The following is a 230,686-nucleotide window of genomic DNA, read 5'->3' as shown; positions in this document are numbered from 1 at the left end:
TTGTAAGTGTGCCTAATCCGTCTATCGTCATTTCCACCACATCGCCGGCTTTCAGCCATTGTTCCTGATAGTTCGGATCATTGAGTTTACCGGTGCCATTCAGTTCCAGGAAACAGCCGGTGCCTACGGTACCGCTACCTATTACGTCACCCGGCAGAATATTGGCGCCATATGCACAACGTTCGATGATCTCAGCAAAGGTCCAGTCCATGTCTCCCATGTTGCCTTCACTTACCTGTACCCCATTGACGCGGCAGGTCATTTTCAGGTTGTAGTTCTTACCCGTGTGACCTGGTCTGGGGGGAATGAGCAGGTGTTCCAGTTCATCCGGCGTAACCAGCATGGGCCCTATTACAGTACTGAAGTCTTTTCCCTTCGCAGGACCAAGATTAAGTTTCATTTCTTCCATCTGAAGCGTACGTGCACTCATGTCATTCATGATCATGAAGCCCGCAATGTAGTTATCTGCTTCTGCAGCCGGTACATTACGGCCGGGTTTACAGATCACAACAGCGGCTTCCAGCTCAAAGTCGAGTTTATCAAAATGATCCGGCATGCAGTAGATGTCGCCGGGACCTTGTATGGCATTGTGATTGGTAAAATAGAAGATGGGGTACTGGTCAAACTCAGGGATCATCTCTATCCGGCGGTTACGGCGTGCAGCCGCTACGTGTTGACGGAAAGCATAACCATCGCGACAGGATGTCGGGAACGGCACTGGGGCTAGAATGTCTACTGACTGGTATGGCACTGGTGTAGCCTTACCGACACTTTTGCCTGCTTTTAACTGTGCTTCCGCTTCACGGGCAATGCCTATAACTTCTTCCCACATGAGCAGGAAATGCTGCATGTTGCCAGGTAATTGAGGATCGAGGTCCTGGGTGTTGTACAGTTGATCGCCTATGAGTATTGCCAGCTGGTCAACCTCATCCCGGAGATAAGTAACAAGTTTCATAAAGTAGTTGGTTCTGGTTGTATGATCTGTAAATATAGGCAAAATGAGATCGTTGCAAATAAACACATCACGATACGGCATTACTGCAAAAAAGGCAGTTCGGATAGAGCCGCCCGTTTTAAGCGTAGACTGTGTTCACACAGCTTATCTTGTTATGTATATTGCACTCATTATTTGCAGGCTACGTAGGGATATGCTCGTTTGCGAATAGTGTTGGTAGCGGCAGTACAGATAATTTCGTTTAATTCAATAAATAAAGGTAACATTACACAACAAAGGGTTCTTACAGCAATATTTTGACTGCTACAGCTGAAGCATTATTTCATGCATGTAGCATAATATCAATGTTGCTGCCGCATATTTAAGTAACCCGGCCCCATGTACTGCATAAAAATTTATATTAACATATTCCCGTAGCGCATAAGATCGGCATAATATTCGCGGGTAGCTCTTTTGGCTAAGACTATGGATTAAGGAACGACGTATCATTCGTTTAAGCACTTATTTGCATTAAATAAAGGAGTTATGAAGTTTGATAAGATTAAGAACAAGGGGCAGGCGCGATTATTTGAAAGCAGGTATTTAGAGATGCTCACCAAAACACATCCCCTGGTAATATGGGCTATGTATGTACCTATTATCAGCTATATGTTATACTACAGCAATACCACATTGGAATTTAGTATTGCCCGTGTAGCGACAGTTTTTCTGGGAGCCATGTTTTTCTGGACGTTGTTTGAATACATCATGCACCGCTACCTGTTCCATTTCAGTAGCGAGAATCCAAAAGTAAGAAGGATCATCTATGTGATGCATGGTAACCACCATGAGTACCCCCGTGACAAACAAAGATTATTCATGCCCCCTGTGCCCAGCCTGATCCTGGCTTCTGTTATTTTCGGCGCACAGTACCTTTTCCTGAAAGAGTATACTTTTATGTTTTTTCCCGGTTTTATACTGGGCTACCTGATCTATGGAAGTATGCACTATGCTATTCATGCCTGGAATCCACCTGCCAAATTCCTGAAGCCATTGTGGCGTAACCACCATCTGCACCATTATAAAGGCGATGAGAAAGGGTTCGGAGTGAGTTCCAGTATGTGGGATCATATTTTCGGGACAAGCTTTGACCTGGAAAAGGAGAAGGAAGACAAGGAGAAAGTAAGGGAACTGATGTTCAACAAGCAATAATCCTGTTCACCACTTCTCTTCACCATCATCTGGTGGAGGCTGGCTATAAGTTTTACGGGCAATGATCTTTTCCTGTTGTCTTTCTATCAGCAATGCGGCTATCTTTCTATACACCCCTGGGGTAAGATCTGATTCCAGTATGCTGCGGATCTTAGACTCTGAGACATCGACTTTATATAGCAGTAGCACAAATTGCTGAAAGTCTGTACTGATCAGGAACTCGAGTTTTTCTGCCAGTAATGCTTCCAACTGATCATAAGTAATACCCGGAGCAGTCTGCAGGACAGCATCTGCTGATAATTGTAAGGTAGTTTCCGGAAGTAATTGTATCATATACAAAAGTAAAAAGGTCCCGTCAGCGACGGGACCTTTTGTATGTTATTTCATTTGTTTGATCTTGTAGGAGGCGTTGGTCACTATCTTCACCGGCACCTTGATATCTTTCTTGATCCGTTTAGCCTTATTGGCCTTATACGTGTAAGTACCGTTCATTTCTGTATTCTGTGCACAGATGCTGGGTAAGCCGGTATTACGGTCAATGAGATAGTTGGTCATAATGTCTCCGCTGATCTCGGCGGTAGCCTCTATACCATCCTCAATGGTGAAGGTTTCTACTTTATTGGTGGAAACCTTGCCGGTACCATTGATCTTGGCAGTCTGTGCATCCCAGGTCTGCAGGTTCCAGTACAGGTCAATATTTCCTACCAGGCCTGTGCGGATAGGCACATTCTCTTCCCAGCGGGTACCGGTTTTGATGCTGCGTACGGGATATATTATCAGGAGTTGTTCCAGCCATGAGCGGAAGGCATTGGTCCCAAACTGATCTTTCATGAGTTTCTTGTAGGCTTCCTGCTCATCCTCTTTCAGGTTGGTGAAGGTAGCAGATGCCTTATCGAGCAATTCATCCAGCCCGGTGATCTTGTTAATGAAACCGGTAGACGCGAGGTCTACGGTAAAAGGATGGTCCAGTATGCTTTTCAGGGCCGCCTGGAAAGGTTCTTTATCGTTCGGTACATTCGCATCAACGAGAATGTTCTGGTTGCGTGCGTTGAAATTGAATTTAAGTTCTTTATACCGGAAGGTCAGGTAGGCATGGCCCGGGCTGACATCGTCAATATTAATGCTGATCGTATTGTTAAAATCGCGTGTTACACGTTGCATCACATCATCAACGGTAGTATAGGTTTCACTGCGGCTCTCCTGTTTCAGTTCAAACTGTTGTCCTTTTAAAAAGCTGTAGCCAAGGTCTACATAATCTCTTTTTTCATCTGACTGGGCTTTTACAGGCAGAGCCAGCACTGCTCCCATCGCCATTGACACCAAAAATCGCTTCATCATTACGCTATATTTATTATACATACTTTTCAATTACGCCCAGGCCGAAAAGGGCAAAATCATATTTGGCAGGGTCCAGCGGGTCCAGTTGCCTGAGCTGCCTGGTTAAGTCCAGCGCTGTTTTCCAATCTGACTTCGCGGCAGGGATCAATCCCAGTCTGGTGGCCACTCTACCAACATGTACATCCATCGGACATACCAGCTGAGATGGCTGAATGTGTTGCCATAGTCCAAAATCCACGCCATTTTCATCTTTCCTGACCATCCAGCGAAGGTACATATTCAATCTTTTACAGGCGGAATTTCTCGCCGGGGTTGAAATATGTTTCCGGGTCCGTTCCGGGTGTTCCGGCAGGAAGAACATGTGATGAAAGCCACGGAGTGCTTTTTCGATGGTTTCGTCTTCCGGGGTGATATGCCCGCTGAAGGCAAATTCAAGGGAAGTGATATCTGTATAATATCCCTGGAGGAATTCTACAAAATACATCAGGTCTACCCCGTTAAATGTCCGGTGGCAGAACTGGAGTAGTTTCATCCGTTCCTTGGGTTTGTGATTAACGATGAAGTCGTAGGGCGCATCATCCATTAATTTCATCAGCTCAGTGCACTTATTAATAATGGTGGTACGGTTACCCCAGGCAAGAATGGCAGCAAATAAACCGGAAATTTCAATGTCCTGAAGTTTCGTAAACCTGTGCGGGATGCATATAGGATCGCCCGGGATAAATTCGGGGGTATTATAGTGGGCCGCTTTTGCGTCTAAAAAAGCCTTCAGTTGCTGGAATTTCATAATGGTATGATCGGTTTAGTGCTGATGACTCCGGAGTGCGGTACGCCGGCAGTCCGAAAAATAAGGAAAGTAGTTCACACTACAGGAATTTATATAGATAACAGTTTATCTTCTATAGACAACTGATAGTGAGTATTTGTGAGTATTTCAGGCCGACATACACCGGGCTGCAGCCGGGGGAAAGATTTGAGGATGTATATAGGGACACATCCTCAAACCGGAGTATGTAATATGCTTATCCGATGGCTTTCTGCAGGTCGGCAATGAGATCTTCTGCATCTTCGATACCTACGCTAAGGCGGATGAGGGAATCCACCAGGCCGTTGGCAATACGGTCTTCCCGTGGTATAGAAGCATGGGTCATACTGGCAGGGTGTCCTATCAGCGATTCCACGCCGCCTAGTGATTCGGCGAGTGAGAACAGATGGGTGCCGCTTAATACTTTAAAGGCTGCCTCCTGGCTATCGTCTTTAAGGGTGAAAGAGATCATACCGCCAAAGCCTCTCATCTGCTGTTTGGCAATGTGGTGGTTAGGATGATCTTCAAAGCCGCACCAGTATACTTTAGCCACTTTCGGATGCTGGCGGAGGAAGTGAGCAATGGCCGCGCCATTCTCACAATGCCGCTGCATACGTACGTGCAGGGTTTTTAGTCCGCGTAACACCAGGAAGCAGTCCTGCGGACCAGGTACTGCACCGCAGCTGTTCTGTATGAAGTAGAGTTGTTTGGCCAGGGCTTCATCTTTTACGATGATGGCGCCATGCACTACATCGCTGTGACCGCCCAGGTATTTCGTGGCGCTGTGTACAACGATATGTGCACCCAGGTCCAGGGGATTCTGCAAATAAGGGGACGCGAAGGTATTATCCACACAAAGCAGGATATTATGTTCCTGCGCAATTTTGGCGCTGGCGGCAACATCAATGATGTTCAGCAGTGGATTGGTGGGAGTTTCTATCCAGATCAGCTTTGTGTTGGCATTGATATACTTGCGGATATTTTCCGCCTCCTGCATGCCGATAAAATGGAATTTAATGCCATACCGTTCGAACACCTTGGTGAAAATACGGTAAGTGCCGCCATACAGATCGTTAGAGGCAATCACCTCGTCGCCCGGGTTGAGCAGCTTTAACACGGCATCAGTTGCGGCCAGGCCACTGCTGAAGGAGATGCCGTATTTACCATTCTCGATGGCAGCCAGGGCATCCTGTAATGCATCGCGGGTAGGGTTTTGTGTACGGGCATACTCATAGCCTTTATGTTGGCCGGGGGCGCTTTGTACATAGGTGGATGTCTGAAAGATAGGGGTCATTATCGCCCCGGTCGATGGATCCGGGCTTACGCCTGCGTGTATGAGTTTAGTTCCCAGCTTCATGCCTGAAATATTTTGTTGTTAGATGATCTCTTAGTCTGAAAGTTCCAAAGGTACTAATTCCGGCATTGCGGCGAATAAAGGGCAAAGGTCCTGCATATAGTTAACGCTGTGAGTGCTATCTCTAAGACTTCCAATAAGATAGGTCATCAGATAATAAAAAAGCTCAATAAGTAGTTCCACGCAATGCCAGACTGAGGTATAAATACGCCCTACAGGCCTGGTTTTTGTCCGAAATCGCTTTTAAAATATCCTTCACCGAAGAAAATGCAACATTCACGAACAAAATTTGTTCACTCAGCCGAAACCGTAGTTTCCGCGCAGTAATTCGCCCTACATTTGAAAAGGTTTTTCATAGGATATGGTTAAAATTCGTGGGCGGTAATCTTACCGCCTTTTTCTTACTTAATTAAAAAGCGAAGAGGTAATAGCAAGCTATTACCTCTTCGCTTTTATCTTTTAATCTGTAGTGTAAACAATCTTCCTTCGGTTGGGGTAAGATGATCTCGTATTCACATGTTGATCTGTAGTATCCTACTAATGATCAGAACGGGTTGTTATTTCTTTTTATCAGTCTTTGCGGAAGCCGCAGCTGCTTTTTCAGACCATTTGATAGGCAGGCTTACGCTGGTAGTATCCCAGGCCACTACGAGGTTAGCGCCGTAATCTGCTTTCTCGAAAACGATGGTGAATGGTTCTACAGGTGTATTCAGTTTATTAACCGGCACATCTGTTCTCACTACATCTTTGCGTTGATCGTATTTAAATGCACCCCAGATATCAGTTTCACGATTAACGATCATTGTCCACTTCTGTTCGGAAAGAAGCGCATAGAGCGTATAACGTCCTTTAGGAACCGTTTTGCCACCGATTACAACAGGGCGAAAGAACTCTATCTCTGTGGCTTCATTGGCGCCCAGGCGATAGATCTCGCCATAAGATTCCAGTTCGCCGAAGATCTTTCGGCCTTTTTTCTGCGGACGGCTGTAAATAACACGCGCTACCAGTGATCCGGGTTCGCCTTTTACTTTCACGACGTAGGGATACATTACAGGATAGTACGCCATGTCCATAGGGCTGGCATCTAAAGGGGGCATCTTTTTGTCCTGCGCATAGCTGGAAAGGCTGGTGAGGCCTGCTATGGCGATAAGCAGCATTACTCGTACTAAATTTTTCATTGTTGGCTATCAATTCAGATGTTAAGAATAATAGTGCAAACGTACGATTTAATGCGGGTAAGTTTTAACGAAGGCAGTCAATTCGGGAAAGAATGTACGGTAATGTGCAGCGAGTGTATCGTAATGTTCCTCCAGTACTGCAAAAGGAGCATCCGCCGTTACTTCAAGATATTTAGCCCTGTGTACGATACCGCTGAAGCTCTTATAAATACCGTCCATAAACCTGTATCCATACAGCCAGTCATGTTGCCGCATATAGTGGAATACCTGTTGGAATACAGGCGGCAGTATTGCATGATGACCGGCTAAAGTAGCATATACTTCTTTCGAAAAAGCAGATAACGTCGCAGCTGTAAAGATGGTAGTATCTGTGGCCAGGAAATGATCATATACGATGTCGATGAATACAGCGCTATACCTGCCACATGATGGCTGGAAATACTCTCTGGCGGCCATTGTAACAGGATGTGTATCTGTAAAATTATCAATAGCCCTGTGTAACTGTATACCTTGCTGTATAGCCGGTGCATACTCCTGCCATTGTTTTCCTTTTACATAATCGGCAATCATGTTGCCCACTATAAGCGACTGATCATGAAAAGAGAGATATGCGTGGGCCAGGTAATTCATACACTGAAGATAGAATAACTTTTGCAGCTGGTGTATTTTGCTTGCGGAGATGCTTATACAGCTTCAATGTTACGTGTGTGTTAAGACTGTCAATCAATTTGTTAAATCACCGCTTTAGGTGAGCTTTTATACCGTTTATGGTGATTGCCGGAGAAGAAAAATGTGCTGACATTTGTATCGTCATGTTGATAACAACCCGAAGTTAAACAGTGAATAAAAATCGTTAACCATTGATAAAGGGGACAAAAGAACTGCAAAAAATTCCATTCGTCATGATTGTGGAATTTCCCGTCCAGTTTAACAAAAGCTTAACGGAGACCGTTGCAACAATCGGGCTTTCAGTGCAACATGTGCATGGCAAAGGAAGTATATGAAAAGGTGGAGTAAGTTCAACATGCCAGCGATATAAGTGACTTTAGCCAAGTAATCTAGCGTATCCACTTATAACAAAGCATTTGACCCGCACACATTCTTACATGTACATTTACATCACAAAACAAACAAAAAAGTTTCCGCCATGAAACCTAGCATCAATTCAATTAACAACACTACGACATCTGTGGATGTCAACCGGTTGCAAGGTAACCGGTTCAGGAGAATGCTCCTTTTATTTGCTGCAGTACTTCTCTTCTCTGCACAATTTGCCTTTGCTGGCACCAAAGAAATGGAAGCCACTACCAAACTGAAACAGGCACTTAATAAAGAGTTTGCCGGTGCTTCAGATGTTAAGTGGTACAGTGAAGACAACAAAACGTTCATGGCTAAGTTTAGTCTGAACGCACGCAGCGTAACTGCTTATTTTGACGGAGATGGTAACCTGCTGGCTACCCGCCGTTATATTGACGAGCAGTATCTGCCCCTGGCTGTATCAAACAAACTGGCAAAACGTTATCCTAAAGATAAGGTACGCTGGGTTGTAGAATTTGAGAGTGAAGGCTCTACCGTTTATTATGTAACACTGGAAGGTGAAAAAACATGGAAAGTGATCAGATCAGGTGCTAACGGCGACCTGAGTGTTCACCAGAACCTGAAAAAAGTTTAGACGTCAGTTCATCAGTTGAAAGTCCATAGTCAGTATAGTCCATAGTAGCAGCAGCTATTATGGGCTATTTTTTTTAATTCCTTACCTTTGCCGTTCTCTATTGGATTTTAAACTTATAAACGGACATGAATAAAGGACCTGTTTCTCAATTTATCCAGCACCACTACCGCCACTTCAATGCGGCTGCGCTGGTGGATGCTGCCAAGGGATATGAAACACATTTGCTGGAGGGCGGTAAAATGCTGGTATCCCTTGCTGGTGCTATGAGTACCGCCGAGCTGGGTATTTCTTTTGCGGAAATGATCCGCCAGGGGAAAGTAGACATTATCTCCTGTACCGGTGCCAACCTGGAAGAGGATATCATGAACCTTGTAGCTCATACACATTACAAAAGGGTACCTCATTACCGTGACCTGAGCCCCCAGGAAGAGTGGGATCTGCTGCAGGATGGCTTTAACAGGGTAACAGATACCTGTATACCTGAGGAGGAAGCTTTCCGCCGTATACAGGAACATATTCATAAGATCTGGAAAGAGGCGGACGATAAAGGCGAACGCTACTTCCCGCACGAATATATGTACAAGCTGCTGCTAAGCGGCGCGATGAAAGAGCATTATGAGATCGATCCGAAAAACAGCTGGATGATCGCTGCTGCTGAACGTAACATTCCGATCGTTGTACCAGGATGGGAAGACAGCACCATGGGTAACATCTTCGCTTCCTATATCATCAAAGGCGAACTGAAGGCGTCTACCATGAAAAGCGGTATCGAATACATGGTATGGCTGGCCGACTGGTACCGTAACAATTCCGCTGGTAAGGGCGTAGGCTTCTTCCAGATCGGTGGCGGTATTGCGGGCGACTTCCCGATCTGCGTAGTACCAATGATGTACCAGGACCTGGAATGGCATGATGTGCCTTTCTGGAGCTATTTCTGCCAGATCTCTGACTCCACTACCTCTTATGGTTCTTACTCCGGGGCAGTGCCTAATGAGAAGATCACCTGGGGTAAACTGGATATCAATACGCCGAAATTTATCGTCGAATCTGATGCTACCATTGTAGCGCCATTGATATTTGCTTACCTGCTCGGCTGGTAAGAATATCCGTCAACAGATAAAATAATATAATTGAACGCTGATCATTACATTTTTTTGTGGTGATCAGCGTTTTACATTAGCAGAAGACTATCAGTTTTAATATAAAAAGGGTATATTGTACCCTTATAACTTCCAAATATGAAAAACATTATTCCACTTCTAACGGTGGCAGCCGCAGTAAGCATAAGCGCCTGCCAGTCTGGTACAAAAACCAACAATAATTCAACAGATAGTATGAGTACGAATCAAGACACTGTTTCCGCAGGACAGATATCAGATGCTGCATTTGACAAAATGGTTGATGGTAAACAGGTAAAACTGTACCACCTGAAAAAAGGCAATCTCCAGGTAGCCATCACAAACTATGGCGCCAAGATCGTTAGCTTGCTGGCTCCCGATAAGCAGGGCCAACTGGCGGATGTGGAACTGGGCTATGACAACATCGACCAGTATGTGAACACCAAGGAAAGGTATTATGGCGGTATTGTTGGACGTTACGGTAACCGTATTGCCAAAGGCAAATTCAAAGTGGATGGCAAAGAATACACCCTTGCTACAAACAATGGTGCAAATCACCTGCATGGCGGTAAAAAAGGCTTCAATGACGTGGTATGGGATGCTGAGCAGCCTAATGATCACACCCTGAAACTGCACTACCTGTCAAAAGACGGTGAAGAGGGATATCCCGGCAATCTGGACATCACGCTTACTTACGAGCTGACAGACAGCAATGAGGTAAAGATCGATTATACTGCTACTACCGATAAGGCTACTGTAGTAAACCTGACCAATCACTCTTTCTTTAACCTGCATGGCGCTGGTAACGGGGATATCAATGATCACATCATGTATATCAATGCCGATAAATATACCCCGGTTGACAGTACCCTGATCCCTAAGGGTAAACTGGAGCCTGTAAAAGGCACGCCGATGGACTTTACCACTCCTACCAAAATCGGAGAGAGAGTGGATGCTGACTTCGAGCAGCTGAAATTTGGTAAAGGTTATGATCACAACTATGTACTGAACAAGAAAGGTAAGGAACTGTCACTGGCAGCTACCGTACAGGAGCCACAGAGCGGCCGTTTCCTGGAAGTTTGGACGACAGAGCCTGGCGTACAGTTCTATGGCGGTAACTTCCTGGATGGTACCGACAAGGGCAAGGAAGGTAAAACCTACGTTCACCGTGGTGCTTTCTGCCTCGAAACACAACACTATCCTGATTCTCCAAACCAGCCATCTTTCCCTTCAGTGGTGCTGAAACCGGGAGAGACCTATACTTCTACCTGTGTGTACAAGTTTGGTGTGAAATAAGGCGGGATTTTAAGATAATTATGGGCCATAGTACCTGCGGGTGCTATGGCTTTTTTCATGCTTTTACATTCGTTTTGGTCTCCTTTTGATCAGGTACAAACAATGGTTCTCTATGGTCATCTTACGTTCATGCTACGTCTTTGAACGTAAGATCAACGTAAGTTAGCCATAGGAGAAGCATTGTTAAATCCTGATTAAATCGAAGTTTAATCCTCGGTTAAGCTTCGGTGCGACTTCGCTTCGACTATACTTCGACGCTATATCTACAGGCGCTGTAGGCCTGCGTTAACCCGGCTATTCTATAGCCGTGGCTATACAATAGCCGGGTTAACGCTCTAGTAGAGAGCCTATAAGCTATAGACTTCACCGAATCTGTACCGAATACCAACTATATCTTAAGTGTATTAGAAAAACAGGTCGGAAGCAATACCATCTGCAAACAATCTGCCTTCCGGGGTCAATACTAACGCTTCTTCTTTCAGCACCATCCAGCCCTTGTCAATAAAGGGACGGGCCATTTTCAGCAGGGTATCGCGTTTTTCGGTACCAAAGCGCTCAGCCACGACAGGCAGCAGGCAGCCCTGGGAAGTACGGAGGGTGGTCATGATGTATTCGTTCAACATCATGGATGGCGTCAGTTCCTCCAGTTCAAAAGGAACGGTGTCCTGCTCCAGGCTTTTGATATAAAGGGCATTGTTGGCGATGTTCCATTGGCGGGAATGGCCATTGAATGAATGCGCAGAGGGGCCTAATCCCAGGTAAGGCTGGGACTGCCAGTAACTGCTGTTGTGCCGGGAATGCCATCCGGGCAGGGCAAAGTTGGAGATCTCGTAATGTTCATAGCCCGCCTTAGCTGTCCACTGCATGAGCAGCTCAAAGTGCCGGGCGGCCTTGTCGGTGTCTACGGCGGCTACTTTCTTTTTACGGATGAACTGGTCCAGGGCTGTGCCGGGTTCTACGGTAAGGGCGTAACAGGAAAGATGTTGTACGCCAAGATCGATCGCCTGTTGCACATTGGCGGCCCAGCCTTCATCTGTAAGGGTGGGACCGCCATAGATCAGGTCTATGGTCAGGTTATTAAATCCTGCGGCCTGGGCATCACGGATGCATTGCAGGGCCTGCCGGCTATCGTGCGCCCGGTTCATCCAGCGGAGGTCTTCCTCATGGAAGGATTGTACGCCGATGCTTAGCCGGTTAATGCCGGCGGCGCGCAGGTCGTGGAGCTTCCCGGGGCTGAGATCGTCAGGATTGGCCTCCAGGGTGATCTCTGCGTCAGGCGATATTTTGAATGTATTGTACAGTTTATCCAGCAGTTGCTGCAGGTCGTCCTTGTTAAGGAGACTGGGAGTTCCTCCGCCGAAATAAATACTGGTAACAGTCTGACCGGCGAGGTAGTCCTTTTGCAGGGTGATTTCCCGCAACATTTGCGTTATCAGGGCCGGTTGTTGTGCAAGAGAGGTGGAAAAATGAAAATTGCAGTAGTAACAAGCCTGTTTGCAAAAAGGAATATGTAGATAGATACCTGCCATGTTTCTGTTGTTCGATGAATTGGAATTGTTCTCTCTGCCATCTTCTTATAAGCAAGGGAGATCCCAATGAAAGCAGCGGCAAAGGTACGCTAATAGTGAGGTATATTCTTCCGGACGACACAGGCCCCGTCAATCTGGATGACAATATACTGCCCGCACGGGTAGCAGTACCGGTCGTTGCCAGCATAGCAATGGTGAACCATCGGGACAGTATATCAAAAACATGAAGTGCTGCGTTAATAGAAAATGATACAGCCTCGGAAGGGTTTTGGTATCTGTAATCCGTCTGTCAGTGCCGGGTGTTCATCAATTGAGACCGGGCAGGTGAAAGAGGACTGTAGATGTTTGCATTTGTAGTCCCGGATGCGGATATCGGGAGTGGGTGGATATGCTTAAATAAGTATATGGTTATTATAGCATACGAGGTACTGAGGATGGACAATTTTTATATCTTTGCCCGCAACTTTACACGGCATTTAAAAAATATTTCCTGGTGCGCAACTGGTTATTGTTTCTGTTCATTATACCCTGTTTACGTTTGGCTGCTCAGACGGATAGTACTGTACGGCAGGAGCCGGCAGTCCAGACTGCACCTGCAAAAGTGCAGAATATCCCCCGTGATACGGCTGCCAGGCCAGTGAAAAAGAAGGTGCCGGTAGTCAGGAAAGACAGTACAGGTGCGATAATAACCGGCAGTGCTGTAAGGCCTGCTGCTCCGGTGGCGCCTGTTGTGAATACGCCCGCTGCTCCGGTAACCCCGGCCGCAGTGGTTCCTCCCACTACAGCGGCCGCGGCTGACAGCGTACAGCAGCAGGCTGTTGTACCTTCGAGACAGGAAACGGCCTATGATCTGTTCCTGAAAGATCTGACAGCAAAGAATGTATTTTTAAGGAGTAATAAACCCTCCCGGCTGGATGTGAACAAGCTGAGAGTATATGAAGATCTTGACTGGCTGGTATATGTGATGACCGGTGTTGTGTTGCTGCTGGGAATCATCCGGTTGAGTTACCTGAAATACTTCTCTGACCTGTTCCGGGCATTTATGAACCCCACGCTGAGTCAACGCCAGCTGAAGGACCAGTTATCGCAGTCGCCTTTCCCAAACTTCCTGCTGAACAGCTTTTTTGTGATCAGCCTGGCATTGTACCTCTACCTGCTGATGTACCGTCAGCAGTATATTCCCAGCAATACCGCCTGGATGGCCATACCTGGCCTGATCGTGCTGGTGGCGATAGTGTATGGGGTAAAGTACCTGATGCTGCGCTTCTGTGGCTGGTTATTCGGCAGTAGCGAACTGGCAGATGCCTATATTTTTATTTTGTACCTGATCAACAAAGTTTTGGGCATTTTGCTGGTGCCGTTCCTGGTGATCTTAGCTTTTTGTACGCCGGAATTGGCAAAAGCCTTTATGTATATCTCTATATTCTTTATTGTTTTATTGGTGGCGTACCGGTATATCAGGTCGTATTCAGTGGTAAAACAATACTTATCTTTCAGCAGATTGCATTTTTTTCTTTACCTTTGCGCATTCGAAGTAGCGCCGGTTTTAATAATAACTAAGGTGTTGCTGGTCGCGTTAACTGGCGGTCTCTGATTTTAAAACCGCCTATTGTTAACACAAGAGCAAAAAAACGTATGATTAAAGGCGGGCCAAAAAAAGATTTGCAAGCAAAACACATTCAGTCAATTCTAATTTCCCAACCTAAGCCTGAAACAGAAAAATCACCATACTTTGAACTAGCGAAAAAATTCAATGTAAAATTGGATTTTTATCCGTTTATAAGGGTGGAGGGACTGTCCGCAAAAGACTTCAGGAAACAAAAGATTGACATACAGAATTTTACGGCTGTTATTTTTACCAGCCGGAACGCTGTAGACCATTTTTTCAGGATCTGTGAGGAAATGAAGATCAAGGTGTCGCAGGACTGTAAGTACTTCTGTATCACAGAAGCTATTGCCCTGTATTTGCAGAAATTCATCCTGTACCGGAAACGTAAGGTATTCTACGGTGCTGACGGGTCTACCAAAAGCCTGCTGGAAGTGATGAACAAGCACCGTGACAATGAAAAGTTCCTGTTCCCCAGCTCTGATAGTCAGCGAAAAGACATTGAAGAATGGCTGAAAGCCAATAAGTGCGAATACGCCACTGCCACACTGTATAAAACAGTTTCTAACGACGTGAAGGAGTTGCTGGAAGCTACTGAATATGATATGATCGTCTTCTTCAGTCCTTACGGTGTAAAATCACTGTTTGAGAACGTACCGAAGTTCGAGCAGAATGGCACCCGTATCGGCTCTTTTGGTCCTACTACCTCAGCAGCTGTTGAGGAGGCAGGCCTGAGGCTGGATGTGAAAGCCCCTACTCCGCAGGCGCCTTCTATGGTAGCGGCTCTTGAGCAATACCTGGCGGCGATAAACAAAAAATAACACGAAAATTACCGGAAAATAATTGATTAAAGGGACAGCAAAAGCTGTCCCTTTGTTATATTTGGGTAACAAAAGGGGATTAGGGAATACTGGCAAACCAGAATACTGTAGAAAAACAACAGAATAACCATAACTGTGAACAGACTAGCGAAAGAAACCAGTCCTTACCTGCTGCAGCACGCACACAACCCGGTAGATTGGTATCCATGGGGAGATGAAGCGCTGCAAAGGGCCAAAGCAGAAGATAAACCTATTTTAGTCAGTATCGGATATGCCGCCTGCCACTGGTGTCATGTTATGGAGCGGGAGAGTTTCGAAGATGTAGAAACCGCCCGTATCATGAACGAGCTTTTCATTAATATCAAGATAGACAGGGAAGAACGTCCCGATCTGGACCACATCTACATGGATGCGGTGCAGGCAATGACAGGTTCCGGCGGTTGGCCGCTGAATGTGTTCCTGACACCCGATAAACTGCCGTTTTACGGAGGAACTTATTTCCCTCCCGTGAAAGCTTTTAACCGTCCTTCCTGGAAGGAAGTGTTGCTGGCCTTGTCCCAGGCTTTCAGGGAGCGCAGGGAAGATCTTGAAACACAGGCAGAAAACATGCGGGAGCACCTGACGCAGGCTTCCCGGTTCGGTGAGAAACCCATTGATCTGCAATTGGTGCCGAAGGAAGAGTTGTTTACGCGGGAACAGTGTAACACGATCTTCAGCAACATGATGCAGCAGGGAGACAAAATATGGGGAGGCTTTGGTAGTGCCCCCAAGTTTCCCGGAACATTTATTATTCAGTACCTGCTAAGGTATCACCATAGTTTCAATGAGCCACAGGCGCTACAACAGGCCCTGTTATCCCTGGATAAAATGATCCAGGGAGGGATCTATGATCAGCTGGGCGGCGGATTTGCCCGTTACAGCACGGATGCCAAATGGCTGGCGCCCCATTTTGAGAAGATGCTGTATGACAATGCGTTGCTGGTGGATGTGATGAGTGAGGCATATCAGCTGACGGGGAATGAGTTGTATGCAAGCACGATAGCAGATACCCTTGGCTTTGTGGAAAGGGAGATGACGGATGCCGGCGGCGGCTTTTATAGTGCGCTGGATGCAGATTCTGAAGGTGTAGAGGGGAAATTCTATACCTGGAGCCGGGAGGAAATAGAAGCGGTGCTCGGGCCGGATGCCGCCTTATTCTGTGCGTTCTATGATGTAACGGAACACGGTAACTGGGAGGAAACCAATATCTTATGGATCACGAAGCCGGCGTCGGTTTTTGCGGCGGAGAACGGGATGACCGAAGAAGCATTGGAAAGAAACCTGGCAGTGAGCAGAGAAAAACTGATGGCGGTGCGGGCGAAGCGGATCAGGCCGGGGCTGGATGACAAGATCATACTGGGGTGGAATGCGCTGATGATACACGCTTGTTGTAGGGCTTACGCCGCACTTGGGGTAGAGAAGTACCGGGAGATGGGCGTAAATGCAATGAAATTTTGCCTGAATAATCTGCAACAGCTTGATAAACAGTCTTTTTTTCATACATTTAAAGCCGGCGTAGCGAAATATCCGGCATTCCTGGATGATTATGCGTGGCTGGTACGTGCTTTGATCGCTTTGCAGGAAGTAACAGGAGATGCTGATTGGTTAGAAAAAGCCCGGGAAATAACGGAGTATGTCATTACGAACTTTTCAGATGAAGGGGACATCTATTTCTACTATACGGAAGCCGGCCAAACCGATGTAATTGTACGTAAGAAGGAAGTTTATGATGGAGCCACTCCCAGTGGCAATGCCGTAATGGCGTCAAATCTGCTCTATCTATCAATCGTTTATGACAAAAAACAGTGGTCAGAGCGGGGCGTAGCTATGCTGGCAGGGCAGTCGCAGATGGCGGTGAGGTATTCCACTTCCTTTGGCGTATGGGCGGGGCTGTTATTACAGCTGGTGCAGGGAGTAAAAGAGATAGCGGTGGTAGGAAAAGATTATAAATCCCGGATGCAGGATACTAACAGGCATTATATTCCGTTTAAAGTAATATTGGGAGCTACAACTGATACACCCGGAATCCCGCTGTTAGAGCAGAGGGAACGGCCAGGAGAGACGCTTATATATGTCTGTGAGCATTATCATTGTATTAAGCCAGTTAATTATATAGAGGAAATAATTAATTTAAAATAATATTTATGTATCTTGCATGACCATATCTGTGTAAAAAGCGCACGGAAAAATGATTTTGGAAGATATAATAAAATGTTAAAAAGCACGTTTAATTTAAACGTCACGCTTCCCTCAGGGGGCATGAAAAAGTTGGATGAAAACTAACTACGGATTAAAATTAATCGTTACATTTGTTATCTTGCTTAAGAGTGGAGAGAGATTGAGCAGAGGGGTAGAGTGCTGACTTTGAAGAAAAATACCTTCCAAAAAAGGGAATGAATTTAAAAAGTGAAACCAACAAGTAGAACAACCGCTAAATTTCTGAAGTTGCCCTTAACAACTTTAGGGTCATTGAGTGTGAATGGCTCGTTGGTTAACGGTCAGACCGGACAGACCGGCACGACCTTCGGCCATGTTTCAGAACATAGCGACACCCTCAGTAGCATTGTGGCCAATGTAAACTGCGTCGCCTACGAAATAAATGATTTTCAATGAAAGCTACCCTTATGAAGCTTAATTTTTCAAGTGGTCTGTTAGCAGTATTGCTGGTAAGCCTGCTCGCCAGCTGCGGTGGTAGTAAAACCCCCAAAAATGCGCAAGGACAGCTGATCGGCGTAAGTCCCAGACCTAAGTATTTCCCGCCAGTACCCTATGGAATGGTTTATGTTCCTTCCGGAACTTTTCACATGGGTCCCAGCGATGAGGATTTGAACTACGCGTACACCGCCCGTAACAAGTCTATTTCCATCTCCGGTTTCTATATGGATGCTACGGAGATCACAAATAACGAGTACAGGCAGTTTGTACAGTGGGTGACAGATTCTATTGCCCACATTATGCTGGGTGACGTAAAGAACGATGGTGGTGAGGATTATATCGATTGGAAGAAGAAAATCAATTACAGGGACAAATCCACCATGGAGAAACTGGAGGGTATGACCTATGCGCCTGAAGACCGTCTGTATGGACGTAAGGAATTCGATGTGCGTAAGTTGGTTTACCATGCCGAGACCTTCAACTGGGAACAGGCCAAATTGCGTGAGAACGCGAACAAATCCCGTTCTAAATTCATTGTTAAGAAAGATGTTGCGATTTATCCTGACACGCTGTGCTGGATCCGTGACTTCTCTTACGCTTACAATGAGCCGATGACGAGGATGTACTTCTGGCACCCTGCGTTCGATAACTATCCGGTAGTAGGCGTGACCTGGCACCAGGCTAACGCATTCGCAGAATGGCGTAGTAAGTTCTGGGAAGACTATCGTATCTCTAAGAAATTATTCACTGAAGATAAATTCCAGCTTCCTTCAGAAGCGCAGTGGGAATATGCAGCACGTGGTGGCAGAGAGCAATCTCCTTACCCATGGGGTGGTTATTACCTGCGTAACAAAAAAGGTTGCTTGCTGGCTAACTTTAAACCAGGTCGTGGTAACTATCCTGAGGACGGTGGTTTCTACACTGTAAGAGCGGATGCTTACTGGCCAAACGACTATGGTTTATATAACATGTCAGGGAACGTAGCTGAATGGACACAGGACATTTATTATGAGAACGCGTACTCTTTCACATCTGATATGAACCCGTACCTCCGTATGGACATACCGGATACCGCGGTTCCGAAAATGAAACGTAAAGCTGTAAGAGGTGGTTCCTGGAAAGATATCGGGTATTTCCTCCAGACAGGTACACGTTCCTACGAATATCAGGATAGTGCTAAATCTTACATTGGATTCAGATGTACGATCGCATTCCTGAGCCGTTCTAAAAACGATTTTGGTCACAGGTAAGAACTATAGTAACAGCAACTACGGATAGATGAGCGAGAAAACAGGCAGTATCGAAGAGACAGGACCAATATTCCTGTATGCCTTTGGGACGGGCATGTGTGAGGTAATCAAACTTAAATATTTTGATATGAGACACCGTATGATGTACAATGGGAAACTGCAAATCATCGTTGAGCAACAACTATTCCATAACAATTTAACCTTTAACACTTTAACCAGTAAATTTTGACCTATGGCTATGAATCCTACTACATCGAAATGGCTTAATTTCTTTGTTTGTGTCGCAGCATCAGTAGTAATTATCGGAGCGTTGTTCAAACTGCAACACTGGCCAGGCGCAGATATCGCCCTGATCGTTGGTTTGAGCACTGAAGCGCTTATCTTCTTCGTTTATGCATTCGTACCAGATAGTGGTGGTCACGAGGGTGCTGCTCAGGTAGCAGTTGTATCCGGTGGTAGCCCTGCGCTGGCTGGTCTGGATAAAATGCTTGAAGAAGCTGACATCACTCCGGTTAGTCTGCAGCGTCTGAGCGAAAACTTCCAGAAATTAGGTTCCACTGTAGATAAGATGCGGGATATCAGTGACGTAGTTGCCGCTACAGGTGATTACACACAAAAAACAAGAGAAGCTGCCAGCGCTATCGGTAACGTAGCTCATGCTTACACTACTGCTGCTTCAGCTGTATCTTCTTTCAACAGCGCTTCTGAATCTACAAGAAGCTTCCACGAGCAGATGCAGGGTATGACCAAAAACCTGGCTTCCCTGAATGCTATCTACGAACTGGAACTGCAGGATACTAACAATCACCTGAAAGCTATGAACAACTTCTATAGCAATCTGCTGAATGTATCCCAGGCAATGACCAGCAGCGTAGACGATGCGCGCAAAACACAGGATCAGATCTCTAAACTGGCTCACAACCTGACTAGCCTGAACACCGTTTACGGTAACATGCTCAGCGCTATGCACAGTGCGAGATAAGGTAACGCTAATAGTTTTTTGAATTAACAACAGACAATCATTCAAACCTGAGAACAAACTATGGCACTACCTAAAGATCCCAGGCAAAAGATGATCAATATCATGTACCTGGTCTTGACGGCCATGCTGGCATTGAACGTCTCTGCTGAGATATTGAACGCATTTAATATAGTAAACAACTCAATAGAAACATCGAATACTTCGATCACTGGTAAAAATAACGATACCTACGCTGCTTTCGAACAGAAAATGTCGGAGGATGCTGCAAAAACAGGTCCTTTCAAGCAGAAAGCAGAACAGGTAAAAGCAGCTTCTGCGGAAATGTACACTTTCCTGGATTCACTGAAAGCGCAAATTGTTAGAGCGAGTGGTGGACTTGATGAATTCGGTGAACTGAAAAGCAAAGATAACCTGGATGCTCCTACCTATGTGATGGAGAATCAGAAACAGGGTCCTTTGCTGCAACAGAAACTGACTGAATTACGTAACAAGCTGCTGACTTATGTAGATGCGAAGGATAAAGCAAAGTTTGAAAAATCTCTTCCTTTGCATATCGAGGTTGGTAAATCACACGGCGGTGGTCATGGTCCTGTTAAAAAAGACTGGACTTCCTACCACTTCAACATGGTGCCTACCATAGCAGCAGTTACCATCCTCAGTAAATTCCAGAACGACATCAAGAACTCAGAAGCCCTGATCATTGATGACCTGTACGCGCAGATCGGTAAGAGAGATTTCCATTTTGATAAAATCAAGCCTTTCGTTTCTCTGAACTCAAAGAACCTGATGGAAGGACAAACGTTGACAGCTCAGGTAGCAGTAGGTGCTTACAGCAGTACTGTAAATCCTGAGATCGTTGTAAACGGTTCTTCTGTAACTGCGAGCGAAGGTCTGGGGCAATACCAAATGGTGGTTTCCGGTATCGGTGAAAAAACCATCTCTGGTAGTGTTAAAATGACCGATCCAAGTGGCCAGGTAATTAACATGCCTTTCAGCGAAACTTATAGTGTAGGTGCTTCTACTACTTCCATCTCTGCCGACAAAATGAACGTACTGTACATTGGTCTGCAGAACCCGATCTCCATCTCTGCCGGTGGTGTTCCTGCTGAAAAAGTATCTGCAGGTATCAATAACGGTAGCATGAGCAAGACTGGTGCTGGTAAGTACTCTGTAGTGGTAAACAAACCAGGTACTGCGATGATCACTGTAAGTGGTGATATCGATGGTAAGGTAAAAACATTGGGTTCAAAAGAATTCCGTATCAAATACATTCCCGACCCGGTGCTGAAAGTGGGTATGAGCAGAGGTCCTTTCATGAAAGCGGCCGAGTTCAAAGTACAGGGTGGTTTGCGTGCTGACCTGGAAGACTTCCTTTTCGAAGGTGTTCGATACGAAGTTGTTAGCTATCGTATCGGTATCGATGCAAAAGGTAAGGACTATGCAGAAGCTGATGCAAACTCCGCTTACTTCCCAAGCAGCGTAATGCCGGCGATCCGTTCCATGAGAGCAGGTGATATCGTATACTTCGATAACATCCGCGTAAAAGGTCCGGATGGAAGGGTAAGAGATATGCCTAACGTCAATTTCAAGATTAACTAATATTATTTTTCTATGCGAGCAGTCATCCTTAACAGAATTGGTTGGTGTTCCCTCCTGTTGGTCCTAGTACTGGCATCAGAGGTTAACGCACAAGGACGCCGTCGTGGCGGAGGAACAACACGTCGTACTCCAGGCGTAGATAATACAACTACACCAACTCAGGATGCTTCAGTTGTAAATCCCGCTACCGGTAACAGCGTTGCCACACCACCACCGCCAGCTCCCGCTGCAGCAGAAGGGGCTTCCCTTCGCCCGGATGGTATCACTATTCCAGTAGATACCCCGCGCAAATCCCTGCGTACGGATGGCATTTCCGAAAAGAACTTCATCAAAGACCGTGTGCCTATCGCTTACGACCATATCCGCTCAGATGACGAATTCTGGGAAAAGAAGGTATGGCAGGTGATCGATACCCGCGAAAAGATGAACCTTCCTTTCCAGTACAATGTTGAGGATGAAAATGGTACTAACCAGCTGTTCATTAACATCCTGCTCAACGCGATTAAGAACAAGGAAGTTGAAGCGTTCAGCGCTATCGACGACAGGTTCACTACCGTACTGCCTTATACCGATATTCAGACTAAACTGAGCGGTGAAGAAAAAACAGTTCGTAGTATCGACCCTGTAACCGGTGAAGAGAAAATGGTAACTACCCGTGATGAGTTCGATCCACGTACTATCGTTCAGTACAAGATCAAAGAAATCTGGGTGTTCGATAAAGAAGCATCTGCACTGAAAGTACGTATCCTTGGTATTGCACCAATGGTAGCACGTATGAACGAAGATGGTTCCTTCCGTGCAGCTATCCCGCTGTTCTGGGTATATTATCCGGATCTGCGTCCTGTACTGGCCAGATACGATGTATACAACCAGAACAACGATGCGGCTACCATGAGTTGGGAAGACCTGTTTGAAATGCGTTTCTTCTCCAGCTTTGTGATCAAGGAAAACAACACTTACAACCGCGAGATCAAGGATTACATTAAAGATGGTACCATGCGCCTCCTGGAAGGTCAGGCGGTTAAGGATAAAATCTTTAACAAAGAACAGGATATGTGGCAGTATTAATCTGCTCGCAGTATAAAGAAACTGAAAGGGAGTCTGTTGAACAGGCTCCCTTTTTGTTTTGCCTTTTCCCTGTTACTTTTGTGTGCAATTAATCACCTGTATATGTCCGTGAAATTTGAGACCCCTGTTCTATTGAAAGAACTTCACCTGCAGATCGATGAGCTCCTGAAAACTGCCAACGAACAATTTGTTCCTGCTCCTGAAGATGTCCTCCTGCAACAACCGGCTCCCGAAAAATGGAGTGTAGCCCAGTGCCTGGATCATCTGAATGCTTATTCGCGTTTCTATGTGCCAGCTATGGAAAAGGCAATCCAGTCTGCATTGACCGGCAGCCTTCCGCCTGCACCGGCCGACACTTTTAAAAGCGGCTGGCTGGGAAACTATTTTACAAAGATGATGGAGCCTAAAACTGATGGTCAGCCTGGTATGAAGATGCAGGCGCCAAAGGCTTATCGTCCTATGTCAAACCTGGATGCGGGCAAGGTGGTGTCAGAATTCATCGGATGGCAACAGCAAACAAAGGCGCTGCTCGACAGGGCACAACATGTCAACCTGCAAAGGATCAAGATCCCTACTACCCTGGGTAACTGGCTGAAGTTTTCGCTGGGAGACACGTTCCGCTTTGTTATTGCGCACGAACGCCGCCATATGGCACAGGCGCTCAGAGCGATGATGCAATAGCTATTCTGAGCGCAGGCATGCTGATTCCGTACGAGCAAGTCCCCTGGTATTATAGTTGGCAGGAGTAGCACTGATATAGAGACGGGAACTACTATTGTTGTGAGGCCGGCGGAGCATCTGTTTCGCCGGTAGCCGGATGGAAATGTGCATAGACCAGCCTTGCTTTGGCTGTACCTATTTCTTTTACCAGGTCCTCTTCTGAAAGGAGCTTTATTTTCGCAACGGAACGGAAGGTTTTCAGGAGCTGGGTGGCTGTATTCTCCCCTATGCCTTTAATACCCTCCAATTCGTTCTTAAAAGTGCCTTTACTGCGCTTCTGGCGGTGGAAGGTAATACCAAAACGGTGTACCTCGTCACGCACCCGGCGAATGAGTTTCAGACTTTCACTATCATAAGGTAGTTTGATACTTTCCTTATCGCCGGGAAAAAAGATCTCTTCTTCATTCTTCGCCAGGCCGACTACCGTCATACTACCGATGAGGTCCAGCTCCCGTATACTTTCCATGGCTGACCCAAGCTGGCCTTTACCACCATCTATGATAACCAGCTGGGGCAATGGCTGCTGTTCTGCCAGTAAACGGCTATAACGGCGGTATACCACTTCCTTCATGGACGCGAAGTCGTTGATACCCTGTACTGTTTTGATATTGAAATGGCGGTAATCTTTTTTAGAGGCCACACCGTCTTTAAACACCACGCAGGCAGATACCGGGTAACTTCCCTGGAAGTTGGAGTTATCGAAACACTCAATATGCAGTGGAAGTTCCTGTAGTTCGAGATCGGCCTGTAACTGGTACAGCACCTTCTTTCTTTCCATATCGCTCTTGCCTTCCAGGTGCAGGATCTTTTTGCGGTAGAGTTCTTCCCTGAAATAGTTCACGTTCTTTTCAGATAGCTCCAGGAGTTTCTTCTTGTCCCCTCCTTTTGGCACTGACACGGTGATATGCTCTTCCGGATATTCTATTTCAATAGGCACAATGATCTCCCGGCTAAGGCTCTGGAAAGCATCGCGCAGGTAGCTGACGGCATAGGTAAGCACTTCTGCGTCGTCCTCTTCCAGTTTTTTCTCCAGGGTCACCGTTTTTGTATCTGCAATGGTACCGTTCAGTACACGGAGGTAATTCACATAAGCGTAGTTGCCTTCGCTGATGATGGAGAACACGTCCACATTGCCGATGCGGGTATTCACGATGGTTGATTTGGCTTGGTATGCCTGCAGACTTTCTATTTTCTTCCGTACAATCTCAGCTTTCTCAAATTCCATGTTCATGGCATGTTCCTGCATCTGTGTACGGAACAGCTGTAAAACAGGGCTGAGATTTCCTTTGAGAATGTTCTTTACCTGCTGCAATCCCTCCCGGTAGTCGTCCTCTGTCTGTAGTCCTTCGCAGGGACCTTTACAGTTACCGAGATGATATTCAAGGCATACCTTGTATTTCCCTTTTTTGACGTTTTGCGGAGAGAGGTTCAGGTTGCAGGTGCGAAGGGGAATATTGTAGCGGATCACTTCCAGCAGTTCGCGTACGCGGCCTACGGAGGTGAATGGGCCAAGGTATTCCGAACCGTCTTTGATAATGTTACGGGTCAGGAACACACGGGGATATGATTCATGTTTTATGACGATGTAAGGATAGGTTTTGTCATCCTTCAGGTTAATATTGAACTTAGGCTGGAACTGTTTGATCAGTGAATTTTCCAGCAGGAAGGCATCCTGTTCGGAGCCGACGATGGTAAATTCAATGTGATGGATTGTTTCAACCAGCCGGCGTGTTTTATAGTTATCGTGATTTTTTACAAAATATGAGCTAACCCTTTTACGCAGGCTTTTGGCTTTTCCTACATAGAGCAGTTCGCCTGCTTCGCTGTAATATTTATAAATACCAGGTTGAAGGGGGATCGTATGTGATATCTGTTGAAACTCCGCTGCTGTCATGTGCTAAAGAAGATCTGTTAGGGGTGTCTGAGCAGTACTTTCACATCCAGTTCCCTGGCGGGCAGAAATGCGATCTTCTGCCAGGTGACTATACGGATATGTTTGTTATGCTGATACACCAGGTTTTGCTGGTATTCGTATACCAGGTTCTCGACGTGCTTATTCATCTGCACGTTTGTAATATGTTGCTGGTTGTCAATATCCATGATCACTTCCTGGGGTACGGTGGCCGTATTTCTGGCCTTGTACATGAGGGAATGTGTACCGGTGAACTGATCTGCCAGCAGTATGGTATCGTAAGCGCCCTGCAGGGATGGTTTGTTCAGGTCCACTTCCAGGAAGGGCGCCAGGAGGTGTTGTAACTGGGCTGAATCAGGAACGTTAATCGTCAGGCTGTCGCGCTGGCCGTTCATAACGATGGTTTTCTGCAAGGCAGGCTTATGCGTATTTATATTATTCAGTTCCTGCTGAAAATAACCTTTAAGATCCCTGTACGTATGCCCTTTACCCTGGCTGGCCCTGTCTCCTCTGCCGCAGGAAACGGTTAAAGCAACAAGGGCTACCAATGTCCATGAAAAACGATGATCCATCCTGCAAATTTAGGGAAGAACGTTTAAAGCTGCGTGTATATGATATTGGAAAGCAAATACTATAAAAAAGTTAATGCGCCGTAAAAACGGCGCATCTGATGCATGAGCAAATCTGTCGAGAGCACTAAAAAACGTAAAACGTATTATCTCCGGGAATAGTTACAGGATAGAAATAATATAAAATAAGAAAGCTGTCCACCGGCAGGCGGACAGCTTTCAAAAGTGCTTATATATATTCTTAGATCAGTACAGTACCGGTCATTTCCTTAGGGATGGGAAGACCCATCAGCGTAAGGATGGTGGGCGCCACATCTCCCAGTTTACCAGGTTTTACCGCACCTTTAAAATCATTGCTGATAATAAAGTAGGGCACCAGGTTAGTGGTATGCGCGGTATTGGGAGTACCGTCACCGTTGATCATGAAGTCGGCATTACCGTGGTCAGCAGTAAGGAATACTGTATAGTCATTTGCCAGCGCAGCAGTTACCACTTTGTTTACGCAGGCATCTACTGTTTCTACTGCTTTAATGGCCGCTTCCCAGATACCGGTGTGACCCACCATATCGGCATTTGCGAAGTTGAGGCAGATAAAGTCAGCAGACTTGCTTTCTATTTCCGGAACGATGGTGCTGGTCACCTCGTAAGCGCTCATTTCGGGCTGGAGGTCGTAGGTAGCTACTTTTGGAGAAGCTACGATAAGACGGCGTTCACCTTTGAATTCTTTTTCACGTCCGCCGGAGAAGAAGAAGGATACGTGCGGATATTTCTCTGTTTCTGCGATACGGATCTGGCTACGGTCGTTTGCTTCCAGCACTTCGCCGAGTGTGTTCTCCAGGTTATCATTTTCGAATATCACATGAACACCTTTGTAGGTCTTGTCATATTCGGTCATGGTAGTATAGTGCAGCGGGAGCGGTTCCATACCGAAGTCCGGGAAAGATTGCTGTGTGAGCACCTGGGTGATCTCGCGGCAACGGTCAGTACGGAAGTTGAAGCAGAGTACTGCATCACCCGGCTGGATAGTGGTGATTGGTTTTTGCTGTGCGTCGGTTACTATGATAGGCTTGATAAATTCATCAGTAACACCTTCAGCATAGGAAGTTTTGATAGCGGTAACTGCATCCTGCGTAGGGGTGCCGGTGCCGTGTACGAGTGCATCGTAAGCCAGTTTTACGCGCTCCCAGCGTTTGTCGCGGTCCATTGCATAATAACGGCCGGTGATGCTTGCCACCTGGCCGGTGGTTTGTTTCAGGTGGGCTACCAGGTCCTCCATATAACCCAGACCGCCTTTAGGGTCGGTATCACGGCCATCGGTGAAGGCGTGAATGAACACTTTGGTCAGTCCTTTATCTTTTGCTATCTGAGTCAGTGCTTTCAGGTGATTGATGTGTGAGTGTACACCACCATCGCTCACAAGTCCCATGAGGTGCAGGGCTTTGTCATTTTCTTTGGCATAATTGAAAGTAGACTGCAATACGCTGTTGGCAGCCAGTTCGCCACTGCGGATGGCTACATTGATACGTTGCAGTTCCTGGTATACGATACGTCCTGCGCCAAGATTCAGGTGGCCTACCTCAGAGTTGCCCATCTGGCCTTCCGGCAAACCTACCTCTTCGCCACAGGTAACGAGAGTGCTGTGAGGGTATTTAGAATACAGACTGCTTACAAAAGGAGTCTTAGCATGCGCTATAGCGTCAGCGGCAGGAACCTGTCCTTGCCCCCATCCATCCATGATAACGAGAATGGCTCTTTTCTTTTCCATATTTCCGGTTGTAATTTTCTTGTTCTGTAAAGGAGGCTAAAGTTATGAAGCATCCGTGAATACGGCATCAAACTTATTGAAATGACGCCAAAAATCATACAGCAGTGAAAGAACTTTATTACAGTTAGGTTTTATTCTAAAAATATATATTAATATCTTCGCATTAATTAGTCACTGTACAATACAACGATAATTGTATTTTAAAAGCTCTCCTGCAAATTGGCATAGTTTTAGCCCATTTCACTACAATGATGAAAACTTTACTACTTAATAAAATACTGACGATGAAAAAGTTAATGTATGTGCTTGGAGTTGTGTTGTTTGGCGTCATTATCACTGCACTTACACTGTCAGCCGCTACCTTAAAACCTACTGCAGCAGGCCCTTTCGAAGATGTAGTGAGTGCTATTAAACAAGGCGATGCGAGCGCACTATCCCGTTACCTTGATAACACTGTAGAAATCAGCATGGCAGGTAAATCCAATTCTTACAGCAAAGCCCAGGCAGAAATTATCCTGAAAGATTTCTTTTCAAAAAATCAGGTGAAATCATTTGAATTGATCCACCAGGTTGAAAGCGCAGGTGGTTCAAGAGTGGGGATCGCGAATGTGGGCACCACCGGAGGTGCTTACCGTACGTCTTTCTTCCTGCAGAAGAAGGGGGGCTCGATGGTGCTGAATGAATTACGCTTCGAGAACAAATAAATAAAGTATTGTTAAGATTAATAAGCGAAAGTCCGGCCTGGCCCGGACTTTTTTATATTACAGAAAGTCTGTTCCGGCGTCCTTTCTGAAATTCACTTACTTTCGTTCTTTCAAACCGATAGTATGTTACAGGAACCAGCATTTACAGATCTTATTCGCAGCGCATTGGCCGAAGACATAGGAAATGGCGATCATTCCACTTTAGCATGCATTCCCGCAGATGCAAGAGGCGGCGCCAGACTGAAGATCAAAGAGGACGGAATACTGGCGGGAATGGAAGTAGCGGAAGCTATTTTCCACCGGCTGGACGCATCGTCCGTTTTTAAGCCGTTCAAAAAAGATGGTGATAGTATGAAGGCGGGAGAAGTGGCATTTGAAGTAGAAGCCTCCATACATACCCTGCTGATGGGAGAACGCCTTGTGCTGAACTGTATGCAGAGAATGAGCGGCATCGCTACGCTGACACGTCAGTACGTGAATATATTGCAAGGATATCATACCCGCCTGCTCGATACCCGCAAAACCACGCCGAACTTCCGGTTGCTGGAAAAAGAAGCGGTACGGATCGGGGGAGGTGTGAATCACCGCATGGGACTCTATGATATGGTAATGCTGAAAGACAATCATATTGATTTTGCAGGAGGCATTACCGAAGCTGTCACCAAAACAGTCGCGTATCTGCATCGCAAACAATTGCCTTTACAGATAGAAGTTGAAACCCGTAACCTGGAAGATGTGAAAGAAGTGCTGGCTGTTGGACAGGTACATCGGATCATGCTGGATAATTTTTCTCCGGCACAGATCAGCGAGGCATTGGCACTGATCGATGGCCGGTATGAAACGGAAGCGTCCGGTGGGATCAATCTGAGCACACTGGAGGACTATGCCAGAACCGGAGTTGACTATGTCTCTGTCGGAGCGGTGATACATCATGCAGTAAGTCTTGATCTAAGTTTAAAAGCAATCTAATATCAAATATCCCTAACGTTGAGAAAGATTCTATTCATCATAAACCGGAAGGCAGGTACAGATAGAGAGAAACGCCTGGAGGGTATTATCAGGAGGTATTTAACTCCGAAAGCTTTTTCTGTTGAAATAACACACCTGGAATACCTGGGACATGGCACAGATCTGGCAAAAGCCGCAGTGGCAAACGGTACAGACACCGTAGTGGCTGTAGGCGGCGATGGCTCTATTAACGAAATTGCCCAGGGGCTGGTAGGTAGCACTACTGCCCTGGCCATTATTCCGCTGGGAAGTGGTAATGGTCTCGCAAGAGCGCTGAAGATACCCCTGAAGGTATCGCGTGCGCTGGAAGTGATTGCCGATGGCAGGCGACAGGCTATAGACGTGGGGTATGCCAACGAACACCTGTTCCTGAGTAATGCAGGCGTGGGCTTTGACGCATTGGTAGCTGATCAGTTCCGCCACAAGACCAAACGGGGACTGTGGGGGTATGCAAAGCTGGTTATTAAGAGTTTCAATAGTTATAAAGGGCCTTCCTACGAAATAAATGTTGACGGTAAAAGTCTGCAGGAAAGGGCTTTTCTGTTGACAGTGGCCAATGGGAACCAGTTTGGCTACGAATTTAAGCTGGCTCCTACGGCAAACGTATTTGACGGTAAACTGGACCTTTGTGTAGTTCCGCCAATCAAATTCCTCGGACTAATCCCCATCGGACTATATTCATTGCTGGGCAATATTGATAAGACCCGTTATATGCAACATTATACAGGGGAAACAATCGTTGTGAAAAGCAAAGAACTGCAGCATCTGCAGGTAGACGGAGATGCGGTGCCTCTCAGGGAAGATGGCAAAGTCGCTTTCCGGATCCATCCTGGCGCTTTGCAGGTAATCGTTAACCGAACCTAAAATTACTGTTATGTCAAAGAAGAAAACGAACACTGGCGGTATCGTCTACTCCACTGATCCTGGTTTCAAACCGGAAAGCAATGAACCGGAAGAAACGGATACCCTGCCTCCTGCCCAACAACAGCTGCGTGTGAAACTGGATACCAAACAACGCGCGGGTAAGGTAGTAACACTGGTAGATGGTTTTATTGGTAAGACGGAAGACCTGGAGAAACTGGGCAAAGAGTTAAAAACCAAGTGTGGCACGGGCGGTAGTGCAAAAGATGGTCAGATCCTGATACAGGGCGACTACAAGGAGAAAGTGGTGAAATGGCTGCAGGATTGGGGGTATAAGGCGAAATAAAGAAGGATCAGGAGTCCTGATAAGATGTTTTAGATTTTAGAAGAAGGCGTATCAGACTTGATATGCCTTTTTTTATGCGGATACCTGGAGAGCTTATCAACGTTTAGTCAACCCCGAACTACCCTTTTGATACTTCCTCTTTTGTATAATCGGATGTCATTAAAAACGGCATTGTATCCGGTGCTATAAAGTTCTGAACGTATGCGGCGTGTGCCCTGTCTGGCTTTTAAAGAAGTGAGAAAAACTGGCCGGTTCCTCAAATCCGAGGCAATGTGCAATAATAGAGATCGGCCATTCTGTATGCAGCAGCAGTAGTCTGGCTTCCAGCAGGATGCGCTGGCGGATATGCTCGCTGGTGGTGCGGCCTGTCACGCGTTTTACAGTTGCATTCAGATGGTTAGGATGTACATTCAGGGTCAACGCAAAATCGCTGGCCGTTTTCAATTGCACCTGCTCCTGTTCTGATGTGATAGGGAACTGCTTTTCCAGCGTATCTGTGAAGCGCTCTGCCAATAGCTGTGCTGTAGTGAGCGTACGCTGAGGCACAAATTCACTTACACCTATTCTTTTAGACTCCAGCAACAATAGCTGCAGATAAATAGTGATCGCTTCCAGGCGGTAGGCGTCACCTTCCATATTTTCTTTGCGCAGCCGTTCAAAGAGCTGCAGCATATACTCGCCCTGCTGTTCTGTCAAACTGAGTACAGCATTAGCGCCGGTCTGAAACAGCGGATGATGCAACAGTTCATCGCGGTAGCGGCGTTCTGTATCGAAGAGATGTTCCGTAAACATGCAGTAATAGCCGTCCTGTTCTCCCTCTGGCTGCCAGGTTTTAGGCTCCAGCGGATTGACAAACACCATGGCTGGCGCCTTAACAACGTAGGAGCGCTCTCCCAGTGTCAGTATGCCGCCGCCTTTCGTGATAAGGGAGATTTTATAGTAATCCCTTCTGCTTGCAGAAATGTACTCGCGGCAGGGATTGGCAGAACGGGAATAGATGGAAAAAGCACTCTTTGTGGGCACCTTCGGCAGGGCTTTCTGCCCAACACTTACCTGTGACAGGTCATCGCTGATTCTGAGCTCTTTACGATGAACAGCCCTGTTGTTTTTACTGTTTACGGAGGACATATCGTAAAGTTACAAAAAGAGGAATGCTAACTATATGCTAATGTAACCGCCTATAGGAGTAGGATGATGTACGGAAATATGATGGGTTAGATGGTTACACGAGCGGGTGAAGGGAGCGACTTTGTATCAAAGTTGCATTTTTTGATTTGATAAATTAACAAATATTTCACAACTTGGACTTAACCTTTATCAACCAAAATCTTGTTCTCATCAACTGGTCTTTTTGATGAACTGCCTATTTAACCAACTATCTGTTTGCAGTACAAGATTATCTTATAACGGATTACATGTTATCATGCCCTTACCTATGAGCTGTAGCGATGGTAACATGTAATCCTTCTTTTTTAATCCGATATTTCAGCACTTTCGATGCCCAAACGCTCCTATCTGTTATTGCTATTATTCCTGTTGTTCAAACTGGTATTCCATTTCCTGATCGTCAACCCTGTATATGACCTGCACAGGGACGAGTTTTTGCATCTTGATCAGGCCAATCACCTGGCTGCAGGCTATTTGTCGGTTCCGCCTTTTACAGCTTTCCTTTCCCTCCTTATTAAGTGGCTTGGAGGCAGCGTGTTTTGGGTAAGGTTCTTTCCTGCACTGTTTGGTGCGTTAACCATGCTGATTATGTGGAAGCTGATAGCGTTAATGAAGGGAGGATGGTTCGCGCAAGTGATCGCAGCCCTGGTATTTATTTGTTCTGCGATGTCAAGGCTCAATATGTTATATCAGCCTAACAGCTTTGACGTGTTGAGCTGGACATTGGTATTTTATGTGTTAGTACTTTATGTAAGGACCGGGGCATCACATCTGCTATTGTGGTTGGGAGCTGTAATAGGCCTGGCCTTTCTTAACAAATACAATATCCTTTTCCTGGTGGCAGGTTTATTGCCGGCTTTGCTGTCATCCTCCCAGCGGAAGATCTTTCTGAACAGATACCTATATGGCGGTCTGCTGATAGCGTTACTGCTGGCTGCGCCAAATGTGATCTGGCAAATCAGGAATGGCCTGCCTGTTATTCATCATATGAAAGAGCTGGCCAGCACCCAGCTGGTGAATGTAGACCGGTTGGGGTTCGTAATAGAGCAGTTGTTATTCTTCCTTTTAGGTACGCTGGTTTGGGGCGCAGCCCTGGTCGGGTTTGTGACACATGAGGCCTTTAAACCTTACCGTTTTATTGGATGGACCTTCCTGTTCGTGATGGCTTTGCTGGTTTATCTGCAGGCTAAGCCCTATTATGCATTGGGATTATACCCGGTATTGATTGCTTTTGGAGCAGTATACTTGGAAAAGGTAGTATCATTTGAAAGTACACACCATCGCAGGCTGGCATTGCTATGGCTGTTCTTCACAATCCTACTGACAGTGGGGACTTCTCGCCTGATTTTTCCGGTAGTGGAACCCGATAAATTGGGGAGGTTGATGAATGCTGACACCCGTGAGATGTTTGCGAAATGGGAGGATGGGGAAGTACATGATCTGCCGCAGGATTTTGCGGATATGCTCGGCTGGAGGGAACTGACGGCTTTAGTAGAGAAGGCATACGATCAGTTGCCGCCAGCCGAACGGAAGCATACACTGATCCTTTGTGATAATTACGGACAGGCCGGGGCTATTAACTTTTATGCGGGGGAGAAAATGGTACCTGCTATTTCCTTCAGTGCTGACTATGTGTGCTGGTTTCCGGTATTAGACAGTTTTCAACATTTGATCGTAGTAGGAAAGGAACCGGGAGAGGATGTCCGGAATCATGCGTCCGGCTATTCCGAAATCGGACGGATCAGCCATCCGTTAGCACGGGAGAATGGCACCGGTGTGTATCTTTTACCAGGAATTTCACCGGAATTCCTAAAAAAATTAAAGCAGTGGCAACTGAAAGAGCAAGCCTCCTTAAGAGCCTGGTAATAGCTTATTTCACGATAATGAACTCAACCTCGCCAAAGCTCAGCTGTAGCATTTCTCCATCTTTTTCGAGGCACAATTTGCCGTCAGGGAGCACGTCGCGGATAATGCCTTCGAAATACTCGCCATTCATACGATAGGTGCCAGATTGTCCAAAGCGGAAGAGTTTACTTTTATAGGCTTCCAGCAGGCTCTCATAGTGAGCAGGGTGAAGCAGTTTCAGCCGCTGGTCGAGGCAGCCGCAAAGGTCGCGGGTCAGCTCAATTGCGTCCCACGTTTTACCTGTGATCTGCTTGAGGGATACCGGATTGGGCAGATGGGATGGGAACGCTGTCTGGTTGATGTTGATGCCCATGCCAGTGATGGCATATTGCCATGTATTGCCACGTAGCACGTTTTCGATCAGGATGCCTCCTGCCTTTCTGTCACGCCAGTAAATATCGTTGCTCCATTTAATAGCGGTTTCATCCCCGGCGTATTTGCTGAACCAGTCATAAACACCAAGGGCTACTGCCGCGCTTAGCATAAACTGCCTGGAAAGTGGCAGCATACCGGGTTGCAGGGCAATAGTCAGTATGATATTTTCTCCGGGAGGGGATAACCACTGCTTGCCACGTTGTCCTTTTCCTGCTGTTTGCTCCATGGCAAACCAGGCTGTACCGGGTGTCACCTGGCCCGTATTTACCTGCTCCATGGCATAGTTATTGGTGCTGTCTACTGTGTCTAAGATGTATAATGGCTGTCCGATCACGGGAAAATTCTTTTCTGATTTGTTTTGACGCAGCAAAGTAAATCATTTTATCTTTTTCTTAACATTCGGGCAGGCGCCGGCGGAGGAGCGAGGGTATTAGACAAGTGTATGATTTATAGGCGTTAGAGTCCCGTATATCATGGATTATTACATATTGTAACAATATCACCTTCCGGCGTTTATTTGCTCCTTCTTTAGTAATTTTGACAATTAAAGATTATTTTTAACCAAAAGAGATTTTATTGGCACCCTTAACCGTTCTGAGTACGAGAAAGAAAGCGTTAACACGCTTGAGTAGAGAAAGCGAGATTTTTTCCACCATCATCAAGGCCATCCAGGAGAAAAAGGGAGAAAATATTGTTTCCCTGGATCTGCGCCAGATTCCTGAAGCTGTGGCTGATTTCTTTGTTATATGTGAGGCTAACTCCAATACACAGGTGAGGGCTATAGCCGACTTCGTGGAAGACCAAGTGTCGCAGCATATCGGCGAGCAGCCTTACAAGCACGAGGGATTTACCGCTCAACAATGGATACTGGTAGATTATGTGAATGTTGTGGTGCATGTATTCCAACCTGAAGCCAGACAGTTCTATGGTCTGGAAGACATGTGGAGTGATGCAGAACGAATGGAGCATAATGATACAAACTAATAACTTTTAACTATTACCGACATCCTTAAAAAAAGGATCGTAAGATTATGGAAAGAGGCAACAACTTCAACAAGGGAGACAAATCGCCAAAGAAAGGACCAAAGTTCAACATATACTGGGTTTATGCCTTTATCGGGGTAGCCTTGCTGGCAATGAACTTTTTTAACTTCGGTGCCCAGCCTAAAGAGCTAAGTTTCCAGGAATTCCTGGTAAACTACCTGAAACCAGGTGATGTGGACAAACTGGTAGTGGTGAATAAAAAATCGGTAGAGGTTTACATCAAGAAGGAAAGACTGAATGAGTCTAAATTCGATAAAGTATCCAAAGGCCGTTTCGGCGCTGCTAATCAGGGACCTCATTTCCGCTTCAGCATAGGTAGCGAAGAAAGCTTCAAGGCTGATATGGACAAGGCCCAGGCTAATACACCACTCGAAGACCAGGTGAAAGTGATCTATGAGGACAGGCAGGGCTGGTTCGAACCATTTATTCAGTTACTGTTACCATTAGTGTTACTGATTGGATTGTGGATATTGCTGATGCGTAAAATGGGTGGTCCTGCAGGTGGCAGTGGCGGTCCCGGCGGCATCTTCAACATCGGGAAATCCAAAGCAACCCTTTTCGATAAAGGAACCCGTGTAAATATCACCTTCAGTGATGTGGCTGGTCTGGATGAGGCGAAAGTGGAAGTAATGGAAATCGTTGATTTCCTGAAAAATCCAAAGAAATATACTGCGCTGGGTGGTAAGATCCCTAAAGGCGCCCTGCTGGTAGGCCCTCCGGGTACCGGTAAGACCTTGCTGGCAAAAGCAATGGCGGGTGAGGCGCAGGTTCCATTCTTCTCTATGTCCGGTTCTGATTTCGTTGAATTATTCGTGGGTGTAGGTGCAAGCCGTGTGCGTGACCTGTTTAAGCAGGCCCGTGAGAAAGCGCCTTGTATCATCTTCATTGACGAAATAGACGCGATTGGCCGTGCAAGGGGTAAGAATGTAATGATGAGCAATGACGAACGTGAGAACACCCTGAACCAGTTACTGGTGGAAATGGATGGTTTCGGTACAGACAGCGGTATTATCATTCTGGCGGCTACCAACCGTCCGGATGTACTGGACAGCGCATTATTGCGCCCAGGCCGTTTCGACCGTCAGATCTCCATTGACAAACCAGACCTGTCTGGCCGTGAGTCAATCTTCGACGTACACCTGAAACCGATCAAGACTTCTCCAAACCTCGATATTAAGAAACTGGCTTCCATGACGCCTGGCTTTGCCGGCGCCGATATTGCCAACGTATGTAACGAAGCAGCACTGATCGCTGCCCGTAAAGGCAAAACGGAAGTGGAAATGGAAGACTTCAACGACGCAGTTGACAGGGTAATTGGTGGTCTGGAAAAGAAAAACAAGATCATCTCTCCTGAAGAGAAAGAAGTGATCGCGTTCCATGAAGCTGGACACGCTATCTGTGGCTGGTACCTGGAGCATGCAAATCCGCTGGTGAAAGTGACTATCGTTCCGCGTGGTGTAGCAGCATTAGGTTACGCACAATATCTGCCGAAAGAACAATACCTCTACAATACTGAACAGCTGATGGATGATATCTGTATGACCCTTGGAGGCCGTGCAGTGGAAGATATCGTGTTTGGTAAAGTATCTACCGGCGCTCAGAATGACCTGCAGGTGATCACCCGTATGGCTTATGCAATGGTAACCGTGTATGGTATGAACGATAAAGTTGGTAACGTGTCCTTCTACGATCCGAACAGCGATCAGGCATTTACCAAACCTTATTCTGAAGAGACAGCTAAAATGATCGACGAAGAAGTACGTCTGTTGATCGAAAAGGCATATATCCGTACCAAGAACCTGCTGACCGAGAAGCTGGAAAATGTGAAAGCGCTGGCGCAGGAACTGCTGAAAAAAGAAGTATTATACCAGGCAGATCTGGAAAGACTGATCGGTAAACGTCCATGGGATGTACACCGTGAGCATATCGCAAACAAAGAAGGTATGACCACAGATGGTGTACACCCGACAGATATCATCAATCCGTCTCCTACTCCTGCTAATGCGTAAGCTGATATGAAAATATCTCCTGCCAAGGAAAATATTCTCAAAAGAGTAAGAAATGCATTGAGTCAATCGGTGCAGTTGCCCTTCCCCAATTCGGAGGGCAACAGTTCCGTTTTTATGAAGGAGCATGATGGCCTGGAGATGAAATTTGCAGAGGAATTTGCCCGTTTACAGGGGAAGTTCATCTTCTGCACCAGCAAGAATGAGTTGCTGGACAATCTGCTGGCTTTGGTCGCTTCCCGTGAATGGGAAGACGTACATTGCCAGACGCCTTCCTTAATGAAGGATTTCCAGTTACGGCAGTTCCCCTTTATCAACAAAGGGGATATGCATACAGCCGCCGCTGCGATAACAGACTGTGAACTGCTCGTAGCCCGTACAGGCACTATGGTGCTGAGCGCGGCACAACCTTCCGGCAGGGCATTGCCAGTATACACACCGGTGCATATTGTGATAGCTTATACGCACCAGCTGGTGTTCGATCTGAAAGATGCGATAGCCCGCCTGAAAGAAAAGTACCAGGGAGAGCTGCCTTCGTCGATACACTTCGCATCCGGTCCCAGTCGTACCGCAGATATTGAAAAAACACTGGTAGTAGGGATACATGGACCCCGCGAGGTATATGTGTTCCTGGTAGATGAATGAATTATTAATTGTTAAGCATATTTGAGCAGCGCGTGATCATCATCATGCGCTGTTCTTTTAAATGATTACGTTATACCGGCCCGCTATGACCAGGTTATTTCTCTTTCTCTTTTCAGCAATTTTGCTGGCGTCCTGTGGACAAGCTTCTGAGCAGTCTCGTAACACCATTGATACTATCAATACACTGACCATAAAAGGGCCAACGGCAGTAATTTTCAGACCAGCTGGAGACAAACTGCGTTCTCTGAAAGCTGCTTTCGGTGAAAAGAGCTTCCCGTCACTACAAACGGTCAACAACAGCACCCTCCTGGAAGATAGTACTTACCTGGCGGGGAAAGGTGTAAAGATCGTGAGCACCAGCGCCACCCAATTACAATTTATAAGAGGGAATGGTGAGGTATTGTATATCAATCTCAATCATCCCAAATATGCCTGGGAGATCTTCATTTATAACGGCTACAGCGATCCTGTCAAAGCCGATCTGACAGATATTGAGGCTGCTTACCTTGAGTCGGGGATAAAGAAACCCTGAGCATAGCTTTTCCGTTTTAGTTGTTTTGTTGAAGAGTTATTTATTACTTCGCAGTGGCAACGAACCTTTAATCGTTAATTGCCTGTGATCACCGGCTTGTGTGATGCAGACCTGAAAATAATATCATCTATGGAGCATGGACTGTCCGCTGTGGACTATTCCATTCCTCTTCCGGAGGGCAAACGTGTTTATTTCGCATCAGATTTTCACCTGGGTGTGCCCAATCCTACTGCCACCAGGGAAAGGGAAAGACATATTGTGAGGTGGCTCGATGCTGCTTCGCAGGATGCAGCACATATCTTCCTGGTAGGTGATATTTTTGACTTCTGGTTTGAATATAAAGAGGTGATCCCTAAAGGATATACGCGCCTGTTGGGAAAACTGGCAGAACTTCGGGATAAAGGCATCAGCATATCCGTTTTTATAGGCAATCACGACATGTGGATGGATGGCTATTTTAAAGACGAGCTGGATATTCCCGTTTACTATGAACCCAAAACTTACGATATAGGCGGCAAACGTTTCTACATCGGTCATGGTGATGGTCTTGGACCGGGCGACCATGGCTATAAAATGTTAAAGAAAGTATTCCGCAACCCCGTTTGCCGCGCATTGTTCTCACTGATCCACCCTTCCTGGGGCATTGGCCTGGCCAATTATTTCAGCCGTAAAAGCCGTGCTGCTACAGGTATGGAGCTGGAGAAATTCCTCGGAGAAGAGAACGAATGGCTCGCGATCTACAGCAAAGAGATCTTGCAGCAATCCCATTTCGACTACTTTATTTTCGGGCATCGTCACCTGCCATTGGATCTGCAGGTAGGGGCTGACAGCCGTTACATCAACCTGGGAGACTGGTTGTATTATTGCAGCTATGCTGTCTTTGATGGTAAAACCACTTCCCTGTTATACGATAAATAACGTTTATTCCAGTATCTCATGCAGGATGGGAGGCGAATTCAGATCCTGAAAGTCCGGTAAATGCAGCTTGAAAAAGTCCAGATAAGCGTACAGGAGTTTTCTGCGTTTATCTTTATTCATATTGATCTCTCCAAGGCTTTCCCAGTTAGTACATTGAAAAAGGCGATCCGTGATCTCACTGTTGGCAGCATCCAGGTAGTTGCTGTGGTGAGGTGGCAGATCTGTAAATGAACCTTCCTGCAGGTCGAGATAGTGTGCATACTCCGAATACCGGCCATTTAACCGGAAACCCAGATGCTCAGCAAGTTTAAGCGTGAAATAAAGGGGAACATTTGCCGCGATGGACAATGGCGCTACATCCAGTGCCTGCAATGCCTGCTCTGAAAAATAATACAGTTCCAGCTGTTGCTCCGGTTCCCGCAGGCTCTTCTGCAGGAGCTCTATCATATACAGTGCGACCGTATTCTTGACAATGTTGAAGTGTAGGGAGGTGTAGATATAACCCAGTTTAAACTCGGAAATCCGCTGTATGTTCTTCTGCTCGTAATGATAGACGACCAGTTCCAGGATGTTGCCGGGCTGGAAGAGATTTCCCTTTGCCTTTGGCTTGGACGAGCGTACCCCATTGACCATATAGGACTGGACCCCGAAGAGTTCTGTGAATATATTGACAATGGCGCTGGTATCGCCATATTTGACCGTTCTTAATACTATCCCGCGGGTTTTGTGTAACATACCTGACAGCTGCTGGATTCAAATGTACGATTAGCGGGCGTTAATTGATGAATACAATCTTTGTGACCAGGTGCTCCCCTCCCGTTTCGCTGGCTGCGAATACCAGGTATACGCCGGACTGTGGCCGGTGTCCGGTATAATCCTTTCCATTCCAGGTGGCTTGTCCGCCGAAGGCCCTTGTCTGGAACACCATTTTTCCACTGATGTCGGTGATCTTCACCCTTGTATTCTCCACCAGTCCCCGGATCGCAATAGTACCGCTATAATCGTGTGGTACGGGGTTCGGGAATACCAGCACGGAATCACGGGTCATATTGGAGACAGGCTCCGTGGCGGTGCCATGCCATGACATCAGGCCTTTTCCTGTAGCAAAGTATATCTCTCCTGTTTGAGGATCTATGGCGATTGTGTAGATATGATTGTCGGGAAGCGGACTATTGGTTGTGTTGAATTGCTCAAGGATCTGTTCTCCGTCTTCACTTACCAGCCAGGCGCCATTCAGCGTTCCAACCCATTTGCGGTTGGCACCGTCAACGGCAATGGCGGTTACCTGTTCGTCCTGGAACAGGTAGCCGGCAAAATTGTCCTGCTGGATAACCGGCAGGATGGCGTTACATCCCTCGTCAGCAGCCTGTCCCGGGCAGTTGATAATAGCGATGCCTCTGGCGGTACCCACCCAAACGCTGCCATTTTTATCTTTCGCCAGGCAGTAGACATCGTTGGACGGCAGGTTACCCTGGTTGCTACCCAGACGGTATTGCCGCCATTGGTCGTCGTTCTTATTGTCGAGTGTATTGTTGTGATTCAGTACAAACAGTCCATTGCTTTGCGGAGAAACCATGTATACCAGACCGTAGTCGTCCGTCAGCAGCTGACTGATCGCATTGCCGGTCATGACGTAGGGACTGCGAAACGATAGCCAGCTATTATCCGGTTTTTTCACCAGGAGATTACTGGAGGCACCATAGGCTGCCAGCCATAAATTGCCGGCGGGGTCTGTGGTTAATCCGCTAACGTTATAGGCAGCAGGATTGTCGGTAGCTGGCAGCAGCACGCCCTGTTTAAAAATAGTATAACCGCCATCGGGCGCAGCGTATACCAGTCCACCGCCGAAAGAACCAAGGTAACAACCCTGACCGCCGGGATCTGGCGAAAGGGTGATCAGATCTGAAACGGAAGCCAGTGCTGGCTTGGTGTTACGATCAAACTGTGTCCAGCTGCCCTGTGAAAAAGTATAATAACCGTTGCTGTTACCGGTGGCTTTCCAGTCGCTGCTGATGCTACCGGCAGTGGCCCATAGGGTATTATTTACAAATAACATATTGCCGGTGATAATACTGGCCGGCGCATCGGGATGTACAGCAGTAAAGCTGTTGTCGTCAGTTTTATATCTGATAAGTCCCTGTAAGGAATCTGCTATCCATGTTTCATTACCGGTATTGGCTGTCTGTAAAGGCGCATCTATTAACTGATGCTGCAATGCTTTTATGGCATTGGCGCTGGCATCCAGGACAATGATACGTGCAGCGCCACCGGATTGCTGTTCACTGAGGAACAGCTGGTTCCCATGTACGTCTATGTTATTGATGTTCCAGTCATCTGTGTACCAGGGCGTCCAGGTGTTATTGGAGAATCGGAATAACTGATTACCCTGTCGGCAGATCAGCTGATTATTGAAAGAGATAATCTCCTGTACCGTGTCCTGCGGCAGTCCCTGGTTGAGAAAGGACCAGTTCCGGTAATCAGACAGATTATTGCTGTTGAGGGCCGCTGTCCTGATACCTTCTGAAGTAGCCGCGTACAGGGAGCCATTGAGAAAGGCCAGGGAGTAGACAGGCGTGTAATCGCCGGTGCTGCCTACAACGTAGGTAGCTGCTATCTCAGGAACGGAGGTGTTTATCACAACAATACCCAGGCCCGTACAGAGGTAGGCGTTACTGTTAAAGTAGATGATGCGGAAAATAGATTTATCTGCCGCCACCTGCTTCCGCATCAGGTCGGGGATATTGAAACTATTGTTGCCGCTCAGCAGGTCGATGTTGCTATTGCGGTATGCGACCAGTATTTCATCTTCACCGGCAGCTATCGTGCTGATCCCGATGTCATGAAGGCCATTGATCTTACTATACCTGCTGATCTCTTCATCTGCACCGGTGGTGACGGAGAAGAGTCCCTGGGAGGTGGCGCAGTATATTTTATCGGCTTTCACCGTCACAGCCACGGCGGGGCGCCAGGGAAGGTAGTCACTCCATTGGCCTACGGGAGTCTGGGCTTGCGCCTGATGGAACGTCAGGCAGGATAGGCTTAAGATGGCATAAAGGGATGTCAGGAAACGGTACATGCATCAAAAATAGTTATATGTTGTTACTTTGTGACACATACTGCTATATATCCCTGAATCCCTTTTTTTAGACAACTTTGATTACCTTTACGCCCTACTAAATTACAACGACGCGTATGTGGCAACGCTTAGCAGGATTCGTATTGAAATTCCGTCTGGCACTCCTTGTCTTATTATTGTTGAGCACTGCAGTGATGACTTATTATGCCAGTAAGGTGGAATTGTCCTATGAGCCTAACAAATCTATCCCGCTTGACAACTTAAAGTACAAGGATTACCTCCAGTTTAAAGGTTTATTTGGTGAAGATGGTAATATGATTGTGATAGGAGTCCAGACAGACAGCTTCTTTCAGAAGGATTTCTTTCATGATTATATCAAGTTGAATGAGGATATCAAGAAGGTAGAGTTTGTGGAGAATGTACTGAGCGTGCCTTTTGCCATCAATCTTGTAAAAAACGACAGTACCCGTAAGTTGAGTGCAGAGCCTTTATTCAGGGGCGATTTGCAGCAACAGGCGGTGCTCGACAGTCTTGGCCGTGCGTTGAATAATCTGCCTTTCTACAAAGGCCTGCTCTATAATCCTGACACACATGCTTACATGATGATGATCAACATCAATAAAGGCGTAATGGGTACTGCCCGCCGTATTGAAGTAGTAAGCAATGTGATGAAACTGGGAACTGCTTTCGGTGAAAAACATCATACAGAAGTACGTATGAGTGGTTTGCCGTTGATACGTACCATTGTGGCTACGAAAGTGGCGAATGAACTGGGACTGTTCCTGAAATTATCATTCGTGCTGACAGCACTGATCCTGTTGTTGTTCTTCAGGTCATTCAGTGCAGTGCTGATGTCAATGATCGTAGTGGCAATAGGGGTAATATGGTCTGTAGCCACGATCGTGCTGCTTCAGTATAAGATCACGTTGCTGACGGGATTGATCCCCCCACTGATTGTGGTGATCGGTATTCCGAACTGTGTATACTTCCTCAATAAATATCATACTGAATATGCCAAAGATGGTAATAAGACCCGGGCGCTGGTGCACATGATCCAGCGTATGGGGATTGTAACCCTCTTTACCAACCTGACGGCAGCGATCGGTTTTGGTGTGTTCTGCTTCACGAAGAGCGAATTGTTAAAAGAGTTCGGCATCGTAGCAGGATTAAACATCATGCTGATCTTTTTGATCTCCTTTATTTTCCTGCCTTCAGTGCTGAGCTATCTGCCGGCGCCTAAGACGAAACATACCAACTATATGAATAACAGGTTGTTCCGTTCCCTGCTGGACGGATTGACAGCCCTGGTGTTCCGGTACCGTCCATGGGTGTATGGCGTAACGGTGGTAATGGTAGTGGCGGCGGTGATCGGTATGTTGAAACTGCATTCGGAAGCACACATGCTGGATGACATTCCGCAGAGTGACAGGTTGTACACTGATCTTAAATTTTTCGAAAAGAACTTTAAAGGAGTGATGCCACTGGAGATAGCGGTGGATACGAAGAAGAAGAACGGCGTGGTAAACCTGCAGACACTGGAAAAGCTGGATCAGTTGTCAAAACTGATAGCGGCACAGCCGGATTTCGCCAGACCCTTGTCTGTAGCAGAGGGTATCAAGTTTGCAAAACAGGCTTATTATAACGGAGATAGCTCCAACTACTCGGTGCCTAATCAGTTTGATATTGGTTTCCTGGCACCTTACCTGCGTATGAAGGGCGGTACGAACGCCAGTGGAAATGCCACTGCCTTTACAAAGCTGGTATCTTCATTTATGGATAGCACCAGGCAGGTGGCACGTGTGAGTGTAAATATGGCGGATGTGGGTTCTGCGAGATTGCCGGTATTGCTGGATTCATTGGCTCCACAGGTAAACCAGATCTTTGACAGTACGAAGTACAAAGTGACCTTCACCGGCACCAGCGTTATTTTCCTGGAGGGTAGCCGTTTCATTATTAACGGGCTGACAGAAAGTATCCTGCTGGCATTTGTGCTGATCATTTTCTGTATGCTGTACCTCTTCCGTTCCTGGAGGATGTTGTTGATCTCCCTGATCCCGAACATTATCCCGCTGGCCGTAACGGCTGGAGTGATGGGCTGGCTGAATATACCGTTAAAGCCATCTACCGTGCTGGTATTCAGTGTGGCGTTGGGGATAGCGATAGATGTAACGATCCGTTTCCTGGTGAACTTCAAACAGGAATTACCTCACCACAACCTCGATATTTCCGCTACAGTGAAACAGACCATTCATGAAACAGGGTTGAGTATTATATATACCTCACTGATCCTGCTGGCCGGATTTATGATCTTTAGTTTCTCTGAATTCGGAGGTACCAAGGCGCTGGGCTGGTTAACGTCCCTGACATTGTTAATGGCTATGATCACTAACCTGACTATTTTACCGGCGCTGTTGTTGTGGATGGAGAAGGCCCTGCTGAAGAAAGCCCGGAAAAAAGAGTTATGGAATGCTTTGGATGAGGAAAAAGATATGGACATGTCTGAGCTCGGATTAAAGGAACGCGCGAAGGAAGACTAGATAAATATATCATACACATATAGTTAAAACGCTTAATGCATGATTATCAGCATTGAGCGTTTTTTGTTACTCCCAAATAATCTAGTGGACTACATTCATCCCCCCATATTAGCCGTTTGTATAAAAGGATGCCACATACCCACTAAAAAGTATGAGGTTTATAATGCCATTCTAACCTCTTTTAGTTCATGAAAAACAAATACTTAAAGGGCGCTCACCTTTCTGAGCGTAAATTTAAGGAGATACTACGGCTATTCGCCGAAGATCTTACGGCCACGCAGATTGCCAACATTAGTGGAGTAAGCCGGGTTACCGTAAACAGTTATCTCAAGAAGATCCGCCAACAGATCGCCCGTCATTGTGAGTCCTTATTGCCGGCAGAGAGTCATTATCGTCCTGCCGCTCCGGTGCGTAGTGTGCACCATGCATCCTCAGCAGATGAAGGAGATGTTTCCGTTAAAACAGAAGTGGGCCGTAATGTGAAGCCGGTTGTATTTGGTATCTACCGTTGTTCTGACCGGTTGCATACTGAGATACTGCCGGATGTGAGCAGGTCGATGATCCATTCTGTGGTAAGAAGCAGCCGTTCCATACTGGAAATGCAGAGCGCAGCCGAGAAGATCCGCCGTTTCAGCAACGTAGTTGACCTGGGGCAATACCGTTTGTACAACCTTGAAAATGAGGGAGCTGTCAGTATTGCAGACGATGTGGATGCATTCTGGGGGCTTACGAAACATCGGCTGGCCAAGTTCAAGGGATTGAACCGCAGTACGGTGTACCTGCATTTGAAGGAGTGTGAATTCCGGTACAATAACAGGAATGAGGACATCTATGAAACATTGCTCGAATTGTTAAAGACACAACCGCTGAGTCTTTCCTGATTGACGGGTTATCATTTCAAGATATTGCTGCAGTAACGCAGCGCATTTTTATTTAGATCTGGAACAAAACCCGGATTTAGATTTTGGTTGATGAGCGCGCAGGTGGTAATCCTACCGCCTGCCTTACATTCTATTGCCAGTACTTATTTAAGTAAAAATATAGTCGGTGTCGTTAGGCATTTTATATATCAAGAATTTCATTTTTACAAATAAAAAAATTCCAGTTATGTTAAAGAACTGTTAAAGGAATGTTATAACATATAAATTTGTTGACCGGTTTTTGTTAAAATTATTGTTAATAAACTTATATTTGAACGTTAAAATTAAGTTAAACAACAGAAGAAGGGTTAATTGCTTATGAGAAATGGCCGTGAAATGGCTTCTCACCCTCTGTATACTCATTTAAGGAATTTAGGACAAGTATTGTTAATTGCGTTTAGGGGAACCAAAATGTATTTTTTCAACTAAAGTTTTATCAACGTAGGACAAGCTTTTCAGAGCCAGTGGTCGGTTTCCTGAGAACTATATTCTATTTCATTTGAATATTTAACTAAACAACCAGAAACAACAAAGCTTATGAGGAAAAGTTTATTTTTCCTCCTGTCCACTGTATTAGTGGTAGGGCAGGTGGTTGCGCAAAACCGTCCCATTTCAGGGAAGATTACTTCCGCTGATGATGGTAGTCCGGTGATTGGCGCTACAGTCATTGTTAAAGGTACCACAACCGGTACTGTAACCAACGCGAATGGTGAGTATACCATTCAGGTACCAGAAAGCGCGACTGCCCTGATCGTGAAGTTCGTGGGCATGAAAGACCAGGAAATCAAACTGGGAACAGGCGCAAAACACAATGTGGTATTATATCCCGATGTTACCAAACTTACTGAGACTGTTGTAACTGCTAACGCTATCCGCCGCGAAAAAGCATCTCTTGGTTACGCAGCTCCAACTCTGAAAAATGATGAACTAACCAAGGGCCAGAGTACCAGCCCACTGAATGCGCTTGCAGGTAAAGTAGCCGGTGTGAACATCTCCACCAGTGCGAATGCTCCGGGAAGTTCTTCCAGGATCGTATTAAGGGGTGGTTCTTCCATCACCGGTAACAACCAGGCGCTGTTGGTAGTAGATGGTATTCCTATCGACAACTCCAGCATCAATGGTGGTGATAACAGCCTTTCTTCTTCTGACTTCGGTAACCGTGGTAATGACCTGAACCCGGAAGACATCGAGTCTGTAACAGTGCTGAAAGGCCCTGCTGCAGCGGCATTGTATGGTTCACGTGCATCTAACGGTGCGTTGGTGATCACTACCAAGAAAGGTAAGAAGACCGGTAATAAGAAAAGTGAAGTTACGCTGAGCTCAGCGCTGACTTTCTCTAATATTGCCAAGCTGCCTGAGTTCCAGAACAAATACGGTCAGGGTTATCTGAACGGTACTGGAGATGGCTTCGATATTGATCCAAAAGAAAACTTCAGCTGGGGCCGTCCATTTACCGGTGCTGAAGAAGAGTGGGGTCAGTCTATCAACGGTGTAAGGTTGAAGAAACCTTACAGCGCTCAGGAAGATGCGGTAAAAAACTTCTTCGAACTGGCTAAAGCTGTGAACACTAACCTGTCACTGTCCGGCGCTGGCGACAAGACTACTTATTATTTGTCACTGAACAGCCTGAACTCTGATGGAGTGATGCCTGGTGATTATGATAAATATAACAAGTACGGCGTACGTTTCAATGGTAGCGCTGAACTGAGCAACAAGATCACTACTTCCATCAGCCTGAACTACAGCAAGATCAGTAGCGCAGTAGTACAAGGTGGCCAGGGTGGCGGTTCTGTGTACAACAACGTATTGCAGACTCCACGCGATATTCCTATTGACAAAATGGGTGACCTGAGCAATCCTTACTACAGCTTTGGTAACCTGCTGAACGCTAATGGTGTTCCTTACTATGGCTACTATGGCGCTTACACGAAGAGCCCTTATTTCATCCTGCAGAACTACAGGAACCAGAACGATGTAGACAGGGTAACCGGTGCATTTACTATCGAATACAAACCATTAGCATGGTTGAATGTATTGGAAAGGGTTGGTGTTGACGTGTATTCTGACCGTCGTACCTACAAATCTCCTAAATACTCTTTCGCTCCTGCTGATGATGCGGGCAACTATAGCCAGACAAGAAATCTGCAGACTGCAACCGGTATGTACAGCAAGGACCAGTATGACCTGGCCGAAGTTGTACACGACTTCATGGTGACTGCAACCAAAGATTTCGGTCCTGATTTCAAAGCAACCCTGATGGTAGGTAACAACATCCGTCAGCGTAAACTGAATACTACAGAACTGCAGACAAATTCTGCCGGTCTTGTAGTACCAGGATGGTACAGCTTTGACAACAGTAGTGGTCCTATCGTTACAAACGACGCGTTGTCAAGACGCCGCCTGGTTGGTGTATACAGCGAGTTAAACCTGTCTTACAAAAGCCTGGTATACCTCGGTGCAACTGCACGTAACGACTGGTCTTCCACACTGCCTAAATCAAACAACTCCTTCTTCTATCCGAGTGTGAACGGTTCATTCGTATTCTCTGAACTGTTCAAAGACAGTGAATTTGCTCACATACTGAACTATGGTAAAATAAGGGCTGCATGGGCTCAGGTAGGTAACGATGCTGATCCATATCTGTTACGTACTTACTATGAAGCTACCAGCATCAATGGTGGTTTCGGTAGCACTACTTTCCCTTTCAATGGTGTTAGCGGTTACACCCTGTCTAACTCAATTGGTAATGCTAACCTGAAGCCAGAGATCACTACTGCTACAGAAATTGGTACAGAGTTGAACTTCCTGGAAAACAGGTTATCACTCGACCTCTCTGTATATAAAAACAAATCTAAAGATCAGATCATCCCAGTGCCTTTAGCACCATCTACCGGTTCTACTCAGAAAACACTGAACACTGGTCTGATCGAGAACAAGGGTATTGAGATCGGTGTAAGAGGTACGCCAATCCGTACTGCTTCCGGTCTGTCTGTTGAACTGTTTGGTACTTACACCAGAAACAAGAGCACTGTATTGGATTTAGGTGTTGCTCAACAGATCGTGATTGGTGGTTTCACTGGTATGAGCATCGTTGCTGCTAAGGGCCTGCCTTATGGTACATTCTATGCACAGGACATCCGCCGTGATGATCAGGGACGTGTGGTGGTAGATCCATCTACAGGTCTGCCGCTGAGCACTCCTACTGCAGTTTACCTGGGTTCATACAATCCTAAATACCAGGCTTCCTGGGGACTGAATGCCGGTTACAAAGGCTTTAGCTTCAGCATCCTGTTTGATACAAAACAAGGTAACAAATTCTTCTCCCGTACTGCAGACATCACCGACTTCGTAGGTGTATCTGCTGCTTCTGCTGCACAGGACCGTTTAGGCGCAGTTTGGGCTAACTCTGTAACTGATGATGGTACAGGCAAGCTGGTTCCAAACACTACTAAATATTATCCAGAGCAGTATTGGACAAACAAACCTGATGGTCAGAACATTTTTGACGCATCTTATGTGAGACTGCGTGAGGCCAGCCTGAGCTACCGTCTTCCAAAAGGTGTACTGAACAGAACTCCGTTTGGCGATCTGACAGTAGGCTTATTCGGTAACAACCTGGCATTGTGGACAAAGAACAAATATGCTGATCCTGAAGTAAACTCTGGTGGTGCTGGTAACGAGCAAGGTTTTGACTTTACAGCGCAGCCTTCTCTGAGAAACTTTGGTTTTAATGTAAGGGTAACCTTCTAATGTTTAAAAGCAAGCTTATAATGATGAAGAAGAATATAGTAAAAGTAGCCGCGGGTATGCTCGCTGCACTATCACTCACAATAACAGGATGTAGCAAATTCCTGGATATAAATGAGAACCCTACCAAGGCTGTTGACGTGGATCCCAGCTATCTGCTGCCATCCAGCCAGGCAAACATTGGTATGGCAATAGGTAACCACTTCCAGGTATATGGCGGTATCTATTCTCAGTACTGGACGCAGGATATCAGCTCTTCACAGTACAGGAACATCGAACAGGTGAACCTGGATCCGGCTAGCTTTGACAGACCCTGGCAGTTCCTGTACGCAGGCGCACTGCAGGACCTGCAGGTGATTGTTGATAAGGCAAACACCAAAAGGTTAGAGCAGTATGCAGGTATTTCTGAGTTGCTGAAGGCTTACAGCTACCAGGTACTGACAGATGCATTTGGTGATATTCCTTTAAGAGATGCTATCAAGGCTGGTAGCCAGGACATTCTGGCCCCTTCCTACGATGCTCAGGAAATGGTGTATGACAGCATCTTCGCTATGATCGACAGAGGTCTGGCGCTGATCGATCCTGCAAGCACTGCTAAACCTGCAAAAGATGACCTGATCTTTGGTGGTAATATGGGTAACTGGGAGGCTTTCGGTAACACACTGAAACTCCGTGCTTATCTACGTTTATTAAAGGTTGACTCAGCATTTGCTGCTCAGGGTATTGCAAGCCTCGCTGGCAGAACCTTCCTGACATCAGATGCAAAGATCACCTACGTATCTACAGGTGGTAGCCAGAACCCACTGTTCGCTGAAATACTGGGGCTTGGAAGAACACAGAACCTGATTGCGAGCAGTACTACAGTTGATCAGATGAACGCGCTGAACGATCCACGTGTTTTCACTTTCTACAGAACTACTCCAGATACTTTTGGTATTGCGGGTATTCCTCAGGGAAGTTACAGAACTCAGTGGGACTATAACTTCTCAGCACCTAATACTGCTGTAGGCGCTTACGGCCAGAATGACTCTTCTGCACTGGCTCCTGTGAAATTCATCTCTGCTGCTGAAAGCTATTTCCTGCAGGCTGAAGCTGCTGCTCACGGATACATTCCTGGCGATGCTAAAGCACTGTATCAGCAGGGTATCACTGCAAGCTTTACTGCATATAATGTTGCTCCGGGTAACTATATCACCAACGCAGTTGCAGCATTCCCTGCTACTGGTACTGAAGCTCAGGTAAAGGCGATCATTACCCAGAAATACTTCGCAATGTGCGGAAACCAGAACTTCGAGGCATGGACAGAATGGCGCCGTACCGGCTACCCTTCCTTCCTGGTTCGTTCTCAGGCTTCTGTACTGCCTGCAGGCCAGATGCCACAGCGTTTACTGTATCCTAACGCCGAAATCACCAGGAACCCGAAATTCCCTGGCGCTAAGCTGGCGTACGATAAGGTTTGGTGGGACGCTAACTAAGATAACGGATATGTATATATTCAGGGGGCTCGTTATATAACGAGCCCCTTTTTTTGATCCTGGACCTTCCTTTTTTAAGTAACCAGATGTTAAACCACACATCCGTATATCTTTTTAAGAATTTTTATATCTTGTGATACTTTTTAGCTGATTGGCTATTTTCAAAATAATAAAGACACGGGGACAATTGACCGCATTTACACCACGGATGTGGTATTTAATCTTGGTACTATCACTAATGCTACTTCCTGCATTAATTTAAAATCTGTTTGATGAAAAAAGGAGTATTCCTGTATCTGTTTTCATTAATGGCTGTGCTGCCTGCCCTTGCACAGATGAGGACACTTACAGGCACCGTCAAAGCCGGCAATAGCGGAGCACCGCTGCCCGGCGTTACTATCCACATTAAAGGCTCCACTTATCGTGTAGCCACCAATTCAGACGGTTCCTTTTCCATGAGCGTAGAGGGAACGCCTGAACTACAATTCTCCATGGTAGGATATGAATCGCAGCAGCTGAAAGTTGCAGCGGATGCTACCCGCCTGGATATAAAACTGCAATCCGTATCTTCCCGCCTGTCTGAAGTGGTCGTGGTGGGATATGGAGAACAGGCACAACGGTACACGACTGAAGCTGTATCAGTTGTGAAGGCCGGCCAGATAACGAATGTGCCCGCTGTCTCTCCCCAGCAATTGCTGCAAGGCCAAGTAGCAGGCGTAAACATGACCAATTCCTCCGGTTTACTGGGCAATTCCTCCCTTCTCCGGGTAAGAGGAACCGCTTCCATTACAGCCGGCAGCCAGCCTTTATTTGTCGTAGATGGGGTGCCCCTGAATGATGGTACCTACAGCACGTCTTATGGCGGTGGAGCAGTGCTGAACCCCCTGTTGGAAATCAATCCCGAAGATATCGCATCCATCACCGTGCTGAAGGATGCCGCTGCTGCAGCCATTTACGGCTCCAGGGGTTCGAACGGGGTAATACTGATAGAAACAAAGAAAGGCGCCCTGAACCACAAAACACAGCTTAGACTGGATTATTATACCGGATGGGTAAGTCCCACGGATAAGCTGAAGGTAATGAACGGGAGTGAATACAGCTCTTTTTATAATAACTACATCACCAAGGTAACGGGAAAGACGCCGATCGATTTTCCGGCAAAAAGTACTGACTGGCCTTCCCTGGTAACGAGGACTGGCCGTACAAACAACTATGCGCTTTCTGCCAGCGGAGGGAACGAGAAGACCCGCTTTTATGTGGGTGGTAACTACATGGATGATGAGAACTATGTGATCGGTAACAACCTGCAAAGGTTATCCGGAAGACTGAACCTGGAACATACTGCCAATAAGTATTTGCAACTGGGAGTTAATTTCAGTACGGCGTATACGAACATGGACCGTATCTACCAGGAGGGAAACGCCACCGGGAACACCAACCTGCCGCCTTATACGGCTGCATTTCTGAATACGCCATTTACGCCAGCGTATACAGACGACGGTCAGTTTGCCAATCCGACCACCAATACACTCGCTAACATTTTATTAAGCACCAATAAATATTACACCCGCCGTAACACTGGCAATGCTTATGCAAAGGTCAATATCACGAAAGATCTCTGGGTGAAAAGTGACTGGGGTATTGATCTCCTGGAAACGGAGGAACGTATTCGCAGGTCTGCTAAGCTAACAGGCGCCACTACAACCCCCGGCTCTGCCAGCCGTACCCTCTGGCAGGATTACAAGTGGCTGAGCACTAATAGTCTGAACTACGATAAAAGGATCGGCGAAAATCATCAGGTAACATTCCTGGCTGCATATAGCTATGAGACGGCAAGGTATGATGATATCAAAGCGACAGGTACCGGCTTCGTAAGCGACCAGCTGCCAAATGTGGGATCTGCAGCAGTGACTACAGGTTCTGCAACCGGGAAACGGTGGGCAATGGAATCTTACATCTTCCGTGGTAACTATCGCTTCCAGGACAAATATTTGTTTGAAGGGTCCCTGCGCCGGGACGGTTCTTCCCGCTTTGGCCCCAATAAGAAATATGGTAACTTCTGGGCTGTATCCGGCGGCTGGATCATTTCACAGGAGCAGTTTATGAAGGAGGTACGTTTTATTGATTATATGAAACTGACAGCCAGTTATGGTGTAACCGGTAATGACCGTATCAATTACTACGATTACCTGGGACAATACGCTGCGAGTACTGATGCCAGCTATGCGGGACAACCCGGATTAAGACCATCCCAGATAAAGAACCCTGACCTGAGCTGGGAAGAAACAAGTCAGTTTGACCTGGGCCTGGCAGTAAATGCGCTGGACAACAGGATACAATTGACAGTGGACTACTATAGTAAAGATTCCAAAGACCTGCTGTTGTACTTAGCGGTACCCTCTACTACAGGGTTTGGATTTGCGACCAGGAATGCAGGAAAGATGCGTAACAGAGGTGTTGACCTGCAGATAACAGGAGTGCCTGTACGCACCAAAGACGTACAGTGGACCACCAGTCTTAACCTCGGTTTTGTAAAGAACAAAGTATTAAAGTTGTCTTCGGATAATAAGGATGAAGAAGGCAGAAACTTTATACTCAGTTCATTTGGTGGTCAACGGGTAATACAGGGTTATGCACTGAACTCGTTCTATCTCCTCCACTACAAAGGTATCAATCCTGAAACCGGAGACCCTGAATGGTATACCAAAGACGGAAAGACTACTACTGCCCCTACCAACAATGATCAGATAATCGCTGGCAACGCTATGCCGAAACTAACAGGAGGATTCAACAACACAGTAAGGTATAAACAATTTGACCTCGGAGTTAATTTCTACTTCTCTTATGGTAATAAGGTGATGCTGAATGAATTCCAGACACTGGATAATGCATTATTGACTACTTCCAACCTGAGTAAAGACATGCTGAACTACTGGCAGAAACCGGGCGATCAGGCATTTGCGCCGGCAGCTACCAGTGCTTCCTGGAAGACTAAACCTTTTAATCAGTTGTCTACCGCACAGTTGTTTGATGGTTCTTTCCTGAGGTTGAAAACATTGACCTTAGGATACAACCTGCCTTCTGATCTGTTAGGCCATACTCAGGTGCTGAGCGGCGCAAGATTATATGTACTGGGCCAGAACCTCTGGACAGTAACGAAGAAGGAATTCCGTGGTGCTGATCCTGAAGTATCCCTGTATGGCTCGAATGCTCAGGTAGCCGGAGAATCATCCTTCTCCCTGCCTCAGCCTAAAACGATCACTGTGGGTGTGAACCTGGTATTTTAAAATATGAAAACAGCCAACATGAAGCGGCAAAAAAAGATATGGATATGGCTACTGGCAGGTCTGACCTGTACCAGCCTGTTTTCCTGCAGCAAAGACCTGGACCAGGATCCGGAACAGGCAATTCCTACCGATGAGGTGTTTACTTCCGGATCTACGGCTTTAAGCGCATTATACGGCGTTTACAGCCGTTCTCAACGCCCGGAGGTATTTGGAGGTCAGCCTCAGATTATCGCCGATTTTATGGCCGATAACAGCAATTACCTGGGCACTGCTATGAGTGACATCAACAGTTTTATCACTTCTCCCGCCGGCTCGACAGTGACTGATATGTGGCGTTATCACTATGATGCTATTATGGGAGCCAATGCTGTTGTAGATAAGGTACCCGGCATACAGGACCCGGCGTTCACTGCTGCTAACCGTAAAATGTACGTAGCAGAGGCGAAATTCATGAGGGCTATCCTCTATTTCCAGCTGCTCAACCTCTTTTCTCAGCCTTACCAGGTGGCACAGGGTGCATCGCCGGGCATTCCGCTGGTGACAGCTGCTTTTGATGGTACCATCACCTATCCGGCAAGAGGTACGGTAAATGATGTACAGACACAGATAGAAAAAGATCTGCTGGATGCATTACCAGACCTGAGTGATACTTTCAGTGATCCTATGCTGGCCAGGGGCCGTGCTACCAAGGGCGCAGCTAATGCGCTGTTGTCAAGACTATACCTGTACCGTGAGCAATGGGACAAGGCTGCACAACATGCAAAAGCGGTACTGGACGCGCCTTACTATAAGCTGGCTGGCGATTATGCTTTCTACGATGGTAATACAATGTAAGATGTGTTTTCCATTCAAAATACGGAAACTGATAATCCCGGTTCCGCCAGTTGGGCTGGATTCTATCGTCCAACAAGTGTAGGAGGCCGTGGTGAATGTCCGTTCTCTCCTGAATTGATACAGGTATTTTCTGCAGAAGCGAACGACAAAAGATTTGCGATGAGTGATGAAGGTACCGCCGCTAACCTCGAGAAGAGAAGATTCACACTGAAGTTTCCTGACGTATCTCCCGCCAAAGATAATGCACCATTGATCAGGGTAACTGAAATGTACCTGAACAGGGCCGAAGCACTGGCTGCTGCAAGTGGTGTGAACCAGGAATCCATTGACCTGATGAATGCATTGAGAAAACGTGCAGGACTTACTGAATGGAGCATTACTACCTTTGCTACTGCCGACGAATTGATCACCGCTATTCTGAATGAAAGACGCAAAGAACTCTGCTTCGAAGGCCACCGCAGGATGGATGTATTGAGAAAAGGGCAATCATTGCGTGCAAATGATCCCGAGAAAAAAGCAGGCGCAGATAAGGTGATATTGCCTATTCCGCAACGCGAAATTGATCTGAGCCCTGCATTGAAGGGGCATCAGAACCCGGGCTACTGACAGATACAGGATATTATACAAGGAGCGGCTGTTCGACACAATGAACAGCTGCTTTTTTTTTTGTGCCCTTATGTTATCCAACATGCTGACATGTACCATGAACATTGCGCCCAATGCTCTTCCGGAAATGTCAATTTGATTCCCATCCTTCAAGTCGGATATGACTGTATAATAACATTACTCCGTTCATAAGATATTGCTCCCACGTTATCGAAATTGGCCGGCACTTAAGAGTGTGTTGCTGGTTTGCAAGTTGCATTTCCCATTCCCAGCATATATGAAAACAGGTATTATCGCGCATGAAGGTGGATATGCAAGGGTTATACGGAAGCATTTTTCTTACATTATATTGAAAAAAATGTGCAGAATAATTTCCATTGATTTCATATATTGCAGTAGAACTTATTGCAAGTACTATAGAACCAAAATCCGAATCTGAATTCCTTAGAGTGAACCCGACTACCACTTTAATTGCCCGACGAAAGGAATTGTAATTATTGCTTAACAATTGAACTGACAACCCGGTTTTTCTCTGTACTGATTGATATGGGGGGCTGAAATTCCTGATACCTGAGGAGTAACCCACAGTCCATTCTACACAGTTAAATCCGCAAAACAGTAATGCATGTGTATTCCCTCTGCACCTGGTTGCTGATGTGTTGTGCTAACTTAAATTTTTTTCTATGTAGCAGGAAATAACCCGACGTTTTTTCATCAATCAAAATCGCTTATGAAACACACTTTACTCCTATGGCTATTCGTGGCCATCAGCGTGCTGCCCGCGCTTGCCCAAACACGAACGATCAAAGGGAAAATTACAGACGCCAAGGATGGCGCCGGCGTGCCCTACGCCACTGTCAGGATCCAGGGGGCCAACAAAGGAACAACTACAGACCAGAATGGAAATTTCAGCATTGAGATCGACGCAAATCAGTCGCTGGTAGTATCTTCCATCGGCTTTGCTGCAAAAACAGTGAAACCCGGTAACAGTGGAACACTCACCGTATCGCTCGTGGCCGACAATACACTGAGCGAGTACATTGCCACCGGTTATGGAAATACGAACCGGCAAAAGAAAGTAAGCTCCGTAGCTGAAGTGGGTGGAGAGAAACTCGCCAACACGCCATTTGTTGACATTAATCAGGCCATGCAGGGTAGAGCGGCAGGCGTATTTGTGGGAGGCGCTTCCGGACAACCGGGCGCTGTACAGAACGTAAGGATCCGTGGGGTAGGTTCTATCAGTGCCGGGGCCGCGCCACTGTATGTAATAGACGGAGTTATCGTAGATGGCAGGGACATTAACGGAACCTCCGGCCTTGCCTTGCAGTCAAACGACCTGCTTGCAAACCTGAACGCCAATGATGTTGAAAGTGTAAACGTACTGAAAGATGCAGCTGCTACTGCTTTGTACGGATCACGAGGTGCTAACGGGGTAATCGTCATCACAACTAAAAAAGGGAAAGCCGGCGTTACTACATTTAATGCACGAGCACAATATGGTTCTGCAAAAGCCAGCTTCGGTAAATCAGACATGCTGTCGCCTGCAGAAACACTGGCTTACAGCCGTGACGTATTATCTATCAACGGCGCCACTCCTGCAGAAATAGATGAAGAGTTTCCAACATCATTGCTGCAAACGGCCTTTGACTGGCGTGAAGCCGGTTTCCGCAGAGCCACCACGCAGGATTACGGTATCGCTGCTTCCGGTGGAACAGACAAAACAAAGTTTTATGTATCCGGTGGATATCAGAACCAGGAAGGAACCGTGATCAACTCCTGGTTTAAGAAATATACGGTCATCTCCAATGTGTCCCAACAGGTGAATGACCGTCTTGACATTGCAATGAACCTCAACCTTTCCCAGAGTAATGCAAATAATGCGATGGGCGGAAACTATTATTCCAGCCCCTTGCTGGGTGCATATTTTGTTTCTCCTTTTCAAAGTCCCTATAAGCCTGATGGCTCACTATATACAGGACTGGAGCCCGAATACAATGCCGCCAGCGGTGATAACTTTCTGTACTCTGTATATCTGAATGACAAACGACTGACCAATTTCAGGGGCCTTGGCTCGCTAACTGTAGGGTACCGTCTGTTTGACTGGCTGAAGGTGCAGGAAAAAGTGAATATGGACCTGGTGTATGGTGAGGCTGGCCTCTTCTATGACCCAACCACCGGTGATGGTATCAATACAACGGATCCATCAAAGAGCGGCGAGGTCTATAATGCCAATGTAAAGAACACTACACTGACCAACCAGTTATCACTCAGCGGCGCAGTTAACATCAGTAAAGATCATCAACTGGATTACCTCGTGCTCACTGAATATAACAGGTTTAAATCAAGGTCTATCAGTGCAGATGGAATTGGTCTTGTAAGCGGCAAACTGAAAGTGCTTGATGTTACTGCCGTGCCGCAGGGCGTAGGCGGTAATGGTACTGAATATACGTTCCTGTCATACCTCGGGCAACTGAACTATACTTTCAAAAATAGGTATAACGTGAGCGGTAGTGTCAGGACAGATGGGTCTTCCAGGTTCGGGGCGAATAACCGTTTCGGTACTTTCTATTCTTTCGGCGCTTCCTGGAAAGTAATAGAAGAATCGTTTATGAAATCACAGAAAGTCTTTTCAGATCTCCGTCTGAGAGGCAGCTATGGTGTTACTGGTAACGCTGACTTTGACAACTTCGTGGCGACCGCTTTATACGATTACGGTACTGCCTACAATGGTGAACCCGGTAATGCTCCTTCCACTATTGGTAACAGAAACCTCACCTGGGAACGCAATAAATCGTTCAATATTGGTCTGGATCTTGGGTTCTTTAAGAACAGGCTGACAGCGGTTATTGATGTTTACAGACGTCAGACCGATGGCCTGCTGATGAATACGCCTGTTAGCTCTACCAGCGGATTCCTGACGCAGCCTGTCAACGTTGGTTCGCTTGAGAATAAAGGTATTGAAGCACTCATCACCAGCAAGAACATAGACGCTCCTTCCGGTCTGACATGGACTACTGAGCTGAATGTATCTACGAATAAAAACAAGATACTGTCACTATACGGTGGACAGGATGTATCGGCTTCTACTACGCAGTTACACAGAGAGGGTGAAGCGGTACAGAGCTGGTATTTGAACGAATGGGCCGGCGTTGATAAAGACAATGGCGATCCATTATGGTATATGGCAGATGGCAAAACAACAAACAATATTAACCTGGCTCAGAGAAAAATAGTAGGCAATAGCCAGCCGAAATTTATCGGAGGCTTGACAAACACGGTGTCCTATAAAGGTATTTCTTTCAGCATATTCTTCTACGGTGTGACCGGCAATAAGATCCTTAACAGGACAAGGGGATTGGGCGATGCCGACGGTGCTTATTTCGGATATGGTTATGACAAGCTGGCTGCACAGAATTACTGGCGGAAACCAGGTGATGTGGCAGAGCGTCCTAAACCGATCCCCGGCGGTAACCATAGCTCTAACAGTTCACAGTCGACCAGGTACCTGGAAAATGGGTCCTTCCTCCGTCTCAAAAACATCAGCCTGAGTTACAGTCTTCCAAAAAGGTGGATGCGTGCTGCTAAGCTGAGCGATGTTAAATTCTATGCACAGGCGGCGAATATTGCTACCTGGACGGAATATACAGGATGGGATCCTGAGCAGGATATCAGCGCATTTGAGTTCTTCAGATATCCCCCTGCCAAGAGTATCACCTTTGGTGTAAATGTTAATTTCTAATTTAAGCAAAGATCTTATGAAAAGGATATTCGTATATACTGTTATGTTAGTCCTGCTATCTGTTGGCCAGGGCTGTAATAAAGAGCTGGATCTTTCGCCGGCGGATAAGTTGCCGACGGAGGAAGCTTTATCAAATATCACGGGCGTGAATGCCGCTGTAAACGGTATGTATGCGGGGATGAGGTCCGCAGAATATTATGGCCGGAATTACCTGATACTCGGAGAGATCACTGCCGATAACGTTTATCTTTCCACCAGCAATGGCAACCGCTTCGTGCCCAGTTGGAAGTTGAGCTGGGTCGTTTCGGATCCGGATGTAACCGGCGTCTGGAACAGAGCATATGCAGTGATCTTAAGAGCAAACAATATTATCAACAGCATTCCTGTTATCAGCGATGGTACTGCTGAGCAAAAAGACTTCGCCAAAGGCCAGGCGCTCTTCATCCGTGCCTTGGCGCATTTTGACCTGCTGCGTTTCTTCGCCGAGCCATATATCATCGGTGGCGGTACTTCTATGGGAGTGCCGGTGATGACAAAATTTGAGGTAGGCTCACCGTCAAGAAATACAGTAGACCAGGTGTATGCGCAGATTATAGCAGATCTTACAGAGGTTAAATCATTACTGGCTGAAGATGTCAGCAATCCTTTCAACGCCAACTCATATGCAGCTTCTGCACTGCTGGCAAGAGTGTACCTGTATAAAGGCGACAATGCGGCTGCTATTGCAGAGGCTACGAGAGTGATCAACGCAGGATATACAATTGAGCCTGCGAACAGTCTGGCGGAGTTTTACAACACACCTGGTACAGGAGAAGATATCTTTACGTTAAAGATACTTGACATACAAACAGCTGGTTCTGATAACCTTGGCCAGATGTACAGGAAACCTGGTTATGGTGATATCCGAGTGTCTCCGGATCTGGTGAATATATTGGAGCCGGGAGACGCCAGAAGGGTTTTCATTTCAGCGTTTACTGGTAGTCCTTCAGAATTTCAGAATAATAAATTTACCGGTCAGCAGGGTATTGCAGGATTGCACAGTCCTAAGATACTGCGCGTCTCAGAAATGTACCTGGCCCGTGCAGAAGCGTATGCAAAGGAAAGTAACTATGCCGCCGCACTGGCAGACGTAAACGCGATCCGTACCCACAGGAATCTCGCAGCATTGGAGAACGTGCCGGATGATGCAGTGTTGACAGCGGTGCTGAGGGAGAAGCGTATCGAGTTTATGTTTGAAGGACATCGTTATTTCGACCTGATGAGAAATAAGCTGGATATTGTAAGAAATTGCAGCACTCCCGGTCAGGTGAATCCAATCAGATGCACCGTTGAAGCAACTTCAACTACTGCCATCTTCCCTATTCCGCAAAGGGAGACAGATGTGAACCGTAACATAGAACAGAATCCGGGATATAAAAAATAACCGTGGTCGATCAATAAATAAAAAAAAACGTCCGCTGTTCGGCGGACGTTTTCTATTTACGCTTGTAATAATTATTTCAACACTTCCTGCAGTTTGGCCTGTAGGTCAGGACCTCTTAATCCGATGGCGATTACCTTTCCTTGCGGATCAAGCAGCATGTTGGACGGAATAGAGTTCAGTCCGTATAAAGGAACCACTGCAGATTCCCAGAATTTCAGATCACTTACATGGCTCCAGGTAAGGCCATCTGCCTGTATTGCCTTTGCCCATGCCTCTTTGGTTCTGTCGAGAGATACACCAAGGATCGTGAAGTTTTTATTCTTGTAAGTGTTATAAGCCTGTACAACGTTAGGGTTTTCCATGCGGCATGGTTTGCACCAGCTGGCCCAGAAATCTACCAGTACATATTTACCTTTAAAGGAGCTGAGGCTTGTAGCTTTTCCTGACAGGTCGGGCAGGGTGAAGTCAGGCGCTACCTGGCCGATCTTCACAGCTGTCATATTCTCCTCTTCACCGGCCATCGCATCCGATCCTGCAGCGGCACCCTTTTGGGATATTTCGTTCAGCTTATCAGTGAAACTGGTGATCAGTGTATTTTCAGGGAAACGGGTCTTTATTTCCTTGATCACTTTCTGATCCTGCAGTAAAGTAGGTGTGCTCACCATGCTCAGTGCAAATGCAGCTACGGCAGGAGATTTTGTATCTGTTGCCGCTTTCATGATGAACTGTTCGAGTTCCTTTTGTTTTTCCTGGAAAGCAGTTACCCGTGGTTTCAGGATGCTATCGGGCGTTTTCGCCTGGTACAGGCTGTCCAGGGTTTTCATTTCCGCTGTCAGCGCTATATTCTTTGTGCTCGCCTGATTCAGCAGCTGCTGAATCTCTGATGAGGCCTCGGAATTCTCAATTTTAACCTGTTCCAGGTGGTTATAATCACCGTCGATACTCATAGTACCGGCATCGAGGCCCAGCAGGATAAAACGGTTATTATCAGCGAAACGGATACGGTAAAGCGCTTGTTCCGGCAGCATACCTTTGAGGGTGAACTTACCGCTGGCATCTTTTATCACAGCGGTGTCCACGATCTTCGCTTCTTCCAGCGTCAGTTCCTCCAGGTATATTTTACCTAAAGGAGCGTTGTCTATATGTGCATTGATAACAAAATCGCCCTTCTCTGTCTGTTGTGAGCAACTGGCCAGGAATAATCCGGCTACTGCCCATAAAGCAAATTTCTTCATATTGATCAGTTATAGTTATTTCAGTTTTTCTGCCAGCAGCTGGTTTGTCAGTTTAGGATCAGCTTTGCCTTTGGAGAGTTTCATCACCTCTCCTACAAAGAGGCCCATCAATCCTTTTTTACCACCGCGGAATTCGGCTACTTTATCCGGATACTTAGCGAGGACTTCATCAATAATAGGTGCAATGTTGTTTGCATTGTTATCCTGAAGAAGGTTAAGGCGGGTAGCAATATCCAATGGCTGTTCTGCAGGGTGTTGCAACAGTTCCGGGAAGATGCGGGAAGAGGCGATGGAGAAGCTGACCTTTCCATCTTCAACAAGTTGTATCAGTCCGGCCAATGCAGCTGGTGCTAATGGGAATTCGGTCATGGATACACCCTGATCATTGAGGGTGGATTTAACCGGCCCCAGTAACCAGTTGGCCACTGCTTTATGTGCAGGGATGATCGTTGCTACCTGTTCGTAATAGTCGGCCGTTGCCTTGTCATCACATATCACACGGGCATCGTATTCGGGCAGTCCGTACTGGCTTACATACCGCTGTACCATTGCATCCGGCAGTTCGGGCAGTGCTTTCAGTATGCTGTCCAGGTATTCGTCTGTCAGATGAAAAGGCGCCAGGTCAGGCTCAGGGAAATAGCGGTAGTCGTTCGCTTCTTCCTTGGAACGCAGGGAGAATGATGTTCCGTTGCCGGCATCGAAGCTCCGTGTTTCCTGCATGATGGTGCCGCCGCTTTCCACAATAGTGATCTGGCGTTTTATTTCTCCCTCTACCGCGCGTTTTACGTTACGGATGGAGTTGAGGTTCTTTACTTCTACTTTGGTACCCAATCTGGTCTCTCCTTTCAGGCGGATGGAAATGTTGGCGTCACAGCGCATACTTCCCTCCTCCATGTTACCGTCACATACATCCAGCCAGCGTACCAGCCTGCGCAGGGTGGTCAGGAATGAGTATACTTCGTCACTGCTGTGCAGGTCGGGTTCTGTCACGATCTCCACGAGGGGAACACCGGCGCGGTTATAATCCACCATGGTAAAGGACGGATCCTGGTCGTGCATGGACTTTCCGGCATCTTCTTCCAGGTGGATGCGGTTCAGTTTGATCTGTCTTTCGCCGCCGGAAACGGGAATGGTGACAATGCCTCCATCGCAGATGGGGGCTGTATGTTGTGATATCTGGTATCCTTTCGGGAGATCGGGGTAAAAATAATTTTTACGGGCAAAATAGTTTTCCCTTTCAATCCTGCTCTGGCAGGCCAGTCCCAGGCGGATGGCGTATTCCACTGCCTTGCGGTTCAGCATGGGAAGCGTACCCGGATGCCCCAGTGTAATGGGACTGATATGTGTATTAGGCGCGCCTCCAAAAGCTGCACTGTCTCCACAAAATAATTTGCTTTCTGTCAGTAACTGGGCGTGTACTTCCAGGCCAATTACTACCTCATATTTGTCAAAATCGATGGCTGCGCTCATGATGATCTTCTGCTATTAGCGCAAATATATATAATGAAGGGTAGAAAGGGGAATCCGGAGAATATTATTGGAATTTAACAAAATTTTAGTATTCTTGTGGTACAGAACCATTCAACCTATATTCTGTTTTCCTATACCTCCCTAGAGCATAAGCGAACAATCTCCACTTTTATCATTTTCAGTACCTTTCAGGTAGTATGAATACCCAGGATGTTTATAACGTACAACAGGCTTTTTTTGCGTCCGGTAAGACGCTACCCTATAAATTCCGCCGCCGCCAGCTTAAGCTGCTGAAATTGGCCATTAAAAAGCGGGAAAAGGATATTCTGGCCGCTTTACATGCCGACCTGCACAAACACCCCGTCGAAGCTTACAGCAGCGAAATAGGGTTTCTTTATGTCGAAATCGCGTACCTGCTCAGCAATCTCAAACGGTGGATGAAACCGGAAGATGTGAGCAGCCCCTTCATCATGTATCCCAGCAAGAGTAAGATCCACCGTGTGCCACTGGGGCTGACCCTCATCATCGGGCCCTGGAACTACCCTTTTCAGCTGATCATGGCGCCACTGGCAGGGGCCATTGCCGGTGGGAACTGTGCGGTAGTAAAGCCGTCTGAACTGGCGCCAAAAACATCCGCAGTAATAACAGCCCTTATCAGGGAAACCTTTGACCCGGCTTATATCACCGCCGTAGAGGGAGACGGTAGTGTGGTCATCCCCGGACTGATGCAACATCGTTTTGACCATGTATTCTTTACGGGAAGCGCTGCCATCGGCCGCAAGGTCATGGAGCTGGCAACCCCTCATCTGACACCTGTGACACTGGAGCTGGGCGGGAAATCTCCTGTTATTGTGGACGATAAGGTGAATATCAGGGTAGCCGCCAGGCGTATAGTATGGGGAAAGTTCTGGAATGCGGGGCAAACCTGTATTGCGCCGGATTATGTGCTGGTACACAGCAGCGTGAAAGAGGAACTGGTGGCGGCCATGAAGAAGGCGATTGTCAGATTCTTCGGGGAAGATTCTGCAGTGAGCCCGGACTATGCGCGGATCATCAATACCAAACGGTTTGGCGTATTGAATAGTTATCTACAGCAGGGGAAGGCGCTGCACGGAGGCATAGCAGATGAAAACGAGCTGTTTATATCGCCCACATTACTGGATGACGTCAGCTGGGACAGTCCCGTCATGCAGGATGAGATATTCGGTCCTATCCTGCCGGTGCTTAGTTTCAGCACCCTGGAAGAAGCTATCCGGCTGGTCAGGCAGCAACCGCAGCCATTATCGCTATACGTGTTCACCAAAAGAATCAGCACGGAAAAGGCTGTAACTGAGCAGCTTAGTTTTGGCGGAGGATGTATCAATAACACCCTCGGGCATTTTACCAACCCTGAACTGCCTTTCGGCGGCGTAGGGCATAGTGGGATAGGGCAATATCATGGTAAATACAGTTTTACGACATTTACACACCCCAAAAGTATCATGAAAACCGGCACCTGGATAGATGTAGCCATGAAGTATCCGCCTTTCAGGAATAAGCTGAAATTAGTCCGCTGGCTGATGAGATAATCGACACCCGGCGGCATCTTCAGCCGCCAAGTAAGCAAAATCTTATGGTCTATATACCAGCCTGGGAATACGGTCTTATCGTACTCCTAAGCCAGTGTTCTGTCTGTTCTTTCAGTAGAATAACCCATCTATAATCCATCGTCAACCCATATATAAGCCATATATAACCCATACCTCTATAAATATGGGTTATATATGGGACATATATGGCTTATATATGGGTTATATATGGGTTATATCAGGAAACAAGCTATAGTAGCAGCTTTACAACGACTGTTTGAATACTTGATTATGTATTAGGATGTATATAACGAGTTTTTACAGTAGATAAAAGAATGATATCTGCCTGGTCACATAATAAAATGCCTCTGGAGAGAATCTATACTGGAGAGAATCTATAATATTCCCTTAAGGACATAAAAAAAAGGACGCTTCTGAGGGAGAAGCATCCTTTTTATGTTGACGGCTTATCTGGCTTACAAATCTGCTTTGTGTAATTTCTTAGGTACTTTCACTTCTAATGTCTTCTGCTGACCGCCCCTTTTCACCTGGGCAGTGATGGTACCTTTATTCTTATTGGCGCGATAAGCATTCGCTACATCGCGGGTAGAATTAACATCATCACCTGCCAGCTCTGTGATGATATCTTTGGCTTTAAATCCGGCCTTTTCAGCGGCGGAACCAGGTGTTACACTCAGTACCTCTGCACCGTTACCATCTTCAGTATCCTGTACGGACAATCCCAGCTTGGCGTCATTATCTTCGTTGAAGCCACGGAAGCGGTTAGGACCACCAGGGAAATTATCTCCGAAGTTAAATTCTCCACGCGGAGCACGACGGAAGCCCTGAGCGCCGCCACGGGGGAAAAGTTCCAGTGTACCGGCGTCTTTTCTCTCATCCAGGGTCACAGTAGCCGTATACTCTTTTTTATCACGCAGGTAAGTGATGGTTACCTTATCGCCGGGATCGTGGGCGCCGATCTTTTCAAACAGGTCCTGTGGTTCACTGATCTTATCAGCATCTACACGGGTGATGACGTCACCAGCCTTGATGCCTGCTTTTTCAGCAGGACTTTCCTTGGCCACATCACGAACAGTGGCGCCTGCGGCTTCTTTCTTTTCAGTGAACACACCCAGCACAGCCTTGCCTGGCTTGATATCCATCATGCCGCCGGCAGTATCGTCATCATCATCGTCGTTGAAAAGCTGAACTCCTCCGCGGGGAGCAAAATTGAAGTTGTTACCATCTACAGGCCTGATACGGCGTCTGTATACAGAAATGTCTCCATCTTTATAAGCATCCATTTTTTCCCCGTCTACCAGTACATTGCCATCCTTGATCTCGATGGTTACCTTTCCATCTTTGTTACTGTTTCGTTTGATAACGATCTCATCGTACTCTCCCAGTTTATCGCTCTTTTTATCCTGAGCGACAGTGGCAGAGCTGAAAGCAAAGCAGGTAATGCTTGCCAGTGTGAGGGTCTGCAATAGCTTGCTCATAATATCCTCCTTTTTATATAGTGAATTGTAGTTAACAAGGCAAATTTAGGAGGGCTTATAATAAACGAAAAGTTAAAATAGGCGAAGAGGGGAAGTATTGATACGTAACAAAAGGTACATTTGATGAAATCCCTGTTTTTGTCTATGAAAAGAAGCATGCCATTTAAAGTAGAGATCCCGTTGCCCTGTGAACAGTCCTGGGAAAACATGAAACCGATGGATGATGGAAGATACTGCGATCATTGTTCCAGGAAAATAGTCGATTTCACCAAACTGGCTGACCACGAAGTAGTAAGGCTTTTCCTTGATAGCAGCGGGCCTGTATGTGGACGTTTCACTGAAAGTCAGCTTAACAGGGACCTGTTGGCACTGGAAAAAGAAAGAGCGAATGCCTTGGTACCTGCCTTACTGGTGAGTACAGCGCTGGCGGCAGGTGTAGCATCAAATGCCGTGGCGAGTCATGGGCAAATGAAGGATATGCGACAGATAGAACGAAGAGATACCACCGGTGCACCGGTAGTGCCGGCGGTTAATAATAAAGACAATGGAGACACTACCGAATTACCTGTAGCAGGAAAGGTGGGCTTGTTTTCAGATCTGGGTGAAACCGTGCTGAAAACCACCTTTGATATCGACACGGAAATAGACGAGGAAGTAGTTGTCATGGGGTTTATGGGTGCACCGGTGCCTAAAACAAAGCGTGAGCGCAGGAAAATAGAGCAGAGATATCAGATGAAATTCTCTGAAGCTGTTCGTTCAAAGCCTCTTCGAATAACGGCACCGCCTCCGGCCAGCGATGAGAAGAAGTAATACAAGGGCCAGTTTGCGGCATAAAGAAAGTAGGAAATATGGCGGAAATAAATGCACGTTCTTATAAACGCACAAACATTGTAATCATCAGGTATATAATAAGAAGGACCTGTATCCTACTTTGATACAGGCCCCTTTTATGTCCAAATGTTATCTTCTTTACTACAAAATCGCCTTCACCTGCGAGATCACCTGATCCAGCTGACCCGCTTCCTGTCCGCCGGCAGTTGCGAACGATTTCTGTCCGCCGCCGCCACCTTTGATGATCGGAGCGATCTTCTCCTTGATGATCTTCGGCGCTTCGAGACCTTTTTCAGCTACCAGGTTATCAGAGATCATGAGGGCCACATTCGCTTTACCACCGATGTTTGCAGCAAAGACGAACACGTGGTTCTCTATTTCACTCTTCAGGGTGAAACACAGTTGTTTCAGCGCATCCGCATTAGTTACATCTACGATCTTACCGAGGAAGTTGATGCCATTGATCTGTTCTACCTGTTTTTGCAGGCCGGCAGATAACTGGCGTACTTTCTCCTGTTCCAGTACTTCCAGCTGTTTTTCCAGGGATGTTTTATCCTGGAGCAGGGTCTCTACGGCAGCGATAAGATCTTTCGGATTCTTGAGGGCTGCTTTGATGTCCTTCAGCTGTTTTAACTGTGCATCTACAAATGCCAGCGCATTGCTGCCGGTTAAGGCTTCAACACGGCGTACGCCCGCAGCTACAGCGCCTTCAGATGTGAATTTAAAGAGACCCAGTTCGCCGGTAGCACCGATATGGGTACCACCGCAAAGCTCTACAGAGTAAGCAGGATCCATGATCACCACACGTACTACATCGCCATATTTTTCGCCAAAGAGGGCCATAGCGCCCAGTTGCATGGCTTCATCTTTCGGCAGTTCCTTAATAACTACCGGGATGTTGGCTCGGATCTTTTCATTGACAATGTTTTCGATCTTTTCCAGCTCTTCATCTGTCACTTTGGCGAAGTGAGAGAAGTCAAAGCGCAGGTATTCAGGATTTACCAGGGAACCTTTCTGTGCCACATGGGTACCCAGTACCTGGCGGAGCGCCGCATGTAACAGGTGGGTGGCAGAGTGATTCAGCGTGGTAGACTGACGGTTCTTTTTATTGATCACCGCTTTGGCAGTAGTGGTAATATCTGCAGGCAGTTTATCTACAAAGTGAACGATCAGGTTATTTTCCTTTTTGGTGTCTGTCACGTTGATAGATTCACCTTTGAAGGTGAGGGTACCGGTGTCTCCCACCTGTCCGCCGCTTTCAGCATAGAAAGGGGTCTGGGACAATACCAGCTGGTACTGTTCCTTACCTTTTGCCTTGATCTTACGGTATTTGGTAACGGAGGTCTCTGCTTCCGACAGCTCATAGCCCACGAAAACAGATACCGGGTTTTCGTCCAGCACGGTCCAGTCGCCCATGTCCAGTTGAGTTGCAGCACGGGAACGGTCTTTTTGTTCCTGCATGGCAGCTTCAAAGCCTTTCTCGTCAACACTGAAGCTGTTTTCACTTGCTATCAGGCTGGTGAGGTCATATGGGAAACCGTAAGTATCATACAGTTCAAAGGCTGTTCTGCCATCAACAGATTTCTGTTTGGCGCCGCCCATGAAGTCTTCTATCCTGCGGATGCCACTATCGAGGGTCTTGAGGAAGTTATTTTCTTCTTCAAATACCACTTTGGCAACAAAGTCCACCTGCTGCTGCAGTTCCGGGAATACGTTGGCAAACTGCTGTGCCAGTACGGGCACCAGTTCATGCAGCAAAGGTTTCTTCTGGTTCAGGAAGGAGAAGTAATATCTTACCGCGCGGCGGAGGATACGACGGATCACATAGCCCGCACCATTATTGGAAGGCAGCTGGCCATCGGCGATAGCAAAGCAGATAGCACGGATGTGGTCTGCAATAACACGGAAAGCCACGTCCTGCTTGCTGTCGGTACGGCCATATTTCAAACCGGTCAGATTCTCAGTATGTTCGATAGTACCGGAGAATACATCTGTGTCGTAGTTAGAACTTTTACCCTGAATCACTCTCACCAGGCGTTCAAAGCCCATACCCGTATCTACGTGTTTATCTGGGAGGGGTTCAAGGGACTTATCTTTCAGACGGTTGAACTGCATGAATACGTTGTTCCAGATCTCAATTACCTGGGCGTTGGTTCCGTTTACCAGGGTCTTACCGTCTACCTGGGCTCTTTCATTGTCCGGACGGCAGTCTACATGGATTTCCGAGCAGGGACCGCAGGGGCCGGTTTCCCCCATTTCCCAGAAATTGTCTTTTTTCTTACCCATCAGGATGCGGTCTTCTGCAATGTGCTCTTTCCAGAAGTCAAAGGCTTCCTGATCTTTTTCCAGGTTTTCACTTGCATCTCCTTCAAAAACAGTTACATAGAGACGGTCTTTTGGTAGTTTGTATACCTCGGTGAGCAGTTCCCAGCTCCAGGCGATCGCTTCTTTCTTAAAATAGTCGCCAAAGCTCCAGTTACCCAGCATTTCGAACATGGTATGGTGGTAGGTGTCGATGCCCACCTCTTCCAGGTCGTTGTGTTTCCCGCTTACACGGAGGCACTTTTGGGTATCCGCCACTCTTTTCCAGGCCGCCGCCCTGTTGCCCAGAAAGTAGTCTTTAAACTGGTTCATGCCCGCGTTGGTAAACAGCAGGGTAGGGTCGTTCTTTACTACAATAGGAGCAGAAGGCACGATATGGTGCCCTTTGGACGCAAAAAAGTCCAGGAATTGCTGACGAATCTCAGGAGCTGTCATAAGTATTTGAAATAATTAGTATGTATTATAATTTTGTGTCACCTAAATGGCTTTAATTTGTATTTTAAGCCAACTAGTGGTATTTAGAAAATTGACACTCAAAAGATTGCCCTTTTACTCTATTTCCCTTAGGTTTGCACACCCTGCCGCCCAGCGGAAGGAGTGCAAAAATATTGAAAAATCTATACACCTCTCATCCATATCTGTTGTAACCCTATTAAAAGTAACATAAAGGACTTCCATCGGGATGTAGGTTCTGCTTAAATGCTTAAGGCCGGTACATGAAGAAGGTAAAATACTTTTACAATACACAGACGCTAAAATATGAGAAGCTCGTAGTATCGATGCGGGTGAAACTGCTGAGAATACTGGGGTTCGTCTCCGCTGCCATCGTAACAGGGTTTATATTCCTGTCCGTATCCTATCGTGTACTGGATTCCCCCAAAGAGAAAAGGTTACGGCGGGAGATAGAGGTGATGAATGAGCGCTATGAGGCCATGGAGAACCGGATGAACGAGGTAAAATCTAAGCTGTCCGAACTGGAGCACCGCGATAATGAGATCTACCGTGTTATTTTCGAAGCCTCTCCTATTCCTGACAGTACCCGGGCGGGTAGCAGGGAAAAAGAGGAAGAGCTGACCCAGTTACAATCATTCTCCAGCAGCGAAATCATTGCCAGTACCGGCGCTTTGCTGCAGGAATTGTTGCACCGCATAGCCACACAGGCAAAATCTTACGAAAAGATCGACGACCTGGTAAAGAATAAACAGAAAATGCTGGCGTCTATTCCGGCTATTCAACCTGTGGCAAACAAAGACCTGAAACGTATCGCTTCCGGTTTCGGTTATCGTATTGACCCCATCTATAAAACTGTAAAATATCACTCCGGCCTTGATTTCGCAGCTCCTTCCGGCACGCCTATTTATGCCACCGGCGACGGTGTTGTAGAAGATGCCAGCACCAGCGCTGTCGGTTATGGCAATCACGTACTGCTCAATCATGGCTATGGCTATAAGACATTATACGGCCACATGCTGCGCATCAAAGTGAAACCCGGCGCTGTTGTAAAACGCGGCGAAGTACTGGGTTGGGTAGGTAGCACCGGTAAATCTACCGGACCTCACTGTCACTATGAAGTAGTGAAAAACGGAGAAAAAGTTGATCCTGTATACTTCTTCTTTAACGACCTCTCACCGGAAGAGTTTGACCGTATGTTGAAAATTGCCGCCTCCGGCAATCAGTCGTTCGACTAACTTGTTAAAGCTGAACCTGCAATAACAGTGGAGAATTTTGTAATTTGGTGCCATGATGCAACAACTGGACCTTTTTTCTTCACCGGATCCGAAACCGAAACCACCAGTACCTGAACCGGTACAGGAGCAGGTTACTGTTCAGAAGCCGCCTCCCAAACCCTTGCCGGAGGTGGAGATACCAGTGAAGATACAGGTGCAGATGCCGCCTGACAATCTCCCTCCCGTTCCTTTTACCGGCATAGGTACGTCTGTTACCGCCACACAGCCGCCACAAAAAAAACGTGGCAGGAAATCATTGAAAGAAGTAGCGGATGATCCGGACCTGATGAAATCCCTGGATGCCATCCCGCTGGATAAGCAATACTACTCAATTAGTGAAGTGGCAACGATGTTCCGTGTGAATACATCATTGATCCGTTACTGGGAAAATGAGTTCGATATTTTACAGCCTAAAAAGAACCGTAAAGGAGACAGACTATTCCGCCAGGAGGATATTCAGCATCTGAAACTTATCTATCATTTACTAAGAGAAAGAAAATACACCATTGAAGGCGCGAAGCAGAAATTAAAAGAAGACCGCAAACTCGCAGCCCGCAGTTTCGAAATGGTACAAGCTTTGCTAAAGGTAAAGGGTTTTCTAACTGAACTGAAGGAACAATTATAAACTTACATTATGCGATTGAAATCACTACTACTGGTTGGCGGTCTGTTACTGTCAACCCTGACATGGGCGCAAACCACAGCAAACCGCGCATCCAATGGTAAAAAAACGCTGAAAGGAAAAATAGACATGAAGACACTAATGAATGACAGCGCTTTTGCCTGGTTCTATACCGGTGTGAACGGATATCAGCCTAATGATAATATGCTGAACTACATCAAGGATAATCGCGGTAAATTCAATGTGGTGGCCGTAGTAGGTACATGGGAAGATCAGAGCCGCCAGCTGCTGCCTGCTTTATATAAGATCATGATACTCGGTGGAAGCCCTGAAGAACAGGTGCTGACCTATGGTGCTGATGAAAAAATGAGCAGCGATGCACCGCAGGATTATAAAGTAAAGAAGCTGCCTACGTTCATCTTCTTCCGTGAAGGAAAAGAGATCGGTCGTGTAAGCGGTGAAGTCGGTGAATCTCTGGAAAGCGATATGGCTAAGATCCTGCTGAAAGCAAACAGAAAAGATAAAGACTGAGTTTAATTATCCAGTATAAACAAAAAGCCCGTATCACACTTTGATACGGGCTTTTTATCTGGTACCTGATGAAATCGGGTAATCTTATGCGCTAATAAGGACGTTCGTTTATTAGACTACATCCCTTTTTATTTTTCGTGTATCTCCACTTTTGTACTGGATAATTTCACATCTCTTTTTTCCAGGATGGTAATTACCGCCAGGTTGATCTCATTACGGAGGGCATTGTATGGTACTCCTTCAATAACCTGCGTCAGGTAGATGATCTGAATAACGTAGGTGTCTTTGGTGAAATCATTCAGGTTCACAATAAAACCTTCCTGTATTTTTTCGTGCGTAGTCAGTAATTGTTTGATATCCTGCAGTACCTGCATCAGGTTATCAGCAGGGGTATCGCCTGCTACTTCCACTCGCAGTACCGCACGTTGGTGTGTACGCAGTGACAGATTATCCAGCACACTGTCCACCATCTTTTTGTTGGGTACTGTGACATATGTCTTTTCCAGTGTGCGGATACGCGTGCTGCGCAAGCCGATCTTTTCAACATTGCCCTGGAAGGAATCTACCCTTACTGAGTCGCCTACACGGAAAGGTTTATCAAAGAAAATGATAAAGGAACAGATCAGGTTCTCTATGCTTTCCTTGGCAGCCAGTGCAAGTGCCGCAGCACCGATACCGAGACCCGCGATGATCTTATTCACCAGTACTGCACCGAAGAGGATGCGTATAAAGGCAATGGCGCCAAAGATGAAAACGATCGCTTTAAAGAAGTCGCGGAAGAACACGATAAACTGGTTGTCAGTAATATCGTGCGAGAGATCTGCGCTTTTGCTGATCATAAGGGATATGAAATCGATCACCCGCAATACGATCCATATAATAGAAACCGTAAGCGCCAGCTCCATGATGGTGTGAAGCAGCAGCTTCAATGTATAACCATTGTATACCAGTACATCCAGCTCCGGAGGGAAGTTCAGGTGATCTACCGTCAGCATGAAGGTAACCAGTAGCAGGAAGTACTCCAATGGTACCAGCAGCAGGTGCGAAAACTCATGCTGAGCAATGTCGGGCGCCCAGCGTCTTACCTCTTTATATAACTGGGTAGCCAGCCATCTTGAGAGGTAGCGCTTGATCATGGAAACAAACAGCAATATAATTGCCAGTATAAAATAGTTTTGGATAGGGTTGCCAAGTATAACCTGGTCTAGAAAATTATTCATAGTTTACGTTTGCATTCTTCTGGTCGCGAAATTAGAGAATCCTGCGACTTTCTTTCTCATCTATTAATGTTACACCGGGTTGTCTGCCCTTTTCAAAGCTGCCATATTTACCATCAATTCCCAGTGCTCTCGCGCCATTCAGCGTTGCCCATTGTAAAATTTCTTCCAGTGCAATATTTGAGTAGTACTTCCGTATGGTCTGAATTTCCTGCCAGATAGATAACTGATGATTGGAGGCCAGACTATCTGTTCCAAGGGTAATGGTACACCCCTGACTGCGGAGCAGCGCTACATCGGGCATACGGTTCTCTATATATAGATTTGCCTGAGGGCAGAGACACCAGTAAGCCTGAGGCGCATGTTCCCTCGTAAAGGCAATATCCTGTTGCGTAGTATAAGTATTGTGTACCAACAGTACTGGCAATTGTTTGAACCAGGGTAACCATGCGGGCAGGCTGTTAGTGCCGGTGGCAGTAAAAGCCGATGCGTCCATATTGAAATGCTGATAAAAATCCAGGAAAGCGCCTGTCTTATCCTGGTAGAGCTTATTCTCTGCCTCACATTCCTGGTTATGGATGCTGATGGGCGTATTATCAGGTGTGTTGGATAAAAGTGAAAAAAGCGCCTCACTCACTGAATAGGGAGCATGCGGCACAATGGAACAGGAATGTCCGGGCCCGTTTACTTCCCTGAACTGCCTGAGTACATCCAGGCTGTACTCATAGCGTTGTTGAGCAAAGCCGGGAACAAACCCCATACACTCTATGAAAGAGTGGTAATATATAGGAGTATCCTTTTTAAATGCCAGGGAGGCCGTTCCGTTGCAGATGTCGCCAACGGCGCTGATACCACTCTCCCACATGGCTGTGGCCGCCTGTTGCATGGCTGCCTCCTGCGCCAGGGCATCCTGCTGCGCTCTCTTTTCCATGACACTCGTCAAAAATGCCGGGAGACCGGTTCCCCGGGGTACAGCTCCGCTCAGATGGGACAATTCCAGGTGGCAGTGGGTATTAACAAAACCGGGGCTCAGCAGGCCGTTCAGCTGCTGTACATCGTCGCCCGCCATACTTTCATGCACAATATCCTGGACGATGCCCTTATCAGACAATACCAGTACCATACTGCCGGGCAATAACTGCCGCCCGTTAAATAATGCCGTACCCTTAAATTTCAGCTGTTGAGACATGTAGTAATTATATTAATTTTGCGCCCAGTCAGAGGAGGTGAATAGCCCTGAGATTATTCATATCCTCCCAACAAAGATAATTATGATAGATAAACTTGATGCGATAAAGGGCCGTTTTGAGCAGGTATCGCTGGCATTAACTAACCCTGAGGTAGTTAGCGACAATAAACAGTTCAGCAAGCTGAGTAAGGAATACCGCCAGCTGGAAAAGATCGTAAAGGCGTATGATGCCTATATGAAACTACTTGACAGCATCGCTTTTAATAAAGAAGTACTGGAAAGTGGCGATGAGGAAATGAGGGAACTGGCAAAGGAGGAGACAGAATCCCTGCAGAACCAGAAGATTGAACAGGAAGAAACGATCCGTAACCTGCTGATCCCTAAAGATCCGCAGGATGAAAAGAACGCCATGCTCGAGATCCGTGGTGGTACCGGTGGTGATGAGGCCAGCCTTTTTGCCGGAGACCTGCTGCGTATGTACCTGCGTTATTGTGAGATGAAGGGCTGGAGCACCAATATCATGAGTGAGACTGCCGGCGCTGTGGGTGGTTATAAAGAGGTGGTAGTGGAAGTGACCGGAGATGATGTATATGGTACATTGAAATTTGAATCGGGCGTACACCGCGTACAGCGTGTGCCGGCCACTGAAACGCAGGGCCGTGTGCATACTTCGGCTGCTACCGTGGCCATTCTGCCGGAAGCAGAAGAGGTGGACGTAGATATCAGGGACGCAGATATCAAGATGGATACCTTCCGTTCCTCCGGTGCTGGTGGGCAGCACGTAAACAAAACGGAATCTGCTGTACGTCTGACGCATATACCTACCGGTGTGGTAGTAGAGTGCCAGGAAGGGCGCAGCCAGCACTCCAACAGGGATATTGCCATGAAGATGCTGCGTAGCCGTATCTATGAAGCGGCGGTACGTAAACATGAAGAGGCTATTGCGTCACAGCGTAAAAGTCTCGTGTCTACCGGCGACCGTTCCGCCAAGATCAGGACCTACAATTATCCACAGGGCCGTGTAACCGATCACCGTATAGGTATGACCATATATAATCTGGATGCTTTCATGAATGGTGAGATCCAGGAAATGGTACAGGCGCTCCAGTTTGCCGAAAATGCGGAGAAACTGAAAGTGGGCGGTTGATAATTATATGTTACATTTGCCCGCGTAATAATATTTAGTTACCTGGTATGCTGCCACTTTCAAAAACTGGCAGCATATTTGTCTATAGAAAACACATAAGAACAACTAGCATATTAAAAGAACGTTTAAACCAATTTAAGATGAAAAGAATAAATCCTATTGTAGCTATTGTGCTGTCCGCATCGATGTTATTTGGCTGTAAAACCTGGCAAAGCATGGATAACACCAAGAAAGGCGCTGTGATTGGCGTTGGTGGTGGTGCTGCAACTGGTGCTGTTATCGGTAAGGCTGCAGGTAATACTGCCTTAGGTGCTATCATTGGTGCTGCCGTTGGTGGTGGTGCTGGTGTGTTGATTGGTAAGAAGATGGATAAGCAGGCACAGGAAATCAAGAACCAGGTACCAAATGCTACCGTTGAGCGTGTAGGTGAAGGTATCAATGTAACCTTTGCTTCCGGCGTACTGTTTGGTTTCGATAAGTCAGATCTGACTGCACAGGCACAAACAAACATCAAGGAACTGGCAACTATCCTGAATAAATATCCTGACACTTACGTACGTGTGGAAGGACATACAGATACTACCGGTACTTACGATTACAATATGAAGTTATCTGAAAGACGTGCCATTGCAGTAAGCAACTTCCTGAAAGCACAGGGTGTAGCTGCTAATCGTGTACAACCTTACTGGTACGGTGCAACACAGCCGAAAGTGCCTAATACATCAGACGAAAACAAAGCTAAGAACCGTCGTGTGGAATTCTCCATCTTCGCAAACGACAAGATGAAATCTGAGGCGAAGAAAGAATCTGGTCAGCAGTAATATTTGACTGATATTATTATTATATGGTGCCTCCGCTCAAGCGGGGGCATTTTTTTTTGGTTCGCGGGGTTGTCTCCCCGGGGCTACAAACACATCGCTCCTTATTTCAGCCACCACTTTCTAACCAGGTTAAATGCAATGATACCAGCTATGGCGCCAACAGTATCTGCAGCTACATCACTCATGTCAAAGCTGCGGCGAACAGCGATATACTTCTGGATATATTCAATAGCAAGACCATAAAATGCCGCTGAAAGGGCAATGATAGTGAGGGTGAATTTGGAGAGCTCCCTTTTTTGCAGATATACACCCAGACACAGGAAGAACACAGTCCCCCCGAACAGACCAAAATGCACGATCTTATCCATATGGATCTTTTCGAACAAGGGAGAAGACGGGATCTTCTCACCGGGTATCGTACATACATACAGTACCAGTAATATCCAGATGATGGCTGGCAGATAATATCGAATAATTCTCATTGCTGGCATCTGCAGTAGTTTAGTCTGTAAAGTTATAAGGTTATAAAGTTGCTGACAACCTTATAACCTTAAACTTTGCAGGGTTATATCCTTTTTAACCTTTTATTAAAATATCGTGGAGTGGAGCGGATTATTCGCCAACCAGAGACTGATAAGCAGCTGCATCCAGCAGACCTTCTACATCAGCAGGATTGTTAACGGTCATTTTGATCATCCAACCCTGACCATAAGGCTCCTGATTCACCAGTTCGGGAGAACTGTCCAGTTCCGGATTGATTTCTTTGATAGTACCGGAAACAGGCAGGAACAGGTCGGATACAGTTTTTACAGCTTCTACGGTGCCGAATACATCTTCAGCAGCGAGGTCTTTACCGACAGTATTGATATCTACAAAAACGATATCACCCAATTCGCGTTGCGCAAATTCAGTAATACCAACGGTAGCTGTATTACCTTCCAGGAGAACCCATTCGTGGTCTTTAGTGTAACGCAGGTTTGATGGAAAATTCATGGCAAGTTTGATTTTAAGCGGTAAAATTAAGGAAATTCCAATTGAGAACAGTGATACTAGAAGAAAAGGAATTTATGTATCAATCTAATTTTCATGGGCACGTCTGCTAACGGACGATTGTTTGCATCAGTTTTTTGCGTTGCGATCTTATCGATCACATCGAGCCCTTTCACTACCTGTCCGAATATCGTATAACTCTGGTCCAGCTGCGGAGTACCGCCGATGTTCTTATAATGTTCCCTTTGATCTACCGGTATCTTACGGCCTCCCAGGCGGGTTTTCTCCAGTTGGTCCAACTGTTCGTCTGTCCACTTCTTCCCCTGTACAATGTAGAACTGACAGCCCGAACTTGCTTTGGTTGGATTGTCATCACGCGCAGCCGCCAGTGCGCCTTTTATATGATAGAGGTCCAGCTGGAATTCAGCAGGAATAGTATAATTCACATCTCCATTACCCAGCATAGCGCCTGGCTGCGCATGTTTTGATTCGGGGTCTCCGCCCTGTATCATGAAGGTATTGATAACACGGTGAAACAGTGTACTGTCATAAAAACGGGCCTTCACCAGTTTAATGAAGTTGTCCCTGTGCAGCGGGGTTTGATCATACAGTCGGATGATCATGGTGCCATAGGGTGTGATGACTTTTACTTTACGGTTCTTGGCCGTAGTGGTACCAAAGGAAAGTAACAATAGCAGCAGGAGTAGCAGTCTTTTCATGCGGGTGATTTATTATAAATGTTTTTTCATGAGCCAGTCGGTATCAACCTGGTTTCCGATATGGAAGAAATGTTCTCCGAACTTTTCGAATCCCTGTTGCTGATAAAAACGGATAGCCTTAAGATTATGTTCCCAAACCCCGAGCCAGATTGTCGTGATCGCGTTCTCTGCGGCGATCCGGTAACTGTGTTCAATGAGTAGTTTGCCGAGACCCAGGCCCTGAAACTGTTGCAGCATATATATCTTCTCTACTTCCATGACAGGTGTGGGCAGTGGTCCGTCGCTGTCCGGTTGTTTATGCAGGTTTAACTTCAGGAAACCGGCAGGTGCATCCTGATGCCAGAGTATAAAGAAGAGGGCGCCGGGGCTTGCCATTTCTTCGGCCAGGACTTCCCTGCTTTTCTTATCACGCAAAAAGGCTGCAAGATCTTCCGGGGTATAAGTGCCATTAAAGGTTTCCGTAAAGGTCTGCTTTTCCAGTTGTACCAATGTGTCTAGCTGTCCGGGAGTAATGGGGGCGATATGGTGTGAAGGCATCGTCATGGGTTGATTGCTTAAGAAAAAAGAGAAGCGCTGTCAGCGCCCCTCAAGATCATCAAAGTAGGCAATGATATGTTCCTGCAGAAATCTTTCCTGCTCAACCATATTCATTTTAGGAACGGGTTGGGCTTCTTTAAAATGAGGCCAGCCATCCTTGTCATATCCTTCCAGTTCATAATAGCCACTCTGGCTAAGCAGCGTACAGGTGGCCACGTGCATGAGGTCCTGTTTCTGCTCTTTGGTGAATTTCTTTTTTATGTGGCCCAGTTCCTGGATTCCTATTAAAAAAAGGATCGCTTCCATGTTCGGCGTCTTCCCGAAACGTTCAGTCAGCATATCCTCCACCCGTTTCCATTGCTGCGCGAATTCTTCCTGCATCTTCTAAATATTTAATTATGAGCTCCGTATGGAGAAGTTACGTTTGCAAATGTACGTTATAAAAAAAGATGATATAAATATGCTCAGGCTTTATTAATTTGGACGGATGAGTTAGTGAGACTTATGAATGACCATTTTCTGATATAAGGAAAACCTGAAAAACCGCAGTTCCCTGATAATCATGAACGTAATTCGTAATTTGTCATTTATAATGTTATTATTAACAGCATTTTAACGGGCAAAGCTGGCGCTGGGCGTAAGGTTTTACCGCCGGAATGTTTACTTTAGCAAACTTGTAAATAATATATAAGCATGGAGAATACATCGGATATCCGTCAATTGAACGAAAAGATCCATCAGGCCAGCGCATTTGTGGACCTGTTGAACCTCGAACTGGGTAAGGTGATCGTTGGTCAGCGTTACATGGTAGAAAGGTTGCTTATCGGCCTGCTGGCAGGTGGTCACGTACTGCTGGAAGGGGTGCCCGGTCTGGCAAAAACATTGTCCATTAAGTCCCTGTCATCTGCTATTAATGCGAAATTCAGCCGTATTCAGTTTACGCCGGACCTGTTGCCGGCCGACGTGGTAGGTACGATGATATATAACCAGCAAAAGAATGAGTTTGTGGTACGCCGTGGTCCTATCTTCGCCAACTTTATCCTGGCGGATGAGATCAACCGTGCCCCGGCAAAAGTACAGAGTGCCCTGCTGGAAGCGATGCAGGAAAGACAGATCACTATCGGCGACACCACCTTTAAACTCGATGATCCGTTCCTGGTACTGGCTACCCAGAACCCGATCGAGCAGGAAGGTACCTACATGCTGCCTGAAGCGCAGGTAGACCGTTTTATGCTGAAAGTAACGATCGGTTATCCTACGAAAGATGAAGAGCGTCACATCATCCGTCAGAACCTGAATCCTACAGCTACTGCCACTATCAATCCGGTGGTACAGCCTGCAGATATCATTGCCGCACGTAAACTGGTACGTGAGGTATACATGGATGAAAAGATTGAACGTTACATCATCGATATCGTGTTTGCTACGCGTAATCCGGAAGACTACAAGCTGCAGAAACTGAAACCGCTGATCTCTTATGGTGGTTCACCAAGGGCAAGTATCAGTCTTGCAATGGCAGCTAAAGCATATGCATTCACTAAACGCAGAGGTTATGTGATCCCTGAGGACGTGCGCAGCATCTGTTTTGATGTAATGCGTCACCGTGTAGGTCTTACCTATGAAGCAGAAGCCGAAAATGTGACCAGCGAGAACATCCTCAGCGAGATCCTGAATGCAGTTGAAGTACCTTGATAGGTGCTGTGGGGCAGGTGTGCGAATCATTATTCATTTTAATCATTACCGGTGGATACTGCAGAAATACTAAAAAGAGTAAGGCGGCTGGAAATAAAGACCAGAGGCCTCTCCAATCATATATTCTCAGGGGAATATCACAGTGCTTTCAAAGGCCGTGGTATGTCTTTCAGTGAAGTAAGGGAATACCAGTTCGGAGATGATATCCGGTCCATCGACTGGAACGTGACTGCGCGGTTCAATCACCCGTTCGTAAAAGTCTTCGAAGAGGAACGTGAGCTCACCGTGATGCTGATGGTGGATGTGAGTGAAAGTTCCATCTTTGGTACCGCCAAGCAGAACAAGCGGAACATGATGACCGAATTGTGTGCCGTACTCGCGTTTTCCGCTATCAACAACAACGATAAAGTAGGTGTTATCTTCTTTAGTGATGGTGTAGAGAAATATATCCCGCCTAAAAAAGGTAAATCGCATATCCTGTTCATCATCCGTGAACTGATATCGTTCGAACCTAAACGCAAAGGCACCAATATCAAAGAGACACTTCGTTTCTTCAACAATGCCAACAAGAAAAGGAGCATCGTGTTCCTGATGAGTGACTTCCTGACCGGTAGTTACCAGGATGCACTGAACATTGCATCCAAAAGGCATGATATGGTAGGCGTTCACATTTACGATCAGCGCGATAAAGAATTGCCGTCTGTAGGCCTGATCCAGATGAATGACCTGGAAACAGGCGAACGTCAGTGGGTGGATTCTTCTGACAAGAAAGTGCAGCAGTATTATACCCAGCAGTTCCATCAGCATGTGCAATATTGCCGTAACTCTTTCAAGAAAAGTGGTGCGGAGCTTATCAGCATACGTACGGATGAAGATTATGTAAAAGCCTTACAATCCTTTTTCGTAAACAGGTGATAGTTTAAAGCTGAGCAAGTACTAACATGGTTAAACCGATTATAGTTAAACGTCTTATTTTTTTCTTCCTGTTAGGATTCGTCCTCGCGCCCTTTGTTGCTTCCGCCCAGCAGGTGGATGTAAAAGCGCAGGCTGATACTGACAGGATCCGTCTTGGCGAGCAGGTGAAGCTTCGGCTGTCTGCCAGTATGCCTCCGCAAGGCGTGAATGTGGTGTTTCCACAGATCCCTGATTCCTTCGGACATTTTGAGGTAGTACGCCGTTCCCCGCTGGATACCACTGCACAGGGAAATACAAAGCTGTTAGGCCAGACCATTGTGCTGACCAGTTTTGACTCGGGCCGCTGGGATATTCCAGCCCTGCGTTTTGACCTGGTAAGTGCCGGTAATATTACAGATTCAGCCTTCACCGGACCATTAAGCATTGACGTAAATACCGTTGAAGTAGATACCACAAAAGCGTTCAAACCTATTAAAGGTGTGCGTACTGTAGGTTGGAGCTTCTGGGATTACTGGCTGTACTTTGCCATCGGTATTACCGTAGCGCTGGTGGCAGTAGGCCTCATCGTATATTTCCGCAGCAGGCCGAAAAAAGTAGCGCCGGTACCTGTAGCTGCTGTGGTGCCACCTTACGAAATAGCGTTGCAGCAACTGCAGCAGCTAAAATCGGAAAAGGTATGGCAGCAGGGCGATATCAAACAGTATTACACCCGGCTTACGGATATTCTGCGTACCTATTTTGAGCAGCAGTTTAATATTCCGGCACTGGAGCAGACATCGGAAGAGTTATTGCAACATATCAAACCAGTCACCATCCTGAACCAGCAGCGTGATAAACTACGCAGCCTGTTAAGCCTGGCAGACCTGGCGAAGTTTGCAAAACTGACACCATCTCCGGAAGAGCATGAAGGTGCTATGCAGCATGCGCAGGAAATTGTGGAATGGACGAAGCCTGCAGCAGAAAAAGCAGCAGTAGCAGAAGCCGGGAAAGAAGAAACAAAGCATCCTGCGTAAGCGGGTCGCTCCATCAAAAGAGAAATTATTATTAATAAATGGATTTTTCGATCTGGAAAAGTATTGAATTTGCCCATCCCGCCTTCTTCGGGCTACTGGCACTGATACCAGTGATGATCTACTGGTACATTGCCCGGCAGCAAAGGCGGCAGGCAGCCATGGAAATGTCTTCCCTGCAGGGATTGAAAGGACTGCCTGTTTCATGGAAGGTGACAATGCGTCCCGTACTACTTGTACTGCGCCTCCTGGCTTTTACCGCTCTGGTAGTAGCATTGGCCAGACCGCAAACCAACAATACCTCCGAAAGTATCGACAGTGAAGGTATAGACATTGTGATGGCGATCGACATTTCGGGTAGTATGCTGGCGCAGGACCTGCAGCCGGACAGACTGGAGGCTGCTAAGAAAGTGGCGATGAACTTCGTCGACAGCCGTATCAGTGACCGTATCGGTCTGGTGATCTTCTCCGGAGAAAGCTTTACCCAGTGCCCTATCACAACAGATCATGGTGTGCTGAAAAACCAGATCGCACTGGTAAAAAGTGGTATGCTGCAGGACGGTACAGCTATCGGTATGGGGCTGGCAACTTCCGTAGACCGTCTGCGTACCAGCAAAGCTAAAAGTAAAGTGATCATCCTGCTGACGGATGGTGTTAACAATACCGGTCTCATAGATCCGCTCACAGCACTGGAAATCAGTAAGGCGTTCAAGATCCGTGTGTACACCATCGGTGTAGGTACTGTAGGCAAAGCACCTTTCCCGATGACAATGCCTGATGGTTCTATACAGATGCAGATGCAGGATGTACAGCTGGATGAGCCGCTGATGAAAAAGATCTCTGCAGAAACAGGAGGTAAATATTTCAGGGCTACCAACAACAAAGAGCTGGAAAATATCTACGGTGAGATCGATAAGCTGGAGAAAACTAAAGTAGAGATCACTTCCTACAAACGTTTTGCAGAACACTTCTTCCCGCTGGCGATGCTGGCGCTGGCATGTATGCTGCTGGAAGTGGTGCTGAGGTACACAGCTTTCAGAAGTCTGCCGTAAAATGATTTACATAAAAAACCAGGCCCCGGGAATTTAATCCCCGGGGCCTGGTTTTTTATCTATTCCGCCGAAGTAGTCGATCCACGCAACTTCCCCGTAACTTTTCAACTGATCCGAAAAACCCCCTAACTTTACAGCCTAAATAACTAAGACGAGAATTTGCAAGCAACTATTTATAAATCCACAGGCAGCTGGTATACAGCCAAAGCAACTACGGGGGAGGTATTTCAGGCCCGAATTAAAGGCGTAATGAAAATAGATGAGGATATTACCTCTACTAATCCTATTGCTGTGGGCGATATTGTAGAGATTGTGCGGGAGGATGGAGATGCCACCGCCAATAATGCGATGATCACGGAAATAGTGGACCGCAGGAATTATATAGTGCGCAGTTCTCCCCATAAAAAGAACCAGAAACATATTGTAGCAGCCAACCTGGATCAGGCAATGCTGATCTGTACCGTAAAGGAACCACGTACTTCCAACGGATTTATGGACCGTTTCCTTGTAACGGCCGCAGCGTACCACATACCTGTGGTGCTCGTGTTCAACAAACGGGATATTTACAAAGAGAAAGACCTGGATAAGTTTGCCGAACTACAGGCATTGTATGAAGACATCGGGTATAAGGTGCTGCTGGTGTCTGCAGAAAAAGAGCAGGGAATAGAGGAGTTAGTTGCTGAGATGAAGGATAAGACCACCCTGATGTCAGGGCATTCCGGTGTAGGTAAGTCGTCCCTGATCAACCGTTTATTGCCCGGCCTTGACCTGCGTACCAAAGCTGTGAGCGGATGGAGCGGGAAAGGGCTGCATACCACCACATATGCAGAGATGTACGACCTGCCTGCAGGTGGTAAACTGATCGATACACCGGGCGTACGTGAGTTTGGTATTGTAGATATCGCCAAAACGGAGCTATCGCATTATTTCCTTGAAATGCTACCATATTTACCCCAGTGCCAGTTCAATAACTGCCTGCATATCAACGAACCCGGATGTGCCGTGAAAGAGGCGGTGAATGCCGGAGACATTGACGTGAACAGGTATGTCAGCTATGCCACCATCCTGGAGTCCATACAGGAAGAACAATACTGATCGTTATTCCTGCTAAAGGACCAGCCCTGTAATAGTATCAACGTTTTTTCCTTTTGGGAGCGCTCATCTCGTCCAGAAGTTTCTCGGCCCCCCAGTTTTTGCGGGGAGTAGGGCAACCTGTTTTCCGCGTACGGCAGGCGGATAGTCCGGTGAGGGATATCACCAGTACAAAGAGTAAAAGTCTTTTCATAGGATGCGGTATTAATTAAAATACTCTGCCATTCATCTGTCTGGATGAAGACTTGTTTTGCTTTACATTTTTAGTAGAATAGTAGTTGTTGCTGGGGCAACCGGTGCGCTCTGTCTTACAGCTTGCAGCAAACAAGCCGCACACCACCATTAGTAGTAATAGTTTTTTCATAGGGCAAGGTGATTATTAAATGCAAGATAATTAAAATATGTCATTTACTTTCCGGCGTGTCCTTAAACCAGCCGGAGTACATGAGATAATTGTTGGCAATGCGATCTATCTCGCCACTGATCAGGGATTGACTGATATCTTTCACCTTTTTGGCGGGTATGCCGGCATAGATGGACCCGGCTTCCACCTGGGTACCTTCCAGCACTACCGCGCCGGCGGCGATGATGGTGTTACTGCCAATGTGTGCATTATCCATCACGATAGCGCCCATGCCTATTAATACATTGTCGTCAACGGTGCAGCCATGCACAATAGCGTTATGTCCGATAGAGACGTTGTTGCCGATGATCGCCTTTGTTTTTTCATAAGTACAATGGATCACGGCGCCATCCTGCACATTTACCTTATTACCCATCCTGATGCTGTTCACATCTCCGCGGATCACTGCATTGAACCAAACGCTGCACTGGTCTCCCATTACCACATCTCCTACAATTGTTGCATTAGGAGCAATAAAACAGTCGTTTCCTATTGTGGGCAGTATTCCTTTAACCGGTAAGATGACAGGCATATAGTAAGTTTTAACGCAAAAGTAAAGAAATTCGTATAGGTCTGCTGTAAGCTGCCTGCAGGGCCGGGATCTTATCAGCGCCCGACTGATTCTTTAATGTATTTTTGCGGCAGAATGAATAACAGACAACTCTTTTTACGTCATGTGGCCCAGCTTTCAGATGCGCCGCTGGCACTTGAAATAGTGAAGGCATCCGGTATGTACATGTGGGATACCGAAGGCAAAAAGATCATGGACCTGATTGCCGGTATCAGTGTTTGTAATGTGGGGCATTCACATCCTGCGGTGGTAAATGCGATTAAGGAACAGGCGGAGCAGTACATGCATCTGCTGGTATATGGAGAACTGATCCAGTCGCCGCAGGTGGCGTTTGCCACGTTGTTAACACAGCATCTGCCGCCATCCCTGAATAGTGTTTATTTCACTAATTCAGGAGCTGAAGCTGTGGAAGGCGCCATGAAACTGGCTAAACGTTATACAGGGAGAACAGAGATCATCGCTTTTGAGAAGAGTTATCATGGCTCTACCCAGGGCGCTATGAGCATTATGGGAGATGAGACCTGGCGGAATGCATATAGGCCGCTATTGCCTGATATACAGCATCTTACTTACAATACATGGGAAGCGGTAGACCAGATCACTGAGCGTACTGCCTGTATTATACTGGAAACTGTTCAGGCAGAAGCAGGTGTACGCGTACCGCAGAAAGAATGGCTGCAGGCTATCCGGGAGAAATGTACTGCCACCGGTACCTTGATGGTATTGGATGAAATACAATGCGGCCTTGGACGGAATGGTACTTTGTGGGGTTTTGAGCAGGCAGGTGTAGTACCCGACATCCTGTTGCTGGGAAAGGCGCTGGGAGGTGGAATGCCCATGGGCGCTTTCATTGCTGATAAAGAGATTATGTGGAGCCTCACCAACAAGCCGGTGCTGGGACATATGACCACTTTCGGTGGCCATCCTGTGATCTGTGCAGCGGGTATGGCTGGTTTTAAGGTATTGCTGGAAGGAAACCTGGTAGATACGGTGAAGGCCAAAGGGCAGTTATTTCACCAGTACCTGCAGCATCCGGCTATTAAGGAAATCCGCTCCCTCGGACTGATGATGGCCGTTGAATTTGAAGGCTTTGCGATGAATAAAAAGGTCATTGATGCCTGCATCGAAAGAGGATTGCTGACTGACTGGTTCCTTTTTGCCCCTGAATGTCTGCGTATTGCTCCACCGTTGATTATCAGCGAGGAAGAGATCCGGCAGGCTTGTAAGATTATCATAGATGTGTTAAATGAGGTGACGGGAGCTAGTGCCTGACTCCTTCCTGCTGTCACAACAAGTTTTCCGTTGACATCCCAGTTATAACAAAAAAATATATTTTGTCTTCTCATTGAAATATGTAACTTTGATGTACAAAGTACTTTAGTATGACAGATCAGCAACACCTGGATGCAATAAGTGATATCCGGCGCATAATGGAACGGAGCACACGTTTTCTTTCCCTTAGCGGATTAAGTGGCGTCTTTGCTGGCGTATCTGCCCTGGCCGGTGCGGCAACCGCTTACACCCTGTTCCGGTCTTATTACGATCGCTGGGAAGTAAGAGGGCATTATGACGATGCGGACTTTTCCATGCTCCGGCTGCAACTGATCATAGTAGGGTTTAGTGTGATGGCACTGGCGCTGTGCGGGGGAACTTATTTCACCTGGAGGAGAGCCCGGCGAAACAACGTTCCTGTCTGGGATGCGACTTCCCGTAAAGTATTTATCAATGCATTCATCCCGATGCTGGCCGGAGGTGCTTTTATTGCCGGTCTGATATATAATCATCTGGATGTACTGGTAGCACCTTCCTGTCTTATATTTTATGGTATGGCATTGCTCAATGCCAGCAAGTATACAGTCTCTGATATCCGTTACCTGGGTATTGCTGAAATAGGACTTGGCATATTAAATGTTTTCTTTTTGCGCAGAGGGCTTTATTTTTGGGCTATCGGTTTTGGTGTGTTGCACATATTGTATGGTATCATTATGTGGTGGAAATATGAGCGGCAGGCAACTGCAGAGTAAAACCGGTGCAGATCGGAACTAGTAGAAATAATAAAGATGTACTCGTGAACAATCCCATAGGTAACTTAAATAAGATTTTTGACAGTCGTATACGGCTTGGAGTGATGAGTATCCTCATGGTCAATGAGGAAGTCAGCTTTAATGACCTGAAGCAGATGCTGGAACTGACAGATGGTAATCTGGCATCCCATCTCAGTACCCTGGAAGAAAATGGTTACCTCAAAGTGCACAAAGGTTTTATAGGACGTAAAACCAATACTACCTATTCTATTACAAAAGCTGGTGAAAAAGCTTTTAAAGGCCACCTGGCCGCCCTCGAAAATATGATCCGCTCCATGGAGTAATTTTTTTTGTACTTATACTTTGAAGTTCAAAGTGCTTTTAAATATAATTATATGCAAACAACTAACATCAACGAAACAAATCCCCTGCCTCCGGGCCAACCTTCCCCTGCTACGGAAATCCGTTCACAGGGTGCTAAGGACCGGCCTTCCTTTTTCGAACGTTATGCCTATGGTGTAAAAGCGGTGCTCATCGGTATTCTTGTGATATTCCTCTTAATTCCCACTGCCATGATCCTGGGGCTTATTTCCGAAAGGGAACAACGGCAATATGAAGCTAAAGGGGAAGTCAGTGGGAAATGGGGAGATGCTCAGACCATTACAGGACCTGTACTGGTAATACCTTACTATAGCAAACCGGGAGTGACATCTACGGCGGTATTCCTGCCCGATAAACTGGCTGTAAATGGTGAGTTACTACCGGAAATACGCCGGCGTGGTATCTACGAAGTAGCTGTGTATAGCTCTCATTTACAGATCAAAGGTGCTTTCTCGGCCCTGGATCTGAGCGGGTTAAATATTGATCCGGCAACTGTGCTGTTGAAAGACGCTTACCTGGCAGTCGGGGTCAATGACATGCGTGGTATCACCAACCAGGCGGGCGTAGAATGGAATGGTCAGAACCTCTATTTTAATCCGGGTATCCCCGCTACTAACCTGTTCGAGCATGGCATGCAGGTAAAAGTACCACTGACAATATCAGATTCCGGTATTGTGGCCGGCAACTTTGCTGTCAATCTTGATCTGAAGGGCTCCGGCCAGCTGTTCTTCTCTCCTGTGGGAAAGACGACAACGGTCGACCTGAACTCCAACTGGAAGAGTCCCAGTTTTGACGGTGCCTTCCTCCCCAATACACATAATGTACATGCAAAAGGCTTCACTGCTTCCTGGCAGGTTTCAAACCTGAATCGCAACTTTCCTCAAAGCTGGGTTGGCGCCAATGCTAATCTGCACTCAGCTGATTTCGGTGTGAAATTATTTCTGCCGGTGGATACCTACCAGCAATCCACCCGTGCGGTCAAATACGCTATCCTGATCATAGGCCTTACATTCCTGGTATTTTACTTTATTGAATTGCTACAGCATTCCTCTGTTCATCCATTACAATATATATTAGTCGGCGCAGCATTATGTGTATTCTATACCTTGCTGATCGCTCTTGCAGAACAACTGAACTTTAGTATTGCTTACCTGATTGCTGCTGTACTTACCATTCTGCTGGTAGCTATATATACGGCCAGCGTATTGCGAAGCAACCGAATGGCCATAGGCGTTGGCGGGGTATTGAGTCTGCTCTATGGGTTTATTTATGTCATCATCCGTTCGGAAGATCAGGCCCTGCTCATGGGTAGCCTTGGACTGTTTATAATACTGGCTATTGTGATGTACTTTAGCCGGAGGATCAAGTGGGGAGAATTATAAAAATTATAAACAGTTATACTCATGCAAACCGGTCGCTATCTGCTGCAGCGTTTAAGAAGTTTTAAATATGCCTTTGAGGGTATCATCGCTTTTCTCCGCAGTGAGCCACATGCGCGCATTCATGCTGTAGCAACGGTGTTGGTAGTAGCGGCCGGTTTTTATTACAGATTGTCTGCCAATCAATGGATCGCCATTCTGATAGTAACCGGGATGGTATGGATCACTGAGATGCTGAATACTGTTGTTGAAAAGATTATGGACCATCTGTCGCCGGAATGCCACCCGAGGGTAAAATGGATCAAAGACGTTGCTGCGGGGGCAGTACTTGTTTCGGCTTTAGTGGCAGCCATCACAGGCGCTGTCATTTTTATCCCTATCCTGTAAAAGAAAAGGGTCTCGCATAAAGCGAGACCCTTCCATATATTAAAGCTCATTCTTCTTAGAAATCAACTCCCATTCCGAAGTACCAGATCGGTTTACCACGGAAGAACGCAACCATCGGCCAGCCAGCATCCACTCTCAGGAAGTAGCCAGCGAGCGTTGTACGGGCGCCGAAGCCATAACCACCTACAAATGGTCCGAGGAAACCTTCTTTCACTTTCACTGTTACACCGCTACCATTGTCGTAATAAGTGTAGTTAGCGTCTTTAAAGTTCAGTTTCTCATTCCACGCAGTACCGATATCTACAAAGCTGGTCACCTGGAAGTTCCGTACGATAGCTGAGTTGATAGGCCTGTTCATAAAGGTGGCGAATACCGGCAGGCGTAATTCCGTATTGAACACCATTACATTGTTACCGTTACGTGCATTCTGTTTGTAACCACGCAATGGAGTTGCCAGTGTCTGGTATGCATAGTTTGCATTCATATTCACCGGTGTATTGGTGTTGATCTTAGGGTTCAGCCAGTTGTCGGTACCACCCAGGTAGTACAACAGTTTGCGTGTACCCCATGACAGGTCTGCGGAGAAACGGGTAGCCCATATAAAGTTGCGGTAGATGGACTCGTAATGTCTTACATCAATACCCATATTATATGTGAACTTGCCCTTGCCTGCAGCTGCCCCCTGATCGAATACGTCATTCAGGTCGCCGTTGATCTGTGCGTTCATATCGCCATAGATCTTGTAGCGTGTACCATGCCAGATGTTGATGGCCGGGTTGATGGTATTGTCATACACATATTCCAGGCGTAATAATGCGTAGTTGTCGGCAAAATTCCTCAGCTTCAATGTGTTTTCATCTGAAGCGGCTATTACGAACCTGTCGTTACGGTAGCCCACCTGTAAACGGACACTTCTGGCCTGATCAAATGGATAACGTATGTCGAACTGGAAGAGATTGGTCTTCATCTTGGCCGGGAAATCCAGCGGGTTGCCCAGCGTGTCGAAACCAATACCGCTATACTTATCTACTCTGCGGTAGTAGGTAAATTTATAATCAAAGCGTTTTTTAAGATAGGAAGCAGAGATGAAGTATTCAGTACCATCCAGGCTGGAAGGGAATCTGAAACCACCATTGATCTTAATGTCTTCCATCAGGTCACTTACACCTATACGGATCAGACCATTCACAGGATCCACAAGCCTGATAGGGCCGGAAGGAGGACCGGTAAACGGCTGATACCTGTTGATCAGGATAGAGTTATCTATCTGGAGTATCAGGTAGTCTGATGCGAATTTCAGTTTATATGGCAGCAGTTTTGCCTTCTTCAATACAGGTTCCATCAGCGGGATCTGTGCTATCTGGGTTTCTGCTGCTACACTGGAATCCTGTTCTTCCTTGCCAAATTCACTCTGGAAGAAATCGTCATGCTTCGCGGTGTCGACTTTCGTCTTTTCATGATAAGTCGGCAGTCCCAGGCGCAGGCTGTCTTCGTGCATCTGGCGGGCCCTGAAAGTGGTAGGGCGACTGCTTACATTCCTTTTACGCAGGGTCACGGTATCGATCTTCAGCTTCTGGAGGTTCTTATAGCCATATTGCTGGATCACCTGCGATACTTCGCTCTGGTCGCCTGCTCCTCTGGATTCTTTAATACCATAAGAGTAGTTCGACATCGGGAAGGTGTAGGTAGAATCTTTGGTAAGCGATACTGCCATTACTGAATCAGGCGCTGAGGTACCATATTCTGCCAGTGCTGAATCCAGGTCGGCCTTGTCAGGGTTATGCAGGATCTCCGACCCGATGAAGAAGAGGGAATCCACTCCCGTTCTTTCCGTCTTAAAGAAACCGGCATAACGGTTACGGATACCGTTGATATCTGATACGAAGGTAAAGTGTGTGTTGTTGTATTGCAGCGGCGAACGTGCGTTGCCATACTTCATGTCTGTCAGCTGGGAGATCTGTTTATCAGCGCTCTTGTTCCAGTTGTCGATCAGGAAGATATTGTAGTGACCTGCCGGCAGAACGGTATCCCCGCTTTTAGCGGTGGGAGATGGCCTGTTGGAAGAGTAGATGATCCCGCTCTTACCAGGGAAGGCTACGAAGGAAGGGTCCAGATCATCGTATACATCGTTGGTGATCTGTTCCGCAGTTTGCTTTGTGATGCTGTAAGTGTAGATATCTGTATGACCGTTCTTCACTGCTGAGAGTAACAGGGAGTTGTCGTATTCGAAGAAGTACTTCATATCGATCACCCTGTCGAAGCGCGGAAGGTCTTGTTTGGTAGTAGTTCTGGTAACGAGGTCATATACCATGAGCTTAGTTACGCCCTCATGTTCGTAGATAATGGCCAGACGGTTACCTTTCTGGTTCCATGCCAGTAACGGATAGTTAGGGTCCAGCTGGCTGGCCTGCATTCTTACCCCGCTACGCAGCAGTACCTTAGGCTTCATATCGGCGAGCTGTACCTGCACTTTATACAATCCTTTGGAAAATTCCACCACTGCATAATAAATGCTCTTCGGATTGGCCTGGAAACGGTAGAAGTCTGACTTCTTCAGTTCCCTGGATGCGATGGTACGGGCGCCACGGGTACTCTGACGGCGGCGGCGGTTATCGTCCTGGTAACGTTTGGCATTGAAGACCATGAAGTCCTTCAGCGCATTTTTAGGCTTCTGGCTCAGTACCTGCTCAAATCCTTTTTTCAGTCCACGGTTGATGCGTGAGATATACATCAGGTAAGGCACAGCGTCCTTGCCATATTTACTTTCTACATAATACCAGAAGGCATGGCCGGCCAGTGTAGGCTTTTCGTAGGCCAGCTGGTAAAAGTCCTTATATCGGCCTGACTGGATAGCGTCTTTCAGTTCGTCATCCAGCTGGGTATTCCAGTTTTCGGCTGCATAGGCTATAAATCCGTCGGTAAACCATTTTGGGAAATCAATGAGCACTGCATTTCCGGCAAACTCTCCGATATCTTCTCCGAACAACAGGTTTTCCAGCATAACGCGGGCGATCCCTTCACGGATCTGTTTGTACAGGTGTTCATGGTCGCCATCAAAGTACACGATTAACTTATTACCCACCAGCTTGGTGATACCACCGGTGTTCTGCCAGTCAACGCCAATGCCTATATTGGATTGCTTCATTTCCCCGAAGCTGTTGTACACGACAATATTTACCCGCTGACGGAAGGTAAATTCCATGAATTGTTCCAGCTGTGGCAATTCCCTTTCTGCTACCTGTGCTACGTATTTCCCTAATTCCAGACCGTTCTGGCTGAAGTAAGTATTAAAATGACGGGTTTGATAGTAACGCCATTTAAAATTCTTATGCTGTATGCGGTTCTGTCCAAATTCCACGGTATTGGTCTGTGCCTGGGATAGATACGAGCCAAGTAATAGGGTACCGGTAATTAATAACCTGGTAGTAAGTCGGTTCATACAGAAAGTATTGATAATATTGCGTTCTGAATTAAAAATAGCAAAAATCGGCAACAATGATGGAAATACAACATTTCACCTTTAATCCGTTTCAGGAAAATACCTATTTACTCATTAACGAAAAAAAGGAATGTATAATTATAGACCCGGGCTGTTATTTTGAAGAAGAAAGGAAACAATTACTCACTTATATCGAAAAAGAGGGTTTGAAAGTTACACGGCTCCTGAACACACATTGCCACATTGACCATATTTTCGGTAACAGGCTGGTAGTGAAGACCTATGGAGTTGGCCTGGAAATACATCCTCAGGACAAAATTGTACTGGACCGTTCTCCTGAAATAGGTAAAATGTATAATATTCCCTTTGAACCTTCTCCAGAGCCGGTCCGGTTCCTGGAAGACGGCGAAAAAATACAGTTTGGCGACGATGAGCTGGAGGTATTGCTGACTCCTGGTCATTCACCGGGGAGTGTGTGTTTTTATTCCGCCAGCCAGCAAATCCTTATTGGTGGAGATGTGCTGTTCTACCAGAGTATTGGCCGTACAGACCTGCCCGGGGGCAGCCATCAAACTTTAATTAACAGCATTCAGCAGAAATTGTTCGTATTGCCCGATGAGGTAAGGGTGTATCCCGGTCACGGACAGTCCACCACTATTGGTTTTGAAAAGCGGCATAACCCCTTCCTGCAGTAAGTACTCAGACTCTTCAGGACTGTAGAGGTTTAAATCCTGCTCACAAATTTTCCGATCAGCGGCAGCCTGGAAAACTCCTTCTTTTCCATTTTCAGCAGGAACCAGATATAGCCGCCAAAGAAGACTGTGGCCACAAACAGGGACAGCGGCTTCAGTGCGTATACATCGCCGGGAGACAGCAGGGTCCTGTTCAGAAGGTCATACAGGTAAAATGTCAGCACTGCGGTTATTATGTACGTGAGGATGCGCGGGAGATGGTAAGGCACCGGATAATACTTCTGTCCCAGTGCATAACAGATGGCCATCTGGGCAAAATAGCAGACCATAGTGGCCAGTGCTGCACCGAAGTATCCCATCACAGGGATCCACCACCAGTTCAGTAAAAAGGCCAGTACCGCCGTGATAATTGTGATCATAGCGCCTGTTTTGGTCCGGTCAGTCAGCTTGAACCAGATGGTCAGGTTATAGTAGATGCCCAGGAACATATTGGCCAGCAAGAGAATGGGAACGATCTTCATACCCGGATAGTACTCCGGCCTGCGCAGAAAGATCTTCCAGACATTGAGGTACAGGCTTACAAAGAGGAACATCATACATAACAGCACCACAAAGAGTTTCATGATGCGGGCATACATTTTCTGCGGATCTTTGCCTTCTGCCTGTTTGAAGAAAAAAGGTTCTGCGCCTAACTTAAATGCCTGTATGAACATCGTGATAAGGATCGCCAGTTTGTAGTTGGCGGCATAGATCCCGATCAGCTCTTTTTTATCCGTCATATTATTCCCCGGCAGGAATTGCGGCAGGAACCATGCCCTGTCAAAGGTCTCATTCACCATACCAGCCATCCCGAAAAAGATCAGCGGAATAGAATAATTCAGCATCTGTCTCCATACGGCAGTATCAAATTGCCATCGGATACGCATGAGCTGAGGCAGGAACAGCAAGAGCGTGATACCACTTCCCAGCGCATTGCTCAGATAAATGTAACCTACCTGGTTACCCGGACGTATATCCGGCAGCCAGGTCTGTCCTGCAGCACGCATTTTCGGGATAATGACCAGGAAAAGGAGGTTAAACCCGATGGTGGTCAGAATGTTTGCCAGGCGAATAATGGCATAACGGACCGGTTTATTCTCCAGCCGCAGCTGGGCGAAGGGAATGGCCGTCAGCGCATCAAAAGCCATGATCAATACCAGATAGGTAAAGAACACCGGATGCGTGTCAAGTCCGCTCAGTTCACCAATATAAGAGTGGATAACAGGTCCACGGAAGAACAGGAGTAAGATTGTAAAACCAATGGTAGAGAACAGCAATGAGATGGTGGATGTACTCAACACCGTCTGACTATTCTCCTTTTTGGCAAACCGGAAGAAGGCGGTTTCCATACCATAGGTCAGGATAATATTCAGGAATGGAATATAAGCGTATACTGTAGACATCTCCCCGTACGAAGCCTGTGTCATCAGCTCCAGGTAGAGCGGTGTGAGGAAGTAGTTTAGGAGCTTGCTCGCTATGTTACTAAAGCCGTAGTAGATCGTTTGTCCTGCCAGTGATTTTATACTCAATTCCCTGAAATTTTAGCCAAAATTAATTATTCCAGCCCTTTCCTGCGCTGTTGTTTTTTCTCAGACAGTCGTTTTTTGAATTGGATACGTTTCTCCTTCACTGCTTTGGACGGTTTGGTGGGCACCCTTTTTTTGGGTTTGATGAGGGCTTTACTCACCAGTTCGTTCATCTTTTTTACCACCAGCTGTTTGTTGCCCAGCTGGGTGCGTTCTTCCTGGGATCGTACCTGCAGCAGTCCTTCTGCATTGATGCGGTGCGCCAGCTTTTCCTGTACCAGTGTTTTTTGTTCTTCGGTTAACAAAGATGAAGCGGCAATATCGAAATAACCCTCCACCATGGTTTCCACCTTATTCACGTTTTGTCCGCCCTTTCCCCCGCTCCTGGCGGTGCGGAAGGTGATTTCGGCGGAAAGATCTACACTCATTTAATTAACGTTTCTTTATAATTGATTATCGTAATTTAACTAAAGGTAAATGATTTTATTTGCCCTCCATCCTTATAAATCCTGTGTGCCATGAATTTCTTTACTCCTGTACAGTTGCGTATACTTAAAACCAGTTGGATTCCCGTACTTATCGCCTGCACAATACAAAAGGGCGCTGACAGCATATTCCCGTCAATATTATCGCTTAGTCTGGGGATGCAATATGCAGTGTTCCTGGCGTTTGCCACCTTGTGTATGGTAACATGGGAAGCTGTTATTAAAAAGGATGTGAAGCAGTTTGGTGTACTGGCATTCGTGGTGCTCTTAGCTTACGGTCTGCAGATTGTCCTGAATGAGTTTCTGAAAGCAAACAGCAGCCAGGAAAATACTTCTCTGATCTATTATGTCAATTCATTTGCGGTTGTGCTCGTGATCGTTATCACGCGCTTTTATCTGAACGGAATGAGCGATAAAATAGGAGCAGCAGTGCTGGCCGCCGTCATCTATTTTGTCATCCCTAAAACAGGCAGTCCGACGGGCGGAATCCCGCTGGGATGGCTGAATGCGTCCGGATTCTGGATGGAGGTGGTGAAATCTCTTGCTTTTCTGCTGACAACCTACGGTACTTTTGTCTCTTATTACTCAGTTATTTTCCTGACGGAGAACAGTTTCAGATGGCCGACATTTTTTATAAAGCTTCAGTCCCGTATACAGACTATCAGTGGGTGGGAATATTTCTTCATCTTCTTAGCGATATGGTTTATTTACATGGGTAGTATTGGTGAACTCACCTATTTAATGTCCAACTTCTTTGAAGGCACACCACTGCCTGTAACCGTTATCGCCTTTGTTATTTTCAGGTTATTGCTGGCTGTTCTGTGTGTATATTCTCTTGCCGGCTTGCTAAGAAATGTCATTACCGGCAGGGCATTGACGACCGGAGAATATAATCCCTGGGTGATCATTATGCATTACATCCCTGTCGTTAATATTATTGCAGTGTTAAAGCTGTTATCTGACAAAGACAAACCGGCTACACAGGAGGAACATGCTGTATTATATCTGGAATCTGACAGGTATGCAGCCCAGCAGACGATGATCATTTCCGGTATTGCAGTAACGGTATACAATATCTATTACCTGCTGACGGCGCCTACCGGCTTAGCTTTGTCGGGAGCCGCGTTACTGGGGGCACTATACCTTTTAAAGATCTTTGCCTATGTGAAATTGCGTAGCAGTAAGACTTATCTGTTGCTGGTAATGGCTTTGAATATCATAACAATATTGTTTGCACTGAACGAATACCTGTTGTTGTCTTTATCATTTCTCTATCTCTACTATTACCTGATGCTGGAACTGTTTTATCCAAAACTGGAAATAGAAGACACTATAAAAGTGCAGGATCCTGAAGCCGGTGATATTTTCACACATACCGCATAAATATTTTAATTTCCCGGCGCAATTAAAATAACATACTACACATATGCGTGCAGTTATACAACGTGCATCTAAGGCATCCGTGACTGTAGATGGCAGTGTTACCGGCAATATCCAGACAGGATTGCTGGTATTGCTGGGCATTGAGGATGCTGATAATACCGAAGATATTACCTGGTTAAGTAATAAGATCGTCAACCTCCGTATTTTTAACGACGAGGAAGGCGTCATGAACCGTTCTGTAAAAGAAGTGAATGGCGATATCCTGCTGGTAAGTCAGTTCACCCTGCATGCGGCTACCAAAAAGGGAAACAGGCCCTCCTATATCAGGGCCAGTAAACCAGATATAGCCATTCCGCTGTATGAACAGATGATCAGCCAGTTAACTTTTGATATGGGGAAACGTATTGCTACCGGCATTTTTGGAGCAGACATGAAGGTGGAACTGCTGAACGACGGCCCTGTTACGATCATTATAGACACGAAATCAAAGGAATAAATCATCAATATGACCATCCAGGAAGCACAGGAAAAGATCGATGGCTGGATAAAGACCGTTGGTGTGCGCTATTTCAGCGAGCTGACCAACATGGCCATCCTGACTGAAGAAGTGGGGGAAGTAGCCCGTATCATGTCCCGTAAGTATGGTGAACAATCCTTTAAAGAGTCTGATAAGGGAAAGGATCTGGGGGATGAGCTGGCGGACGTCTTATGGGTACTGCTCTGCATTGCCAACCAGACCGGAGTGGACATGACCGCCGCTCTGGAAAAGAATTTCGAGAAGAAAAACATCAGGGACGCCAGCAGGCACAAGGACAATGAGAAGCTCCAATAAGGCAGGTTTTTTGTTAAAACTATTATATGAAGATCGTTAAGAAAGTAAAAAACTTGTGGCTGATCCTGAAACAGACCTTTCATGATTTCATGGACGATAAGGTGCTCAAACTCAGCGCCGCACTATCCTATTACACTATTTTTTCCATTGCTCCCATGCTGATCGTGATTATCACACTATGCGATGTGTTTCTTGGAAAAGAGGCGATCGAAGGAAGTATATACGGGCAGATCAGAAATATGGTAGGAGATCAAGCCGCCATACAGATCCAGCAGATGATCAAAAATGCTGCTCTTTCGGGCGATTCCAGCTGGGCCACCATAGTGGGGGTTGTAACCCTGGTGATCGGTGCCACGAGTGTATTCGGTGAAATTCAGGACTCAATAAACTTCATCTGGCAGCTGAAAGCCAAGCCCAAGAATGGTTTGGTGAAGATGCTCCTCAACCGCCTGCTGTCGTTTTCAATAGTCATCAGCCTTGGATTCATCCTGATGGTCTCCCTGGCTTTAAACGGGATTATTGCATTGTTCAGCAACCAGCTGTCGGTTCTCTTTCCGCAGGTAACGATGGTATTGGTATACATTATTAACCTGGTACTGACCTTTGTGATCATCAGCGTGCTGTTCGCTATCATTTTTAAAGTACTGCCCGATGCAAAAGTGCAGTGGAAACATGTTATTATCGGCGCTGTGACAACAGCCATCCTGTTTATGATAGGAAAATTCGCTATCGGGATGTATCTTGGTTCAAGTAAAGTCGGCACTGCCTATGGGGCGGCCGGTTCCATCGTGATCATCCTGCTTTGGGTGTACTATTCAGCCATTATCCTGTACTTTGGAGCTGAGTTTACTCAAGTATATGTTCAGCATTTTGGGGGCAAGATCAGGCCCAATGAATATGCCGTATATGTCAAGGAAGTGCCCGTGGAAACTGATGAATTGCCCTTAACGGCCCCGATCGAGCAAGAAAAAGGTAGCTAAACGCCATCTTTAAATCCGAAAACCCTTATTATATTTGCGCCACTATGGCTACAGATCAGAACAAATTCCAGGCGATTATCTCGCATTGTAAAGAATATGGCTTCGTGTTCCAGTCCAGTGAAATATACGACGGCTTAAGTGCAGTATATGATTATGGCCAGAACGGAGCTCAGTTAAAGAAGAACATCCGCGACTATTGGTGGAAGAGCATGACCCAGATGCACGAGAATATCGTCGGGATTGATGCTGCCATTTTTATGCATCCTACTACCTGGAAGGCATCTGGTCACGTTGATAATTTCAGTGACCCGATGATCGACAATAAAGACAGTAAAAAACGCTATCGTGTTGATCATCTGATAGAAGGCCATGCTGAAACGCTCTCCAAAGAAGCGGGTGATGCATTAATTGAGCAGATGGATAACCTGCTCAAGGATAATGACTTCGCGGGACTGAAAAAGCTGATAGAAGATAATAAGATCAAGTGTTCTGTAAGCGGCACTGTAAACTGGACAGAAGTTCGTCAGTTCAACCTGATGTTCTCTACCCAGTTAGGTAGTGTGACCGATGAGGCAAGTGAAATATATCTGCGTCCGGAAACTGCTCAGGGTATTTTCGTAAACTTCCTGAACGTACAGAAAACCGGCCGTATGAAGATACCTTTTGGTATCGCGCAGGTAGGTAAGGCTTTCCGTAATGAGATCGTAGCCCGTCAGTTCATTTTCCGTATGCGTGAATTTGAGCAGATGGAAATGCAGTTCTTCATCCGCCCTGGCACCCAGAAGGAATGGTATGCCTACTGGAAGGAAGAGCGCATGAAATGGCACCTCAGCCTGGGCACATCTCCGGAAAAATACCGCTATCACGACCACGTTAAGCTGGCACACTATGCCGATGCCGCTGTGGATATCGAATTTGAATTCCCGATCGGGTTCAAAGAAGTGGAAGGTATTCACTCCCGTACAGACTTCGACCTGAAGAGCCACCAGGAATACAGCAAAAAGAAGATCCAGTACTTTGATACCGAAACCAACCAGAACTACATCCCATACGTAATAGAAACTTCTATTGGTCTGGACCGTATGTTCCTGTTGACAATCTGCAACGCTTACGCGGAGGAAGACCTGAGCAAAGATGGTAAAGAAGACAGCCGTGTGGTGATGAGATTCCCTGCCAAGCTGGCGCCGGTTCAACTGGCTATCTTCCCGCTCACCAAGAAGGACGGTTTACCGGAAATAGCGAAGGAACTGATGGATAAATGTAAATCATCCTTTTACTGCTTTTATGAAGAGAAGGATGCTATCGGTAGGCGCTACCGGCGTCAGGATGCCATCGGTACTCCTTTCTGCGTAACCATCGATCATCAGACCAAGGAAGATAACACCGTTACTATCCGCTACCGCGATAGCATGGAGCAGGAAAGGGTGCCAATGGATAAAGTGAAAGAGATCGTGCTGAATAAGATCAACGAATAGAAAATAAAAGTGATTTATAGGAAAAAGGCGGTATCAACTGATGCCGCCTTTTTTATGAGATATATAGTATCAGATTGTCATGTATGGACTATCCATACAGCTCCTGGTGAATGTCATGCCTGTCGTACCCCATGGCCAGTATCCGCTGTTTAGCCTCATCTATCATGTTCTTCCAGCCACATAGAAAGAAATGCGCGGGCTGTTTGCGGGCCAGTTCTTCATAGATCAGGTGCACATATCCTTTGCGTCCTGTCCATAGATCGTCCTGCCGGGAGAGGGTCGGTATATAATGGAAATCTGTCAGTTCCCGCTCCAGTTGACACATCTCCGAGGCATAGAGCAGATCACATTGCTGCCGGCAGCCATAAATGAGGTGGATAGGAGGATGCGGCAGGTCGTGCGCTTTGATGTACTGAGCCATCGACCGGAAAGGGGCAATGCCGGTGCCCGTACAGATCAGGAACAGGTCCTTGTCCAGTTGCTCCGGCAAGGTAAAGTGCCCCAGCGGCCCTTTTAGTGTCAACTCACTACCCTCAGTGACCTCATTGAACAGATAAGTGGTGCCAGCACCACCTTCCAGGAGCACAATGACGAGTTCTATTGTATTGGTGCCATCTGGCGGAGAAGCGATGGAGTAACTGCGCCAGCGCTTGTTCTTTTGCTCATGTATGGGAAGGTCGAGGGTTACAAACTGACCTGCTTTGAAGTCGAAGCGCTCCTTTTCGGGGATCTGAATCCAGAACCTGCGCGTATTATGCGTTTCCTGTACGATACGGGTTACCTGCCCTTTATACCATTGGTCAAGCATTTGTGTGGAATTTATACTAAATATAACCAAAATTGTCCATAGCCCGTTGGCTTCCAGCGGGATAAGCTGCGATGGACAAATGCAGTAATTCCGTATCTTTGCAACCCTCATGAATATACAGGCTGTTTTACAACTGTACCAGCGAGATTCCCGCCTGCAACAGCTGGTGAAAGGGATACATTTGTCCGATCCACAGTATTTTCAATTAACAGGACTAACCGGAAGTGCCACCACATTTATAGCAGCGGGAGCGTGGGAGCTGGCCAATTCCGTTAACCATCTTTTCATTCTCAACGATAAAGAAGAGGCTGCCTACTTCCATAATGACCTTGAGTCATTGAGTCAGGCGCTGGATATCTTCTATTTCCCGGACTCCTTCAAAAAGGCCGGCTACTTCAACGAGATCAACAGCAGTCATAGTATGCTGCGTACGGAAGCACTCATGAAGTTCTCCGGACCGGCAATACATAAAAAGATACTGGTTACCTACCCGGAAGCGCTCTGGGAAAAGGTGGCGGCCTCCGTGGCCTTCAGCACCAATATGGTACAGCTGAAAGTGGGCGACGTGCTAAAAGTAGATGAGCTGCTGGAGAAACTTGTTGGCTGGGGGTTTGAATATACAGACTTTGTATACGAGCCGGGGCAATATGCTGTTCGTGGTGGTATCCTCGATATCTATTCCTTCGGCAATGAGAAGCCTTATCGTGTAGAACTGTTTGGTGAAGACATTGACTCCATCCGTCTCTTTGATCCCGAAACGCAGCTGAGCGAACGCAAGCTGACACAGGTGACCCTCATCGCCAATATGGATACGCAGGGTCTCAACCATCAGAAGACGTCTCTGCTGGAGTTCCTGCCGGAAAATACCATCGTCTGGATGAAAGACCCCGGTTACATACAGGATGTCGTGCTGCAGCTGGAAGAAAAGCTGGATGCATTCCTGCAAACGGGTCAATCGGTGAAGGTAGGCGACGATGAGAAGATAACGCTGGCAGAAACTGATTTCGTCAAAGCGCATCCGCTGATGCATGAGCTTTTGCGCAGGCATTGCGTTGTATTCAGCAACCGCCAGTGGTGGGAAGAGACAAACCGTCCCTTTATACCACTCAACTTTGAAACGCAGGAACAACCTGTCTTTAACAGGCAGTTTGATATGCTGATCAAAGACCTTGATGCACACAACAAGAATAAATATACACTCTTCATTTTCGCAGAGAATGCCCGTCAGCTGGAAAGGTTGCGCAGTATCTTCGAAGATCTGAAAGCGGACTTTACCTTCTACCCTATCCCATCTCCTGTCAGCCATGGTTTTATAGACCATACACTGAAACTGGTATGTTATACCGATCACCAGATCTTCCAGCGTTACCATAAATACAAGGTAAAGCAGGCATACAACAAGAATAAGGCGATCACCATGAAAACCCTGCGCGAATTGCAGCCGGGCGATTTTGTGACGCATATAGATCATGGTGTGGGCACGTATAGTGGTTTGCAGAAGATCGAGGTAGGTGGTAAGATGCAGGAAGCGATCCGTATTATATACAAGAACAATGACCTCTTGTATGTAAACATCAACTCCCTGCATAAGATCAGTAAATACTCCGGTAAGGAAGGCGTCGAACCACGTGTGAATAAACTGGGTAGCGATGCATGGGATAAGCTGAAGGAAAAAGCTAAAACCCAGGTAAAAGATATCGCAAAAGACCTGATCAAACTCTATGCTGTCCGTAAGGCCCAGCAAGGATTTGCTCATACGATGGATACCTACCTGCAAACGGAGCTGGAAGCCTCCTTCCTGTATGAAGATACACCCGACCAGAGCAAGGCTACAGCCGATGTGAAAAGGGATATGGAGTCTCCTTCTCCGATGGACCGTCTCGTATGTGGCGACGTAGGGTTTGGTAAAACAGAGATTGCCATCCGTGCGGCCTTTAAATCCATCGTAGATGGTAAACAGGCTGCTGTACTGGTGCCTACTACTATCCTGGCCTTCCAGCACTATAAGACCTTTGCAGACCGTTTGAAAGACTTCCCCTGCACGGTGGATTATCTGAACCGTTTCAAATCTGCTAAAGAGAAAAAAGAAACACTCCAGAAACTCGCAGAAGGAAAGATAGACATCATCATTGGTACACATGCACTGCTGGGGAAAGAAGTAAAGTTCAAAGATCTCGGTGTACTGGTTGTCGATGAAGAACAGAAATTCGGTGTCTCTGCCAAGGAAAAACTGAAACAGCTGAAGGTGAATGTGGATACACTGACACTAACGGCAACACCTATCCCAAGAACACTGCAGTTCTCTCTGATGGGCGCAAGAGACCTGTCTGTCATCAATACACCGCCGCCTAACAGGCAGCCGATAGAAACCGAAGTACATGTATTTGATCATGATCTGATCCGTGATGCGATCTACTACGAAACAGAACGTGGTGGCCAGGTATACTTCGTATACAACAGGGTGAAGGGACTGGGCGAAATGAGCAGTCTCATAAAAGGCCTGTGTCCTGATCTATCCATTGCTACTGCACACGGACAAATGGAAGGACATCAGCTGGAAGAAGTGATCCTCGATTTCATTGACAGAAAATATGACGTACTGGTATGTACTAACATCGTGGAAAGTGGTGTGGACATTCCAAATGCGAATACCATCATCATCAACAATGCACACCATTTTGGATTAAGTGATCTGCACCAGTTGCGCGGACGTGTAGGACGTAGCAATAAAAAGGCTTTCTGTTATCTGTTGGCACCTCCTATGAGCACATTGCCTGCCGATAGCCGTAAAAGATTGCAGACATTAGAACAGCACAGTGAACTGGGTAGTGGATTTCAGATCGCTATGCGTGACCTGGACATCCGTGGCGCCGGTAACCTGCTGGGTGGTGAGCAGAGTGGTTTTATGGCAGAGATTGGATTTGATATGTACCAGAAGATCCTGGATGAAGCTATCCGCGAACTGAAGCAGAATGAATTCCGTGATCTCTTTAAGGAGCAACTCGAAGAGAAGAAAGACTTCGTAAGTGATTGTACCATCGATACAGATCTCGAAATACTGATACCCGACAGTTACGTAGAAAGCATACAGGAACGTCTGAACCTTTACCAGGAACTGGATAACATCACCCTGGAAAGTAAACTCCAGGCATTTGAAGCAGAGTTGGTAGACCGTTTTGGTCCGCTGCCTGAACCTGTGAAAGATCTGCTCTGCATGATCCGTTGTCGCTGGATGGCGATCAAACTGGGCTTTGAAAAGATGATGCTGAAAGATGAAACGCTGCGTTGTTACTTCATTAACAATCCGGATTCACCATACTTCGAATCACCTACGTTTAATCATATCCTTACTTACCTGCAGACAAGAGTAAATAATGCGAAGCTGAAACAGGTAGGAAAGAATTTCATGCTGGTGGCAGATCGTATCAGGTCAATGAGTGTCCTGTATGATTTTCTGAAGGCAATGGAGGATGCGAGGAATGACTGATGTGGGTTGAAACCCCGCGCTACAAACACAGCGCTCCTGGCGGAGCGCGAGCGAAGATCGTAAATAGGAAGAGCTTGTATCTGATACAGGCTCTTCCTGTTTATTCGGGTATTTGATGGAATCTGGTAGTGTTTTATCTGACTATTGTTACAGTCCCTTTCCTGTTGAATGATCTTCCCTTATAATCTGTTCCCTGTATCATCCACACATATGTACCTGCAGGCATGGGCGTGCCTTTGAAATAACCATCCCAGGTGCCGGAAAGGGATTGTGTTCTGAATATCTCCTGCCCCCACCTGTTCCATACACAGAAAAAATCCAGCTGGGATACACCGGGTGAAATAGCCCGGAAAACATCATTACGGCCATCATTATTGGGAGAAAATGCTGTGGGAATATAAAACTCCGGACCAGCATAAACTTTCACGTTTACGGTGTCTATTTCGATACAACCTTCCGGCGATGTCACCGTGAGATGATATACCTGGTCCTGCTGAAGATAAGCGATCGGATCTGCAATGCCGGGGTCTGTCAGTCCTGCTGTGGGGGACCAGGCAAATTGCAGTCCGCTTCCGCTGGTTTGCGCGTTCAGCTGTAAGGGCTGATCGCGGGCAACGAGCGTATCATGGCCTGCAAAAAGATTGATATCAGTGACCGTAACAGATACGGCTGATGTGTCGGAGAAACAGCCATCAGTACTCATAACACGTAAAGTAGCCTGATAGGCGCCACCTGCGGGATAAACATAGCTGATCTGCTGACCGGTTTGCTGCTCACCATTGCCGAAATCCCAATACCATTGCGATAAAGGAACGGCAGGCGTTTGATCTGTGCCGGTGAAGTTGATAGGCATGCCGATACAGGCATTTTCTCCGCTAGCACCGATATGGGGTGTAGCATATACTTCCATTGTTTTTTCAATGCCGGCGCTGCATCCCTGGGTAGACGTCGCCTGTAGTTTTATCCGGTAGGTACCTGTGTCAGCATATGCAATAGAAGGATGCTGTAAACCTGATGTCTGTCCGTTATCAAAATCCCAATCCCATTGCCGGATCGTGCCTACTTCTAATGTCGTTTTATTGGTGACAGTAACAGGACGGCCTGTACATAACAGATCAGCAGTAAAGTCGGGTACAGGATAAGAACCGATGATCACCTGTTGTTTCATCGTATCTGAAATACAGCCGCTGTTGTCTTCAATTACCAACCGAACCTCATACTCTCCTGCTTTGGCATAAAGATGTGGCGGAGGGTCAGCAACGGAAGATGTAGTGCCATCGCCAAAATCCCATAAGCGGCGCGTAATGGTACCGAACGACTTCGAATCATCGCCAAATACGATAGGAGAGCCATCACAGAATAGCTGATTATTGTCGAATTGTAACTGTGGCCGGAGAGCTGCACAGAACTGTTGTTTGTTGGAGCTCCCACCGGTGGCAGAACCAAAGCCCCAGTACACCATTGGGTTGCCGCCGAATATGTCGGCTACGAGGTCTTTTTGTGCGGAAACGCGCAACACGCCATCAATACTTACTTCAAGTAGTTTGTTTACCGCATCCCATCTGATCCTGAAAATATGCCAGTTGCAGTCTTCAATGTTTCCGTTGTCAGCCAGTGCCGTCACCGGACCTGCCAGATTGTTGGCAGTCAGATGGGATATATCGCCATTGACCTGTATAGATACGTGATCATAATCGGGATCTCCATCTGCCATGTTCTGCCATGTATCTATAAGCACACCGAGTGAAGGACTGATGTTCTGAAACCCGAGTCCCTGACCTGCTGTGCCAAGATTGGTGCCCTGTGTCTGCAGGACAAACCCCATCCCATCGGCACCGGTTTCATCCTTGCAGCCAAGATTTATATCAAAGTAATAATCAAAAGAATCATTCAGGCTGATCTTGTTTTTATTCCATACAGTACCGCTCGTGTTGGTCACATCTTCAGTTAGCACATAACAGTTGCAAGTCCGCTGGGTTGCTGCACCATTCAATATATACGGAGTTTGTAACTGGGCGAATATTGATAAGTTGGATAATAACAGCCATAACAATCCTGTTAAAAGCGGTAATACTCTTGTCATAGGATTATTGCTGCCAGTAAAATAAAAAAAATAATCTGTGTAACATATACAGGTCTGAAACGTTAAAGGCAAGCAACCCATATATCTTTAATTGTAAAGTATTGTATGCTGGTATACCGGGAAATAATTTTTACCCCATTTATGGAATCATGATATAAAGTAGCATCATATAGTCAAACAAACGGAAACCATAATTATTCAATTAACACTCAAATCACAACAGTATGAAAAAGGTAATGTTTTTACTGGCAGGATTATTTGTAGCATCATTAAGTCAGGCACAGCAGACAGACAATAAACCTCCTGTTAAAAAGATCGAAGTAACAGGCTCCGCAGAAATAGAGATCACTCCCGATGAGATCTATCTTGATATTGCCCTGCGTGAGTTCAAAAATAAGACCGCAAAAGTAGAAATGAGCACACTGGAGAGCCAGCTGCAGAAAGCAGTGAAAGAGGCCGGCATCCCTGCATCAGATCTCACCATTGCTAATGTATTCGGTACTAACTATGACTATTGGTGGAATAAAAAGAAGAAAGATCCTGATTTCATGGCGCGTAAACAATATCGCCTTAAACTCAGCAACCTTGATAAAGTAAATGCTATCCTGGGTGCAGTAGATGCTGAAGGCATCGAAAGCGTGAATATCAGTAGCTATACACACAGCAAAATGGAAGACTACCGCAAGCAGGTGAAGACTAAAGCATTACAGGCTGCAAAGGCGAAAGCAACTTATATGCTGGAAGCTATCGGCAATACAATTGATGGTGTACTGGAAGTGCAGGAGATCAATACTGATAACTATGCAGATGTTCAACCTGCTGTATTTGCCAATGCTTATGCACGTGCCGGTAACGCTGAATCAGCAGATGCTGCATCTTTCAAAAAGATAAAAGTACGCGCTGAAGTAAGAGCTGTCTTCTTTATTAAATAATAACCTGTAGCATAATAAAAAAAGGGAGCCACGTTATGTGCGCTCCCTTTTTTTATTATAATGATGTTTAATTATCCCACCATACTTTATCTGTCAGTTTTGCTTTCTGTAGTTCCTGTGGATTGGCAGTGATCTCATTCAATGGATACAGGAATCTGCGAGGCAAACTTGTTACCTGATTATTAGCGATCATCTTTATTGCAGGATAGCCTGTGCGGCGCCAGTCTACATAGTTTTCGGTTGAAAAGAAATTAGCTGTGTTCTTCTCTTCGATAATAAGCTGCAACGCATTGGCTGCAGTTAATACTCCTCTCTTTGACAAATACGCCTGTGCAGCAGCACCGGTAGTATCAACCCCGAGTTTCAGCAGGTTGCCTGCAACGGCCTGCCTGAATACTGGCTGGGCAGCAGTATATCCTGAAGTAATATAAGTAGCCTCTGCTTTCAGGAACAGTGCTTCTGCAGCATTCACTATATATACCCTGGATGCAATATTGCCATAAAAACTACCTGGTACGGAGAAGTCTTTCAAATTGCCTGCTCCTGAACCGATCACATTACCAGTATATAATCCTGTACTCTCTGCTTTACTAACCAGATAGGGTAAACGCGGATCATTATGTTTTACCAGCGAATCTACATAGTGAGAAGAAAGTACAAGCGTAGATGTATTGTAAAAGTGCAGATACCACGCATTAGATGAAGTAGAAGTACCATTGTAGCTGAATGCACAATCGTCATCGTTGCTGGTCATTCCGTTGGATAATGCGGTTAATGCAAGGTTAGCCTGTGCTGCTGCATCATATCCCGGTGCTTTTGTAAGGTGCATATAGTAACGCGCCTTCAATGTATAAGCCATCTTTACCCACTTACTCATGTCTCCTGCATAGTAATAATCATCCGAACCGGGACTAGCGCCAGTAGCTGAATTCAGTTGTGTGATAGCCTCATCCAGCAGGGCCTGTATGCTTTTATAAATGTCTTCCTGTTTGTCATAGGGCGGAGTTGTATTGTTTGTTCCTGTGAACGCCTGTGAGTAGGGAATGTCTCCCCACAGATCTGTAGCCGAACCGAGGGTATAGGCTGTCAGCACTTTCGCAATACCTGCGTACATCAGGTTACCATTCGCTGTTGCCTGTTTATCGAGGATGTTCAGGTTATTCAACACTACTACATAATGTGAGTTCCAGAAGTCGTCAAATGTGGAACTTGTTACCATGTAGTTGACAGTGTTTGGTAAAGGCTGATTAGGCACGCAGTTTTGCATCCATTGATTAACGAGGCTGGCTGCGTTGCCTGCTGCTATATACTGGGAAACACCTGCTTCCACGGGAGCCAGCAACAGGCTCTCAGATACGTCTGAAGGTACGTTTGAATTCTGATTGACGTCGAGAAATTTCCGGCATCCTGACAGCGTTATAGCCGTCAGCATGGATATAATGATGAACGATCTTTTCATATAGCGATGATTTACTAGAAGGTGAATTTTAACGTACAGTCAAATGACCTGGAAGTAGGAGCAGAGAACGTATAAACGCCTAATCCACCGTTGCCGGCGCCCCATGAATTCACTTCCGGATCACCGCCGCTGAAGCTGGCATCTTTATGTATCCACAGATTGCGACCTGTCAGTACAATGGATGCATCTTTGAAAGGTAGTCTGCTGCTGCCTTTGGCGAGTGTATAAGAAAGACTTACGTTACGCAGTTTGATATACGATGCATTCTGTATGACAGCTTCTGTGATACCACTGATCTGCTGAAAGTAGCTTTGCCCTGTAACAGATACTTTGTTTGGCGCGCCTGTTACATCGCTGACGCCAGGCACTACCCTGTCTTCCCTTTTTGCTGTAGCAACAGAGGTGCCGTAATACAGGCCATAACCATCATCAGAGTTCAGTACATCCCCACCTTGTTTTGTATCGAAGAAGAAACTCAGTCCGAATTGTTTGTAGCGTAATTGATTCGTAATACCGCCTATCCAATCAGGAGTAATGTTGCCCACTACGTCAAAATCGCCGGAGGCATAAGGTAAGCCTGCCTCATTGATGCGTAGTTGACCATCAGCTGTGCGTGCGTATTTGGTGCCATAAATAAGACCCCATGGTTCTCCTTCTTTTGCGTAGATACTTCCTATGCTTGTTTGTGTCAGTCCGCCGCCGATGTGTTCTACCTTCTGATTCAGCTTAGTGTAGTTCACAGTTACATCCCAGTTGAAGTCTTTTGTTCTTACCGGAGAGAGTGTTAATAATACTTCAATACCCTTTGTAGACATCTTCGCAGAATTGATAGTGGTGCTGGCATATCCTGTGGAGTTAGCCAGTGAGATGTTTTCTACTATACCCTGCGACATACGTCTGTCGAAATAAGAAGCCTCCAGGCCTATCCTGTTTTTCAGGAATTTCATTTCCAATCCCAGCTCCATTTCTTTCTGTAATTCATTTTTCAGATTAGGATTACCTAATGAAGAACTGATCAGAAAACCATTCTGTCCATTGTAAGGAAATGTCAGGTTGCTGCTTACATCACCATAAATGATCGCCTGATAGTAAGGAGTGGTGGTCGCATATGGTTTCACATTATCGTTACCTACTGATGCGTATGACGCCCTTATTTTACCAAAAGGGATCACTTCTTTCAGCTTATCATGGAATAGCTCTGAGAAGATAAATCCGCCAGCTATGGAGCCGTATGGATAGTAGGTGTTTTCTGTAGATAATACGGAGCTTCCGTCATATCTTCCTGTGAGCGACAAGACCAGTAAACGGTTATAGTCTACCTCCGCTTGTGCATAAAAACCAACTTTCCTGCGCAGGTATTGTGATTCTGTGTATGTTACAGATGATGCACTCGCCATATTGTAATAACCCGCTTTTGCCAGACCAAGTCCCAACGCAGTCATAAAGTCGCCGTGCTCAGAATAGACGTTATTCCCTAACAGTAAGCTTGCATTTGTTTTAGCACCGAACTGTTTTCTCAGTTGTACAATGAAGTCATGGTTAAACTGCCGGAAGTTTTTGTTGTTGCTATAAGTGAGACCGGTAGCGTAAGTAATATCTTTCATGTTCACATGGTAACTCTGCTGATCAGCATAGATATCAGCGCCTGCTCTTTCTGTAATAGACAACCAGTCAAAAGGACTATATACAAAAGTGACTACAGGAAGGAATCTGTTCACCCTGGTGGAGTTCAGTACATTGTCCAATACCCAGTACGGATTATTACGGCTGTTGCGGTATAGGCGTTGTGAGCCATCGGGATTGAGATACGGTTTCAGATTGTAGGACACAGGCGCCGTAAATACAGTCCACAGCGGTGTTTCCAGTCCATATCCTTCCGGCATTTTATCATTCTTTGCAGTGCTGTAAGTCAGTTGAAATGTAGCATTCAGCTTGTCCAGTATCTGTGTACTGTATTTAGTGAATACACTATGACGGGCGTAAGATGTTTTGGGTATCGTTCCTTTCTGATCGAAGTAAGAATAGGACATGAAATAATTAGAAGCGGCATTACCGCCAGATACACTGACAGTGCTGTTAGATGTAACGCCTGTGCGGAAAAATTCTTCCAGGGGATTATGTGCCTGAACTTTTTGTCCGTTGGCCGTTAAGGTATCTATACGCGGTCCCCAGGAGGTGCTGGACTTCCTGGTCTCACCATCGATGTATACCCCTTTATCGCCTTGCGCGTAGGTGTATTGTCTGTCCGGAAAGATGGTGTTTTCAAAAGAAAGACCGGAGGACAATGACACCACAGGTTTACGGCTCGCAGTTCCTTTTTTAGTGGTGATGAGCACAACGCCGCGTGCGCCGGCAGAGCCATATAAAGCAGTGGCAGCAGCACCTTTCAGCACGTTGATATTTTCGATAGTTGCAGGATCTATATCGGCCAGTCTGTTGGAACCGGGACCACCATTGTAAGTACCGCCGCTTTCATCATTGTTGATAGGCACGCCATCCATGACCATCAATGCCTGGTTTTCGCCGGAGATGGAGGTAATACCGCGAATCACGATACGTGCAGAACTACCGGGCATACCGGAAGAACTGGTGATCTGAACACCTGCTACCTTACCGGTAAGCGCATTCAGTACATTTGGCTCTTTCGCCCGAAGTATTTCGTCGCTCTTGACTTCCTGGGCGCTGAAGGTGAGATTCCTTTTTTCTTTCCTGACGCCCAGTGCTGTTACCACCACCTCATTCAGATCGCTGGCATTCTCTGTAAGTGTGATGTTAAAATGTTGTTCATTGCCCACAGGAATCTCTTTAACGGTGTATCCTACTGCACGAATAAGGAGTGTTGCTCCCGGGGCTACTTCAAGTTTAAATGATCCGTCCTGTGCGGTGGTTGTCCCTTTAGATGTGCCTTTGATAATAACTGAGGCAAAACTGACTGGTTGTTTCTTTTCATCGGTCACTGTTCCGTCTATTCCCCGCGACTGTGCATTTATCGAGGAATAGGCCAGCAGTCCCGCAAGCAATGCCAGCAGGTTAAATAAGTTTCTTTTCATACAACGAGATTAGATATTGGTTTTTTGTGAATTCCCCTCTCTAAATAACTTATCCCGTCATCTGCGCAAATGACTAAAAATGATGTGTACTCAAATGTAATAGCGGAAGGGGGCTAACCTTTTTATGATTCTTGACTATCTATAGACGGATATTAACCAAAAAAAAGTCCCGCCTTGAGAGGCGGGACACGATGGAAAAAGATTTCAAAAAAAACGATGATCAATTAATGTTTACTTTAAACGTTCCGTCCGTTAATGGCTTTTCTGTTTCACCATTGTTTAAAATGCCGTCGAATGTGCCTTCGGCATAGTTACTATTTATGCTTGTAATCTTTATTGTAGCGCTTGTACTTTCATACGCCTCGGCGCCTGATACAGAGTTTGTGAACACAATACTAGCGTGTTGCGCTGTTGTGAAAGTACCAGTTACTAATGTATCGTCGGGGAAAACAATCATCAGTGCGATCGCACTGTTCAGGGTTCCGGTTAATCCCTGTATCATCAGGACTTTCTTACCTATGCCGGTGGTGTCGAAAGCTTCTCCGTAAGAAGTGTTGGCGGAGAAAGATTTACCGTCAAATTTAAAAGAGCAGGATCCGGATGCCTTGACTACTTCTTCCTTATCACAAGACGTGAAAGCGACCAGACACAGGCACAGGAACCCCAAAAGGGAATTGAGTTTCATAGGATAGGTAATTTCTTCAGGTATAGTGATAAATAGGACTGCAAATTAGTTACTTTCTGACAAATTAAATAAAATATTTATAAGTTTTTTAACAGTTATGAGGCAATAAATGGTGAAGTGTCTGGAAATGAAGCATATAAAAAATCTGAGTCCAGGGATTAGAAGTGATGGATTAAGTGTTAACGCACTAAAGTAAGCTGATTGAAGGGATCTGAGCTGAAAATAAAAAAGCTGCGGAGGTATTTCCGCAGCCTTTAAGTTATTTATAAAAGAGCAGATTGATATTCTGCACTTATGTATTGATTCAATTAGGCGTCGATCTTCGCATATTTTGCATGAGATTCGATGAATTCCCTTCTTGGAGGAACCTCATCACCCATCAGCATACTGAATACACGGTCTGCTTCGGCAGCGCTTTCGATAGTTACCTGTTTTAAAGTACGGTTATCCGGGTTCATGGTAGTTTCCCACAGCTGTTCTGCGTTCATCTCACCAAGACCTTTATAACGCTGGATGGTTACGCTGTCTTCCTTACCGTTGGCTATTTTCAGAATAGCAGCCTTGCGGTCTTCTTCTGTCCATGCGTAGATCTGTTCCTTGTTCTTTTTCACCAGGTAGAGTGGCGGCTGGGCGATGTAAACATACCCCTGTTCCACCATTGCCTTCATATAACGGAATATAAAGGTCAGGATCAGGGTGGCAATGTGGCTACCGTCCACGTCAGCATCCGTCATGATGATCAGCTTGTGATAGCGCAGTTTAGAGAGGTTGAGGGCTTTATCATCTTCTTCTGTACCAATGGTCACCCCAAGGGCAGTAAAGATGTTTTTGATCTCCTCGTTCTCGTATATCTTATGCTCCATGGCTTTTTCCACGTTGAGGATCTTACCTCTCAGCGGCAGGATAGCCTGGAAGCTACGGTTACGGCCTTGTTTTGCTGTACCACCTGCGGAGTCACCCTCAACCAGGTACAGTTCACATTTTTCAGGATCATTTTCAGAGCAGTCAGCCAGTTTACCTGGTAATCCACTACCACTCAGTACGCTCTTACGCTGTACCATCTGGCGTGCCTTACGGGCTGCTTCACGTGCCTGTGCTGCCAGCACTACCTTGTTGATGATGATCTTGGCTTCACGGGGGTGTTCCTCCAGGTATGCTTCCAGTACGGCTGCTACAGAACTATCCACCACACCCATTACATCGGAGTTACCCAGTTTGGTCTTGGTCTGACCTTCAAACTGAGGTTCAGGCACCTTCACGCTGATGATAGCGCTCAGACCTTCGCGGAAGTCATCACCGGTAACTTCGATTTTGGTCTTTTCGAACAGTTTGTTCTTATCACCATAGCTTTTGAACACACGGGTAATTGCACGGCGGAAACCGGATACGTGTGTACCACCTTCGATGGTATTGATGTTATTTACGTAGGAGAAGATATTTTCACTGAAGGAATCATTGTAGATCACAGCTACTTCTACGGCTACATTGCTGGAAGCATCGTGTGCTTCGATGAAGATCGGATCAGGCAGCAGGCCATTACGACGACCGCTACGGTCCAGCATCTGTACAAATTCAATGATACCACCCTCGCTGTAAAAAGTTTCAGAGATAGAATTACCCGCTTCGTCTTTCTCACGCTCGTCGGTCAGGGTGATCCTGATCTTACGGTTCAGGTAAGCCAGTTCACGGAGACGGCCTGCAAGGATCTCGCGGTTATAGATGGTATCTTTAAATATCTCGTTGTCTGGTTTAAAATGGACAGTGGTTCCGGTAGTATCTGCCTCACCGATCTCGCGTACAGGGTACTGTGGGATACCACGCTGGTATTCCTGTTCGAACAGCTTGCCTTCACGGCGTACGGTTACATGTAACAGGGTACTGAGTGCGTTTACGCAACTCACACCCACCCCGTGCAAACCGCCGGACACCTTATATGTATTCTTGTCAAATTTACCACCGGCGTGCAGTACGGTCATTACCACCTCCAGGGCGGAACGGCCCTCCTTGGTGTTCATTCCCGTCGGAATACCACGACCATCATCCACTACACGGATGGAGTTATCCTCGCAGATCGTTACTTCAATATTCTTACAATAACCGGCCAGCGCCTCATCTATCGAGTTGTCAACCACTTCATACACCAGATGGTGAAGTCCTTTAATGCCGATGTCACCGATGTACATCGCCGGGCGTTTACGCACGGCTTCGAGTCCCTCAAGTACCTGTATACTGTCCGCGTCATATCCTCCTTGTGCAGGCGTAGTTATTTGCGCTATTTCTTCGCTCATATTTGGGTGTAAAGTCTGTTTAGAATTGGATTCTCGTGAATTGTGCAAAAATACGAAAAATGAGCCTTATTTCCATATTTAAGAGGTGCTTTTTGATTCGTTGATATCCACATAAATCAGATAGGCGGATTTGGGCCCAGAGCAGTCTCTTTTATGCCGGTAAATAAGGTTTTCCAGACCAGGTTAAAAAAGGATTTTTTAATATCCCTCTCATAGTGGGGGTGGGCCAGCCGGGTTTCCCCATCGGCAGGATTGCTGTCTTTGATGATCAGCACGTTAGCTAAAAAGCTCATCAGCCCCTTCCTTTTGAACTCGTGTGTGCCCTCCTCTTTTTTCAGAATATTCACTTTCAGGTTGCGGTAAATAAACTTTACCTGCCCGGAAGCCCTGCGTTCGTTTCCCGTCATGCTAAAAGTCAGGTCTTGAATATCACAGGATTTCACCTGTACCATGGCCAATGGCTTTAGTACGGGATTAAGATCTTTCCCGTCCATGCTTTTTACCTGACCTGAAACCCCAAATACGCCCAGGGTATCTTTCATGGAGAAGTCAAAGTGTGCCTTCAGCTTCCCGCTATTCATGAGAATTGCGTTAAGATCAGCCGTGATATGGCTGTTTTTCGCAATCATGCTGTCTATATTGGTCACATTGCGGAATACGCCATGCACCTGTTTGATGCTAAGTTTACCCGCTTCGTCCGATTTGGGATTGATCTCTGTGTAGAAAATATCTGTTTTCTTTCCTACCAGGCTATCTATATATATAGGTATCGCCAGCTTTTTGAACAACTGGTTTGGGTATTGCCCCAGTTTGTTGCCCGGTGGTTCCGGCAGTTTGCGGTTATGGTAAATATCAAGGACGCCATTATTAATAGTCAGCTTATCCGCCCATATCACCTGGTGCTCCAGTAACATGCGTGGTTGCAGCCGGGCCAGCTCTATGTTATTCAGTTTTACGTCAAAGCGGTCACGCTGTGTTTTGGAACGGATATCAAATTCCGCCCGGGGGTAACGTGGTTCGACGGCAAACTGGCCGATCCGTAGCATTTGTTCCTCAGCGCTGTAATGTACGTCTGCTACGTGCATCCAGTAAAGGCTGTCTGGCGTGCGGTACCGGTATTCCTTCAGGCCGAATTCATAGTTCCGGGCATAAAGGAAACGGGTCGGATCTTCCAGCGCTACCGAATCGATAAGAAAATCCTTCACCTGTATACGCAGGTTTTCCAGATGGGTCATTACCAGGCTACTATCCCGCTTTACGACGGTGTACCTTAAGTTGGTATTGCTCAGGAGAAGGGTGCCCAGATAGAGCGACTTTAATTTAGAAGAGATATTTTGATAGGCATTCTTCCGGACGGTCGTATCCTTGTTCTGCAGATTCGTCTCCAGCATGACCACCGGATTGTCAAACACCAGGGAGCCGGCGTTAAACTCCTTCTTCATAAAATAACGCCATACCCTAAAGTAGCTGAGGGACACTCTATCGGCCGTAAAGCTGTAGATCAGCTTAGGGGCTCTTTGTTCCTCCTGTAGACGTTTATATACATCCGGGTCTCTTATCAGGCTTACTTTTTCCAGGGTAAGACTACCGGTGATAGGGTTGAGGTCGAGGTCTGCATAACGTAGTGTATACAGGCTATCCGACATGTCCTGGATATAGGCCTTTAGCTGCCACTGGATCTGTTTGTTCCAGCGCTGACCAATGTACCATGCTGCGCCAAGCACCAATAGTATTAATATAATTATGGAAAGGAGTACCTTTTTCCAGATCCGTAGAAAGAGTGGTCTTTTCTGCATCATATACAATTAAACGAAATTCATACCAATAGTCCCTATAATAAATTACCATATCCTGTAGAGAAGGTACCTGTTTGTCCCAGCCAAAAAAATATTGAAACTTGTCAATGAATGATAAGTGATTATTTTTCATTAAATTAGATGTAATTTCTACACTTTTTAGGCGTTTTCGCTTTGTAACCTGAATGTCAAAACGTTTCTGAATAAATTTTGAATGACTATTTTTGTCACGGATTTAACAAAATGAATGGCGTGAAAGAGGTACAGGACATATTATCATTGGCCATCCGGCAGCCCGCTATGAGCGATCAGCTGCAATTGGCAGAGGACGACGCCGTTACGGTGCCGGACTGTCTCGATTTTGCTTTGCAGCGGTTTACGTATGATCGTCCGTTGCCAGTAGAGGATGTGGCGATGGTGGTATATCAACCGGCCAAGAGAGGGCAGACTGCTGCCATCGAATTGCGCTATTGTGTGGCGGGCAACAAATATTGCCAGAATCCGGGTTGTACTGACCGTGTATGTGTGGATGGGCATAAAGACAACTGTGTACAGAAGTCCCCTTCCATCGACATGATCACTGTCCGTTTCCAACCTTCCTTCATACAGTCACTGCAGAAAGGTGCTACCAGTTCTACCCTTTTCGACATGCAGTCGCGTAAGCCTTTTGTTAAAACGATCCAGCCCAGTACCAAATCCAAAGAGGTATTGGAGCAAATGGTCCATCACAATTATGATGGCGCCCTCAAAAACATCTTCCTTCAGAGCAAGGCGTTAGAATTACTCCTCTTCAGTTCAGACCAGTTTGCCCAGAATGATACGGACGACCGCTTTGGTTGTCGTTTCCTGACACAGCTGGAAGACCGCGAAAAGATAGAAAAAGCCAGGGACATATTATTGGAACAATTGGATGCGCCCATCACTATCCGTGATCTGGCCCGCCGGGTTGCCATGAATGAATGTTACCTGAAGAAGGGTTTCAAAGCGATGTACGGCACTACCATCTATGACTATTTCCAGAAAGAAAGGATGGAAAAGGCGAAGAACCTGCTGTATGAAAGAGGCATGTCTGTTTCCGAAGTCGCTATCCTGATGGGTTATTCCTGTATATCCCATTTCTCTACAGCATTTAAGAAACATACTGGCTTGAAACCTTGTGAATTGCTGCTGAGATAATTGAAAATCAATACTAAAGATCAAAAACTTATCATATAATGGTCCCGCTCTAACCAGAGCGGGATTTTTATTATCTTATAGGTATGTCCCAGGCACATTTTTAATCCATCTCCACAATCCGGGAAACGAACCCCCAGCTAAACTTCCTGCACCAACGGAGTTATCCGGGTATCTCCAACATTTCGGGGATTATAAAACATATGATGCCTCCCGAGCCGACAATAATCACCTCTTTATTTGTTTTACCGGTATGATAAACAAAATCATAATCAATTGGTTACCATTTGGTATTACAGTTATTGTCGTGCTATAAACATACTTTTCCCGATTTGATCATTAGTTTTCCCGAATACACAAATAGTCCCCGGAATATTAGTGTTTCTTTGTATCACGATCGGCAGATATTTATCCTGATCTTCCTTATAAGCTTCCTTATCAGATTTGACCATGGTGAGAGCTTACTGGGCAAAAATGAGTAAAGCCATTAATTATTTTTGCACCTCATTAACACCAATTTTGACCTTTTGGAAAGTGCAATTTTTGCCAGGTAAGCTTTCTACCGTAATTACATAAAGCCGTCTCGTCTCAAACGAGACGGTTTGTGTTTTTATATGCGTCTCTTTTCCTACTGACCAATTCCTTTCTGGAGCTACTGGTGATACTATTTTATCGGAATCAAGTTGAAAACCTGAGGGATCTTTGTGATCGACATAAATTTTAAAACGTCTGAGCAAGGAAATTTCTATTTCCCTACCCCTCGCATCGCACCCCTGAACCGAATGGCTTTAAGAATTCGGGAATCCCACACATCAAAATGATAAAACAACCCAGGTATAAGTTAATCCTTTCTCCGGCTCGGGAAGTACGCTATCGGTTCGCGGTGAGCTTACTGAAAGGTCTCCAAAAGGGTAATAAAAGGACATTAAAAGGGTATCTATATATCTATTCGATATTGAAGTGACCTTTAAGAACTATTTTAATACCAAGTATGATAGTTTATCGGTACCTTAGAGAAGCGAAACAGTAACCTTGTAATTAATAACCTCAAAAAACCTTTTTATGGCCATTGTTAAAGACAATATCCTCCTGCAATTTGTACGGGGAACCCTCGGCAAACAACTCACGATCTATGAACGGAATGGGCAGATCATTATGGCGACGAAACGCGGCCCTTCAAGGAAAAAGCCTACCCAAAAGCAGTTAGAAGCAAGGGAGAGGATGACCATTGCTTCGGCACGAGCGCAGCGAATGATGGCCGATCCGGAGGTAAAAGCCTACTATGCGTCACTGGCAGGACCAGGACAAAATGCCTATAATATGGCAGTGAAGGATGCTTACCGCAGTCCTGAGATCCAAAGTATCAGGTTAGAAAAGGAGGAGGTGGTAGTGACTGCCAAAAATGAGTTCCGTGTGGCAGAAGTGGAGGTAAAGGTAGTAGACGCTGACGGTGTTGTTACTGAGAGTGGGCGGGCAGTTTTGGGCTGGAACGGCGTTGATTGGCATTATAAAGTAACTGCGCTGCCAGCAGGCGGTAAAGTCATTGTGGAAGTGGAAAATTTGCCAGGGAGATATACGGTGAAGGAATTGCTGCTTACATAAAAAGACGTCTTCACTGTTTACGAATGGCTTCTATCTGATTGGGGAGTTTTGCCTGCATGCCTAGAATGTTCTCCAATTTACCAGCCAGCGCGAATTATTTTGACATATGTTGTTCCCTGTTTAAACGCGGGCAGGCGTAGCCTTGCCCTCAGGATACTGAAACCGGGCTACTTAGCGTGAATAACCACCCCGCTCATCTTCGCGATGTATTCGCTTAAGATCCGCTGGAGGCCAGGCTCTCTACTATAGCGCCGGAGCGAATACGGATAAAAGCAGATTTCCTGTCAGGAAGTCAGACAATCGCTTATGACATTATGTGTTATGAAATGACAAGTTGCTAGTTATCAGTCACATAGAAGAGGGCTTAATACTGGAAATAGTAAAAATAGGGTAAGAAATGTGGAAAGAGGGATACCCTTATTAGTAGGTTGCGTCTGCCATGGTTATTTGCTTTGAAGTGTATAGAAAAAGAAAACCCCGCCCAAAAGAGCAGGGTCTGTCCTATTTATCCCTATACCTATGAAATACTACTTAATGCGGTTATTATTCTGTAACGGTTCCGTTCTCATTAATCAACACCACTTTCTCAACGCCGTTATCCTGAATATTAACCTTATAATATGCAGCTACATCTGATCTTTCAATTTTCCAGCCATCCTTAATAGTGGCGCTTGGATATTTTGATCTGAGTGTAGTGGATACTGATTCCGGTATCCTGTCACCTGCATATGAACTACGGGTTGCTACCCATTTACCATCTGCGTCATATTCAGCCGTAGTCTTTACATCTTCTTTTGTAAAGTTTGCGACCCAATGTCCGCTATAGTTCTTCGACCACTTTGCTTCCGAGCCTGAAAAGTTCTGCTGAAACGCATCCTTTACAGCTACAGGAGCTACCACTTCTTTAGCAACTACCTTCTTTGTTTTTTTTGCTGATTTCTTTTGTGCAAAAGTTGTGCCGGAAGATATGAGTGCCACACAAATTATTAATACTAACTTTTTCATAAATAATCAGATATGGTTTTTCAATTGGGTTAAGTTTTTCAACTTATTTCTTCCGTCGTAGTTACCAAAACAATGCCAAAAAGACTAGCAACGAACTAATGCCCGGTAAAAATACAAAAAAAAACCGCAATTAAAAGCAAATCTGTGTTTTTTAGTGGTCACGCCTTTTTCAAGGCTGCTCTAAAATCCGTAACTTTGCAGAATTTTAATCAACTTATTTTATTAACGTCAAAGGGCGGAGAATTGTTTTATGGCCAGCAAATATCAGGAATATAACCAGCTGAATTTACCGCAGATAGAAAAGGACATATTGGCGCACTGGGAAAAGATCCAGGCATTCGAGAAAAGCGTGTCCCTACGCGAAGGCGCTACTCCTTTCGTATTTTATGAAGGTCCGCCGAGTGCGAATGGTATGCCTGGTATTCACCATGTTATCTCCCGTACCCTGAAAGATCTGGTATGCCGCTATAAAACAATGAGTGGTTTCCAGGTGAAGCGTAAAGGTGGTTGGGACACCCATGGATTACCTGTGGAACTGGGTGTGGAAAAAATGCTCGGTATTACAAAAGAGGCGATCGGAAAAACCATTTCTGTCGAAGACTACAATAAGGCCTGCCGTACAGAAGTATTAAAATTTAAAGATAAATGGGACGACCTGACCCGTAAGATGGGATACTGGGTTGACCTGCAATCTCCATATATAACCTTCGAGAATAACTATATCGAAAGTCTATGGTGGTGTGTGAAAGAGCTGTATAACAAAAACCTGTTGTATAAGAGTGTCAGTATCCAGCCTTATTCGCCGGCTGCGGGCACAGGTCTCAGTTCTGCCGAACTGAATATGCCTGGTTGTTATAAAGATGTGAAAGACACGACTGTGGTGGCTATGTTTAAAGCCCTGGAAGGTGATAAATCTGCTTTCCTGTTCGAAGCAGCCAGAAAAGTTGATCCAGCGGCAGAAGTATTCTTCATGGCCTGGACAACCACCCCATGGACTTTGCCATCTAACCTTGGCCTCACCGTAGGAGCCAATATAGAATATACTCTCATCCGCACATATAATCCTTATACTCACCTGCCCATATTTGTGGTGCTGGCGAAAGACCTCATCGGCAAATACTTCAAGAAAGAAGGTGAAGACGGCGATTTCGCTTCCTATAAAGAAGGTGATAAAATCATTCCGTGGCAGATGCTCTCTGTTTTCAGAGGTAGCCAGCTGGAGAATATCCGCTATGAGCAATTGCTGCCATATGTACAGCCGGAAGAAGGAGATCCGTTCCGCGTGTTGTTGGGCGACTTTGTTACTACGGAAGATGGTACTGGTATCGTACATACCGCGCCCGCATTTGGTGCAGATGACTATCGTGTAGGAAAGAAATATGGTATAGGCATCATGACGCTGGTAGATCGTCAAGGTAAATTTCTTGATGAAGTAGGCGAATTTGGTGGTCGCTATGTAAAGAATTATAAGAGCGATCCGGAATATAAAGATGTGGATGTAGACATTTCTGTAAAGCTTAAGAAAGAAAACCGTGCGTTCAAAGTAGAGAAATACGAACACACCTATCCACATTGCTGGCGTACCGATAAGCCGGTATTGTATTATCCGCTGGATGCCTGGTTCATCCGTACCACTGCCGTTAAGGAGAAAATGGTGGAACTGAACAAGACCATCAACTGGAAACCTGCCAGCACTGGTACAGGCCGTTTTGGTAACTGGCTGGAGAATATGGTTGACTGGAACCTCAGCCGTAGCCGTTTCTGGGGTACACCGCTGCCTGTATGGAGAACAGTTGCCAATAAGGATGTAAACAATCCGGAGGCCACTGTGCAGAAATGTCTGGGAGCTAAAGCTGAGTTGCTGGGGGCGCTTCTCTTCGATAAGAAGGATGCATTTAAGGCAGATGTACTGAATGAAGGAAGTGAACTGAGCAAACGTATTGCTACACATAATGCCAAATATGAAGGTAAGGATCAGGCAGAACAGGGAATGTTCATAGTTGATATCGATGCCATCAGAAAGAAGATCGTCAAGGAAGAGGTCACGTTGGTTGATCTTGGATTGGCTAACTGGTACATTACAGATCTGGTAAAAAATTATTGTATTGAGATCACAGCAGAGATATTAGATACCATCGATTTGCATAAACCAATGGTTGATAATATCATCTTTGATCATGAAGGTCAACTAATGCACCGTGAATCAGACCTGATAGATGTTTGGTTTGATAGTGGTGCAATGCCCTATGCACAATGGCATTACCCATTCGAGAATAAGGAAGAGTTCGCGAAGGGCTTCCCGGCTGATTTCATTGCGGAAGGTGTTGACCAGACCCGTGGTTGGTTCTATACCCTGCATGCGCTGGGAACGATGCTTTTTGATAATGTGGCGTATAAGACGGTAGTATCAAACGGACTCGTGCTCGATAAGAATGGCGTTAAGATGAGTAAGCGATTGGGTAATATTGTGGATCCGTTCGCTACATTGGAACAATTTGGGGCGGACGCAACACGGTGGTACCTTGTTACCAACGCTTCTCCGTGGGATAGCATGAAATTTGATATTGAAGGCATCCGTGAAGTGCAGCGTAAGCTGTTCTCCACCCTGTACAATACGTATAATTTCTTCGCAATGTATGCCAACCTGGACAAGTTCACTTTCAAGGAAGCCTACATTCCGTTGAAAGACCGTCCGGAGATAGACCGCTGGATCATTTCCCTGCTCAATACACTGGTGAAAGACGTAACAGGTTATCTTAATGACTTCGAGCCTACCCAGGCGGGCAGGGCAGTGCAGACTTTTGTTGACGAGCACCTGAGTAACTGGTATGTGCGTCTTTGCCGTCGCCGTTTCTGGAAGGGAGAATATGCTCATGACAAGATCTCGGCTTACCAGACCTTGTACGAATGTCTCGAAACACTGGCTGGTTTAATGGCCCCGGTGTCACCGTTCTTTGCAGATTGGTTATTTGGAAATCTGAATAATGTAAGTAACCGCCATGCGGACGCTTCCATACATCACATGAATTTCCCTGCAGTCGTGCCTACAGCGATAGACGCCGACCTGGAGGAGAGAATGCAGCTGGCACAGGATATATCCTCGCTGGTACTGTCTCTCAGAAAGAAAGTGAACATTAAAGTGCGTCAGCCGTTACAAAAGATATTAATACCCGTTCAAAATGCTCATATAAAAGAGCAGATTGAAAAAATAGAGGACCTGATAAAAAGTGAGGTGAATGTGAAAGGTATTGACTATCTTACGGAAACGGAAGGTTTCATCAAGAAAAAGATCAAGCCGAACTACAAGTCCCTGGGTGGAAAAATGGGGGCAAAGATGAAAGCCGTAGCAGCAGCTATCAGCGCATTCTCAGCAGCGGATATCGCATCCCTTGAACGCAGTGGAGAATTTATCCTTCAGGTTGAAGATGAACAACTACCTATACAATTATCAGACGTAGAGATCATCTCCGAAGATATTCCCGGTTGGACAGTCGCAAATAAAGGCGCCCTCACGGTAGCGCTTGATATTACTATTACACCAGAGTTGCTGGATGAGGGTAATGCCCGTGAACTGGTGAACCGTATACAGAAGATCAGGAAGGATAGCGACTTCGAATTGACCGACAGGATACACGTAAAAGTGGCAGTAATAGACAGCCTGAAATCGGCGATTATTAACTATAATGACTATATTTGCACGGAAATTTTGGCAGATAGTCTGGAAATAGTGCCGGAATTACAGGAAGGTATTGAAATAGAAGTAAATGATTTGACATTCAACGTATTAGTTAACAAAAAAAGCTAATCCCATGGCAACAGGCAAAAAAGTTGCTATTAAGAAGACCCAAAAGGCAGCAACACCGGCCAAGAAAGCTCCGGTGAAGCAGGCTACACCTGCCAGGAAAACTGTAGCAGTGAAATCTGCCACAGCCAAGAAAGCAGTAGCTCCGGCGAAACCGGCCGCCAAGACTTCTGCGCCAAAAGTTGCTACCAAACAGGTCAAACCCACCGCAACCGAAAAGGTTGTTGCCAAAAAATCAACAGTTTCCCAGACGGCTTCGTCCAGTAAATCTGTAGTAAAGAAAGCACCCATAGCAGCTCCGGCGGTGCAACCCGTAAAGAAAGCAGCGGCTACTGCTAAGCCTGCAGCTTCTTCCGCGAAAGTGCCTGATATAAAGAAAGTGGTGACGCCGAGCGTTACTGCAGATAAAGACAAACAAATTTCCAAGCCAGAAGAAAAAGAAGTAATAATGCCAGTAAAGAATAATAAAGAAGATAAAGAAAAAGTTGTTGCAAAGGACGCCGGTAAAAAAACAGCGGACAAGGTGCAAAAAACTGAGAAAGCAGCGCCAGCGAAAGCTGAGAAGCCTGCTGAACGTGCTGAAAAAACTGACAAAAAAAGCACCAAAGCAACTACACTGGTTACTTACCAGCCAGAGTTCACTAAGTCTGTTCTCGACCAGCCAGAGCAGCCGGCAGGTCCTGTTTACCGCTATAGTGACGCTGATTTGCAGGAATTTAAAGACCTCATCCTGAAAAAGCTCGAAGCAGCTAAGAAGGAACTGGTATACCTGCAGGGCCTCATCACCCGTAAAGATGAAGCGGGTACTGATGATACCGAAAACAAATACATGAGCATGGAAGATGGCAGTGGCTCCCAGGAAAGGGAACAGCTGAACCAGATGGCCAGCCGCCAGATCCAGTTCATCGACCACCTGGAGAAAGCCCTCGTGCGTATCGAAAACAAAACCTACGGTATATGCCGTGTTACCGGTAAGCTGATCGATAAAGCGCGTCTGCGTGCTGTACCACACGCTACGCTGAGCATCGAAGCGAAACTGGCGAAAAGCAAATAAGGAAAAGCAACCGGAATACCGGTTCTCTCATATTAGAGATCCTGATCTACGAATCCGTTAAGCACAGAATGGCACTGCCACTGGGTGAAAGCGGAGGGCAGATCAGGATTTTTTTTGTCATAAAAAAAGCGTCCCTCCTGTCAACAGAAGGAACGCCAGTGTAAATAAACAGGGGCTTCAAGGAGATTATCTTTATGAAACCACTGGTTTCTTGCTTTTATTGATCTGCCTGGCCGCAAAGTATAACAACCCAGCGGACGCTAGTCCGATAAGGCTGCCTACGCCTATCCGTCTTGCCTGTTTCTTACTGATCGCCGGTAAGCGCAGCTTGAACCTTTCGGGACTGGCCTGGGCAATCTGCAACAACGGTTCCATCCATGGGCCGGGAATAATTTTATCGGCAACTTTTTCTGTGTCGGGGCTTACTGCATCAAATGCGACACCTATTCCTGCTTCTTCGAGTAGTTGTATGCCATCAGAACCGCTGCCTACATATATAATGTTCTGTGACGTGACGTGGTATTTGTCTGCAATATAGGTTAATATATTGCTCTTACAATAAACCGGAGGCTGTGAAGGCATATTTTTATCCTGACACAGGAAATATTCAGGGATCGTCACCTCTCCGGTAGCCACACTATTGTAGAGGTGCAGCTTGTTAGCAAAGGCAAAATCCATCCCCAGCTTATTCTTGATATGACGCGCCACACACTCAAATCCGTCAGTGATAACACCACAGGTATACCCCCGTTTCTTTAGTTCCCTCACCACACTCTTGATATCCGGCACCAGCGGAATGGCATCCGCCACCTCCAGCAATTCTGCCAGGTTCCTGTCCTGAAACAGTGAAGCCGTGTGCTCGAGAATGATGGCGGGATCAGTAAAATGTTCCCTGATCTGCTGCAGGGAATGACCGAACCCAAACTCTCTGGCTGCTGCCATGAGATAATCTTCTCCGAAAATGGCCTCGTCCAGGTTAAAGATGACCATCTTGTGCAGCTTGTCAATAGATTCCAGGATAGAATATTCCATCTGCTCCCTGATGATGTTAATCTTACCCAGCGTCTCAAGGTTCTCCTGCGGAATATTTTCCGCCTTCCTGAGAATGGTGCGGGATACTTCCCTGGACATCTTACTCAATTGCTCCCAGGTCTGCATCGCATTTTCCACCCGCCCGATATTGGCTTCATTAATACGGGCGCCCATTACATGCATGTCTATCAACAGGCCAATGTCCACACCGTAGTCATTTTCAAAACGGACCTTCGATAACAGGGATTTCCTGGCTGCGATCATACCACTGAGCGGCTGATTGAAACTGGCCAGTTCCGGGAACAGAATGCTCAGTAGAGGTTTGGCTACCAGCTGCGTGACCCTGCCTGCCTGCCGCTCGAAATAGGATTTTACAAAGTCTGCTTTACCTTCCACAATAGGGTCTGTCAGCAGTTCTACAATATTGTCCGGATAAGTGAGAATGTCGCCATCCACATACATCACAATTTCATTTTTAGCCGCCATCATGCCTTCCCGCATGGAGATGCCCTTGCCCCGCTGACTACTGGTAATGACACGTACTTTCTCCTTCATGGCCTCCTCTACAGAATTATCATTGGAGTTGTCATCTACCACAATGATCTCGATCTTTCTAGTTGTCTTTTTGATGGTTTTTATTACCTGGCGTAATGTAGCCCCTTCATTCAGAACCGGAATAATAATGGAAATCATAGGCGAACGCTTGTTTTAAGTGAAATAATCTGCCTATAGAAAATAAAAAAGCCCATAGGCCGTGTCTGACATAGGGCCTATGGGCCACAAAAATGGGGCCATAGCAGGGGCTGCTATTTTAATACTATTTAAACTCCTGCATCTCTACCAGCTTTCTGTAAATACCATTATTACCAATCAGCTGATCATGCGTGCCTTGCTCCTTAATCTCTCCTTTGTCCAGCACTACGATCTCATCGGCATGCTGAATAGTGGAAAGACGGTGTGCAATGACGATAGTGGTGCGATTTTCCATCAGTCTGTCCAGTGCATCCTGCACCAGCTTTTCAGATTCTGTGTCCAATGCAGATGTTGCTTCGTCAAGTATGAGGATGGGAGGATTCTTAAAGATAGCGCGTGCGATAGTCAGACGTTGGCGCTGACCACCACTGAGTTTCATACCCCGGTCGCCGATAGAGGTATCATAACCGTTTTCAAGCTGCACAATAAATTCATGGGCATTGGCAATTTTAGCTGCATTGATCACAGCTTCCCGGTCAGCATCCGGCTGGCCGAAGGCGATATTATTAAAAACAGTATCATTAAAGAGTATAGCCTCCTGGGATACCATACCTGTTAATGCCCGGAGGTCATGCATTTTTACGTCGCGGATGTCCTGCCCGTCAATCCGGATACTACCGGAGGTAACATCATAGAAACGGGGAATCAGATCGGCCATGGTGGATTTACCAGCCCCGCTTTTACCTACCAGCGCTACCATACGGCCTTTGGCTATTTTCAGCTGTACGTTTTTCAGCACCGGATTTTCCTTATATGCAAAGGATACATTGTCAAAGCTGATCTCACGTTCAAAGCTGGGTAGTGATTTTGCATCCGGTTTGTCAACGATGTTGTTGGGCAGGTCCATGATGCGCAGCACTCTCTCGCCGGCGGCTATCCCTCTTGGTAAAGCGGTGAATGCAGTGCCAATAGACTTGGCAGGCGCCAGGATCTGAAAATAGAAGCCCAGGTAGGCAATGAAGGCGCTTCCGGTCAGTGAGTTGTCGCCCAACAGTATCAGGCGGCCACCATACAGCATGATCACAATCACTACCAATACTCCTAAAATTTCAGATACAGGAGACGCCATCTCACGCTGGTCCTGCATCGACTTGAAGGTGCGGGCATAGGTAAGATTATCCTGATGGAATCTGTTCTTAATAAACGATTCGCCATTGAACGCCTTGATGATACGCACACCTGACAGTGTTTCTTCAGTGATATTCAATAACTTACCTAACAGCAGCTGGCCCTGGTTGGATTGCTTTTTCAGCTTTTTGGAAACAGTGCTGAGTATCAATCCGGAAATAGGAAAGAATAACAATGTGAAAAATGTCAGTTCTTTAGACAAAGTAAACAGGGCGATGAAGGTAGATATGATCACGAGTGGATCACGGAGAAGGGTCTGCATGGCAGTGGTCACGGAGTTCTCTACTTCCACCACGTCGCCACTGAGTACTGACAAGAGGTCTCCTTTGCGTTCGTTATGAAAGAACCCCATGGATTGTGTGGTGTACTGATGGAATACCTGGTCCCTCATTTTGCGCAGCATGTTCACGCGCATGCGTGTCAGTACCTTCTGGCTCAGGTAGCCGAACACGTTTTTCAGCACGATACTGACAAAGAGGACCACACATATGTATATCAGTACAGGGAACTTATTGCCATGATATTGCTGGAGCAGCGATGTCAGGTAATAATTGAAAACATCTTTGAAATAAGCTATGGAGAATGAAAAAGCGGGCATGTGCGTCACCATTTCCTGTTCGCCGGCATTGAACAGTGCATTCATCAATGGAATGAGCAGTGTAAAGTTCATTAAGCCGAAAATGGTATAAAGCAGCACGTACACAACATATTCCGGGATGTAGTGGTGATAGGGCTTCGACAAACTCAGCAACCTGAAAAAAGTCTTCATCTTACGATTATTTATCTTATCTGTTAACCTTTCCGGAAGCAGGGGCCGATTTTATATCTGTCAGCACATGCCCGTTTCCTTATCTTTGCCGGAGAAGATTGAATTAAGGGTGCAAGTTAATACAATCTCAAATCTTAAAATATTATGCAGGAAAGCAAAAGACAGAAACAAATCGGGCAACTGTTACAAAAAGAACTCAGTGATATTTTTCAGCGTATGGGGTTCAACGTACTGGAAGGTGGAATGATCTCTATATCCACCGTACGTATGACGCCAGATCTGCTGGAGGCAAGAGTGTACCTGAGCATGTTCCAGATAGCCGATAACCACGCTATGGTAAACCGGATCAAGGAAAGAATGGGTGAGATCAAGAAAGAACTGGGAAATCGTGTGGGGAAACAGTTACGCCGTGTACCTGAGATCTCACTGTTCCTCGATGATACGCTGGATTACGTATTCAAGATGGAAGAACTGTTCAAGAAGATCAAAGACGACGAAGGAGGGAAGGACAACAAATAAAATCGTATCAATTTGATCTGGCAGTTTGCGTCCCGTTATTTCAGGGCTAAAAAAAGTACCAATGCCATCAATATCATTGCCTGGGTTAGTGTATCGGCTATTGCAGTAGGAGCAGGTGCGCTGATCATTATCCTCAGCGTGTTCAACGGATTTGAGGGGCTGGTGAAATCTTTATATACCACTTTTTATCCATCCGTAAAGATCAGCGCGGTAACCGGTAAGAGTATCACGCTTACGCCGGCGCAACTGAAGCAGATAGCGGCGGTGAAAGGAGTGGCGGATATGACGGAAGTTGTGGAAGAGAAAGCAGTATTACGCTATGGAGAAGGAGATCAGACCATCGCCGTTCTTAAAGGAGTGGACAGCAATTACAATAAGGTAGCGGCTGTAGATAAAAGCATTGCCAATGGTAAGTTTGATGTAGGGGATGAAAATGGTTACATGGCGGTACTGGGAATCGAGTTGGAGATAGCGCTGGGCGTAGATCTGGCGCGGGATATGACCCCTATCAGTGTATACCTGCCCCGCAGGAATGTGAAGAGCTTTACTACGCCCGAAGAGGCATTGGGCAGTGGCGTATTGTATCCCGCAGGTTCCTTTGCCATCCAGCAGGAGTTCAATAGTAAATATGTGATCACGAATATTGCCTTTATGCGCGGGATATTGGGGATGAATGAAGATGAGATGTCTGCGCTGGAGGTGAAAGGTGTTCCAGGTTTGGACGACGTAGTGCTCAAACAGCGGTTGCAGGCATTGCTGGGGAATGGTTATAGTATTGAAACCCGTTATGAACAGAACCGGGCCTTGTATGCCATTATGCAAACGGAGCGATGGATAGTATACGCGATTATGAGTTTCATCCTGATGATCGCCGCATTTAATATGATAGGCTCCCTGTACATGCTGGTGATGGAAAAGCAGAAGGATATCACTATCCTGAAGGCGATGGGCGCGCGTCCACGGCTGATCACCCGTATATTCCTGATGGAGGGAATGATCATAGCAGGTATAGGTACGCTGATCGGATTTGGGATCAGTATCTTATTCTGCCTGGTGCAACAAAAGTTCGGATTGATAACATTGGACGAAGACTCTTTCCTGGTGAGCGCCTATCCCGTAAGTATGCAGGTGAGCGATTTCATCCTGGTGAGCGTTACCATTATCGTAATAGGTCTGGGCGCCAGCTGGTATCCTGCACGAAGGGCCGGCCGGCAGGATATTGAACTGAAAGCAACATAAATATGAGAATGATATAAATAAAAAAGCATCCGCCTTGAGACGGATGCTTTTTTATTTATATCATTCTCAGAAGAAGATTGCAGGGGGAAGTGTGTGTAAACACCACAATACGCACCCATTATTGACAGTCTTTCAGAAAATCTCCTGTAGGAGTTAAACTAAAAGACGCCAATTCCTGATTCTGACAGATCAATCAATTAATAATCGCCCAATTCAGTTGCTGGCAACTGTGTGAGTGCTTTAGCCAGTTGCTCGTCGCTTGGTGCGATACCATGCCATTCGTGATGACCTTCCATGAAGTCAACGCCCTTACCCATTACGGTTTTCATCAGGATTACGATTGGCTGTCCCTTGCCGGTCAAGCTGATAGCTTTCTCGAGGGTAGCTACCACTTCGTCCATATTGTTACCGTCCATGTGCAGCACTTTCCAGCCGAAGGAAGCGAATTTAGGCTCCAGGTCACCCAGGCCTGCTACATCTTCCACGGTACCGTCGATCTGCTGGCCATTCCAGTCAATCGTTACGATGAGGTTATCTACTTTATGATGGGGAGCAAACATGATCGCTTCCCAGTTCTGACCTTCTTCCAGTTCACCATCACCATGGAGGGAGAACACGAAACGGTCATCATTATTTAATTTCTTTGTCAGTGCAGCACCAATGGCTACGCTCATACCCTGTCCGAGGGAGCCGGAAGCAACCCTTACACCTGGCAGGTGTTCATGGGTGGTAGGGTGACCCTGAAGGCGGGAATTGAGTTTACGGAAAGTAGCCAGTTCTTCTTTTGGAAAATAGCCGGCGTGGGCTAAAGTGCTGTAGAATACTGGTGAAATGTGCCCGTTTGAAAGGAAGAACAGGTCCTGATCTCCACCATCCATGTCAAAAGGCTGCGGCTTATGCTGCATAACTTTGAAATAAAGGGCAGTAAAGAAATCTGCACATCCTAAAGAACCGCCTGGATGACCGCTTTGGCAGCCATGCACCATACGAACTATATCCCGTCTGATTTGTGTTGCTATGTCTTTCAACTGAGGCATGATAATTGCAAATTTTGAATTGCTAAATTAATAGAAAAATTAAATAGATTCCTGGCATATTTCGTCTCTAAGCTAATAGTTTTTAATGATCCAGGGCCCAAATCTATTTAATTTCCTATTTTTATGATACACATTTGATTGAAATTAATATCTTTGTAATAATCAAGCCCCTCCCAACATGGAGAATGTTTTAATTGCGACCGTCCTGAGTTTTGTTATAACCTATTTTGCAATCCCGGTATTGATAAGGGTTGCAGAGTTGAAACATCTTTATGACGAACCGGACGAAAGGAAATCTCACAAAGCTCGTATACCAACTTTAGGGGGTATCGGTTTTTTTTCAGGATTTGTGATGGCATCTGCGGTGTGTGTACCTGCTTTTGCTGATTCCCCTTTCCAATACATGGTGGCTGCATTCATCGTAATCTTTATGGTTGGGATGAAGGATGACATTGTAGGACTTTCTCCGCTGAAAAAACTGATCGGTCAATTAATGGCTTCTTTTGCCGTAATATATCTGGGCAATTTACAGATCAGCAGTATGTACGGGATTATGGGAATTGATGCCCTTCCTCCGCATTTCAGCCTCTTACTGACTTATTTTACTTTCCTGGTTATCATCAATGCGTTTAACCTGATTGACGGTGTGGACGGACTGGCGGGTAGCATTGGTATGCTGGTATCCGGGGTACTGGGTACCTATTTCCTGTATACAGGCGAATTGCTGTATGCAGTAATGGGCTTCGCTATGGCCGGTGGCCTGGCAGCGTTCCTTATTTATAATATATCTCCTGCACGTATATTCATGGGGGACACAGGTTCCCTGATGGTTGGGTTGGTAAACGCCATTCTGGCCGTTAAATTCATCGAAGTAGCCGGTAATCCCGCGGGCAAACTGCCGATCACCTCTGTACCTATCGTGGCAATCGCTATCCTCATCATGCCTTTGTTCGATACATTACGCGTATTTGCCATCCGTATGATGCACGGGAGATCACCTTTTTCTGCAGACCGTAACCACATTCACCACTACCTGCTGGAACTGGGTCTGAACCACAAACAGACCGCCGTGGTAATGGTGATGATCAATGCAGGCTATATTGCCCTGGCTTTCGCCCTGCAGGACATCGGCTCCGGTTACCTGTTAAGTGTGATCCTGGGATCAGCGTTATTGCTTACCGGCGTATTGTACCAGATGAAAAAGAGAAAGGAAGCTATGTTGCGGGCGCTTACTGTATCTGCTATCAAGGATGCCGCCAATGAGGCGCAAACGACTGTTAATCATCCCAAGATCCTGCGCGTGAACACGAAAGGCATTCTGCAGGATAAATAATTTTCAGGCCCGGTTACCCTTAACCGTGGCCCCTCCCTTTGTAACAACTTTCCAATTTCAGATAAATCCTGTAGGTTTGCAGGCACTTAATTATTTTTTGCTATGCAAGATGATCTAACGTTAATTATAGACGATGCCACCGGAACAATGCAAAAGGCCATCGCTCACCTGGAGGTGGAACTTACCAAGATCAGGGCCGGTAAAGCTAACCCTCAGATATTGGACGGAATTACGGTAGAATACTATGGTGCGCCTACTCCCCTCTCGCAGGTAGCCAATATTGCAGTGGCGGATGCCCGTACCCTCACCATCCAACCATGGGAAAGGAATATGCTGCAGCCGATCGAAAGGGCGATTATTGCATCCAATATCGGTATTAACCCGCAGAACGACGGTCAGATTATCCGTATGTTCCTGCCACCGCTGACAGAAGAAAGAAGGAAGGAATTTGTAAAAAGAGCTGCTGGTGAAGGTGAACAGGCGAAAATTGCTATCAGGAACATCCGCAGGGATGCGATCGAAGCCATCAAGAAATTACAAAAGGAAGGGCTGAGCGAAGACACTGCAAAAGATGCAGAAGCTGACATCCAGAACCTGACCAATAAATATATCGAGGTGGTGGATAAGCACTGCGCTCAGAAGGAAAAAGAGATCATGGTGATCTAATTGGCACTGCCTGATAACACCATGAGCCGGGAAGGAAGGGTGATCTTTTCAGGAGATCATCAGCCACCCGCCAGACTTACAAAAAGAACTTACGCAAAACGCTGGTCCGTCAGGATCAGCGTTTTGCTTTATTTACAGTATACACACCTGCCAGTATAACGCCGAGGCATAATACCTGCAGGAAAGAGATCCGCTCTCCCGCCAGCAATCCCCAGCCAATGGCCACCACCGGCAGCGCATAAGTGACCATCGACGCAAATAAAGCCCCGGCCTTATTGATCAGAATATAGAACAATACGGAGGCTATTCCACTACCCAGTACGCCCAGCGTAACGCTGGCCGTCAGTGAGCGCCAGGGGATCTCAGGCCCCGACAGTAAATGAAAAAAGCCCGTGTACATCAAAACCGGTAATCCAAAGATAGCACAGAAGAACAGCGCTATGGAGCCAAGTTGTAAGGAACTGTATCCTTTCAGGTGATGGTGTACCAACGCAATATTGATCCCATAGCAGATAGTGGCCAGTACGATCCACAACCCATAGTACCAGTAGCCGGTATCCACACCTTTGACAACAAAGAGCAGTACTACGCCCAGCAAGCCGAGAAAAATACCCAATAGCTGTTGCCTGACAATGGGCGCACGGAAGATGAAAAAGCCAGCCAGCAGAGACATCAGGGGGACCAGGCCATTTAAAATGCCTGCCAGGGCACTGTCAATACGGGTTTCTGCAATACAGAACAGGTAAGCCGGTAACAGGTTACCCAGGATGCCCGACAGGATAATGACAGGGATCTTATTAACTGGTGTCTGACGGATATATTTGAAGAAGAAAGGTAATAAGGCGATGCCCGCGCTAAACAGGCGCAGGCTGGCTACCTGGTAGGGAGAAAGCGCCTCCAGACCGATCTTCATCAGTATAAAAGAACTGCCCCAGGTCAGTGATAATAAGAGGAAAATGCTCCAGTTGATGGCACGGTTGTTCACGATAGGTTGTTTTAAGCCAGCAAATGTCCGTATATTTTATTATATGATCGGGTGGAATTTATTCCTGATACAACACTTCGGAGCATATTTTGTTACAGTTACATGAACTTAACCCTTGACAGATGAATAAGATCAACCTCGCAGATATCAGTACAAGAGCCCCCGAAGGAATGGAAAAGAAAACTGTCAAAGCAGTAACCCAGGAAATAGTGGAGGAGCTGGATGAATTACAAAATCTGTTATTTGCAGAACATAAACATGCCATACTGATAATATTGCAGGGAATGGATGCCAGTGGTAAAGATGGCCTTATCAGGAAAGTACTGGGAAATATGAACCCGCTGGGTGTAAATGTACGCTCATTCAAAGCGCCGACTGAAGACGAAAAAGACCATGACTTCCTCTGGCGTATTCACAGGTTTGCACCCGCAAAAGGTATGATACACGTGTTCAACCGCTCGCACTACGAAGACATATTGATACAACGTGTCCATAAATGGATAGATGATGAAACAGCGGCAAAGAGAATGCAGGCCATTAATGATTTTGAACGATTGCTGATGGAACATAATAATACAGCTATCCTGAAATTCTATCTGCATATTTCAGAAGAAGAACAGAAAGAACGATTAAAAGAAAGACGGGAAGATCCACGTAAAATGTGGAAGTATAATAAGAAAGATTCTACTGAAGCCAGGCAGTGGAAAGATTATATGAAAATGTATGAAGAAGCAATTGAAAACTGTAATGATGTTAAATGGCGGATAATACCATCAGATCAGAACTGGTATAAAGAATATGTGGTGGCGCAAACGTTGAGGGATACACTCCGCTCTTTCAGAATGGAATATCCGAAACTGTAATAGTAAATATTAACAGTTATATCGTTATAAAGTATAATAACTATCTTAGCGCAGATTGTCTTCACCCTTAAAAAGTTTATTATGTCGTTCTTCAAGGAATTTAAAGAGTTTGCCACCAAAGGGAATGTTATTGACCTGGCTGTCGGTGTTATCATTGGCGCTGCTTTCGGAAAGATTGTTTCTTCATTGGTCGATAACATATTTATGCCGGTACTGGGGATACTTACGGGAAAGGTAGACTTCAAGGAAAAATTCTTTCAGCTGGATCATAGCAAAGGAACGGTAGATACGCTTGAAGCCGCAAAGACAGCAGGTATACCAGTCGTATCGTATGGTGTATTTATACAAAACTGTATTGATTTTATCATCATGGCATTTTGTATTTTCCTGTTGGTGAAATTCATCAACCGTCTCACGAGGAAAAAAGAAGAAGCGCCTGCCCCCACAGCTCCTGAGTTTTCAACAGAGGAAAAACTGCTTATGGAAATCCGTGATGTATTGAAGAATAAATAATCTCAAATATTACGCTGGCCTGGAGTTTTGGAGCGCTCATTGTCGCTGCAATGGCTGTGCTTTGGGCCGGCTGCCTTTATATTCCCCAAGGGAAAAGTTCCCCGTTAGTTTTATATTTTTGCGCCCGCGTTCCTGTAACACGGCAAGTTCGTAATGCCAATTAGCGACAATATTTTTATCCACTGCATTAAATGTTTATACTGATGAGAAGATCCGTTCTGACTATTATTTGTTTTTTGGTATGTTCTTCATTGCTCCACGCACAAAATGACTGGATGAAGACATCCCGGGAAGAAGCCAGCGGAAGGATTAAAAAGGATGCCAACGACACGGTACCCCACCTGTGGAAAAAAGGTGGGATCTTTAACGTGAATATCAACCAGGGAAGCCTGACTAACTGGGCTGCGGGTGGTGATAAGTTCTCCTTTTCTGTAGCATCTAATCTGAATGCATATGCGTTCTATAAAAAGGGAAGGAATAACTGGGATAACGTGCTGGACCTTGCATATGGTTATGTAAATACAACGAGCCTTGGTGGCCGTAAGAGTGATGACCGCATCGGTTTAACTACCAAATACGGTTATGAAGTAGGCAAGAACCTGTTCCTCAGTGCCTTGCTGGACATACGCACCCAGTTTACCGATGGTTATTTATACCCTTCTTCCGATACCGCCAAACCGACGCTGGTATCGCGTTTCTTTGCACCTGCATATATCCTGGTATCACCAGGTCTTGACTATAAACCCAGTGACCAGCTTTCTGTGTTCTTTTCTCCTGTTACAGCACGTTACGTGGTGGTGGTAGATGATTACCTGGCCGCGCAGGGCGCTTTCGGTGTGGACACCGGCAAACATGTGAAAAATGAGCTGGGTGCTTATCTGACAATCAACTGGGTAAAGACCCTCGCCAAGAATATCGTGTACAAGACGAGAATGGACCTGTTTTCCGACTACAAGCACAATCCGCAGAATATTGACCTGTTCTGGACGAATAGCCTGAACCTGCAGGTGAACAAACATATTTCCGCCAATGTATCTGTAGATATGATCTATGACGATGATGTGAAGGTCTTTAAGAATGAGAAAACAGGGGTAATGGGCCCAAGGTTGCAGGTCAAACAGGTGATAGGGGTCGGTTTTACCGCCAAGTTCTGATGAGCGGGATTTTTTGCTATTTTTGGTGGATTTCACTTGCAGTGCTGTAACAGATCAGTTGCCGGCAGATAAGTGAAATCCATACGTAACATTATGAATGACAACTCATACAAGATAAAACTGCCCCAGTTTGAGGGGCCATTTGACCTGTTGCTCTTCTTTATAGAGAGGGACGAGCTGGACATTTATAATATTCCTATTACGACCATCACCCAGGATTTCCTGGATTATATACATCACCTGGAGGCGCTCAACATCGAACTGGCCAGTGAATTTATCCTTTTCGTGTCTACCCTGATGCGTATCAAGGCAAAAATGCTGCTGCCCCGTAAAGAGCTGGATGAACAGGGACTGGAAATTGACCCCCGCCAGGAATTGATCGATAAGATACTGGAATACAAGCGTTTCAAGCAGGCGGCGGCAGAACTGGCAGAGAAGGAAGCGGAACGCATGTTGCAGATCAAACGTGGTAATATTGCCAGGGAACTGGCAGCCATCGGGGAAGCTACCAGTGAAGGAACAGAGGTACAGACACTGACGCTCTTTAAGCTGACCAAGACCTTCGAAAAGGTGATGCAGCGCGTAAAACAGCGGGAAAACAAGCCGCAGCACGTCGTATATAAGTATGACTACACCATGGAAGGTTCCCGCGAATATATGATCGACCTGGCACGCAGGGAAAAGACGCTCGCTTTCGAGAAGATCTTCGATCTGTGCCGGGACAGGGTGCATGCAATCTTCCTCTTCCTGGGTATGCTGGAGCTGGTGCAGATGAAACATCTGGGAATTATGGTGGGAGAAGGCCGGAATAACTTTATAATTGATTACATTGAGCCTGAAGACCGGGAAGTGGAAGTACCCGGTACATTTGAATGAGTGATAAACGGGCACATATAGAAATAGTACCGCTACCCAGGTATGCACAGACGGACCCCAAGTTTGTGGTGTCAGGCCTGTGTGAACTGGGAGACGGGTTCTTCGCCAGCAATGGCGTTCCTCACCGCCATGACTTTTATACCATCTACTGGATCAAAAAGGGGCAGCTTACCAATACTATTGACACGGTGACCCATGCCGTGAAAAAGAACACCCTTTTCTTCCTGGCGCCCGGCCAGGTCCATAAAATGGAGTTTAGTGAGAAAATAGAAGGATATATGATCGCCTTCCAGGATGCCTTCATGTGTCTGAAAGACCAGGCGGCCTCCCTCATGGGTATCAATTCCTCTCTTTTCTTCAATAATCAGTTCAGCAGTGTTATTACCCTTACAGCCGAACAGGAGAAGGATTTTGAGATGGTGGTGCATATGATGATGAAGGAGGTGAATGAGCAGGCTGCAGACTATGAGACGGCGTTCCATGGATTATTACGGTATTTCCTGGTGCTGGCGTCCCGTATTAAAGGTAGTAGTATGCTGGTGGCGCCGGAACAACATGCGGGTCATAACAGTTCTTTGTTCCTCCAGTTTAAGAACCTGATCGAAGAAAAATACACTACCCTGAAGAATGTTTCCGACTATGCGGGCATACTTCACATAAAACCGGTTTTGCTGAATGAGATCAGCAAACAGCTGTCAGGTATTACCGCCGGAGAGCATATCCGCAACCGCGTGATTCTGGAAGCGCAGCGTTATCTTTACAATACAGACCTTTCCGCCAAGGAAATAGCATATAAACTTGGCTTTGACGATCCTCATTACTTTAGTCGCTTCTTTAAGAAATATACCAATCAGACTCCATCAGAATTTAAGGATGCTTCGCGCGCAAGTGTTTAATAATGTGTAAAAAAGGCGCGTAATAAAAAAAAGTACACCTATTAAGTCATTCTATCCATTTCGAATATTTGTTGCAACGTGTAATTTTGTATTGTCTTAATGAAACGGAGATATCAGCAAGGACGAAAGAGGAAAATTAAAAATAGAATGGCACAGTAATAGGGGTAGATATGGCTTGCTAATCAATATTTTAGAAAGACAGACTGAAACGACGCATACTTAAAAAAACACTAAACTTAAAAACACTTAAAGTTATGGCAATCTGGAAAATCGACCCAATGCACAGTGAAGTAGAATTTAAGATCAGACACCTGATGATCTCTAATGTGACAGGGTACTTTGGTACATATGATGCAACAGTAGAGAGCAGCAACGACGACTTCACCGATGCTAAGATCACCTTCGAAGCAGATGTTAATAGCATCTCTACCAAAAACGAACAGCGTGATGAGCACTTAAAGGCAGAAGATTTCTTCCATGCTGCACAGTATCCTAAAATCACATTTGCTTCTACCGGTGTAACCAAGAAAGGCAGCGATGAGTATAAAGTGACTGGCAATCTGACGATCCGTGGTGTTACCAAACCGGTAGAGTTGGATGTGGAATACAATGGTATCCAAAAAGATCCATATGGCCAGACCAAAGCAGGCTTTGAAATTAAAGGTAAGATCAACAGAAAGGATTTCGGACTTACATACAATGCAGTAACAGAAACAGGTGGTATCATGCTGAGCGATGAAGTGAAACTGCAGGCGGGAGTACAGCTGGTAAAACAAGGTTAAGCGTAAACTATCAATACATACTGGCATCAGTCATTGCCGTTAAATGTCTAATAGCGAGGAATAAGAAGTTCGGACATGGAAATAGTGTAAGCAATGACGTGGAGAAAGAAGTTTTTTTGAGGATGATTGCCAGAAATAGTGTAGACCGGGTGAAACATTTCATCCGGTCTTTTGTTTTTGGCGTGTGTGTAGAGAAAACTCTACGTGGGAATACTCTTTCCTAAACAAAAAAAGAAATAGTAATTTCAGCCCCATAACCACCTTCAATTCACTTTATTCATTAAACTATTCAAACGCTTTAATCATGAAAAGATCTGCATCCGCCAACTGGAAAGGTACCGGTAAAGATGGAAAAGGTACAGTAAGCTCACAGTCTGGTGTATTAAGCAATACAGCATATTCTTACAAAAGCCGCTTTGAGGATGGTACAGGTACGAATCCTGAAGAACTGATAGCAGCTGCGCATTCAGGATGTTTTACCATGAAGCTGAGTTTCCTTTTGTCAGGTGCAGGTTTCACACCTGAAAACCTGGATACTAAAGCGACTATTACACTGGATAATGGTGCTATTACAAGCAGCCATCTGGAATTGAAAGCAACTGTTCCAGGCCTGGACAAAGCTAAGTTTGCTGAGCTGGCAGAAGAAGCAAGAACTAACTGCCCTATCTCCAAATTGCTGAATACAGAGATTACGCTGGATGCTCAACTGGTATAACGCAACATGCTTCTATAAGGTCCCGTTCTCTTCATGAGAGAACGGGATTTTTTTATTGTATAAATAGTCCACTCTTTTCATCAAGCAATCCATTTACCAGCCTGTATCTAATGAGGATATTTGTATTGTAAAAGGAGAAAAGATTTTATGGAAAAGATCATTCACAGAGCAGATTCCCGCAGCTTTGCCAATCATGGCTGGTTACAGAGCTATCACACATTCAGCTTTGCTGGTTATTACAATCCTGAGCGCATACATTTTGGTGCATTACGTGTACTGAACGACGATACAATCAAGGGTGGGATGGGGTTTGGAACACATCCGCACGATAATATGGAAATAGTGACCATCCCGCTCAGCGGTGCGCTTGAACATCGTGACAACACGGGCAGACATGAGATCATCCGCAGTAATGAAGTGCAGATCATGAGCGCCGGTACCGGGATATCACATTCTGAGTTCAATGCATCCAAAACAGATCCTGCCAGCCTGTTGCAGATATGGGTATTCCCTAAGCTGCGTAACGTTAAACCGCGTTATCAGCAACAGGCATTTGAACTTGCTGACAGAGTAAACAAGCTGCAGGTTGTTGTATCGCCGGAAGCCAATAGTGATGCGTTACTCATCAATCAGGATGCATGGTTTTCTTTAGGTCATTTTGAGGAAGGACAAACTGTGGACATTGCACCAAAAATGGCACAGCATGGCAGTTATCTGATGGTACTGGAAGGTGAAGTGGAAGTAGCGGGAGAAGTGCTGAAACGCCGTGATGCTATTGGTTTAAGCAAGTATGATATTGCGACGGTAAAAGCGCTCAAAGCGGCAGACTTTTTGTTGATCGATGTACCGATGAGTTGATTAATATTACCCAAAAATATTTCACTATGAGTACTGCAACAACGAACATTGGACTTGAAAAGAAAACATCAAAGGAACTTGCTCATAAACTGAATACACTGCTGGCCACTTACCAGTTGTTTTATATGAATGTACGCGGGTTTCACTGGAATATACGCGGCGATAAATTCTTCACCTTACATGCAAAATTTGAAGAACTGTATACCGATGCATTGACGAAGATAGACGAGATCGCAGAAAGGATATTAACGCTTGGATTTACGCCTACACATGCATTCTCTGATTATATAGAACAATCGACCGTAGTGGAAGTGAAGAATGAAGGTAAAGATATAGTATGTGTGCAACATGTACTTTCCGGTCTGCAATCACTGATCGAAATTGAAAGAGAAGTGGCTGCTGTGAGCAGTGAAGTGGGAGATGATGGAACCAATGACCTTATCACTACTTACATCCGCGAACAGGAGAAGCTGGTATGGATGTATAATGCTTATCTGAAATAGTAATCACGAATAGTAAAAAGGCTGTTGTATAGGAAGAATATACTTCTTATATAACAGCTTTTTTATTAAAGTAATAAATAAACGCAAACTGCAATTCCTGGTTCTTAATTCCTAATTCCTAATTGAAAAAAGCTTTGTAACTTAGAAATGTGTTACGGACAAATATTGTATTGCTTAATTATTTAACGTTAAAATCAATACACATGGAAGTATCCGCACAAACTTCAGATCTCGAACAGATCAGTAACTGGAAGGACGAAGTGAACAATACCAGGGAGTCCATCCGGTCTATGCGCAGCCAGTTAGAGCAGTTCTCTCTCTCAAAAACTGATGATGAGTCCCTGGCCCAGATCGAGCACTTCCAGAACCAGTTTATCTGTCAGGAGGAAAAAGCAGACGAATTGCGTCATGATCTGAAACAATCCGCAAAAAAGATATCGAACAACGGGAAACCTCTCATACTGCATGACGACCGTCCCGTAGATGACTTTGACGTTCTGCAGGACCGTATGCATACATTCAGGAAACTGTATAACGAATTACGGGATGAGTTTAAAGCTTTCAGTGCTTTTTCGTAAAGTATAAAGCTTATATCTCGATCACTACTTCTGCACTAACCGCATAACCGGTGCAGGTGAGGACGAAGCCCTGCTCAATTTCTTTGTCCGTTAGCACTTCATTCAGGGCCATCCACACTTTACCCTTTGTACAGCGGGCAGTACAGGAACCGCAAACACCGCCTTTGCAGCTATACGGTATAGCGATGCCTTGTGCAAGCGCTTCACCCAATATATTGTGATTGCCGGGAATGGAGATTTTATGCACTCCGCCACGCAGATGTAATTCCACTGTTTTCATGGAACTATCGTCCGGCGTGCCTATTCTTGCCAGCTGCGGAGCCGTATTTACCACGAAATTCTCCTTATGCAACTGTCCCTCTTCAAAACCCATATAAGTGAGGGTTAATAGTGCCATACGCATATATTCCGGTGGGCCGCATACAAAGAACTGGGCATCCTGCTTCCCATAGCGGAGCTGTTGCTGGACCAATGGTTCCAGCGAAAGATTGCTGAGCCTGCGGATAATCTGATCGGGATCACTGCTGTATAAATGAATAATGTGCAGTTGTTGAGGGAACTGTGTCAACAGCTCCTGCAACTGTACATGGAAAATAGTGCGCTTTTCAGAAGTATTGCTATAAATAAGCTTAATATGCGCCGTAGGCTCATTATGGAGGACCTCCTTCAAAATGGAAAAAAGCGGCGTAATACCGCTCCCTGCACCCAGCAGAAAGATATCGCGCGGTGTGGTAGCATGCCCGGGCAGAGTAAAGCGGCCGGAGGGCAATAATGCGGTAACCTGATCGCCGGCTTTCCAGTGATGCAGAATGTGACGTGATATTTCCCCGTTCTGTTTCTCACGGATGGTGACAGATGGATACGGGTCAATTCCAGGGGTAGAACTGAAGGAATAAGAGCGCCTGTATTCTGTTCCATGCAGGTAGATCAGAAAGGTAATGAATTGTCCTGCCTGATATTCCAGCGGTTGCCCATCGATCGTTTCCAGCCTGTAGGTAAATGCATCCTGTGTTTCTGCTATGACCTCCCTGATGCGGAGGTGTATATACAATTCATCCATGCTATAAAAATAAGGAAGCCACCTGTATGAACAATGTCATAAAGGTGGCTTCATATGTAATTTTGTTGTGCTGACTGTGTTATCAGGCAGTAACAGTGATCTTATCTTTCAGCATAGCGCGTGCTGCACCGGCAATACCAGCGGCGTCATAACCACATTCGCGGTGCAGATCTTCCGGTTTGCCATGCTCTACAATGCGGTCAGGAATGCCCAGCATACGTACATCAGCTTTATAGCCGTGAATAGCCATAAACTCCAGGATAGCACTACCGAAGCCACCTGTTACAGCTGCATCTTCCACGGTTATCACCTTGTCAAACTCGCTGAATATTTCATGCAGCAAAGCCTCGTCCAGTGGTTTTACGAAACGCATATCGTAGTGAGCTGGTTGTAAACCGTCGGCCAGCAATTCCTTGCAGGCTTCGGTTACAAAATTGCCGGGGTGGCCAAGGGAAAGGATCGCGATATCTTTTCCGCTGCGCAGTTTGCGCCCCGTACCGATCTTAATTTCCTTAAAAGGCTGCTTCCAGTCAGGCATTACACCCTGTCCTCTTGGATAGCGGATCACAAAAGGCATTTGCTGGGTGGGCAGCTGGGAGGTATACATCAGGTTGCGTAACTCTTCTTCATTCATCGGTGAACTGATGATAACATTGGGTACACAACGCATATAAGCAATGTCGTAAGCACCGTGGTGAGTAGGCCCATCTTCTCCAACAAGACCAGCGCGGTCCAGGCAGAATACAACAGGCAGTTTCTGGATAGCCACGTCGTGTAAAGCCTGGTCATAGGCTCTCTGCATGAAGGAAGAGTAGATGTTGCAGAACACGCGCATACCCTGTGTGGCCAGACCGGCAGAAAGGGTTACGGCATGTTGTTCACAGATGCCCACGTCAAAAGCGCGGTCCGGCATTTTTTCCATCATGAACTTCAGCGAGGAACCCGAAGGCATGGCAGGCGTAATGCCCATCACTGTCTTGTTCTGCTCTGCCAGTTCTATGATGGTGTGACCGAATACGTCCTGGTATTTGGGTGGCTGTGGTTTTTCCGGCTGCTTCCTGAAGATCTCGCCGGTAATTTTATCAAACAGGCCCGGAGCATGCCAGGTGGTCTGGTCTTTCTCCGCCAGCGCATATCCTTTACCTTTTGTGGTCACGATATGCAATAGTTTCGGGCCTGGAATGTCTTTCAGGTCCTGCAGGGTATCCACGAGCTTCACGATATTATGGCCGTCAATAGGGCCGAAATAACGCAGCTTCAGGGATTCGAACAGGTTACTGGAGCCGGATACGACGCCTTTCAGACCGGCTTCCAGTTTGGAGGCCATGTCGCGTGTAAAGCGCTTACCTACCGGCAGTTTGCCCAGCAGGTTCCATACGTCGTCACGCAGTTTATTATAGGTAGGAGAAGTCGTAATGTCGGTCAGGTATTCCTTTAATGCGCCCACATTCGGGTCAATGGACATACAGTTGTCATTGAGTATGATCAGCACATTGGCATTGGCCACACCTGCATGGTTGAGTGCCTCGAATGCCATACCTGCTGTCATGGCTCCATCGCCTATTACAGCAATGTGCTGACGGTCTGTTTCGCCTTTGTATTTGGAAGCGATGGCCATACCCAGGGCTGCAGAAATGGAGGTAGAAGAGTGACCTACGCCGAACGTGTCGTACTCGCTTTCTTCCCTTTTAGGGAAGCCGCTGATGCCATGATATTTACGGTTAGTATGGAAAACGTCTCTCCGGCCTGTCAGGATCTTATGACCATAGGCCTGGTGTCCCACGTCCCATACCAGTTGGTCATACGGGGTATTAAACACATAATGCAGTGCCACACTCAGCTCCACAACACCCAGACTGGCTGCAAAATGGCCACCATGAACACTGACAACATCAATAATGAACTGGCGGAGTTCTTCACTCACCTCGTGCAGCTGCTCTTTACTGAGATTCCGCAAATCGGCAGGGGTTTCGATCTTGCCCAGTAACGGGCCCGGCGTAATATTCATACTTCTTGATGCAGGATTTAATAAACAAAAGTACAAATTAAAGTGCTAATCTACATTTATTCCATACATCAGCACATTTGGACTTCTGCCATGCCGGAAACCCACTCATAACATTTGGGGCAAGGTGGGCTAAGCACATCGGTATTTTTGAAATGTAGCAGTAGTTTACTAATTTTCAGATAGATGTTTAAACGAATATCAAGATATTGGTGGTGTCAGATTCTGGGCTGGACGACATATGCAGTAGTCAATCTTTTCTTTGCCTATTCATTTGCGGGCTCTTTTGGCTCATTCTATCTGATAAACCTGCTGATGATCATGTTCTTTGGGATACTGGCTACCCACCTTTTACGGAGTGTCATCAAAAGGTTGAACTGGTTCCAATATAGTTTTGAGAGCCAGATGCTGCTTTTTTTCGGTCTAACCGTTAGCGCTGGCATCATCATTTACGTAGGTATTACTACAGCGGGGAACATGTTCAGGTACTCGTGGCAACAACGGGGGCTGACAGATCAGAAAACGCTGACCTTCCTCTTACCCATATTTACACTTACTGCTATCTGGTGGCTGGTCTATTTCGTGTGGCACTATATTGAGCGTAGCCGTAACAGCCAGGTAGACAAACTGAAACTGGAAAGTACGGTCAAAGAACTTGAGCTGAAAACGATCAAATCGCAGTTGAACCCTCATTTTATCTTTAATGCCCTGAACAGCATCCGGGCATTGGTAGATGAGAATCCGCAACGTGCGAGAACGGCCATTACAGAGCTCTCAAATATTCTCAGAAGCTCTATGCAGGTGGAAAAGGCCGAGACGGTGAACCTGGAGAACGAGTTGGATATTGTAAAAGATTACCTTGCACTGGAGAATATCCGGTTTGAAGAGCGGCTGAAAGTGCAGTATGATATAGACCCTGAAACACTGGAACTGCCTATACCGCCTATGATGTTGCAGACCCTGGTGGAAAATGCCATTAAACATGGTATTTCACGCACTGTAAGCGGAGGTACGGTAGTGATCGGTTCACATGTAAGGGACATGCATCATGAAATCACAATAGAAAATACGGGACAGATAGGAGGAGAAGAAACAACGGGGCACGGCTTCGGCCTGCAGAGTACCAGGCAACGGTTGAGTTTGTTGTATGGAAATAAAGCGTCATTCAATATTTATAATAAAAATGAGGCGACGGTTGAAGCAAAAGTGCTGATGCCGTTGTTTTAATAGTATTATTCGCGCCAAGTTTAAAAGTAGTTGCTCATGAAAAAAGCTTTGATAATCGATGACGAACGCCTGGCCAGAAGCGAGCTGAAAAAATTACTGGCTGACCACCCAGAGATAGTGGTAGTGGGAGAAGCCGTAAACGCAAAGGACGGACTGGAAAAAATTGAAACACTGCATCCTGATCTGCTTTTCCTGGACATACAAATGCCGGATAAAACAGGTTTTGATTTGCTGGCAGAACTGGAAAAAGCGCCACAGGTGATCTTCACCACTGCTTACGATGAGCATGCACTGAAAGCATTTGAATATAATGCGCTGGATTATCTGCTGAAACCTATAGAGCCCAAACGGCTGGCAGATGCCATTCATAAATTGCATCAGCTGGAGGAAAAAGAACGGCAGGCAGAAGCTGGCGCTATCCGCACAATCCTGTCAGAAAATGACCAGGTATTTGTAAAAGACGGGGACCGCTGCTGGTTTGTTAAACTACAGGAGATCCGGCTTTTTGAAAGTGTGGGCAACTATGCCAGGGTGTATTTCGAAGGTAATAAGCCGCTGATACTAAAGTCTTTAAATGCGCTGGAGGAGCGTCTGGACGAGCGTACTTTTTTCCGGGCCAACAGGAAACATATCGTAAATCTGCGTATGATCGAGAAGATCGATACCTATTTCAACGGAGGTTTGCTGCTGGAAATGCGTGGCGGGGAAAAGATAGAAGTAAGCCGCAGGCAGGCAGTGAAGTTTAAAGAGATGATGAGTCTTTAAGGGCTGTTCCGGGCTGTATTGGTGGCTGAGGACCTCTCCCGGCGGTACTGGAAACAGCACGGTAGCCGGACTGTCAGAATAAAAAGAGAAACGCTGATTATCGTATTCATTGCGATAATCAGCGTTTCTCTTTTAAGTGCAATATTATTTTAATACTGGAGCAGCCGCGTGTACTGCATCAGCCATTTCTTTAATGAGAGAGGTTTCTTTTTCGATAGCATTGCCTACAACGATAATATCCGCGCCGGCTTTGCAGTTAAGGTATGCTTTCTCTGCATCGCGTATACCACCGCCCACAATAATGGGAGCCGATACCTGGCTGGCAACACGTGCTATCATACTTTCACTGATAGGCTTGCGGGCGCCACTGCCGGCATCCATGAAAACGACCTTCATGCCGAGCATCTCTCCCGCGATAGCGGTACACATCGCGATGTCATCTTTATCGGCAGGAATAGGCGTTGTATTGCTGATATATGAAACGGTAGTAGGGGCACCACCATCAATTAAGATATAGCCGGTAGAAATAACTTCCAGGCCGCTTTTTTTAACAGCGGGGGCTGATAATACATGTTGTCCTATCAGTAATTCGGGGTTACGGCCAGATATTACGGACAGATAGAGCAATGCATCAGCATAGCGGGAGACCTGTGATGGACTACCTGGAAACAATACAACAGGAATATCACAAAGACTTTTGAACTGTTGTACGCATTCATCGAGATGATCAGTGATCACAAGACTGCCTCCCAGAAAAATGTAATCCACCTTTGCTGCTGTACATTTCGCCGCAAGGTCTGCTATGCCAGCAGGAGTTACCTTGTCCGGATCAATCAGAACAGCAAAAGATTTCATGCCCTTCGCCTTTCTATCGATAAAAGAGTTGTATATTTTATTGTGCATTAAAATAGCATTGTTCCGGTTGTCGCAAATGTATAAATTTTTCGGTAATAAGTCACATTGTTAGTTAAATATGCATATTATCCATTTTTTATTCGTGAAAGTCCCCGTCAAGTAAGGGTTCTGCTCGTTTATCTCACAATCTTCAGGCCATTTCCTCTTTGTAAACCAATGAAAACCAAAAAGGTTAAACGGGTTTCATATCAAATAAAAATATACTTTTTTAACAGCCCCGGCAAGTACTTAAATGAGCGTAAAAAAGCCATTCTACCGGCCTCGTCATACAATTTAGGTGAAGATTGTATCATCAAATACCTCAAAGCACCCCCATCTGTAGTGAATTTCAGCGTTTGTTAACGAATTTACTTAAAAAGCCGGAATGTGTTAAACGCAATACAGTTAAGGATTTCAGCTTTTATGCGATCCCTGCCTTTGTTAATGATTTGTTATTGTGGCCTGAAAATTTTAAAGAAAAATAACATGAGCTTACATTTGTATTCAAATAGGGTTTTCATAGGATAGTAACAAATTGAGGGCGCCTTTCCAGGTGCCCTTACTATTTCTACCCGTTTCCAGACTATCCGCCTGTTGCCGCAAAAATTTACTCTTCTTACTGTTCCGGTTTAATAATCTGCTTATAGTTTTTCATTGTCCGTGTTTGGTTTTTTTTTGGTTGTTCACTGCCTTTTCAACAATACTTCCGGAAGACAGTTTATGTTTATTTTAATATATCCGTAAAAGAAGGGATTTTGGATTTTTAACAAACCTTTTAATTTTTTTCCAGCTTTTTAAAAAGACGTAGGCCAATTTGAAGAATTTCAAATATTTATGAGGTAGTCTATCTTGCAATAAATATTTATTATATTTGTTATTGTATTAATTTTATTATGGTTACTGTCCTATGAAAAACCAAATATTCCTACAGGCGTGAATCATCATGCAATGTAAAATGACTCTCGAAAGCAATGGTTTATCCATTGCTTTTGTTTTTTCTGCCCGGAGAGGCCTTTTCCCCGTACAATTAGTTTGGGATTTATAATTTGGATTTTGTACTTTTAGTCTTACAAATTTTTTACACTATGAAAAAGCTGTTGTTCCTGCTGTTGGTAAGTTTAGCCTCAGCCGCATCAGCAAGCGCAAGTAGCGAAAAATGGAAGGACGAGGATAAAACCAAAGCTGCGAAAGAGAAAGAGAAGGAAAAAGACGGAGACAAAACCGGAAATAAGAATGCTAATTGCGACGATAAGTCAGTAACAAATACCAAAGTCGCGGCCCGTCCCGGTAGGGTTGAGGAGTACGTATGGATGTTACCCAAAGATCAGGATGGTGATAAAATGTACGAAGAGGAGTTGAAGAAGGGCATTGTAGACCTTTACAAATGGTACCTTCAGAATGAGTCCCGTATCAACAATAACGATATTTTAAAAATGACCGGCAATGAGCTGGCGTTTCCTTTTAAAGTTGATCCGAAGACCTTACAACAGTATTTTCAGTTCGTAAAGAATAATTTTCCCGGTTTGAGCGAGGACGACCTGTCTGATGACGCTGCCGCTGTTAAAAAACAACCTGTTGCCAATCGGAAAAAATACGCACCTGTCAGCAGAAGAGACGATATGGAGAGTCAAATGACACTCCCTGTTAATAAATAAAAAAGTTTGCCTTGCCATAATGCATTTTTTGGAGTTTAGTTACAATAAGGAGGAGGTATTGAATGCATTACGCTATCATTTCATGCAGCGGGGAGAAATAAAAGTATTCCGAAACACACTCTTCATCCTGCTGGCCTTTACAATGGCCGGATATGCTTTCAAAATAGTTACAATTGGTGCCCTCATTGGTATAGCTGCCATGGTGCTGCTGATCATTGCGGTGTTCTGGTTCCTGTTGCCCGTGTCCATCTACAATAAAGCCGCCACTTTCAAAGACGATATTCACCTGAAATATTCAGAAGAAGGGATCACGATTTCCACCCGTAATAGTAAAAATCAGCGTCTGCTTTCCTGGAGCACATTTACCAAAGTAGTGGAGGCGAAAAATTTCTTCTTCCTCTACCGGGGTAAAAAGAACTTCTTCCTGGTGCCAACCAGTGCATTTAAATCGGAAGACGCACACAAAGAATTTAGTCGCCTGGCTAATAATAATATCAATTAAAAAGCCCCGGCCGATCGGCCAGGGCAGTTTACCATCATTTCAGACAGTGGGAATTTATGAAGGATAGTTGTGTTTAGAACTTATCCCACCAGCTCTTCGATGCTTTCGTGTCTCCTCCGATATCACTGGCTGCTTTTTGATAGGCTGCCGCATTCTGTGTCTGCTCTCCTAAAGGATAAGTAAGACGGGAGGGTACAAAACGCACATTCTGGTCTAATGAGCCGGAATAAGGTGCTATGAACAATGAATCGCCATTTGGCTTTTTGAAGTCCAGGCGCAAACGTTCAAACCATGCCTGGAAACCCTGCGGATACAAGGCCAGCCATTTCTGCGTGCCGATCACATTTTTCCAGTCTCCCGCTGTGTAAGGCACTGAGGCAATGTATTCATCAACACCGCTGGTAACTTCCCAATAAGCCATAGATGCCCTGATGCCGGTTTCATACCAGGTTGCAGCAGGCTGCCCCACTGACCATCCGCGGGCTGCCGCTTCTGCCAGAATAAAGGCCACTTCCGGATATGTCATCAGAATGCCCGGCATGGTGGCTGAATATATCTGTGTGCCAGGATAGGAATAATTATCAGGCGCTAATCTGCCTGGATCATTTGCACTGATACCATACACCAATCCGGTGATCAGACCCGTAGCCTTGGCTGGTCTTGCATATATACCGAGGCGCGGATCATTGGTGCTCTTCATATAATCTACCAACGTTGTGCTCACGAAGAAGTCCAGCACTTCCCTTTCTGAATCATTCAGTGGAAACTTATTCGGCGCTGCGTCAAGATAGGCGAATTGTGCGTTGTCATCATTGCTGGCCATCGCTGCCTGGTAATTGGCTTCAATAACAGCTTTTGCCTTTTCGGGCGCTGCATCTGCAACCCGAATAGCTAAGCGGAGCAGTAAAGAATGTGCTAATGTCCGCCATTTGGTTACATCACCATTGTAGATCACGTCACCAGTAGTGAACGTAGGCTGTGCCGGATCTAATGCAGTGATCTGCTGCTGCAATGTATCAATGAGGGAAGTATAGATTGATTCCTGGCTGTCGTATGCAGGTGTAATATTCTCACCCTCTTTTAATGCCTGTGAGTAAGGAACATTCACGTAGCTATCTGTCAGTATCTGATACAACCACACTTTTAATATACCCGCAATCGCATTCTGATTTTTAGCTGCCGGATTATTACCGCTTTCATTGTTAAGTGCAATGAGCTTGTCCAGGTTATGCAGCGATACATACATGAAATTCCAGAAGGCCGTATTGTTGTTTTCATCAATTGCATACTGGCTGTCTCCTACTCTTGAATTGCCAGACCAGTATTGTGCATAATGCATACCGATATAGCCATTCTGCAGTGTACTGTAGAGATAGTCCATGGCATTTTTCTCTGCGCCGGTCAGCAGATACGCAGGAGACGTAGTAGTAGGCTTGGTAGGATCGTGATTAATGTCATCCAGCTTTTTACACCCTGCCATCGTCACGAAGATGAACAATACCGGCCACGCATATATTAAGAATCTTTTCAGCATTGAATTCAGTTTTAGAATGAAACACTCAGGTTAACACCATAAGAACGCAGTGAAGGCAATGCACCACCTTCAATACCCTGAATATTGGATGATGAGTTCAGGATATTGGAAGGATCCACATTCGGCGCATTGGATTTGATCAGCCAGAGGTTACGGCCATACAAAGAAAGACGTGCGCTTTGTGCATGCACTTTTTTGGACCATGACTCAGGCAGGTTATATCCCAGCTTAACCTCACGCAGATAGATGTAACTAGCATCATACAGATTGGCCTTGCTCAGCGTTTTACCTTCATTGTTCTGGAAATACGTCGCAGCATCCAATACGACTTCATTAGGCCTGCCTTCTTCAGTTACACCTTCAGCAATAATACCTTTTTCCCTCACTCCGTTTGCTGCAGTAATATCCAGTAAACCGGAACCCTTACCATACATGTTCGTGTAAGAGAAGAAATCGCCACCATGCTGGAAGTCTACCAGTGCTGACAGGTAAACGCCTTTATATGTGAATGAGTTAGTCACACCGCCCACATAATCGGGATAAGCGTTTCCGATAGGCACCGGATTGTTTGTGATCTTGTACAGACCGTCGGCGCCTACAATTTTCCGGCCTTGTGCATCGTACACATAATCAGTTCCGAGTATTGTTCCCATTGGCTTACCTACATAAGCTGCTACAGATACTCTGGTCGTTCTGCGGTCTGTACCGATCAGCAATACCGGCAGGGAGCTGTTATACTGGGGAATGTCCAGATTGAGCAGTTTATTACGGTTGCGTGCGATGTTCGCATTGATATCCCAGCGGAAGCCATTTTTCAGGCGGATAGGATTCAGGTTGAGTCCTATTTCAAGACCACGGTTCTGTACACTACCACCATTTACGATCGTATTGGTAAAGCCGGAAGCAGAAGAGATAGGCAGTGGAATGATCTGGTCTTTGGTGATCCTGTCGTAGTAGGTAACATCCAGGCCAATATGATCATCCCAGAATTTCAGGGAGATACCTGTTTCATATTCTCTCGTACGTTCTGGTTTCAGCGTCTTATTGTATTTGGTAGAAGTCAGTTGTGTAACAGGCAAATTGCCGAAGGGCGGAATGAACTGGTAAGTATCGTAGATCTGGTAAGGATCGGTGTCACTACCCACCTGCGATACGCTGGCACGTAGTTTACCAAATGTCAGCCATTTCCAGTCTTTTAACAGATCTGAGAAGACAAAAGATCCTGATGCAGATGGATAGAAGTACGGATTATTTTCACTTAACAGTGCAGAGCTCCAGTCTGCACGGCCTGTGAGTTCGAGGAACAGGAAGTTCCTGTAACCCAGGGATGCTGTGGCAAAAGCAGAATTGATCTGTTTTTCAAAGAACTCATCAATAGGCAACGCTGTTTGCAAAGAGTTGTTCAGGTTATACACACCTGGAATGATCAGACCCCCCACGGTGCTACCACCGGTAGTTGTCCATTTACGATGCATGATATTGCCGCCCACCAACGCATTCAGCTTAAGGTCCTTACTGAGTTCTTTATTGATGTTTGCAGTTAACTGATAGTTCATCTCCCTGGATGTACGTACACGTTTGATGTATCCACCCACCAGGTAATCTTTAGCTATTCTTTCTTCTTCCAGGGTATTATAATCGTCCATAAACACCCTGCCGCTGATCGTTAGCCATTTGCTTACATCCCAGTCAAGACCTGCGTTACCGAATATACGGTTGCGGCTGTCCGTTTCATAATCCATATAACGGTTCCAGTATGGGCCATTACTTGACGCCACTGCCGGGTCGCTCCAGGATTTTCTGTTCCAGGTGATCTGCGATCCATCTGCATATTGATATTCTTTTTCCCGCTCAATATCCAGCTGGCGTTGTCCGTACATGGTGAACTGCAGGGTTGGGTTTGGTCCGGTGAAGCCTGTGCCTGGCCGCGCTTTCGCCTTCATGGCAGTATAGTTCAGGGAGGCAACACCACGGAGACCTTTGGTTAACTCATAGCCGCCGTTAAATGAAAGGTTGTTACGGTTTAAAGACGCGTTCGGTAGTACGAATATCTGATTCATGTTGCCATATGAAAGACGGAAATAACCTTTATCGTTATTACCGGCCATGGCTATATTGTTGGTGAGGGTGTACCCCGTTCTGTAGAAATCCTTCACGTTGTTTGGCTGAGCCACCCATGGCGCTGTCTGACCGAAATAAGGGTTGCCCTTGTTCTTGTCCCATGACCAGTAGTGACGCACCATCTGGCCATCCAGTTTAGGTCCCCATGAAGCATCATCATAATATTTCACTAACAGATCATAGCGGCCTTTACCATCGTTATTATCGTATGTTGCATGCGCTTCATCAATGAATGCTTCCGGATTCTGATTGTAATAGAGGGTGTCAAACTTTCCACCGGTACCACCACCATACTCATTCTGATATTTAGGCAATACATACACTCTGTCCACCTGCGCATTGATGCTGTAGGTAACGCCTATACCACCAGACGCTTCAGGGCGTTTCTTGGTAGTGATCAGCATTACACCATTTGCACCGCGGCTACCATACAGCGCAGTAGCTGCAGCGCCTTTCAGCACGGAGATGTTGTCGATATCTTCCGGATTAATGTCCTGAAGAGAACTACCAAAATCATAACCACCACCACCATTCAACTGACCACCCTGGTTAGTATTGTTATTTATAAATGGAGTACCATCTACTACTATGAAAGCGTTGTTGTCGCCCAGGATAGACTTAACACCACGGATGGTGATTTTCGTGGAGCCACCCATGGAGCCTGTGTTGGTATTGATCTGTAAGCCTGGAACTTTACCGGTGAGCGCATTGGCGAAGTTTACTTCCTTTGCTTCCTGCACTGCGTTTCCACCTACTTCTTCTACTGCATAACCTACAGCACGTGTATTTTTCTGGATACCCAATGCCGTTACTACTACTTCTTTAAGTGCTTTCTGATTAGCAGATGCAGATGTCAGGCGTATTGCCAGCGGCTCTCGTGAATCAAGCGGGATCGACTGTTCAGCATAGCTGACAGCTGCGATTTTGATAGTATCGCCCGTTGATGCTTTCAACGTAAAAGCGCCATCTGCACTTGTGGCAACAGCTTCTTTTGTGGAGAGATTGACAACCTGTGCGCCGGGAATCGGAGTGCCGCCGGTTTCTTTTACTACACCTTTCAGATTGAACTGACCCGCTTCCTGCTTCAGTTTATTGGAATCGGCAGGAAGGATCAGTGCGGTATCACTTTTCGGTTTGGTCGTGTCAGTTGCGGTTCTGCGGGCTGCAGAATCGTTCTTCGGCCGGGAAGTATCGGACGAAGGAGTGACGACCACAGGTGATGTAGTTGCTGGTTTAGAAGTATCTTTTTTACCCGATGAAGAGGGTGTTACAACTACCGGACTGGTAGTGGGTTTTACAGTAGTATCTTTCTGCTGAAAGTTAACATTGGCTGTAATAGACGGCTGATATCTGGTTATCTCAGCGCTGGTTCCGGAAAAGGAGTGGTTAACGCGTGTGCCTGCTTTAACGGGTTTTACACTACAGAAAAAGGCAAAGCACAGCCACAACCAGTTGAGTACATGGCTTCTCATCTTATATAGTAAGATTTGGTTACAAATTTTTTTGAAGCAGGTGGCCGCTTCTATCTCTATTATGTGATAACTTCTCTGCTAATTACAATACAATCTAAACGCCTGTTACAATGAGCCCGGAACTGGATATTTATTAAAAATGTGTACTCACGCACGCTTCATGTAGTGATTAGTTGGCGGTCCATACGCGAAAGCGTATAGACATCAGGCATAATTGTACGCTGATTGTTATTTAGTCTGAGGTGAGAATGCGATAGTGATTAACATTTGTCATTCCCCCGTATGTACCCTGGCTATGGTTTCCGCTACAACAGCAATCCCTTCTTTTGCGCTGTATATCAAACACCTTGCCAACGGCATACTCAATGAACATGGGGCATATTGAGTACTCCTAATTGAAGTACTCTGCGATGATCTTATCTACTGATTTAATTGTGAGTAGTTCATCGTTGATGGCAAGCGCATTGGGGTGGGTATCTGTACAAACTACTTTTTTTATAATGCCACTTTGTTTGATCTTCTCAAAGCCATTACCCGCAAAAATTCCATGTGTCGTGATGACAGCTATCTCACATGCACCTGCCTGCAGATATGCTTCTGCGGCGTGAAGCAGTGAGCCGCCAGTACGGATCATATCATCGTAAATGATAACCAGCTTATCCTGTACATCTGCACTGATAGCAGTGATGTGTGTTTCTTCTCCTGAGATACGTTTCTTGAAAACGAAAGCTGCTGAAACGTGCAGATCATTAGCCAGTGATTCTACCCATTTCGCGCGGCCGGCATCTGTACTGGCCAGCACAAATGGACGATTGCCGGCTATTTCCAGTGCAGCTTCTTTTACGAGGTCCTTGCCATATAAATGCACAGGACGGATAGCACTCTCAAAGTAGTAAGTAATGCCGTCTACATGGAGGTCCATCATCAACACTTTGTTACCCGAACTGGTAGGAGGCAGGGCGGAAAACAATAAGGCCCTGGTTTTGGCTTTTACGATCTCTCCTTTCTTTACAGCCCGTTCCATCGTTGAATAGCCGAAAAACGGGATCACAATATTAATGGCGCATGCTCCTTCCTGTATACAGCCATGAGCAATATCAAAAAGTTCTAATGTTTCCTTATCGTCAATAGTGCCCCCCACCAGGATCACCTCTTTGTTTGCCACTTTACTTGTTATCCGATGATAATGCTCCCCATCCGGAAAGTCCCTGATGTCCAGCACTCCTTCTTCCCATTCCGGCATAAGGGATAATAACCTGTCTTTCAGATATTGATAACGCTGCGTAGCAAATAAGATCCTGTGAGGCATACTCTTTGAAATAAGGAATAAAGATAATAATATAGTTTTTACATACAGATGATCGGGTCCGGGAATGGACAATTTATTTGCCGTTCGGCATGAACTGTTGAGTTATTAGAAATAAAAATCCTAAGTTTAATGCTTGTTTCCTATAAACTATGGACTGTAGTCTGTCGGTAGAGAACTATTTTTTAACTTTTCATTTGCGCTGGGAAAACTAAATTTGAGCGATGCCTAGACGAATTATACAACTTTCCGGTTGCATCGGAGCACTGTTTTTGTACCTGTTATTCTTTCTGCAGCATGCCAACGCGCAGGTGAGGGTGTCAGGTATGGTAGCAGATGCGGATAACAGATCAGGACTGCCGGGAGTTACTATTATCAATAAAGCTTCCCGGAGCGGTACCATTAGCAACGAGAGCGGCCGTTTTTCCATTGACGCAATGCCGGGAGATACACTTGAGTTTTCAATTCTGAGCTATTATAGAAAGAGCCTTACAGTACCAACCACTTCCATGTTCATTAATGTCTATCTCACACGCCAGATCATTGGCCTGGGACAGGTAACCGTAGTGGGAAAGGACTATAAACGTGATTCACTTGCCACCCGTGAAGAATATGGTAAATATTTCAACTATCATAAACCGGGGGCAATGGATGTGTTAAAAACGCTTCCCTCCAACCCTATCACAGCCCTCACCTACCTGGTGCCCAGCAAGGCGCGTAAGCGTAAAGAGCACTTCCAGGAGCAGCTGGTGTATTGGGAAAAAGAGAAATACATAGACAACCGCTATAATCCTGAGCTTGTAGAAAGAATGACAAAATTAAGCGGAGACGAGCTGGATACTTTTATGCTGCGATACAGGCCCGGCTATCAATTCCTCCAGGATGCCACTGATTATGACCTGATGTTGTTCATTAAGGAAAGCTTCAAACATTATCAGCAGGACAAAACCAGTATGCCGGCAAAGAAGGAAGAGCAGGAATAATAAATCATTATCACGATAAAGTAAAAGAGCCAGTATCAAACTTGATACTGGCTCTTTTACTTTGGGCGCCTGATGGGGGCAGATAGTGTAAGTTTATTTTACCAGCGAACCGTTCAGTCTCAACAGCTGCGTTTCCGCAAGCTTAACATTATAGCGCGCGTTGATCAATCTGTTATACGCATCTTCCAGGCTTTGCTGTGCCTCCTTCATCTCAATCACTGTACTTACTCCCTGTCTGAAACGTTCCATAGCCACCATTACGTTCTCTCTTGCCAGCCCCAGGTTTTCATCTTCCAGCGTAACCGCGGTTTTGTAATATTCATAATCTTTGAAAGCGGTGGTCAGCGAGAGGTCTACTATTGTACGTGTATTTTCCAGCGACAATTGCTGATAGCCTACGTTCAGTTTAGCCGCATTTACCTGCCTTTTAACATTCAGCCCGTTGAAGATGGGAATAGTGGCAGAGAAGCCATAACTAAGCACGCCATTCTGGTTATATACAGGGCTGAATGAGTTCGTAGCTGCATTGGAATTGACCCTTGAATAGTTATAGGCAGAGTTGAAATTGATTACCGGAAAATAATCCCCTTTACTTTCTTTCAGCTGTAACTGAGACACCCGGAGGTTTTGTTGTGCAACCATCAGCCCCGTGTTCTTTTGCAACGCTTCCTGTCTTAGTCCGCCATAGGAAAGCTCCATATTCAGCGGAATGGTGTCCAGCACGTCATATTGTGTATTACCTGCTTCAACGGCCATCAGCTGATTCAATGTTGCTTTACTCTGATCTATGAGTGTCTGCTGACGCAGATAAGAAGCCTTTAATGCATTGTAATCGACTTTTGACTGCAGCCAGTCTGTTTTAGGTCCGAGACCTGTCTGAAATTTAGCGTCAGACAGTTTTACCCTTTCTTCAGATATGGACAGTTGCTCTGAAAGGTTGCGCAGTTGTTGCTTTTGCTGCACTACATTGTAGTAGCCGGCAATAATGTTAGCCACGGTGTTGATCACCTGGTCCTTCACGGCCAGCTCTCCCAGATCGCGGAGCGATTCCAGTTTCTGTCTGGTAGCAAACATCTTTAACCCGTCAAATAATGTCCACGCAAGACTGACATTGGCGCTTAATGTAGTGGCGTGAATGCCGCTGGTATCGCGCTTGCTGCCATTGGCAAATTCCTGTTTGGTCCGTGTATTGTTCCATACTTTATTGGCAGTACCATTTATACGCGGAGCGAAGGCCAGATTAGCATAGGCATAATCGTTAGCCGTAATGGCTGCATCATTTTTTGCCAGACGGATATCGTAGTTATTCTTTAATGCCAGGTCTATCGCCTGTTCCGGCGTAAGCACCTGCTGGGCATGTACAGCGGTGCCCAGTAATAAAGAGAAATATAGAAGTGTACGTTTCATTTAATTGCTGATGTTTATGCATGCACTGAAGTCGTCTCTGCCTCTTCTTCGTCAATGCTGTCAGATACAGGTTTCCTCCTGGATAAGAAGGTATACATGGCCGGTATTACAAATAATGTGAGGATCAGTGAGAATACGATACCACCCACGATCACGATGCCTAACGGAATACGGCTGGTAGCGGCAGCTCCCAGTGACATTGCGATAGGTAATGCACCTAGCGCCATCGCCAGACTCGTCATCAGGATCGGACGCAAACGCATCGCGGATGCCTCAACAGCCGCCCGGGACCTGGTGTATCCTTCATCACGTTTGTGATTCGCAAATTCCACGATCAGGATACCGTTCTTTGTAACAAGACCTATCAGCATGATCACACCGATCTGTGAGAAGATATTCCATGTCTGACCAAATAACCACAGGGAAAGCAATGCACCCGCAAATGCCAGTGGCACTGTTATCATAATGATCAGCGGATCAACCCAGCTTTCAAACTGTGCGGCCAGTACAAGATAGATCAGTACCAGCGCCAGTATCAACGCGAACATTGTGTTGGAACCACTTTCCGCATAGTCGCGGGAAGATCCTGCCAATGCATACACATAGTTATCATTCAGTACACCTTTCTGTTTTAACCGGTTATAGATATCGTACATGGCATTGATACCATCGCCGATCGTTTTACCGGGTGCGAGACTTGCAGAAATGGTCGCTGATTTATAACGGTTAAAGTGATAAATAACAGGAGGACTTGTTTCTTCTTCTATCGTTACAACGTTATCCAGCTGAATAGCTTCACCGCGGATGTTACGCACATATATATTCTGCAGGTCGGTAGGTTTATCGCGGCTGCCACGATATACCTGTCCCATTACCTGGTATTGTTTACCGTTACGTATGAAGTATCCATAACGCAGGTTACTGAGCGCCAGCTGTAAGGTTTGTGAAATATCATCTACAGATACACCCAGTTCGCTTGCTTTGGCGCGGTTGATCTGGATACGCAGCTCCGGTTTATTAAATTTCAGGTCTACGTCAACTGCTGCGAAAGTAGGATCGTTGTTCGCTTCTTCCAGGAATTGCGGCAGCGCTGAAGACAGACTGTCGAAGTTGATATGCTGTAACACGAAAGCGACAGGTAAACCACCACGGCGTCCTACCTGTATGGTCTGTTGCTCGATGGCAAACACTTTACCTTCCGGGAATTTGAACATGTTACGGTTTACCATGTTCACGATCTCTTTCTGCGAACGCTGACGTTCGTTAGGTTCTGTGAGCACCACATTCGCAAAACCGGAGTTGGCCGCACCTGCACCTCCAAAACCGGGAGAGGTAACGGAGATAAGTATCTTCTTCTCAGGAATGGAATCGTTCATGAACTGTGTAAGGCTATCCATGTACTTTTCCATATAATCGTACGCAGTTCCTTCGGGAGCCGTAATGGACAAGCGGAACTGACTGCGGTCTTCTATAGGCGCCAGTTCGGACTGCAGATTTCTGAACATGAGCAGGATCAGTGCAAGACAGCTAATTACGATCAGGACAGCCATCCAGCGTATGCGCATAAATGCTTCCAGTGCCCGCTGATAGCCAGATTCCATACCTGTGAAGAAAGGCTCTGTCTTCTCGTAAAACCAGGAATGTTTATGTGTCTTACGGCCTAGTTTTACGTTCAGTACCGGTGTCAGTGTCAATGATACAAAGGCTGATACCAGTACAGCGCCTGCTACCACGATCCCGAATTCTCTGAACAATCTTCCCACAAATCCCTGCAGGAACACAATAGGCAGGAATACGAAAGCGAGTGTGATGGATGTCGCAATTACCGCAAAGAAGATCTCTTCCGAACCTTCCTTGGCCGCTTTCATACGCGGCATTCCTGCTTCAATCTTTTTATAGATATTCTCCGTGACCACAATACCATCGTCTACCACCAATCCGGTGGCCAGTACGATAGCAAGTAATGTGAGGATATTTATTGTAAAGCCACAGAGGTACATGATGAAGAACGCTGCAATGAGGGATACTGGAATATCCACCAGCGGACGGAAGGCCATGAGCCAGTCACGGAAGAAAAGATATATAATGATGATCACCAGCACCAATGCTACAACCAGGGTTTCTTCCACCTCTTCAATAGATTTACGGATAAACCTGGTATTGTCGATAGCAATGTTAGTGATGAGATCATCAGGCAGATCTTTCTTCAGTTGCTCATAACGTTTATAGAACTCATCCGTTATAGCCACATAGTTAGAACCCGGTTGTGGCGTCAAAGCAAGCGCGATCATTGGAACGCCGGATTCTTTAAGGATGGTTTCCTCGTTTTCCGGGCCAAGTACAGCCTGCCCCACATCACGGAAGTGAATCACATTACCATTTTCATTTTTGATGATCAGGTTATTGAAATCGTCTTCAGTATTCAAACGGCCAAAGGTTCGTACAGTCAGTTCTGTAGCGTTACCGGCGATCTTACCGGAGGGCAGCTCTACGTTTTCTTTTGCAAGAGCAGCCTGTACATCTGTAGGAGTGAGACTGTAAGCAGACAAACGGGCCGGGTCCATCCAGAGGCGCATAGCAAATTTCTTCTCACCCAGGATGCGGATAGAACTGACGCCGGGAATGGTTTGCAGCCTTTCCAGCAATACGTTGTTAGCGTATTCGGTGATTTCCAGCTGGTTGCGGACATTGCTCTGCACTGTCATAGAGAGTATATAATCAGAGTTGGCGTCTTCTTTTGATACCACAGGGGGCGCGTCAATATCGGGCGGCAGGTTACGGAGTGCCTGCGATACTTTGTCGCGTACATCGTTGGCAGCGGCCTCAAGGTCTATGCCCAGTTCAAACTCAACGGTAATGTTACTGGTACCCTGGCTGCTGGATGACGATATATTTTTGATACCGGCAATACCATTGATCGACTTCTCCAATGGTTCGGTGATCTGCGTTTCTATGATATCAGAGTTGGCGCCCGCATAAGAGGTACGTACGTTCACGATGGGGGGATCAATGGCGGGAAAATCCCTTACCCCCAGGAAGTTGAATCCCACTACGCCGAATATCACGATGATGATATTCATCACGATGGCGAATACAGGACGTTTAAGCGATAGAGAAGGGAGACTCATTCAAGTATATTTAAGGTCTGCAGACGATGGCCGGCAGACGCGTTATTATTATTAATAGTAAGACCTGTCTATTTAATCTCGCTGTATTTAAGTACCATTCCTGGTCTCAGCTGCATGATACCACTTGTAATAACAGTATCACCGGGGTTGAGGCCGCTGGTAACCTGTACATTGTCGGCATTACGAATGCCTGTTTCTACTATTACAAATTTCGCTTTTCCGCTGTCGGCGATGGCTACTTTTTTATCGCGTGTACCGGGAATAACGGCCTGTGTAGGTATCATGATGGCATCAGGCATATTTTTCAATGATACCAGTACGCGGGCGAAGGCGCCGGGGAATAGTTTACCGGCATTAGGCACCAGGGCTCTTATTTTAATAGTACGGGTGGAGAGGTCGATCTTCGGATCGATAGCATAGATATGACCTTTGTATGTTTGCTGATCGCCGGCCACCTTGAAGTCTACCTGATCTCCCTGGCTGATAGCCGTACGGTATTTTTCAGGAACGGAGAAATCCACTTTCAGCGGATCGATCTGCTGAAGTGTAGTAATAATAGTAGTAGGTGTTACGATAGCACCAAGGCTGACGTTCCTCAGACCAAGTCTGCCGGAGAAAGGTGCCCGTAGTTCTGTTTTCTGTAACTGCGTACGTGTATACTCAATATCAGCGCCGTATGCGCTTACCTGGTTGCGGGTAACGTCTACATCCTGGCGGCTGATACCATTGATCTTTAAAAGATTTTCCTGTCTTTCAAGGGTTGTTTTCGCCAATTGACGCTGCAGTTCCAGTTTCTGCAACTGGGCCTTCAGGTCCTCATCATAGATCTTCACCAGCAGGGTACCTTTGGTGACCTGGGTACCTTCTTTAAAAAAGAGACCTGTAACACGGCCGGTTATTTCTGCCTGTATCTGCACTTCTTCATTACTCTGCAGGGTACCGCTCGCTTCGATGGTTTCATTCAGAGAGGTGGTTTTAACCACATAAGCATCTACCAGCAGGTTTTTAGCGCCACCCGCTTTACCTCCGGCAGCCGCTTTATCTGGTGCTTTTTCTGCTTTTTTCCCCGGAGTAGTTGCTTTCGTGATAATAAAACCGATAATGACAGCAGCCACTATCAGAAATAAAACCGTCTTCAGGATCTTCTTATTGCCAGCCATGTGCTTGTATTAATTTAATATAGAAGGGATAAATCCGGGCAAATTTAATAAATGGGATTACTGCTAGGGAAGTTACAGTGTTAATTAAAGTTAATTGCGTTTTTCCGGTATATAGGTGGCTGTTTTGGCTGTTGAGTGGCAATAATCGCTTCCCCCGACAATAACCGCATATATATGGGGGCTGAAACCCCTTTTAGGAGGCTTTTTTACAGGAAATGCCCCATTGCCGTTATTAATAATAATGCCTGGAACCCTTGATGGGCCGTTGTTTCATTGGCCTACAACTAAAGTATATGACGTAAAATTTGCGTGCGTTCTTGTCAATTCAATAAAAATTATATTTTTGCACTCAAGTTTTAAACCAAAAACACTTAAAATTATGTCAGACATTGCATCAAGAGTTAAAAAGATCATTATTGACAAATTGGGCGTTGACGAAGCCGAGGTAACTCCTGAAGCCAGCTTTACCAACGACCTGGGCGCTGACTCTTTGGATACGGTAGAACTGATCATGGAATTCGAAAAAGAATTCAACATCTCCATTCCTGACGAACAAGCTGAAACTATTACTACTGTTGGCCAGGCAGTTGCCTACCTGGAAGAACATGTGAAATAATCCTACTTAATCAGATTTGTTTTAATGCAACCAAGACGAGTAGTCGTTACAGGTTTAGGCGCACTTACACCGCTCGGCAATTCTGTTTCCGATTTCTGGAAGGGATTGACGGACGGTGTATCCGGTGCCGGCCCTATTACACTTTTTGATGCTGCCAAGTTCAAGACCCGTTTTGCTTGCGAACTGAAGAACTTTGACGCTACCAATTTCCTGGACAAAAAGGATGCCCGCAAGATGGATCCTTTTACGCAGACGGCCGTTATAGCCGCTGACCAGGCCGTACAAGATGCCGGGATTGACCGCAATACTGTTAATGTTGACAGGGTTGGGGTGATCTGGGCTTCGGGTATTGGAGGTATGATCAACTTCTGTCAGGAAATGAAAGAGTTTGGTCAGGGCGATGGAACTCCCCGTTTCAGTCCTTTCCTGATCCCCCGGTTAATTCTTGATATCGCAGCCGGGCATATTTCCATCCGCCACGGCTTCAGAGGCCCTAACTTCTCAGTCGTTTCTGCCTGCGCTTCTGCTACCAATGCTATTATTGAGGCAATGCTGTACATACAGTACGGCAAAGCAGATGTAATGATCACCGGAGGATCAGAAAATGTTATTAACGAAGCCTGTATAGGTGGGTTTAATGCCATGAAAGCCCTTTCAGAAAGAAACGATGACCCGGCAACTGCTTCCCGTCCCTTTGATCTTGACAGAGATGGCTTTGTCATGGGTGAAGGAGCAGGTGGACTGGTGTTAGAATCCTATGAACATGCGACGGCAAGAGGTGCTAAAATTTACGCTGAATTAGCCGGAGGTGGTGCAACTGCTGACGCCTATCATCTTACCGCGCCACATCCGGAAGGATTAGGTGCGATGAATGTAATGCGGCTAGCCTTAGCAGATGCGGGACTGCAACCCCATGATATTGATTATATTAATGTGCACGGAACTTCCACACCTCTCGGAGATGTAGCGGAAGTGAAAGCGATACAACAGGTTTTTGGAGAACATGCTTATAACATGAACATCAGTTCCACAAAATCTATGACCGGGCACCTGTTGGGCGCTGCGGGAGCAATCGAATCCATCGCAGCTATTATGTCTATAATACATGGTATTGTACCTCCTACCATCAATCATTTTACGAAGGATCCACAACTGGATCCCAAATTAAATTTTACCTTTAACGTCGCACAACGTAGAGAAATCAACGCTGCATTAAGTAACACCTTTGGATTTGGTGGCCATAATGCATCAGTTATTTTCAAAAAATTTGTTGCTTGATTGTGTGAAATTACTGCCAGGATTTTTATATCGATTCGTTCCTAAAAAAAGGAGCCTTTACAAGGACCTTTACAATTTGCTGGGGTTTGCCCCGGGCAACTTCTCATTGTATGAAGTAGCGCTCAGCCACCGGTCCAGCAAGGAAAAATTCCTTGAAAGCAATGAACGCCTGGAATATCTTGGCGATGCAATACTCGGTGCTATCATCGGCGACTATCTCTTCAAAAAGTATCCTTACAAAACAGAAGGTTACCTGACCGAAATGCGGTCTAAAATCGTTAACCGTCAGCAGCTCAATGATATCGCTATCAAAATGGGCCTGCGTAAACTGACCATCTACGATAAATACAACAGCTTCCTGAAAATCAGTCAGATCTTTGGTAATACCCTCGAAGCATTGGTCGGCGCTGTATACCTGGACAAAGGATACAACAGGACCAAACAATTCGTACATCAACGTCTTATCGTTCCCTACATTGACCTGGAACAACTGGAGAATGTAGAAATGAACCATAAGAACAAGTTGTACGGATGGGCCAATAAACACGGTAAGACCCTGGAGTTCGACCTGCTGGAAGAACAAATGGACAATGGCCGTCGCATATTCACGGTAGGCGCCGTAGTAGATGGTGAACTGATCTGCAGTGGCAAAGCCTTCAATAAAAAGGACGCCAGCCAGATAGCCGCCCAGCAGGCCATAGAACTGTTAGGGCTCGGCGAGAAATAATCTGCCGCTTACCTGATCATACTTACTTCATACTCACATCATACTTACTTCACAGGTTGCCGCAGGATTGTTTTCATCCTTTCCGGCGCTGTTCTGTGTGGATCCGAAAGATAGATCTCGTGATGCCTGCCATTGCGTGTCAGGCCTTCCTTCTTTATAAAATCTTCCATCAGTTGTAATGTGGCCGGTTCTTCAGAATAAGGGCCCTTGTGCATGATCTGCACACTCTTTCCTTCTGCCAGTGCAATAAGCGACACCTGTTGCAGTAGCGGCAATTGCTTCTTCAGATAAGCAGCCTTTAATGTCTGCTGCACAACAGCATTGACCACATAATCGGGCATGCGGATCAACAATTGCCAATGCCATTCATCTCTTGGCACTTCAAGGTAATTGTCGGAGGTAACCCACCAGGTACCCTCCAGTTTGCTGACAGTAAAGTCCTGCCCGGATTGTTTGTATACATTTTTAATACTGTAAGCTGCAGTATAGAGCGCCTGTGTACTGGCAGCAAACAGAGGGCCATTGGGGTCTCCCTTGCCGTTAATGGCAATGTAATGACCGGCAGGCACGAAGATAAGCGCCGGCTGCGCCTGCGCTGTATAAAGCGCTTTGTGCAGCCTGGTAAGGTCTGTTTTTGACATAGACATTGTTTTAGTATAACATGGGTTGTGTTTTAATATAACATAGGTTGTATTGCGTTTAATCTTATGCGTTATAACGCATGTCTTTTCAGACAGCGTGAACTGGTGCACGCTACCAATGATCAACAATAACCAGTGGCACCATAGATGTAATTTCATCAGTAAAGCATTATTTTACTGATACAAAGAAAAACAGGGCAAGTGACAGCCTTATGTCAGGAGCGGCTGCGGGGTTCTAAATAATGTTGTTGTATTTCCGTTGCCAGTATCTGCATTCTCTCCGTGAGCTCGGCAGGGGCAATAATTTCGGGCGCGGCGCCCCATGTAAGCAGCCAGCGGCCAAACCATATAAGGCAGGGCGCCATAAAGGTCATTTCGGTGCATTCACCCACGGTGTGCTCTTCAATAAGACCATAATAGAATTTCTGGTCTCCTATGCGGCGGGCAAATGCAGCGGGGAAACGTACTTTCACCTCATAGGGTTGCGTGTCGTATTCTCCATATTTGTCTATATATTCCTTGAGGGTAATATGCCGGTCTTTGTCGTACGTTTCTGCGGAAACCGTCACGTTCTTGATACGGTCCATCCTGAAATTCCGGTAACCGTGGCGCAGACGGCACCAGGCAATGAGGTACCAGTTGCCAGTCATAAAAATGATACCAATGGGCTCTACCTCCCTTTTCGTAAGTGTTTCATTATGAAAGGCGAAATAGTCCAGCTGAAGTATCTGCTGTTTACCCAAACAGAATTGAATATCGGAAAGAAAGCGGTTGGGGAATTCTTCACCTACCGGCGGACGGCGGCTCACTACCGCAATATTGTCTTCCAGGGATTCAAGAAAGTCTTTCTCACTGCCTCTTAACACAGCTTTTATCTTCTGCATGGCATTACTGAATTCCTTCTTGTTTGACTTGTCACTCAGGTAAGCCATCAGCTTTTCACCGGTCAGCAATGCAGCGGCCTCTTCCCGGCTAAACATAACAGGCGGCAAATGGTAACCTTCCACAAGATAATAGCCAGTACCTGCTTCTGCACCCACAGGCACGCCAGCTTCCTGGAGCGCCCTTACGTCCCTGTATACCGTACGGAGGCTGATGTCGAAACGTTCCGCTATTTCAGCGGCACGCACTACTTTTTTGCCCTGTAGCTGAATAAGAATGGCAGAAAGACGGTCAATCCTGTTCATATGACGGCAAGTTAAAATAAAAATGAAAAAAAATCCTGACAGCGATTAAACTTCGCTTATAATACGCAGTCTTAGATACAACAAATATTTGAGGGAGACTTTTGAGAGCACGACATCAGTAGTGACAGACAAGAATAAATTGTTCTTTCCCTGGAAAATATTTCAAGAATTTGATGCTACAGTACAGAATATAGGTTAAATGGTAAGCCCCTGCAATTTCTTGCGGGGGCCTGTTTTTTTATCCCGGGGTTGAACCCGTTTTTTGGGATACGCCATTTTTGTCCCCAGGGTTGAAACCCCGCGCTACAAACACATCGCTCCTCCGGAGCTCATCGGCGCGAATGGTCCCGTATTGTTTAATACGCCTTTACCATACCTCCGCTATGACATTAAGTTGGGGTTATGACAATTCCCAACAAATCATCCATGGCAATAATGGCATTAAACGCGCCTGAGGCGAAGCATATAATTAAAGCCCAGGTTGCCATTATCGCCCTGATAAGCGGGGCCTCTAAATCATCATGGGGAGAGCGGAAGTAGCAGCGGTTTCAGATGGGAATGGCGGGCCTTCGGCTCTCCGGCGACACGACCGGTGCTGCTAAATTTGTATTCTAAATCCCATTCGCTTGACAACGCCTAATAACCATTCAGAGAGGCGCCGACCGCCATCCCATACTGAAACCTGGCTACTTAGCGTGAATAACCGCCAACTCGCCAGGCTCCCGGAAAAGACGGAACCCATACTGAAACCGGGCTACTTAGCGTGAATAACCGCCAACTCGCCAGGCTCCGGAAAAGACGGAGCCCATACTGAAACCGGGCTACTTAGCGTGAATAACCGCCAACTCGCCAGGCTCCGGAAAAGACGGAACCCATACTGAAACCGGGCTACTTAGCGTGAATAACCGCCAACTCGCCAGGCTCCCGGAAAAGACGGAACCCATACTGAAACCGGGCTACTTAGCGTGAATAACCGCCAACTCGCCAGGCTCCGGAAAAGACGGAACCCATACTGAAACCGGGCTACTTAGCGTGAATAACCGCCAACACTCAATCAAAATGTGACATACCCGACACCCCGAAAAGCACACCGAAATAATTTAAAACCATTAACTTATGATTAACAGTTGCCACACAGAATCATCCTATTTTTGACCCAGCAAAATTCAAATGAGTTTTTTAATGGTTAATTTGGGGAGGGCCTGATTTTCATCAGGCCCCTTTAATTTTCCGCCCCTTATCATTTAATTTTTATAGCTTGTACTTTAAATGCAATAGTCTGAACTGTTGTACTTTAAACGAGGAAAGTAAATTGGCGGGGTCCGAAAACATCAACCGTGCATCCATAGCGGACCACGAGCTATGGATAGCGTTTAAACAAGGAAATACAGCGGCCTTCAGTGAAATGTACCAGCGATACGCCGGTACCTTATATAACTATGGCTATCACCTTGTTCCTGATACCGCCCTGGTACAGGACGCCATGCAGGATCTGTTCGCCGATCTCTGGCGTACACGCCAGAATCTCTCTGACACCAACTCCATCAAATATTACCTTTTCCGGTCTTTGCGCCGTCGTCTGCACCGGATGGCCGACATCAAACCCGTACCTGCCACTACTTCTTTACAAACAGAATCCATCGAAGAGCTTAAAATAAAAACAGAAGAATACCTCCTGCTGTTACAGCGTTTACAGCAGCTGATGTCCCGTTTGCCTGAACGTCAGCAGGAAGTGATCCGCCTTCGCTTCTACGATAATTTCAGCTGGGAAGAAATAGCCGGCATCCTGCAGATCAATGAACAATCTGTGAGGAACCTCGTACAACGTGCCATTGTCAAGCTTCGTGAAGGATGGAAATAATCCTTGTCGCCACAACTACATCCAGGGGCCCCCAGACAACAAAAGAGGAAGAAAAATTTTTTTCAGGAAAAGTGAGTTAAAATATCCCCTTCCTGCCTTTATCATTATAATTACTGTCGGAAAGGCATTTAATGCTATGGATTATTCAGCATACGATACAGCAGATTTTGTCTGTGACGATTCTTTTGTGGCATGGGTAAAGGAAGGAAGGGATAACGCTTACTGGGAACAGGTGATCACACAGTATCCGGATAAGCAGGAGGCGATGTCACAGGCAAAAGCCATCATTCTGGCAGCAGCACAGCTACCTGTCTTTCAGCTGAAAGAGCAGGACCAGCTGAAGATGTGGAATGAGATCAGCAACCAGATGGATATTACCGGGACTACACCCGTAAAGAAAAGCCGTTTTATCTACTGGTACTGGGCAGCAGCTGCAGTATGCATCATGGCAGGGGCAGCCCTTTGGTGGATGCGTCCCGGCAGGGAGCCGGCGGCTGTATACACCCGCTTGTTGCACGAAGCAAAGCTCGATGGCAATAAGCGGGTAGAAGAAGTAAATGAGGAGAAGGGCCCGCGGACGGTAAGATTGCCAGATGGAAGTTCTGTGGTGTTACAGCCCGGCGCCAGAATAAGTTACCCGGTATGTGCCGGCGGCAATTGTAAACGCGAAGTCTACCTTTCCGGCGCTGCTTTTTTCGAAGTATCCCGTAATACATTGCAACCCTTCGTTGTCTATGCAAATGAAATGGTGATCAATGTACTGGGCACCAGCTTTCATGTGAAAGCATATGATCAGGACAGCCTCGTGGAAGTATATGTAAAAACAGGGAAGGTAGCGCTATCAGTACAACCATTGGGAAGTAAGGTAGTATCCAATGTTTCAGCCAATCAGCAGGCCATACTGCAGAGAAATACACTTGCGGTATCAGTACAATTGCCCGAACACCATCAGACAGACCCGAAGGCGCCGGCAGCTATTACGCATTCATTTGTATTCAATGATGCTCCGGTGGATAGTGTTATGAATACTATCGAAAACGCCTATGGTGTGCACATTCGTTATGATAAGGCATTGCTGGCCGATTGCAGGTTGACCGCGTCATTGACAGATGAACCATTATATGAAAAGATACGCCTGATTTGCAGGGCACTGGAGGCTGAGTGCATCATTGAAGGGAATGATATCACCCTCTTAGCGAAAGGATGTCATCGTTATTGAAAACTAAACCAGGATCTAAACAAAATGAAAACTAGTACTTAATGAAAATAGCCAGCGGTATGGCCGTACCACTGGCTATGACTAATGTCACGTTGCCTTATACCCGCTCCACTGGGATAAGACAGCCATTCTATTTCCCAAATTATTCAGGAACACAATCCAAGTTATGAAAAAAAGATTACGAATCCGTGATTTAATCTTTCACGTTACGCGTACATGTGCCTCTCAGCTGCTCGCTGCAGTGTTGTTTACTACCCTCACCTTTGCCGGAAGTGGCAAAGCACAGGAAATATTACAACAGAAAATTTCCCTGGAAGTAAAGCAACAGCCCATTGGTAAAGTCCTTAACCAGATAGAAAAGCTGGTCGACGTTAAATTCCTTTACAGTTCTTCGCTGATCCAGTCAGACCGCAAAGTGGATATTGCAGCCGAAAATGAAACCTTGGGCAATATCCTGAATGGTTTACTCTCGCCGCTGCAACTACAATATCAGGTGTCTGGCCGTCAGATTGTGCTTAATCGATTACGCACTCCTGCTACAGACAATATGCAGCCTGTAAGGGTCAGCGGCAAGGTGACAGACGATAAAGGGCAGCCCCTGCCAGGCGTCAGCGTAAAACTAAAAGGTACTTCTACCGGCGCCACGACAGATCCTACCGGTAACTATGCTTTCAATGTGCCTGCTTTAAGCGGCATCCTGATATTTACCTACGTGGGTTTTGCCACTAAAGAGATCGAGATCAATGGTAAGGATAATGTGAATGCCACACTGGAAGCGTCTTCCACGTCACTGAGTGATGTGGTGATTGTCGGTTATGGCGCACAGAAAAAAGAATCGCTGACGGGCGCTGTTGCCTCTATTACCAGCAAAGACCTAAACGGCATACATGCTGGTTCCACCGTTAGTGCAGGCCTGGCAGGTAAAATAGCAGGTGTATCCTTCCGCTTTTCTGATGGCCGTCCCGGTGCCAGTGCTTCCATACAGATCAGGAACATGGGCAACCCGCTGTATGTAATAGATGGTATTCAGCAGGATGAAGGCCAGTTCAACAATATAGCGCCCGCCGACATTGAAAGTATTACTGTATTGAAAGATGCTTCTGCTGCTATCTACGGATTGCGTGCTGCAAACGGAGTTGTGGTAGTAACTACGAAACGTGGTAAACTGGGCAGCCGCAACACCATCAACGTAAACGTTTACAGAGGATGGCAGAACTGGACACGCTTTCCTAAAACTACCAACGCCTACCAGTGGATGGTGGGTAAGGCCGATGCTGATATGAACCAGTATGGCAAGACCACTATCACACAGGCAGAGCTGGACAAATGGAAACAGGGCACCGAAACCGGCTACAAGAACTTTGACTGGTATAAGTTCATCGTAAAGGGAAATTCTCCGCTTACGCAAATGAACCTCAATTTTACCGGTGGTTCTGAACGGATCAACTACTACGTTTCTGCTACTCATCTGAAACAGTATTCTGTGCTGGGAAGAGAATTCACATTCGAACGTACCAACGTACAAAGCAATATAGAAGCCCGTGTATCCGATCGTTTTAAGATCGGTGCGCAGATCAACGGACGTGTGGAAACCCGTGATCAGCCAGGTGTGCCCGGTGGTGACGACTATTGGGCTGCACGTTTTGCCATACTTCGTAACCGGCCTACTGAGCGTGCTTACGCCAATGATAATCCTGAGTATCCCAACGACATTGGCCACAACACGGAGCAATGGGCGGTGCAGAATAAAAAGTTGTCAGGATACTGGCGCAGTGATTGGCGTGTATTACAATCCAACCTGACAGCCGAATACCAGTTTCCGCTGGAAGGCCTGACAGCAAAAGGGTTGTTCTCTTATTACTATGCCAATGAAATTATGAACGGGCATGAGTATACTTATAAAGTATATACCTACAATCCGGTAGATAGCACCTACAACGCAACAGGTGGCAGCTCCAACCCTTACAGGGAAAGACGTAACAGGACCATCCTCACACCTACTATCCAGGTACAGCTCAACTACAATAAAGTTTTCGGACAGCATACTGTTGGTGCTACCCTGGTGGCTGAGCGTATTAAAAGAAGGGATCTGAGTTCTTACGTACACTCGGTGCCTACTACCAATCAGCTGCCATTGATCTATTTCTCTACAATGGATACCTACAACGATGCTGATGGAACAGAAGCCCGTCTCGGATATATCGGTCGCCTGAACTATAGCTATGCCGGCAAATATTACGTGGAGTTTTCCGCACGTCGTGATGCTTCCTGGAAATTTGCACCCGATAAAAGATGGGGTACCTTCCCGGCTGTCTCCGGCGGATGGCGTCTGAGTGAAGAAAAGTTCTTCAGTTTTGTGAGTAAGAAAGTGTTAAGCGAATTGAAACTCCGTGCTTCTTACGGTAAACTGGGAGATGATGATGTAGGTATCGGCCCTTATGACTACCTGGCCGGTTATAACTACAACGCCTCTACTGTTATACTGGATGGAAACGCTGTAATAGGCTCCAGCAATAAAGGTGTTCCTATCAGGAACATTTCCTGGTTCGTGAGCAGAACGCTGGACATAGGTCTTGATTATGGCTTCCTGGATGGTAGCATCACCGGTGCGATAGATGTTTTCAACAGGAGAAGAACAGGGCTACTGGGTGCAAAATATGATATACTGGTACCCAGTGAACTGGGATATTCATTGCCCTCTGAAAACGTGAACAGTGACCAGGTAGCAGGTATTGAAGGGTCCATTGCCTGGTCTACGAAAATTCAGAAAGTAAACCTGAACATAGGAGGTAATGTCTCTTATGCCAGAAATAAATCACTGCATACTTACAAGCCGGTATACAACAACTCATGGGATCATTACCGCAACTCCGTACAGGAAAGATTCAGCAACACTTTCTGGGGATATGAGGTGCAGGGACAATTCCAATCACAGGAACAGATCAACAAATACCCTGTGAATGTGGACGGCGCTGGCAATAAGACATTGCTGCCCGGAGATCTTATCTATAAAGATCTTAACAAAGACGGTCTGATTAACGATATGGACATGCGTCCTATCGGCTATGGCACAGGCAGAAATCCGATTGTAAACTTTGGTCTGAACTTCGCTGCCTCATGGAATGGCTTTGATGCACGTATTGATTTCTCCGGCGGTGGCGGTTATTCTTTCAACCGTAACTGGGAGATGCGTAACCCTTACCAGAATGGTGGTAACCTGTTGTTAGACCTGTATGAAGACCGCTGGCACAGGGAGAATCCGCTGGACCTGAACAGCCGCTGGATACCCGGAAAATATCCTGCACTTCGCTTCAATAACGGTGACCACAGCAGCTTTGGCAAAAACTCCGACTTCTGGCTCGTCAATGTAAAATACCTGCGTGCCAGAACAATTGAATTAGGCTATACAATACCCAAAGATGTGCTCAGCCGTGTGAAAATAGAAAGGGCCCGTTTCTATGTCAACGCCTACAATCTATTCTCTATTGATAACATGAAGGGCATCGGTATCGATGCTGAGATTGTAGATGATAACGGTCTCACCTATCCGCAGAGCAAATTTGTGAACATTGGTTTTGAACTTTCTCTCTGATCTTTTAACTGCATTATAGCATGAAAAAATATTTGCTGACAATCGCAGCAGCCCTCGTAATGATATCCGGTTGTGTAAAGGATGATGAATTCCTCACCACAGAGCCTAAAGACCTGCTTACTGACGAAGCAGTATGGAGAAGCCCGGACCTGGTATTGTCCGTCCTGGCTGATCTCTACAACCGTTATCCTGAACAGCAGACCATTACCAACTGGGCTGAGTTCGCCAATTTTGACGAAGCCTTTCCTTCTGAATCCGGCCAATACTGGAGAACGAAACAGGTAGATTATCCGTACGACTGGTGGAACCTTTGGGACTATGGATATATCCGCGACCTGAATCTTTTTGTACAGAAATGCAGTGCTGCGAATGAACTGGAAGCTGGCATACGCGCACGCTTTGTAGCAGAAGCACGCTTGCTGCGTGCGGCTATTTATTTTGAGGAAGTAAAGCGCATGGGTGGAGTACCGCTGATACTTGAACCAATGGAATATAATTTCAGCGGAGATCCTACTTACCTGCAGCATGCAAGGGCAAAAGAGTCAGAGATCTACGACTTTGTGATCAGTGAGATGGATAGCATCAAGACGGTATTGCCGGATGATGCAGGCATCAAGTCGCGCGCTACCAAATGGCTGGCATTGGCCATGCAGTCAAGAGCAGCACTATATGCTGCATCTGTTGCAAAGTATGGGGTGAGTACGCCTTCTGTATCATTGCCCGGAGGAGAAGTGGGTATAGCTGCCGACAAAGCAACGCCTTATTATCAGAAAGCACTGGCTGCAGCACAGGAGATCATCAGTGGTGGCAGGTATTCGCTGTATAAGAAGAAAGCGGAAGACCTGGAAGAGAATTTTGCCTCGCTTTTCTACGATAAAGCCAATAATCCGGAGGTGATCTTTGCACAGGACTTCAAGCTGAAATCGGGCAAAACACAGGAATGGACCATCCTTAATCAGCCATGGTCATCTGCAGAAGAGCAACAGGGTGGCAGGGTAAATCCTTCACTTAACCTGGCGCTCCTGTATGAGAAACTGGATAATACTTATAGTCCGTTTGTGACAAATAACGGGAACGATTACGTGTACTACGATGATCCTAAAGATATTTTTGCCGGCAGGGATGCGCGTCTTGGAGGTACGATCATCCTGCCTGGCACCAAATTTAAAGGAGTTCCGCTGGATATCTGGGCGGGTGTAATGTATTGGAAGGATGGAAAGTACAATACCATCACCGGCGATAACTTCGGAGAGCTGGATAGTATTCCGGTGGCTGGTGCTCCTAAAAGCTCTCAGGTAGTAGGCACTGACGGCCCGATAGATGGGTTACAGTTCAGCGCACAGACAGGTTTTTTTGTACGCAAGTTTATGGACCCTGCTGTGGGCTCAGGACAGATCGGTACCCGCAGTGATGTATGGTGGGTCCGCTATCGCTATGCAGAGGTGTTGTTAAATGCTGCTGAAGCAGCTTTTGAATTAGGACAACCCGGTCTTTCATCCACTTATATTAACCAGCTGAGAGAAAGAGCTGGTTTTACAACCCCATTGGCGGAAGCAGCTATTTCATTTGACAGGATCGTACACGAAAGACGTGTGGAGCTGGCCTTTGAAGGGCATGAATTGTTTGACAATAAACGCTGGAGACTGGCGCATAAAGTATGGAATGGCGAGACGATATCAGCAAGTGATGTTGTGAGCAACATCGGGAAAGCTGATAAGATCAACACCATGATCTATGGTTTGTGGGGATACAAGATATTCAACCCGGGAAATCCCAATCATGGAAAATGGGTGTACAGGGTAGTGAAACCATCCAATGTAACTGCTGCGCACCGGTTCAATTTTGGAAACTATTATTCCCGCATCGGTTCAGACATTCTCAGTAATAACCCGAAACTGGTAAAGAATCCCAACAACTAAAAAAGGCGACATGAAAAAGATATTTGTATATACGATATTGATGCTGACTGCTTTTTCCTGCAGAAAAGACAATTATGAGGCGCCGTCCTCCATGCTGTCAGGGCATATTACTTATCAGGGAGTGCCGGTTAATGTCAGTTCAAAAGATGTATCTTTCGAACTGTGGGAACCCGGCTGGGGTAAGAACGGCGCTATTACGGTAGCTGTAAATGAGGATGGCTCTTACTCCGCATTGTTGTTCAATGGTAACTATAAACTGATCATACCTCCTTCCCAGGGGCCTTTCAGGTCAATTACCGACGCAGAGACGAAGTCTGACACAATGCTGCTGACCATCAATGGCAGCCGCGAGATGGACATTGAGGTGATGCCCTATTATATGGTCAGGGACGCCAAAATGGAGTTAAGTGGTACTACAGCTGTCAATAGCAGCTGCCGGCTTGAAAAGATTATCACAGACGTAAATGCCCGAGATGTAGAAACCGTGTTCCTGTATCTGAACCAGACGCAGTTTGTGGATGCGACCAATTACATTGCACGGAGCTCTCTGGCAGGAAGCGCAATAACTGATCCTGCCAATGTGCAATTGAGCGTGAATATTCCGGACGTCATTTCCGGCAACGGTATTACAGGCGATCAGGACTATGTATTTGCGCGTATCGGTGTAAAGATCAGTGGTGTGGAAGACCTCTTGTTTTCTGAAGTGCAGCAGATTAATCTTAAATAATGATGATAAGAACGCTTATTTGCCTCCTGCTCCTGGCGGGATCCGTTGTACAGGCACAGGATACTTTCCGTAATCCCCTGTTGTCCAAAGGGCCTGATCCCTGGTGCGTTTATAAGGATGGATATTACTATTATATGCACACCATGGGAGACCGCCTGGAACTCTGGAAGACGAAAAACATCGCTTTCCTGAAAGATGCGGAGCATAAAACGATATGGACGCCACCGGCAGCTGGCCCTTTTTCAAAAGAGATCTGGGCACCGGAGATTCATTTCCTGAGAGGCAAATGGTATGTCTATTTTGCGGCCGATGGCGGAGATAATCAATACCACCGCATATACGCCCTGGAGAACAGTTCGGCTGACCCTATGAAGGGTGACTGGATCTTCAAAAGTAAGGTCGCCGACGTGGAAGACAAATGGGCGATCGACGCCAGCGTATTTGAACATCGTGGAAAGTTATATATGATTTGGTCTGGATGGGAAGGCAATAAGAACGGCCGGCAGGATATTTATATCGCAGCCATGAAAGATCCGCTGACCATCAAAGGGAAAAGGGTAAGGATATCGAAACCGGAATACGCCTGGGAAACCAAAGGAGACATTGGTGACCCTAACCTCCGGCATATAGATGTAAACGAGGGGCCGGAAATGCTCAAATACGGGAAGAAACTGTTCATCGTATTTTCAGGATCAGCCTGCTGGACAGACGATTATGCATTGGGAATACTCGCTGCCGATGAAGGCAGTGATCTGCTGGATCCTGCATCCTGGAAAAAGAAGCCCGAATCGGTATTTAAGCAATCAGCTGAGAATAACGTATATGCACCGGGACATAACTCTTTCTTCACGTCTCCGGATGGGAAAGAATACTGGATACTTTATCACGCGAATGACCATCCCGGCGATGGTTGTGGCGACAAACGCTCGCCGCGTATCCAGCGTTTCAGCTGGGATAAGGATGGATGGCCCGTATTTGGTAAGCCCGTCAGAACTGACTCTCTATTGAAAAGTCCCCGCATATAGCGGGGACTTTTTACTTTGTGACCGTTTTTTGACATGTATTAAACGATCGTGGTATTGTTAGATTGGCAAAGCTGTGTTAACTTTTGTTAATGAATTTATCGGGTCATGTCCAAAACAAGCGGACTGCCGTATATTTTCCACCTGTTTTATGTAGATTTAGATAGATAACATTAGTACCTTATTTCAGTTTTAAACACATGCCGTCAATCGTTTTACATTACGTTATCATTGCGAGCATTACAGTTATGTTTATTTTAGTGAATAGATTCTACGGTCACAAGACAAGCATCAACTGGAAGGAGAACAATGAACAGCTTTAAGAGCCCGCACGTCAGGTAACCCAGCATTATAGAGTAGCATACAAGCTTCTACACTGAAGATACACAGTTTATATACCTATGTCCCTAACCTTCAGTAGTGAGCCTTATAACTCCGTCTTTTATTAGTCTATAAAAATTATAGACTATTTTTTGGAAAATAAGATTCACCATTCTATCTTTGTTATCACCACCCTAATTAAGCCACCATTAATTAGTTGATTTATTGAAATTAACTAACACTGTTCAACATGTACAACTTCCTTCGTTCTTCCGGCTGTATGCCCTGTTGTTGTAGCTAAAACCTGCCTTTAGCAAGGCACTCCCATTCCATTTGTCAGATATACTCTACAGCTGACCGCCAAGCGGAAGGAGATTGCCATGCCCTGAACTATCAACCACTCAAACCAAATCTACTCTCATGAAGACAATTACCCGCATTGGAGTAAAAGGCCTGCTGGCCGCTGTACTTTTCAGCAGTACTGTACTGGCGACTGAGAAAAAGCCCCTCTTCTTAAAAGAAGGCGTGTGGCGTGGTGTTTTTACTGTCAACGAAGCCACAGTTCCTTTCAATTTTGAACTGAAAGGTAAAGACCCTGAGCATGCCGTTTTCACGCTCATTAATGGTCACCGCCGCGACGAATTTAAAGTGAAACGTATTACAGACGATTCGCTTTTTATCAAGATGAATACCTACGATGCAGCGCTGTTTGCAAGGGTCGAATCGGATGGCCGCATTACCGGTGAATATAGAAGTCTGGTACCTAATTTCCGTGGCAATGCACTGCCTTTCGTAGCAGAAGCAGGTAAGAAATACCGCTTTGTGGAACCGGGGAAAGACGTTAAACCTGCATATGACCTGTCAGGTAAATGGGAACTGCAGATCTATAGTAAAGATCCTACTCCTAACCGTATCGGATTATTGAAACAGGAAGGGAATAAACTGACCGGTGTGATCATGTCTGTCGTGGGCGACAGCCGGGAACTGGAAGGCACCGTACAGGGCGACCAGTTTGAGCTGTCAGGGTTCACCGGCCCAAGTCCTATTTATATAAAAGGAAAGATCAATGATGATCAGTCCTTCAGTGGAGAGCTGAGTCTGGGCATTTACAACAACGTAAAATTTGACGGCAATAAAAATGCGCAGGCAGAGCTGCCAGACCCCTACAAGCTTACCTATCTCAAAGAAGGATATAACAAACTGGATTTTACTTTGCCTGATCTGAACGGAAAGCAGGTCTCACTCAGCGATGCCAAGTACAAAGGCAAGGTGGTCATAGTAGAGATCATTGGTACCTGGTGTCCCAATTGTACAGACCAGACAGCATTCCTTGCTCCCTGGTTCAAAAAGAACAAAGCACGTGGCGTAGAAGCTATCGCCATCGGTTTTGAGCAGAAAGATGATCTCGAATATGCCAGGTATACACTGGGTAAATTAAAAGATAAATACGCAATTGAATATGATATTCTTTTTGGTGGCATTGCTGATAAGAAAGTGGCTTCGGAAAAACTTCCGGCCCTCAACCGCATGATGGCCTTCCCGACTACGATCATTATTGATCGCAAAGGAGAAGTAAGGCAGATCCATACCGGTTATACAGGAGAAATAACTGGTCAATACTTCAAATCATATGTAGAGAAATGGAACAAAGACCTGGATGTACTGATTGAAGAACCAGCTCCGCAGGATGTTGCCAGCATCCACTAGTAACACTATTATCATCGCACGATGATCACATATGTTTCCGGTTCTACATGTTGTTTTCTGTTGTCACGCCTGTGGGGCTGTGCAAACAGCCTTCACAGGTCCTTTAAAAACACGCTATTATGAAACTCTTCCAACACGCAGCCTCCTTTGCTTCTATCGGCGTGATAGCCGTGATCACCGCTTTTACCGTACAGGTACAGCATACGCAACCGATACCTTCAACTGTTAATAATACTGTTGCACTGAATAAAGTAACTGCCTTCCAGGTAGATAATAAGAACAGTAAACTATTGTGGACTGCGCGCAAAGTGACCGGTGAGCATACCGGTACAATTGACATCAGCAGTGGCACACTGAATGTAGAGAACAACGCTTTAAAGAACGGCAGTTTCAAACTGGATACGCGTAGCATCACAGTAACCGATATCAAAGATGCCGACGGCAATGCCAAACTTACCGGTCATCTGAAAAGTGATGATTTCTTTGCGGTGGAAAAATATCCTGCAGCAGATTTTCTCATCACGGGTATTAAGCCTCATGGCGATGGTCAATATGATCTGACAGGTAAACTGACCATTAAAGGCATCACCAACGATATCAGTTTCCCGGCTACTGTAAAGGTGGATAAGGATAAGCTGACGGCTACCGCAAAGGTGAAAATAGACAGGACGAAGTATGATATCAGGTACCGTTCGAAGAATTATTTTGAAAACCTTGGCGACAAAGCTATTTACGATGACTTTGAGCTCGACATAACATTGTTGGCTAATGCGCAGTAATGAAACAGTGGTACATCGCAGGCATATTAGTAGCCGTAGTCATGTTGCTGGCCTTTCATTCAGAGGAACCGTTAACACGTGCAAAGCTCGGAGAACAGTTGTTCTTTGATCCCATATTATCCGGCGACAGAACAATCAGTTGCGCCTCCTGCCATAAGCCGCAGTTTGCATTTGCAGATACCGCAGCATTCAGCAAAGGTATTCATGGACAGCTCACAAAGCGGAACACGCCGTCCATTACCAATCAACGTGGCAGACCAAGTTTCTTCTGGGATGGGCGTAGCGCTTCACTGGAAGAGCAGGCAAAACAGCCCATCATCTCAGCCGCCGAAATGGGCCTGCCTATTGAAGAAGCCATAAAGCGGCTGAATGCAGACAGTACTTATGTGCGTGCGTTCAGAAAATTGTTCAATAGTGTGCCTACTGAGAAAAATCTGCTGAATGCCCTTGCTGCATTTGAGCGCACTTTGGAAACAGCCAACAGCCCATATGACAGATATATTAACGGAGACGATGATGCCATATCGCCGGAGGCCGCCAGAGGCAGATTATTATTCATCGGTAAGGCCAATTGTAGTAATTGCCACTCCGGAGAAGATTTTACTGCCGACCGCTTCAAGAACATCGGATTGTACAATGGCACTACACTGACAGACGCGGGGCGCTTTGAAGTAACAAGGGATAGTGCCCAACTTGGATTCTTCAAAGTGCCCGGTCTCAGGAATGTAGCCCTTACAGCGCCTTATATGCATAACGGTATGTTTAAGACGCTGCGCGAAGTGATACAATACTATAATCAACCAGATGTCATCGTCAATAACGGTATAAAAAGGGACCTTTCATTAAATACACCATTGAATTTAACAGACACAGAAATAAACGAACTGGAAGCATTTTTAAAAACACTGACAGACGACCGTTTCATCAACCAATAATCAACCGCCAGCGGCGGACAACCTTATCTTATAACTTATAAACATGAGAATCATTACTATCATTTTTTTACTGCTGTTTGCAGGCAATGTCACGCCGGCACAGTCGCAGGAGAAGGATACACTCACCCGGCGTCATCTGGGAGAGGTGCAGATAGTTGGTTCCCGCAGTGTGACCCGTACACGGCTGAATGCACCGGTACCGGTAGATGTCATTAACCTTCGGTCTTTACAGGAAAACGCTCCACAAACAAGTATTACGCAGTTGCTGCAGTACATCTCTCCTTCCTTTCACTCTGTGAATGGCAGCAACGCCGGTGATGCAGGTTCCGCACTCAATCTTGCGCAATTAAAGGGATTGGGTGTGGACCAGCTGCTGGTACTTGTGAACGGGAAAAGAAGGCATAAAAGTGCCAACATCAACTGGGGTGGTCTGGGGAATGGGGCTACAGGGTATGACCTCAACGCGATCCCGGCGGAAGCAATAGAGCGTATCGAAATACTCAGGGATGGCGCTGCCGCACAATACGGCTCTGATGCCATTGCTGGCGTGATCAATATCGTACTGAAGAAATCAACCGATGACATTAACGTCAGCTCGACGGCCAGCGTGCGCCGTCGCGGAGACGGATTAACTACCCGGTCTAACGTCAGCTATGGCGTTAAAATAGGACAGCAGGGCGGTTACCTGCATCTCACTGCCGAATTTGCCACACAGGGCATTGCATTGCCGGCAGGCAGAAAGGATGCGGGATTATACAATGGGCCCATCTACGGTGGTGGCGCCAATACCCGTGGATATGATGCCATCTATACAAAAGAGATAGACGATGCTATACTGGCAAGCCGTGGGATAGACCGTCATTACTTTGATCAGCGCGGAGGTGGGTCCAACAGGGCCAAAGATGCACTGCTGGCATTCAATGCAGGTATCCCGCTAAAGGATGGTGTGGAGCTTTATACATTCGGTGGTATCAGTCATCGTAACTCGGAATTTACGGCGGTATACCGCTTGCCGGGGTGGACAGAAAGAAATAACTCATTCCTGTATCCGGATGGTTTCCTGCCGGAGATGGACAATACTATTACCGACAAATCCATCGCCATAGGCATCAAAGGAAAATTAGGACAGTGGACAGCCGATCTTTCCAATGTATATGGAAGGAATGATTTCGGGAATGTCATAGACAATTCATTGAATGCAAGCTACGGGCTGAAGAGCCCTACTACATTCGATGCCGGCCGTTATAATGCATCGCAGAATACAGCCAGCCTGGATATTTCCAGGTACTTCGACAAGGCGCTGAAAGGTATTAATGTGGCCTTTGGTGGGCAGTACCGGGTAGAGACGTACCAGATCATCGCCGGAGAAGAAGCATCTTATGCAAAAGCAGATCTGCGTACGGTGTACAATATCGACACTACTGCAGCCGGTGTGCCTTATCTGTCATCTGCCGGACTGATAGCGTTGAATGGATTGTCGCCGGGATCACAGATACATGCAGGATTCAGACCTGCCAATGAAGTGAATGTTAACCGTGCTGTTGCAGCAGGTTATCTTGATATTGAGGCCAACATTACCAACAGTTGGTTGTTGTCGGCAGCCATCAGGGCAGAGCATTTCTCTGACTTTGGCAATGTTACTACCTGGAAAGTTGCCAGCCGTTATAGCCTGGCTAAATGGCTGGCCTTCCGGGGAGCCTATAATACCGGTTTCCGTGCACCGGATCTTGCACAGTTCTATTACACAGAAACGTCTACAACTTTCCAGCAGGGGCGTGCAGTAGACCTGGTAACGGCTTCCAACAAAAGTGCTGCTGCAAGGGCATTGGGCATCCCTTCCCTGACGCCTGAAAGATCGAAGGGTTTCAGCGCCGGTATTACTTCTCAGCCGGCACCCAGAGTAGAATTAACCCTCGATGCTTATCATATTGACATAGAGAACCGTGTAGGCAACACAGGCAATTTCTCCGCCCTGGATACCAATCTGCCGGAAGATGTGAGGACCTTGCTGCTACAAACAGGCACTACACAGGCTAAATTCTTCTACAACGCTTTCAGTACACGTACAAAGGGCATCGAGTTTACAGGAAGCTATAAACTGCTGTTAGATAATGGAACATTGTCATTCCTGGCAGGCGCTAATTTTTCGCGCAATGAGGTGACAGGTGTGAATACGCCTAAGGGGCTGGAAGCATATCGCTATGTCATCTTCAGCGAAGCGGAGAAGGCACGTGTCACGACCAATATCCCGCAACAGAAGATCACGCTCCAGGGTATCTATAACCTACGCAAGTGGAACTTCCTGTTACGCACGGTTTATTTCGGCACTGTTACCACAGCTACAGCGTTGAATGCTACTTTTCCAAGACCGGATTATTTCTTCCAGGAGCTCAAACCGGTCTGGGTAACAGACCTGTCGGCAGGATATCACATCACCCCACAGTTGCTGGCCACTATAGGTGTGAATAATGTGTTTGATGTGCTGGGCGATTATACAGATGCCGCTATAGCGGGACTGCGTAATCCAACAGTGGTGGGTATACAGAACGGAAGCGCCGGTATCCAGCCTTTTGCAAGGCTACTGGCCAGGTTTTAAACGTGCCTGTCGGCACATTAAAATGCAGCACATGAACATCATGAACCATATTAAACCAGGTGTCCTGGTAGCGCGTTTTACAGGTATACTGGTTATCGCGGGAACACTGGCGGCCTGCAACAAGGCCGATTACCTGGATGTGAATGCCGGAGAAAGACCTCCGCTCAATGCACAGATCAGCTTTGTGAATGCACGCCCGGTCAATATTCCCTTACAGTTCTGGGCATTTACGGCGCAGGTAACAACAACCGCTGTCAGCGTTGGTCAGGCCTCGCCTTATCTGCCGACGGTATTCGGCAATGTGCAGATCAATTTTACTGAAGGTACAGGCACAAGTTACAAGCTGTCACGCCAGTTCGGCAATCAGGCCGCTTTTACGGCCAGCGGTGGTCCGAACGGGCCGGTGGCAGGTTATCACCATACGGTCTTTGCCGCCAGCAGCAAAACTGATATAACAAAAGACACCCTCATACTGTTCTATGACAACTTGCAGCCTCCGGCCGCCGGTAAGGCCAAACTACGTTTCGTTCATCTCGCACCGGGTACTCCGGTAGTGAGTATCACATTACAGCAGCAGGGCCGGGGAAGCCTGCTGTTCGAAAACGTGGATTATGGTCGTGCCGGCGGTTCCGTACTGACAGGCGACGGCCTGAATGTATGGTCGCTGGGGCCTTTTATCGAAGTACCTGCGGGTACTTCCGGGCTCGCAGTGAGTATCACTTCCGACAATAGCCCACTGGTTATTGAAGGGGAAACATTTTCCAACCTGACACTGGAAGCAGGGAAAAGCTATACCGCCTTCCTGTACAAGGTACCGGGTAAGTCAGCGACAGGAGGCGCTATCATTACACATCTTGAGAACTAACAACAGAATATATCATGCAACTGAAACCTGTAACAACCATTAGCGGATACACCCGGGAACAGTTTAGGAGTGACTTTCTGAAACCGGGGATACCTGTGCTCATAAAGGACTTTATTCACCCGGATAGTGAGGCATTGAAGAAATGGAACTACGACTATTTCAGGCAGGAAGCCGGAGATGTGATGGTCGGTGTGCATAGTGAAGAAAACGCACATCTTGACAAGGCTACCAGTCAGCCGGCCGAAAAAATGAAGTTTGGCGACTACCTGGACCTGATCGAGTCAAGACCCACCGTCAGGCGTCTGTTCCTGTTTAACCTGCTGCGCGAGCGGCCGGATATCAAAGGACAGCTGAGGGTGCGGAAACTGGCAGATAACCTGCTGACCTGGTTGCCCTTTCTCTTCTTCGGAGGAGAGGGATCTTCTGTGAGGTATCATTACGACATTGATATGTCGCATGTGTTCCTTTCGCAGTTCCAGGGAGTGAAAAAAGTATGGTTATTCCCTAATGAGCAATCAGACCTTCTATACCGCTTACCCTGGAATTTCCATGGTATTGCAGATCTGCGTAATCCGGATTATGAAGCTTTTCCTGCGCTCCGGCATTTGAATGGCTGGGAGTGCACGCTGCATTTCGGTGAAACGCTGTTCATACCATCGGGTTTCTGGCATTACATCCAGTACGAAACAGCGGGGTATTCCGTAGCTTATCGTGCATTGCCGGTGTCTATGCTGAAACGTGCTGTTGGCGTGCGGAATATTTTTATCACAAGGCGTTTTGACGATGCGATGCGGAAGATACTTGGGAAGAAGTGGTTTGACTACAAGATGAAGACGGCATACAGGCGGGCTGAGAGGGCTGTAAAAACGAAATAGTTGGTGGTTCAGGACAATCAGCTGTAAAGCTGATCCTGAATGGCTGAATGAAGCTGTAAAGTTTTTCTGTACTCAGGCATATATTCGGAAGGGATTCGGTATAGTGGTACCGGAGTAAATGGGGTTACTTTTATGTACTTGAGATATAGTAGACATTCGGTCAAGATAGGCTCATCCTCCCTTAATCTTCCGTTCCGGAACGGAAGATTAAGGGAGGATGAGCCTATCTTGACTATATCTCAACCGAATGTTAACCCTGGTTTTTGGCTAGCCGAGCCCCGGTTTGGGTTCGACTAGATACCGCTTTAATACCGCTAGTGCTACGTTGATCCTACGTTCATGAACGTAGGATCAACGTAGCATTAGCGGTATCAAAGCGGTATCAAAGAGGACTAAAATGCGGAAAAAGGTAAACTTTCAGGACTAAGAACAAAGCATCTGACTTGCATGTAACTTGCATATGACCAGGATATACTTCCGATAATCTTCCGATCAAATCGGAGGATAATCGGAAGTATATCCTGGTCATATGCAATTCAGATCGAAGTTTGAGTATCGTGTTACCAAAGAAAAGCGAGAATGCTTTCATTTTGGTGTTTGGGGTTGATTGGCTCAGAAGTGATTGTTTGTCAATTAGTTGAGGTATATCGGGACAAGTCAAAAATGCGTGTTTTCCGCATGACTTTTCTACTTAGCTTTGTGATGTAATCAAAAAAAGCCGGTAAATATTTTCGTCATTGCTGTTTGTATTTGCCCGGCATGTTTTGGAAAAATCCGCGCCACCGGCGCGTTCTGATAAACAAATATTTCGTTACTGAGGCGGGCGCCATAGCGGCTTCTGTTCCACTAAACGGAATTACTGAACCAGGTGTTGTTGTGATATTGCATGTGTTGATTTGCCTATATGCAGCTCACCAGATTGCATCGCGGAATGAAGTACAGACAAATGAAAAAGTGTAGCGTGAATGGCTGATATGATCATTTCACATTGAACACAAATCCGATTCCGTATACGTTCTTGATGCTGATACCGGAATTCTGCTGGAAATACTTCCTGAACCGGGAAATGAAAACATCCAGGCTGCGGCCAACGAAGTAGTCGTTAGAGCCCCAGACTTTAGTAAGGATCTCTTCACGTTTGATCACACGGTTTACATTGTGAAAGAACAATACGAGTAGATCGCATTCCCTTGGTGTAAGCACAATTTCATCTCCCTGGTCTGTAATCAGTTTCAGGGAATCAACGAAAAGTTGTGTATTGCCTATCGTGATGACATTATTGGCTTTGACAACTTCCGGCGCTACCACAGGTTGTTTACGTTTGATGATGTTACGGATGCGCAGCACCAGTTCGTCTACATCAAAGGGTTTTACGACATAGTCGTCTGCCCCTATTTTCAAACCGTTCAGACGATCTGTTTTTTCCCCGCGGGCGGTAAGGAAAAGAAAAGGCACCTGGTTATTGATCCTGACCACGTGTTCGGCCAGTTCGAACCCATTCATGCCTGGAAGATTTACATCGATCAGCAATATCTGATAGCGTTCAGGAGCCCGTTTAAAGTCTTCCAATGCATCACTGCCGTTTTGTTGCCAGTTCACATCAAAATCCATCAGCTCCAGGTATTGCTTTACTACATTACCCAGATCTGCCTCATCCTCTACTAATAAAATACGATGTCTCATAGCTTTCAATTTTTTAATTTGAAGCAGCCGACCTGTTTACGTTAATTATAAAAAAATAATTTATACAGGGATCACAATTACAAATGTAGTCCCTTTTCCTACTTCACTGTCTACTTTTAATTTCCATTGGTGTGCATCTATGCACTGTTTCACATAGTGCAGTCCTAGTCCCAGTCCCTTTGTGTTCTGCGTCAGATCTTTCTGGTATCTGTAAAATTTCTCAAAGATGTGTTTGAGTGTTGCCCTCGACATGCCGATACCGGTATCTGAGACCGTAATGTAAATATTCTCCCTGTCATTGCTGATCAGCACCACCAGGTCTTTAACCGGCTGAAGATTATATTTCACTGCATTGTCCAGTATATTCAGCATCAGGGTAGTAAAATGAAAACTATCAAGGTTTACCACCAGGTCTTCCTCCGAAGGCGTATACTCGATCTGCACATTGGAAGACGAAAATTTGATACTGAAGTCGGTCAGGATCTCACTCACCAGCATATTCAGGTGATGTGGCTTTTTCTGCACAAATAATTTATCGACAGTGGCAAGATCCAGTACTTGCCCGAACAGCAGCTTCAGCCGGTGAGACTGCCGCTCTATAACGTCTGACAGCGAACGGATAGCCATTTTGTTATCCAGAATTTTTTCATTCTGGATGTTTTTATTAGCTACCATAATGGCCGACAGCGGTGTATGAAATTCGTGCGTTATGTTATTGATAAAATCAGTTTTAACATCAGAGAGTCGTTTCTGCTTTATCCAGTTCCGCATCGTGATGAAAAATAATAAAATTATGGCAAACATGGATAAGAGTGACATGGTCAGCATCAGGCGCATCTGCCTGAAAACCATCTGCCGGCGGTTGAAAGGCTCTGCGTGAAAGCTGAATGCCATGGCGTAAGTATAAGGCTGCGGATTGCTGACATTCAATCTTGCTACCTGGCTTCGTTCGTCAGGGCTCGTCAGATCGCCATAAATACGGATGCCGTCAGACCATTGCAGTGAATCGTCTATCAGTTCATATTTTTTCCGGCTGTCGTAGATATTGATATACTTTCTATTGCCGGTCATGATATCGATTTTGGCAATATTCAATGCATATCGCAGTGAGTCGGTGATATTCTCCTTCCCACGGATCTGTTGCATCAGACTGTCAATTGTCTGTCCCTCGATAAGCCGGTGAAATATTTTATTGAGTAGTTGCTGTGAATAAACCTGGAATTTTGTCGTGTCTGTATTATAGAGTTCTTCCAATGTTCTGAGCTGAGGTACCAGGATGCTGTCTATAATTGCTTGTCCGCCGGGGTATAATTTATCGTTCGTGATCGCCTTGCTGTATTCTTCATTGATCTTACTTTTTTTCTCATAATAGAAACGTCTGTTAAGCAGATCATAGGTGTTATAGACCAGAATAAACTGAACGAGCGCTAATACAAGAAAGCAAATAATAGATGTTGTTATGTAGATCTTAAAAGGATGCCTCATCGAAAAATTCCTGAAGAACAAATATATTCTTTCAGCTGGCAGTTTCAGTGAACTCCATAATCTTCTACTCATATTTAAATATTGGAAATTTAACTTTCATTCACAATCTGTTTAAGATTGTTTACACTTCGTTTGCTTTCCATTTACAACTTTTCTACAGATGCTTTGTTAATTTCGGTTGCCGGCAGATTATTTCAACAATCACATGATCAACTGCCGGATCTTTTAATACAGACAAGTCCTGCGGGATCTTTGTGCTAACTACCACGAAATAAGTACTCAGTCATCTTTAGAGATGGAACAAACTACAGGCTGTACATAATGTGCGGCTTGTAGGTTGTTAACCCAATAGTTCGAATGCTAAGAAAGATAGCTATAATATCCGCTATATAAAAGCGGACAGGTACCGGCTGGTCAGTTGAAAGGAACAATCTTGCAGGCGGTATAGGATGCTAGTCTACTTACTTTTTCCTGTACATGGAAAATAATCCAGTTTTTGGAACTTGCAGATCGAAACAAGTCCTGATATGTCAATATAGCCGGGCTTGCCCCTGATTCCAGCCATAAGGATGAGTCTTTTGTCGTAAATGTACTGATTTTCAATCATTTTAACGTATTTCTTGCCTGATGAGAAGCGCATTTATGCCTCCATAACGCGCACTTTTACCCCGGAGCGAACCGCTGATCTTAGGAGTTGGGGAGAATTATCCCACATTTTCCTAAGAAAAACATACTGGCAGATAATTTGTTCTAATTAGTATGTCAGCTTATTACTAACCCATTTAAATGTGAGAATTATGAAGACGTATTCGAGCAGGGGTCAAGAGGTGATGAAGAAAAGTGAAAAGGGAACAATAGCAGGTCATATAACGGACAGTGACAACTTTAGGGTACCCCCGGCAATCAGCAGCCAGTAAAATATATCAACAGATTCTTTTTAACTTATTCTGCTATGGAGTGATCCATAGTGACACCCCTTATTAATTGATTGTTTTAATTGTTTGTTATGGAAAGGCGTACAATAACAGTTTATATCGAAGGTAGATCGTATCAGCTTGCGATCACTGTGGACGATGTTGCTCAGGAAACAACATACGAAGTTATCACCAGCGGAAATATTCTAAGGGATTTTATGCCTGAAGAGATAGACTGGCAGGAAGACCGTATGATTACTCCCGACGAACGGGTAAGAACTATCGAAAGTGAACAGATAGCCCGTATCATCTGGACAGACATACTGGATATGATGGAACATTAATAATTGCTCTCTTCATATACCCACTTATATTGGTTCAATATTACCATTCATATAAAAGTCTACACAAATAGTAGACTTTTAAAAATGAACTGCCTATATTTGCATCGATTATCATTGTGCTCCCACCAAGAGACTAATGCAAGTAACCGGTAACGGTTACACTCTGCGCATTATAATCAACCAACGATCCAAGTCTCAGTTATCTGATGTTTAAGCTACGAATGCCATTTTGGGCCTGCGTTGCAGGTACCCTTGTGATTGCCTGTGAACGCCGTAATACAGCTATGCCGGAACATTTCGGTTATGGCCGGCCAGCTACGGAAAAAGAAATAGCCGCGAAGGCTATCGCCATCCATCCGGATGGTAAAGGATTACCTGCAGGGAGTGGTACTGTGCAGGATGGTGCGTTGATCTATGCTGCCAAATGTGCGTCCTGTCATGGAGCTACGGGTGTAGAAGGACCCTACAACATACTTGTAGCACCTGATACTGCCGACGCGCGGCCTTTTGATCAGTCGCCCAAGCGCGTGAAAGCCATTGGGAACTACTGGCCATATGCCACCACCATCTTCGATTATGTGCGTCGTGCAATGCCTTTTAATGCGCCCGGATCACTATCAGATAACGAAGTCTACAGCGTCACAGCATGGCTGTTACATGCCAACAAACTGATCGGCGCAGATGCTGTCATAAATGCGAAAACCTTACCTGGTGTTGTCATGCCTGCCAGGAAATATTATGTGACAGACAGCAGAAAAGGAGGGGACGGGCCATATGAATAACCATATGTGTCGTACAAAACTGTAATTCGAAACAGAACTTAATATGAGTCAAAAGATGACGCGTCGTCACCTTTTGCTGGGAGGTGCTGCCACAGCTGCTGTGGCATTGGTAAAGTCGTCCTTTGGCAAAATGGTCCAGACAGGTATTCCCGAAGCGGCTTTTGATCCTACCAAACAGGTGGGACCGCTGCCTGGTGTACTGGGTACAAGATCTCCGTTTGAACATCCGGAGCGAAAGCCTTCCCTCACTTCTTCGCAGACGCCATTACAGGATCTCTACGGCATGATCACGCCTTCAGACCTGCATTTTGAACGGCATCATGCAGGTGTGCCTGCTATTGATCCCAACAGCTATGAGTTGATGATACATGGTATGGTAGACAGGCCAATGGTGTTTTCACTCGCTGATCTGAAGCGGTTTCCTTCTGTATCGAGGATCTGCTTTATAGAGTGCTCCGGCAACTTCAGGAAACCGGATAAAGAAAATATTACACCACAGGACATCTGCGGACTAACCAGTCAGAGTGAATGGACCGGCGTGATGTTGTCCACCCTGTTCAGGGAGGTAGGAGTTAATCCGAAAGTGACCTGGTTTCTTGCCGAGGGTTCCGACGCAGCCGTAATGACACGCAGCATTCCCGTCAGTAAAGGCTGGGAAGATGCTATGATAGTTTATGCACAAAATGGGGAGGCAATTCGCCCCCAGCAAGGTTACCCTGCAAGATTGCTGTTACCGGGGTGGGAAGGCAACACCAGTGTGAAATGGATACGCCGTATTGAGTTGTCAGATGGCCCTTTTATGACGAGAGAAGAAACTTCCAAATACACAGAACCTGTAAAGGATGGTAAAATCCGGCAGTTCAGTTTTACAATGGACGCCCGCTCTATTATCACTTATCCGGCTTATCCCGCACAACTGCAGAAGGGATGGGTGGAAATAAGGGGCCTTGCCTGGAGCGGACGGGGGAAGATCCGCCAGGTAGAGATAAGCACAGATGCCGGAAAAACCTGGAATGCCGCACGTCTGCAGGAGCCTGTATTAGACAAGGCACACACTTACTTCAGATACTTATGGCAATGGAACGGCGATACTACCGCTATTATGAGCCGCGCTATTGACGAAACAGGTTATGTGCAGCCGTCGTTGCACGAATTGATCGCTGCGCGCGGCATCGGTACAGGATATCATCTCAATCCTGTTACAGCATGGCTTATCAAACGGGACGGTCAGGTGGTGTATAGTCCGGAGAAATGGAAATAGCATAATCAGCATAAAAAAACAATCAACTATATGTCAATCTTCGATTATGGGCATGTTCCCGCGATACGCAGACTTGCCCGGAATGCGGGTGTCCTGCTTATTCCCGCCGTACTGGGAAGCCCGCAGATATGGGGGGCGGCGCTGCCTGCTGCCAGCAAACATGCTATGGCCAATAACCTTCCGGCAGATGTTCCCGTAAAAGGAAAGGTGACAGATATCAACGGTCAGCAGTTGCCGGGTGTAAGTGTAATTGTAAAAGGATCGAAAAGGGGCGCCCTGACACGTATAGATGGATCTTTTGAATTGAATGTACCGGCAGATGCTGTACTTGTGTTTACCTATCTCGGTTATAAACCACAGGAAATAAAGGTAGGCGCCAACATTCCTCTCCATATACAACTGGAAACAGACGATAAGAAACTCAGCGAAGTAGTAGTGGTAGGTTATGGTACACAGGAACGCCGTAATCTGACCAGCGCTGTGTCAACCATCAACGCTGCCGAAACAAAGAATATACCTGTGGCTGGCTTCGACGCCCAGCTGCAGGGAAAGGCAGCAGGCCTGCAGATCAACTCCAACACCGGTGTGCCGGGAGATGGTGTTTTTGTGCGCGTGCGTGGTACTACTTCCATTAATGCAGGCAATGATCCATTATATGTAGTAGACGGTGTGTTTGTGAATAATACGAGCCTGCAGACGGTGAGTACCGGTGGCCGTGCAACCTCTCCAATCGCAGATATCAATCCGGCGGATATTGCCAGTATCGAAGTATTGAAAGACGCCAGCGCCACTGCCATCTATGGTTCACGTGGCGCGAATGGTGTGGTGATCGTTACCACCAAACGGGGTAATTATGGATCGCGTACAAAGGTCAATGTGAATGTCTCACATGGTTTTGCGAAAGCCCCGAAATTGTGGGACTTAACAACCGGTCCTGAGCATGCTACACTGATCAATGAATACTGGATCAATACAGGTATCGACAACCCTGCGCTGAACCAGACATTTGCGAACCGTCCGTTCCGGCCGGTTGCAGAAGGCGGACGCGGACTGCCCGAAGAACAGAAGACGTACGACAGGCTGGATGAGCTTTTCCGCACCGGCCAGCTGGCTAATTATGATCTTTCGCTGAACGGTGGTTCAGAAAAGACTAAGTTCTACATAGGCGCCGGTTATACAAAGCAGGAAGCCAATATCCGGCCTGTATTCTTTGAAAGAGCCAGTCTGAAACTAAATGTAGATCATAAGATCAACGACAGGGTACAGATTGGTGTAAGCAATGGTATAACCCGTTCCTACAGGAACCAGGCACGCGCAGGTGACGGGCCGCAGGGCGGTCTGTTGCAGTCTGCATTACATACACCTACCTATCTGCCGGAAACGAATCCCGACGGTACGCCTGCCCGCTGGGCCGGGTTTGACAACCTGCAGGTGTTGCTGAATAACTATGATGTTCATACTATCAGTTTAAGATATATCGGCAATGTCTACGCAGAGGCTGAAATACTGCCGGACCTGAAGTTCCGCACCAGCTGGAGTGTGGATTATAACAACTATGATGAATCGGAATACTGGAATGATAAGACACAGCTGGGCGCTGCACCTACCAATGGTCTGGCTACATCTTCCATCACGCAGAACAGCACCTGGATCAATGAGCAGACATTATCTTATCGTAAGAAGCTGGGCCGGGGGCATACATTTGGCGTAGTAGTGGGGAATACTATCCAGCAGAATACCTTAGGAAGGACTTTTGCCCAGGGAACAGGTTTTCCGAATAATGCCTATAAAGATATTTCCTCCGCTTCCACCCGTACCGCCGGACAAACCTGGACACAGGCAACACTGGCCTCTTTCTTTTCCCGTGTCGATTACAACTACAATAGTAAGTACTACCTGGAACTGAGCGTTCGTGCTGATGGCTCATCCCGTTTCGGTAGTAATCACCGCTGGGGATATTTCCCTGCCGTTGGCGCCGCATGGCGGCTGAAAGAAGAGCAGTTCCTGAAGGACGTACAGTTCCTCAGCGATCTGAAATTGCGCGCCAGCTATGGTGTGACCGGTAACCAGAGTGGTATTAATGATTATGCAGCCCGCGGTTTATGGACAGGCACCGGTGGTTATCCCGATACAGAAAGCGGAGGCGATAAAGCAGCCACCGCACCATTACAGCTTGCCAATCCTGACTTGCGCTGGGAGAAGACAACACAGGCCAACCTCGGGCTTGATGCCGGTTTCCTGAATGGACGTGTATCACTCGAAGTGAATGTCTATTCAAAGAAAACAACAGATGTACTGTTGCAACTGCCCGTTCCTTCCAATACTGGCTATACCACCTATTACTCCAATGCCGGTGAGATCAGCAACAAGGGATATGAGGTAGCTATCCGCTCTGAGAATATCAAACGTGGCGATTTCGCCTGGAACACCTCCTTTACCATTTCCGGCAATGTGAACAAGGTGGAAAAACTGCCGGTACCGATCACGCAGTACAATCGCGACTGGATCAGGATGCAGCAGGGATATTCCATGTATTCGTTCTGGATGTACAAACAACTGTATGTAGATCCTAAAACCGGTAATGCGGTGTTCCAGGATGTGAACGGAGATGGCAGTATTACTGTGGCCGACAGACAGATCGTAGGGAATGCATTGCCCAAATTCTTTGGTGGTATCAGTAACAGCTTTTCCTGGAAATCGTTTGATGCCGCTGTGCAGTTCAACTTCCAGTATGGAAACAAGGTGTTAAACCTGAACCGCTTCTTCGGAGAAGGTGGTGGTACCCGCGATGCGAACAGGGTACTGTTTGCCAGCCAGCTGAAACGCTGGCAGAAGGAAGGAGATATCACAGACGTGCCACGCCTGACGAAGGTAGGCAACAACTATACTCTGGAACAGAACAGCCGTTTTATTGAGAATGGTTCCTTCCTGCGCTTACAGGCGCTGACCATTGGTTACACATTGCCTAAGTCACTGACCAGCCGCTGGCATATAGATGGGCTACGCGTTTATGCTGCCGGAAATAATCTGTGGCTGCTCACGAAATATACAGGGCCTGATCCGGAAGCAAACGTGACAGCTGCACAGACGGTACAGGGCATCGACCTGGGTACGCCGCCGCAGTCCCGCACGCTGCAGTTTGGTTTGAATGTGACATTGTAGGAAACCTTTAAAGAAGAAGATCATGAAATTACTTATCCGCATATTACCACTTGTACTACTGCTCTCCTCCTGCAAAGACTTCCTGGATGTAGAGCCCCGCGATTCCGTTTCGGATGATGCGACGATTGTTGATGAAGCTTCCGCACAAACGGCGGTAAGAGGCATGTACCGTGAGCTGGGAGATGACGCTTATTACGGCTCCCTCTTCCAGACCATTGGTTATTTATCCGGCGATAACATACAGTGGACGGGTTCGCAGTCGGTGATCCAGCAGTTCATCTCGCATAGCGTAAAAGCCGATAACGCCAATGTAGCCACGGTGTGGGCGGGCATATATTCTACCATCAACAGGGCGAACCAGGTGATTGATAAAGTACCCGCTGTGACAGAGGCTACTTTTACACAGGATGAAAAGAATGCTTTGACAGGCGAGGCTTATTTCATACGTGCGCTGGCTTATTTCGATCTGGCCCGTACCTGGGGCGGTGTACAGCTGGTGCTGAAAGCCACTACGAACATCAACGACACCAGGGGGCTTAAAAGAAGCACACTGGAGCAGACATATGCCCAGGTATTGAGCGATTTGCAGACCGCAGAACCGCTGTTGCCGGAGACAACTAACCGCTACCGTGCCACCCGGAAAACAGTATGGGCATTAATGGCCCGTTTTTACCTCTATAGGCAGAATTGGGAGCAAGCCGAGGCCTATGCGTCAAAACTGATAGAAGACGCCGAATATCGCCTTATAAAGCCATATAGCGCCTTCTTTGCTAATAATGTGGTGGCAACAGACGAATCGATCTTCGAAATATCCTACAGTGCCAACAATGTGAATGCACACCGCGGCTACTGGCAGCCGCCTGCTAATGGCGGTACGCGGCAATGGGCGCCCAATGATGTTTTTATTGCACTGGTTAATGATCCGGCTATTGGCGGTAACCGTAATGCCGCGGTGGCCATTACCAACCAGGGGTTATGGTATGGGAACTTCTATTACCGCAGTCCGGCTACCGATCCTGCTTATGTGCTGCGCGTTGCAGAACAATATCTTATCCGCGCAGAGGCCAGGGCGCAACTGGGGAAGCTGGAAGGCGCACTAGCCGATCTGGATGCTGTTCGTGACAGAGCGGGATTGACGGCCAGCACGGCCACTTCACAGGCAGATATCCTGCTGGCTATAGAGAATGAGAGAAGGTTGGAATTTGCTTTTGAACCACACCGCTGGTACGATCTGATAAGGACCAGCCGTGCAGCCACAGTGTTGGGCGTAACAGACGAGCGCAGGTACGTGATGCCTATCCCTGCCATAGAGCTGAGCGCTGACGGTGCTTTGGAGCCTAATCCCGGTTATTGACCGCTATCCGATATTTCATCACATAAACATTGCAGGTATGACACATCCGGCAAACCTATTACCACCGCAGACATGGAAAGCATCCTGGAAGATCCTGTTCCGCTTCTTTTTCATCTATTTCGTGATCCAGTGTATTCCGCTGGACCCGAAGTATTTCAGTACCTTATTCCACATTCACTGGGGAGAGCTGGGCTTCGGAGATATTTTTTATCTCGCCAGGTATACCCCTAAGATCTTACCATCTGATAGTCCTTTCGGTGGCTTTGCAGACTGGGGGATTATTGCATTCATTGCGCTGACAGGTGCACTGGTCTGGACTTATCTCGATCAACAGCGGCAGGAGTATAACCAGCTGTATTACTGGTTGCGTGTCATCGTCCGCTACCGGCTGGCGATAGGCGTTATAGCCTATGGACTGCTAAAGCTGTTCCCGCAGCAATTGCCGTATCCTTCCATCAGTCAGTTGAACACGCAGTACGGCGATCTGTCGGCCTGGAAGATCTTTGCGATGAGCACAGGTGTCGTACCTTCTATGGAAACCTTCCTGGGACTGGTAGAAACGATCGCAGGGCTTTTACTGTTCAGCAGAAGAACGGCTACTATCGGCGCTGGCGTCATCATTACTTTTACCGGCAATGTGTTCATGTCTAATCTCGCTTATGAGGGAGGCGAATATGTATACAGTTTTTACCTGGTAATACTGGCGCTGTTCTTACTGGCATATGATACTGTGCGTATTGTTACGCTGCTCACATTGGAGCAGCCTACTGCTCCTGATACTGTATGGCCTTATTTTGCCAAACCATGGCACCGTAGTGCAAAGATCGTGTTGAAAACCCTGTTCATCTTTTTCTTCGTAGGGCTGTACGGATATAAAACGTACGCCAGCTATAAACATAACGGCTACCAGTATCCTGAAACGCCGGGACTGGCTGACGCAGCGGGTATTTACAATGTAACGGAGTTCCGTATCAATAACCAGGAGCTGCCTTATTCACTGACAGATACCGTGCGCTGGAAAGATGTCGTGTTTGAACAATGGGCTACACTCAGCATCCGTTCCAACCGGTATGTACATCCTGATCTGGCCAATACAGAGGAGATCTACAGCAAAGATCCGGAGAGGAATTATGAACTCGCAGGCGCTGTGAGCAGGCATTACTACAGTTACGGTATTGACGCATCCCGCCAGGTATTGTTCCTGCAGAATAAAAACAGATATCATCAGCAGGAAAAACTGGTGCTGCATTATACAAGGCCCGACAGCAGCCGTATTATTCTTTCGGGCATCAATGAAAAACAGGACTCTGTGTATGTAGTGCTGGATAGGATCAACAAGAAATACCCATTGATTGAAGGTCGCCGTAAACCGCTTAAACTTTAAAATCAACGTTATGTCTGATATAGTTAATTCACCTGCCATAGCGCAGGCAGCACCGATAGCGCCGGATACTGCCAGCCAGACTGTTGCTGCGCAGCCAAAGCCCTGGAAGGTATATCAAAGGTGGGCGTTCCGTATTGCCTTTATCTTTTTCGTGATCATGAGTATTCCTACCAGCTGGAATTGGTATACGCACCTTTTCACCATGGACTGGTTACATCTGAAGTATCGGGATGTATATGATATTGCCAGGTTCCAGCCTAATCTCTGGAATGTGGATTCAGAGAGCGGTCGCTGGGGAATTGCCAGCTACGCCAGCTGGGCAGCGGCACTGGGCATTGCGGTGGCAGGCGCTGCGATCTGGAGTCTGTTTGACAGGAAACGACTGGAGTACAACCTGCTTTATTACTGGCTGCGGGTGATTGTACGTTATCGTGCCGGTATTGGCATCATCGGGTTTGGGTATACCAAGTTATTTCCGGTACAGATGCCTTATCCTTCTATCTCCAATCTGCATACCAACTTCGGAGATTTCACTGCACAGAAGATCTACTGGTTATCGATTGGTATTGTACCCTGGTACCAGGTATTTGCAGGTATCGTGGAAGTAGGGGCAGGCATCCTGCTATTCTTCCGGGGTACAGCTGCAATCGGTGCTGTGCTGCTGGCAGGGGCACTGGCCAATATCACCTTTGTGAACCTGGCTTATGATGGAGGAGTGCATGTATATGCCGCATACTTCGTATTGCTCGGCGCATTCGTATTGGCGTACGATATACCTAAGATCTATAACCTGCTGGTACTGCAACGTTATACGGTGCCGGTACACTACTATCCTTCCTTCGGTAAGGCATGGCAGAAGTATGGACGCTGGGCTTTGAAGGGTGGTACTTTTCTTTTATTCGTATTTATACTGTTTTATCTGCAGATGTGGAACTATCTCTATGACCCTTATAAACAACCTGTTGAGAAAGGATTAGCAGGTACGCGTGGTTATTATAACGTAACTGAGTTCAGATTGAACAATAAGGTGATCCCTTACTCACCACTTGACTCCGTACGGTGGCAGAATGTAACTTTTGAAAAGTGGTCGACCATCACTTACCAGGTGAATAAACCCGTATGGCTGGATCTGAGTAACGGTGGTGGTTCACCGAAGAATGATATAGACCGTAATTTTGAGCTGGCCGGTGTTGCCGGTGGAAGAAGGTTCTTTTACTATGAAGCGGATACTGTGAAGCAGGAACTTTCGTTGCGTGATAAGAACAGAAGTGCAGCTAACCAGGGGCGTGAACGGCAAAGGCGTAACGCAACTGATCGGCCGAATACAAGTAAGAAGAAAGATGCTCCTTTTGTTTTGCATTATGAAAGGCCAGGTGAAGGGCGGATTATTCTTTATGGGTTAAATCAGAATAAAGATTCGATTTACGTAATTTTGGATAAGGTAGATAAACAATACCTGCTATCGCCCAGCAAGCTGGAAGCAGGTCAGTATTAAAATATTCAATCAGGGACCAGGAATTTTACGGCTGCACGACGCTGCGAAGTAGCGCAGGGTTTCAACCGGGGCCAGGTGCGATCCGGGGTTCAATAATCCGGGAAACAAAACACCGATAGGCTCCGTTAGGAGCCGCAGTGTTTGTAGCGCGGGGTTTTAACCCCGGGTTCGATAATCCGGGTTTTAACCCCGGGTTCAATAATCCGGGTTTCAACCCCGGGTTCAATAATCCGGGTTTTAACCCCGGGTTCGATAATCCGGGTTTCAACGCCGGGTTTAATAATCCGGGTTTCAACCCCGGGTTCAATAATCCGGGTTTCACCCCGGTCCCCCGACGTAAATTGTTGGTCCCTGATCTCCAATAAGAACCCAATGCATAAAAACGAATATGACGCCATCGTCATCGGATCTGGACCTAACGGACTGGCAGCAGCAATTGCCATGCAACAGCAGGGGCTCTCTGTATTGATCATTGAGGGCAGAAATGAGATTGGCGGCGGCCTGCGCTCAAAAGAGCTGACGCTACCAGCTTTTATGCATGATATCTGTTCTGCTATTCATCCGATGGCAGTGACGTCTCCTTTCTTTAGTCAGTTACCGCTGGAACGGTTTGGATTGTCATATGTCTATCCTGCGGTGGATGCGGCACATCCTTTTGATGATGGAACTGCAGCTGCTTTATATCCTTCATTGGAAAAAACAGCCAGCTTACTCGGAAGTGACAGTAAAGCATATGAGCAGTTGTTCCGGCCTTTGCTGAAAGATTTTAAAGGATTAACTGAAGACATACTAGGCCCTTTACAGTTCCCAAAGCATCCGCTGACACTGGCACAATTCGGGTTGAAGGCATTACCTTCAGCAATGCATCTGGCGAAACGTTTTAAGACAAAAGAAGCCCGCGGATTGTTTGGCGGTGTAGCGGCACATGCAATTCAACCCTTGACGAATATTGCCACCGCCGCTATTGGCCTGGTGCTGATGCTGAACAGCCACACAGGCGGATGGCCGGCGCCTCGTGGTGGCGCGAAGGCATTGGCTGCTGCTTTAGGTGATTATTTTATTTCATTGGGTGGTGAGATTGTGACGGGCACTTATGTGAATGCGTTGAAAGAATTGCCGCCTTCAAGAGCGGTGTTGCTGGATGTAACGCCGCGACAGTTATTGAAGATAGCTGGAGATAGATTTAGCTCTTTTTACAAATGGCAGTTGCAACGTTACCGGTATGGTATGGGCGTGTTCAAGGTAGATTGGGCGCTGGATGGCCCTACGCCGTTTAAAGCAGCAGCCTGCAGAGAAGCAGGCACTATACATCTCGGCAATACCATTGAAGAAATTGCTGCCAATGAACAACGCACAGTGGATGGACATCATCCTGATCAGCCTTATACGTTGTTTGTGCAACAGAGTATTTTTGATAATACGCGTGCCCCGGAAGGTAAGCATACTGCATGGGCCTATTGCCATGTCCCTAATGGTTCTACAAAAGATATGACGGCCGCTATTGAAAACCAGGTAGAGCGATTTGCACCGGGTTTTAAAGATTGTATCATCGGCAGGCATGTGATGAACACGGCAGATATGGAAGCCTATAACCCCAATTACATCGGCGGTGACATTAATGGTGGTATTCTCGATATCACACAACTTTATACAAGACCTGCTATGAGATGGTCGCCTTATACCACACCGGCTAAAGGTATTTATGTATGTTCTTCTTCCACACCGCCCGGAGGTGGTATTCATGGTATGTGCGGTTATCATGCTGCAAAGAAGGCATTGAAAGATGTCTTTGGGATCAGTATAAAATGATCATGATCCATGGTTTAATTTCTGTTAACATTCCGTTTGATATCTATTGACAGCTTTCTCCGTGATTGCTTGCTATATTAGTAAGATCGTATATCGTACGTGTGTAACCCGTTTTGTGAGCACTCAATATCAACCAAAGTAGACCACGAGAAAACTTCACATCAACCTATGTATTATAAAAATCAATAGCCTTTATTCACAAACCTTAAAATGACCAATTGATATGCGTATGCCTATTTTTACAAAGCTGTCTTTGTATGTGACCTTGTTATGCGGTGCTGTGCCGGCCCTTGCACAGACTGACATAACATCTGCCCCTGGTGTGCTGACGGTTCAGTATACCAACTCGAACGCGGCAGAGGACTATCCGAAGTTGATAGACGACAATGTCAACACGAAGTATTACATTGCCAGAACAGCTATCTGGATACAGTTTGAAGCTGCCAGATCTGCTACCGTTAACCAGTATTCCATCACGTCTGCCAATGATTTTGCCACCAGAGATCCTAAAGACTGGAACCTACAGGGCTCAGACGATGGCAGGACATGGACTACACTCGACACGCAGACAGGACAGGCCTTTACAGCCCGTTTCCAGACAAAAACCTATTCGTTTACAAACACGACCCCTTATCTCTATTATCGCCTGAACATTACGGCTAATAATGGCGCAGGTGCTATTCAGTTTGCTGAGTGGGCGCTGAATGGTACTATTGGTGGCCCTGCTTCCGGTCCCAGTGGACTAACAGCCACATTGCAGCCGGGTTATAAGGCAAGTCTCAGCTGGTCAGACAATGCAACCAATGAAACTGGGTACCGCATTGAAAGCTCACTGGATGCAGTCACTTTTGTAACACGTGCAACCGTAGGTGCTAACGTAACGTCTTATACAGATTCTTCACTGAGTATCGGTACAAATTTCATTTACCGGGTAAGAGCAGTGAATGCAACCGGGGCATCTGTTGGTGATACTTCTGAAGTTGTAACAACGCCTAATGTGCCTGCAGGTACTGACATCACCAACTTCACAGACGCTGTGGTAACAGACCAGTACAATACTACGGGTGCAGAAGGATTGGCCAAAGTCGTAGATAACAATACGTACAGCAAGTATCTGGCATGGGCGCCGGTGACCTGGATCCGTTATCAGCTGCAGGGTGGTGCTGTTGCTACCATGTATAGTATTACCGCTGCCAATGATGCCGTAGAAAGAGATCCGAAAAACTGGGTATTCCAGGGTTCCAATAATGGTAATAACTGGACAGATCTGCAGGTGCAGACTAATCAGCTGTTCACTGCCCGCTTTAAGAAACGTATTTATGTAGTGCCCAATACGACTTCCTATAAATACTACCGTTTGAACATTACCGCCAATAATGGCGCTGGTATTACGCAGCTGGCAGAACTGGAGATCTTTGGTACAGGCGTTGGTGCAATAGATACTTCCGCTCCAGCAGCGCCAACCGGATTTGCAACGCAGACGGTTTCCAGCAATCAGATCATTCTGAACTGGCAGGATAATGCTGCCACAGAAGCCAGCTATCGTCTGGAAAGAACAACAGATACCCTGAACTGGGAAGATGCGTTTGTGCTGCCGGCAAATACCAGCCGTTATTTCTCGCTGGACCTGTCGCCGCTGACCACCTACTATTACCGGGTGAGAGCTGAAAATGCAAATGGCGTATCTGCATGGATAACCGGCAGCAATACTACACTGACTGATGTAGTACCTGCACAATGGCAGGAACACTGGGCCGGTCATACAGAGTTGTTGTCGCGGGTATATAGCAACAGCAGTGTAAATATCTGGTTTGACGATGCCGTAAGCCGTTCCGCTACCTGGATGAACCAGGACTTCACGGATGTATGGGAGTATGTAAAACAAAATTATGGCTCTTTCAGCGATCCTAAAGTAAACATGATCTTCCATAGTAAGCCTGGGTATTCCGGCGGACATCCATCAGTGGTATTTGATGCCGATCACGATTATAAGAACTCGGGCGACCTGGGTGGCAGTTGGGAAACAAGAGAAGGCTGGAACCTGCATGCTTCCATTCATGAAGTAGGACATATTGTGGAAGGTGGTAGTAAAGGTATTCATAACTCTCCGTCGTTCCCTATCTGGGGCGATAGCAAATGGGCGGAAATATTCATTTATGACGTCATGAAACGCCTTGGATGGGAAGGAGATGCCCAGCAGGCTTACAATGATTTTGTGGTGAAAGAGGAAGGCTTCCCCAAGCCTGGTACGCACTGGTTCCGCGACTGGTTCTTCCCGATCTATGACAGGGCAGATTCCAGTGCCGCATTAAACCGTTATTTTGACCTGCTGGCACAATACTTCCCGCAACACAATGGTGAATATACCCGTAACCTGAACCTGGGTGAATTTATACATTTCTGGAGCGGCGCTGCCCAATTCAGTCTTGAGGCACAGGCAGATACTGCTTTTGGTTGGTCGAAAGACGTGGAAATGCAGTTTAAACAGGCTCAGATAGATTTCCCCTTCACTTATCCACAGCCACTCAATATCAACACAACGGCAGTTGCGCCGGTTAAGGAGAAGTCAGTATTGAACATCTGGCCTAATCCGGCCAGTAATACCCTGAACCTTTCGCTGCCTGCAGACGATAAAGCGTATACTGTAGATATATTCAGTATCGGTGGCGTGAGAAGGCTGTCGCAGCGGATAAAGGGAAGCTATAATAGCCTGAACATTTCTTCCCTGCCGGATGGTGTGTACATCGTTACCCTGAGGGATAACAAGCAGGTGATCCGAAAGGAGAAGATAGTAGTGAACAATACTTCCCATTAATCCCTGTTATAACATGTAATAGTAGTTCCGGTCCGCCACAGGCAGGCCGGAACTTTTTTGTTTATTTAAGTAGTACTAATTCCAGCTTCGCCCGACATCTATGGAAATCCACAGTTAAGAACCAGAAGAACCTTTGTATATATAGATGCAATCGATTGTCTTAATGACCAAATGACGAATAGTATAATCTATAGTGCATATCCTTTTTTTCATTTTCCCTTAAAAAACCATTACAAAAATGAACAGACATCAAATTGTCAATGTCACCAGGTGCGCGGCACTCTCCATGATCGTATTTCTATCAGCCTGTACGAAAGAAAATGTAAAGGAAGAACGTCTTGCTGCGGGCAGTAGTCTGGAAGCCCAGGCAGTAGGCAGCACTATCCTGAACAGCTGGAGTGTAAACTGGGATAATTATGCCCACAGCAGTACCTACACGGCAAACAACGCTGCTACCGATTTCGGTAACGTAACTGGCTGGGTAGACAGCCGGGGGATGATTTCCAACGGAAATCTGCGGATCACTTTATTAAAGAACGCCTTATCAGGTGCAGGTGGCGTGGTGGCGAACATCGATATCTCAGATGGTACTGCCTACGAGGTTGATTATGACATCAGGTTCCACAGCCAGTTTGACTGGAGCAGGGGTGGAAAGCTGGGTTTTGGCTTCTCTATTGGTGATGGTAACACCGGCGGCGACCCGGGTTGGGATGGTAATGGCGGTACTGCGCGTCTGATGTGGTACCAGACTGATGCCGGCAGGGTATTCTTCCAGCCTTACGTTTATTTTAAAGACCAGTCAGGCCAGTACGGAGAAACCTTCGGTAAGTCCTATCCTGCTACAGGCAGCCTGAATAAAGGGCAAACCTATCATGTGCACCTGTACGTGAAAAGTAACACGGGCAGCAATACCGATGGCCATGTGCAATACGTGATTGATGGTACAGTAGTACTTGACAGGGATATCCGCTGGACAACAAATGACAGCAAACGATTGATCAGAGGGTTAACCTTCCATACTTTCCGTGGTGGTAGCCAGACCTACTGGCAGTCGGCTACAGATGGATATATCTACTATGATAATCTGCGAGTTCACAGGATCAGTACAAACTGATAACATAAAAAAAGTTAAGCCTCCAAAGCCTTTTAAGGGACTTTGGAGGCTTTCTGTTATAAATCGGCCATTTCCCGTTTAGACAGTCTTACCCACTGGGCATTTAGTCTGCGAACATATCCGGGATGAAGTTCTATTTCATCTTTTACAGTCTGAAACTGCGCTTTTGCCTCTTGCAGACGTTGTTGTTTCTTCAACATCATTCCGTAATGGTACATGCCTTCCATTGAGTGATGTACACGGATCACCTTCTTGTATTCCTCTTCCGCTTTTACATAGTCAGTACTGCCTTCCAGGGCCCTTGCATACAGCAGCTCGTCTTCCTGTTTGGTCATCCGGAAATTGCGCATGCCCAACAGCCGGTTGTAGAAAGATACACTTTCGAAGTACTGTTCATTGTAAAAATATAATCTTGCCAGCAGGAGCAGGATGCCCTGGTCATTGGCATGATGGGCATTGAGGCAGGACTGCGCCAGTTCGATAGCCTGCTGGTATTGCTGCCGGTGTGCATAGGCATTGGCCAGTGCCAGTTTGTTGGCAACGGTATCGGAGAGCCTTACTTTACGTTCCAGCTCTTTGATATTGTGTCCTGGTACAAATAGTTCCTGGAGATTGCTGGTTACCTGTCCGCTGTTGATGGTTGGCCAGATCTCCCTGATAAAATAGGCAATGGCGCCGACACCCGGCAGGAAAAGCAGGATGTAGATCCAGTCCTTTTTTCCATTTTTCATAGCATGCACAATACAAACAAGTTGTGCAATAAGTATCAGGTAGTAATAGTCATTCCAGAAAGGTAGCATGGCATTCTTGGTTAGGTATAGGAGGATTTACAGGCGGCAAAAATAATTCAATTTGCTTTGAAATTTAATACCCTGTCACCTACCGGGAATGATAATATGAAAAGTAGAGCCTTTTCCCGGCGATGATTCTACGTACAGATGTCCCGAGTGATTAGCTATAATACGTCTGCATAGAGACAGCCCTATACCTGAACCGGGATATTGGGAGCGGGTATGAAGACGTTTGAAGACCTCAAATATCTGGTCGGCATATTTTTGTTCAAAGCCAATACCATTGTCGCTGAAAGAGATATCAAAGTATTGTTTATGGCGTTCATGTTTACCCATATAAACGCTGGCCAGCTCTCCCGAAATAGGCGTCGATTTAATTTCGATCACCGGACGAATGTCTGGTTGGGTGAATTTCAGGGCGTTGCTCATCAGGTTATAAAACAGCTGATTGATCTGTAAAGGAATGCCTTTGATAACGGGGAGTGGCCCTATTATGATCTCTGCATGTTTTTCTTCGATGATCAATTCAAAATCGCTGATCACACTTTGCAGCATGATAGTAAGATCTACTTCCCGCATCATATTCCCTTTTTCGAGCAGGCGTGAAAATTCCAGCAGATCTTTGATCAGCATGGACATTCTTTCTGATGACTGGTTGATCTTTTCTACCAGCCCTTTATGATGGTCAGGGAGGTCTTGTCTGGTGTTCAGGATATCGGCATAGATACGGATCTTTCGCAATGGTTCCTGGAGGTCATGACTTGCTACGTACGCATATTGTTCCAGCTCCTGGTTAGAACGTACCAGGCTAAGATTGGCGTCCTGCAATTCTTCGTTCATCGCGGCCAGTTCTTCATTGGAAGCGGCCAGTTCTTCCGTTCTTTCTGCTACTTCCAGTTCCAGGGTGCTTTGATATGCCAGCAGTTTGTTACGTGCCAGCACCTGGTCTGTAACGTCAATGGTCATGTCCACGACGGCATACACTTCTCCGGCTGCATTCAGCAGCGGTTTATAGGTGAAATTGAAGTAGAAGGTTTCAGGTTTACCATTAATGACCAGTATTGACCTGGCTTCTTTTTCATGGTGGGCTACACCAGATGTGTATACAGTATCCAGTATCTTCATGAAGGGCTGATCATTCAGTTCAGGAACAGCTACTCCCAGTGGTTTACCCAATACGGAATAACCTTTGCCCCAGAACCTGATCATTGGTTCGTTGGCTACTTCTATAATAAACCGAGGGCCTACAAAAAGAGCAGTTGCCACGGGGGCTTCTTCTACCAGCGAACGGAAACGGGCTTCACTTTCAAGGAGTGCCTGTTGTACATCCAGTTCTGCTCTCAGATCGCGCGCTACGCAGGCAATAGCAACAGGCTCGCCGCTCATGGGACTGTCCAGTCTGAAAGCGTTGGTATGAAAGGGCATCTGCTCGCCTGTTTCGAGTTGTGTGTAATATTGCCTTCCCATCCATTTTCCAGTTCTCGTTACAGCGGGAATGATGTCTTTTTCGAGTTCAACCAGGTGTTCCGGTGCGAAGATATCCCTGATATTGTGTGTGAGCGCAGATGCTTTGCTGCCCATTCCAAGAAGCTTCACACCTGCATCGTTCATGTAAGTGATAGTACCATCCATATTTGCAACGGAAATGAGGTCACTGCTGTTTTCCACAAGCGCCAGCAATTTTTGCTGTTCTTTCTTTGCTGTGACTTCGGTACTGATATCGAAAGCAATCACCAGTATATTCTCTTTGCTGTCGTCCTGATCATAGATACCGGCTATGTTCACCTGCACCCAGCGGTTGCTGCCATCTTTCTGCCGGTAGCGTTTTATCTGGTTAAAGACTTCCCGTTTGCCCTGCAGCAATTCTTCAAAAAGCTGCTTATGTTCCTGCTGGTGCTCTGAATGTATGACGTCGAGATAGGATTTGCCTATAAGCTCTTCTGCATTATGTCCTAATAACCCGGAAAATGCCTTGTTCATCATCCGGAAGCCGCCTTTCCCGTCAAGGAAGGCCATTCCAATAGCTGCATTATTAAATGATAGAGAAAAGCGCTGTTCTACTTCTTTTAACAGCCGGTCCTGCTCTTTCTGAACTGTAATGTCCAGACATATGCCTGAGAAGGAAACCGGTGTGCCGGAGATGTCATACTCGTATTTGCCACGCACCTTCCCCCAATGAATGGAACCGTCATCCCAGATGAAGCGGGCTTCGTAATGAAGCGAACCGGTCTTTTCGGCTTCTTTATAAGCCTGTTCTCTCAGTATTCTGTCATCGGGATGAACATGACTGATGAGTACCTCACGGTCTTTAATGACCGGATTTCTGTTGCCGGTCATGATATAGAACAGGTTGGCGGAAAAGTCGATGGTATTGCTAATGAGATCTATTGTAAAGATGCCTGCATCGGACCCTTCTACTGCAAGGGTCGCCATTTTTTCTGCTGCCAGGGCCTTTGCATTTGCGGTGACCTCTGCAGTAACATCCTGGCTAATGCCTGAAAGGCGTGTAGCTATCCCTTCCTTGTTGAAGTACACCTGTCCTTTAACATTCAGCCATACAACGTTTGTATTTTCCTCGTTAATGCATCTGAAACGTACATTAAACAGATGATCTGAATCTGGTTGTAAAGCTTGTTTAATGACCTCTCTGATGGCTGGCTGATCAGCAGGGTAAATATGCCGGATGACAGATTCATACGTAGGTTCTTCTGTTTCTTCCAGGCAGAAAAGTATTCTGCAGCGCTCGTCCAGAACGATTTGCCGGTTGAGGATATCTACATCCCATGTCCCGATCCCTGCGGCATGTAATGCAAATCTTATCTGTAGTTCCTGATCCCTTGGGATAGATTTCTCGGGTCTTGGATGTTCACTCATTCTCTTTCCAGTACAGTACACTACAAGTTAATAAATCAGTTGAATATTTACTTATCACTTATCATTCAGCTTTCTGCCATTTTCTAACTTTTCAATTAAAAGGCTGAGCCTGTTCTGTTTGGTCTCTTCTCTTTTAGCGGAAGTGATCCAGACAACGTATTCTTTCCTGTCGGTATAGGACAGTTTATCAAAGAAAGCTTTCGCATTAGGGTGTTTGGAGAAAAGTGCCACTACTTCCTCAGGTAATATCACTTCCCTGGGTGCCATATCCTGCTCTAATACGATATGGATAGTATCTCCCAGTTCTTTTCCCAACTCTTTCCGGACAGCCTGGGTAATGCCCAGCGTATGACAGTTGGTGCCCATTTTCGCCAGGCTACCTCTGTAGGTTACCTTGCCATCAATTAATGCTTTCACCTTCACCTGGCCTTTTACGCCATACAGCTCCAGCACATCGTAAGGGAATTCGACATAACCAGCATTCATGTTGCCATGTTGTACTATAACAGCATCAAAAGTTACCTTCTTTGACATTTTTCAGATTTGTTCTTTTTTGTAAGCTTCGATCTCTTTCAGGAAATTCATTGCCTTTATGACGGAGGTCCATTCGTTACTACCAAATATAAACTTAAACCAGCGTTTATCAGCGTTCTCCAACCTGATGTTCCGGTACAGCCAGACAGACATTATCGTTAAAACGGTGGTAACGGTCAGCTGTAATACCCACAATCCGATGGTCCCATGTTCGAACATACTTTTATTAATGTAAAAAGTAGTGTAAAAGGGAGCGGAAAGGAATAATATCCGGGCTATATTAATAGTGGAAGATTGAAGAGAAGCGAGTTTACGCTGTACTTCCAATACATTCAAACTGTTGTCGATCTGTTGAATAAGCACTACCTGTCTGATATAAACGACAATGGCGGCCACTGTGGTAATGATAATGGCCAGTGCCGATGTTATAAAGAAGTGCCGGTAATACGTCATGGCTGATAGGGCAAAGAATATAAGGACCGAAAGAAATAAGACCCACAGGATCCCTAAAATAACTGCAATGATCTTGACTGTTTTCAACGGGCGTAATGCAGTTTTGGCTTTTTGTGTTTGTATCTCTATAATGAGACGGTGATTAAGTGCCAGTGATTTTTCCAGCTTCTTATCATAATTAGCCCACATCTCTTTTAATGTCTTGTCTTCCATGTTAATTAATTATGAATAGTAGAAAATTTTCTTTTCAGTTTGTTTTTGATACGGTTGATCTTCGTTGCAATGTTTGTTTCAGTGAGTCCAAGGATTTCTGCAATTTCCCTGTAGCTTTTTTCTTCCAGGTAGAGGATCATGATGGCCCTGTCCAGTTCCGGCAATTCACTGATGAAACGTTGAAGGAGTTGGAGCTGCGGTCCGGTATCTTCTTTTTCTTCCGTAGCTATTATAATATCGGCAGTAAGCCCGGAGGTGCTGCCAATTCTCTTGCGGTCCTTACGGTAAAAGGAGATAGCCACATTCAGGGCTATTTTGTATAGCCAGGTGGAGTATTTGTACTGATCATTGTACTTGCCGAACGATCGCCATAGCTGGTAGACTATCTCCTGGATAAGGTCTTTTCTGTCCTCCGTATTTTTGCAATAAGAGTTTGCTATTTTGTAGATAATCCCCTTATGCTGTTCTACCACAGATAGGAAGGCATTATCTTCTTTTGAAGGGGGCATATGTTGGTACAATTAAGGTCATGAATAAGATATTTTTTACCTTATTATTCGCAGGGAGAAACAAAAAATCACAACAGGATACCAGCCGGTCCTGAAAGTAATACTATTTAATAAATGGGGTTGGGATTTAATTAAGGTTTTCTAACGCCTTTTTAAAACAAGGCAGGTAATTCATAGGATAGTAAAAATTATTTTCAAGAGTTTCAATCTTCGGATCAAACTCCACACCATAGCGGGATCAGAGCCGAAGTAAAAAGGCGTTTCATAGGATAGTATACGCTAAAGATAATCAAATTTTGATATCAGGAAATTATTTCTTCTCTTTTTGAAATATTTAATATTAAAATGAAAAAAAAAGCGTTGCGGGATAAAAAATCCTCATTTTTTGATCGATAAATTGTTAAAAATCTATCGCGTATTTCTGTCGTTGCCCCGATACGTTTAGTTAACGTTGTTATCAACTCTTTGCAATGAGCGAAAGCAATTCTTCCGTCGATAATTTTCCGCTAATATCACTTCCTTCCAGCAACCTGTCGGCCAGGTCTCTTTTACTATTATGAAGGGCAATGATCTTTTCTTCTATGGTATGTTTTGCCACCAGCCGATAGATAGTAACGGGTCTCGTCTGGCCGATACGGTAAGCCCTGTCGGATGCCTGTTCTTCAATAGCAGGGTTCCACCACGGATCAAGATGTATCACATAATCGGCGGCGGTCAGATTCAGGCCAGTTCCTCCCGCTTTCAGGCTAATCAGGAATAGTGAGCCTTCGCCGGATTGGAATTGTTGCACTACTTTTTCCCTTGCAGGGATAGGCGTACTACCATCCAGATAACAATATGATATACATAGTTCATCAAGTGCCTGCCGTACCAGTTCCAGGTGACGCACATACTGGCTGAATACGAGCGCGCGATGGTTGTTGTCGATCAGTTCTTTTACTATTTCCAGGAATACGGCCAGTTTGGATGAGTGTATATCTATTTCCGGATCTATCATCCGGGCATTACATGCGGCCATGCGCAATTTGCCTATTTCTGTCAACGTGTTCAGGTGCTGTTTGCTGTTCTTTTCCCGGCTGTACTTTTTGATATTTTCTACAGCATTCCTGCGCATCGCCTCATAAAATGCAGCTTCATCGGGCGAAAGGGAAACCATTTTAACGATCTCAGTTTTCTCCGGCAGCTCATCCAGTACCGCTGTTTTTGTACGGCGTAACATGAATGGGCCTATTAATTTTCTGAGATGTTTGGTCACACTGCTTTCCGCATTATAAATGACAGGAGTAGCAAATTGTTTGTTGAAGTATTGCAGGTTGCCGAGTAAGCCCGGATTAATAAAGTTAAAAAGGTTCCATATTTCCGAGAGATGATTCTGTACCGGCGTACCTGTCAGGATCAGTTTAAAGCCGGCCTGTAGTGCCATGGCTGCCTTCGATGTTTTAGTCTGGTAGTTTTTGATGGTATGGGCTTCATCGAGTACAACGGTATTCCAATGAATGCCAGCCAGTAATTTATCTTCTGATTGCAGTATGCCATAAGTGATCAACACTATATCGAAAGGTCCTGCGGTTTTCAGTACAGCTGACCTGCTGCCATTACTGATCTGTTTTACCTGCAGCGAAGGTGCAAACCTGTACAATTCATTGGCCCAGTTAGGCAATACTGATGCGGGACACACTACCAGTGCTGGCCCTTCACTGGCCCGGTATAGCAGCATGGCGATAGCCTGTATGGTTTTACCAAGCCCCATATCATCAGCGAGACAGGCGCCTGCGCCCCATCCGGCAAGCTTTACCATCCAGCGGAAGCCTTCTTCCTGATAGGGGCGTAATTGCGTTTGTAAGGTAGCTGGTACTTCGGGATGAATGTCTTCAGCTGTTGCCTGCCTGGCGCGCAAGGCTTTCCAGTGTTCGTCTGTATCGGCATTGTCGGCGCCCTCCAGCAATTCATCCAGCATATGTGCCGCCAGCGGACGGATATGTATCTGCTCATGTTCCGTCAGTGCAATACTGGCCAGTTCATTGAGTTGCCGGTGCAGCTTTGTGGTGAGCGAGATGAACTCGCCGTTTCGTAAAGTAATGAAGCGCGTAGGACTCACCTTAACAGCATCCAGCAGGTCCTTTAAAGACAGCACGGTATCTTCATCTATCTTCAACTCGCCGTTGCAGGCAAACCATTTGCCATCCACTTTACGCACGGTCACGCGTAGTTGCGTCTGATGAGCTACCCCCCTGACTTTCAATTTTTGTCCTTCCGGCCATTCAGCCACCGCCAGTTCAGGATGCCGGTATATTATTTCAAGTAACTGTAAACAGTCCAATGGATCATCAAAGATGATCGTATCGTCAACCACTTCCTGTGCTACGGATTCCTGTATCAGGATCATCAATTTCGCAAGATTACTTTTCTCTGCCTCCAGATCCCTGATAGCCTGACATCTTTCTCCATTGGTGACACCAATAAGATGCCGGGCGCCTTCTCCCGGTTTACAGTAAGGAGGATCAACCGCAAATGGTTTTACGTAAAACGATGCTTTGAGCGCATCTCCGGTAGGTTGTAACTGTACCCGTATGCGAGCGTCAGCAGCGCGTTGTTTTATGTTTAGAGTGGCGGTATCGTCTAAATTGGAATGAACAGTGATATGCGCACCGATATTTCGCAGCGCATCTAACAGTTTATCTTTGCCTTCTGCCGGCACCGTGCCGATTTGCTTTAGCGTTTGTAATACGGATCGTTGCTGTTGCGTCAACCTGATCACTCTCAAACGGGTAGGCGTTTCTTTTATCAGTATTGTTTCCCGCGTATGGTCGCTGATGTTGGTGCTGAATATATATCCTTTACCCGTTCCGTTGACGATCAGCTCTGGCTGGCCCCTGATCACTTCTACGGGAACTGAGGGATCTTCCAGTAAAAAAATATAGGGATGACCGCTTATCTCCTGCCAGACCCTTTCTCCGAATGTATATGACGCTGTCCCGTAGGTATGATAGCTTTCTTTCAGAATGGTACCTGCTATCCGCAGGTCATGGTCTGTCATATTTTCCAGTTGTCCTTCCTTCAGCTTTCTCAGATCTGTGGGCCTCCCCCGGCTCCAGCCGGTATCCCCCTGGTGGGTTTGTATAATAGGCAGGATCTCCGATCTGTTGATATCTATCAGGTAAGCCAGCCGGGTAATGGCCGGCGTCTTTTCTTTCAATGGTTTACCGGCCTCGGTGAGGATCAGGGTATTCAGCAGGCGTTCCCATTCAGGTACTGCCTGCATGCGGGAAAATATGGGCTGCTTCCCTATAAAAGCAGCCATATCCCGGAAGGTTTTCTCTGTGCCCAGATAGGCCTGTTCCCTGAACAAATAAAGCAGTTCATATGTCAGCAGGCGGTAATGATGACGTATGCCCTTATACAACACCTCTTTGATGAAAGGGGCGTATGTTGTAAGCAATTTGCTTTTAGGATAATAAGCTTGCACGCATATCAGAGAAAGATAGCTAAGCAAATGTTTTTCGGGTTGCCGGGAACTGGTCTCCAGCAGGATCTGCAACATATGTTCTGCCCTTTCTTTTCTGCCATTGTGAAAGTGTAACAAGCTGATAGCTGGTGTGATATCCTGGAACAGCTTTTTGTCGTATGCTGCCAGGACTTTATTGATGGTGGTATATGTTTTTTCCTCCGGTAGTACGGTTAATGTATAAGCATACAAAAATGCAAAGAGCGGAGACACCGGAATATTGTTCTTTTTGTCCTGTTGCCGTTGTTGTTTGATACCTTGCTCAAATAATGCCAGCGCTTTGTCTGGCTGGCCTTCATACAACTGTACAACTGCGCCTGCGTAAAGTGTATCGGTACCGCTAAAGTCGTCCCTGACATGGCCTTCCTGTAGTGTTACTTCGGCATGAGCCAGTGAAGAAGGTTCCACTCTGATGAATGCGGCCACCTGTTGCCTGAACGCATGTAATGCTTCCAGAGACATCATGGCCAGCAAATGCTGTTTTGCCGCTGCTGCATATATTTTAATGACGCTATCAGTATCAAATAGACGCAACAGATCTTCATACGCCGGATAATACAGCAGATAACACAGGTGTGGGAAATATTCCTGCAGCTCAAAAGAGATCTTTCTTACCGGGGGCAGCAATAAGGATTTTTCTCCTGTAAAGAAGGCGGTCAGTAACTGCTGTAGTTCCTGCAGACGTGCACTGGTACTATAGAAGGAGTAAGGTTTGGCGTGATCAAGTAATCGGAGGTATTGCGGCTGGCGGATATTATCAGGAAACAGCAGAAATCCCAGTTCCGGTACCAGGGAATAATTGCCAGCCAGGTTGTAACTGCCCAGGCCTCTTTCTCTCAGCAGTTCCAGTATATCGATGATCCTGTCCTGAGGCATTTCTTTAACACGGTTCACTGCATCAATGAACGTATACCGCTCTAATGGATACAGATAAACGGATAGTACGTCAATGACGATCCTCGTGTCGGCATCCTGGGACTGATATTGTTCTTTGTAAAAGGAAAGATTCACCATCGTTGGTGCAATCTACATTTTATCTGCCGTTCATGGTTTGACAAAAGAAAGCATATACCGGGCGGTAGTCAGGAAAGACGCCAGGTCACTAGGTTTGGTAATATAGTCTTTCACTCCCAGCTCTATGCTCATCGCCTTGAATATAGGTGAGGTAGAAGTGCTCCAGATAATTTTCGGAACATCTCTGAAACGTCCCTGATCGTTCAGTTCTTTAACAACTTCTACACCCGTCAGCTCAGGAATGTTAAAATCCAGGATCATGAGGGCTGGTAATTCTTCTTCTCCGATGCTCTCCAGGTATTTGACAAACTTTCTGCCATTAGGAATACACACAAGTTGCCAGGTAGGATCTATCTCTTCAATTGCATTTTCGAGCAGCTCCTGGTCATCAATATCATCTTCTGCCAACAGGATCAGCCTCTTCGAATGGCCTAAAAGTTGCATCTGTTAAGTTGTTTTTATAGAAACAAAAGTACTTACTTCAAACCACATATTACATAGCATCTATATGGTATAGAACTAAGTTCGAAAGAACTGTAAACACAACATAAAGAAAAAAATTGATTTATACATAGAGCTTGAGCTAACACCTTTATCATGAACACGCGGAGAAAAAGTCCCGATAATACTGCCTTGCCTGAAAAGGATGTGGAAAAAAATCCACAAACTTCCACAGCTAAAAGCAAAAAGCAAACGAAACAGGTCTATGCGCCGATCACTGACGAATTGGATTTACGTCAGCTATTGCAGGTGCTATCCGAAGTCAGGAGCGGTAATTTTTCGGCCAGGATGCCGGCAGATAGCGTTGGCTTAAGTGGTAAGATCTGTGATACCGTCAATGAGATCATTTCCCTGAATGAAACATTGGTAGAAGAATTAACCCTTGCGCGCAATACCATTGGGAAAATGGGGCGCCTGAACCACCGGGTGGTCATGCCCCGGACAGCAAAAGGATCCTGGGATACGGCCGTACTCTCCATTAATACATTGATCTCCGATCTTGTACATCCTACCATCGAAATAGCACATGTGATCAGTTCTGTGGCGAAAGGAAATCTCTCCCAGGAGATGCCGTTGCAGATAGAAGATCACGTATTGCAGGGGGAATTTGCCCGTATTGCCACGGAGGTGAACGGGATGGTGAAACAGCTGAATCTCTTCTCCCGCGAGGTAACGCGCGTGGCTCGTGAGGTGGGCTCCGAAGGTAAGCTGGGAGGTCAGGCGAAAGTAAAAGATGTAGCGGGTGTATGGAAAGATCTGACCGACTCTGTGAACCAGATGGCGGGCAACCTGACGGCCCAGGTGCGTAACATCGCCGATGTAACAACAGCGGTGGCGAAAGGAGACCTCTCCAAGAAAATTACAGTAGACGTACAGGGAGAGATCCTTGAACTGAAAGATACGATCAATACCATGGTGGACCAGCTGAATTCCTTCTCATCCGAGGTAACGCGTGTGGCGCGTGAGGTGGGTACAGACGGTAAGCTGGGAGGCCAGGCTGAGGTAAAAGGGGTGGCTGGTACCTGGAAGGACCTGACCGACTCTGTGAACCAGATGGCGTCCAACCTGACAGGCCAGGTGCGTAACATCGCTGAGGTAACCACGGCGGTAGCGAGGGGGGATCTGTCGCGTAAGATCACGGTGGATGTACGCGGGGAAATCCTGGAGCTGAAAAACACCATGAACACGATGGTGGACCAGCTGAACTCTTTTTCAGTTGAGGTAACCCGCGTAGCGCGTGAGGTAGGTTCTGAAGGTAAACTGGGAGGCCAGGCCACGGTAAAAGGTGTAGGTGGTGTATGGAAAGACCTGACGGACTCCGTAAACCAGATGGCGGGTAACCTGACGGCCCAGGTACGTAACATTGCAGACGTGACGACCGCCGTAGCAAAAGGAGACCTGTCCCGTAAGATCACCGTGGATGTAAAGGGAGAGATCCTGGAATTGAAAAATACCATCAACACGATGGTGGACCAGCTGAACTCCTTCGCTTCTGAGGTGACCCGTGTGGCGCTGGAAGTAGGTACCGAAGGTAAGCTGGGCGGCCAGGCGAAAGTGCAGGGTGTGGGTGGTACCTGGAAAGACCTGACAGACTCTGTAAATCAGATGGGATCCAACCTGACGGCCCAGGTGCGTAACATCGCCGAAGTAACAACAGCGGTGGCCAATGGTGACCTTTCCAAGAAGATCACGGTGAATGTGGAGGGAGAGATCCTGGAACTAAAAAAGACCATCAATACCATGGTGGACCAGCTGAACTCCTTCGCCTCTGAGGTGACCCGTGTGGCACTGGAAGTAGGTACAGAAGGTAAGCTGGGAGGCCAGGCAAAAGTGCAGGGTGTGGGCGGTACCTGGAAAGACCTGACAGAATCCGTGAACCAGATGGGATCTAATCTTACAGCCCAGGTACGTAACATTGCCGAGGTAACAACGGCGGTGGCGAAAGGTGACCTGTCACGTAAGATCACAGTGGATGTAAAGGGAGAGATCCTGGAGCTGAAAAATACGATCAACACCATGGTGGACCAGCTGAACTCATTCGGTTCGGAAGTGTTCCGTGTGGCGCGTGAGGTAGGTTCTGAAGGAAAACTGGGTGGGCAGGCAGATGTACCCGGGGTAGAGGGCCTATGGAAAGACCTGACAGACTCCGTGAACATCATGGCGTCCAACCTGACATCACAGGTACGTAACATTGCCGAGGTAACAACGGCGGTGGCAAACGGTGACCTGTCACGTAAAATTGAAGTAGATGTTAAAGGAGAGATCCTTGAACTGAAAAATACCATCAATACCATGGTGGAACAGCTGCGCGCCTTTGCCTCTGAGGTAACGCGTGTGGCCCGTGAGGTAGGTACGGACGGAAAACTGGGTGGTCAGGCATTCGTACCCGGCGTAGGTGGTACCTGGAAAGACCTGACGGACTCCGTAAACCAGATGGCGGGTAACCTGACGGCGCAGGTGCGTAACATCGCCGATGTGGCTATCGCCGTGGCAAATGGAGACATGTCCCGTAAGATCACGGTGGATGTACGCGGAGAGATCCTGCAGCTGAAAGAAACCCTGAATACGATGGTGGACCAGCTGCGTGCGTTTGCCTCTGAGGTAACACGTGTGGCCCGTGAGGTGGGTACAGACGGTAAACTGGGTGGCCAGGCATTCGTACCGGGTGTGGCTGGTACCTGGAAAGACCTGACGGACTCCGTAAACCAGATGACAGGCAACCTGACTTCACAGGTGCGTAACATCGCGGAGGTGACGAAGGCGGTGGCTTCCGGCGACTTGTCCAAGAAAGTAACGATAGACGTAAAAGGTGAAATCCTCGACCTGAAAAATACCATCAACACGATGGTGGACCAGCTGAACTCTTTCGCCTTCGAGGTGACCCGTGTGGCGCGTGAGGTAGGTACAGAAGGTAAGCTGGGTGGTCAGGCAGAAGTACAGGGTGTGGGAGGTACCTGGAAGGACCTGACAGACTCTGTGAATATGATGGCCTCCAACCTGACCAACCAGGTGCGTGGTATCGCAAAAGTGGTAACGGCCGTGGCGACGGGTAACCTGAAACAGAAATTGTCCATTGTGTCCCGTGGTGAGGTGGCACAGCTGACAGAGACCATCAATGAGATGATCGATACGCTGGCAACGTTTGCCGACCAGGTAACGACGGTGGCCCGTGAAGTGGGTGTGGAAGGACGACTGGGTGGTCAGGCGAGTGTACCAGGTGCTTCCGGTATCTGGAAGAACCTGACAGAAAACGTGAACCAGCTGGCAGAAAACCTCACTACACAGGTGCGTGCTATCTCGGCGGTAGCATCTGCGGTAACGAAAGGTGATCTGACCCAGATGATCCGTGTGGAAGCGAAAGGTGAGGTGGAAGAACTGAAGGATACCATCAACCAGATGATCGCCAACCTGAAACAGACAACACTGCGTAACCAGGAACAGGACTGGCTGAAATCCAACCTGGCCAAGTTCACCCAGATGCTGCAGGGACAAAAAGACCTGAATACGGTAACCCGCCGTATCCTTTCCGAGCTGGCGCAGGTGGTGAACGCGCAGAAAGGTATGTTCTACATCCTGGAACAGGAAGAGAACCTTGTCAATCCAAAACTGAAATTATTTGCAGCATACGCATACGGCAGCGAGGTAGGCATATCCCGCGAGTTTGCACTGGGACAGGGGCTGGTAGGACAATGTGCCGTGGAAAAAGAACGTATTCTGCTCACCAACGTACCTTCTAACTATATTAAGATCAGCTCTGGCCTGGGAGAGGCTACTCCGGTCAACCTGATCGTGCTGCCTGTGTTGTTTGAAACACAGATCAAGGCGGTGATAGAACTGGCGTCTTTCGATACATTCAGCCAGACACACCTGGACTTCCTCAGTCAGCTGACGGAAAGTATCGGTATCGTGTTGAACACGATCGAAGCGAACTCCAGGACTGAGGACCTGCTGGAACAGTCTCAGTCACTGGCCGATGAGTTGAGACGTACCAATGAAGAGCTGCAGGATAAAGCCCACCTGCTGGTGAAGCAGAAAGAAGAAGTGGAAGAGAAGAATAAGGAGGTGGAAGAAGCAAGGAAATCACTGGAAGAAAAAGCAGAACAGTTACAGCTTACTTCCAAGTATAAATCGGAGTTCCTGGCTAATATGTCGCACGAGCTGCGTACGCCGCTGAACTCCCTGCTGATCCTTGCACAACAACTGTATGAAAATCATGACGGCAACCTGAATGAAAAACAGGTACGTTATGCTAAAACCATCCATAGTTGCGGTGATGACCTGATCCAGCTGATCAATGACATCCTCGACCTGTCGAAGATCGAATCCGGTTATATTTCTACAGACTTTATCAAGGTACGTTTCAGCGAGGTGGTATCTTTTGTGGAGACTACCTTCAAACATGTGTCAGAAAGCAAGAACCTGCGCTTCCGGATTGATATGGACGATCAGTTACCGCCATCTCTGGAAACGGACGTACAGCGCCTGAACCAGATATTGAAAAACCTGCTTTCCAATGCGTTTAAGTTCACAGAAAAAGGCGAAGTGAAGCTCCGTATCTATGAAGCAAAACGTAACTGGCGAATGATCAGTGAGAGCCTGGAAAGTGCCGATAGAGTAGTAGCATTTGAGATCATGGATACAGGCATAGGTATTTCGAAAGATAAGCAGAATATTATCTTCGAAGCATTCCAGCAGGCAGAAGGTTCCACCAGCCGTAAATATGGCGGTACCGGCCTTGGATTGTCCATCAGCCGTGGTCTGGCAGACCTGTTGGGTGGTTCTATTGAACTGGAGAGTGAAGCAGGCCGGGGCAGTACATTTACATTGTTCCTGCCATTGCAATATAACCCTGCTACTATCAGAAGAGAGAAACAAAGCAGCCTGACGGTAGGGCAATACCAGTTGCCTGACGGATATGAGGCTTCTCTCATACAGGCTATTCCAGCAGTAAAAATCCCTGAAACAAAAGATCTGGACGGATTGAATGAGATCATCAATGAAATAGGTGATGACCGCACACATATTGTCGATACCGACAAAGTAGTGCTGATCGTCGAAGATGATGTGCGTTTCGCCAAGATCATGCTGGAAAAAGCGCATGAGATGGGGCTGAAGGTAGTAGTGGCAACCAGTTTCGGAGATGTATTCGACCTCACAAATAAATACAATCCGATCGCGGTGACCCTCGATGTAAAACTGCCGGACGCAAGCGGGTGGCGAGTGTTGGATCTCTTTAAGAATGACATCAATCTTCGCCACATACCCATCCACCTCATCTCCGGGGAAGAGAACCGTTTGCTGGCAATGCATCGCGGCGCCAGGAGCTTTAGTTTGAAACCACTGAAGGCAGAAGCATTAAATGTGTTGTTTGCCAACATTATGGAACATGACAGCCGGAGAACGAAGAGAGTATTGGTCGTGGAAGATAATGAACCGGATGCTTCCCAGATCGCCAGGATACTTGATAATGGGGATCTGATCGAAATGGACTTTGTGGAAAACGGAAAAGCGGCGATTGATCGTGTAAATAATACGGTATATGATTGTATAATTGCAGATTATATGCTGCCGGACATTGACGGTGCGGAGTTCGTTGCGAATATGAATACGGTGAACCGGTATAATGCAACGCCGGTGATCGTATATTCGGCAAAAGATTTTTCCAATAGCGAAAAGTCAAAACTGAAACAGTATGCAAATAAAATACTGTTGAAAGGCGTTAATTCCCTCGACTTGTTGTTGGAAGAAACGGTGATGCAGCTGCATATTAATCATCAGTCCCTGTTACCGGAAAAGAAAAAGCTGATCGAAGATCTCCGCTCCCAGAAAGATGTACTGATCCATAAGAATGTGCTGGTTGTGGATGATGACGTTCGTAATCTGTTTGCATTGACCACTGCATTTGAAAGATTCCATATAAACACCATCACAGCGGAAAGCGGTAAGGAGGCAATGAATATCCTCAGTGAAAACAGTGATATTGATATCGTACTGATGGATATTATGATGCCTGAAATGGATGGATATGAAACGATGCAAAAGATCAGAAGAGAACACAAGAATAGTGCACTACCTATCATTGCTGTAACAGCTAAAGCCATGAAAGGCGACAGAGAGAAATGCCTGGAAGCCGGGGCGTCCGATTATATCACAAAACCGTTAAAGATCGATCAGTTGCTGTCGCTGATGCGGGTATGGCTGTACAGATAGTTTTTAAGTACTCATTTGAAAATCGAATAATTTGCAGGACCAGGACTTAATAAAAATATTGGTTGTTGACGATCGGCCGGATAATCTATTATCTATAGAATCTATCCTGGAAAGGGAAAGCTATACAATCGTAAAAGCCAATTCAGGGAGGGCCGCGCTGAAAATCCTGTTAAAGGAGTTCGATTTCTCATTGATACTGATGGATGTGCAGATGCCCGATATGAATGGTTTTGAAACAGCAGCCCTTATCTATCAACGGGATAAACTGAAGGATATTCCTATCATTTTCATTACAGCGCACAGTCATGAAGAGGAAGCCATTTTTAAAGGGTATAAAGTAGGGGCGGTAGACTTCATCTACAAACCTGTAAATCCTGAGCTGTTGCGTGTAAAAGTGGGACTGTTCGTAGAACTGTACCGCAAAACGCAATCTCTCATAGCACAGGAGCAGAAGTTGCTATTGGCGAATGCTTCCCTGCAAAGGGAGATAGAAGAGAGAGAGGCTTCCGAACTTAAAGTGCGTGAACTGAACCGGCAACTGCTGCAGAATAACATACATCTGAAAGCGGTAAATGAAGAACTGGACAGATTCGCCTACATCGCTTCTCACGACCTGCAGGAACCTTTGCGTAAGATCAGGGTCTTCAGTGATATGATCCTCCAGAAGAAAAGTGGTGAAGCAGAGGTAGACAGGTATGTGCAGAAAATCACGAATGCAACGATTCGCATGCAACAACTGGTCAGTGATCTGTTAAGGTTTTCCCGCCATTCCATACAGGGAGGCGATTTTACCTTGTGCGATCTGAATGATCTGGTAAAAGAAGCGTTGACAGAACTGGAGATCAAGATCCAGCAAACCAATGCCAGCATACGGATCGATACCTTGCCTTCCCTGCAGGTGATACCCACCCTGATGCGGCAGGTGTTTTATAACCTTATCAGCAATGCATTGAAGTTCCGGAAAAAAGAAGTGGCGCCGGAAGTGCATATTTATGCAGAGATGATCAGCTCTCCGGATCATCAGTACCTGAGAGAAAGAGATAATGGTAATTATTACAAGATCTTTGTAACGGACAACGGCATTGGTTTCGAAAAACAGTATGTGGAGGATATTTTCGTTGTGTTCAAGCGCCTACATAGTTATCATGAAATAGAGGGAACTGGTATCGGTTTGTCTATCTGCAAAAAGATTATGGAACAGCATAACGGATTTATTACTGCCACCAGCGAGATCGATAGCGGTTCTACCTTTATTATCGGTATTCCTGAGAAGCAGCTGCTACCGGCTAATATCAGCATCACTTAAAGATAGTCATGAACATAAAAAAGCCATCCCGTTCAAAACGGGATGGCTTTTTTATGTTTGTCATATACTACAGATCAATATTTACATAATACCTGTTGCTTTACTTCAAAGCTGCCATTTAAACGGATATCGTCAGAAGCAGCACCTACCATAACAGAGAAAGTACCTGGTTCTACTACCCATTTCATATCAGTATTCAACAGTTTCAGATCTTCGGGTGACAGTTCAAAGGTAATCTCCTGTTGCTCGCCTGCCGCCAGATGTACACGTTTGAATTTCTTCAGTTGTTTTACTGCAGTAACAACAGAGCTGGCATCATCGCGGATGTATAACTGGGCTACTTCATCGCCGGCTACCTTGCTGGTATTTTTCAGTGTGAAAGTTACAGACACCTTCAGGTTATTGCCTGCAGCCTGTACGTTAGTCTTCAGGTTTTGATAGTCGAAAGTAGAATAACTTAAACCATGGCCGAAGCTGTATAAAGGTTTTGCGTCCATTTCTACGTAGTCATGTCTGGAAGCATGTTTGTAATTGTAATATACAGGCAATTGTCCAACTGACTTAGGGATGGAAACAGGTAAGCGGCCGGCAGGGTTATAATCGCCGAAGAGAACATCTGCAACAGCATTTCCACCTTCCTGACCAGGATACCACGCATTCACAATGGCGGGTACATGTTGAGCTGCCCAGTTGATATTCAGCGGGCGGCCTTCAATCAGCACCAGTACCACAGGTTTGCCGGTAGCGACAAGGCGCTCCATCAGGCGGGATTGTAAACCCATCAGGTCAAGGCTTACCCTGTCATAGCCTTCGCCACTTTCCATATCGCTGACTGCTACTTCTGCTGATTTAACTTCTGCAGCGCCAGTGCTCTGGTAAGAGGTTTCGAAATCGCGCGCACTGGAGCCACCGAGTACCAGCACCACTGCATCTGCCTGTTGGGCAGCGGCAACAGCTTCATTGATAGTAGCATGAGCCGTATCGCGGATGGCGCAGCCTTTTACATAGGTCACCTTTGTATCGGGCGATACTTTGGCCTTAATACCTTCCAGTACTGTCACTATCTTTTCCTGAGGCTGAGGTGCGGTATAATCGCCCAGCTGGTTGTAAATGTTATCCGCATTCGGGCCGATCACTGCCAGGTTCTTAATTGTCTTATTTAAGGGCAGCAATCCATTTTCATTCTTCATCAGTACGATGGATTCAGCCGCTACGCGTTTTGCTAATGCTTTGTTCTCAGCAGTACCTACAGATTTTTCAGCAACATCTGCATCTACATAAGGATGCTCGAACAAGCCCATGACAAACTTCAGTCTGAGTACATGCGCCACTGCGGTATCGATGGTGGCCATGGTCACTTTCTTACTATTTACTGCTTTAATCAAAGCATCACCATAGGCTTCGCCGCCAAGGTCCGCATCCAGACCTGCGTTCATAGAGAGTGCCGCTGCTTCTTCCATAGTAGCTGCTACATGGTGATTGGAGCGTACGCCGGGAATACCGCCGAGGTCAGAAACAGTGAAGCCTTTAAAGCCCCATTGTTTTACCAGTACATCTTTTAACAGGAAACTATTGGTGCTGCAGGGAATGCCATCAATAGAGTTATAGGACGCCATAATGGATAAAGCACCGGCCTTGATAGCTGACCTGAAAGGAGGCAGATAGGATGAATACAGGTCTCTCAGACCGGTAAGCGCAATACCGCCGTTATGTCCGCCTTCAGGAGAACCATAAGCAGTAAAATGCTTCAATGTAGAGATCACATTGCTGCCGGAGTTGATATTATTACCCTGGAAGCCTTTCACCATAGAGATACCCATCTGGCTGATCAGGTATGGATCTTCTCCATAGGTTTCTTCCAGTCTGGACCAGCGGGGTTCTCGTACGAGGTCAAGTACGGGGCCGTAACCGATATGCGCACCCTGCACACGTGCTTCTTTCGCAATGGCGGCCGCCATTTCCTGGATCAGGGCCGGGTTCCATGTGCTGGCCTGACCTATAGATGTAGAGAAGACAGTGGTGCCGATGGCCATATGCCCATGCGGACATTCCTCTGCCAGCAGCAGAGGGATACCCAGGCGGGTGTTTTCCATCATATACTTTTGCAGGGCATTAGTCGCTTTTGCAGACAGTTTTGGCGTCAAACCCGTTACCAGTGTTTTTTTAGTCCAGGGATCGGCTCTTAAAGTTGCCCAGAAGCTACCAATATGCCGTTTAGTGATCACTGCCTTAAATGCCTCACTGATGCCTACGGAATCGCCCTTCTTTTCATACATATCCCATCCCAGCAGGGTGCATAATTGCCCCACTTTCTCTTCCAGCGTCATGCGTTTCAGCAGGTCTTTTACCCGGGCGTCAACCGGTGCTGAAGCGTTTTTGTAGATGGCAGGGCTGGTAGTTCCTTTTTTTACCTGCCCCTGTGCTTGTGAGCCTAACCCGAGCACCATTATGAAAAGCATAAGATAACTCCGGTTAATAGTGGTTTTGTTCATTCTCATTGGACCTGTTGATAAGATTCTATTATGTTAAGTTAATTGACAATCATTCATTTAAACGCGCTGTCAGTAAAAATAACAAGTACTCTGGGGATTTCATAAGAATTTTGTCGGGCGGGGGTTTGCGGAGATTATGTGGCTTATTCTCCGCAAAATATGCGGAGAATAGATCTATAACAAAATGCGACATCCAGGATCTCGTTGATAAAGGCATGCTGCAAAAAGCATCCTCAGGAAGAAACACAAATTATGTTTTGAAATTAGATTAACCCGTTTCTTCGGTGAATTGTACAACATTTCTCTGCATCTGGCAATTGCGCCCCTCTCCCCTCCTTAATAACTTTGGATCTATTAACTTATCAAACTATAGATCATGTCGAACGCTGCGCAATTATCAGGTAAAGAAGCTCAACCATCTGCCGAACTACTCAATCCGGAAAACCATACACTTGTACTGATCGATTACGAAGGACAAATGGGTTTTGCCACCAAGAGTATTGATATCACAGAACTTCGTAATAATGTAGCTATTATCGCAGGAGCATCAAAAATCTTCAATGTACCCACTGTCGTAACAACTGTGGCAGAAGATAGTTTTAGCGGTCCCGTATTCCTGGAGCTGGAAGCTGCCTATCCAAAAGCAAGCTCCGGTTACATCGACAGAACTTCTATGAATACATGGGAAGACATTAACGCTTACAAGGCCATTGTAGGAAAAGGAAAGAACAAAATAGTACTGGGCGGACTATGGACCAGCGTATGCATCGTCGGTCCTGCACTTTCTGCTATTGCAGCAGGATATGAAGTGTATGTGATCACTGACGCCTGTGGCGATGTATCGACCGAAGCGCATGAAAGAGCTGTACAGCGTATGATACAGGCAGGCGCTAAAACGGTTACTTCTATACAGTACCTGCTTGAATTGCAACGCGACTGGGCAAGACAAGGCACTTATGAAGCAGTTACCACGCTCATGAAGAAACATGGAGGTGGCTATGGTCTTGGCATCCAGTATGCACATACGATGATAAAACACTAATACAGCAAATATTCTTCATTGCAGAGATCCTCTGCGAATAACATTAGGGAACAGGGCGTTTTCAAAGAACTGTGAGAGAAGTACGAACTCCGTACTTCTCCTTCACAGTGAATGCCCTTTACTCCGTAGCAATAACACCAATGCACGTTAAATAAGCGTTCATGAAAGCAGATCTCATACTTTATAACGGGAGTATACATACAGTTGACCGGGACAATCCTGCTGCTACTGCGGTTGCTATCAAAGACGGCAAATTCATAGCTGTAGGAGACGATATAAGCGTCATGAAAATGGCCGGTGATAGTACCACATTGATAGATCTGAAAAGAAGACGTACCATCCCCGGACTAAATGATTCCCATACACACCTGATACGTGGTGGCCTGAACTTTAACCTGGAGCTACGCTGGGATGGAGTGCCATCTCTGGCAGATGCTATGAGAATGCTGAAGGAACAGGTGGCCCGTACGCCTTCGCCACAATGGGTACGTGTTGTGGGTGGCTGGAGTGAATTCCAGTTTGCCGAAAAGCGTATGCCTACGCTGGATGAGATCAACGCAGCAGCGCCAGACACCCCTGTGTTTATCTTGCACCTATACGATAAGGCACTGCTTAACAGGGCTGCATTGAGAGCGGTGGGGTATACAAAAGATACACCCGATCCTCCCGGAGGACAGATCCAGCGGGATGCCGGCGGGGAGCCTACAGGGTTGCTGCTGGCAACTCCGAATGCCATGATCCTGTATTCGACGCTGGCCAAAGGGCCTAAGCTGTCTTATGAATACCAGGTGAATTCTACCCGGCATTTCATGCGGGAGATGAACCGTTTTGGTATCACCAGTGTGATTGATGCGGGTGGTGGTTACCAGAACTTCCCGGACGATTATAAAGTGATTGATGAACTGCATAAGCACGGACAGCTCACCGTGCGTATTGCATACAATCTTTTCACGCAAAGGCCCAAACATGAAGAAGAAGATTTTGACAGCTGGATAAAATCTGTGAAAGTATACCAGGGTGATGATATGTACCGGCACAACGGTGCAGGCGAAATGCTGGTATTCTCTGCAGCCGATTTTGAATCTTTTATACAGCCGCGTCCCGATCTTCCGGCCGTTATGGAAGAAGAGCTGGAAAGGGTTGTGCGCCTCCTGGTGAGTAACCGCTGGCCTTTCCGCTTGCATGCCACATACAATGAGAGCATCACCCGTTTCCTGAACGTATTTGAGAAGATAAATAAAGATGTTCCTTTTGATGGTTTGCCCTGGATCTTTGATCATGCAGAAACGATCGATGAAAGAAATATAGAAAGGGTAAAAGCCCTGGGCGGAGGGATTGCCATTCAAAGCCGTATGGCCTATCAGGGAGAATATTTCACCGACAGATATGGTAAGGCTGCTGCCGCACATACGCCACCAGTTAAACGGATGCTGGAAATGGGGGTGCCTGTAGGCGCAGGCAGCGATGCTACACGTGTATCCAGCTATAATCCCTGGGTGGGATTATATTGGCTGAGCGCCGGAAGGACGGTAGGAGGTTTACAATTGTATCCCGATCAACAACGTTTGAGCCGGGAGACTGCCCTTGAACTGTACACCAGGGGTAGCGCCTGGTTCTCGAATGAACAACAAAAGAAAGGTACTATAAAGGTCGGAATGCTGGCAGATCTGACGGTATTGGACAGCGACTATTTCACGGTAACGGACGAAGAAATTAAAGGCATAGAAGCCGACCTGACAATTGTAGATGGCCGCATTGTATATGCCAAAGGCGATTTCAATCAGTGGGCGCCACCGGTTATTCCCATATTGCCCGACTGGTCACCTACGGCAGTTTATAATGGTTATTATCCCGGTTCCAACAGGCTGGGAACTAAGACCTATAAGTTTGCTGAAAGCGCCGCTTCAAATGATCTCAGTGCTATGGTGCATCAATGTATCGGGAGTTGTGGGGTGCATGGCCATGAACATGATAAAGCGCACAAAAGCGATGTGCCTGTAAATAATTATACGGCCTTTTGGGGCGCTTTAGGTTGCTCCTGTTTTGCTTTTTAAATCAATAATGAGAAGATGACAGACATATTGAGAGGTGTATTGTACTCTGACCTTGGCAGTGATATCAATAACTGGGCAATGTTTGCTTTCAGGATATTACTTGCATTGGAATTGTTCAGGGTGCATGGCTTGAAAAAATTCAGGGTAGAGAACGGACAAAGGGAACATGTACCCAATCCCTTACATCTTCCTGAGAAACTGAACGCCATGGTAGCCACACTATCTGATACGGTGGCTCCTTTTCTTGTAATGATCGGTATTGCTACAAGACTGGTGGTATTACCCGTTATTGGTGTGACGGCAATTGGTTATTTCGTA

173 protein-coding genes and 1 pseudogene (2 of these 174 running past the window's edge) are annotated in these 230,686 nt (G+C 46.2%); 109 read left to right on the top strand and 65 right to left on the bottom strand.

The features are described from left to right. On the bottom strand, nt 1-955 hold the 5' portion of the coding sequence (locus tag L3C95_RS02095) for a fumarylacetoacetate hydrolase family protein (RefSeq protein ID WP_236384701.1). 53 nt of this gene lie to the left of the window's left edge; the window shows 955 of its 1,008 coding nt (coding positions 1-955); the start codon lies at nt 953-955; its stop codon lies beyond the left edge, outside the window. A gap of 525 nt (nt 956-1,480) precedes the next feature. Here L3C95_RS02095 and L3C95_RS02090 point away from each other — a divergent pair. Then, nucleotides 1,481-2,146 carry a sterol desaturase family protein gene (locus L3C95_RS02090; RefSeq protein WP_236384699.1) on the top strand — a complete coding sequence of 222 codons (666 nt, stop codon included), beginning with the start codon at nt 1,481-1,483 and terminating at the stop codon, nt 2,144-2,146. Between the two features lie 6 nt (nt 2,147-2,152). Here the strand turns inward: L3C95_RS02090 and L3C95_RS02085 are convergent, their stop codons facing one another. The 6 genes from L3C95_RS02085 to L3C95_RS02060 form a co-directional block, all read right to left on the bottom strand. Beyond that, the gene (locus L3C95_RS02085; RefSeq protein WP_236384695.1) at nt 2,153-2,479 is read right to left on the bottom strand and encodes a hypothetical protein; all 327 of its coding nucleotides are present in this window, start codon (nt 2,477-2,479) and stop codon (nt 2,153-2,155) included. 45 nt (nt 2,480-2,524) lie between these two features. After that, nucleotides 2,525-3,484, bottom strand: coding sequence for a DUF6263 family protein (locus tag L3C95_RS02080; protein WP_236384693.1), 960 nt, complete (start codon nt 3,482-3,484; stop codon nt 2,525-2,527). A 13-nt stretch (nt 3,485-3,497) separates the two neighbouring features. After that, a complete protein-coding gene (locus L3C95_RS02075) occupies nt 3,498-4,271 on the bottom strand; it encodes a TIGR02757 family protein (RefSeq protein WP_236384690.1) in 774 nt (257 codons plus the stop codon). A 235-nt stretch (nt 4,272-4,506) separates the two neighbouring features. Beyond that, on the bottom strand, nt 4,507-5,646 hold the full coding sequence (locus L3C95_RS02070) for a cystathionine gamma-synthase (protein ID WP_236384689.1): 1,140 nt from the start codon (nt 5,644-5,646) through the stop codon (nt 4,507-4,509). A 554-nt stretch (nt 5,647-6,200) separates the two neighbouring features. Beyond that, nucleotides 6,201-6,821, bottom strand: coding sequence for a DUF2911 domain-containing protein (locus tag L3C95_RS02065; RefSeq protein ID WP_236384687.1), 621 nt, complete (start codon nt 6,819-6,821; stop codon nt 6,201-6,203). Nucleotides 6,822-6,869: 48 nt separating this feature from the next. Continuing rightward, the gene (locus L3C95_RS02060) at nt 6,870-7,451 is read right to left on the bottom strand and encodes an ACP phosphodiesterase (RefSeq protein ID WP_236384686.1); all 582 of its coding nucleotides are present in this window, start codon (nt 7,449-7,451) and stop codon (nt 6,870-6,872) included. 517 nt (nt 7,452-7,968) lie between these two features. Between L3C95_RS02060 and L3C95_RS02055 the strand changes: the two genes are divergently transcribed. The 3 genes from L3C95_RS02055 (at nt 7,969) to L3C95_RS02045 (ending at nt 10,907) form a co-directional block, all read left to right on the top strand. Next, the gene (locus L3C95_RS02055) at nt 7,969-8,493 is read left to right on the top strand and encodes a hypothetical protein (protein WP_236384679.1); all 525 of its coding nucleotides are present in this window, start codon (nt 7,969-7,971) and stop codon (nt 8,491-8,493) included. A gap of 125 nt (nt 8,494-8,618) precedes the next feature. Then, nucleotides 8,619-9,593, top strand: coding sequence for a deoxyhypusine synthase family protein (locus tag L3C95_RS02050; RefSeq protein WP_236384677.1), 975 nt, complete (start codon nt 8,619-8,621; stop codon nt 9,591-9,593). A 138-nt stretch (nt 9,594-9,731) separates the two neighbouring features. After that, on the top strand, nt 9,732-10,907 hold the full coding sequence (locus L3C95_RS02045; RefSeq protein WP_236384675.1) for an aldose epimerase family protein: 1,176 nt from the start codon (nt 9,732-9,734) through the stop codon (nt 10,905-10,907). Nucleotides 10,908-11,311: 404 nt separating this feature from the next. Here L3C95_RS02045 and hemW read toward each other — a convergent pair whose 3' ends face one another. Continuing rightward, nucleotides 11,312-12,436 (bottom strand): radical SAM family heme chaperone HemW, encoded by a 1,125-nt coding sequence (hemW, locus tag L3C95_RS02040; protein ID WP_236384673.1) that lies wholly within the window; start codon nt 12,434-12,436, stop codon nt 11,312-11,314. Nucleotides 12,437-12,974: 538 nt separating this feature from the next. Here hemW and L3C95_RS02035 point away from each other — a divergent pair. From L3C95_RS02035 to L3C95_RS02000, 8 genes are all read left to right on the top strand, one after another. Next, on the top strand, nt 12,975-14,030 hold the full coding sequence (locus L3C95_RS02035; RefSeq protein ID WP_236384671.1) for a DUF4271 domain-containing protein: 1,056 nt from the start codon (nt 12,975-12,977) through the stop codon (nt 14,028-14,030). Between the two features lie 41 nt (nt 14,031-14,071). Continuing rightward, nucleotides 14,072-14,863, top strand: a complete 792-nt coding sequence (locus L3C95_RS02030) for a uroporphyrinogen-III synthase (RefSeq protein WP_410682353.1) — start codon at nt 14,072-14,074, stop codon at nt 14,861-14,863. Nucleotides 14,864-14,998: 135 nt separating this feature from the next. Next, the gene (locus L3C95_RS35075) at nt 14,999-17,041 is read left to right on the top strand and encodes a thioredoxin domain-containing protein (protein ID WP_236384667.1); all 2,043 of its coding nucleotides are present in this window, start codon (nt 14,999-15,001) and stop codon (nt 17,039-17,041) included. Nucleotides 17,042-17,511: 470 nt separating this feature from the next. Further along, on the top strand, nt 17,512-18,807 hold the full coding sequence (locus L3C95_RS02020; RefSeq protein WP_236384666.1) for an SUMF1/EgtB/PvdO family nonheme iron enzyme: 1,296 nt from the start codon (nt 17,512-17,514) through the stop codon (nt 18,805-18,807). Nucleotides 18,808-19,039: 232 nt separating this feature from the next. Continuing rightward, the gene (gene gldL, locus L3C95_RS02015; protein WP_236384655.1) at nt 19,040-19,789 is read left to right on the top strand and encodes a gliding motility protein GldL; all 750 of its coding nucleotides are present in this window, start codon (nt 19,040-19,042) and stop codon (nt 19,787-19,789) included. Nucleotides 19,790-19,849: 60 nt separating this feature from the next. Then, complete coding sequence (gldM, locus tag L3C95_RS02010; protein WP_236384652.1) at nt 19,850-21,388, top strand: gliding motility protein GldM; 1,539 nt, start codon at nt 19,850-19,852, stop codon at nt 21,386-21,388. Nucleotides 21,389-21,400: 12 nt separating this feature from the next. After that, nucleotides 21,401-22,456, top strand: a complete 1,056-nt coding sequence (gene gldN, locus L3C95_RS02005; protein ID WP_236384649.1) for a gliding motility protein GldN — start codon at nt 21,401-21,403, stop codon at nt 22,454-22,456. A gap of 102 nt (nt 22,457-22,558) precedes the next feature. After that, the gene (locus tag L3C95_RS02000) at nt 22,559-23,137 is read left to right on the top strand and encodes a DinB family protein (RefSeq protein WP_236384648.1); all 579 of its coding nucleotides are present in this window, start codon (nt 22,559-22,561) and stop codon (nt 23,135-23,137) included. A gap of 91 nt (nt 23,138-23,228) precedes the next feature. Here L3C95_RS02000 and uvrC read toward each other — a convergent pair whose 3' ends face one another. The 3 genes from uvrC to gpmI all read right to left on the bottom strand — a co-directional run bounded on the left by uvrC (nt 23,229) and on the right by gpmI (nt 27,422). Then, a complete protein-coding gene (gene uvrC / locus L3C95_RS01995; RefSeq protein WP_236384646.1) occupies nt 23,229-25,070 on the bottom strand; it encodes an excinuclease ABC subunit UvrC in 1,842 nt (613 codons plus the stop codon). A 17-nt stretch (nt 25,071-25,087) separates the two neighbouring features. Then, complete coding sequence (locus tag L3C95_RS01990) at nt 25,088-25,660, bottom strand: hypothetical protein (protein WP_236384644.1); 573 nt, start codon at nt 25,658-25,660, stop codon at nt 25,088-25,090. 238 nt (nt 25,661-25,898) lie between these two features. Further along, nucleotides 25,899-27,422, bottom strand: coding sequence for a 2,3-bisphosphoglycerate-independent phosphoglycerate mutase (gpmI, locus tag L3C95_RS01985; protein ID WP_236384643.1), 1,524 nt, complete (start codon nt 27,420-27,422; stop codon nt 25,899-25,901). Nucleotides 27,423-27,706: 284 nt separating this feature from the next. Between gpmI and L3C95_RS01980 the strand changes: the two genes are divergently transcribed. The 4 genes from L3C95_RS01980 to L3C95_RS01965 all read left to right on the top strand — a co-directional run bounded on the left by L3C95_RS01980 (nt 27,707) and on the right by L3C95_RS01965 (nt 30,341). Next, nucleotides 27,707-28,126 (top strand): DUF4783 domain-containing protein, encoded by a 420-nt coding sequence (locus L3C95_RS01980; RefSeq protein ID WP_199654068.1) that lies wholly within the window; start codon nt 27,707-27,709, stop codon nt 28,124-28,126. Between the two features lie 123 nt (nt 28,127-28,249). After that, nucleotides 28,250-29,095: a carboxylating nicotinate-nucleotide diphosphorylase gene (gene nadC, locus L3C95_RS01975; protein WP_236384640.1), complete on the top strand. Its 846-nt coding sequence runs from the start codon at nt 28,250-28,252 to the stop codon at nt 29,093-29,095. An 18-nt stretch (nt 29,096-29,113) separates the two neighbouring features. Next, nucleotides 29,114-29,998: a diacylglycerol/lipid kinase family protein gene (locus L3C95_RS01970; RefSeq protein ID WP_236384638.1), complete on the top strand. Its 885-nt coding sequence runs from the start codon at nt 29,114-29,116 to the stop codon at nt 29,996-29,998. 10 nt (nt 29,999-30,008) lie between these two features. Beyond that, nucleotides 30,009-30,341, top strand: coding sequence for a translation initiation factor (locus tag L3C95_RS01965; protein WP_236384636.1), 333 nt, complete (start codon nt 30,009-30,011; stop codon nt 30,339-30,341). 183 nt (nt 30,342-30,524) lie between these two features. On the opposite strand, the gene L3C95_RS01960 is transcribed toward L3C95_RS01965, so the two are convergent. Next, nucleotides 30,525-31,469, bottom strand: coding sequence for a helix-turn-helix domain-containing protein (locus L3C95_RS01960; RefSeq protein WP_236384634.1), 945 nt, complete (start codon nt 31,467-31,469; stop codon nt 30,525-30,527). Between the two features lie 369 nt (nt 31,470-31,838). Between L3C95_RS01960 and L3C95_RS01955 the strand changes: the two genes are divergently transcribed. After that, nucleotides 31,839-33,374, top strand: a complete 1,536-nt coding sequence (locus L3C95_RS01955; RefSeq protein WP_236384631.1) for an ArnT family glycosyltransferase — start codon at nt 31,839-31,841, stop codon at nt 33,372-33,374. A 4-nt stretch (nt 33,375-33,378) separates the two neighbouring features. Here L3C95_RS01955 and L3C95_RS01950 read toward each other — a convergent pair whose 3' ends face one another. Then, nucleotides 33,379-34,158, bottom strand: a complete 780-nt coding sequence (locus tag L3C95_RS01950) for a biotin--[acetyl-CoA-carboxylase] ligase (protein WP_236384630.1) — start codon at nt 34,156-34,158, stop codon at nt 33,379-33,381. Nucleotides 34,159-34,412: 254 nt separating this feature from the next. On the opposite strand from L3C95_RS01950, the gene rsfS reads away from it, so the two are divergent. The 5 genes from rsfS (at nt 34,413) to L3C95_RS01925 (ending at nt 38,933) form a co-directional block, all read left to right on the top strand. Continuing rightward, a complete protein-coding gene (gene rsfS, locus L3C95_RS01945; protein WP_236384625.1) occupies nt 34,413-34,772 on the top strand; it encodes a ribosome silencing factor in 360 nt (119 codons plus the stop codon). Nucleotides 34,773-34,819: 47 nt separating this feature from the next. After that, nucleotides 34,820-36,841, top strand: a complete 2,022-nt coding sequence (ftsH, locus tag L3C95_RS01940; RefSeq protein ID WP_236384622.1) for an ATP-dependent zinc metalloprotease FtsH — start codon at nt 34,820-34,822, stop codon at nt 36,839-36,841. A 6-nt stretch (nt 36,842-36,847) separates the two neighbouring features. Continuing rightward, nucleotides 36,848-37,483, top strand: a complete 636-nt coding sequence (locus L3C95_RS01935) for a lactate utilization protein C (protein WP_236384618.1) — start codon at nt 36,848-36,850, stop codon at nt 37,481-37,483. An 85-nt stretch (nt 37,484-37,568) separates the two neighbouring features. Next, entirely contained in the window at nt 37,569-38,015 is a 447-nt protein-coding gene (locus tag L3C95_RS01930; RefSeq protein ID WP_236384617.1) for a hypothetical protein, read from the top strand. 129 nt (nt 38,016-38,144) lie between these two features. Further along, complete coding sequence (locus L3C95_RS01925; RefSeq protein ID WP_236384616.1) at nt 38,145-38,933, top strand: UDP-2,3-diacylglucosamine diphosphatase; 789 nt, start codon at nt 38,145-38,147, stop codon at nt 38,931-38,933. A 3-nt stretch (nt 38,934-38,936) separates the two neighbouring features. Here the strand turns inward: L3C95_RS01925 and recO are convergent, their stop codons facing one another. Next, entirely contained in the window at nt 38,937-39,668 is a 732-nt protein-coding gene (gene recO, locus L3C95_RS01920; RefSeq protein ID WP_236384615.1) for a DNA repair protein RecO, read from the bottom strand. Nucleotides 39,669-39,708: 40 nt separating this feature from the next. Next, nucleotides 39,709-42,009 carry a two-component regulator propeller domain-containing protein gene (locus tag L3C95_RS01915; RefSeq protein WP_236384606.1) on the bottom strand — a complete coding sequence of 767 codons (2,301 nt, stop codon included), beginning with the start codon at nt 42,007-42,009 and terminating at the stop codon, nt 39,709-39,711. A gap of 116 nt (nt 42,010-42,125) precedes the next feature. Between L3C95_RS01915 and L3C95_RS01910 the strand changes: the two genes are divergently transcribed. The 9 genes from L3C95_RS01910 to L3C95_RS01870 all read left to right on the top strand — a co-directional run bounded on the left by L3C95_RS01910 (nt 42,126) and on the right by L3C95_RS01870 (nt 60,577). Then, nucleotides 42,126-44,546: an efflux RND transporter permease subunit gene (locus L3C95_RS01910; protein WP_236384602.1), complete on the top strand. Its 2,421-nt coding sequence runs from the start codon at nt 42,126-42,128 to the stop codon at nt 44,544-44,546. A 188-nt stretch (nt 44,547-44,734) separates the two neighbouring features. Beyond that, complete coding sequence (locus L3C95_RS01905) at nt 44,735-45,427, top strand: LuxR C-terminal-related transcriptional regulator (protein WP_236384598.1); 693 nt, start codon at nt 44,735-44,737, stop codon at nt 45,425-45,427. Nucleotides 45,428-46,003: 576 nt separating this feature from the next. Continuing rightward, a complete protein-coding gene (locus L3C95_RS01900) occupies nt 46,004-49,216 on the top strand; it encodes a SusC/RagA family TonB-linked outer membrane protein (protein WP_236384597.1) in 3,213 nt (1,070 codons plus the stop codon). Nucleotides 49,217-49,236: 20 nt separating this feature from the next. Further along, entirely contained in the window at nt 49,237-50,688 is a 1,452-nt protein-coding gene (locus L3C95_RS01895) for a SusD/RagB family nutrient-binding outer membrane lipoprotein (protein ID WP_236384587.1), read from the top strand. 272 nt (nt 50,689-50,960) lie between these two features. After that, nucleotides 50,961-53,975, top strand: a complete 3,015-nt coding sequence (locus L3C95_RS01890; RefSeq protein ID WP_236384577.1) for a SusC/RagA family TonB-linked outer membrane protein — start codon at nt 50,961-50,963, stop codon at nt 53,973-53,975. An 18-nt stretch (nt 53,976-53,993) separates the two neighbouring features. Then, nucleotides 53,994-54,809 (top strand): RagB/SusD family nutrient uptake outer membrane protein, encoded by an 816-nt coding sequence (locus L3C95_RS01885; RefSeq protein WP_236384575.1) that lies wholly within the window; start codon nt 53,994-53,996, stop codon nt 54,807-54,809. Between the two features lie 3 nt (nt 54,810-54,812). Further along, entirely contained in the window at nt 54,813-55,415 is a 603-nt protein-coding gene (locus L3C95_RS01880; RefSeq protein ID WP_236384573.1) for a RagB/SusD family nutrient uptake outer membrane protein, read from the top strand. A gap of 730 nt (nt 55,416-56,145) precedes the next feature. Continuing rightward, nucleotides 56,146-59,154 (top strand): SusC/RagA family TonB-linked outer membrane protein, encoded by a 3,009-nt coding sequence (locus tag L3C95_RS01875; RefSeq protein ID WP_236384571.1) that lies wholly within the window; start codon nt 56,146-56,148, stop codon nt 59,152-59,154. Between the two features lie 16 nt (nt 59,155-59,170). Continuing rightward, the gene (locus L3C95_RS01870; protein WP_236384569.1) at nt 59,171-60,577 is read left to right on the top strand and encodes a RagB/SusD family nutrient uptake outer membrane protein; all 1,407 of its coding nucleotides are present in this window, start codon (nt 59,171-59,173) and stop codon (nt 60,575-60,577) included. 71 nt (nt 60,578-60,648) lie between these two features. Here L3C95_RS01870 and L3C95_RS01865 read toward each other — a convergent pair whose 3' ends face one another. Both L3C95_RS01865 and gatB read right to left on the bottom strand, forming a co-directional pair. Next, nucleotides 60,649-61,812, bottom strand: coding sequence for a TlpA disulfide reductase family protein (locus L3C95_RS01865; RefSeq protein WP_236384567.1), 1,164 nt, complete (start codon nt 61,810-61,812; stop codon nt 60,649-60,651). A gap of 15 nt (nt 61,813-61,827) precedes the next feature. Further along, on the bottom strand, nt 61,828-63,282 hold the full coding sequence (gatB, locus tag L3C95_RS01860; RefSeq protein WP_236384559.1) for an Asp-tRNA(Asn)/Glu-tRNA(Gln) amidotransferase subunit GatB: 1,455 nt from the start codon (nt 63,280-63,282) through the stop codon (nt 61,828-61,830). Nucleotides 63,283-63,479: 197 nt separating this feature from the next. Between gatB and L3C95_RS01855 the strand changes: the two genes are divergently transcribed. Further along, nucleotides 63,480-64,850 carry an aldehyde dehydrogenase gene (locus tag L3C95_RS01855; RefSeq protein WP_236384551.1) on the top strand — a complete coding sequence of 457 codons (1,371 nt, stop codon included), beginning with the start codon at nt 63,480-63,482 and terminating at the stop codon, nt 64,848-64,850. Between the two features lie 476 nt (nt 64,851-65,326). On the opposite strand, the gene L3C95_RS01850 is transcribed toward L3C95_RS01855, so the two are convergent. Next, a complete protein-coding gene (locus L3C95_RS01850; RefSeq protein ID WP_236384550.1) occupies nt 65,327-66,349 on the bottom strand; it encodes a PDZ domain-containing protein in 1,023 nt (340 codons plus the stop codon). Between the two features lie 144 nt (nt 66,350-66,493). On the opposite strand from L3C95_RS01850, the gene L3C95_RS01845 reads away from it, so the two are divergent. After that, nucleotides 66,494-67,159, top strand: coding sequence for a hypothetical protein (locus tag L3C95_RS01845; protein WP_236384548.1), 666 nt, complete (start codon nt 66,494-66,496; stop codon nt 67,157-67,159). 162 nt (nt 67,160-67,321) lie between these two features. Here the strand turns inward: L3C95_RS01845 and alaS are convergent, their stop codons facing one another. Further along, the gene (gene alaS, locus L3C95_RS01840) at nt 67,322-69,937 is read right to left on the bottom strand and encodes an alanine--tRNA ligase (protein ID WP_236384545.1); all 2,616 of its coding nucleotides are present in this window, start codon (nt 69,935-69,937) and stop codon (nt 67,322-67,324) included. Between the two features lie 281 nt (nt 69,938-70,218). On the opposite strand from alaS, the gene L3C95_RS01835 reads away from it, so the two are divergent. The 3 genes from L3C95_RS01835 to L3C95_RS01825 are packed head-to-tail and all read left to right on the top strand — an operon-like array spanning nt 70,219 to nt 72,382. Next, nucleotides 70,219-71,190, top strand: a complete 972-nt coding sequence (locus L3C95_RS01835; RefSeq protein ID WP_236384543.1) for a M23 family metallopeptidase — start codon at nt 70,219-70,221, stop codon at nt 71,188-71,190. A 52-nt stretch (nt 71,191-71,242) separates the two neighbouring features. Beyond that, the gene (locus L3C95_RS01830; RefSeq protein WP_236384541.1) at nt 71,243-71,854 is read left to right on the top strand and encodes a MerR family transcriptional regulator; all 612 of its coding nucleotides are present in this window, start codon (nt 71,243-71,245) and stop codon (nt 71,852-71,854) included. A gap of 9 nt (nt 71,855-71,863) precedes the next feature. Further along, nucleotides 71,864-72,382, top strand: a complete 519-nt coding sequence (locus tag L3C95_RS01825) for a thioredoxin family protein (RefSeq protein ID WP_236384538.1) — start codon at nt 71,864-71,866, stop codon at nt 72,380-72,382. A gap of 128 nt (nt 72,383-72,510) precedes the next feature. On the opposite strand, the gene L3C95_RS01820 is transcribed toward L3C95_RS01825, so the two are convergent. Both L3C95_RS01820 and L3C95_RS01815 read right to left on the bottom strand, forming a co-directional pair. Further along, the gene (locus L3C95_RS01820) at nt 72,511-73,602 is read right to left on the bottom strand and encodes a mechanosensitive ion channel family protein (protein WP_236384534.1); all 1,092 of its coding nucleotides are present in this window, start codon (nt 73,600-73,602) and stop codon (nt 72,511-72,513) included. Between the two features lie 31 nt (nt 73,603-73,633). Next, nucleotides 73,634-74,788: an amidohydrolase family protein gene (locus tag L3C95_RS01815; RefSeq protein WP_236384532.1), complete on the bottom strand. Its 1,155-nt coding sequence runs from the start codon at nt 74,786-74,788 to the stop codon at nt 73,634-73,636. Between the two features lie 82 nt (nt 74,789-74,870). Here L3C95_RS01815 and prfA point away from each other — a divergent pair, with 82 nt between their 5' ends. Both prfA and L3C95_RS01805 read left to right on the top strand, forming a co-directional pair. Continuing rightward, nucleotides 74,871-75,935 carry a peptide chain release factor 1 gene (gene prfA / locus L3C95_RS01810; protein ID WP_236384530.1) on the top strand — a complete coding sequence of 355 codons (1,065 nt, stop codon included), beginning with the start codon at nt 74,871-74,873 and terminating at the stop codon, nt 75,933-75,935. Between the two features lie 140 nt (nt 75,936-76,075). Then, nucleotides 76,076-76,756, top strand: a complete 681-nt coding sequence (locus L3C95_RS01805) for an OmpA family protein (RefSeq protein ID WP_236384528.1) — start codon at nt 76,076-76,078, stop codon at nt 76,754-76,756. Between the two features lie 101 nt (nt 76,757-76,857). Here L3C95_RS01805 and L3C95_RS01800 read toward each other — a convergent pair whose 3' ends face one another. From L3C95_RS01800 to L3C95_RS01780, 5 genes are all read right to left on the bottom strand, one after another. Then, entirely contained in the window at nt 76,858-77,247 is a 390-nt protein-coding gene (locus L3C95_RS01800) for a VanZ family protein (protein WP_236384519.1), read from the bottom strand. 121 nt (nt 77,248-77,368) lie between these two features. Then, nucleotides 77,369-77,749: a glycine cleavage system protein GcvH gene (gene gcvH / locus L3C95_RS01795; RefSeq protein WP_236384516.1), complete on the bottom strand. Its 381-nt coding sequence runs from the start codon at nt 77,747-77,749 to the stop codon at nt 77,369-77,371. A gap of 56 nt (nt 77,750-77,805) precedes the next feature. After that, nucleotides 77,806-78,465: a peptidylprolyl isomerase gene (locus tag L3C95_RS01790; protein WP_236384502.1), complete on the bottom strand. Its 660-nt coding sequence runs from the start codon at nt 78,463-78,465 to the stop codon at nt 77,806-77,808. A 12-nt stretch (nt 78,466-78,477) separates the two neighbouring features. After that, complete coding sequence (locus tag L3C95_RS01785) at nt 78,478-79,002, bottom strand: GNAT family N-acetyltransferase (RefSeq protein ID WP_236384497.1); 525 nt, start codon at nt 79,000-79,002, stop codon at nt 78,478-78,480. A 39-nt stretch (nt 79,003-79,041) separates the two neighbouring features. Beyond that, the gene (locus L3C95_RS01780) at nt 79,042-79,383 is read right to left on the bottom strand and encodes a hypothetical protein (RefSeq protein ID WP_236384494.1); all 342 of its coding nucleotides are present in this window, start codon (nt 79,381-79,383) and stop codon (nt 79,042-79,044) included. Between the two features lie 312 nt (nt 79,384-79,695). Between L3C95_RS01780 and L3C95_RS01775 the strand changes: the two genes are divergently transcribed. The 5 genes from L3C95_RS01775 to rsgA all read left to right on the top strand — a co-directional run bounded on the left by L3C95_RS01775 (nt 79,696) and on the right by rsgA (nt 84,766). Then, nucleotides 79,696-80,694: an AAA family ATPase gene (locus L3C95_RS01775; protein ID WP_236384493.1), complete on the top strand. Its 999-nt coding sequence runs from the start codon at nt 79,696-79,698 to the stop codon at nt 80,692-80,694. Nucleotides 80,695-80,745: 51 nt separating this feature from the next. Continuing rightward, nucleotides 80,746-81,609, top strand: a complete 864-nt coding sequence (locus tag L3C95_RS01770; RefSeq protein ID WP_236384491.1) for a DUF58 domain-containing protein — start codon at nt 80,746-80,748, stop codon at nt 81,607-81,609. A 26-nt stretch (nt 81,610-81,635) separates the two neighbouring features. Continuing rightward, on the top strand, nt 81,636-82,622 hold the full coding sequence (locus L3C95_RS01765) for a hypothetical protein (RefSeq protein WP_236384489.1): 987 nt from the start codon (nt 81,636-81,638) through the stop codon (nt 82,620-82,622). A gap of 38 nt (nt 82,623-82,660) precedes the next feature. Beyond that, complete coding sequence (locus L3C95_RS01760; RefSeq protein ID WP_236384488.1) at nt 82,661-83,671, top strand: vWA domain-containing protein; 1,011 nt, start codon at nt 82,661-82,663, stop codon at nt 83,669-83,671. A 159-nt stretch (nt 83,672-83,830) separates the two neighbouring features. Next, nucleotides 83,831-84,766 carry a ribosome small subunit-dependent GTPase A gene (gene rsgA, locus L3C95_RS01755; protein WP_236384486.1) on the top strand — a complete coding sequence of 312 codons (936 nt, stop codon included), beginning with the start codon at nt 83,831-83,833 and terminating at the stop codon, nt 84,764-84,766. 37 nt (nt 84,767-84,803) lie between these two features. Here the strand turns inward: rsgA and L3C95_RS01750 are convergent, their stop codons facing one another. Genes L3C95_RS01750 through L3C95_RS01740 form a run of 3 tightly spaced genes read right to left on the bottom strand, consistent with a single transcriptional unit; the run spans nt 84,804 to nt 85,698 of the window. After that, the gene (locus L3C95_RS01750) at nt 84,804-84,956 is read right to left on the bottom strand and encodes a hypothetical protein (protein ID WP_199654015.1); all 153 of its coding nucleotides are present in this window, start codon (nt 84,954-84,956) and stop codon (nt 84,804-84,806) included. Between the two features lie 15 nt (nt 84,957-84,971). Continuing rightward, the gene (locus L3C95_RS01745) at nt 84,972-85,127 is read right to left on the bottom strand and encodes a hypothetical protein (protein WP_236384472.1); all 156 of its coding nucleotides are present in this window, start codon (nt 85,125-85,127) and stop codon (nt 84,972-84,974) included. 40 nt (nt 85,128-85,167) lie between these two features. Next, complete coding sequence (locus L3C95_RS01740; protein WP_236384469.1) at nt 85,168-85,698, bottom strand: gamma carbonic anhydrase family protein; 531 nt, start codon at nt 85,696-85,698, stop codon at nt 85,168-85,170. A 114-nt stretch (nt 85,699-85,812) separates the two neighbouring features. Between L3C95_RS01740 and L3C95_RS01735 the strand changes: the two genes are divergently transcribed. The 5 genes from L3C95_RS01735 to L3C95_RS01715 all read left to right on the top strand — a co-directional run bounded on the left by L3C95_RS01735 (nt 85,813) and on the right by L3C95_RS01715 (nt 89,908). Further along, entirely contained in the window at nt 85,813-87,009 is a 1,197-nt protein-coding gene (locus L3C95_RS01735) for an aspartate aminotransferase family protein (protein ID WP_236384466.1), read from the top strand. Between the two features lie 110 nt (nt 87,010-87,119). Then, nucleotides 87,120-87,761 (top strand): hypothetical protein, encoded by a 642-nt coding sequence (locus L3C95_RS01730; RefSeq protein ID WP_236384464.1) that lies wholly within the window; start codon nt 87,120-87,122, stop codon nt 87,759-87,761. Nucleotides 87,762-87,805: 44 nt separating this feature from the next. Continuing rightward, the gene (locus L3C95_RS01725) at nt 87,806-88,105 is read left to right on the top strand and encodes a winged helix-turn-helix domain-containing protein (RefSeq protein WP_089829004.1); all 300 of its coding nucleotides are present in this window, start codon (nt 87,806-87,808) and stop codon (nt 88,103-88,105) included. 51 nt (nt 88,106-88,156) lie between these two features. Next, complete coding sequence (gene creD, locus L3C95_RS01720) at nt 88,157-89,524, top strand: cell envelope integrity protein CreD (protein ID WP_236384462.1); 1,368 nt, start codon at nt 88,157-88,159, stop codon at nt 89,522-89,524. A gap of 21 nt (nt 89,525-89,545) precedes the next feature. Next, on the top strand, nt 89,546-89,908 hold the full coding sequence (locus L3C95_RS01715) for a diacylglycerol kinase family protein (RefSeq protein ID WP_236384461.1): 363 nt from the start codon (nt 89,546-89,548) through the stop codon (nt 89,906-89,908). Between the two features lie 55 nt (nt 89,909-89,963). Here the strand turns inward: L3C95_RS01715 and L3C95_RS01710 are convergent, their stop codons facing one another. Further along, nucleotides 89,964-93,347 carry a hypothetical protein gene (locus L3C95_RS01710; protein WP_236384459.1) on the bottom strand — a complete coding sequence of 1,128 codons (3,384 nt, stop codon included), beginning with the start codon at nt 93,345-93,347 and terminating at the stop codon, nt 89,964-89,966. A gap of 56 nt (nt 93,348-93,403) precedes the next feature. On the opposite strand from L3C95_RS01710, the gene L3C95_RS01705 reads away from it, so the two are divergent. Continuing rightward, nucleotides 93,404-94,042 carry an MBL fold metallo-hydrolase gene (locus tag L3C95_RS01705; protein ID WP_236384457.1) on the top strand — a complete coding sequence of 213 codons (639 nt, stop codon included), beginning with the start codon at nt 93,404-93,406 and terminating at the stop codon, nt 94,040-94,042. A 29-nt stretch (nt 94,043-94,071) separates the two neighbouring features. Here L3C95_RS01705 and L3C95_RS01700 read toward each other — a convergent pair whose 3' ends face one another. After that, nucleotides 94,072-95,607: a polysaccharide biosynthesis C-terminal domain-containing protein gene (locus tag L3C95_RS01700; RefSeq protein WP_236384454.1), complete on the bottom strand. Its 1,536-nt coding sequence runs from the start codon at nt 95,605-95,607 to the stop codon at nt 94,072-94,074. Nucleotides 95,608-95,633: 26 nt separating this feature from the next. After that, a pseudogene (gene arfB / locus L3C95_RS01695) lies at nt 95,634-96,014 on the bottom strand (alternative ribosome rescue aminoacyl-tRNA hydrolase ArfB); the annotation flags it as partial. Nucleotides 96,015-96,122: 108 nt separating this feature from the next. On the opposite strand from arfB, the gene L3C95_RS01690 reads away from it, so the two are divergent. From L3C95_RS01690 to L3C95_RS01670, 5 genes are read left to right on the top strand one after another with little or no spacing between them, the layout of a single operon-like run. Next, on the top strand, nt 96,123-97,472 hold the full coding sequence (locus L3C95_RS01690) for a hypothetical protein (RefSeq protein ID WP_236384441.1): 1,350 nt from the start codon (nt 96,123-96,125) through the stop codon (nt 97,470-97,472). Nucleotides 97,473-97,515: 43 nt separating this feature from the next. Further along, entirely contained in the window at nt 97,516-97,968 is a 453-nt protein-coding gene (dtd, locus tag L3C95_RS01685; protein WP_236384438.1) for a D-aminoacyl-tRNA deacylase, read from the top strand. 9 nt (nt 97,969-97,977) lie between these two features. After that, nucleotides 97,978-98,304 carry a nucleotide pyrophosphohydrolase gene (locus L3C95_RS01680; protein ID WP_236384433.1) on the top strand — a complete coding sequence of 109 codons (327 nt, stop codon included), beginning with the start codon at nt 97,978-97,980 and terminating at the stop codon, nt 98,302-98,304. 26 nt (nt 98,305-98,330) lie between these two features. Beyond that, entirely contained in the window at nt 98,331-99,284 is a 954-nt protein-coding gene (locus L3C95_RS01675) for a YihY/virulence factor BrkB family protein (RefSeq protein ID WP_236384430.1), read from the top strand. 44 nt (nt 99,285-99,328) lie between these two features. Continuing rightward, entirely contained in the window at nt 99,329-100,759 is a 1,431-nt protein-coding gene (locus L3C95_RS01670; RefSeq protein WP_236384429.1) for a glycine--tRNA ligase, read from the top strand. Nucleotides 100,760-100,847: 88 nt separating this feature from the next. Here the strand turns inward: L3C95_RS01670 and L3C95_RS01665 are convergent, their stop codons facing one another. Then, a complete protein-coding gene (locus tag L3C95_RS01665; RefSeq protein WP_236384426.1) occupies nt 100,848-101,567 on the bottom strand; it encodes a ferredoxin--NADP reductase in 720 nt (239 codons plus the stop codon). A 109-nt stretch (nt 101,568-101,676) separates the two neighbouring features. On the opposite strand from L3C95_RS01665, the gene mfd reads away from it, so the two are divergent. After that, the gene (gene mfd / locus L3C95_RS01660) at nt 101,677-105,054 is read left to right on the top strand and encodes a transcription-repair coupling factor (protein WP_236384424.1); all 3,378 of its coding nucleotides are present in this window, start codon (nt 101,677-101,679) and stop codon (nt 105,052-105,054) included. Between the two features lie 133 nt (nt 105,055-105,187). On the opposite strand, the gene L3C95_RS01655 is transcribed toward mfd, so the two are convergent. Beyond that, nucleotides 105,188-107,137, bottom strand: a complete 1,950-nt coding sequence (locus L3C95_RS01655; RefSeq protein WP_236384423.1) for a lectin-like domain-containing protein — start codon at nt 107,135-107,137, stop codon at nt 105,188-105,190. A 224-nt stretch (nt 107,138-107,361) separates the two neighbouring features. Here L3C95_RS01655 and L3C95_RS01650 point away from each other — a divergent pair, with 224 nt between their 5' ends. Further along, entirely contained in the window at nt 107,362-108,069 is a 708-nt protein-coding gene (locus L3C95_RS01650; RefSeq protein WP_236384418.1) for an SIMPL domain-containing protein, read from the top strand. Between the two features lie 67 nt (nt 108,070-108,136). Here L3C95_RS01650 and L3C95_RS01645 read toward each other — a convergent pair whose 3' ends face one another. The 5 genes from L3C95_RS01645 to L3C95_RS01625 form a co-directional block, all read right to left on the bottom strand. Beyond that, on the bottom strand, nt 108,137-109,528 hold the full coding sequence (locus L3C95_RS01645; RefSeq protein WP_236384416.1) for a SusD/RagB family nutrient-binding outer membrane lipoprotein: 1,392 nt from the start codon (nt 109,526-109,528) through the stop codon (nt 108,137-108,139). Between the two features lie 14 nt (nt 109,529-109,542). Next, nucleotides 109,543-112,578 carry a SusC/RagA family TonB-linked outer membrane protein gene (locus tag L3C95_RS01640; protein WP_236384414.1) on the bottom strand — a complete coding sequence of 1,012 codons (3,036 nt, stop codon included), beginning with the start codon at nt 112,576-112,578 and terminating at the stop codon, nt 109,543-109,545. A 220-nt stretch (nt 112,579-112,798) separates the two neighbouring features. Further along, nucleotides 112,799-113,263 carry a hypothetical protein gene (locus tag L3C95_RS01635; RefSeq protein WP_236384405.1) on the bottom strand — a complete coding sequence of 155 codons (465 nt, stop codon included), beginning with the start codon at nt 113,261-113,263 and terminating at the stop codon, nt 112,799-112,801. 308 nt (nt 113,264-113,571) lie between these two features. After that, on the bottom strand, nt 113,572-115,551 hold the full coding sequence (gyrB, locus tag L3C95_RS01630; protein ID WP_236384402.1) for a DNA topoisomerase (ATP-hydrolyzing) subunit B: 1,980 nt from the start codon (nt 115,549-115,551) through the stop codon (nt 113,572-113,574). Nucleotides 115,552-115,667: 116 nt separating this feature from the next. Next, nucleotides 115,668-117,347 carry a hypothetical protein gene (locus L3C95_RS01625; protein WP_236384399.1) on the bottom strand — a complete coding sequence of 560 codons (1,680 nt, stop codon included), beginning with the start codon at nt 117,345-117,347 and terminating at the stop codon, nt 115,668-115,670. Nucleotides 117,348-117,599: 252 nt separating this feature from the next. Here L3C95_RS01625 and L3C95_RS35070 point away from each other — a divergent pair, with 252 nt between their 5' ends. Beyond that, entirely contained in the window at nt 117,600-118,523 is a 924-nt protein-coding gene (locus L3C95_RS35070; protein ID WP_236384397.1) for a helix-turn-helix domain-containing protein, read from the top strand. A 1,059-nt stretch (nt 118,524-119,582) separates the two neighbouring features. Beyond that, nucleotides 119,583-120,122, top strand: a complete 540-nt coding sequence (locus L3C95_RS01615; protein ID WP_236384396.1) for a hypothetical protein — start codon at nt 119,583-119,585, stop codon at nt 120,120-120,122. 543 nt (nt 120,123-120,665) lie between these two features. On the opposite strand, the gene L3C95_RS01610 is transcribed toward L3C95_RS01615, so the two are convergent. After that, the gene (locus L3C95_RS01610) at nt 120,666-121,127 is read right to left on the bottom strand and encodes a PepSY-like domain-containing protein (RefSeq protein WP_236384393.1); all 462 of its coding nucleotides are present in this window, start codon (nt 121,125-121,127) and stop codon (nt 120,666-120,668) included. A 250-nt stretch (nt 121,128-121,377) separates the two neighbouring features. Here L3C95_RS01610 and ileS point away from each other — a divergent pair, with 250 nt between their 5' ends. Together ileS and L3C95_RS01600 are read left to right on the top strand one after the other, a co-directional pair. Beyond that, nucleotides 121,378-124,932, top strand: a complete 3,555-nt coding sequence (gene ileS / locus L3C95_RS01605; RefSeq protein WP_236384388.1) for an isoleucine--tRNA ligase — start codon at nt 121,378-121,380, stop codon at nt 124,930-124,932. A gap of 4 nt (nt 124,933-124,936) precedes the next feature. Next, nucleotides 124,937-125,983, top strand: coding sequence for a TraR/DksA family transcriptional regulator (locus L3C95_RS01600; RefSeq protein ID WP_236384375.1), 1,047 nt, complete (start codon nt 124,937-124,939; stop codon nt 125,981-125,983). Nucleotides 125,984-126,175: 192 nt separating this feature from the next. On the opposite strand, the gene L3C95_RS01595 is transcribed toward L3C95_RS01600, so the two are convergent. Then, entirely contained in the window at nt 126,176-127,708 is a 1,533-nt protein-coding gene (locus L3C95_RS01595) for a glycosyltransferase (RefSeq protein WP_236384372.1), read from the bottom strand. A 124-nt stretch (nt 127,709-127,832) separates the two neighbouring features. Beyond that, nucleotides 127,833-129,665, bottom strand: coding sequence for an ABC transporter ATP-binding protein (locus tag L3C95_RS01590; protein ID WP_236384370.1), 1,833 nt, complete (start codon nt 129,663-129,665; stop codon nt 127,833-127,835). 144 nt (nt 129,666-129,809) lie between these two features. Here L3C95_RS01590 and rbfA point away from each other — a divergent pair, with 144 nt between their 5' ends. After that, the gene (gene rbfA / locus L3C95_RS01585; RefSeq protein WP_236384366.1) at nt 129,810-130,184 is read left to right on the top strand and encodes a 30S ribosome-binding factor RbfA; all 375 of its coding nucleotides are present in this window, start codon (nt 129,810-129,812) and stop codon (nt 130,182-130,184) included. A gap of 12 nt (nt 130,185-130,196) precedes the next feature. Further along, complete coding sequence (locus tag L3C95_RS01580; protein WP_236384365.1) at nt 130,197-131,423, top strand: FtsX-like permease family protein; 1,227 nt, start codon at nt 130,197-130,199, stop codon at nt 131,421-131,423. Between the two features lie 197 nt (nt 131,424-131,620). On the opposite strand, the gene L3C95_RS01575 is transcribed toward L3C95_RS01580, so the two are convergent. Then, nucleotides 131,621-132,460 carry a transketolase gene (locus L3C95_RS01575; RefSeq protein ID WP_262915812.1) on the bottom strand — a complete coding sequence of 280 codons (840 nt, stop codon included), beginning with the start codon at nt 132,458-132,460 and terminating at the stop codon, nt 131,621-131,623. A gap of 178 nt (nt 132,461-132,638) precedes the next feature. Between L3C95_RS01575 and L3C95_RS01570 the strand changes: the two genes are divergently transcribed. Then, nucleotides 132,639-133,793 (top strand): MraY family glycosyltransferase, encoded by a 1,155-nt coding sequence (locus L3C95_RS01570; RefSeq protein ID WP_317207675.1) that lies wholly within the window; start codon nt 132,639-132,641, stop codon nt 133,791-133,793. A gap of 102 nt (nt 133,794-133,895) precedes the next feature. After that, the gene (gene frr / locus L3C95_RS01565; RefSeq protein ID WP_236384348.1) at nt 133,896-134,459 is read left to right on the top strand and encodes a ribosome recycling factor; all 564 of its coding nucleotides are present in this window, start codon (nt 133,896-133,898) and stop codon (nt 134,457-134,459) included. A gap of 115 nt (nt 134,460-134,574) precedes the next feature. Here frr and L3C95_RS35065 read toward each other — a convergent pair whose 3' ends face one another. Then, nucleotides 134,575-135,444, bottom strand: coding sequence for a DMT family transporter (locus L3C95_RS35065; protein ID WP_236384344.1), 870 nt, complete (start codon nt 135,442-135,444; stop codon nt 134,575-134,577). A 122-nt stretch (nt 135,445-135,566) separates the two neighbouring features. Between L3C95_RS35065 and L3C95_RS01555 the strand changes: the two genes are divergently transcribed. From L3C95_RS01555 to L3C95_RS01510, 10 genes are all read left to right on the top strand, one after another. Next, nucleotides 135,567-136,307: a PPK2 family polyphosphate kinase gene (locus L3C95_RS01555; protein ID WP_236384341.1), complete on the top strand. Its 741-nt coding sequence runs from the start codon at nt 135,567-135,569 to the stop codon at nt 136,305-136,307. A gap of 81 nt (nt 136,308-136,388) precedes the next feature. Continuing rightward, a complete protein-coding gene (gene mscL, locus L3C95_RS01550) occupies nt 136,389-136,820 on the top strand; it encodes a large conductance mechanosensitive channel protein MscL (protein WP_236384335.1) in 432 nt (143 codons plus the stop codon). 203 nt (nt 136,821-137,023) lie between these two features. Continuing rightward, nucleotides 137,024-137,974, top strand: a complete 951-nt coding sequence (locus tag L3C95_RS01545) for a DUF3078 domain-containing protein (protein ID WP_236384333.1) — start codon at nt 137,024-137,026, stop codon at nt 137,972-137,974. A 93-nt stretch (nt 137,975-138,067) separates the two neighbouring features. Next, on the top strand, nt 138,068-138,850 hold the full coding sequence (locus L3C95_RS01540) for a segregation and condensation protein A (protein WP_236384330.1): 783 nt from the start codon (nt 138,068-138,070) through the stop codon (nt 138,848-138,850). Further along, nucleotides 138,847-139,746 carry a helix-turn-helix domain-containing protein gene (locus L3C95_RS01535; RefSeq protein WP_236384323.1) on the top strand — a complete coding sequence of 300 codons (900 nt, stop codon included), beginning with the start codon at nt 138,847-138,849 and terminating at the stop codon, nt 139,744-139,746. The genes L3C95_RS01540 and L3C95_RS01535 overlap by 4 nt, the downstream gene beginning before the upstream one ends. Before the next feature lie 254 nt (nt 139,747-140,000). Next, nucleotides 140,001-140,528, top strand: a complete 528-nt coding sequence (locus tag L3C95_RS01530; RefSeq protein WP_236384321.1) for a YceI family protein — start codon at nt 140,001-140,003, stop codon at nt 140,526-140,528. Nucleotides 140,529-140,832: 304 nt separating this feature from the next. Beyond that, complete coding sequence (locus L3C95_RS01525; protein ID WP_236384319.1) at nt 140,833-141,243, top strand: OsmC family protein; 411 nt, start codon at nt 140,833-140,835, stop codon at nt 141,241-141,243. Nucleotides 141,244-141,390: 147 nt separating this feature from the next. Further along, complete coding sequence (locus tag L3C95_RS01520) at nt 141,391-142,101, top strand: pirin family protein (protein WP_236384318.1); 711 nt, start codon at nt 141,391-141,393, stop codon at nt 142,099-142,101. 26 nt (nt 142,102-142,127) lie between these two features. Then, entirely contained in the window at nt 142,128-142,604 is a 477-nt protein-coding gene (locus L3C95_RS01515) for a Dps family protein (protein ID WP_236384317.1), read from the top strand. A gap of 203 nt (nt 142,605-142,807) precedes the next feature. Further along, nucleotides 142,808-143,182 carry a hypothetical protein gene (locus tag L3C95_RS01510; RefSeq protein WP_236384316.1) on the top strand — a complete coding sequence of 125 codons (375 nt, stop codon included), beginning with the start codon at nt 142,808-142,810 and terminating at the stop codon, nt 143,180-143,182. Between the two features lie 10 nt (nt 143,183-143,192). On the opposite strand, the gene L3C95_RS01505 is transcribed toward L3C95_RS01510, so the two are convergent. Further along, the gene (locus L3C95_RS01505; protein WP_236384314.1) at nt 143,193-144,242 is read right to left on the bottom strand and encodes a flavin reductase family protein; all 1,050 of its coding nucleotides are present in this window, start codon (nt 144,240-144,242) and stop codon (nt 143,193-143,195) included. An 82-nt stretch (nt 144,243-144,324) separates the two neighbouring features. Then, complete coding sequence (gene dxs, locus L3C95_RS01500) at nt 144,325-146,250, bottom strand: 1-deoxy-D-xylulose-5-phosphate synthase (protein WP_236384312.1); 1,926 nt, start codon at nt 146,248-146,250, stop codon at nt 144,325-144,327. Between the two features lie 183 nt (nt 146,251-146,433). Between dxs and L3C95_RS01495 the strand changes: the two genes are divergently transcribed. Together L3C95_RS01495 and L3C95_RS01490 are read left to right on the top strand one after the other, a co-directional pair. Then, complete coding sequence (locus L3C95_RS01495) at nt 146,434-147,474, top strand: sensor histidine kinase (protein WP_236384310.1); 1,041 nt, start codon at nt 146,434-146,436, stop codon at nt 147,472-147,474. Between the two features lie 36 nt (nt 147,475-147,510). Further along, nucleotides 147,511-148,239, top strand: a complete 729-nt coding sequence (locus L3C95_RS01490; protein ID WP_089828960.1) for a LytR/AlgR family response regulator transcription factor — start codon at nt 147,511-147,513, stop codon at nt 148,237-148,239. A gap of 144 nt (nt 148,240-148,383) precedes the next feature. On the opposite strand, the gene L3C95_RS01485 is transcribed toward L3C95_RS01490, so the two are convergent. Next, nucleotides 148,384-149,142 carry a geranylgeranylglyceryl/heptaprenylglyceryl phosphate synthase gene (locus L3C95_RS01485; protein WP_236384307.1) on the bottom strand — a complete coding sequence of 253 codons (759 nt, stop codon included), beginning with the start codon at nt 149,140-149,142 and terminating at the stop codon, nt 148,384-148,386. 1,076 nt (nt 149,143-150,218) lie between these two features. On the opposite strand from L3C95_RS01485, the gene L3C95_RS01480 reads away from it, so the two are divergent. Continuing rightward, the gene (locus L3C95_RS01480; RefSeq protein WP_236384305.1) at nt 150,219-150,788 is read left to right on the top strand and encodes a hypothetical protein; all 570 of its coding nucleotides are present in this window, start codon (nt 150,219-150,221) and stop codon (nt 150,786-150,788) included. A gap of 19 nt (nt 150,789-150,807) precedes the next feature. Then, a complete protein-coding gene (locus L3C95_RS01475) occupies nt 150,808-151,290 on the top strand; it encodes a YcxB family protein (RefSeq protein ID WP_236384303.1) in 483 nt (160 codons plus the stop codon). 73 nt (nt 151,291-151,363) lie between these two features. Here the strand turns inward: L3C95_RS01475 and L3C95_RS01470 are convergent, their stop codons facing one another. The 3 genes from L3C95_RS01470 to prs all read right to left on the bottom strand — a co-directional run bounded on the left by L3C95_RS01470 (nt 151,364) and on the right by prs (nt 157,726). Continuing rightward, nucleotides 151,364-152,824 carry a SusD/RagB family nutrient-binding outer membrane lipoprotein gene (locus L3C95_RS01470; RefSeq protein ID WP_236384301.1) on the bottom strand — a complete coding sequence of 487 codons (1,461 nt, stop codon included), beginning with the start codon at nt 152,822-152,824 and terminating at the stop codon, nt 151,364-151,366. Between the two features lie 11 nt (nt 152,825-152,835). Continuing rightward, nucleotides 152,836-156,417: a SusC/RagA family TonB-linked outer membrane protein gene (locus L3C95_RS01465; RefSeq protein ID WP_236384299.1), complete on the bottom strand. Its 3,582-nt coding sequence runs from the start codon at nt 156,415-156,417 to the stop codon at nt 152,836-152,838. A gap of 391 nt (nt 156,418-156,808) precedes the next feature. Continuing rightward, nucleotides 156,809-157,726, bottom strand: a complete 918-nt coding sequence (gene prs, locus L3C95_RS01460) for a ribose-phosphate diphosphokinase (protein ID WP_236384297.1) — start codon at nt 157,724-157,726, stop codon at nt 156,809-156,811. A 221-nt stretch (nt 157,727-157,947) separates the two neighbouring features. On the opposite strand from prs, the gene L3C95_RS01455 reads away from it, so the two are divergent. Further along, nucleotides 157,948-158,706, top strand: coding sequence for a carboxypeptidase-like regulatory domain-containing protein (locus L3C95_RS01455; protein ID WP_236384295.1), 759 nt, complete (start codon nt 157,948-157,950; stop codon nt 158,704-158,706). Nucleotides 158,707-158,799: 93 nt separating this feature from the next. On the opposite strand, the gene L3C95_RS01450 is transcribed toward L3C95_RS01455, so the two are convergent. The 3 genes from L3C95_RS01450 to L3C95_RS01440 form a co-directional block, all read right to left on the bottom strand. Further along, the gene (locus tag L3C95_RS01450) at nt 158,800-160,113 is read right to left on the bottom strand and encodes a TolC family protein (protein ID WP_236384293.1); all 1,314 of its coding nucleotides are present in this window, start codon (nt 160,111-160,113) and stop codon (nt 158,800-158,802) included. 14 nt (nt 160,114-160,127) lie between these two features. After that, the gene (locus L3C95_RS01445) at nt 160,128-163,241 is read right to left on the bottom strand and encodes an efflux RND transporter permease subunit (protein WP_236384291.1); all 3,114 of its coding nucleotides are present in this window, start codon (nt 163,239-163,241) and stop codon (nt 160,128-160,130) included. A gap of 68 nt (nt 163,242-163,309) precedes the next feature. Next, nucleotides 163,310-164,401 carry an efflux RND transporter periplasmic adaptor subunit gene (locus L3C95_RS01440; protein ID WP_236384288.1) on the bottom strand — a complete coding sequence of 364 codons (1,092 nt, stop codon included), beginning with the start codon at nt 164,399-164,401 and terminating at the stop codon, nt 163,310-163,312. A gap of 379 nt (nt 164,402-164,780) precedes the next feature. On the opposite strand from L3C95_RS01440, the gene L3C95_RS01435 reads away from it, so the two are divergent. The 3 genes from L3C95_RS01435 to rnc are packed head-to-tail and all read left to right on the top strand — an operon-like array spanning nt 164,781 to nt 167,022. Further along, nucleotides 164,781-165,017 carry an acyl carrier protein gene (locus tag L3C95_RS01435; RefSeq protein ID WP_012788038.1) on the top strand — a complete coding sequence of 79 codons (237 nt, stop codon included), beginning with the start codon at nt 164,781-164,783 and terminating at the stop codon, nt 165,015-165,017. Between the two features lie 24 nt (nt 165,018-165,041). Continuing rightward, on the top strand, nt 165,042-166,295 hold the full coding sequence (fabF, locus tag L3C95_RS01430; RefSeq protein WP_236384286.1) for a beta-ketoacyl-ACP synthase II: 1,254 nt from the start codon (nt 165,042-165,044) through the stop codon (nt 166,293-166,295). 4 nt (nt 166,296-166,299) lie between these two features. Continuing rightward, nucleotides 166,300-167,022, top strand: coding sequence for a ribonuclease III (gene rnc / locus L3C95_RS01425; protein ID WP_223233164.1), 723 nt, complete (start codon nt 166,300-166,302; stop codon nt 167,020-167,022). Between the two features lie 44 nt (nt 167,023-167,066). On the opposite strand, the gene L3C95_RS01420 is transcribed toward rnc, so the two are convergent. Continuing rightward, nucleotides 167,067-167,663 (bottom strand): GyrI-like domain-containing protein, encoded by a 597-nt coding sequence (locus L3C95_RS01420; protein WP_236384283.1) that lies wholly within the window; start codon nt 167,661-167,663, stop codon nt 167,067-167,069. Between the two features lie 215 nt (nt 167,664-167,878). Next, nucleotides 167,879-168,850 carry a helix-turn-helix transcriptional regulator gene (locus L3C95_RS01415; RefSeq protein WP_236384280.1) on the bottom strand — a complete coding sequence of 324 codons (972 nt, stop codon included), beginning with the start codon at nt 168,848-168,850 and terminating at the stop codon, nt 167,879-167,881. Between the two features lie 1,312 nt (nt 168,851-170,162). Between L3C95_RS01415 and L3C95_RS01410 the strand changes: the two genes are divergently transcribed. From L3C95_RS01410 to L3C95_RS01355, 12 genes are all read left to right on the top strand, one after another. Beyond that, nucleotides 170,163-170,711, top strand: a complete 549-nt coding sequence (locus L3C95_RS01410) for an RNA polymerase sigma factor (RefSeq protein WP_236384279.1) — start codon at nt 170,163-170,165, stop codon at nt 170,709-170,711. Between the two features lie 136 nt (nt 170,712-170,847). Then, nucleotides 170,848-171,930: a FecR family protein gene (locus L3C95_RS01405; protein WP_236384275.1), complete on the top strand. Its 1,083-nt coding sequence runs from the start codon at nt 170,848-170,850 to the stop codon at nt 171,928-171,930. A gap of 166 nt (nt 171,931-172,096) precedes the next feature. Continuing rightward, complete coding sequence (locus L3C95_RS01400; RefSeq protein ID WP_236384274.1) at nt 172,097-175,522, top strand: TonB-dependent receptor; 3,426 nt, start codon at nt 172,097-172,099, stop codon at nt 175,520-175,522. Between the two features lie 20 nt (nt 175,523-175,542). Further along, on the top strand, nt 175,543-177,441 hold the full coding sequence (locus tag L3C95_RS01395; RefSeq protein WP_236384273.1) for a RagB/SusD family nutrient uptake outer membrane protein: 1,899 nt from the start codon (nt 175,543-175,545) through the stop codon (nt 177,439-177,441). Nucleotides 177,442-177,451: 10 nt separating this feature from the next. Continuing rightward, entirely contained in the window at nt 177,452-178,168 is a 717-nt protein-coding gene (locus L3C95_RS01390) for a DUF3823 domain-containing protein (protein WP_236384272.1), read from the top strand. Further along, the gene (locus tag L3C95_RS01385; protein ID WP_236384270.1) at nt 178,168-179,193 is read left to right on the top strand and encodes a family 43 glycosylhydrolase; all 1,026 of its coding nucleotides are present in this window, start codon (nt 178,168-178,170) and stop codon (nt 179,191-179,193) included. Before L3C95_RS01390 ends, L3C95_RS01385 begins: the two co-directional genes overlap by 1 nt. 738 nt (nt 179,194-179,931) lie before the next feature. Beyond that, on the top strand, nt 179,932-181,218 hold the full coding sequence (locus tag L3C95_RS01380; RefSeq protein WP_236384268.1) for a peroxiredoxin family protein: 1,287 nt from the start codon (nt 179,932-179,934) through the stop codon (nt 181,216-181,218). Nucleotides 181,219-181,337: 119 nt separating this feature from the next. Continuing rightward, complete coding sequence (locus tag L3C95_RS01375) at nt 181,338-181,997, top strand: YceI family protein (RefSeq protein ID WP_236384266.1); 660 nt, start codon at nt 181,338-181,340, stop codon at nt 181,995-181,997. After that, a complete protein-coding gene (locus L3C95_RS01370; RefSeq protein ID WP_236384265.1) occupies nt 181,997-182,932 on the top strand; it encodes a cytochrome-c peroxidase in 936 nt (311 codons plus the stop codon). The genes L3C95_RS01375 and L3C95_RS01370 overlap by 1 nt, the downstream gene beginning before the upstream one ends. A 43-nt stretch (nt 182,933-182,975) precedes the next feature. Next, on the top strand, nt 182,976-185,528 hold the full coding sequence (locus L3C95_RS01365) for a TonB-dependent receptor plug domain-containing protein (RefSeq protein WP_236384261.1): 2,553 nt from the start codon (nt 182,976-182,978) through the stop codon (nt 185,526-185,528). A gap of 31 nt (nt 185,529-185,559) precedes the next feature. Next, nucleotides 185,560-186,393, top strand: coding sequence for a DUF4397 domain-containing protein (locus L3C95_RS01360; protein WP_236384259.1), 834 nt, complete (start codon nt 185,560-185,562; stop codon nt 186,391-186,393). Between the two features lie 14 nt (nt 186,394-186,407). Next, complete coding sequence (locus L3C95_RS01355; protein ID WP_236384257.1) at nt 186,408-187,268, top strand: cupin-like domain-containing protein; 861 nt, start codon at nt 186,408-186,410, stop codon at nt 187,266-187,268. Nucleotides 187,269-188,246: 978 nt separating this feature from the next. Here the strand turns inward: L3C95_RS01355 and L3C95_RS01350 are convergent. Beyond that, on the bottom strand, nt 188,247-188,951 hold the full coding sequence (locus tag L3C95_RS01350) for a response regulator transcription factor (protein WP_236384254.1): 705 nt from the start codon (nt 188,949-188,951) through the stop codon (nt 188,247-188,249). A gap of 60 nt (nt 188,952-189,011) precedes the next feature. Continuing rightward, nucleotides 189,012-190,508, bottom strand: coding sequence for a sensor histidine kinase (locus tag L3C95_RS01345; RefSeq protein WP_236384253.1), 1,497 nt, complete (start codon nt 190,506-190,508; stop codon nt 189,012-189,014). Nucleotides 190,509-191,442: 934 nt separating this feature from the next. On the opposite strand from L3C95_RS01345, the gene L3C95_RS01340 reads away from it, so the two are divergent. The 10 genes from L3C95_RS01340 (at nt 191,443) to L3C95_RS01295 (ending at nt 206,870) form a co-directional block, all read left to right on the top strand. Next, on the top strand, nt 191,443-191,694 hold the full coding sequence (locus L3C95_RS01340) for a hypothetical protein (protein WP_236384252.1): 252 nt from the start codon (nt 191,443-191,445) through the stop codon (nt 191,692-191,694). A 206-nt stretch (nt 191,695-191,900) separates the two neighbouring features. After that, complete coding sequence (locus L3C95_RS01335) at nt 191,901-192,476, top strand: c-type cytochrome (RefSeq protein ID WP_236384251.1); 576 nt, start codon at nt 191,901-191,903, stop codon at nt 192,474-192,476. A 43-nt stretch (nt 192,477-192,519) separates the two neighbouring features. After that, on the top strand, nt 192,520-193,737 hold the full coding sequence (soxC, locus tag L3C95_RS01330) for a sulfite dehydrogenase (protein WP_236384250.1): 1,218 nt from the start codon (nt 192,520-192,522) through the stop codon (nt 193,735-193,737). A 30-nt stretch (nt 193,738-193,767) separates the two neighbouring features. Beyond that, nucleotides 193,768-196,899, top strand: coding sequence for a SusC/RagA family TonB-linked outer membrane protein (locus L3C95_RS01325; protein ID WP_236384249.1), 3,132 nt, complete (start codon nt 193,768-193,770; stop codon nt 196,897-196,899). Between the two features lie 22 nt (nt 196,900-196,921). Beyond that, the gene (locus tag L3C95_RS01320) at nt 196,922-198,253 is read left to right on the top strand and encodes a RagB/SusD family nutrient uptake outer membrane protein (protein WP_236384248.1); all 1,332 of its coding nucleotides are present in this window, start codon (nt 196,922-196,924) and stop codon (nt 198,251-198,253) included. 37 nt (nt 198,254-198,290) lie between these two features. After that, nucleotides 198,291-199,637: a DoxX family protein gene (locus L3C95_RS01315; RefSeq protein ID WP_236384247.1), complete on the top strand. Its 1,347-nt coding sequence runs from the start codon at nt 198,291-198,293 to the stop codon at nt 199,635-199,637. 10 nt (nt 199,638-199,647) lie between these two features. After that, nucleotides 199,648-201,132, top strand: coding sequence for a hypothetical protein (locus L3C95_RS01310; RefSeq protein WP_236384246.1), 1,485 nt, complete (start codon nt 199,648-199,650; stop codon nt 201,130-201,132). A gap of 372 nt (nt 201,133-201,504) precedes the next feature. Next, nucleotides 201,505-202,941, top strand: a complete 1,437-nt coding sequence (locus L3C95_RS01305) for a phytoene desaturase family protein (RefSeq protein WP_236384245.1) — start codon at nt 201,505-201,507, stop codon at nt 202,939-202,941. 229 nt (nt 202,942-203,170) lie between these two features. After that, nucleotides 203,171-205,756, top strand: coding sequence for a discoidin domain-containing protein (locus L3C95_RS01300; RefSeq protein ID WP_236384244.1), 2,586 nt, complete (start codon nt 203,171-203,173; stop codon nt 205,754-205,756). 238 nt (nt 205,757-205,994) lie between these two features. Further along, on the top strand, nt 205,995-206,870 hold the full coding sequence (locus L3C95_RS01295) for a polysaccharide lyase (protein WP_236384243.1): 876 nt from the start codon (nt 205,995-205,997) through the stop codon (nt 206,868-206,870). A gap of 56 nt (nt 206,871-206,926) precedes the next feature. Here the strand turns inward: L3C95_RS01295 and L3C95_RS01290 are convergent, their stop codons facing one another. From L3C95_RS01290 to L3C95_RS01260, 7 genes are all read right to left on the bottom strand, one after another. After that, nucleotides 206,927-207,670: a hypothetical protein gene (locus L3C95_RS01290; protein ID WP_236384242.1), complete on the bottom strand. Its 744-nt coding sequence runs from the start codon at nt 207,668-207,670 to the stop codon at nt 206,927-206,929. 75 nt (nt 207,671-207,745) lie between these two features. Continuing rightward, nucleotides 207,746-210,535, bottom strand: a complete 2,790-nt coding sequence (locus L3C95_RS01285) for a PAS domain S-box protein (protein WP_236384241.1) — start codon at nt 210,533-210,535, stop codon at nt 207,746-207,748. Nucleotides 210,536-210,589: 54 nt separating this feature from the next. Further along, nucleotides 210,590-211,069, bottom strand: a complete 480-nt coding sequence (locus L3C95_RS01280) for a YdeI/OmpD-associated family protein (RefSeq protein ID WP_236384240.1) — start codon at nt 211,067-211,069, stop codon at nt 210,590-210,592. Between the two features lie 3 nt (nt 211,070-211,072). Further along, nucleotides 211,073-211,735, bottom strand: a complete 663-nt coding sequence (locus tag L3C95_RS01275) for a hypothetical protein (protein WP_236384239.1) — start codon at nt 211,733-211,735, stop codon at nt 211,073-211,075. 5 nt (nt 211,736-211,740) lie between these two features. Next, nucleotides 211,741-212,244, bottom strand: a complete 504-nt coding sequence (locus tag L3C95_RS01270) for an RNA polymerase sigma factor (RefSeq protein ID WP_236384238.1) — start codon at nt 212,242-212,244, stop codon at nt 211,741-211,743. Nucleotides 212,245-212,701: 457 nt separating this feature from the next. Beyond that, nucleotides 212,702-216,763 carry a DEAD/DEAH box helicase gene (locus L3C95_RS01265; protein WP_236384237.1) on the bottom strand — a complete coding sequence of 1,354 codons (4,062 nt, stop codon included), beginning with the start codon at nt 216,761-216,763 and terminating at the stop codon, nt 212,702-212,704. 30 nt (nt 216,764-216,793) lie between these two features. Next, the gene (locus L3C95_RS01260; RefSeq protein ID WP_236384236.1) at nt 216,794-217,207 is read right to left on the bottom strand and encodes a response regulator; all 414 of its coding nucleotides are present in this window, start codon (nt 217,205-217,207) and stop codon (nt 216,794-216,796) included. Nucleotides 217,208-217,360: 153 nt separating this feature from the next. On the opposite strand from L3C95_RS01260, the gene L3C95_RS01255 reads away from it, so the two are divergent. After that, nucleotides 217,361-223,474, top strand: coding sequence for a HAMP domain-containing protein (locus L3C95_RS01255; protein ID WP_236384235.1), 6,114 nt, complete (start codon nt 217,361-217,363; stop codon nt 223,472-223,474). A gap of 31 nt (nt 223,475-223,505) precedes the next feature. Further along, complete coding sequence (locus tag L3C95_RS01250; protein ID WP_236384234.1) at nt 223,506-224,780, top strand: sensor histidine kinase; 1,275 nt, start codon at nt 223,506-223,508, stop codon at nt 224,778-224,780. Nucleotides 224,781-224,854: 74 nt separating this feature from the next. On the opposite strand, the gene L3C95_RS01245 is transcribed toward L3C95_RS01250, so the two are convergent. Further along, nucleotides 224,855-227,239, bottom strand: coding sequence for a glycoside hydrolase family 3 N-terminal domain-containing protein (locus tag L3C95_RS01245; protein WP_236384233.1), 2,385 nt, complete (start codon nt 227,237-227,239; stop codon nt 224,855-224,857). A gap of 409 nt (nt 227,240-227,648) precedes the next feature. On the opposite strand from L3C95_RS01245, the gene L3C95_RS01240 reads away from it, so the two are divergent. From L3C95_RS01240 to L3C95_RS01230, 3 genes are all read left to right on the top strand, one after another. Next, nucleotides 227,649-228,314 (top strand): hydrolase, encoded by a 666-nt coding sequence (locus L3C95_RS01240; RefSeq protein WP_236384232.1) that lies wholly within the window; start codon nt 227,649-227,651, stop codon nt 228,312-228,314. Nucleotides 228,315-228,475: 161 nt separating this feature from the next. After that, a complete protein-coding gene (locus tag L3C95_RS01235; RefSeq protein ID WP_236384231.1) occupies nt 228,476-230,368 on the top strand; it encodes an amidohydrolase in 1,893 nt (630 codons plus the stop codon). 15 nt (nt 230,369-230,383) lie between these two features. Beyond that, nucleotides 230,384-230,686, top strand: the 5' portion of a protein-coding gene (locus L3C95_RS01230) for a DoxX family protein (protein ID WP_236384230.1). Its footprint extends 132 nt past the window's final position; 303 of the gene's 435 nt are visible here — the first part of the coding sequence; the start codon lies at nt 230,384-230,386; its stop codon lies beyond the right edge, outside the window.

This window comes from Chitinophaga filiformis, assembly GCF_021646545.1.
In the GTDB taxonomy this organism is placed as follows: Bacteria; Bacteroidota; Bacteroidia; order Chitinophagales; family Chitinophagaceae; genus Chitinophaga; species Chitinophaga filiformis_A.
The sequence above is the reverse complement of the archived record's forward strand: the minus strand, read 5'-3'. Positions and strand labels throughout refer to the sequence as shown.

Coding starts and splice junctions, on each gene's coding strand:
- L3C95_RS02090 (WP_236384699.1), top strand. CDS start 1,481: ATGAAGTTTGATAAGATTAAGAACAAGGGGCAGGCGCGATTATTTGAA.
- L3C95_RS02085 (WP_236384695.1), bottom strand. CDS start 2,479: ATGATACAATTACTTCCGGAAACTACCTTACAATTATCAGCAGATGCT.
- L3C95_RS02080 (WP_236384693.1), bottom strand. CDS start 3,484: ATGATGAAGCGATTTTTGGTGTCAATGGCGATGGGAGCAGTGCTGGCT.
- L3C95_RS02075 (WP_236384690.1), bottom strand. CDS start 4,271: ATGAAATTCCAGCAACTGAAGGCTTTTTTAGACGCAAAAGCGGCCCAC.
- L3C95_RS02070 (WP_236384689.1), bottom strand. CDS start 5,646: ATGAAGCTGGGAACTAAACTCATACACGCAGGCGTAAGCCCGGATCCA.
- L3C95_RS02065 (WP_236384687.1), bottom strand. CDS start 6,821: ATGAAAAATTTAGTACGAGTAATGCTGCTTATCGCCATAGCAGGCCTC.
- L3C95_RS02060 (WP_236384686.1), bottom strand. CDS start 7,451: ATGAATTACCTGGCCCACGCATATCTCTCTTTTCATGATCAGTCGCTT.
- L3C95_RS02055 (WP_236384679.1), top strand. CDS start 7,969: ATGAAACCTAGCATCAATTCAATTAACAACACTACGACATCTGTGGAT.
- L3C95_RS02050 (WP_236384677.1), top strand. CDS start 8,619: ATGAATAAAGGACCTGTTTCTCAATTTATCCAGCACCACTACCGCCAC.
- L3C95_RS02045 (WP_236384675.1), top strand. CDS start 9,732: ATGAAAAACATTATTCCACTTCTAACGGTGGCAGCCGCAGTAAGCATA.
- hemW (WP_236384673.1), bottom strand. CDS start 12,436: ATGGCAGGTATCTATCTACATATTCCTTTTTGCAAACAGGCTTGTTAC.
- L3C95_RS02030 (WP_410682353.1), top strand. CDS start 14,072: ATGATTAAAGGCGGGCCAAAAAAAGATTTGCAAGCAAAACACATTCAG.
- L3C95_RS02020 (WP_236384666.1), top strand. CDS start 17,512: ATGAAAGCTACCCTTATGAAGCTTAATTTTTCAAGTGGTCTGTTAGCA.
- gldL (WP_236384655.1), top strand. CDS start 19,040: ATGGCTATGAATCCTACTACATCGAAATGGCTTAATTTCTTTGTTTGT.
- gldM (WP_236384652.1), top strand. CDS start 19,850: ATGGCACTACCTAAAGATCCCAGGCAAAAGATGATCAATATCATGTAC.
- gldN (WP_236384649.1), top strand. CDS start 21,401: ATGCGAGCAGTCATCCTTAACAGAATTGGTTGGTGTTCCCTCCTGTTG.
- L3C95_RS02000 (WP_236384648.1), top strand. CDS start 22,559: ATGTCCGTGAAATTTGAGACCCCTGTTCTATTGAAAGAACTTCACCTG.
- uvrC (WP_236384646.1), bottom strand. CDS start 25,070: ATGACAGCAGCGGAGTTTCAACAGATATCACATACGATCCCCCTTCAA.
- L3C95_RS01990 (WP_236384644.1), bottom strand. CDS start 25,660: ATGGATCATCGTTTTTCATGGACATTGGTAGCCCTTGTTGCTTTAACC.
- gpmI (WP_236384643.1), bottom strand. CDS start 27,422: ATGGAAAAGAAAAGAGCCATTCTCGTTATCATGGATGGATGGGGGCAA.
- L3C95_RS01980 (WP_199654068.1), top strand. CDS start 27,707: ATGAAAAAGTTAATGTATGTGCTTGGAGTTGTGTTGTTTGGCGTCATT.
- nadC (WP_236384640.1), top strand. CDS start 28,250: ATGTTACAGGAACCAGCATTTACAGATCTTATTCGCAGCGCATTGGCC.
- L3C95_RS01965 (WP_236384636.1), top strand. CDS start 30,009: ATGTCAAAGAAGAAAACGAACACTGGCGGTATCGTCTACTCCACTGAT.
- L3C95_RS01960 (WP_236384634.1), bottom strand. CDS start 31,469: ATGTCCTCCGTAAACAGTAAAAACAACAGGGCTGTTCATCGTAAAGAG.
- L3C95_RS01955 (WP_236384631.1), top strand. CDS start 31,839: ATGCCCAAACGCTCCTATCTGTTATTGCTATTATTCCTGTTGTTCAAA.
- ftsH (WP_236384622.1), top strand. CDS start 34,820: ATGGAAAGAGGCAACAACTTCAACAAGGGAGACAAATCGCCAAAGAAA.
- L3C95_RS01935 (WP_236384618.1), top strand. CDS start 36,848: ATGAAAATATCTCCTGCCAAGGAAAATATTCTCAAAAGAGTAAGAAAT.
- L3C95_RS01930 (WP_236384617.1), top strand. CDS start 37,569: ATGACCAGGTTATTTCTCTTTCTCTTTTCAGCAATTTTGCTGGCGTCC.
- L3C95_RS01925 (WP_236384616.1), top strand. CDS start 38,145: ATGGAGCATGGACTGTCCGCTGTGGACTATTCCATTCCTCTTCCGGAG.
- recO (WP_236384615.1), bottom strand. CDS start 39,668: ATGTTACACAAAACCCGCGGGATAGTATTAAGAACGGTCAAATATGGC.
- L3C95_RS01915 (WP_236384606.1), bottom strand. CDS start 42,009: ATGTACCGTTTCCTGACATCCCTTTATGCCATCTTAAGCCTATCCTGC.
- L3C95_RS01910 (WP_236384602.1), top strand. CDS start 42,126: ATGTGGCAACGCTTAGCAGGATTCGTATTGAAATTCCGTCTGGCACTC.
- L3C95_RS01905 (WP_236384598.1), top strand. CDS start 44,735: ATGAAAAACAAATACTTAAAGGGCGCTCACCTTTCTGAGCGTAAATTT.
- L3C95_RS01900 (WP_236384597.1), top strand. CDS start 46,004: ATGAGGAAAAGTTTATTTTTCCTCCTGTCCACTGTATTAGTGGTAGGG.
- L3C95_RS01895 (WP_236384587.1), top strand. CDS start 49,237: ATGATGAAGAAGAATATAGTAAAAGTAGCCGCGGGTATGCTCGCTGCA.
- L3C95_RS01890 (WP_236384577.1), top strand. CDS start 50,961: ATGAAAAAAGGAGTATTCCTGTATCTGTTTTCATTAATGGCTGTGCTG.
- L3C95_RS01885 (WP_236384575.1), top strand. CDS start 53,994: ATGAAGCGGCAAAAAAAGATATGGATATGGCTACTGGCAGGTCTGACC.
- L3C95_RS01875 (WP_236384571.1), top strand. CDS start 56,146: ATGAAACACACTTTACTCCTATGGCTATTCGTGGCCATCAGCGTGCTG.
- L3C95_RS01870 (WP_236384569.1), top strand. CDS start 59,171: ATGAAAAGGATATTCGTATATACTGTTATGTTAGTCCTGCTATCTGTT.
- L3C95_RS01865 (WP_236384567.1), bottom strand. CDS start 61,812: ATGAAGAAATTTGCTTTATGGGCAGTAGCCGGATTATTCCTGGCCAGT.
- gatB (WP_236384559.1), bottom strand. CDS start 63,282: ATGAGCGCAGCCATCGATTTTGACAAATATGAGGTAGTAATTGGCCTG.
- L3C95_RS01855 (WP_236384551.1), top strand. CDS start 63,480: ATGAATACCCAGGATGTTTATAACGTACAACAGGCTTTTTTTGCGTCC.
- L3C95_RS01850 (WP_236384550.1), bottom strand. CDS start 66,349: ATGAGCAAGCTATTGCAGACCCTCACACTGGCAAGCATTACCTGCTTT.
- L3C95_RS01845 (WP_236384548.1), top strand. CDS start 66,494: ATGAAAAGAAGCATGCCATTTAAAGTAGAGATCCCGTTGCCCTGTGAA.
- alaS (WP_236384545.1), bottom strand. CDS start 69,937: ATGACAGCTCCTGAGATTCGTCAGCAATTCCTGGACTTTTTTGCGTCC.
- L3C95_RS01835 (WP_236384543.1), top strand. CDS start 70,219: ATGAAGAAGGTAAAATACTTTTACAATACACAGACGCTAAAATATGAG.
- L3C95_RS01830 (WP_236384541.1), top strand. CDS start 71,243: ATGATGCAACAACTGGACCTTTTTTCTTCACCGGATCCGAAACCGAAA.
- L3C95_RS01825 (WP_236384538.1), top strand. CDS start 71,864: ATGCGATTGAAATCACTACTACTGGTTGGCGGTCTGTTACTGTCAACC.
- L3C95_RS01820 (WP_236384534.1), bottom strand. CDS start 73,602: ATGAATAATTTTCTAGACCAGGTTATACTTGGCAACCCTATCCAAAAC.
- L3C95_RS01815 (WP_236384532.1), bottom strand. CDS start 74,788: ATGTCTCAACAGCTGAAATTTAAGGGTACGGCATTATTTAACGGGCGG.
- prfA (WP_236384530.1), top strand. CDS start 74,871: ATGATAGATAAACTTGATGCGATAAAGGGCCGTTTTGAGCAGGTATCG.
- L3C95_RS01805 (WP_236384528.1), top strand. CDS start 76,076: ATGAAAAGAATAAATCCTATTGTAGCTATTGTGCTGTCCGCATCGATG.
- L3C95_RS01800 (WP_236384519.1), bottom strand. CDS start 77,247: ATGCCAGCAATGAGAATTATTCGATATTATCTGCCAGCCATCATCTGG.
- gcvH (WP_236384516.1), bottom strand. CDS start 77,749: ATGAATTTTCCATCAAACCTGCGTTACACTAAAGACCACGAATGGGTT.
- L3C95_RS01790 (WP_236384502.1), bottom strand. CDS start 78,465: ATGAAAAGACTGCTACTCCTGCTGCTATTGTTACTTTCCTTTGGTACC.
- L3C95_RS01785 (WP_236384497.1), bottom strand. CDS start 79,002: ATGCCTTCACACCATATCGCCCCCATTACTCCCGGACAGCTAGACACA.
- L3C95_RS01780 (WP_236384494.1), bottom strand. CDS start 79,383: ATGCAGGAAGAATTCGCGCAGCAATGGAAACGGGTGGAGGATATGCTG.
- L3C95_RS01775 (WP_236384493.1), top strand. CDS start 79,696: ATGGAGAATACATCGGATATCCGTCAATTGAACGAAAAGATCCATCAG.
- L3C95_RS01765 (WP_236384489.1), top strand. CDS start 81,636: ATGGTTAAACCGATTATAGTTAAACGTCTTATTTTTTTCTTCCTGTTA.
- L3C95_RS01760 (WP_236384488.1), top strand. CDS start 82,661: ATGGATTTTTCGATCTGGAAAAGTATTGAATTTGCCCATCCCGCCTTC.
- L3C95_RS01750 (WP_199654015.1), bottom strand. CDS start 84,956: ATGAAAAGACTTTTACTCTTTGTACTGGTGATATCCCTCACCGGACTA.
- L3C95_RS01745 (WP_236384472.1), bottom strand. CDS start 85,127: ATGAAAAAACTATTACTACTAATGGTGGTGTGCGGCTTGTTTGCTGCA.
- L3C95_RS01740 (WP_236384469.1), bottom strand. CDS start 85,698: ATGCCTGTCATCTTACCGGTTAAAGGAATACTGCCCACAATAGGAAAC.
- L3C95_RS01735 (WP_236384466.1), top strand. CDS start 85,813: ATGAATAACAGACAACTCTTTTTACGTCATGTGGCCCAGCTTTCAGAT.
- L3C95_RS01730 (WP_236384464.1), top strand. CDS start 87,120: ATGACAGATCAGCAACACCTGGATGCAATAAGTGATATCCGGCGCATA.
- creD (WP_236384462.1), top strand. CDS start 88,157: ATGCAAACAACTAACATCAACGAAACAAATCCCCTGCCTCCGGGCCAA.
- L3C95_RS01715 (WP_236384461.1), top strand. CDS start 89,546: ATGCAAACCGGTCGCTATCTGCTGCAGCGTTTAAGAAGTTTTAAATAT.
- L3C95_RS01710 (WP_236384459.1), bottom strand. CDS start 93,347: ATGAACCGACTTACTACCAGGTTATTAATTACCGGTACCCTATTACTT.
- L3C95_RS01705 (WP_236384457.1), top strand. CDS start 93,404: ATGATGGAAATACAACATTTCACCTTTAATCCGTTTCAGGAAAATACC.
- L3C95_RS01690 (WP_236384441.1), top strand. CDS start 96,123: ATGAATTTCTTTACTCCTGTACAGTTGCGTATACTTAAAACCAGTTGG.
- dtd (WP_236384438.1), top strand. CDS start 97,516: ATGCGTGCAGTTATACAACGTGCATCTAAGGCATCCGTGACTGTAGAT.
- L3C95_RS01680 (WP_236384433.1), top strand. CDS start 97,978: ATGACCATCCAGGAAGCACAGGAAAAGATCGATGGCTGGATAAAGACC.
- L3C95_RS01675 (WP_236384430.1), top strand. CDS start 98,331: ATGAAGATCGTTAAGAAAGTAAAAAACTTGTGGCTGATCCTGAAACAG.
- L3C95_RS01670 (WP_236384429.1), top strand. CDS start 99,329: ATGGCTACAGATCAGAACAAATTCCAGGCGATTATCTCGCATTGTAAA.
- L3C95_RS01665 (WP_236384426.1), bottom strand. CDS start 101,567: ATGCTTGACCAATGGTATAAAGGGCAGGTAACCCGTATCGTACAGGAA.
- mfd (WP_236384424.1), top strand. CDS start 101,677: ATGAATATACAGGCTGTTTTACAACTGTACCAGCGAGATTCCCGCCTG.
- L3C95_RS01655 (WP_236384423.1), bottom strand. CDS start 107,137: ATGACAAGAGTATTACCGCTTTTAACAGGATTGTTATGGCTGTTATTA.
- L3C95_RS01650 (WP_236384418.1), top strand. CDS start 107,362: ATGAAAAAGGTAATGTTTTTACTGGCAGGATTATTTGTAGCATCATTA.
- L3C95_RS01645 (WP_236384416.1), bottom strand. CDS start 109,528: ATGAAAAGATCGTTCATCATTATATCCATGCTGACGGCTATAACGCTG.
- L3C95_RS01640 (WP_236384414.1), bottom strand. CDS start 112,578: ATGAAAAGAAACTTATTTAACCTGCTGGCATTGCTTGCGGGACTGCTG.
- L3C95_RS01635 (WP_236384405.1), bottom strand. CDS start 113,263: ATGAAACTCAATTCCCTTTTGGGGTTCCTGTGCCTGTGTCTGGTCGCT.
- gyrB (WP_236384402.1), bottom strand. CDS start 115,551: ATGAGCGAAGAAATAGCGCAAATAACTACGCCTGCACAAGGAGGATAT.
- L3C95_RS01625 (WP_236384399.1), bottom strand. CDS start 117,347: ATGCAGAAAAGACCACTCTTTCTACGGATCTGGAAAAAGGTACTCCTT.
- L3C95_RS01615 (WP_236384396.1), top strand. CDS start 119,583: ATGGCCATTGTTAAAGACAATATCCTCCTGCAATTTGTACGGGGAACC.
- L3C95_RS01610 (WP_236384393.1), bottom strand. CDS start 121,127: ATGAAAAAGTTAGTATTAATAATTTGTGTGGCACTCATATCTTCCGGC.
- ileS (WP_236384388.1), top strand. CDS start 121,378: ATGGCCAGCAAATATCAGGAATATAACCAGCTGAATTTACCGCAGATA.
- L3C95_RS01600 (WP_236384375.1), top strand. CDS start 124,937: ATGGCAACAGGCAAAAAAGTTGCTATTAAGAAGACCCAAAAGGCAGCA.
- L3C95_RS01595 (WP_236384372.1), bottom strand. CDS start 127,708: ATGATTTCCATTATTATTCCGGTTCTGAATGAAGGGGCTACATTACGC.
- L3C95_RS01590 (WP_236384370.1), bottom strand. CDS start 129,665: ATGAAGACTTTTTTCAGGTTGCTGAGTTTGTCGAAGCCCTATCACCAC.
- rbfA (WP_236384366.1), top strand. CDS start 129,810: ATGCAGGAAAGCAAAAGACAGAAACAAATCGGGCAACTGTTACAAAAA.
- L3C95_RS01575 (WP_262915812.1), bottom strand. CDS start 132,460: ATGCCTCAGTTGAAAGACATAGCAACACAAATCAGACGGGATATAGTT.
- L3C95_RS01570 (WP_317207675.1), top strand. CDS start 132,639: ATGGAGAATGTTTTAATTGCGACCGTCCTGAGTTTTGTTATAACCTAT.
- frr (WP_236384348.1), top strand. CDS start 133,896: ATGCAAGATGATCTAACGTTAATTATAGACGATGCCACCGGAACAATG.
- L3C95_RS01555 (WP_236384341.1), top strand. CDS start 135,567: ATGAATAAGATCAACCTCGCAGATATCAGTACAAGAGCCCCCGAAGGA.
- mscL (WP_236384335.1), top strand. CDS start 136,389: ATGTCGTTCTTCAAGGAATTTAAAGAGTTTGCCACCAAAGGGAATGTT.
- L3C95_RS01545 (WP_236384333.1), top strand. CDS start 137,024: ATGAGAAGATCCGTTCTGACTATTATTTGTTTTTTGGTATGTTCTTCA.
- L3C95_RS01540 (WP_236384330.1), top strand. CDS start 138,068: ATGAATGACAACTCATACAAGATAAAACTGCCCCAGTTTGAGGGGCCA.
- L3C95_RS01535 (WP_236384323.1), top strand. CDS start 138,847: ATGAGTGATAAACGGGCACATATAGAAATAGTACCGCTACCCAGGTAT.
- L3C95_RS01530 (WP_236384321.1), top strand. CDS start 140,001: ATGGCAATCTGGAAAATCGACCCAATGCACAGTGAAGTAGAATTTAAG.
- L3C95_RS01525 (WP_236384319.1), top strand. CDS start 140,833: ATGAAAAGATCTGCATCCGCCAACTGGAAAGGTACCGGTAAAGATGGA.
- L3C95_RS01520 (WP_236384318.1), top strand. CDS start 141,391: ATGGAAAAGATCATTCACAGAGCAGATTCCCGCAGCTTTGCCAATCAT.
- L3C95_RS01515 (WP_236384317.1), top strand. CDS start 142,128: ATGAGTACTGCAACAACGAACATTGGACTTGAAAAGAAAACATCAAAG.
- L3C95_RS01510 (WP_236384316.1), top strand. CDS start 142,808: ATGGAAGTATCCGCACAAACTTCAGATCTCGAACAGATCAGTAACTGG.
- L3C95_RS01505 (WP_236384314.1), bottom strand. CDS start 144,242: ATGGATGAATTGTATATACACCTCCGCATCAGGGAGGTCATAGCAGAA.
- dxs (WP_236384312.1), bottom strand. CDS start 146,250: ATGAATATTACGCCGGGCCCGTTACTGGGCAAGATCGAAACCCCTGCC.
- L3C95_RS01495 (WP_236384310.1), top strand. CDS start 146,434: ATGTTTAAACGAATATCAAGATATTGGTGGTGTCAGATTCTGGGCTGG.
- L3C95_RS01490 (WP_089828960.1), top strand. CDS start 147,511: ATGAAAAAAGCTTTGATAATCGATGACGAACGCCTGGCCAGAAGCGAG.
- L3C95_RS01485 (WP_236384307.1), bottom strand. CDS start 149,142: ATGCACAATAAAATATACAACTCTTTTATCGATAGAAAGGCGAAGGGC.
- L3C95_RS01480 (WP_236384305.1), top strand. CDS start 150,219: ATGAAAAAGCTGTTGTTCCTGCTGTTGGTAAGTTTAGCCTCAGCCGCA.
- L3C95_RS01475 (WP_236384303.1), top strand. CDS start 150,808: ATGCATTTTTTGGAGTTTAGTTACAATAAGGAGGAGGTATTGAATGCA.
- L3C95_RS01470 (WP_236384301.1), bottom strand. CDS start 152,824: ATGCTGAAAAGATTCTTAATATATGCGTGGCCGGTATTGTTCATCTTC.
- L3C95_RS01465 (WP_236384299.1), bottom strand. CDS start 156,417: ATGAGAAGCCATGTACTCAACTGGTTGTGGCTGTGCTTTGCCTTTTTC.
- prs (WP_236384297.1), bottom strand. CDS start 157,726: ATGCCTCACAGGATCTTATTTGCTACGCAGCGTTATCAATATCTGAAA.
- L3C95_RS01455 (WP_236384295.1), top strand. CDS start 157,948: ATGCCTAGACGAATTATACAACTTTCCGGTTGCATCGGAGCACTGTTT.
- L3C95_RS01450 (WP_236384293.1), bottom strand. CDS start 160,113: ATGAAACGTACACTTCTATATTTCTCTTTATTACTGGGCACCGCTGTA.
- L3C95_RS01445 (WP_236384291.1), bottom strand. CDS start 163,241: ATGAGTCTCCCTTCTCTATCGCTTAAACGTCCTGTATTCGCCATCGTG.
- L3C95_RS01440 (WP_236384288.1), bottom strand. CDS start 164,401: ATGGCTGGCAATAAGAAGATCCTGAAGACGGTTTTATTTCTGATAGTG.
- L3C95_RS01435 (WP_012788038.1), top strand. CDS start 164,781: ATGTCAGACATTGCATCAAGAGTTAAAAAGATCATTATTGACAAATTG.
- fabF (WP_236384286.1), top strand. CDS start 165,042: ATGCAACCAAGACGAGTAGTCGTTACAGGTTTAGGCGCACTTACACCG.
- L3C95_RS01420 (WP_236384283.1), bottom strand. CDS start 167,663: ATGTCAAAAACAGACCTTACCAGGCTGCACAAAGCGCTTTATACAGCG.
- L3C95_RS01415 (WP_236384280.1), bottom strand. CDS start 168,850: ATGAACAGGATTGACCGTCTTTCTGCCATTCTTATTCAGCTACAGGGC.
- L3C95_RS01405 (WP_236384275.1), top strand. CDS start 170,848: ATGGATTATTCAGCATACGATACAGCAGATTTTGTCTGTGACGATTCT.
- L3C95_RS01400 (WP_236384274.1), top strand. CDS start 172,097: ATGAAAAAAAGATTACGAATCCGTGATTTAATCTTTCACGTTACGCGT.
- L3C95_RS01395 (WP_236384273.1), top strand. CDS start 175,543: ATGAAAAAATATTTGCTGACAATCGCAGCAGCCCTCGTAATGATATCC.
- L3C95_RS01390 (WP_236384272.1), top strand. CDS start 177,452: ATGAAAAAGATATTTGTATATACGATATTGATGCTGACTGCTTTTTCC.
- L3C95_RS01385 (WP_236384270.1), top strand. CDS start 178,168: ATGATGATAAGAACGCTTATTTGCCTCCTGCTCCTGGCGGGATCCGTT.
- L3C95_RS01380 (WP_236384268.1), top strand. CDS start 179,932: ATGAAGACAATTACCCGCATTGGAGTAAAAGGCCTGCTGGCCGCTGTA.
- L3C95_RS01375 (WP_236384266.1), top strand. CDS start 181,338: ATGAAACTCTTCCAACACGCAGCCTCCTTTGCTTCTATCGGCGTGATA.
- L3C95_RS01370 (WP_236384265.1), top strand. CDS start 181,997: ATGAAACAGTGGTACATCGCAGGCATATTAGTAGCCGTAGTCATGTTG.
- L3C95_RS01365 (WP_236384261.1), top strand. CDS start 182,976: ATGAGAATCATTACTATCATTTTTTTACTGCTGTTTGCAGGCAATGTC.
- L3C95_RS01360 (WP_236384259.1), top strand. CDS start 185,560: ATGAACATCATGAACCATATTAAACCAGGTGTCCTGGTAGCGCGTTTT.
- L3C95_RS01355 (WP_236384257.1), top strand. CDS start 186,408: ATGCAACTGAAACCTGTAACAACCATTAGCGGATACACCCGGGAACAG.
- L3C95_RS01350 (WP_236384254.1), bottom strand. CDS start 188,951: ATGAGACATCGTATTTTATTAGTAGAGGATGAGGCAGATCTGGGTAAT.
- L3C95_RS01345 (WP_236384253.1), bottom strand. CDS start 190,508: ATGAGTAGAAGATTATGGAGTTCACTGAAACTGCCAGCTGAAAGAATA.
- L3C95_RS01340 (WP_236384252.1), top strand. CDS start 191,443: ATGGAAAGGCGTACAATAACAGTTTATATCGAAGGTAGATCGTATCAG.
- L3C95_RS01335 (WP_236384251.1), top strand. CDS start 191,901: ATGTTTAAGCTACGAATGCCATTTTGGGCCTGCGTTGCAGGTACCCTT.
- soxC (WP_236384250.1), top strand. CDS start 192,520: ATGAGTCAAAAGATGACGCGTCGTCACCTTTTGCTGGGAGGTGCTGCC.
- L3C95_RS01325 (WP_236384249.1), top strand. CDS start 193,768: ATGTCAATCTTCGATTATGGGCATGTTCCCGCGATACGCAGACTTGCC.
- L3C95_RS01320 (WP_236384248.1), top strand. CDS start 196,922: ATGAAATTACTTATCCGCATATTACCACTTGTACTACTGCTCTCCTCC.
- L3C95_RS01315 (WP_236384247.1), top strand. CDS start 198,291: ATGACACATCCGGCAAACCTATTACCACCGCAGACATGGAAAGCATCC.
- L3C95_RS01310 (WP_236384246.1), top strand. CDS start 199,648: ATGTCTGATATAGTTAATTCACCTGCCATAGCGCAGGCAGCACCGATA.
- L3C95_RS01305 (WP_236384245.1), top strand. CDS start 201,505: ATGCATAAAAACGAATATGACGCCATCGTCATCGGATCTGGACCTAAC.
- L3C95_RS01300 (WP_236384244.1), top strand. CDS start 203,171: ATGCCTATTTTTACAAAGCTGTCTTTGTATGTGACCTTGTTATGCGGT.
- L3C95_RS01295 (WP_236384243.1), top strand. CDS start 205,995: ATGAACAGACATCAAATTGTCAATGTCACCAGGTGCGCGGCACTCTCC.
- L3C95_RS01290 (WP_236384242.1), bottom strand. CDS start 207,670: ATGCTACCTTTCTGGAATGACTATTACTACCTGATACTTATTGCACAA.
- L3C95_RS01285 (WP_236384241.1), bottom strand. CDS start 210,535: ATGAGTGAACATCCAAGACCCGAGAAATCTATCCCAAGGGATCAGGAA.
- L3C95_RS01280 (WP_236384240.1), bottom strand. CDS start 211,069: ATGTCAAAGAAGGTAACTTTTGATGCTGTTATAGTACAACATGGCAAC.
- L3C95_RS01275 (WP_236384239.1), bottom strand. CDS start 211,735: ATGGAAGACAAGACATTAAAAGAGATGTGGGCTAATTATGATAAGAAG.
- L3C95_RS01270 (WP_236384238.1), bottom strand. CDS start 212,244: ATGCCCCCTTCAAAAGAAGATAATGCCTTCCTATCTGTGGTAGAACAG.
- L3C95_RS01265 (WP_236384237.1), bottom strand. CDS start 216,763: ATGGTGAATCTTTCCTTTTACAAAGAACAATATCAGTCCCAGGATGCC.
- L3C95_RS01260 (WP_236384236.1), bottom strand. CDS start 217,207: ATGCAACTTTTAGGCCATTCGAAGAGGCTGATCCTGTTGGCAGAAGAT.
- L3C95_RS01255 (WP_236384235.1), top strand. CDS start 217,361: ATGAACACGCGGAGAAAAAGTCCCGATAATACTGCCTTGCCTGAAAAG.
- L3C95_RS01245 (WP_236384233.1), bottom strand. CDS start 227,239: ATGCTTTTCATAATGGTGCTCGGGTTAGGCTCACAAGCACAGGGGCAG.
- L3C95_RS01240 (WP_236384232.1), top strand. CDS start 227,649: ATGTCGAACGCTGCGCAATTATCAGGTAAAGAAGCTCAACCATCTGCC.
- L3C95_RS01235 (WP_236384231.1), top strand. CDS start 228,476: ATGAAAGCAGATCTCATACTTTATAACGGGAGTATACATACAGTTGAC.